Source organism: Agreia sp. Leaf283 (assembly GCF_001422485.1).
Lineage (GTDB): Bacteria > Actinomycetota > Actinomycetes > Actinomycetales > Microbacteriaceae > Agreia.
This window is the reverse complement of sequence record NZ_LMNF01000001.1, coordinates 1,430,927-1,658,277: the sequence shown is the minus strand read 5'-3', so window position 1 is coordinate 1,658,277 and position 227,351 is coordinate 1,430,927. Positions and strand designations below refer to the sequence as shown.

The window sequence follows — 227,351 nt, the reverse complement described above, 5'->3', positions numbered from 1 at the left end:
TCGGCCGCGACGACCGCGTCGACGATCAGACGCACCTCGGCCTCGTTGGCCGGATACACGACGACATCGACGGCTCGAGGGAAGGCGCTCGTGCGAACGCGGATGAGGTCGCGGATGCTCTTGCCGAAGGTGTGCACGACCCGCGACATGTCGTCGGTCTCGATGTGCTCATCCCCGACGATGCCGGTCAGGAGCAGGACGAAGGCCTCCGGGGCACGGCTGGAGGGGACATCGATGTCGTCGAATGCCGGCGGCTCGCCCTTGGTCTTGGTGAGGTCGAGGCCCAGGTTCTTCTTGACGAAGGGGGCGAAACCCGGCTTGTTCTCGTGGTGGAATGCGACGCCGTCGACGCCCCAGCCCCACCATTTCATGTGCTTGACATCGCTCACTTGAGGGCTCCTCTTGATCGGGGGGACTGGCCAAGGATAGTGGCCGAATGAAGGTCGTGCAGGCGCAGGATCTCTTGCTTCGTGCGCTCGGCGAAGTGGCCGGGGGTCTCGCCCGCGACGGGCCTCAGCGGTTCGCCGAAGACGACGCCGACCGGGTACCGTCCGCGACGTGGCCAGTTGGCCCCGCGCGGGTGGGCGACATGGGCACCGATGAGCGCCATCGGAATGGTGGGCACGTCGCAGGATGCCGCGAGCGCGGCGGCACCGGGCTTGAAGGTGCCGACCGCGCCGTCTTTCGATCGGGTTCCCTCGGGGAAGATGAGGATGGGGATGCCCCGCGACAGCAGAGACCGGGCGCTCATCGACTTGGCTTTCGACTCCATGCGCTTCACCGGGAACGCATTGAAGAACAATGCCGTGAGGCCGCGTCGCCACCAGACGGCAAAGAAGTAGTCGGCGGCCGCACCCGTGGCCAGGTACCGCGCAAGCCGGCGGGGCAGGGAGCCGACGATCAGCGGGGCATCCAGATGGCTGGAATGGTTGGCGACGACGACGAAGCCCCCCGACAGGTCCTTGAGCTTCTCGCGACCGATCACGGTGACGCGGGTGAGCGACCAGATGAGGGGCTTGAGCAGCCCGCGCTGAACCAGAAAGCGGGCGGCCGCGACGCTGGGCGAGTTGAAACGGTCGCGCACGCCGGCAACGACCTTGGCGGGCCCCGAGGGGGCGGGTTCTTCTGCAGCCATCTAGGTGACCGGCTTCTTTCGACTCGATGAGATCGACCCGGAGACTGCGCGTATCGCACTCCTCGGTGCGTGGCGAGCCAACCAGATGAGGGTTCGGTACCGAACAGTCGGTATGGAGATTACCCTGCCCCGGTCGACGTCGCGCAAGCATGCCGTGACAAGTTGTTCGGCGTCGAGCCACAAGAAGTTTGGAATGCTCGACGCCTTGATCCCGGCGCGCTCGTGAAACTCGGTGTGCACCCAGCCCGGGCAGAGCGCCGTCACGCCGATCCCCGTGCCGCGCAGTTCGACGGCGAGTCCCTCGGTGAACGAGGTGACCCAGGCCTTGAGCGCCGAGTACGCGCCCATGGTCACGAAACCGGCCGTGCTCGAGACGTTGACGATCTTTCCCGAGCCGCGGGGCAGCATCCCGCGTGCCGCGGCACCCGACAGCACCAGCACGGCGCGGCACATGACCTCGAAGGCCTTGTCGTGGGCCGAGACGTCGGAGTCGATGAGCGACGTGTGCACGCCGAACCCGGCGTTGTTCACCAGCATGTCGATCGGACGGGAGGCGTCTTCGAGCCGTTCGGCGACCCGCGCCACGTCGGCCCGATCCGCGAGATCGGCGGGGAGGATCTCGACCGAGCGGCCGAGGGCGCGGATCTCTTCGGCCATCTCCTCCAGTCGCGGAACGCTCCGAGCGACGAGAACAAGGTCATATCCCTGCGCGGCGAGGGATCGGGAGAACGCAGCACCGATGCCAGACGTTCCTCCCGTAACGAGAGCTACAGCCATGGGGTTAGGTTAGTCTGCTCTTCACGGCGTCGTTTACGCACGCGGGTTTTCGACCAGTCGGCAGGGCTTTCATGACATCCACAGATGCAACTTCGAGTGCGCGGTTCGACGTGCGGGCATTCGCCGGCACCGCCCGCGGAAATCTTCGTCCCGAGCTCCAGCTCGAGGCCTACGACGGCGCGCAGCTCTCGACCGATGCCGTGCATCTGCTGCGCTACCTCGGCCGCCTCGAGAGCGCCACGATGGAGCAGCTGCGCAACCTGCTCGTGACCGCCACCCACAAAGACGCGCGCGTCACCGCGTTCCTCGTCACCTGGGCCTTCGAGAAGTTCTGGATCGCCGACGCCATCGACCAGATCCTCGTGGCCAACGGCAGCACCGGCGCCCAGGTCGGCGATGAGGGCGCCCCGCGCTCCGACCGGTCGGAATCGGCCGAACGCCGCGGACCCATCCGTCGCGCCATCCTCGCCATGGGGCAGGGTGTTCCGCTCACCGGCGTGCACATGACCACGGGCCTCGTCGACGAATGGGTCATGGGCACGGCATACGCCCGATTGGATGCCCTCGCCGGGCACCCGACGCTCAGCACGACGATCGACACCATCCGCGGCATCAAGAGCCGGCACGAATCGTTCTTCGCCGAAGAGGCGCGACGCAGGCTGGCCGACTCGTCCAAGACGGTCAGGCAGGCGGCGAATCACCTCGCCCACGCGGCCTGGCCCATCGGAGCCGTCGACCGCTCCGATGCAGACCGCACCTTCTTCGAACAGACGGTCTTCGGCGGTGCCGACGGACTCCAGCGCGCAACCACGATCGGAAACAGAGTGGCAGAACTTCCCGGCCTGACCCCGCAGATCGGCGACGCCGTCGCCCGAAAGCTGCGCTCGTGAGCGGCCCGAACGTGACCGACACGGTCGTGACCGGCGACCTCGGCAACGCGCACGTCTTCATCACCGGAGGCACGGGCTTCGTGGGCCAGGCCATCGTCGAGAGGCTGCTCTCGTCGCATCCCGACACCACGATCTCGCTGCTCATCCGCACCAAGGGCAGCACGACGGCCGAAGACCGCCTGCGCACGCTGCTGCGCAAGCCGGTGTTCGGGCCGTGGCGCGAGCGCGTCGGCGAGGCCGAGGTCGAGCGCGCCGTGCGCGAGCGACTGCGGGTGATCGAGGGCGACCTCGCGACCGTGCCCGCTCTGCCCGACGATCTCGACGTCGTGATCCACAGCGCATCCACCGTGTCGTTCGACCCGCCCATCGACCAGGCGTTCGAGACCAACCTCGGCGGGGCGATCGCCCTGTACACGGCCTTGGCCGAATCGGGCAGCGACGCCCACGTGGTGCACGTCTCGACGGCCTACGTCGGCGGCCTGCGCAAGGGCATCGTTCCCGAGGGGCGCCTCAAGCACGAGGTCGACTGGCGCGCAGAGCTCACCGCGGCCAGGGATGCCCGGGTGCGGGTCGAGATGGCATCGCGGCAACCCGAGACACTGCGCACCTTCATGTCGGATGCGCGCGCCGTGCACGGCAAGGAAGGCCCGCAGGCGGTCGCCACGGCCGCAGAGACCGGCCGCGTCGAGTGGGTGCGCGAGCGCCTCGTCGACTACGGCCGCAGCCGGGCGCAGAGCCTCGGCTGGACAGACGTGTACACGCTCACGAAGTCGTTCGCAGAGCGCGCCGCCGAAGAGCTGTGGCGCGAGACCGGCCACCGGCTGTCGGTCGTGCGCCCGGCGATCATCGAGAGCGCACTGCGGCACCCCTACCCCGGTTGGATCGACGGCTTCAAGGTGGCCGACCCGCTGGTGCTCGCCTATGCACGCGGCAACCTCACGCAGTTCCCCGCCCTGCCCGACACCGTTCTCGACGTGATTCCCGTCGACTACGTGGTGAACGTCATCCTCGCCGTCGCGGCCACCCCGCCGACGCCCGAGTCCGAGGTCGACTCCGCGTACTACCACGTGAGTTCCGGCGCCCGGAATCCGCTGCCGATCCACCGCATGTTCACGAACATGAACGAGTTCTTCACGGCCAATCCGCTGCCGCACGAGAGCGACGGGCACATCGAGGTTCCGTACTGGACCTTCCCCGGAACCCGCAAGGTCGACCGGGTGCTGCACAACCAGGAGATCTGGAACGCCCGCCTCGAGAGGGCGCTCGAGCGCCTCCCCTCGACCGAGCGCACCCGCGTGCATGTGAAGAAGGCCCTCAAGCGCAAAGACGACCTCGAGAATCTGCGCACCTTCGTCGAGCTCTACCGCGCCTACGTGCAGACCGAGATCATCTTCGACGACCGCAACACCCGGGCGCTGCACAACTCCCTGCCCGCCGAGCTGCGCGACGACATCGGATTCGACGTGACCGCCATCGACTGGGAGGACTACCTGCAGAGGGTGCACTTCCCGTCGATCACCGCTCTCACCCGCGCGTTCTCACTGCGGCCCGCCGCGTCGGAGCGCGTGGCCAAGGCGCTCCCCGAGCGCAGCGACGTGCTCGCCGTCTTCGACTTCGAGGGCACCGTCGTCGACTCCAACATCGTCGAGCAGTACCTGTGGGTGCGCTCGGCCGGGTTCCGCAAGGCGGCCTGGCCCAGCGAGGTGGCGAGCCTGCTCACCTCCCTGCCGGGCTATCTCAAGGCCGAGCACCGCGACCGCGGAGAGTTCATCCGCGCGTTCCTGCGCCGTTACAGCGGCATGCCCGCGAAGCGGCTCGAGAAGGTCGTGTCCGGCGGGTACCGCGAGACGCTGCTGCGGCACACGATGCCGTCGGCCATCGCGCGCATCGAGGAGCACCGCGCCGCCGGCCACCGCACCGTGCTCGTCACGGGATCCATCGGCATCCTGGCCTCGCCGCTCGCCCCGCTCTTCGACGACGTCATCGCCGGATCGATGCACGAGCGCGACGGAATCCTGACCGGCTACCTGGCCCAGCCGCCGCTGGTCGACGAGGCGCGCGCGGCCTGGCTGCGCCGCTACGCCGAGACGCACGGCATGGACCTGTCGAAGTCGTACGGCTACGGCGACAGCCACGCCGACCTGGTCTGGCTGCAACTGCTCGGAAATCCCGCCGCGATCAACCCCGACACCAATCTCTCGCGTGAGGCGCTCCGAAGAAGATGGAGCATCCACAACTGGAAACGCGGCGCCCGCGGCGCGTCCGCTCTACCGCAATTCGCGAAGGGAACCGGAGAGTAAACTCTCCTCACACCATGGCATTCGACGTAGACAAATACACCGCCACCTCGGTGAGCGTGAACTGGGACGACCTCGACCTCGAGCGATTCCGCGAACACCCTCTGCCCGAGGGCTCCCTGCGCACCCTGCGTTATATGGCCGATGTGGAATATCACACGGTCTGCTACACCCGCGACCTGCTCACCACGCCCTCCCACAAAGAGGCCGAGATGGGCGCGTTCATGACCATGTGGAACCGCGAGGAGTTCTGGCACGGCGAAGCCCTCGCCACCGTTCTCGGCATCCACGGAATCCACGTGGACTTCGACGAGCTCAAGGCCAAGCGCCTCAAGCTCGGCTGGCGCGACAAGCTCGACCCCATCAAGCAGTCCGTGATCGGCAAGGTCGTGGGCGCCGACTTCGTGGCCGTGCACATGGCCTGGGGTGCAGCCAACGAGTGGTCGGCGATCACCGCCTACAACCGTATGGCCGCACTCGAAGAAGACCCTGTGCTCGCCGAGCTGCTCAAGCGCATCGCCAAGCAGGAGGCGCGCCACGTGGCGTTCTACACCTCGCAGGCCCGCGAGCGTCTGGCGAAGAGCACGAAGGCGCAGAAGTTCGCGCGCTTCGCCCTCAGCAACTTCTGGGCACCGGTCGGCTCCAGCATCATGGAGAAGAACGAGGTCAAGCACGTGATGGGCCACCTCATGGGTGGCGAAGAGGGGCGCAAGGCTGCCCGCAAGATCGACACCGCCATCAGCGGACTCCCGGGCCTGGAGGGCCTCACGATCGTCGACGACTCCCTCAACGCGCTCGGCGTCTAGCCGCGCCCGCTCCCTGAGCCTGTCGTTCCCTGAGCCTGTCGAAGGGCGCCCCCGTTCCCTGAGCCTGTCGAAGGGCGAGTCCGTTCCCTGAGCCTGTCGAAGGGCGAGCAGATCGAACGCGCCGCCTGCGGGCGACCGCGCGCACACCGAAGGAGCGTTCGCCCGCTGAACGCGCGCTCGGCCGCTTGCGCCGGTCACGTAGTGAGCCTTGCGGTGGTCGACTAGGCCGCTTGAGGCCGTATCGAGGCCACCCCGCCGTGGTTTCGATACGCTCGTTCCTCGCTACTCAACCAGCGCGGCCGACGGCCGGCGTTCCCTGAGCCCGTCGAAGGGCGCCCTTGTTTCCTGAGCCGGTCGAAGGGCAACTCCGTTCCCTGAGCTTGTCGAAGGGCCGGCCCCCTTCAACAAGCTCAGGGAACGGGCCTCACAGGGGGCGATCCCGATCGCTGTGTGTCACGCTGGACCCATGCTCAGAATCGGAATCCTCGGCGCGGCCGGCATCGCCCCGAACGCCATCATCATCCCCGCACGACGACGTGACGACGTCGAGATCGTGGCCGTCGCATCCCGCAGCGAGTCGTCGGCGAGCGCCTACGCGGCGACTCACTCGATCCCGCGCTCCTACGGAGGCTACGAGCGACTGCTTGCCGACCCCGAGATCGACCTGATCTACAACGCCCTGCCCCCGTCCGAGCACTCCCGCTGGTCGATCGCGGCCCTCGAGTCGGGCAAGAACGTACTCTGCGAGAAACCCTTCGCCATGTCGGCCGACGAGGCCCGACTCATGACCACGGCCGCCACCGACACGGGCCTGCGCCTCATCGAGGCGTTCCACGACCGCTACCACCCGCTGAGCGCCGAGATCGATCGCATCGTCGCATCGGGGCGCCTCGGCGAGATCGTGTCGGCACACGCCGACTTCACCGCATCCATTCCGTTCGATCCCGCGTCGATCCGCCACGACCCGGCCGTGGGCGGCGGATCGCTCATGGATCTCGGCTGCTACCCCCTGCACCAGCTGCGTGCGCTGATGGCGAGCGAGCCCGAGGTTCTGGATGCGACGGCGACGGTCAACTCGATGGGCGCCGACCTCAGCATGGATGCGTCGCTGCGGTTCGCGTCGGGCGCCACGGCCCGCATGACCTGCAGCATGGTCGAGGGCTCGCAGCTGAACTCCTCGCTCGACGTCGTGGGCACTCTCGGCAGCCTGCATGTCGACAACCTCGTGTTCCCGTCGAAGGGGCACACGATCAGCGAGACCCGCGACGGCATCACACGCAACTCCACCGTGGCCGGGCTCGAGACCTACGACCACCAGCTCGCGGCAGTCGTCGAGGGTCTGGCGAGCGGCGAGCGGCTGCTCACCGAGGGCGCGGATTCGGTGGCGCAGATGCAGGCCATCGACGCGATCTACGCCGCGGCGGGGTTCGACCGCGCGGCACTTCGCTGAGTTGACGCTTCGGCGCACAGCACTCCGCTGAGATGACGCGTCCGGTCGACCGAAGTGTCACCTCGCGAGCAGCGCCGCGCCGAAAGCGTCAATCCAACGTGAGCACACTGACCCGGTCGGCGAGGTAGCGGTCGAGGGTCGAGACTCCGTGGCCGGGGCTCGAACGATCCCACTGCACGACGACCATGCCGTCGCGAACCTGCAACGGGCCCGAGCCGGCATCCAGGCTCTCGTCGTCTAGCGCGAGCGGAACGAAGCGGTGGTTCACGACCTCGCCCTCGGGAAACTTGCCTCGTGCCGCTGCGCGGCGATCGTCGCGTCGGGCTTCGGCCTCGGCCGACCGGTTCGTGACCGCCCGCAGGGGCTCGATGGCTCTGGTCACGTCGCCCGTCTCGTAGACTCCGCCGTCGCGATCGACCAGTAGAACACCGAGCCGCCAGGCCCGGCCCGCGGGAGCGATCATCGGTGCGGTCTTGAACACCGAGAAGCCGCGCGGCTCGCGCATCACCCCGAGCGCCTCGTCGTGCACGCCCTGGCTTTCGAGCGAGTCGATGGTGCGGGCCACCAGCCGGCGCACCTGCTCGGAGGGAGACTCTTCCATGGCAGCAGACTACTTGCGTCCGCGCTCGGAACACGCTCACCCTGGCGGCACGCAGACCGCGCCGTCGCGCACAGACCGGCGCTATTCGGGTCGTCGATGAGGCATCGGGGCCTCGATCGACCCTCCGGTGCGATGATCCTTCGACTTTGTTACCAGCACGAAACATCGGCGAAACGGTGCGGATCGTGCCCGCGGATACTGTGAGGATTCCTGCACCACTCTCCCGCTGACCGCACCCGATCCCGTCGGCGACCCGCTCCCCCTGCTCGACAGAACCCCCGGCCACGTGCCGGAACTGGCCCGCACACGGAGCTCTTCGTCGCGCCCGTCGATAAGTCGATCAGCATCCCCACAGTGAAGAAAGAAGGACCACGTCCTGATGAAACACACCTCATCTCGCCTGCGAGCAGTCCTCGCCGCCGGCGGCATCGCCCTCGGCCTTTCGATGGTCGCGGCGTCACCCGCACTCGCCGCCCCGACGACCACCGTGACCATGACCGCGACCCCCGAGGTCGAGGCCGGCAAGGCCGTCGACGTCTCTGTCGCACTCGCCGGCACGGTCGACGCCTACAGCTACGCGATCACGGTCACGTTCGACCCGGCTCTGCTCGACTACGTCGACGACAGCGCCTCCGAGGGTCCGGCGGGAGGATTCGACAGCGTCGAGGAGGCTGCCGGCAGCGTCACCATCCTGCACAGCCGTCTCGGAACGTCACCCGCCCTCGCGGGCGACCTGGCCGCATCCCTGCAGTTCACGAGCCTCGCCGCCGGCGACGCGACCCTCACGACATCCGTGACACTCGTCGACACGGTCGGCGCGACCACCGTTCTGGCCGACGCCGCGACCGCGCCCGTGACCATCGCAGCCGTTCCCGTCGAGACCACTCCGCCGACAACGCCACCGACCACGACGACGCCACCGACTTCGGGCGGCGACACGACGTCCACGCCGACCGCCGCGCCCGCCTCGTCGACCAACGGCGACGGCTCCCTGGCCATCACCGGCTTCGGCGCCGGAGCCCTGGCCGTCTTCGCCATCGCCCTCCTCGGCGTCGGCTTCGTGGCGCTTCGGCGCCGGTCTGCGAGCGCACGATGAGCCGCCGACCCCGCACCCCTGAATCCACATCCGGGATCGCCCGATCCCCCTTCTCGCAGAGGAACACCCCCGTGATCTCACGACGCGTTCGCCAGACGGCAATCGCAGCGACAGGCATCATCTCGGTGCTCGCCGTCGGCACTCTCGCGGCCGCTCCGGCCAGCGCCGATCCCGTTGTCGCAGAACCGGCGACCGCCGTTTTTCTCTCCCCGTACTACACCGAACTCGACCTGACCGGCGACGACCAGGTCACTGATGACGACCTGCAGCTGCTCGCCGACAGCCTCGGAGCGACCAGCTCATCGCCCGAGTGGGCCTCGGTGCAGACGGGCGATGTGGATGCCGACGGCACGATCACGGTGACCGACATCGCCGCGGTCTCCAGCCGCATCATCTACGACGATGGCCCCTTCGACATCGTCGAGGCGTCGACCATCGACATGCAGGCCGCGATGAACGCCGGGGTCACCACCTCGGTCGCGCTGACGCAGGAGTACTTCGACCGCATCGCGGCCTACGACAAGGCGAAGATCGATCCGGCCGAGAGCGGCCGCGCACTCAACTCGATCATCACGACGAGCACCGTTGCGCTGGAGTCCGCCGCGGCCGCCGACGCCACGCGCGCCGAGCAGGGGATGACGAGCATGCTGCTCGGAATTCCCATCGCCGTGAAGGACAACTACGACACGGTCGACATGGTCACGACCGGCGGCTGCGGCTGCTGGGACGCGAACCAGACCTCCGACGACGCGTTCATGGTGAAGAGCCTGCGCGACGCGGGAGCGATCATCCTCGCCAAGGCCAGCCTCGACGAGTTCGCCTTCGGCTTCGCCTCCGAGTACTCGTCGTTCCAGCCCGCCGGAACGTCGACCCTTGTGGCGAGCCCGTATGCGACGAGCAAGACGGCCGGTGGCTCCAGCGGAGGAACCGGCGCTGCGATCGCGGCGAACCTCGCCGGCATCGGCTTCGGCACCGACACGGGTGGCTCGATCCGGATCCCCTCGACGTACAACCAGCTCGTCGGCATCCGGCCCACCGTCGGTCTGACCAGCCGCGACGGCATCATCCCGCTGGCCTTGAGCCAGGACACCGGCGGACCGATCGCACGCAGCGTCACCGATGCGGCCGTCGCGCTCGACGCCGTGGTGGGAGTCGACCCCAACGATGCGATCACGGCCGAGCAGACAGGACTGGTTCCCGACTCGTACACGCAGTACCTCGACCCGACGGCGCTGGCCGGCACCCGGATCGGCTTCTCCGCATCCATGATCGGTTCGAATGCCACCGACGTTCGCCTGTGGGCGGCGGCGAAGGCCACGCTGGAGGCGCAGGGTGCCACGGTGGTGGAGCTCACAGGAGCCGACGCGGCACTGCTCACGACCGTCATGGGCGAGGGCAGCGGAAGCACGAACGAGTTCAAGCACGACCTCGCCGTGTACGTGCAGAACCACCTCTCGCCGGCAGTCACGGCGCGAAGCCTGACGGAGATCGTGGCATCCAAAAAGTTCGTGCCGTCGAGGCAAGGCACCTACGTGCAGCGTGAAGCCGTCACCGAGGAGACCTACCAGAACTGGGCGGGTCCGACCGGAACGCACACCGCGTTCATCGCCAACGCGAGCACGAATGTGACCGCCCTGATGGACTCGCTCGACCTCGACTCGATCGTGTATCCGTCGGGCACGCCCTACGGCACCAACGGCAGCAACATGCGGCTGAGCCCGAACACGGGCATGCCCGCGGTCACGGTTCCGATGGGCCAGACGTCGCCCGACGATGGCGTGAATGCCGTTCCGAACGCCGGAGTCAACCTGGAGTTCCTCGGCCACAACTACGACGAGGGCACCCTCATCGGCCTCGCCTACGCGTTTGAGCAGGCCACGCACTACCGCACCACCCCGGCGCTGTACCCGGATCTGCCCTAGTCGGCAGGCCTTCCGGCGTTGGTTCCGGATGCCCGTCTCCCCCGCTTCGTGCGGCGGGAGGCGGGCATTCCGTCTTTAGGCACGCCTGATTGACTTCCGAACTCCACGGTGCCGAGCAACTCCTGATTCGCGGGGTCGATGCGACGCGATCGCGATATGATTAGTGCACTAATCATTTCAGCACCAAGCATTCGAGGACCAGTTGACCAGGCCGGCACGCAAGCCCAACCCCATGAACCCCTTCGACGGAAAGCCGGGGTTCATCAACAACCTCAACCGCATCGTCTACTCGTTCACGGGGCCGGCGCAGGTCGGAATCGGCCGACCGGAAGATCCCTACGTGGCGCCGGCCGACCCGCACTGCCCTCTTTGCGGCAGGTCGATGGCGCTGCACACCATCGACAGAAGTGGCGAACGAACACAGTTGCACTGCCCGATTTCGTAGGGCGAAGCCGCGCAATTGCGTCATCGACTGTGCGCGATTGCGTCACTTTGGGGGCGTGAGGTTGGTGCTGATCAACGTGGTCAGGGAGCATTCCTGACAGCACCCGCTGTAGCACGAATCGTGCATTCTAAGAGCGCCTCGCCCTCGACCCCGTCTCGCTGAACGGAGCCACCAGCGGGACTACCGAACGAGAATCTACGAGGATCGAAACTCTGACTAAGTTCGCGTTCCGTCATTTTGCGTGCACTTTGCTTTATCGAGACATTGAAGTAAGAATGAGCCTTACTCGATCGCATGAGTGAAAGTCTCAATGCTGGGGGGCAGCTGGCACTACCGTGCCTGCTGTTGATCGAGGACAACGCAGGGGGACTCGCCCCCTCTTTTCCTTGAATCGAGTTGGACTTCATATGAACAAGAACGTGGGCCTCACACTGTCTCTTGGCCTCGAAGAGGCGCTGGCGAACACTCTCAATGCCTGGGGAAGCCGCCATGGTCTAGCCGCTTTGACGTGGCGAGTAATGCCCTTCGCAGAGAGCCCATCCCTGGAAGGACGCCCCCTCGATGAGGAGATCGACCCTGAGGAACTCACGCGACGATGGGCAGCGGCCCTGCAGATGAGGATGAACTCGTATCCTCTGCGCGCCGACGTATCGACGTGGTTCCTCGACCTGGACGCTTGGTACATAGAGATCTCGTCCGAACCGCTTTTCTTCGGCGAGTGAGACCATCAGGGTCCACGTGAGAGTCCTCGAAACAACTTTTTCGCCAGGGGAAAAGCGTCGGAGATTGCTGCTGGCTCGCCTGAGCGTGACATAGGTACTCGGCGCTGCCGTACCAGCGCAGGCCTGCTGGGATTATCGACGGCGCCGCACGCGATCGACCAATCCGTCGGGCGCACTCAGTTGCCCACATCCACCCACCGGAACGGGTCGCAGAACCCGACGGCAGGCATCCGTTCACGCGCCGTTTCGGAGTCTCCTCAGCCCGGCGCGGAGCTCGTCCACGAGAATCTTCGGCTGCTCGAGAGCAGCGAAGTGCCCGCCCCTCTCGGCCTCGCCGAAGTGGATCAAGTCGCTGTAGGCGTCCTCGATCCAGCTTTTCGGAAGCCGCGGAATGTCGCGAGGAAACACGGTCACGGCCACCGGCAACGAGAGATTGGGGCCGGCCATCGTGGCCGTTCGGTTCTCCCAGTAGATGCGCGCCGATGAGGCCGCGCTGTTGGTGAACCAGTAGAGCGAGATCGTGTCGAGCATCGCGTCGACACTGAGGGCATCCTCGGCTCGGCCGCGGTTGTCGGTCTTCGACTGGAACTTCTCGTAGATCCACGCCGCCTGGCCGACCGGGGAGTCCGCGAGCGCCAATCCGATCGTCTGGGGCTTCGTGCCCTGCACATGATTCGAGCCCCCGAGCGGCCCGCCGTAGAGGGCAAGGCCCTCGACCGCGCGACGCTCGTCGTCGGTCAACACGTCGGGGATGCTCCGCGGGAACGCATACGGCGTGCTCAGATGGATACCGCGCAGCCCGTGCGGTCGGGCGGCTCCCAGGGCGGTGGTGACGGCCGCTCCCCAATCGCCACCGTGTGCCGACCAGCTCTCGTAGCCGAGACGGCGCATCAGCTCGGCCCACGCCTGGGCGATGCGCTCGACGTTCCAGCCGGTGTCGGTCGGCTTGCCGGAGAAGCCGAATCCGGGCAGCGACGGGATGACGACGTCGAACGAGTCGTCGGCAGCCCCACCGTGCTTGGTCGGGTTCGTGAGCGGTTCGATCAGGTCGACGAAATCGAGGACTGAGCTCGGCCACCCGTGCGTGAGGAGCAGCGGCATGGCGCCGGGGTTCTCCGATCTGACGTGGATGAAGTGGATGTCGAGGCCGTCGATCGTCGTCACGAACTGAGGGAACGCATTCAGCCTCGATTCGACGCGGCGCATATTGTATCCACTCCCCCAGTACTCGACCAGCGAACGCGCATCCTCCGTGCGCACGCCTTGCGACCAGTCGGGAACGGTTTCCGGATCGGGCCAGCGGGTCGCGGCCAGTCGTCGGGTGAGGTCGTCGATCTCGGATTGCGGGATCGCAACACGGAAGGGGCGGATGTCCTCCGGGGTGGGGGTCGTCTTGGTCATTGTCTGTCTCCTGAGTTCTTCAGTCACCGCGCACATGGGATTGCACACTGGTGTGCAGACTACGCAGTTGCACACCAGTGTGCAATCATGGATTTATGAAGCTGATCGGTAGGGCGACGTCGCGTGAGTGACCCGGGGAACGACACGAAACAGCGAATCCTCGACGTGGCGATCGACGTTCTGGGCAAGAACCCTGACGCGGGCATGGGCGAGATCGCGACAGCCGCGGGCGTTGTTCGACGCACGGTGTACGGACACTTCCCGTCACGATCCGACCTCGTGCACGAGCTCACCCGTCGCGCGGTCGAGGAGATGTCTGCGATCCTTGCCGACGTCGCCACCCCTAACCGCGCGGCCGACGCCGAGTGGGCCGACTTCATCACGCGACTGTGGCCGCTGGTGCACCGGTACCGCGTGCTCGTCGCGCTGCGGCGCGGGGAGCTCGGAGCCGACATCCACTCTCTTCTGGGGCCCGTCGACGAGACCCTCGCCGGGCTCGTCGATCGGGGGCAGTGCAGCGGGGCGTTCGGGCGGCATCTGCCCGCTGATGTTCTCAGTCAGGTCGCCTGGTCGGGAGTGTTCATGATCGCCGACAGTGCGCTGTCACGGGAGAGTCTCGATGCCTCGGCAGCAGCGCTGACGAGCCTGCTGATGCTGGGGGTTCCGGAGGCGCGAGCTCGGACATTGGTCTAGCGGCCCCACCGGGCTGATTGAGTGGACGCGCGGGACGGGCCAGCGTGTCGGAATCACTCCCTTCGACAGGCTCAGGGAACGGGGTGCTTGCCCTTCAGCAGGCTCAGGGAACGGGCGGTCCATAACCAAGGATAATTGGCTAACCTTGGTTATGATTAACGAGTGACGAGCGCTATTCCACGACCGGGCATGCCAATCAGCTGGCCGGCGACAACAGCGGAGTCCCGTCCGTGGGCCCGTTCGGGCACCGAGGTAGGCTCGCGGCGACGGCTCCGAGCGGCATCTGGGCCGTACAATGCGGCCGTTCCTCCCTTCATCGCAGACCTGAAGATGTCGCTGCCCGATGATCTGGCGGCGATCTCCGACGACGCGAGCAGAGAACTCACTCGCTTCGATGCCGAGGTCGGAACGCTGACGGCTCCCTTCGCGTCGATCCTGCTTCGCACGGAGAGCGCCTCGAGCTCTGAGGTGGAGAACCTCGCCGCGAGCGCGAAGCAGGTCGCACTGGCCGACCTGGGTGACTCCTCCTCAACCAACGCTCGGCTCGTGGTGGGAAATGTCGCGGCGATGGAGGCGGCGATCGCGCTTGCCGACGATCTCGACACCCACGCGATCCTGACCATGCATCGTGCACTGATGGAGCAATCGAATCCCGACATCGTCGGACGATGGAGGGACGGGCAGGTGTGGATCGGCGGGGGTTACATTTCTCCGCACAACGCATCCTTCGTCGCACCGCATCATGAGCGGGTTCCGGCATTGATGTCCGATGTAATGCTGTTCGCGCGTCGGGTCGACCTCCCCGTTCTGGCCCAGGTCGCAATCGCTCACGCACAATTCGAGACGATCCACCCGTTCCCCGACGGAAACGGGCGAACGGGGCGAGCACTTGTGCAGGGAATGCTGCGCGCGGGCGGCGTGACGAAGAATGTGACGGTGCCAGTATCGGCCGGCCTCCTGGGAGAAACAGAGGGCTACTTTCGAGCGCTCACCGCGTACCGGGCCGGAGACGTACGCCCTATCGTCGAGGCCCTGTCGGAGGCCGCGTTCGCCGCAGTCGCCAACGGACGCTCGCTGGAGAAGGACATCACCCGCGTGGCCGAAGACTGGAACGCGGCCATTCGGGCACGCAGCGACTCGTCCATCCATCGCTTGAAGCTGCTGCTTCTGCGTCAGCCGATCGTGACCATCGGAACGATCGCGCGCGAACTGGACGTGAGCGAGCAAGCGGCCGACAGCTCCGTCAAGAAGCTCGTTGATGCGGGGATCCTGACCCAGGCGACCGCCGGCCGTCGCAATCGATACTGGCAGGCGACTGAAATTCTCACGGCATTGGATGCCTTCGGGACGCGAGCCCGTCGCCAGCGTCCCGGACGGTGAGCTGAAGAGAAAACAGGGCGAGGTGGTCTCGATACGGCCGCAGGCGGCCTACTCGACCGGCGCAAGAGGTCGGGGCGGGAGGCGCTTCTCCATGCAGTAACTCGTGGGATCGTCGACGTAGGCGTCGAATCTCGGGATGGCGCTGTATCCCGCTCTTTCGTATAGGGCGATCGCGGCGGCCTGGGGCAGCCCGGTTTCGAGCAGCATCACGGTGGCGCCGCGGTCTATCGCGTGCGCTTCTGCGGCATCGAGCAGAGCTCGTCCGACCCCGAGGCCTCGGGCTTCGGCTGTGACGAACATGCGCTTCAGTTCCGCTGATCCGTCGCCCCTGTCGACGATCGCCGCCGTACCGAGGGCCATGCCGTCGACCCGAGCCACGAAGAAGGCGACCTCCGATCGGTCGAGCGAATCGACATCCAGCCCGTGGTAGTTCTCGGCCGGATACAGGCTCAACGCATAGTCGTCGGCCTGTTGCAGCAGCGGCAGTACGTCGGAACCACGCGGCGATTCGAGCGAGACGGTAGGCACGCATTCAGTCTACGAAAGGGATGTCTGGTCGGCCGCGGCGTTCCCTGAGCTTGTCTAAGGGCCTCGCGCTCGACTGCGATTCTGATGGCGAACTCCGATCATCGTTTGCGTCGTGGCGGCTGGCGCTAAATGAGGACAGAGCGCTCGGGCAGGGCTATCTGGGCGATTCAGCCCCCGAATTTTCGCGCCGTGGAGTGAGGTGGAACGAAACTGTCCTCAGTTAGCCGTCGGACTCGTCGACCACGTCGTGCTCCTGCAACCTAAGGGCGCACATTTAGAGCAACATGCCGCTGTCAATGCGCGAGTGATGGCGCGTCGACCGATTCGTGCTCCGTTAGTTCTTCCGAGAGACCCTAACGAAACCACGGAGTCTGACTCCTCGATCAGAGCGGATCGTGTGGCGCCGCTGCGCCCATCCGGGTCCCGGCGATGGGCACGATGACGCCACACGATCATGACTCGTCGTTTGCGCGGCGCTGTTCTGCCCATCCGGCGCGTCGGGATGGGCGTCACGGCGCGACGCGAAGCGACAGCTCGCTCGGGCGGTCTTGTAAGCAATGGGGCCAAGCCGTGCGCTGATTGAGGAGCCGCGCGAGGAACGAGCCAGAGTATCGAAATCACTCCCTTCGACAGGCTCAGGGAACGGGCGCAGGCCCTTCGACAGGCTCAGGGAGCGAGCGGGGCTACGCGATCGGGCGGCTCGTATGGAACGCTTGAACGATGGACGCCCATGACATCCGCAACTCGTTCCTGACCTACCTCGAGGAGAGGGGGCATACCGTCATCGAGCGGGCGCCTCTGGTTCCGAGGGGCGACACATCGACCCTGTTCAACGGCAGCGGCATGCAATCGCTCCTTCCCTACCTGCTGGGGCAGCAGCATCCGGCCGGCGTGCGCCTCACCGACAGCCAGCCCTGCGTGCGCGCCCAGGACATCGACGAGGTCGGCGACAACCGGCACACGACCTTCTTCGAGATGCTCGGCAACTGGTCTCTCGGCGACTACTTCAAAGAGACGCAGATCCGCCAGTTCTACGGCTTCCTCGTCGACGTGGTCGGCCTGGATCCGGCGAAGATCTACGTCACCTGCTTCATCGGCGACCCGGCCAACGGAATCCCCCGCGACGACGAGGCGGCATCCATCTGGGCCGCGGTGTTCGCCGAGCGCGGCGTCTCGAACGGCATTGCCGAGATCGGCTCGCAGGCGGATGGCGACGCCCGGGGCGTGCGGCCCGGCGAGCGCATCTTCTTCTACGACGGAGGCGAGAACTGGTGGTCGCGCGGCGGATCGCTCGAGGGCACGCCGATCGGCGACCCGTGCGGGCCCGACAGCGAGGTGTTCTACGACTTCGGCGCAGAGCATCAGGATGCGTCGTACGGCCTGGCGCATCCGGCCAGCGACGGCGGGCAGTTCATGGAGATCGGCAACCAGGTCTTTATGCAATACCGGCGGCGCGACGACGGATCGTTCGAAGAGCTCACCAAGCGCAACGTCGACTTCGGCGGCGGCCTGGAGCGGATTGCGGCAGCGTCGATCGGCTCCGACGACGTGTTCCGCATCTCCCTGCTGTGGCCCATCATCGAGTCGCTGCAGGAGTTGACGGGACGCCGCTATGAGGACGAGACGGCGGCGATGCGGATCATCGCGGATCACCTCCGCGGTGCGACTTTCCTCGCGGTCGACGGCGTGCGCCCGTCGAACAAGGAGCAGGGCTACGTGATGCGGCGACTGCTGCGCCGCGCCATCAGGTTCGCGCTCTCCCTGGGCCTGTCCGAGAACTTCTTCTCCACGGTCGTTCCCGTGATCGCCGACCTGTACGCATCGGACTACCCCGAAGTCGCCGCCTCACGCGACGAGGTCATCGCCGTGCTCGTGAAGGAGGAGACGGCGTTTCGGCGCACGCTGACCGGCGGGCTCCGCGCCCTAGCCGAGTATCAGGGGTCGACGCTGACCGGCCTCGACGTGTTCCGCCTGTCCGACACGCACGGCTTTCCGAAGGAGCTTTCCGTCGAGGAGGCGCGGCGCCTCGGCATCGACGTGGCCGACGACTGGGAGTCGGGTTTCGCCGCCGCGCTCGAGGAGCAGCGCGCCCGTTCGCGCGGCGCTACGCGACTCGGCGCGGCCGGGCTGCCGGGCGGCGGCGTTCCGGCCTGACCTGCGGGCACGCGTCGGCCGAAAGCGCGACGGCGCGACCGTCTGACACTGGCCGCGTGCCGGACCGGCGCCCGGCCGCCTGCCGGCCCAACCGTGCGGCCCTGCCGCATCCGGTCACTCGCGACGGAGCATGTCGATGCCGGCGCCCGCGAACTGGCGCAGGGTGGCATCGGGCAGGAACGCGCGGGTCAGCGCGGCGCTGATGCGGGTGAGGTCGCCCTCGTCGCGGTAGAGGAGATAGATCGGCTCGGTGCGCGGATTGAACTTCTGCTTAAACCGGTGCAGCGACGAGAATCCGTAGACGGGTTCGAGGATGCCGCTGAGTTGGCCGAGCAAGTGCGCGATCGTGCCCTCGTCATCCGTTGCCTGATGAGCCAGAGGTGCGCCCGAGAGCGAGGCGATCAACGCGCCCTCCTCGGCGAAGGTGCGCGCCGACGATCCGATCAGAAACTCCATGACCGCGCCGAAACCACCGTCGCGCCGTCGCATGAGATCGAGGGTCCAGCCGGTGTGCGTTCCGTCGGGCCCGTAGATCGGCAGCCAGCTCAGGAAGCCGTCGACGTCTCCGTTCGGCGATACGGCGAGGGCGAGTCGCACCTCGGGGTCCTCCGCCTCCTGCAGGGTGCCCAACGTGAATCGCATCTCGGGCAGATCCTTGTCGCCCACCCACGACTCGGAAATGGCGCGCAACTGCTGACGAATCCCCCACGTCTCCTCCGCCAGCGTGGTCATGCGAAACGTGATGCCCTCACGGTCGGCCTTGTTGATCGCCGTTCTGACGTGCTGCCAGGGCTTGCCCGTGAAGGCCAGGCCGGGGAGATCGACGATCGTGTCATCGGCGATGATCAGGTCACGCCAACCCTCGGGAAGGCTGTCGCGGGTGTGCTGGCTCGAGCTGAAGAAACACGGGATCAGGGAGTCGCGCTCAGCCGCGCTCACGAACTCGGCGACGCTCGCTGCAGCCGCCGATTCCGGTCCCAGCGGGTCAGCCAGCACGAGCGCCACACCGACATGCTTCTGGTACGGGATGAGCCCCTTCTCGGTGCGGAAGTACTCCATGCCCTCCCAGGTCGTCATCCACGACAAGCTGCCGCCGCCGTACTGCGTGATGATCTGCCGGGCGTCGTCGGCCGTCGGAGCGCCTTGCCCGTGCCGCTCCTCGCCGGAGCCGAGCGGACGTTTGCGGCGGGACCCGAAGGAGTGGCGTGTCGCGATGAGGTAGAGGAGGAAAGCGGCCCAGATCACGGCTGTAGCGAGGAAGACGTCGATGTCTCCCAGGCCCAGCGGCAGATCGATGGGATCCACCACGATTGACAAGGTGAGGTAGAGCCCGGCGACGGCGAGGTTCACGAGCGCCCAGATGATCGTCAGAACCCAGGCCCAGCGTCGCCCGAGACGCAGACCGTTGGCCACGAGCAAAATAACTACGGCGTCGAGGATGGCCTCCAGCAAGGGGCCGTCTCCGGGGGCGGTCGGGCCGAAGGGCCCGTTGGTCGGCACCAGCAGGGTCAGAATCTGGATGACCCCGAGCGCGAGGCCCCCGGCGAAGGCCAGGAGTCGCCGCTCGCGGAGGCTCGCCCGCTTGATGTGAAACGACCTGTCGACGGCGAGCACCAGGATCACCGCGAACGCGTGCTCCAGATCGGCGAGCGTGCCGAGGAACAGCACGCCGATGGCCGCGTAGCCGACGACGATGAGCCAGCCGCGCTGGCGCCACGGCGACGGGAACAGACTGACGCAGGCGGCGAAGCACGCCATGGTGCCACCGGATGGGCCGGCATCCAGCATTCCGGCGAGTTCGATGGCCCAGGGCCACGGAAGCAGGCTGGCTGCCCAGAGGAACGCCGCAGTGGCGAGGACCGCGACGATCTGGCCGACCCAGAAGTAGGTCATCGCGACCTTGGATCCCCGGCGCCATTCGAGCAGGCCGACGAAGACGAAGCCCGCGATCGCGATCGCGTAGGTCCACGGGGTGATCACGAAGAAGGTGCCCGTGAACGGCGTCCACCACCGGCCCTCTTGCAGCGCGGGGAGGCCGTAGGCGACGGCCTCCCACCACGGCTGCTGCGGCGTGGGCACCCAGAGGCCCTGGCCGATGACCCCGATGGCGAGCACGATGGCGGCAAGGATGAGGGTCGCGGGGATCCGCGTGATGACGGATCGGACCGATGTGGTCACGGTGTGCCTCCGGGGGCTGGTGCGGGAATGCGTTTCAGGTCATTCTGGCCGAGATGGCGCTCGGCCACTCATCGACATTCGCAGCCGGAAACGACGAAACCCCCTGACTTCCTCGCTGAGCAAGGAGAAGCAGGGGGTTTGATCGTGGCGGTACCGGTGGGATTTGAACCCACGGTGCTCTTTCAAGCACACAACTTTTCGAGAGTTGCACCTTCGGCCGCTCGGACACGGTACCGGGGACGAGTGTAATGCAGACCAGAGGTTCGCGCGAATCTACAGCGTGTAGAAATCGAAGCCCGGAATCTCGCGGATGCCGCCCAATCGAGCCTTTTTGGGCCGAAATCCGGCGCATCCGAGGTGTTAGCCTTGCCTTAGTTGGGCGCGACAAAACCCGCGCGCCCTCCCACTGAAAGGGTCCTGGTTCTATGAGCTACATCCGCTCCGCAGCATTCGAAGAGACCGGCTACGTGGTTCTCGACCGCTACGACCAGGCCGCCGATCCGCAGGAGTGGCTCGACCTCGAGTACGTCGACTGGAAGTCCTCCGGAGTGACCCGTTTCGCCCCTCTGGCCTCCGCTTTCGGCGAGATGGAGTGCAACGGATTCTGGAACCACACGCCCCCGCGCACCGACAAAGACGGCGTCTGGGTTCAGGCCAATGTCGAGCACGCGCCCATCCTGAAGGCCCGCGCCGAGGAGCCCGGAGCCAACATCGGCCGCTGCCGCGTGATCGAGTTGCAGCCCAACACCTACGCGAACGCGCTCTACAACCTGCATCAAGACGACAACAACCGCCTCAACCCCGACGGCACCGGCTGGATCGTTCGCGGCTTCTTCAACCTCTCCGACGACGCCGAGTCGTTCATGATCCTGCGCGAGAACCGCTTCGACCCCGACACCGAGGTGCGCATCGCGCTGCCCGCGGGAGCCCAGCTCATCGTCGACACGCAGCGCTTCTGGCACGCCGTCTGGCACAAGGGCCCCGAGCCGCGCTACTGCCTCATCACCTCGTGGACTTCCGGCCCCGAGCTCGACGCCTACATCGAGAAGTACCACGGCAACCCGCACAACGTGAACGCTCCGCTCGACCCCAAGCTCGTCGAAGAGGCCCAGGCCGAGGTGCGCCAGCGCCTGGCAGAGCGCGCCGCCGCCCTCGCCGCGAAGGGCCGCAACGACGACGGCTGGGGCGAAGACCCCGAGGCCTAGAGCCGCCGTTCCTACCACTCTCCACAGGCGGTGACCGGATGTCGTCGGTCGCGTCTATCGTGGAGGCATGGCTTCCAAGACCCCGAACGCTTACCGCTGCACCGAGTGCGGCTGGCAGAGCGTCAAGTGGGTCGGGCGCTGCGGCGAGTGCCAGGCCTGGGGCACCGTCGTGTCGAGCGCCGAGAACGAGGGCATCGCCCGCACGGTGAAGGCGGCGAAGCTCAGCGAGACCCGCATCGCCCAGCCCATCACCGAGATCTCCACCGAGGCCGCCAGTCACTGGGCCACGGGCATCCACGAGTTCGACCGGGTGCTCGGCGGCGGCCTGGTTCCCGGTGCCACGATCCTTCTCTCGGGTGAGCCGGGCGTCGGCAAGTCGACCCTTCTGCTCGAGGTCGCAGCCAAGGCGGCCGAAGACCACCTGCGCGTGCTCTACGTGAGCGCCGAAGAATCGGTCAGCCAGGTCAAGCTGCGCGCCGAGCGCACCCACTCCCTCTCCCCCACGCTTATGCTCGCCGCCGAGACAGACCTGTCGACGGTGCTCGGCCAGATCGACGCCGTGCAGCCGCACCTCGTCATCGTCGACTCCGTGCAGACCGTGGCCAGTAACTCCATCGACAGCGCGGCCGGCAGCCCAACACAGGTGCGCGAGGTGGCGTCGGCCCTCATCCGCGTCGCGAAAGAGCGGTCGCTCCCGGTCATCCTGGTGGGCCACGTCACCAAAGACGGCTCCATCGCGGGCCCGCGCGTTCTCGAGCACCTGGTCGACGTCGTCTGCCAGTTCGAAGGCGACCGCCACACCAGCCTGCGCTTCGTGCGCGCCCTCAAGAATCGCTACGGCCCCACCGACGAGGTCGGCTGCTTCGAGATGACCTCCGAGGGCATCGCCGAGGTGCCCGACCCCAGCGGCCTGTTCCTCAGCCGCAGTGGCGAGGCCGTCAGCGGCACCTGTGTCACCGTCGCCCTCGACGGCCGTCGCGCGATGCCCGTCGAGATCCAGGCCCTCGTCGTCAAGACCACCGCACCCAACCCTCGGCGAGTCACGAACGGGGTCGACGGCTCGCGGGTCGCCATGCTGCTGGCCGTGCTCGAACGGCGGCTCAATATTCCGCTGGGCGACCGCGACGTCTACGTCTCGACCGTCGGCGGTGTGCGTCTCATCGACCCCTCGGCCGACCTGGCCATCGCCCTCGCGATCGCCAGTGCCAACAGCGACCTTCCGCTGCCCCACACCTTCGCGGCCTTCGGCGAGATCAGCCTCGCGGGCGAGGTGCGACCCGTCGCCTCCTCGAGCATCCGCGTCACCGAGGCCCGCAGGCTCGGCTTCACCGACATCCTCGGCCCCGACGAGACGCAGATCCGTCGCGCATTCCGCGTGGCCTTCGACAAGCAGCCCGCCGCCGGTTCGCGGGTCAGCCCGGCGCATCCCTCTACCGGCTCGTTCCCGGTGCAGAAGGGCCCTGCGCGGCGCGGGCTGATCGTGCCGCCTCCGGCCAACCCACTGCGCCTCGTCGAGACAGACCGCGACGACGACTGACCTGGTCGCAGCGACGGGGTCTCGACACGCTCGTTCCTCGCTGCTCGACCGACGCAGTGGAGGGTGGCTGGCGTACGGAGTCGGCGCGCCTGCCCCGCTCGCACCGATAAGACGTCGCTTGGTGTCGAGATGTCACACATGGCGGGATTCGGACGCAAGAAGCCACCACCTGCGCCACCTCACCATGGGCACCCAGGGGACGGTGGTGTTGAGATGTCGCACATGGTGGGATTCGTCTGATGGAAGCCGCCCTCTGCGCCGTCTCAGTGCCGCGCAGCGTCGTCCGCGCGCCAGCGGGTGGTCTCGATACGCTCGTTCCTCGCTACTCGACCGGCGCATGTCCCGACAACTCGACCGGGGTGGTCTCGATATGCTCGTTCCTCGCTACTCGGCCGGCGCACAGCCCGGCCACTCGACCGGCGCAGGCTCACACGTGGGGCACGAAAGCCTGCCATGCCACCCGGCGGGCGCCGCGAGGGTCGTCTTCGACCCGGTCGACCTCGTCGAAGATCATGGTGCTGCGCGTCTGCTCGTCGTAGGCGGGCCAGCCGGGTACCCGCCCGCTGTGGGCGAACTCGATCCAGTGGCGTCGCATCCGGTCGCCCGTGCGCATGAACGCGCGCCGGCCGCCCAACGCGCCCATCGCGCGCCCGAACCAGCCGTTCATGCGGTCGAACAACGCGAACAGCTCCAGCCCGTGCGTCGCATCGAAGCCGAGCTGACGCACCAGGCGCGGCGCGATATCGAAGCGGTAGAAGTGCACCGGGGCGAACCTCGAGTGGCGCTCGGCCACCTTCACCGTGGGGTACCAGAACGCGTAGTCCCCCGCGAAGTCAGCGGCCGGGCGCTTCGCCGGCAGCCCGGGATACTCCGCCTTGATCGCCTTGCGGGCCTTCTTCTTCGTGCGCGAGAAGATCGCCCGGATGCGCGTGGGCGTGGTGGCCAGAATGTCGAGCCGACCGGTGAACAGCGACCCCTCGCGGTCGTTCGTGCCGATGATCAGCGGGATGCGCGCGGCGCGCCCGAACTTGAACGCGTCGAGGGGGCGCTCGGGCAGAAAGTCGCCGTCAATCACGGGGCACAGCGCGATGGTGCCGGGGTCGCGGTCGGGTGCAAGAAGGGTGAGGGCCACGGCGGCCTCGACCAGATCGGATGCGTCGGCCCGTACAAGCAGTTCACCGGCGTCGTCGACGGAAGTGCTCTCGACGCCGCCCGGTTCGATGCGGTCGGCGAGGAAAGCCACGAACTCATCCGCCCACCGATGGGTCTGTTCCGGGGGATAGATGGCGTTCGTCGGCGCGCTCTGGGCGATGGCCTTCGCAAAGAGTCCATGCGCTGCCGGCGTGGCCATCAGGGTGGTGACCGCGTTGCCGCCGGCAGACTCGCCGAACACCGTGACGTTGTTCGGATCTCCGCCGAAGGCGGCGATGTTGTCGCGCACCCACTCGAGCGCTGCCACCTGGTCGCGCAGTCCGAGGTTCGAGTCGAAGGAGCGCTCGGGCGTCGAGAAGCGCGTGAAGTCGAGGTAGCCGAGCGCACTGAGCCTGTAGTTGATGCTCACGTAGACGATGCCGCCGTCTCGCACCAGAGCCTCGCCGTTGCGGGGGTACTCGGCACTGGAGCCGACCGCGTACGCCCCGCCGTGGATGAAGAGCATCACGGGCAAGCCGTCCCCGGCGGCGTGGGCAGGCCGAAGCACATTGAGCGTCAGACAGTCCTCACTCATCGCCTGCTTCTTCGACGCGCCGACGAAGTGACCCTGCAATGACTGCCAGGGCACCGGGCCGAATTCCGATGCATCGCGCACGCCGACCCAGGCCGCGGGAGGCCTCGGAGCCCGGAAACGGAGGCTCCCTGTCGGCGCCTCGGCATAGGGAAGGTTCCGCCAGGCCTCGACGCCTCGTTCGCGAACGCCCCGCACGATTCCCTGAGCAACCCGTACGTCGAGGTTCTGTGGTGCGTTTCGCTCGAGCATCCTTCGATGCTAGACGGCGTAGATGAACGCGCGAGTTGTTCACCTGCGGTCCCTATCGCCTTAACCCTGCTGGGTTTCACTGATGCAGACTCGTGTGCTGGCACGGGCAACGAGTTTCCCTGGAGCCCTACCCGATGAATGCACCGTCTCCCGCCCGCCGTACCCGTCGCATCCGCGTCGCCATTGCGGCGGCTCTCGCCGCGACCGTGACCTGCGGTATCGCCGCACCCGCGCAGGCCGCGCCGACCGACTCCATCGTCGCGCAGCCGGATGCCTGGGGACGCTTCTACGTCGACGCGGCGGCGAGCAACACCACGGCCAACAACACACCGGAGAGCAACGTGGCGATCGGTCTCCTCTCTCCGATGCTCGACTACTGGGTGCCCGATGCGAATCCCACGGCGCAGTTCGATGCGAACGGAAAGTTCATCCCCTCCAGCGTGGGCACCATCAAGAATCAGACGGTACTTGACGCGAACATCGCCACGGCTGCAGGAATCACCCAGTCGCGCACAGCCGAGCAGTCCACCGAGGCCTATCTGATCGATCGTCGAAATCAGAACTATTCGGCCATCGATGGACTCGGCCCGTATGCCGACGCTTTCCGCGCGGGCACCAACGCGGGAACCACGATCCCCGACCAGGTCCCTGCCGACGCGACCACGGTCAAGTACGACGACGCGGGCAACTCGAATGGTGCCTGGGCAGACTCGGGCACCACCTACGGCCCCATGGTCGACCTGGTCAATCAGTTCCGCAACAGTTCGGCGTCGACGAACCCCTCGAAGGCCTTCTACAACTACGCCCGCCCGTTCCGCTGGAGCGACAGTGTCGAGGTTCTGCCGTCGCTGGTTCCCGCCGAGAAGACGGATGCCGAATGGCAGTCGGATGGCGGCTACCCGAGCGGACACACCAACGCGGGATACCTGGCCAGCTACGCGCTCGCATATGCGGCGCCGGAGCGGTTCCAGCAGATCCTGACCAGCGCGTCGGAGATCGGCAACAGTCGCATCGTCGCCGGCATGCACTCTCCCGGCGACGTGATCGGCGGCCGCATCATGTCGACCGCCGTGGCCGCGGCCGCCCTCAACGACCCCGCCAACGCAACTCTCAAGCAGAGCGCGCGCGCGAACGCCGCCGCCCTGTTCGCCACCACCCCGACGGGCAGCGACGCGTTCGCCGACCGGGGCAGCAACGAGAAGCTCTACGAGCAGCGCCTCACCTATGGTCTGCCCCGGGTGGGTGACACCACCGCGTCGGCCGTCGTGCCGAAGGGTGCCGAGGCGTTGCTCGAGACGAGGCAGCCCTACCTCGACGCGGACCAGCGCCGGTGGGTGCTTCAGTCCACCGCGCTGCCCTCGGGCTACGCACTGCTGGATGATTCCGAGGGGTGGGGCCGGCTGAATCTCTTCGCCGCAGCGGATGGCTACAGCGCCTTCTCCACCGACGTGACGGTCACCATGAACGCTGCCGACGGAGGCTTCAGCAGTGCCGACAGCTGGCGCAACGACATCGACGGCGCGGGGTCCCTGACCAAGCAGGGAACGGGCATCCTGACCCTCACTGGCGACAACTCGTACCTCGGAGGCACGATCGTCGACGGAGGCCGGCTCGCGGCCACGTCACCGACCGCGTTCGGCACCGGCTCGATCAGCGTTGCCGACGGCATCCTGTCTGAGAGCGCAGCGGCACCGCTCGTCATCGGCGGCAACCTCGCCGTCCTCGCCGGCGGCGAGCTGGATCTGAGTATCGACTCGTCGGCCCCCGCAACGCAGATCGCAGGCGACCTGGCCGTCGAGGGAGTGGTGCGAACCAGCTTCGCGAACGGTTTCGTACCCGCCGACGACCAGCTGATCGCCACCTACACGGGCTCCGCGTCGAACATCGACCTCTCGTCGTTCAGCTTCGAAGGTCTGCCCGCAGGCTACACGCCAAGCGTTGTGCTTCGCGACGGCGCCGTGCACTTGGTCAACACCACGTCTGCCGCAGGCACCCCCGTAGCCGGGGGCGTTACTTCCGACACGACGAAAGCCCTCGCGGCCACCGGAGTGGCGCTGCCCCCAGTTGCTCCGCTCGGCGCGCTCGGTGCACTGCTGGCCGGCGCGGTTCTCATCAGCCTGCGTTTCCGCGGTCGAAGCCGTTCGGAGGGACGGTCGCGCCCGAGCGCGCACGTGTAGCGGCGATGGCCACCCCGTGATGACGGCTAGCCGAGGATGAACTGCTTGCTCGCCGACGAGGCGAAGCCGCCGATCGACACGTCGAGGTGGTACGACGCGCCACCCGCGGGAACCTGGGGACGATCCGTCGACGCGCAGGTGTCGGCTGCGGAACGGGTGCGGTCCCAGGCGAACGGGGTCGACGCGAGGGTGGCGCCGGCATCGATGACGGTGGGCATGTCGGTGGGCTCCGTCTGGCAATCGGTCGAGATCCAGTACTGCTCCTCGCCGCTCGTGATCTTGTAGACCTGCTGGCCGGTGCCGACGTTGATCGAACAGGCCGTTGCGCCCGTGTTCGTCACGCTCAGCGACAGCTGCGGGTTGACCCCGGCGGCGTACGTGTCGGCATCGGTCACAGGCGTGACCTGGATGCTCGCAGCGTCGCACGCGGGCGTCTCACCGTCGGCGGGTGCGGCGGCATCGACGTTCTGCGGCTCGCTCGCCTCGGCCGGAGGCGTCGTCGTGGCGGGGGCACCCGTCGACGCGGGCGGAGTGGTGGCGCTTCCGACGGTGGAAGACGAGCCGGGCCGCACGATGATCAGCACAATGATGGCGACCACCGCGACCAGGCCCACGAGCACCAGCACACGCCGACGCCAGTAGACCTTGCTCGGCTGAGGTCCGACCGGATTCTTGATCGTCGACATGACCCTAGGCTACGAGCACCGGCGCCCTGACGGCCGCATTGGCGCGGCTGTAGGGTGAATTACGTCTCCGATCGAAGGACCGCCGTGCCCAGACCGCAACGAACGAGTGCACTTCGACAGGCCGCCCTGCGCATCGCCACGGCCGTCGTCACCGCCACCTACGCGATCTACCGGCTGCATCCGGCGCTCTGGCGCTTCACCGCGCGGCACTACCACCCGTCGATGGAGCGCTTCGCAAGGCTCAACGCGTGGATGGTCTGCCAGCAGGCCTACCTCGATGTGCCCGCCTACAAGAACTACCTCGACGAAGAGAAGTTCTCGTTCCGCTGGTGGCAGCTCACGAACTACCGACCGACCTCCAAGAGCGAGTACGTGAACCGGTACCCCGAGGCGGAGCGCTGCTGGAACGGCGAGATCATCACGGTCGGCACCGTGGTCGACGAGTCGAGCGGCTCGAGCGGCACGCCCTACAACTGGATGCGCTCCAAGCGCGAGCTCGACACCGTGCACAAGAACGTGGCCGGCTACATCACGCTGCTGTTCGGCACGAAGAAGCTCTTCTGCATCAACGCCTTCTCGATGGGGGCGTGGGCGACAGGAACCAACACCGGCCTCGCCATGTCGAAGATCGCCATGGTCAAGAACACGGGCCCCGACATCGACAAGATCGTCGACACCCTGAAGCACTTCGGCCCCGGCTACGTCTACCTCATCAGCGCCTACCCGCCCTTCCTCAAGCACCTGCGCGATCGCCTCGACAGTGAGGGCTTCGACTGGGACGCCTACAACCTCAACGGCTTCGTCGGCGGCGAGGCCCTCACCGAGGGTCTGCGCGACTACCTCGAAGACCGCTTCACCCGCGTCTACTCCGGCTACGGAGCATCCGACCTGACCATCGGCATGTCGGGCGAGAGCGACCTCTCGGTCTGGCTGCGGCGCGCCCTCGTGGCCAACGAGCCGCTGCGCCGCGACGTGCTCGGCGAGGGCGAGCAGCGCACCCCGATGATCTTCCAGTACAACCCCCTCGAGACCTACCTCGAGACCACGGAGGACAACGAGCTGCTCGTCACGCTCAACTCCACGGCCATCATGAGCCCGAAGCTGCGCTACAACATCGGCGACGAGGCGAAGATCGTGACGTTCCCCGAGATGCAGGCCTACGCAGAGAAGTACCCCCGCCTCGGCTTCGCCTTCGAGCGCGCCTTCTCGACGCAGCGCATGAAGCTTCCGTTCGTGCTGCTCTTCGGCCGCAAGGACTCGACCATCTCGTACATGGGCGCCAACATCTACCCGCTCGACGTGGAGAACGGCCTCTACCTCGACAACCCGCACGCGAGCGAGATCGAGTCGTTCAAGCTGAGCCTGCTCGATATCGGCAACCTCGAGCAGCGACCGGTCATCCACCTGCAGCTGCGCGAGGGAGCCTCGCTCGACGCCGAGGCCACCGATGAACTGAAGGCACGCTCGGCCGCCGGCGTTCTCAAGCATCTCGCCTCCGTCTCCCGCGACATCGCGCAGTCGCTCGAGGAGGATCCGACCGCATCCGACGTGCGCATCGAGGTGCACCCCTTCGGAACGGGCGTGTTCGAGGGCGGCCCCCGCAAGATCAAGAACGTCTATCTCGTCGACGAGGCCGACCGCGGCGGAGTGCCCACGACCTCGTCGCCGACGCGATGAACCGGGCCGGCTGATGCGCTCCACGGACTTCTCGCTCGCCCCTCCCCAGGGCCGGGCGGGCGCGATGATCGTCGTCGAGCGCCGGTTCGAGCGGGCACCGGATGCGCGACGCGCCCGTGCCGCCCGGCGCGAACTGGCGGCTCACCTCGCCGACTCCCCAGGCTTTCTCTGGCAGAAGAGCTACCGACGATCTCCCGGAACCCTCGGGGTGGCCTCGTACTTCGTCGACCGCGACCAGCTCGACCACGCGCTCGTGACGGCGCCGACGCACCTCGCGCCCTGGCTGCGACTCGACGGAGAGCATCCCACCGGCCGCATCCTCGAGGCCGAGCCACACGGCTACACCAATGGCGTGTGGCGGGCGGAGGACGGCCGCATGGGCCACATCGAGCGCTTCACCCCCACCTCGGTCGAGGCCGGCCGCGGAACCGAGCCGCCCCGGGTCGACGCCGCATCCACCGACCGGCCGAAGGGCCGCCCGACGAAGCCCACCAAGCAGACGAAGCGCACCAGCGCGACCCGGCCCATCGCCGACGCGCACGCCATGTTCGTGGGCGCCACCAAGTACACGGGGCCGACCGCGCTCATCGCCCTGTCGCGCATCTACTATCCGATGATCGCGCGCATGGTGACCATGCGCGGCTACGTGTGGTTCACGACCTACTACGAGTTCCCGTTCACGCTCGGCACGCTCGCGTTCTTCGAGCGCCGCGACGACCTGCTGGCGTTCGCGCGCATGCCCGGCCACCGGCACCTCATGCAGTGGATCACCAAGGACACCCGCAACGGCACCGCGGGCTACATCCGGCTGCACACGGCGACCGAGACGACGGGCAACGCGTCGGCGGGCAGCGCTTCGACGGGCCACGCTTCGACGGGCCACGTCCCGGCGCCGACACCGGATGCCACGGGGCCGGCCTCATGAAAATCGAGACGGTCTCCGACACACGGGCTCTGCGCGAGTTCGTCGACCTTCCGAACCGGCTCTGGCCTCGCGAGCTCGCCGTGCCTCTGCTGGAGTCGACCGTCCGCTCCTGGTATCGCGGCACGAGTCCGCACCCCGAACCCGTGCGCCTCGTTCTGGTGCGCGACGACGATGGCCGAGTCGTGGGACGCTCGACCGTGCACACCGACGCGCGCCTCGATGCGAAGTTCGGGGTGGCATCGCAGCTGTTCGGAGCCACGGACTTCGCGAGCGCGGAGGCGGCGTCGGCCCTGTTCGCGCACCTCGACGAGGCCGGTCGATCCGCCGGCAAGCAGCAACTTCTGGGGCCCGTCTCGCTTCTACCCAACCAGTCGGCCGGCGTCATCACCTCGGGCTTCGCCGAGCGGGGCTTCGTCGATTCGGCCTGGAATCCCGCGTGGGTGCCGCAGGTCTACGAGGCGGCGGGTTTCACCAGGACGCAGGAGGCGCAGACCTGGAGCGTCGACGTCGGCGCCGTACCCGTCGTGGAGCCGGAGGCGCGCGAGTTCTCGGCCGCGGGCATCCGGCTCGAATACGGCGACAAGTCGAAGACCGAGACGCTGATCCCCGAGCTGCTCGGCGTGCTGAACGCCGCCTTCGAACAGCTGCCGTACTACACGCGCATCACCCCGGCCGAGATGGCGGCGGCCACCGACGGGCTCTCGTTCTTGCTCGACGAGAGGCTGCTGCTGCTCGCCCGCGACGACGCCACGGGCGAGGCTGCGGCGTTCATCCTGGTGCTCCCCGACATCTCGCCGTTCGTACAGAAGGTGGGCGGACGCCTCACCGCGCTGCGGCAGCTCGAGCTGCTTCTCACCCGCGGCCGATACCGGCGGGAGGCGATCCTGATCATCCAGGGGACCGCGCCCGCGCGACAGGGGCGCGGCATCCTGACCCTGCTCAGCCGGCAGCTGCAGGCGAACCTCGCGGCGGGTGGCTACCAGCGCCTGCGCACGACCACAGTCGGCCTCGAGAACCAGGGCTCGGCCCGGCAGTTCTCGCGATTCGGCGGCACACCCCTGCACGGCTCGACCCTGTACCGGCGCCCGATCACAGAAGGATCCGCATGACAGACCCCACCCCGGTGACGCCCGAACTGCTGCACGAGCTGGTGCTGCTGGCGAGCCGATCGCCCTCGCCGCACAACACCCAGCCGTGGTCGCCGCGCGTCGTCGATGGCGGCATCGAGGTGGCCATCGTGCCGTCTCGAACGCTCCCCGCGGGCGACCCCACCTTTCGCGACGTCATCATGTCGCTGGGGGCGTGGATCGAGAGCGTCTCCATCGGGGCGGCCGAGGTCGGCTACGCGATCGATGTCGAGGTGCTTCCGGCCCTGTCGCAGCTCGACTCGCTTCCGGTGCGCGGCCCCGCGGATGCCGACAGGCCGGTCTTTCGAGTGACGCTCACGCCGACGTCGCCCGACGCGGCGTCGGCGGCCGGCGCGGCACAGTTGCCCGACGCCGCCTTCGCCCCCGGCACCTTCAGCTCCGACGACGTGCGCGAGCGACGGGTCTACCGCGGCGCGCTCGTGGGCCGGCCCGATGTGTTCTCGAACCTCGACTCCCTGCAGCTGCCGCCCTGGCTCAGTGTGCGTTCGCTCGACGACCGCGCCATGAGGCAGCTCAGCACCCTGGGAATCGCTTTCACCGCCTCGCGCGCCACGATCGCGAACGAGCTGCTGCACTGGCTGCGCCTCGACCCGCGCCACCCACGGTACGGCCTTGACGGCATGACCGACGAGATGCTCGTGATGCCCCGCCCGCTCGCCCGGATCGCCGCACCGTTCACGCGCACGGCCCGCCTCCGCGATCCCGTTGTCGCCCTCGCGGGCCCCGTCGCCCGCTTCCTCGAGGGACTCGGACGCGACGCCCCCCTGCCCACCGGCGTGCCCGACGAGCCGGGGGCGCCCACGCACCACGTACTCGTGGCGAACTCGCGCGCGGCCGGCATCGACGACATCCTGAGCATCACCGAGGCCATGGACAGCCGCATCGGCGTGACCGAGCCGCACGCCCTCGAGGCCGGTCGCGTGCTGCAGCGGCTCTGGCTGCATGCGCATCGCCAGGGCGTGGCCATCTCCCCGCACTCCGAGCTCATCGACTCGCCGGCCGCCCACGGCGCGCTGCGCAAGCGACTCGGTCTCTCGCGCAGCGACGTGGCCCTGTCCGTGTTCAGCGCGGGCGTCGCACAGGCCAGGCAGGTCCCCCGCTCGCCGCGGCTCACCGACTCGTCGACGCAGTGACCGACGACTCGGCCGCGCGGCCTGTGAGGATCCCGGCGCGGGTGCGCGCGTGGGGCTGGTTCATGGACCGCTTCCGCTCCATGCACATCGCCACCATGAGCCCGACCGACATCGAGCACAACCAGACGATGCGCAGCATTCCGGCGCCGGTCAGACGGATGCTCTTCGGAGCGAGGGACGCACGGGTCGACGCGCGCGACCTCGCGATCCCCACCGCCGGTGGGCCGCTCGGGGTGCGCGTGTACACGCCTCACCGCGCCGACTCCCGACCCGCCGCCGGAGCCGCCCTGCCGATCGCGGTGTACTTCCACGGCGGCGGATGGACCCTCTTCGGCGCCCTCGACGTCTGCGACTGGCTGCCGTCGCGGGTGGCGGCCGAGCTGGGCGCCGTGGTCATGGCCGTCGACTATCGACTGGCCCCGAAGCATCCCTACCCCGCTGCCGTCGACGACTGCCTGGCCGCGGTGCGGTGGGCGTCGGAGCACGCCGAGGAGCTGGGCGCATCGCCGTCGCGGCTCGCCGTCTTCGGCGACAGCGCCGGCGGCAATCTCTCGGCAGTGATCGCCCTGCTCGCTCGGGATGCGGGCGGCCCCGCCATCCGGGCCCAGGGCCTGATCTACCCGGTCACCGACACCACGCTCGACGACGCGTCGATGCGCGAGAACGCCCGCAAGCCGGTTCTGCATCGCGCAGACATGGATGCCTTCTTCCGCTACTACCTTGGCGGGTCGCGGGAACACGGGGCCGACGACGACCCGTCGGTGGCGCCCATCCGAGCGGCATCGCTGAGTGGACTTCCCGCCGCGCTCGTGCAGGTGTCGGCGCACGACGTGCTGCGCGACCAGGCGCTGGCCTACGCCGCGCGGCTCTCCGCCGAGGGAACGCCCGTCGAGGTGAAGACCTATGCCGAGGCGCCCCACGGCTGGGTGACCTACCCGGGCATCATGCGGGTGTCGCGCCGCGCATCCGCCGACCTGGTCGACTTTCTGCGCCGCGCACTCGCCGCAGACTGACCCCGCGAGCGCCCGCCGCCACAACGGGCGGAGCTCAGCACATCCGACCCGAATACGACGACGGATGCACCGAACTCCGCCCATTCGGGTGCGAATACCTCGAATCCCGACCCAAGACGGCAGAACGGGAGGAGATTCGTGCATCCGACCCGAATAGGCCATCGGATGCACGTATTTCCTCCCGTTTCACGAGCTACGCCCGCGCCTCCACCCCGTACTCCTCGAGCTCGCCGTCGGTCAGCAGCCTGGAGCGGATCATGAAGCGCTTTCCCTCCGGAGCCTCGACCGAGAAGCCGCTTCCCCGCCCGTCGACGAGGTCGACGGTGAGGTGCGTGTACTTCCAGTACTCGTACTGACTGGCCGACATGTAGAACTCGATCGGAGCGAGGCCGTCGATCTCGAGCGTCTGCAGCAGCACGTCGGAGCCCCCGGTGCGGAACATGCCCACGGGGTAGCACATCGGCGAAGACCCGTCGCAGCATCCGCCCGACTGATGGAACATCAGCGGCCCGTACTGTTCGGCGAGGTGCCGCAGCATGTCCGCCGCGGCACCCGTCACCTCGACCCGGGGACTCATCAGAACCGAACCGGCAGCGGCATTAGAAGAACCCCTGCGGTGAATTCGCGTAGCTCACCAGCAGGTTCTTCGTCTGCTGGTAGTGGTCGAGCATCATGCGGTGGTTCTCGCGCCCGATGCCCGACTGCTTGTAGCCGCCGAACGCCGCGTGGGCCGGGTACTGGTGGTAGGTGTTCGACCACACACGCCCGGCCTGGATGGCACGGCCCGCGCGGTACAGCTGGGTTCCGCTGCGGCTCCAGACCCCGGCGCCCAGGCCGTAGAGCGTGTCGTTCGCGATCTCGATGGCCTCGTCGTAGCCGTTGAACTTGGTGAGCGCCAGCACCGGTCCGAAGATCTCCTCCTGGAAGATGCGCATCGAGTTGGTGCCCTCGAACACGGTCGGCTGCACGTAGTAGCCACCCGAGAGTTCGCCGCCGAGATCGCTGCGCTCGCCGCCGATCAGCAGCTTCGCGCCCTCCTGCTTGCCGATGTCCATGTAGCTCAGGATCTTCTCGAGCTGGTCGTTCGACGCCTGCGCGCCGATCATCGTGTCGGTGTCGAGCGGGTTGCCCTGCTTGACCAGCTTGACCCTCTCGAGGGCGTCGCCGACGAAGCCGTCGTAGATCGAGGCATCCACCAGCGCCCGCGACGGGCACGTGCAGACCTCGCCCTGGTTCAGCGCGAAGAAGGTGAAGCCCTCGAGCGCCGAGTCGTAGAACGAGTCCTTCTCGTCGGCCACGTCGGCGAAGAACACGTTGGGGCTCTTGCCGCCGAGTTCGAGGGTCACCGGGATCAGGTTCTCGCTGGCGTACTGCATGATCAGTCGGCCGGTGGTCGTCTCGCCCGTGAACGCGATCTTGCGGATGCGCGGGTGCGACGCGAGCGGGGCGCCGGCCTCGATGCCGAACCCGTTCACGATGTTGAGCACACCGGCGGGCAGAAGGTCCTTGATGAGGTCGAGCCAGACGTGGATCGATGCGGGTGTCTGCTCGGCCGGCTTGAGCACGATGCAGTTTCCTGCCGCGAGCGCGGGGGCGAGTTTCCATACCGCCATGAGGATGGGGAAGTTCCAGGGGATGATCTGCCCCACCACGCCCAGAGGTTCGTGGAAGTGATAGGCCACGGTGTCGTGGTCCAGCTCGGAGATTCCGCCCTCCTGCGCGCGGATGGCGCCGGCGAAGTAGCGGAAGTGGTCGATGGCCAGAGGGATGTCGGCGTTCAGCGTCTCGCGCACCGGCTTGCCGTTCTCCCAGGTCTCGGCCACGGCGAGCAGCTCGAGGTTCTCCTCCATGCGGTCGGCGATCTTGTTCAGGATCACCGCGCGCTCGGCCACCGAGGTCTTGCCCCAGGCGTCGAACGCTTTCCAGCCGGCGTCGACCGCCCGGTCGATGTCCTCGGCAGTGCCGCGGGCGATCTCGGTGAAGTTCTGACCGGTCACGGGCGTGGGGTTCTCGAAGTACTGGCCCTTGGCGGGAACCACGTACTCACCTCCGATGAAGTGGTCGTAGCGCGGCTTGTAGGTGAAGACGGCCCCGTCTGTTCCGGGGTTCGCGTAGACAGTCATGCGTGTGTGCCTTTCGACGTCGTTGTCGGATGCCTGTGGTTCAGACTCCTTCGACGCTACGCTTCGCGACGTTGCAGGCCGTTGCACGGCGGCCGGATGCGACGGCGCGCGTGCCGACGACGACGTGCGCCTGTGAGGTCAAGGCCTAATCCGCGGAGGGCCATCGTGACAGGGTCGGTGATGTTCCCTCATCCCCCTCAGATCATTGGAGATCTCCGTGCCCATTCCCGCCATCGACTACGCCCACGTGCGCCTCACCGTCGTCGACATCGCCGCCTCACGCGCGTTCTACGACACCGTCTTCGGATTCGACGTGGCCTTCGAGGCACCGCCCGCCGACGCGGACCAGGAGACGAAGGACGAGCTCGCCTTCCTGTTCGGCGGCGTCATCTATTCCTACCCGGGCGGTCTGCTCGGCCTGCGCCCGGTCGCCGACGACGCCGACAGCTTCGACGAGAACAGGGTGGGCCTCGACCACCTGAGCTTCGCGGTCGCCGGCCGTGAACAGCTCGATGCCGCCGTGGTCGTGCTCGACGGGCTCGGCATCGCTCACGAGGACGTCAAGGACATCGGCTCGGGCTGCATCCTCGAATTCCGCGACCCCGACAACATCGCGCTGGAACTGTTCGCCCCCGCAGCCTAGCGACGACCTCAACCCTCGAGCGACTCGAGGTGGGCCACGATGCCGGCCCGCCTCGGGGAGCGCGGGGGGAGCAGACGCAGCAGGGCGCTCCACACCTCGCCGTCGTCGACCGCGTCTGCCGTCTGCGCGTACTCGAGCAGCACGTCGACGGACGCGTCGGTGAGCACGGCCTCCCTCAGGCGCGCTCGCACCTCCGCACGGATGTGCTCGATGCCCGGGGCCGACGAGCCGGGCAGTACGGCGCCCGTGGCCGTGGCGAGAGCGACGCGATGCGCCCCTCGATCGAGCAGCGCCAGAACGTGCTGCGCATCCAGTTCAAGCGGATTCGTGAGTCGGTAGGGCCGCGATTCCACCCCGAGGTCGACGTGCGCGCGCTCGAGCGCCTTGCGCAGCCGCACCATCTCGGCCCTCAGTGTCACGGGCGACTCGCCCTCGTTGTAGAGCAGCGACGCGAGCTGCTCCGCCGAGAGGCCCTGCCTGTGCCAGGCCAGCAGCGTGAGCAGTTCCGTGTGCCGCGCCGACAGCTCCGCACGACCGGCGGGCGACGTGAGCTCCCCCGTGTCGCGGCCCAGCACGCGCAGCAGCGGCCTCGTCGGAGGACCGACGGGGCGCGGCGGCCGGCGGCGCACTCCGATGCGGTCGCGTTGGGCGCGAAGCCTCTGCACCATCAGCTCGGACTCCACGGCCGCCGCCGTCGCCTCCATCAACGGAAGCGTGTGCGGGTCGACCGCCTGCCGCCCGCCGGTGATGTCGATGACCCCCAGGATGCGCCGGGTCTCGGGGTCGTGCACGGGCACGGCGGTGCAACTCCACTCGTGCGCGAGCCGGTTGAAGTGCTCGCCTCCCGAGATCTGCACGGCGTGATCGAGTTCGAGCGCGGTGCCCGGCGCCGATGTGCCCACGCGGCTCTCCGCCCAGCCCGCTCCCTCGACGAACAGCATGCCTTCGGCCCGACGCCTCAAGGCGCGGTCGCCGTCGACCCACAGAAGGCGACCCATCGCATCCCCCACGGCCACGAGCATGCCCGAGTCGTCGTCGGCGTCGCGCACGAGCAGGCGGCGGATGACGGGCAGCACCGAGGCGAGCGGATGCGCGAGCCGGTAGTCGACGAGTTCGTCTTCGGCGACCTCGAGGGCGGCGAGCAGCAGCTCGGGATCGAGATGCCGCTCGAGGGCGCGATTCCAGGAGGCCCTGACCAGGGGTCGGGGAGCTGCCGGCGCGGCCTGGGGCTGCGCGAGCCAGGGGCTCGTCATAGTGTGCCAATCAACGCTGATCGAACGGGAGGTGCGGGCCGGACCGCGAGCATCCGGACGTACTGTCGAGGATACCCGTTTCGGGTGCCTACGCGGCGTCGAACGACGACTCGGTGACCGTCTTCAGGTCTTCGCCGAAGGTGAAGCTCGCGTGCACGGTCTCACCGTCGAGCACCTGGGGCAGCCAGTACTTCGCGTCGTCCCACATGCCGTCGAGCGGCAGCTCGGTCACGTCGTACCAGTCGGGCACGAGTTCGTCCGACTCCGCCGGTTTTCCGCTGAACGCGTCGACGACGAAGACGGTCGAATCCTGGCTCCAGTTCTCGCGAAAAGGGAAGGCGTAGCGGATGAAGCCCACCTCGCTCACCGCGGTCGGCTCGACGATCAGGCTCGACTCCTCTTCGATCTCGCGCACGATGGCCTGCAGGGCCGTCTCACCGGGTTCGATCTTGCCGCCGAGGCCCACGATGTTGCCGAGCCCGAGGCCCGTCTTCTTGCGGCCGAGCAGCACCTGGCGCACGCCCTGCTCTGAGCGCCGGGTGATGAAGCAGACGCAGACCTGGTACGGAGACATTGCAGCAGGCTACCCGCCGCAGATGTTCGGCATGTTACGAGGTGAGGTGCTTCAGCATGCGCGTGTTGCCGAGCGTGTTCGGCTTGACGCGGGCGAGGTCGAGGAACTCGGCGACGCCCTCATCGGGAGAGCGCACCAGTTCGGAGTACACATCGGGATCGACGAGGCCGAGCGGCGAGGCGATGAAGCCGTTGCGCTCGAAGAAGCCCACTTCGAAGGTGAGGCAGAACAGCCGGGTGAGGCCCAGCCGACGAGCCTCGCCCTCGACGGCCTCGAGAAGGGCGTGGCCTACGCCCTTGCCGAGCCAGGCATCGGCCACGGCCAGAGTGCGCACCTCGCCGAGGTCGTCCCAGAACACGTGCAGTGCGCCGCAGCCAATGCGATTGCCCTCATCGTCGATGGCGATGTAGAACTCCTGCACCGCTTCGTAGAACACGACGAGGTCTTTGCCCAGGAGGATTCGTCGCTGAACGAGGGGCTCCACGAGCTCCTTGATCCACGGCACATCACTCGTCTGCGCGCGCCGCACCGTGTAGGTGGGGGCGGGCTTCGTCACTTCGGGCATCGAACCAGCCTATTGCCACTTCGGCCCTGCGGCGTGCACAGCGCGCCCTCGCCGACTCTTCTCGTCGGCGCGCAGGGGCGTCGACGTGATCAGGCCTTGGACTCGCGCGCGAGGAGACGACCGAGGAGTTCGAGTTCTCGAGGCGTGACGCGTCGCTCGACATTCGACGCCCGACGGTCGCCCAGCTTTCTGATGATCTTCTTCATGCCCAGCCTTCTGCTGCTCCGTCGCGCTATGCCCGCGTGCCGACCGGGCTGTATGCCCTCACCTGAAGAGACACGCACCGGTGCAGATCATGACGCGGGTTCGCGTACCGATCCGTTGCCGGTCACGACTCGGTGTGCACGGTGGGATCAGGAAAACGAGTCTCGATCGTGAGCTTCTCGCCCCGACGGATGCGTGCCCAGACGATGAAGCCCACGATCGTGAAGGCCCCGTAGAACACGTACATGAACGCCGAGGCGTAGTAGCCGGCAGACACGAGCAGTGGAACGCCGACGAGGTCGACGGCCACCCAGATCAACCAGAACTCGACCCAGCCCTTGGCCATGCCGTAGGTCGCGAGCAGCGAGCCCACGAAGATCCATGCGTCGGCCCAGACGGGCTCGTACGACCCGAGAAGCTGGAACACCGGCGTCACGATCGCCGTGCCGCCGACCAAGGCCACCACGAGCCAGATCCTGTTCTTCCACCCGGCCCACTGCGGGCTCACCGCCGCCCCGCCGTCGTGCTTCGCCTGCTGCCAGCGCACCCAGCCGTAGATCGACACGACGATGAACATCACCTGCCTGCCGGCCTGGCCGAGGAGGTTCACCGGGTTGGGGGTGCCGAACACGGCGCCGAGGAAGACGGTGAAGAGAAGGGCATTGCCCACGATGCCGACCGGCCACGCCCAGACCTTGCGTCGCATCCCGCCCAGCGCGCTGAGCAGCCCGAACACGTTGCCGAGAACCTCACGCCACAGGATCGTCTGGTCGCCGATGTGCAGCTGCGCTTTGAACAGCCAGTTCAGAACATCCACGGTGCGCCTTCTCTCTCAGACCGGTGGGCCACAGCGACACAACGCCCGAGGCATGCGCGCCATTCCCTCTCGGCGACGCTCAGCCACGCCGCCGCTGTCGCCGCCACGCGCGGAAGCCCTTCGGATTGCAGACCGAATCGGCGGGAAACTCGAGGGCGCTGAGGGGTTCGCCCGCATCCAGCAGCAGGCCGACGCTCGCGAAGCCGGCCATGCATTGCTCGACGGCGTCGACGACGTCGCTGTGGGTCTCGAGGCCGCTGACGGCCGAGACGGTGAGCCAGGTCTCGGGATGGTCTGTGTCGGCCTGCTCCGACGGAATCACCTGGGCGACGGCGAAACCGTGCACGACCAGCGCCCTGGCCCGGGGCGGGAGAAGAAACCGTGCAGCGTCGGCCAGGATCGAGCCGCTGAGCCAGAACTCACGGGCCGCCGAGCCGATCTCCAGCTCGATGGTCGACTCGTCGATGGCGGTCGCAGGGTGGAACCCCCGGCCCGCGAACACTCCGGCCACCGTGCTGAGAATCTCCGCGGGACGCCCGCGAACCAGGAGCCGGCGAGCGGGGTAGTAGCGCAACTGCACAGAGCTCGGCATGCGCCCAGTGTAGGGACTCATCGTGCCGCGTCTTAAACGTGGAATGCCGCGTTCCGATGCCCGAATGGGGAATCGAAACGCGGCATCCGCGTTCGCTGCGGTTATCTCTTAGAGAGCGTCGGTCGGGCCCGTGGATGCGGCCGCGGCCGCCGAGGAGGCCGCGATCTCGCCGGCGGGCGCCAGCTCGTCGTCGACACCGGGGCGGCGGCTCGTGGTGAACACGAACTCGGTGCCGATGAAGTCGACGTGCACGTGGTCGCCCGCGTTGAGCTCGCCGTGCAGGATGCGCTCGGAGAGGCGGTCTTCGACCTCGTTCTGGATCGCGCGACGCAGCGGTCGTGCTCCCAGCGTGGGATCGAAGCCGACCTCGATGAGGCGCTCCTTGGCCGACTGCGTGAGCTCGATCGACAGATCGCGGTCGAGCAGGCGGTCGCGCAGGCGCTTGATGAACAGATCGACGATCTGCAGCAGCTCGCCCTTCGACAGCTGCGGGAACACGATGGTGTCGTCGACGCGGTTGAGGAACTCGGGCTTGAAGTGACGCTTGAGCTCCTCGTTCACCTTCGCCTTCATGCGCTCGTAGGTGGTCTCGACGTTGCTGTCGCTCTGGAAGCCGATCGGAGCGCCGGAGATGCCCTTCGTTCCGAGGTTCGTGGTCATGATGATGACCGTGTTCTTGAAGTCGACGACACGACCCTGACCATCGGTCAGGCGCCCCTCTTCAAGGATCTGGAGGAGCGAGTTGAAGATGTCGGGGTGAGCCTTCTCGATCTCGTCGAACAGCACCACGCTGAACGGCTTGCGGCGCACCTTCTCGGTGAGCTGCCCGCCCTCTTCGAAGCCGACGAATCCGGGAGGAGCACCGAACAGTCGCGAGACCGTGTGCTTCTCGCCGTACTCCGACATGTCGAGGGAGATCAGGGCGTCTTCGTCGTCGAACAGGAACTCGGCGAGCGCCTTGGCGAGCTCGGTCTTACCGACACCGGTGGGGCCGGCGAAGATGAACGAGCCCGAGGGGCGCTTCGGGTCTTTCAGGCCGGCACGGGTGCGTCGGATCGTGCGGGAGAGGGCCTCGATGGCCTGCTCCTGACCGATGACGCGCTGGTGCAGGGCGCGCTCCATGAAGACGAGCCGCGAGGACTCCTCTTCGGTGAGCTTGAAGACGGGGATGCCGGTGGCCTGGGCGAGCACCTCGGCGATCAGGCCCTCGTCAACGATTCCGGATGTCTTGACATCGCCCGACTTCCACTGCTTCTCGAGGCGCAGGCGCTCGCCGAGGAGGTTCTTCTCCTCGTCGCGCAGGCTGGCCGCCTTCTCGAAGTCCTGGTCTTCGATCGCCGCCTCTTTCTGGCCGCGGACCCCGGCGATGCGCTCGTCGAACTCGCGCAGCTCCGGCGGGGCCGACAGGATCGACAGGCGCAGGCGGGCGCCGGCCTCGTCGATCAGGTCGATCGCCTTGTCGGGCAGGAAGCGGTCGGCGACGTAGCGGTCGGCGAGGTTGGCCGCCGAGACGATGGCGCCGTCGGTGATCGAGACCTTGTGGAACGCCTCGTACTTGTCGCGCAGGCCCTTCAGGATGTTGATCGTGTGAGCCAGCGAAGGCTCGGCCACCTGGATGGGCTGGAAGCGGCGCTCGAGAGCCGCGTCTTTCTCGAAGTGCTTGCGGTACTCGTCGAGCGTGGTCGCGCCGATGGTCTGCAGCTCGCCTCGGGCGAGCAGCGGCTTCAGGATCGACGCGGCGTCGATGGCGCCCTCTGCGGCACCCGCACCCACCAGGGTGTGGATCTCGTCGATGAAGACGATGATGTCGCCGCGCGTGCGGATCTCTTTCGTGACCTTCTTCAGGCGCTCCTCGAAGTCACCGCGGTAGCGGCTTCCGGCGATGAGCGAGCCGAGGTCGAGCGAGTAGAGCTGCTTGTCTTTCAGGGTCTCGGGAACATCGCCCTTGACGATCGCCTGGGCGAGGCCCTCGACGACGGCCGTCTTGCCGACGCCGGGCTCTCCGATGAGAACCGGGTTGTTCTTGGAGCGGCGGGAGAGGATCTGCATGACCCGCTCGATCTCCTTCTCGCGCCCGATCACGGGGTCGAGCTTGCTGTCGCGCGCGGCCTGCGTGAGGTTGCGACCGAACTGGTCGAGAACCTGCGAACCCTTGTCGGGAGTGGCGTCGTTTCCGCCAACGGCGACCTGCTCCTTGCCCTGGTAGCCAGAGAGGAGCTGGATGACCTGCTGGCGCACCCGGTTGAGGTCTGCGCCGAGCTTCACGAGAACCTGGGCTGCGACGCCCTCGCCCTCGCGGATGAGCCCGAGCAGGATGTGCTCGGTGCCGATGTAGTTGTGGCCGAGCTGCAGGGCCTCGCGCAGCGAGAGCTCGAGCACCTTCTTGGCACGCGGGGTGAACGGGATGTGACCGGTGGGCTGCTGCTGGCCCTGGCCGATGATGTCTTGAACCTGCTCGCGAACCGCATCGAGCGAGATATTGAGCGACTCGAGTGCCTTAGCGGCGACGCCCTCTCCCTCGTGGATGAGTCCGAGCAGGATGTGCTCGGTGCCGATGTAGTTGTGGTTGAGCATCTTGGCCTCTTCTTGGGCCAAAACGACGACGCGGCGAGCTCGGTCGGTAAATCTCTCAAACATGTCTGTCTCCTTGAACGCCAGGGCAGGGATGGCGCTCGATGTACTGATGCTAATCAGCGTCGGACGCGAATACTGCTCTGTTCGCCCTAGGCGTGACTGGGCACCGCCTCGAGCCCGGTCGGGCCGGAGACCGCATCGTGCGGGAGTGAAACACGCTCGCCACGACTGCGCAACCGCCCCCGGCCGACTCGCACGGCCGACCTAGCCTTGAGACATGACTGATCAGTACACACTCCAGGACCCCACGAAGATGTTCGCCGACATCGACACGAAAGCGCAGTACCAGGAGGGCGCCGGTCTCGACGCGAACCTCGACGACACGGCCGACCGCGGCGAGAAGAGCTACCGGGGCACCGGTCGCCTCACCGGCCGCAAGGCCCTCATCACGGGAGGCGACTCCGGCATCGGCGCCGCCGTCGCGATCGCCTATGCCCGCGAGGGCGCCGACGTGGCCATCTCCTACCTGCCCGAGGAAGAGACCGACGCGAAGCGCGTCGTCGAGCTGATCGAGGCCGAGGGCCGCACAGCCGTTGCCATCCCCGGCGACATCGTCGACGCCGCGTTCTGCCGCGACCTCGTGGCTCAGGCCGTCGACGGCCTGGGCGGTCTCGACATCCTCGTGAACAACGCGGGCAAGCAGCAGTTCCGCGAGACTCTCGACGAGATCTCCGACGAGCAGTTCGACGAGACGTTCAAGACCAACGTCTACGCGATGTTCTGGATCACCAAGGCAGCCCTCCCCCACCTCGGTGCCGGATCGACCATCATCAACACCTCGTCGATCCAGGGCTATTCGCCCAGCGAGATGCTGGTCGACTACGCCACCACCAAGGCGTCGATCAACGCGTTCTCGAAGGCGCTGGCCCAGCAGCTCGCACCCAAGGGCATCCGCGTCAACGTCGTGGCGCCCGGGCCGATCTGGACTCCCCTGCAGACCGCGGGTGGCCAGCCGCCCGAGAAGCTGCCCGACGTCGGCGAGCAGACCCCGCTCGGCCGCTGGGGACAGCCCGCCGAGCTCGCTCCGGCCTATGTCTTCCTGGCATCGCCCGAGTCGAGCTACGTCATCGGTGAGACGCTCAACGTGAACGGCGGCATGCCCACGCCGTAACGGCAGGCCCTTCGACGGGCTCAGGGAACGCCGCGACAGGCCCAGGGAACGATCCGTTCCCTGGGCCTGTCGCGTTCGTCAGGCGTAGCTCACCGCGACCATCACCGCGCCGGCCGCAATCTTCAGCACCCCGTCTATCGCCCAGAACGCACGAAACGGAACCTTCTTACTGCGCAGCCCGATCAACGCGTTCGCCATGCACACGAGGCCGAGGGCGCCGCAGATCGGGCCGTGGCTCGCGGTCAGCACCAGGAAGTGCGCCCCCACCACGAACAGCATCCACATCCAGAACTCTCGGGAGTCCCGATCGGGATTCTTCTCGACCACCACATTGACGAGGTATCCCTCGGCGAGGAACGCGACGCCGAGGACGGCCCACTGCCACCACTCGGGGTAGCCGATGCCGTCGAAGATGACCTTGGTCGCGCCGCCCACGCCCATCACCACAACACCCAACGCGGCGCCCGCGATGAGCGACACGATGCGGAAGCGCCGTGAGCCCAGGCTGCCGACCAGGATGCCGAGCCCGACGGCGACGAGAAAGGCCCCGCCTCCGCGCATCAGCGGAAAAATCTCTGGGCTGTTCGCCAGGAAGTCCATGCTCCATGCTGACAGGGCAGCGCATCCGGCACCAGCGGTCGATACGGGCGCATGGAGGCATAGGATTCCTGCTGTGAGCAACCTCGAGAAGCATCCGGATGAACTCCTCATCGGAGACGACGAGGAACTCCTCGGTGCCGAACCGCGACGCGTCACCATCCTGGCTCCCCGCGAGGTCCCCCTCGGTGGCCCTCGCGCTATGACCGTGCACCGAACGCTGCCGAGCAGGGAGCGCAGCATGATCGGCGCCTGGTGCTTCGTCGACCACTACGGTCCCACCGATGTGCGCACGGGCGCGGGCATGGTCGTGCCGCCGCATCCGCACACCGGTCTGCAGACCGTGAGCTGGCTCTTCGACGGCGAGATCGAGCACCGCGACAGCGTGGGCAGCCACGCCTTCATCCGGCCTTCGGAGCTTCATCTCATGACGGCCGGGCGCGGCATCAGCCATTCCGAGGTGTCGACCGAGAACACCACTCTTCTGCACGGCGTGCAGCTCTGGCTCGCCCTCCCCGACGCGTCCCGCCACGTCGCGCCCTTCTTCGAGAGCCACGACGCCGTCGTCACCGACCTCGACGGAGCCCGCATCGCCGTGTTCTTCGGCACCGTGGCCGGCGTCACCGCTCAGGCCACGACCTTCTCCCGCATCGTCGCGGCACAGCTCGACATTCCGCGGCACACCCGCATCACGCTTCCGGTCGATCCGCTCGACGAGCACGGAGTCCTGGTCGACACCGGCTCCGTCACCATCGACGGCACGCACGTCGCCCGAACCGAGCTCGCCTTCGTCGAGACCGGCGCATCCGGCCTGACCATCGAGACGGGCGACGACGACGCGCGACTCGTGCTGATCGGCGGCGAGCCGTTCGGCGAGCAGATCGTCATGTGGTGGAACTTCGTGGGGCGCACCCACGAGGAGATCGTGGAGTACCGCTCGGCCTGGCAGGCCGAGGCGATCGGCGAGGGCGAACCGGATGCGCAGAGCCCGCGCTTCACCAGCACGCACGGCGACCCCGGCGCTCGTGATGGTCACACATACACCGGCGCTCCCTTGCCGGCGCCGGAGCTGCCGACGGTGCGGCTGCTGCCCCGGCGCCGCTGAGCTATTGCCGGGCGCTCTACTGCAGGGCGCTCGTGAGCCGCGCCAGGTTGTCGAGGATCGTCGATCGCAGCGGCTGCGTCAGCCAGTCATCGAGGGTGAGCTCGCGGCTGAGCTTGCGGTAACCGTCTTCGATGGCGCGCATCTCGGTCACGAACGATCGGCCGCGCACCATCAGCGAGACCTCCATGTTGAGGCTGAACGAGCGCATGTCCATGTTGCTCGAGCCGATTACGGCCACGTCGTCGTCGATCGTGAAGTGCTTGGCGTGCAGAATGTACGGCGCCCGGTACATGTAGATGCGCACGCCCGCCCGCAGCAGCGCCTCGTAGTACGAGCGCTGGGCGTGGTAGACCAGACCCTGGTCGCCGATCTCCGACACGAACAGCTCGACCTCGACGCCGCGCTGCGTGGCGGTGGTGATGGCGTAGAGCATCGCCTCGTCGGGCACGAAGTACGGGCTGGTCACGATGATGCGGGTCTGCGCGTAGTAGAGAAGCGCGAGGAAGAGCCTGAGGTTGTTCTCGCCCTCGAACCCCGGGCCAGACGGCACGACCTGGCAGTCGAGCGAATCGGGAGCCTCCTCGATGACGTCAGGGGTGATCGGGTCGGTCTCGCGCATCAGCAGTTCGTTGGTCTCGCTGTACCAGTCGGTGATGAAGATGGCGTTGAGGCCGGCGACGATCGGGCCGTCGAGTCGGGTCATGAGGTCTTGCCACTTGAGGCCGCGACGGATGTTGCCGCGCTTGTTGTAGCTGCGGTCGATCATGTTCTGCGACCCCATGTACCCGATCTTGCCGTCGATGATGAGCAGCTTGCGGTGATTGCGCAGGTCGGGGCGCTGGTACTTGCCGCGCAGGGGCTGCACGGGCAGCATGAACGACCACTGCACCCCGAGGTCGGTGAGTTTTCTCGTCGTCCTGCGGTGGTGCGGCGACCTGATGGATGCGATGTGGTCGAGCAGCACGCGCACGGTCACGCCGCGCTTGACCGCGGCTCCCAGAGCGTCGAAGAACGCCTCCGAGGCCGTGTCGTACGACATGATGTAGAACTCGACGTGCACGTAGCGACGGGCCTTGCCCACGTCGGCCGCCATGGCCGCGATCGACGCAGCGTAGTCGCCGATGAGACTGGCGTTGTTGCCGCCGACGAGGGGCATCGCGCCGAGGTTGCGATTGAGTTCGACCACGGACTCGAGCCACGGCGGCCACGCGTGGTTCTTGGTGACCAGGTCGATGCCCTCGGTCGTCTCGAGGATGAACTGGTTGATCGCCTGCTGCTTGTCGCGCCTCTTCTTGGGCAGTTTGTAGCTGCCGATGAGCAGAAAGGTGAGAACGCCGATGTAGGGCAGAAAGAAGATGGCCATGAGCCAGGCCACCGCGGTGGCCGGACGCCGGTTGCGGGGCACGACGATGATGGCCGTGACGCGCACGAGAAAATCGATGAGCACGCCGAAGATCAGAACCCAGCCCACCGCACTGATTCCGAACACCCGGGCTCCCCTCGACTACTGCCCCGACGACAACCGTAGCGTGTCGGAGAGAGGGTGAGGGTTCGTCAGAAGCGCCGGTCGGACGGGCGGCTCAGGAGCGTGGCGAACCGGCGCCCGCGGGCGCGTCCTGCGCCGCGGCAAGCTTGGCCCGCTCTTCGGCCTCGATCTTCGAGAAGGCACGGCGCTCGTGCTTGTCGGCGCGAAGGATCACGAACATCACGAGCCAGAAGACGAGCCCGACGAGCACTGTGGGGGCGAGGGCGCCCAGCCCGGCGAGAATGTCATCCATGATCGCCGAGTTTAGCAGCCGTGGCCGTGCAGGGGCCCGGGCGCTGATCCGTCAGCCGACTCAGCCGCCCTTGGTGATGATGCCGTAGACCCCGGTGCCGATCAGATAGAGCGCGACGCCGCCGACCACGATCCACACCAGCAGGCGGGAGTTGCTGACCTCGCCCGGCTTTTTCTTCTTGTCGTCGTCGAGGGGATTCTTGTTGCCGCCGAAGAAGCTCATGGTGCCGACCCTACTTGACCAGCGGGAAGAGGATGGTCTCGCGGATGCCGAGACCGGTGAGAGCCATGAGCAGCCGGTCGATGCCCATGCCCAGGCCGCCGGACGGCGGCATGCCGAACTCGAGGGCACGCAGGAACTCCTCGTCGAGGCGCATCGCCTCGACGTCGCCGGCCGCCCCCTGCTTCGCCTGCGCAACGAAGCGCTCCCTCTGGATGACGGGGTCGACGAGCTCGGAGTAGGCGGTGGCCAACTCGAAGCCGTTGATGTAGAGGTCCCATTTCTCGACAACGCCGGGGATCGAGCGGTGCGCGCGGGTGAGCGGGCTGGTCTCGAGCGGGAAGTCCATGACGAACGTGGGGCTCGTGAGCCCGCCCTTCACGAAGTGCTCCCACAGCTCCTCGACGAGCTTGCCGTGGTTCGGCAGGTGCACCTCGACGCCCTCGCGGTCGGCGAGCGCCTGGAGTTCGTCGACGGGCGTCTCGGGTGAGATGTCGATTCCGGCCGCATCCGACAACGACCCGTACATGCTGATGCGGTCCCACTGCCCACCGAGGTCGAACTCGGTGCCGTCGGCCCAGGTCACGACGTGCGAGCCTGCCACCGCGAGCGCGGCGTTCTGGATCAGGGTCTGGGTGAGGTCGGCCATCGTGTTGTAGTCGCCGTAGGCCTCGTACGACTCGAGCATGGCGAACTCGGGCGAGTGCGTGGAGTCCGCGCCCTCGTTGCGGAAGTTGCGGTTGATCTCGAAGACCCGGTCGATGCCGCCGACGACGGCGCGCTTGAGGAACAGCTCGGGCGCGATGCGCAGGAACAGCTCGGTGTCGAACGCGTTGCTGTGAGTGGCGAAGGGCCGGGCGGATGCGCCGCCGTGCATGGTCTGCAGCATCGGGGTCTCGACCTCGATGTAGTCGCGCTCGGCGAACGTCTGCCGCAGCGAGGCGACGGCTTTGGCCCGCGTGCGCACGACCTGTCGGGCCTGGTCGCGCACGATCAGGTCGAGGTAGCGGCTGCGCACCCGGGTCTCTTCGCTGAGCTCGGAGTGCAGGTTGGGCAGCGGCAGCAGGGCCTTCGACGCGATCTGCCAGTCGGCGACCATGATCGACAGCTCTCCACGTCGCGACGAGATGACCTCGCCCGATACGAAGACGTGGTCGCCGAGGTCGACGAGTTCCTTCCACTCGGCGAGCGACTCCTCGCCCACCTGGGCGAGCGACACCATGGCCTGAATTCGACTGCCGTCGCCCGACTGGAGCGAGGCGAAGCAGAGCTTGCCGGTGTTGCGGGCGAACACGATGCGGCCCGCGACGCCGACGATGTCGCCGGTCGTGTCGTCGGCCACGAGGTCGCCGTACTTCTCGCGCAGGGCGGGAATCGTCGTGGTGACGGGAACGGAGACGGGGTAGGCCTCGGCACCGGATGCGATCAGTCGGTCACGCTTGGCCAAGCGCACGAGCTTCTGTTCCGCGACCTCGGCCCGCTGTTCGTCATCGGTCAGCTGGCTGTGGGTGGGTGCATCACTCATGCGGGCGAATCTCTCCTCGGGTCGCCTCAGAGTTTACCCAACGACCGCGTCGCATCCGCCCCTCATCGGCGCAACCGCTGCCGGTTGTCCGTGCGCGGATGGACCGGATGGGAGCGGATAGCTCGGCGCTCAGCCCAGGTAGATGGTCTCGTTGTCGATCAGCCGCGTGGTGCCGACGCGGGCCGCGACGAGCACGATCGACCGGCCGCGGAAGTCGTCGTCGACGGGAAGGAAGGTGGCGGGGTCGACGACGGCCAGGTAGTCGACCTGCACGAGCGGCTCGCCCATCGCCACCGACTGCGCCGCAGCGATGACCGTGTCGATGCCCCGGTCTGCGGCGGATTCGGCGGCCTCGAGCATGTGCGAGAGAACGAGGGATGCGCGGCGCTCCTTCTCGTCGAGGAAGCGGTTGCGGCTCGACAGCGCGAGGCCGTCGTCTTCGCGAACAGTCTCGATGACCTCGATCGCCGTGGCGAAGTCGAGGTCGGCGATCATTCGGCCCACGAGGAAGGCCTGCTGCGCGTCCTTGCGACCGAAGAACACAGTGTCGGGCGACACGATGTTGAGCAGCTTCGCCACCACGGTGAGCACGCCGTCGAAGTGACCGGCGCGGCTTCTGCCCTCGAACGTCGCTCCGGAACGGCCTGCCGTGACGGTGGTCTGCGTCGGGCCCTTCGGGTACATCTCGTCGACCGACGGGGCGAAGACGATGGTGGCGCTGTCGCTGGGGCGGGCGACCGAGTCGAGAATGGCGATGTCGGAGTCGAGGTCGCGCGGGTAGCGCTGCAGGTCCTCGGAGGCCGAGAACTGGGTGGGGTTCACGAAGACGGAGACCACGACGATATGTCCTCGTTCGCGTGCACTCGCCACGAGGGCCAGATGCCCATCGTGGAGCGCGCCCATCGTGGGAACGAGCGAGACCTTCGGATCGGAGATTCCCGCGGCGACAAGGGCGGTCCTCGACTCGCTGATCAGGGCTCGAACGCCCGCGATCGAATCGGCTACTTCGGTCACCGGGACTCCTCACTCGCGACGACGGGCGCAGGTTCCGCTCGCCGCCACCCTTGATGCTAGTGCCTCGCCGCGGCCTCGATGCCCGACCTGGAGACCTCAGCCGCCGATGGAGTCGAACGGCGCCGCCGCGTCGTCGCCACGGGCACGGTGAAGAGCATTCTCGACCGCCGACCTCACGAGGGGCCCCAGCACGAGCCCGGGAGCGGGGACGCGGATCGACGACAGCAGCCCCGTGGCCTGGTCGACGATGGCGCTCGAGAACGACGTGGCCGTCTCGATGGCCTCGGCATAGGCCGCGCGATCCTTCTCGGCGACGACGACCGGCTCGCCGCCCATCTCGACGACCAGGGCCTGCCCGATCGGAAGCACGGGTGCGGGCGCGGTGACCGCGAACCAGGTGCCGACGAGCCGGGCGATGTCGACGCTCGAACCGGTGAACTGCATCGCCGGGTGCACGGCCAGGGGAATCGCACCCTGGGCCAGGGCGGGGGCGAGCACGCTCACGCCGACGCCGGGAGCCGTGTGCATCACGAGCTGCCCCGCCTGCCAGGTGCGAGTCGCCGCGAGGCCCTGCACGAGACCGGCGAGCTCTGTCTCGGGAACGGCGAGGATGACGAGCTCGCTGCGTTCGATGAGCTGCGGGATCTCGAGGATCGGCACCCCGGGAAGCATCGCATCGGCGCGTTCGCGGCTCTCGTCGGAGATCGCAGCGACTCCCACGAGCGCGTGACCGGCTCCGGCCAGCGCCGCTCCGAGCACCGGCCCGACGCGTCCGGCACCGATGATGCCGATACCGAGGCGTCCACTTCGTTCTGCGGGGTTCATCGATCGCTCTCCGGTCGTGGTGGCTGGGGCTCGGCGGGCAGCGCGATGCGCTGCGATCCGTCTTCGAGTGCGCCCGCGGCGGTCGCCGCGCGGCTGATGGCGTCGAACGCGGAGAGCGACCCTGCCCGGTCGAGCACCGACAGCGACGCAGAGACGGGCCCGGCGACCGTGTCGAGCGTCAGCGTGCAGAGATCGAGGGCGCGCGCGAGCGGGCCCTGGTCGAGATGCAGGCTCTGGATGCGTGCCGCCGGCACGGCGACGAGTTGTCGCCACACGAGGCCCTTGCGCAGCAGAACGGTGTCGCCCGCGAGGGCGTAGCCGGTGCGACGCCACGAGAACGGGCGCAGCCATCGTGCGCGCCGGGGGGCCGGAACGAAGTCGACCGCGAATCCGGGCGTCGGCCCGGAGGAGACCATTCCGGCCAGGATGAGGTGCCGGGTGTCGGCACTCGCCAGCCCCGGCAGCAGCAGGCCGAGCACCTTGTCGACGTCGCCTCGCGTGCCCACCGGGAGCATGGTCGTGGCGGGCTGGCTGCCCGAGCCGCTCGAGGCGTGTCCGGCCCTGTTGATGCGGATGGCCCACCAGTCGAAGGGGCGCCAGAGCAACGGCTGATAGACCTCGATCGCGTGTATGCGCCCGGGCGGAAGCGTGTCGTTCGACGTCGTGAGCAGCCCGTAGCCGACGCGCACTCCGTCGGGAGTCGCCGCGATCGAGAACCGCAGCGAGCGCGTGACCTTGCGCACGTAGTACCCGGCGCCACCGATGAAGGCGGGAACGAAGAGGAAGAGGAATCCGAGCTCGCGGCCGGTCGCCGTCACGACGATCAAGACGGCGGCGACGACAAGCACGAACAGCGTGGCGCCGCTGGCGAGCAGCGAACCGGCGAGCCTCAGCGGCGAGATGCGCACCACCGACTCCGGCGGAGCCTCCTGGGGGTCGAGCTCGGGAGCCAGCAGTTCCGTGACCCGCCGGCCGATGAGCGAATCCGGCCCCGCGGCATCCGGCGACCCGGCGGCAACGCCCGCCCTCGTACCCGGCGCGACGCCCTCTTCTGCCCTGCGAGCCGACGCGAGCATCAGGATGTCGTGGCGCAGCCGGTCGACGTCGCTGCCCTTGAGGTAGGCGAGCTGCACCTTGGCGTCCTGCCCGGCGACGCTCAGCTCGAGCCGGGCGGCACCGAAGAGTCGAGCGATGAACGGACGCGTGATGGCGATGCCCTGGATGCGATCGAGGCGGGCCTGTCGGTGGGTGCGGAACAGGATGCCGCTGCGCACCTCGACCGCCTCGTCGTTGATGCGATACGTGTGCATGCGCCACGACAGGAAGAAGGCCACGACGCCGAGCAGCAGGGCGCCGAGCACGATCGCGATGGCCCAGCCGAGGTGCCCGCGCAGGTACAGCTCCTCGATCAAGTCGCCTCCGTCCGGACCGCCCACGAACGCCTCGATGAGACGTTCCCGCACGTTCGCGAGGATGAAGCCGATCACCGCGATGAGGGCGATTCCGCCTTTGAGCAGGGGCGTCGCCGGGTGCAGCCGCAGCCACTCGCCGCCGCCGGGCAGCGGCGGAGCGACGGGCTCGGTCACAGCCCCGCCCGCCGCGTTTCGGCGAGGGAGACGAGAGTGTCGCGGAGGGCGTCGGCATCACTGTCGACGAGACCGGGGATCGTGACGCCGGTCGCCGCCGCCGCGGTGACGAACCGCAGTTCGGCGAGTCCGAGGAACCGGGCCACCGGGCCGCGGTTGATGTCGATCAGCTGCATGCGTCCGTAAGGAACCGAGACGACGCGGTGGAACATGATGCCGCGCCGGAAGAGGAGATCGTCGTCGCGAAGCTGGTAGCCGATCGAGCGCACGCGACGCGGCGCGACAGCGAACATCACGAGGGTGGTCACGACGGCGGCGCCGACGAGGATCCAGCCGAGGGGCTGGGCGAACCACCGCGTCAGCGAGAAGACGAGCGTCGCGCCGATCGCGACGAGCCCGAACAGCGCCACACCGACGAGTTCGACGCCGATGTACTTGCGGCTCACGCGACGCCAGTCGCCGCCGACCTCGACCCGCTTCGAGCCGACCCGTGCGGGGTCGAGAGGAACGGTGTCGTTCGAGTGGTCGGACATGTCAGGCCTCCGGTGTGAAGTCGTCAGGCGGAAGCGCGCAGAGCTGCTCCGCGACCAGGCCGGCCACCAGCAGAACGACGCCGCCGGCCGCGCTGGCGATCGACAGCCAGAGCGACGAGACCTCCGGAACGATCGTGCGCGACAGCACGTAGATCGTGCATCCCAGGCCGAAGCCAGCGACCAGGCTGCCGACCAGGCTCGAGGCCTTGGCGAGCACCACCACGCGCATCGCACGGAACGGGTTGACCTCGCGCCGCACCGGACCCCGGATGGCCCGGTAGACCGGAATGGCGAACGCCAGCACGAGCGCCGCGGCCGCCACCAGCGTGATCGGCAGGGTGACGGGCGGAACGAGGATGGGGCGCCCGCCGGAGGCGAGCCCGATCTGCAGCAGGAATCCCACGATGGCGCCGGCCAACGCCAGCGAGATCAGGGAGAACGGTCGGGTGCGCTTCACATCGTCTCCGAGGGTGTTCGGCGGGCCGTGTCGTCGGTCGAGGCGAGCAGTTCGTCGACCCGGCCACGTGCGGGAATCGTCGCATCCGGGTCGAGTTCGAGCCAGGGCGCCAGCACGAAGTCGCGCTGCCAGGCGCGGGGATGAGGCAGGGTGAGCGTCTCGTCGGACTGCTCGAGCGTGCCGTAGGTGATCAGGTCGATGTCGAGGGTGCGGTCGCCCCAGCGTTCCTCGCGCACCCGACCATGGCGCAGCTCGATCGCGTTGAGGGCGGCGAGCAGGTCGTGCGGCTCGAGTGTGGTGAGCACGATCGACACGGCGTTCAGGTAGGCCGGCGCGTCGGGATCGATGCCGTGCAGCTTCACCGCGACCGTCTCGTAGAGGCTGGACTCGCCGATGGTCTCGACTCCGGGCAGCTGCGCGATCTCGGCCATCGCCTCGACGATGGTCTCGCCTCGATTGCCCAGGTTGCTGCCGAAGGCGAGCACGGCGCGGGCACCCTCGAACAGCGGCGCGTTCACAGCGCCGCCTGAACCCGCGGGCCGCGGGGCCGCACGATCGTGATGGAGACGTCGCCGAAGGGCACGGGAATGGGGGCGTCTGGCTTGTGCACCGTGACGCGAACGCGCTGCGCGACCGGATGCGCGAGCACGAGCGACGCGACGCGCTCGGCGAGCGTCTCGATAAGGTCGACGGGCTCGGCGGCGGCGGCCTCGGCCACCTCGACGGCCAGCTCGCCGTAGTGCAGGGTCTGTTCCAGGTCGTCGCCTGCCGCGGCCCCGGCCGTGTCGAGCCAGACCGTGAGGTCGAGGAGGAAGGTCTGGCCGTCTCGGCGCTCGAAGTCGAAGACGCCATGGTGGGCGAACACCTCGAGGCCCGTGAGGGTGAGGGTGTCGAGCTCGTCGATCGGGGTGTCTCGCGTCACGACTGCGCTCCCTTTCTCCAGGCGTCGGCCACGTCGAGCGCCGCCCGCGTCTCTGCGACATTGTGCACCCGAACCGCCCAGGCGCCCTGCGACGCCGCGATCGCCGCGACGATCGCGGATGGCGCGTCCCGGGCATCCGGTGCCGCGCCGTCGGCGACGAGCGGCGCGAGGAACCCCTTGCGCGACGCGGCGACCAGCACCGGCAGCCCGAGCGAGGCGAGGTCGCCGTAGTGGCCCAGCAGCGCCCAGTTGTGCTCGGCGTTCTTCGAGAAGCCGATGCCGGGGTCGACGATGATCTTGGCCGGGTCGACCCCGCGCACGATCAGCTCGGCGACCCGGTACTCGAGTTCACGGCGAACGTCGAAGACCACGTCTGCGTAGTTCGCCTTGGCCGCCATCTCGGCGCTGTGACCGCGCCAGTGCATGACCACGAAGGGCAGCCCGGTCTCGATGGCGACACCCGTCATGTCGGGATCGGAGAGCCCGCCCGACACATCGTTGATGACGGCCGCGCCGGCGTGGGCCGCGGCCAGCGCTGTCGACGCGTTCATCGTGTCGACGCTCACGGGGATTCCGCCTCGGGCGAGTTCGCGCACGAGGGGAAGCACGCGACGCTGCTCCTCCGCCACGGGAACCCGCTGCGCACCCGGCCGGGTGGACTCGCCGCCGATGTCGATGAGGTCGGCGCCCTGGGCCATGAGTTCTGCGGCGTGCTCCAGTGCCTGATCGAGTGTGTTCCACCGTCCGCCGTCGCTGAACGAATCGGGAGTGACGTTGAGGATTCCCATGATCAGCGTGCGCTCGCCCGCGAGCGGAACGCCGGGCGCGGCCGTCGACGACCGGATGCGACGACGAACGGATGCGGGCGGCTCGCCCGAGTGCACGCCCGGCTCGTCGCCCGTCACATGCCCCTTGCTCACGTCGCCCCTGCTCACGTCGCGGCTCCGATCAGACTCATCAGCTCCGCGCGGTCGGCGGGCTGCGACAGCGTACCGCGACTCGACACGGTGACGGTCGAACTGCGGGTCTGACGGGGGCCTCGCGTTCGCACGCAGTCGTGCCGCGCGTCGAGCACGACGAGCACGCCGCGGGCGTCGACGCCGCTGTCGATCACGGCGGCGATCTCGTCTCCGAGTCGCTCCTGCAGCTGTGGCCTCGACGCGAGCGTCTCGACGACGGACGCGATTCGACCGAGGCCGATGAGGCGCGTCGACGGCACGTAGGCGACGTGGGCCACCCCGGTGAAGGGCAGCAGGTGGTGCTCGCACACCGAGCGGAACTCGATGTCGCGCACCAGCACGGGCTCGGAGTGCGACTCGTCGGCCACGGGAAAGGTGTCTCCAAGCATCGCCTGAGCGTCGACGCCGAGGCCTGAGAAGAACTCGGCGTAGGCGTCGGCGACTCGGGCGGGGGTGCGCTCGAGCCCCTCACGCACGGGATCCTCACCGATGCCGATGAGGATCTCGCGCACGGCCGCCTCGATACGAGCCCGGTCGAACGTCGTCACGTGGTCGGTGGGTCAGGCCGTGGCCGGACGGGGCGGGGCCTGCGGGGACCGCTTGGGCTTCTGCTCCGGCTCGGGGTCGGACTGCACTCCCCCGTCGACGGCGCCCGCGTCGACCGGAGCCTTCGGTGTGGGGAACGCCACCGGAGGAAGCTGCGAGACCGGGCGCTTGTCGCTCGAGAGCCACTGCGGCCGCGGGGTGAGCTTCTTCACGTCTTTGAAGATCACGGCGAGCTGGTCGTGGTCGAGCGTCTCGTGCTCGAGCAGTTCGAGGGCGAGGCGATCGAGGATGTCGCGGTTCTCGTTGAGAACGCTCCAGGCCTCGTCGTGTGCGGCCTCGATAAGGTGGCGCACCTCGTCGTCGACCTTCTCGGCGATGCGGTCGGAGTAGTCGCGCTCGTGGCCCATGTTGCGGCCGAGGAACATCTCTCCCGAGGCTGCGCCCAGCTTGACCGCTCCGATGTCGGCCGACATGCCGAACTCTGTGACCATCTTGCGGGCCGTGGCGGTGGCCTTCTCGATGTCGTTCGATGCGCCGGTGGTCGGGTCGTGGAAGACGACCTCTTCGGCGACGCGACCGCCCATGGCGTAGGCGAGCTGGTCGAGGAGTTCGTTGCGCGAGACCGAGTAGCGGTCTTCGAGCGGAAGCACCATCGTGTAGCCGAGTGCTCGACCACGGGGGAGGATCGTGATCTTGGTGACCGGGTCGGTGTTGTTCATGGCCGTGGCGACGAGGGCGTGGCCGCCCTCGTGGTAGGCCGTGACCAGCTTCTCGTGGTCGCGCATGATGCGGGTGCGCCGCTGCGGGCCCGCGATGACGCGGTCGATGGCCTCGTCGAGGGCGCGGTTGTCGATCAGCTGCGCGTTGGAGCGCGCGGTGAGCAGCGCGGCCTCGTTGAGCACGTTGGCCAGGTCGGCACCCGTGAACCCGGGAGTCTTGCGGGCGACGACCTCGAGGTCGACGCCGGCGGCGAGCGGCTTGCCCTTGCCGTGCACCTCGAGGATCTTCTTGCGGCCCTGCAGGTCGGGCGCGTCGACGCCGATCTGACGGTCGAAGCGACCCGGGCGCAGAAGAGCGGGGTCGAGGATGTCGGGACGGTTGGTGGCCGCGATGAGGATGACGTTCGTCTTGACGTCGAATCCGTCCATCTCGACGAGCAGCTGGTTGAGCGTCTGCTCGCGCTCGTCGTGGCCGCCGCCCATTCCGGCGCCGCGGTGACGGCCCACCGCATCGATCTCGTCGATGAAGATGATGGCCGGCGAGTTCTCTTTGGCCTGCTGGAACAGGTCGCGCACGCGGCTCGCGCCGACACCCACGAACATCTCGACGAAGTCGGATCCGGAGATGGAGTAGAACGGAACCCCCGCCTCACCGGCGACGGCTCGGGCGAGAAGGGTCTTTCCGGTTCCGGGAGGGCCGTACAGCAGCACGCCCTTCGGGATGCGGGCGCCGACGGCGAGGAACTTGGCCGGCTCCTTCAGGAAGTCCTTGATCTCTTCGAGCTCTTCGAGCGCCTCGTCACTGCCGGCGACGTCGTCGAAGGTGACCTTCGGCGACTCCTTCGAGACCAGCTTCGCCTTGGACTTGCCGAACTGCATGACCTTGGATCCGCCGCCCTGCATGCCCGAGAGCATGAGCCAGAAGAACGCACCGATGAGCAGCACGGGGAGCAGGATGCCGATGAGCGAGAGGAACCAGTTCGTCTGCGGAACCTCGTCGTTGTAGCCCTTGGCCGGCGCGGCGTCGTTGACCGCGTCGATGACCTCGGTGCCCCGGGGTGCGACGTAGTAGAACTGCACCTGGGTGCCGTACTCCTTGTCGGCGTTCGCCAGGGTCAGGTCGACTCGCTGCTCGCCATCGATGATGGTGGCCGAGGAGACCTTGCCGTCTTTCAACAGCTGCAGGCCCTCCTGCGTGTCGATCTGCTTGTAGCCGCCTCCGGTGATGAGGCTGAAGCCGATCCACAGGGCGATCGCACCGAGCAGGATGTACGGAATGGGAGATCGGACGATCTTTTTAGCGTTCATGTCTCTTCATCATGTCGAGAGGGATGTATTCGATCAAAAGCAATCGAGGTAGTGGCAAGGGTAGCTGGCGGGCGCTGCGCGTCGTCTGCATGTTCCCCGTGGGCGTAACGAATACGCGCTGATCGAGCAGGCCGCCCTTCGACGAGCTCAGGGAACGGAGAGCGCTCAGGAGTACACGTGCGGCGCCAGCACCGCGACGTCGCGCAGATTGCGGTAGCGCTCCGCGTAGTCGAGGCCGTATCCGACGACGAACTCGTTGGGGATGTCGAAGCCGACGTATTTGACGTCGACCTGGATCTTCGCCGCCTCCGGCTTGCGGAAGAGTGCGCAGATCTCCACGCTCTCGGCCCCGCGCGTGCGCAGGTTGCCGAGCAGCCACGACAGCGTGAGCCCTGAATCGATGATGTCCTCGACGATCAGCACCTTGCGGCCCGAGAGATCGGTGTCGAGGTCTTTCAGGATGCGCACGACACCCGACGACTGCGTGCCCGCGCCGTACGAGCTCACGGCCATCCAGTCCATGTTGAGCGGCAGGGAGAGCTCGCGTGCGAGGTCTGCCATGACCATCACCGCGCCCTTCAGAACGCCCACGAGCAGAACGTCCTCGCCGGCGTAGTCCGCCTCGATGCTGCGGGCGAGCTGCGCGATCCGGTCGTGGATCTGCGCCTCTGTGTACAGCACGCTGGTGAGGTCGTCGGCGATGTCACTCGAAAGCACGGGGCTCCTTCACATAGATGTCGGCTGCTGCCTGGAAGACGAGCTTCCCGGCGACCCTGACAACTCTAATGCCGGGCAGGTCTGCGCCCTTCTGCCCGTGCCAGTCGGTGACGAGAGCTGCGGCGGCCAGGGTCTGCGCACGGCTGAGGCTGACGCCGAACTCGCTCAGCACGACGAAGCGGATGATGCGGTTGCGCAGGGCCGCCGGGTTCGCGGCCAACGCCCCGACCGAGATGGCGATACCGGCCTCGGCGTGCTCCACGATCTCCTCGATCGTCTCCTCCACCATGCGGTCGAGCGCGTCCGAGTCCTCCCGCAGCTGCTCGGCCGTGCGGGCCAGGGCCTCGGCGACGCCGGGGCCCAGTTCGCTCTCGAGCGTCGGCAGCACGGTCTCGCGCACGCGAACGCGCGTGTAGGTGGGGTCGGCGTTGTGCGGATCGGTCCACGGCTCGAGCCCCGCGTCGACGCACGCGGCCACCGTGGTCTCGCGCCGGATGCCGAGGAGCGGGCGCACCAGGGCCCCCGAGACGGGCGCCATTCCGTGCAGGCTGGATGCGCCGGCACCGCGCGCGAGGCCGAGCAGAACGGTCTCGGCCTGGTCGTCGAGGGTGTGGCCGAGCAGAACCGCGACCGACCCTGTATCGCGACGGGCGGCATCCAGAGCGGTGTAGCGGGCGTCACGGGCCGCGGCCTCGGGCCCGCCCGAGCCCGGCCCGGAACCGACCTCGACGAGTCGAACGAGCACCGGGTCGAGCCCCAGCGCCCGCGCCTGCTCTGCCGCTCTCGCGGCGACCAGGGCCGAATCGCGCTGAAGCCCGTGGTCGACGATGACCGCGCCAGCACGCATGCCCCGCCGGGGCGCCTCGAACGCCGTTGCGGCGGCGAGTGCGAGCGAGTCGGGCCCGCCGCTCAGGGCAACGAGCACCAGCGGGGCGTCGCCGGATGGCGGGAGCGCCTCGAGCGAGTCGCGTACGGCCCGGCGCACATCGGCGATCGCCGGCGTCAACCGGGGTCGGCGTTCGGAGGGAGTCTCGGGGGGCATCCAGTAACGTTATTGCAGTTCACGACCTACGAAGGAGAACCGCCGGCATGGCTGCTTACGACGCGATCATCGAGATTCCCAAGGGAAGCCACAACAAGTACGAAGTAGACCACGAGACCGGGCGCGTCTTCCTCGACCGCGTGCTGTTCACGTCGTTCGTCTACCCCACCGACTACGGCTTCTTCGAGAACACCCTCGGACTCGACGGCGACCCCGTCGACGTGCTGGTGCTGCTCGAGTACCCGCTGTTCCCGGGCGTGGGCGTCTCGGTTCGTCCCGTCGCCGTGTTCAACATGACCGACGACGGCGGCTCCGACGCCAAGGTCATCGCCGTTCCCGCGAAGGACCCGCGCTGGGCCCATATCCAGGACATCGACGACATCCCCGAATCGACCCGCAAGGAGATCGAGCACTTCTTCGAGCACTACAAGGACCTCGAGCCCGGCAAGTGGGTCAAGACCGAGGGCTGGCAGAACGCCGCCGCGGCCGAGCAGATCGTGCTCGACGGCATCGAAAAGCTCAAGACCGAAGGCCACTAGGCCCGCACGACCGGAGGCCCCTCGACGCTCGTTCCCCGAGCTGGTCGAGGGGCCTTCGTCGTACAGCGACTAGCCGAAGTAGACGCCGCGGTCGGCCATCCACGGGCGCGGGTCGACGGCGCCGCCGCCGACGCGCACCTCGAAGTGAACGTGGCATCCAGTGGAGTTGCCTGTGGTTCCGGCGTAGGCAATGATCTCGCCGGCCGCCACGTACTGGCCCGATCCCACGTTGAGGCTCGTGTTGTGGCCGTAACCGGTGCGCACTCCGCCGCCGTGATTGATCTCGACGAAGTTGCCGTAGCCGCCGTTGTAGCCGGCATAGCTGACCTCACCGGCCGCCGCTGCATAGACGGGAGCACCACACGTGCCGCTGTTGTAGTTGAGGTCGAGCCCCGCGTGCAGGGTGTAGTTCCCCGTGACGGGGTTCGTGCGCATGCCGTACTCGTCTGTGGAGTACGAGCCCGGGAACGGGCTGGCCCATCCGCTGGACACCGGGCCGGGGCCGCTGCTGGAACCGCCGCCACCGCCGCCGCCGCCACCACCGGATGCCGCTGCCGCGGCCGCCGCTGCCGCAGCCGCCGCGCGCTCTTCTTCCATGCGCTTTTCTTCAGCGATGCGACGCGCTTCGACACCCGCGTTGTAGTCGGCCTCCGTGGCCTGCCGGTTCTGGGTGAGAACGGCGAGCTGCGTTTCGAGCTGCACCTCGTGCGTCTGCTGTGCGGCGAGCGACGCCTCGAGGGCGAGCTGGGCTGCGACGGCCTCGTCGCGCGCGGCCTCGGCCGCCTCGGCGAGGGACTGCAGCGCATCGCGGGCGACGACCGCCTGGTCGGTCAGCGACTGCGCCGTGTTCTTGTCCTGCTCGGCCGTGGCGTAGAGCTTCGATGCCGAGCCCGTGAGCTGGCTCATCGCTCCCAGCTGGTAGAGCAGGCCGTCGGCCTCGCTCGACTCGCTCGTGAAGAGGTTCACCGACAGGCCGTTGCCGCCGGACTTGGCCATCAGCGCGGCGAGCTGGCCCGCCTGCTTGATCGAGGCATCCGCCGTCGCCTGCGCGGCAGCGGCCTGGCTGTCGAGCTCGTCTGCCTTGAAGGCGGCCGTGTCGTACTTGGTCTGCGCTTCCTGGTACTCGGTTCCCCGCTGGATCGAGAGGGACTCGGCGGCGGCCGTCGCATCGCGCAGCGCGGCGATCAGATCCTGGATGTTCTGGATCTCGGCCTGCTTGCTCGACTCGTTGGACTGGGCGGCCTGAACGTCCTCCCACGTGGGGTACTCGTCGGCGTACGCGGGGGCCGAGAGCACGGAACCCGTGGCGACGAGGGCGACCGTGACCGTGATCGAGCCGAGGAGGTGACGGAGACCCCAAGGGCCGCGGCGTCGACGTCGACTGGTCGTGGCGTTCAATGGTCCCCCGGGTGGTGGTGAGCGAACTTAAGTCACTCGAGTAACAGTGGCAACAGGTGTCACTCTAACAACAGAGCGTTTCGTCCTGCTGAGATCATGGCTGCTTCGGGGCCTGAAACCCGGTACATTCCGCGTCGAGTCGCATCTCGGGGGCCGGCTGACCGACCGAATTGGCGAGAGCGAGAAGTGTGTGGCATACTCGTTGAGTTGTCACCAACGGCCCTATCGTTTAGAGGCCTAGGACACCGCCCTTTCACGGCGGCAGCACGGGTTCGAATCCCGTTGGGGTCACATTGGTAACAGCAGCAGAATCACGAGTACGAAAAACGCAGCACAAGCACGACAACTCAACAGTTTCACCAGTATGGCCCTGTAGCGCAGTTGGTTAGCGCGCCGCCCTGTCACGGCGGAGGTCGCGGGTTCAAGTCCCGTCAGGGTCGCCAAGGCGACAAGCCCAACCGAAAGGAAGGGCTTTTTGTCTGTGAGCGACTTCGGTCACTCGCCTCTGTAGCTCAGTTGGTAGAGCGTTCGACTGAAAATCGAAAGGTCACCGGATCGACGCCGGTCGGAGGCACTGTCCCATCCCGCGGCTTCTACGCGAGGTGGGACTTTTTTGTGCCTCCGACCGCTGGTCGAGTACCGATTGCTCCCCGTTGAGCTACTCCGGGTTGAGCACCAAGGTCACGACGTCGCATCCCTCTGCGCTGGCCGACACGACGATCGGGCCGGGGCCCGTTGCCCGGATGACCGCGAGGGCTCGCCCATCGAACGTGCGGTGACTGGACTCCCCGTAGAGAGTGGTCGGTGCCGGATCAGCGCTTCCCAGCGCAAGCAGCACACCGGCTCCCGACACGGTGACCAGCACGTCGCGGTCGGCAGCGGTGAACAGAGTGCCGTCGGCACCTACAAGCTCGAGTTCGACGAAGGCCAGGCCGGTTCCGTCAGTCGCGAGCGAGAGACGATCGGATGCGACGGCGAGCGCAAGTGGGCCGGTCGCCGTCTTCAGCGTGAACGTCTCTGCGGCGGCCCCGCCTCTCCATGCGACAGCGGTCAGCTCCCCCGGGGCATACGTCACGCGAAACTCGGTCTTGAACCGGTTGGCAGCCCCCGTGGACGACCGTCCCAGGGAGCGGCCGTCGAGCCTGAGCTCGACCTCGTCGGCATCGCTGTAGACCTCGACAGTCAGATCGTCCCCCTCATGACCCGGCCAGGTCCAGCTGCCGATACTGTCGCTCCACGTCCACGGTCCCGCATAGAACTGTGCGCCCTCGTGACCAGGCCGTGACACGGCGATGTAGGGAGCGGGTCGGAGACCGAACACAATTTCGCGATAGTACGACGCCGGGCGGCGGAAGCCGACCAGATCGATGTCACCGCACCAGGCCGCGATCCAGGGGTACGGCGCCCCGAAGGCGGGGGCCTCGCCTGGAGCGAGGTACTGCGGACGGCCGATGCCGACCTCGCCGAGATAGTCCCAGCCCGTCCACGTGAAGTCGCCGATCACGTGACCGAAGGCGGTCACCTTGGCCCAGTTCAGGTCGATGTGCGTCGGGAACGTCTCGGTTCCGACGATGATTCGGTTGGGAAAGAGGGAGCTGTCCATCTCGTACCGTGAGTCGAGATAGTTCATGCCTGCCACGTCGAGGACTCCGAAGGACTCTGCCGTCTTCTCGGTGACCAAGGCGGATGCGCCGATCTGGTTCATGAAGTCGCCGGGTCCGGCCATGAGGGTGTTGATCCCCGCCGCGTCACCATCACCGTGCTCGGCCTGCCCCGCCGACGCCGCCTGTGCGGCCATCTTCTTCACGTCGTCGATCACGGCGAGCATTCCGTTGACCGCGTTGGTCACGAAGCGGGTCGGATCGAGGGTTCGGATCTTCTCCGCCAGGGCCCTGCCCTGCATTCCGCCCACCGCCGAACCGGTCTCGGGTATCTCGTTGCCGATCGAGTACATGATGACGCTGGGGTGGTTGAAGTCCTTGGCGACCAACGACTCGACATCACGCTCCCACCAGTCGGAGAAATTGAGCGAGTAGTCGAAGTCGCTCTTCGCCGAGGTCCACACGTCGAAGGTCTCGTCCATCACGTACACCCCGAGTCGGTCGCACGCGTCGAGCATCGCCGCGCTGAGCGGGTTGTGCGACGAGCGGATCGCGTTGAAGCCCGCCTCCTTGAGGAGACGAACCCGACGTTCCTCCGCTGCAGCGAAGGTCGCGGAACCGAGGATCCCGCTGTCATGGTGCACGCACGCACCGCGCAACTTCACGCTCCGACCGTTCACCCGCAGTCCATGGACAGGGTCGAGCTGCAGACGCCGGATGCCGAAGACGGCCGCCGCGGTATCGACCGTCTCGTCACCGTGCACAAGAGTCGCCGAAGCTGCGTAGAGCTCCGGAGTGTTCTCGCTCCACAGTTTCGGCGAGTGCACGAACAGCCGCTGTCGGCTGAGCGCCGACCCACCCGGCCTCACGGTGATGGGAGCGATGCCGCTCGCCGCCTGCTCGCCGTCCGGGCCGTCGAGGCGAACGGCCACGTCGACGGTCCGCGCACGCGATCCCGCGTTCTCGACCTTCACGACGACCTCCACGACAGCGCCGCCCTCCTCGACATCCGGCGTCGAGAGTCGCAGGCCATCGCCGGGAATACGAATGTCTCCGCCGGTCCACAGCCAGACATCACGATAGATGCCCGCACCCGTGTACCAGCGGGAGTCCCGATGGGCGCGCGCCTCCACGATGATCTCGTTCTCTTCTCCCTCGCGGAGGAACGGGCCTGCGTCGATCGTGAACGCCGAGTATCCGAACGGGCGCTGCCCCGCGAAGTCTCCGTTGATGTAGACCATCGCGTCGCGATACACCCCTTCGAACTCGATCTGCACACTGTCGCGGGCCTCGGGCGCGAAGAAGACCTTGCGATACTGGTACGCACCCCCGCGAAAATACGCCGCAGCCGCCTCGCCTTCGGGATCACGCTCTGTGCGGATCAGCGCATCATGAGGTATCGACACGTCGACGTACGGAGCGGCCGGCCCTCCGATCTCGGCGAACGGATTGACCTTCTCGCGGAACTGCCAGCCGTCGGTAAAAGGGGTGCGCTTCATGGTGTCTCCTTGTGTTTCGTCATCTATGCAGAGTCGATGTCTCTTGTGGTCGGGGGTATGAGATCGTTCGCCGAATGCGCTCGAGAAGACGCATCACGAGCAGGCTCTGCGATATCGGATGCTGGGGATGCTCCGTCAGGCCCGCTGCGACAGCCTCAGTCACGGCCTCCAGCATCGGAACGAAGCCGTACCCCTGCCTCGCCCGCTCGACGCGCGCGGGAGGGCCGCCGAGCGCATCCGGTATCGAGCCCGACCACGTCGTGTAGCCACTGGACGCCCAGAACGGCGCATCCATGGTGAGCCAACCCGTCGTGCCGCTGATCGATGCGGTCGGCTCGAGGTACTCGACCATCGACGCGCCGAGCTGGGCGAAGCGACCGTCGGCGTACCCGAAGGTCATGTGCTCGGCCAGGTCGACTCCGTCGGCACGCACACGCCCGTCAGCAGTGATCGTCTCGGGTTCGCCGAGCACGTCGAGCGCGAGCGTGACGGGGTAGATGCCCTGATCGAGCAGTGTGCTGCTCGCCCGATCGGCCGACCACCTGACGTCGTCGGCCTGTCCGAACGGCAGGCCGAATGACGCACGCACGCTGCGCACGTCGCCGATCGCGCCGGTGCTCACACTGTCGAGCATCGCCCGATACGAGGGGGTGAACTTCATCCACATCGCTTCCATCGCGAATCGTCCACTCTCCGACGCCGCCGCCGAGATCTGCGCCGCCTCGGCGGCGGTCGCGGCGATCGGCTTCTCGATGAGCACGTGCTTGCCTGCTTCGAGGGCCCGAATCGCCAGCCGGCCGTGTGTGGCGTGCGGGGTCGCGATGTAGACGATGTCGACGGTCGGGTCCGCCAGCATCCGGTCGATGTCGTCATAGGCCGACGCGAAGCCGAGTTCATCACACAACGACCGGGCTGCACCGATGGATCGCGAGAGCACTGCCGACCGGACAGCTCCGGACACCCGGGCCAGGTCGGCCCCGAGCAGCCTGGAGACCTGGCCGGTGCCGACGACCGCCCAGCCGAGCCCGGGGGCGGCAGACGTGGTCGACGACCGCGCGGTCATCACTCGGGCACGGCCGCCGCCGCGGCCTCTGCCGCGGCTCGGCGCGAGGCGAGGTCGCGCTGGATCTGCGAGAGGTTCTTGTCGATGTTGAGGAAATAGATGATCACGCCCATCAGAACAGCGGCGATCAGCGGAATCCAGAGGTAGAGGAAGATCTCGATGTTCACCGCCGATTCGGGCTGGGTCGCGGCCTGACCGTCGTAGTTCGCGGCCGCGAGGAGCCAGCCGACAAGGGCCACACCGAGACCGGCACCGAAATTCTGGCCTGCCGTTGCCGCCGCATAGGTCATGCCGTCGAGACGCACCCCCGTCTTCCATTCGCCGTAGTCGACGACATCGGCCACGAGAGCGAAGAGGGCCGCAGCGATAGGAACGCCACCGACGGCGCGCACCAGTCCACCGCCCAGAATGAGAGAGAAGCTCGACGGATCGATCAGGGAGATGAGCGCTCCCGCGACGGTGACGACCACGCCGATCATGATGAGCCGACGCTTTCCGAAACGCGCGATGAGGGGCGGCATGAACCACATGCCGATGAGCAGCGGAAGGATCTGGATGAGGCCCAGGAAGCTGTACGACGCAGCGTCGCCCAGGACGTCCTTGGCGAAGTAGATGCCGACCCCGCTGGTGCCTGTGAGGAGGAAGTTGAGCAGGAAGAACCCGAAGACGAGGAAGAAGTACGGGTTCTTCACAAGCAGGCGCACGGTGCTGACGAACGGCATCTTCTCACCGGACTCGACCTTGATACTGGAGGTCACACGCTCCCTGGTACCGACGAAGACGATGAGGAAGGTCACCGCGGCGATAGCACCGTAGATGATCGACACAAGCGACCAGCCCGCCTGGCCTCCACCCGAGGACAGCACGATGGGGATGGTGGCGAAGTTCACCACGAGAGTCGTGAGCAGAGCGAAGAACGTGCGGATGACGGTGAGCGAGACCCGCATCTTGGAGTTCGTCGTGATGACCGAGAGCAGCGTGTGATACGCAAGGTTCGAGCCGACGAAACCTACTCCCAGGCAGAGGAAGTACATGACGAACGCGTAGATCTCCTTGACGCCGTCGTCGAGACCGGCCGGCACGTTGAACAGGAGGATGAAGGAGATCACGACCACCGGTGTGCTGAACAGGATCCAGGGCCGAGCCTTGCCCCAGCGCGTCGAGGTGCGGTCGATGAACGATCCGAGCACGAGGTCCATCGTGCCGTCGAGGACCCGTCCGAAGAGAAGGAGCGTTCCAGCGATCGCAGCACCGATTCCGACGGTGTCGGTGAAGTAGAAGAGAAGAAACGCGGAGATCGGCGCGAAGATCAGGTTCCCGCCGATGTCTCCTACTCCGTAGGCCAGCCTCTCCCGAATGCTGAGCCGCTGTCCGGTCGATGTCATCGCCTGCCCGACGGTCTCGGCTGCCAGTGCCGCTGTCGTGGATTCCTCGGCACTGAAGGCGACCGCGGCCCTCGCCTGCTCCGCTGAACTTCTTGTCGGATCTATGGGCATTGCTGACTCCTTCGTCGCTGCGTTTGCTGTGTGCTGTCACGTGTCACTGACACGTGACAGCAAAGATAAGGGCTGCAGTGTCACGTGTCAACGGTCGTGTGTGAAAATGGACCCATGCCCGCCGAGCTTCAGCAGCCCACCCGCCGCGCAACCAGCGCCGACGTCGCCCGGCATGCCGGATTCTCGCGATCGACGGTGAGCCAGATCCTGAACGGCGCGTCAGACAGATTCCCCGATGAGACGCGCGAGAAGGTCCGCCAGGCTGCAGCCGCCCTCGACTACAGACCATCCCGCGCTGGCAGAGCGCTCGTGACGGGCATGAGCGACATCATCGTGATCGTCGTGCCGAATGCCACCTTCGGTCCCCACCTTCAAGACTCCGTCGACCGTATCGCGGGCGCTACGGAAACGACGGGCATGAGCGTCGTCGTGCGCTTCGCCGGCCTCGATACCGCGAGCGCTCTGACCTCCGTGCTCGATCTTCGTCCGAGCGCGGTGATCGATTTCGGTGTCTTCACGACCGAACAGCGCGCGCGCCTGGCCGATTCGGGCACCCTCGTCCTCCCTGATCGCAAGCTCATCACCGAGGGCGACGACGCCGACCCCGTCGACATCTACATCGGCCGCCTGCAGGTGGCAGAACTCCTCCGACGCTCCCCCCGGAGACTGGCCTACGCCGGTCTGCTCGACGGTCGCCTCGATCCGTTCGGGCCCCCGCGTCTCGAGGGCATCCGGAGAGAGGCGATCGATCGAGGCGTGCCGGAGCCCCTTCGAGTCCGAGTGCCGCTCGACCTCGACGGCGCTATGGCTGCACTTCAGAGCCTTGTCGACGAGGCCGGCGATGAGCCCATCGGCGTGTGCTGCTACAACGACGACGTCGCCATCGCACTTCTCGCCGGGGCTCGCGCACTCGGCCTCGACGTGCCCAGGTCGCTCTCGGTGATCGGGGTCGACAAGACGGTGGTCGGTCAGCTCATCTCTCCGAGACTCAGCTCCGTGTCCATCGATCAACCCACCCTCCTGCTGTCGCAGGTGCAGCAACTCTCACGCCTGGGAGGAGATCAGGTGAAGGTGGGCGAGACGCCAGCGCTGTCATCGGTCGTACACGTGGTTCCGGGAGAGACGACCTGATCACGCCCGTAGGCTGAAGCCATGGGCACAGTCATTCTCGTGCGGCACGGCCGCACCCAGGCGAACGTCGACGGCATCCTCGCCGGGCGCACCGCGGGCGTCGATCTCGATGATCGCGGGCGCGAGCAGGCCGCCGCGACGGCCGAACGACTGACGACGGTTCCCCTCGTCGCCGTCGTCTCGAGCCCGCTCGATCGCTGTCGCCAGACATCCGCCCTCATCCTCGACCGCCAGCAGGGCTCCCCCGAGTTCGTCGTCGAAGACGACATCACCGAGTGCGACTACGGCGACTGGCAGGGCGGCACACTCAAGCAGCTCAGCACGGAGAAGCTGTGGAAGGTGGTGCAGTCCAACCCGAGCGCGGCGGTGTTCCCCGGGGGCGAGTCGCTCGCCACCATGCAGTCGCGTGCCGTCGCCGCGATCCGACGCCTCGACGCGGAGTTCGAGGAGAAGTACGGCCCCGGCGCCGTCTGGGCAGCCGTGAGCCACGGCGACATCATCAAGTCGGTGCTCGCCGACGCCTACGGAATGCACCTCGACCTGTTCCAGCGCATCAGCGTCGGCCCCGCCTCCGTCTCGATCGTGCGCTACGGCGCCGGTTCCCCGAGCGTGCACGCCACGAACACCGAATCGGGCGACCTGTCGTGGTTGCGCACCGCGCCGGCGCCCGCAGATGCGCCCGTCGGCGGTGGCGCCGGACCGGCCTGACCCCGCTCAGCGCTCGTAGACTAGATACATGCCTCCCCTCGTCCATGGCTTCGATTGGCCCGACCGGGTGGTGGTCGGCACGATCGGCCAGCCCGGCTCCCGCTCCTTCTACCTCCAGGCCCGCACCGGCCGACGCATCGTCAGCGTCGGACTCGAGAAGCAGCAGTCGGCTGCGCTCGCCGAGAAGATCGAGGAGATCCTCGACGAGCTCATGAGCCAGGAGGGCAACCCGGCCAGCGTGCCCGCCACGACCCCGGCCGAGCTGGTCGACAACGACCCCCTCGACCCGGTCGAGGAGGAGTTCCGCACGGGCACCCTCAGCCTCGGCTGGGATCCGTCGACGGCGCAGGTCGTCATCCAGGCCTTCCCCGTCGTCGAGATCGAGATCGATGAAGACCAGGACGAGCTCGAGCTCGACCTCACCGACATCGAGCCCGACGAGATGCTGCTCGTGCGCATCCCCGTGGGCTCGGCCCGGGCCTTCGCCAAGCGCACTCTCGAGGTCGTCGGCGCCGGTCGCCCGCTGTGCCCGCGGTGCGGCATGCCCATCGATCCCGAGGGACACGTCTGCGACCCGCTCCCGGGACTGGAATGACCTCGGCGCCCGACCCCGACGGCGCCCAGGGCGCCGAGCTGGTGATCACCGGGCGCATCACGACGGCGTCGAACGCGACCTTCCTCGCCCAGCTCGGCGAGACCGTCGTCGTCTACAAGCCTGTGGCGGGCGAGAATCCGCTCTGGGATTTTCCCGACGGCACCCTCGCCCAGCGAGAGGTGGCCGCCTACCTGGTCTCCGAGGCCTTCGGGTGGAACGTCGTTCCCCGCACCTGGCTGCGTGACGGCCCGATGGGTGTGGGCATGGTGCAGCTCTGGCAGGATGTCGACCCCGATCAGGATGCCGTCGACCTGGTCGAGGCGGGAACGGTTCCCGACACGGGCTGGCGGCGGGTGCTCGACGGCACCGACGAGAACGACCGCGAGGTCACCCTCATCCACGAAGAAGGCGACGCGCTGCGGCGCATGGCGATCTTCGACGTGATCGCCAACAACGCCGACCGCAAGGGCGGCCACATCCTGGCGATGCCCGACGGGCACCGGCACGGCGTCGATCACGGCCTCACGTTCCACGAGGAGCACAAGCTGCGCACCGTGCTGTGGGGCTTCGTCGACGACGAACTGCGGCCCGACGAACTCGCCACGGTCGAACAGGTGCGATCCGCGCTCTACGGCGAACTCGGAGATCAGCTGACGGAGCTCATCACCCCGCTCGAGCTCGACGCCCTCGACGCCCGCTGCGAGCGCCTGCTGGCGCGCGGGCGGTTCCCGGCACCGCGCGGCCACATGCCCGCGGTGCCGTGGCCCCTGTTCTGACCGGGCACGCGGCATCCGCGCCCGTACGGCGCATGCGCTGCACCTCGAGCGGCAGCGGATGCGCCGAAGGGGCGCGGATGCTGCCGGCTATTCCTCGGTCTTCAGTGCGAGGCCGATCGCGAAGAACGTCGGCGCCCAGTGGCCGATGAAGATTCCCCAGCGGTCGGACTGCGCCTTGTCGTCGGACTTCTTGGCCCGCGACGCGAGCCAGGCGACGAGGGCGAGACCGATCGACGCGAAGCCCGCGAGGTAGGCGTACTCGCTGCGCAGCCCGAGGTCGTGAGCTGTGCGGATCGGGTTAAACCCGGCTTTCTCGATGACTTTCTTTGCCATGATGGCGACCTTTCGTCAGGAGCCCGAAGAGGGCTGTCGCCACTGTGACACGCCAGAACGCCCAGCCCGCAGGGATTGCGCGGACTGGGCGTTCTCGTAGTATCTCGGCCTCTCGGACTATGCCGCGAGCGGCACCTCCGCGGTGGCCGAGACCACGCTGAGCCGGCCGTCGATGACGTCGACCGAGACTCCGCCGCCATCCAGAACCGCAGAGCTGACGAGCAGCTCGGCGATGCGGTCGTCGACCTCGCGCTGGATCACCCGGCGCAGCGGGCGAGCGCCGTACTCGGGCTCGTAGCCGTTCTCGGCGATCCAGTCGATGGCCGACTCGCTGATGTCGAACGAGACGTTCCGTGCCGCGAGACGCGACCGCGTCGCATCCAGAAGCAGGGCCACGATCTGCCGCAGTTGCGGCCGGTCGAGCTTCGTGAACAGCACGATCTCGTCGATGCGGTTGATGAACTCGGGGCGCATGGCCTCGCGCAGCTTGCCCATCACCCGGTCGCGCAGCGCCTTGTCGTCGCCGAAGCCGTCGGCGGCGTTGGGTGCGGCGAAGCCGATGGGGCCTCCGCGGCTCGCGAGGAACTCCGAGCCGATGTTCGACGTCATGATGATGACCGTGTTGCGGAAGTCGACCGTGCGACCCTGGCCGTCGGTCAGGCGTCCGTCGTCGAGAACCTGCAGGAGCAGGTTGAAGACGTCGGGGTGCGCCTTCTCGATCTCGTCGAAGAGCACCACGGAGTACGGGTTGCGCCGAACTCGCTCGGTGAGCTGCCCTGCCTCGTCGTAGCCGACGTATCCGGGAGGGGATCCGACGAGGCGCGACATCGTGTGACGCTCGCCGAACTCGCTCATGTCGAAGCGCACCATCGCCTTGTCGTCGCCGAACAGCGACGAGGCCAGCGCCTTGCCGAGCTCGGTCTTGCCGACGCCGGTCGGACCGAGGAACAGGAAGCTGCCCACGGGCCGGTTGGCGTCGCCCATGCCGGTGCGGTTGCGGCGCACGGCCTTGGCGACGACCGAGACGGCGTCGTGCTGGCCGACGACACGGTCGTGCAGTTCGTCTTCGAGCACCGCGAGGCGCTCCCGATCGACCCGGGTCAGGCGGGCGGCGGGAATGCCGGTCGCCCGAGAGATCACGGCGGCGATCTCGGCCTCGCCGACGACGGCCTCGGCAGGGACAGTGTTGCCGGTAGATGGCGCCGGCCGGGCAGCCGACAGCTTCTCGTGCACGGCCTCGATACGGTCGCGCAGGCTCGACGCCTCCTCGTAGTGCTCGAGAGAGACGGCCGAGTTCTTGGCCGCTTCGAGCTCGCTCAGCTCTTCGAGCAGGGCGGAGGTGTCGATGCGGGATCCGAGCTTCAGGCGCAGCCGGGCTCCGGCCTGGTCGATCAGGTCGATCGCCTTGTCGGGCAGGAAGCGATCGGTGACGTAGCGCGCCGACAGCTCGACGGCGCCGCGGACGGCCTCGTCGGTGTAGCGCACGCCGTGGTGCTCCTCATAGGCTCCGCGGAGGCCCGACAGGATCGCGACCGCGTCCTCGATGGACGGCTCCCCCACGTGAACGGGCTGGAAGCGCCGCTCGAGGGCGGAGTCCTTCTCGATCGAGCGGTACTCCTTGAGCGTGGTCGCACCGACCACGTGCAGTTCGCCGCGGGCCAGCCGGGGCTTGAGGATGTTTCCGGCATCCATGCCGCCCTCGCCCGAACCGCCGGCGCCCACGACCGTGTGCAGCTCGTCGATGAACACGATGAGCTCGGTCTTGTGGGCGCTGATCTCGTCCATCAGCGTGGTGAGGCGCTCCTCGAAGTCGCCGCGGTAGCGGGTGCCTCCGAGCATCGCCGGGAAGTCGAGCGAGACGACGCGCTTGTCGCGCAGCTGCTCGGGCACGTCGCCGGATGCGATGCGCTGGGCCAGGCCCTCGACGATCGCGGTCTTGCCCACGCCGGCCTCGCCGATCAGAACAGGGTTGTTCTTGGTGCGGCGCGACAGGATCTCGACGGTCTGCTCGATCTCGTCGGCACGGCCGATCACGGGGTCGAGGGCGCCGTCGCGGGCCATGGCGGTGAGGTCGGTTCCGAACTTGTCGAGCATCGGGGTCGTGGATGCGTCGGGCGCGTCGGACTGAACGCTCGGCGCCTGCTCGCCCAGGGTCTCGCGCAGGCCCGACTGCAGGGCCTCGGGCGTGATGCCGGCGGCCGACAGCACCTGGCCGGCAGGAGCATCCTGGCTGATCACGAGCGCGAAGAAGAGGTGCTCGGGGTCGATGTAGGTCGAGCCGGACGCGCGCGCCACCTGGTAGGCGTGGAACAGCGCGCGCTGGGCCGACTGCGTGAACACGGGGGCCGAATCGGCCTGGCCGGACTGCGCCTGCGGCAGGCGCTGCTCTGCGGCGTCGGCGATGTCGGCCGGGCGCACGCCGAGGCGGGCGATGACCTCGGCTGCGGGCTCGGTCTCGGCGAGCACGCGCAGAATGTGCAGCGCGTCGAGCTCGCGGTGGCCGTGCTCGATGGCAAAGCGCCCCGCGGATGCGAGGACCTCGTGGGTGCGCCGGCTCATGAGTCGGCTGATGTCTATGGAACGCCCGGCCTGGGCCGCGCGCTCGCCCTGCAGGTAGCGGGCGAGGAATTCGTCGAACGAGTTGCTCCCGGCTCCGTCGGAGTCGGGGGAAGAGTTGGGGTCGAAGCGATCGGGCAAAGTAACCTCCTGTGAAACTTGAGTGCCTTCGACTCAACTCAACAAAGCAGAGCGCGATCTATTCCCGACCGCTCCGAGCACGCCGAGGTGCGGGTTGTGGCCGCTTCGATTCGCGAGGAAGCGGCCAGATCCCGCACCTCAACGCTCCCTGTGGAGAGCTGGAGCGGCGGGAACTCGAAAGTTGGCACCATGTGCGCATGAGTCCGCGTGCACCGAGGCCGTTTCACCATCCCGACCGGGCCTTCACGGTGGGGGAAGCGCGGGCACACGGCGTCTCGCGGCGCAGGCTACGGGCTCTCGATTTCGACAAGCCGTTCCACGGCATCCGCGTTGCCACACAAGAGCTGGTCTCTCTCGAGGATCGCTGCCGTTCATTTTTGCCCCGGATGCCGCAAGACGGCGTCTTCAGCCACGTCACGGCGGCGGGGCTCTACAGAATCCCTCTTCCGCTTCGGCTCAGTACCTCGCGTGAGCTGCACGTCTCTGTTCCCGCGACGCGGCGTGCGGTCGACGCGAAGGGAATCATCGGACACAAGGCGACCTTCGGCTCCGGCGCCTGGGACAAGCGATTCGGATTCCCCGTCACGACACCGGAACGCACCTGGTGCGACCTCGCTTCGGTACTCACCCTCCCCGAGCTCGTGGCAGCTGGTGACAAGCTGATCGCTCGACGGCTCCCGCAGACGACACGAGCTGCGCTCGAACGGGCCGTGTCCACCTACACGTCGCGGCGCGGCATCCGGAATCTTCGACGCGCACTCGGCATGCTCTCCGACAGGGCGGAGTCTCCGAGAGAATCGCTTCTGCGTGTCGCGATCATTCTTGCGGGGCTGCCCGAGCCCACAGTCAACATGCGTGTCTTCTCGGCCAAGGGAAAGTTCTTGGCCCGGGTGGACCTCTGCTACCCGCACCTCAAACTCTCCCTGGAGTACCAGGGAGACCACCACCGCGCCGACCAATCGCAGTGGCGTCGAGACATCTCGCGTACGCGAGCATTGCAGGCCGAGGGATGGACTGAATTGCAGTTCACCGAGGACGATCTCGATGACCCACAACGCTTCATCGAAGAACTACGCCTGATCCTCGCTCGACTCAGCCACTGAAGTTCGGAGTATGGCCGCATAGATGCCTGGCAAAGCGGCCATTTCCCGCACCTCAGTGGCGAAAGAGAACAACCGCGCTCGACGGCGTCGGAGGCTGCCGTTAGCGTGGGTGGATGCGACGGACTGCGGGCGAGGTGAACGGCGTCGCGAGACGATCGTTCTCTCCGGGGCCACCCCGGGGCACACATCCCAGCCAGAACGCACAACCGCAGGCACCGCACCGCGCTTCGCGCGGCCGGGTGCCCGCACCGATCGATCGGTCGCCCGCAGTTCGTCGCATCCCCATCCTGCCGGGGGCCGCGTGACGCGTACCGCCCTCGCCTCCGGGCTCTCGCACGCCCTGCTCGCCTCGCCCGAGTGGGCGTTCGACCCGCTGGTGGATGCCTGCGGCCGGGCACTCGGGTCACGTCCGGGCTGGCTGTGGCCGCTCGTCGACGGGGTTCTCGACGCGTATCGACGCCCTCCAAGAGACGCGCATCGCGAGCTCGCCCGCTGGATCGAGCAGAGCTCCGCAATCCAGGATGCCCTCCAATCCGCTCACGAGTCGCAACGCGAGATCTCCCTCGTGCATCTCGAGACCGCGCCGGCGCGTATGGCCCCCACCTCGGCGGCCGTCCCATCCCTCGACGGCCTCGGCGAGCTCGCCGACTTTCTCGAGGTGACGTCACCGCAGCTCGACTGGCTCACCGACACCGCGCATTTCAACCGCCGAACCCCGCGGGGCCGGCTGCACCACTACAGCTACGACTGGCTCGTGCGCCCCGGGCGAGCACCTCGGCTGCTCGAGGTTCCGACTCCGCGCATGCGACGGGTGCAGCGACGCGTGCTCCGAGACATCCTCGGCCCGCTCCCCCTGAACGACGCCGCACACGGCTTCGTTCCCGGCCGCTCGGCCATCTCCGGCGCATCGGCCCATGCCGGCGCGCACACGCTCATCACGCTCGACCTCAGCACCTTCTTCGCCCGAGTGCCGGCCCGGCGCGTCTACTCCGTGTTCCGGCAGGCCGGGTACCCCGAGGCGGTGGCCCACGCACTCACGGGCCTGTGCACGCACGCGGTGCCGCCGTGGGTGGGCGCCCGGATGCCGTCGGGCGGCTCGCCCGAAGATCGCGCGGCTCTGCGAGACGCGATCTCGCGGTCGCACCTGCCGCAGGGCTCCCCCACGTCGCCGGCCTTGTCGAACCTGACCATGCGCCGTCTCGACTCCCGGCTCACCGGCTGGGCCGCGGCATCCGGCGCCGTCTACACCCGCTACGCCGACGACCTGGCATTCAGCGGCTCCGACCTGCGCGGGCGGGCGGCCACGTCGTTCATCTCGGGAGTCGACCGCATCGTGCGGGCCGAGGGGCACGTGTTGAACCGGTCGAAGACCCGCATCGCCGCACGAGGAGCCCGCCAGAGTGTGACGGGCCTCGTCGTGAACGACGGCCCGTCCGTCGATCGACCCACCTTCGACGAGCTGAAGGCTCTTCTGCACAACTGCGTCGTGCACGGCCCGGCAAGTCAGAACAGGGCCGGCCACCCCGATTTCAGGGCCCACCTGCTGGGCCGGCTGAACTGGATAGCCAGCGTCAGTCAGACGCGCGGCACGAGGCTGCGCCGAGACTTCGACCGCATCGACTGGTCGTGACCTTCCGCGCTACTTGCCCGCGAGGGCGGCGCAGCGGGGGCACCGGGGGTAGCCGTTGGTTCCGAACTTCTTGTTCTCGAGCGGAATCGCAGAGCCCTCGGGGCACGTGCGCTCGTCGTGGAAGACGTGCGTGTCCTGCGGCTTCTTCGAGTAGTACGGGTTGACCTTCATGCCCCCAGTCTACGAATCGGCGTCGGCGCCCGCTCCGGGTCGGAACGCCGCGTCGTCTCGGATGTCGATGCGGGTGGCCCCGTCATGCTTCGACACCTCGATGCGCGGCTCGGCGTCGGCCTCGGTCGACTTCGGCGCGGTGGTCAGCTGGTCGTGGCGCTTCTCGTCGGCATCCATGCGTCTCGCCCTCAGTCGTTCGCCTGGGCGGAGGAGGCCGAGGAGGCCGTGGAGGTCGAGGGCGACGACGTGTCGGTCGACGACGACCCGGTGACCTTGTCCTTCGCGGCCTTGGCCACGTCGACGAGCTTCTCCTGAACGACCGGTGCCGCCTCGCGCACGAGGTCGCCGGCGTCGGAGACCGCCTTCTGCACGTGCGGGTCGTGCCAGACATCGCTGGCGCGTGCCTTGATCTCGGTGTACTTCGCGCGTCCGGCCTTGGTGCCGAGAACGTAGCCTGCGGCGAGGCCCACGCCGAGTCCGAAGATGAGTCGTGCTGCCATGATGAGCTTCTTTCTACTCGGGAGGATGCGGTGCCTCCAGAGTGGCACGATCGACTGAGCGCCCACAGGGCTTGCGCTTCAGGCCTCGGGTTCCCATCGCTTCGCCGCCGACGCCGAGATGATCGACAGCAGCGCGGCGCGGAACGCCTCGGGATCATCGACGGTCGGCATCATGTCGCGCTCCAGGGTGTGTGCCGAGTTCCACACGTCGACACCGGCCGGCGTGACGGTCACGACGTGGCGACGCCGGTCGCTCGCGTCGGCGCGGCGCTCGACGAAGCCCTCGCGCTGCAGCCGCTCCAGGGTGCGCGAGATCGTCTGGTTCTCGACGCGCGCGAGCCGGGCCAGATCCGTCTGGCTTCGAGGACCTTCCTGCAGCAGATGAAGGACGACGAGGCCGGCGTGCGTGAGACCCAGGCGATCGAGGGTCTCGATCCAGGCGTGTTCGACGAGCCGTGACGCGGTGGCGAGCAGCCGCCCCGTGGGCCAGTCATGCATAGTCGGGCCGGCAGCGGAAGCCTCCCGCGCTTCTGTCGTCGGCTCCTCGCTCATTGTCCAAATGTAGGCTACCGTCAATTAGTAAGCTGGCTGACTAATTGAAAGGCGCCCCCTCATGTCATCGATGTCCCCCGCAACACGCTTGGATCGCGCCCGACAGGTCACGGTTGCCGTCAGCGCCGTGATCGCCGTGGTCGGATCGTTCATCGGCTCGGGAGCCGCGGGCGGAACGCCCATCCAGAACGCCGCCGGCGGAGCGCTCGGCGCCGACTCCACCCCGATCGCGCCCGCCGGCCCCGCGTTCTCCATCTGGTCTGTGATCTACCTCGGCCTGCTGGCCTACGCAGTGTGGCAGCTGCTGCCCGCCCAGGCGTCGGCACCGCGTCAGCGCCTCGTCGGCTACTGGGTGGCGGCTTCGCTCGTGCTCAACGCCGCGTGGATCTTGAGCGTGCAGTTCGACCAGCTCGCCCTCTCCTGCGTCGTGATCGTGCTGCTGCTGGCCGTGCTCGCCCGCACGTTCCTGCTTCTGGTCGATGGACGGTCGACCGGGCTGGTCGAGACGATCGTGCTCGACGGAACGATGGGGCTCTACCTCGGCTGGGTCTCGATCGCCACGGCCGCCAACCTGACAGCGGGCCTCACGGTCGCGGGCTTCGACGGCTTCGGCTGGAGCGAAGACGCCTGGGCGGTCATCGTGCTGGCGGTCGCCGCGCTCGTGGGAGTGCTCCTCGCGATCCGAGGCCGAGGCCGGCTCACCCCTGCGGCGTCGCTCGCGTGGGGGCTCGCGTGGGTGGCGGTCTCGCGCACGACCGGCGAACTGGTGTCACAGCCCGCCATGATCGCCGCCATCGTGGCCGCGGCCATCGTCGTGATCGCGACCGTCGGCATCCGGATCGCGACGCGCACTTCGCAACGCGCACGCGCATGACCACGACTCCCCCGACCCCGACCCCAACGACGACGACGTCGTCGCGCACGCGCTGGTACGGCCTCGTCTTCATCAGCGTCGCCGTCGCGCTGATCATCGTCGACTCCACGATCGTCAACGTCGCGATCCCCTCGATCGTGAAAGACCTCGACATCTCGAGCACGCAGGTGCAGTGGGTGCAGGAGTCCTACACGCTCGTGTTCGCAGCCCTGCTGCTGGTGTTCGGCACGCTCGCCGACAGGTTCGGGCGCCGCCGGATGCTGCTGCTCGGCGTGGTGATCTTCGCCGCGTCGAGCGTTCTGGCCGCGCTGGCGCCGACGGGCGATCTTCTCATCGGCGCCCGCGTGCTGCAGGGGGTGGGCGGTGCGATGGTGCTCCCCACGACCCTGTCGATCATCAACGCCACGTTCCGCGGCAAGGATCGCGCCATCGCATTCGCCATCTGGGGATCGACGATCGGCGGTATGACGGCGGTCGGGCCTCTGCTGGGCGGATGGCTCACAACGGACTTCTCCTGGCGTTGGGCGTTCGGCATCAACGTGCCCCTCGGAATCGTGATCGTCGTCGGGCTGCTGCTGTTCGTGCGCGAGTCGCGCGAGGCGACGGCCGCGGGCCGGGTGGATGCCATCGGCGCGTTCCTCTCGATCGTCACGAGCGCGACACTCGTCTTCGGCCTCATCGAGGGGCGCAGCCTCGGCTGGTGGCTGGTCGACGAGCGCATCACGATCGGCGACTGGAGCTGGCCGGGAGACCTCTCTCCGGTGCCGATCTCGTTCGCGGTCTGCGTCGTCGCGGGCGTTCTGTTCGTGCTGTGGGGCCGGCGACGGCAGCGCGCCGGGCTGAGCACGATGCTCGCCTTCGGGCTGTTCCGCATCCCATCGTTCCGCAACGGCAACATCGCCGCCATGATCGTGAGCCTCGGCGAGTTCGGCATCATCCTGTCTCTGCCCATCTGGCTGCAGAACGTGCTGGGCTACGACGCGTTGCAGACCGGGTTCATCCTCCTGGCCCTGGCGATCGGCTCGTTCGTCGCGAGCGGTTTCGCGGGGGCGTTCGGCAACCGCGTCGCACCCGTCGCCATCGTTCGGGTGGGTCTGGCCGCCGAGATCATCGGTGTCGCGGGCATCGCCGTCGTGATCGGACCCGACACGGGCTGGGGCCTGCTCGTACCGTTCCTCTTCGTCTACGGCTTCGGCGTCGGCCTCGCCACGGCACAGCTCACGGGCGTCGTGCTGAAAGACGTGCCCGTCGAGCAGAGCGGGTCTGGCTCGGGTACGCAGTCGACCTCGAGGCAGATCGGCTCGGCGCTCGGCATCGCGATTCTCGGCACAGTGCTCTTCACCACGGCCGGTGCACAGCTCGACACCCGACTGTCCGACGCGGGCGTTCCGGATGCGCAGCGCGAGCAGGTCGTGTCGGCCGTCGTCGACAGCTCCGGCGCGGCGATCGCCCGACTCGAGGCCGATCCGTCGACCGCTGCGCAGGCGGAGTCCGCGAAGATCGCGTTCTCCGACGGAACGAAGTACGCGGCGTTCTCTGCGGCCGCGTTCCTGTCGCTGGGATTCCTGGCCACGCTGTCGCTCGGCGGCAGCTCAGACAGCGCCGATACCCGGCGGAGACGAGCCGACGACGTGGAGGATGCCGCTCAGGGAACCCAGCGGTAGAGCTTGTCGGGCTCGCCCGCAGCGTCGCCCGCGGAGTGCCGGCCGGTCGACCAGCTCTCTCGAACGAGCGAGAATCCCACGCTCTCGAGAAAGCGGATGGCGACCGCGTTGCGCTGGAATGCCCAGAGCTGCAGGCCCTGCGGACTCTCCCGCTTGGCGACCTCGATCAGCCGGTGCCCGACGCCGAAGCCCTGAGCCGTGGTGCGCACGAAGAGCTGGCTGAGCCATCCGTCGTGCAGGGCGACGACGCCCACGATGTTGCCGTCGACCGTCGCGACCCACGCGTCGGTCTTGTGCAGCAGCACATTCGACGTCCACCAGCGGTCTTCCTCGATCGTGTTGCGGCCGCCGAGCCACGGCATCGAGTCCTCGGTCGAATAGTGGATGACCTCGGCGATCGCATTCGCGTCGCTCGCGTCGGCACGGCGCACGTCATCGATGTGCGTCGTGACCCTCTCGCGCTTCATGGCTACAACTCTGACCCGCTGATCGAGAACGTGTCGCAGCTGCCGGCGCCGTTCTTCAGCCCGGTCTGGAACCACTTCTCGCGCTGCTCGCTCGATCCGTGAGTCCACGTCTCGGGGTTCACCTGGCCGGAGCCCATCTCCTGGATGCGGTCGTCACCGATGACCGACGCAGCGTTCAAGGCGTCGGCGACCTGCGCATCCGTCACCGGCTTGAGGAACGTGACGCCGTCGACGTCTTCGGTCGTGGATGCCGCGGTCACCCAGGCGCCGGCGAAGCAGTCGGCCTGCAGCTCGGTGCGCACAGAGTCAGATGTCGGCCCCGTGTCGGTGCGATCGGTGCGGTCCATCACTCCGGCGAGGTTCTGGATGTGATGGCCGAATTCGTGCGCGACGACATACATCTCGGAGAGGGTTCCGCCGCTGGCGCCGAACTGGGTGCGCAGCTCGTCGAAGAACGAGGTGTCGATGTAGATGGACTGGTCTGGCGGGCAGTAGAAGGGTCCGGTCGAGCTGGAGGCCTGGCCGCAGCCGGTGTTCGTGGCCGCGGTGAACAGCACGAAGTCGGCCGGCGGGGCGTACGTGATGCCGAGGGCCGGGGCCTCATCGATCCAGTAGTCGTTGAGCGAGTTCTCGGCGCCCACCATGAGGCACTCGACGTCTGCATTCGCTTCGGATCCGAAGTCGCACTTGTCGAGACTCTCCTCGCTCTGCGTGCCTTGCTGGCCGCCGCCGGCGAGGCCGGTGAGGTCGACGCCCAGAACCTGCGAAAGCAGAAAGAGCCCGATGACCACCACGGCGCTGCCGCCGCCCACCGCGATGCCGGTGTTGCGGCCGCGCTTGGATACCCGGCTCGTGTCGAGCTTGGCGTTGTCATTGAACGTCATAAGAAAGAAACTAGCGCCTCGAAAGGCACCCGGGCAGTCCCCTGCCGACGGAGCACGGCATAGTGGTAATGAACCGTTTTCACCCACCGCACCCGACCGGAGCCGAAGCCGTGTCCGACGAACACCCCACCACCGTGATCACCACCGAGCAGGCCGCGCTGGACGCGGCCGAGACTCTTGCCGAGAGCTTCGCGGCCGACGCGGCCAGGGCCGACGCCGACGGCCGCGCGCCGTTCGAGCAGATCGCGGCACTGCGCGCATCCGGCCTGCTGCCCGCCCTCGTTCCGACGCGACTCGGCGGCGGCGGGCTCGACTGGCACACCGTTCTGCGGGCGCTCCGCCCGATCATCCGCGCCGATGCCGGACTGGGCCACGTGATCGCGTACCACTTCGTGAACTCGTGGCGCATCCGGCTCAACGAGAATCAGCACGTCATCGACGATCTCTACCGGGGCCTGTCGAGCGGGGCATGGTTCTGGGGCGGCGCGGGCAACCCGCGGGATGCCGGCCTCGAGCTCACCCCGACGGCCGACGGCTTCACGGTGACCGGGCGCAAATTCTTCGCGACCGGCGCGCAGCTCGCCGACCGCGTCACCGCGAGCGGCACGCGCGTCGACACCGGCGAGCGCCTGGCGATCGTCATCGATGCGACGGCCCCCGGAGTCGTCCACCACGACGACTGGAGCAACATCGGCCAGCGACTGAGCGCATCGGGATCGGTGTCGTTCACCGACGTCGCCGTTCCGCACTCGCAGGTCCTCGGCCCGAACGAGCAGGACGGCGAGCTGTACCGACCCTATGGATCGCTGTCGATCCTGGCCTTCCAGCTGGCCATGAACCACATTCATGTCGGGCTCGCCGAGGGCGCGCTCGCGCAGGCCGCGGACTACGCGCGCACCACGACGCGGGCCTGGGCGACGTCGGGGGTCGAGCGCGCGATCGACGACCCGTACATCCGGCAGACGATCGGCGAGCTGACGGCCCAGACACGGGCTGCGGATGCACTGACGTGGAGCGCGACCAACCTGTTCGTCGACGCGGCCAACAAGGAGTGGGAGCTCGGCGACGAGGAGCGGGGCCGGGCCGCGGTGGAGATCGCGGCTGCCAAGGTCGTGACGACCCGCACGGCGCTGCATGTGACGTCGACCGCGTTCGAGCTGATGGGCGCACGCGCCACCAGCGAGTCGGCCGCGATGGATCGGTTCTGGCGCAACGCGCGCACGATCACGCTGCACGACCCCGTGGTCTACAAGGCGCAGGAGGTCGGCGACTTCGCCCTCACGGGCGCGTTTCCGACGCCCAGCGCCTACAGCTGACCGGGCCCCTTCGACAGGCTCAGTGAACAGGTCGTTCCCTGAGCCTGTCGAAGGGCAGGTCGTTCCCTGAGCCCGTCGAAGGGCAGGGACCGAACTACGCGGGGACGCTCGCCAGCTCGTCGTACGTCGCGAAGTCCTTCGCGATCTCGCTGCCCGTAAAGTTTCCGACCCAGCCGTCGTCATCGTGGAAGAAGCGCACCGAGACGTACTGGGGGCGAGTGCCCATGTCGAACCAGTGGGTGGTGTTCGCGGGAACGGAGATCACGTCGCCGGCCTCGCAGAACACGGCGTTGACCTTGCCGTTGGCGCGCAGGTAGAAGACACCGCTGCCCCGGGCGAAGAACCTGTCCTCGTCGTCGTCGTGCTGGTGCTCGCTCAAGAACTTGCCGCGGGCCGTCGCCGCCTGCTCGAGGTACTCGGGCGAGTCGTCGTCGACGATCGAGACCACGTCGACGAGCGTGTAGCCCTGGGCGGCGTTGACCGCGTCGATCTCGGTGCGGTAGGCGGCGAGCACCTCGTCCTGGGTGGGCTCCGCCGAGAGCTCCTTGAGTTCCCAGCGGCTGAAACGGGCACCGAGCGTGGCGAGCACGTCGGTGATGACCTGCGCATCGCGGGTCTGGAGTTCGGGGGTGGAGGCGTTGTTCTCGTCCCACACGGTCAGAAGAGTCATGGCTCAATCGTAACGATCCGGCCACGGGCGTCGCCACGGAAGTAATACGAAGTCATACGGAGCAGAGCGCACAGGCGTTGCTGGTTGAATCTCACCATCGCACTCCGGCCCGGCTGCACCCCGGTCCGACCCGCTCGACCCACCCGACCCGATCGCATCATCTCAGCGCCTCCAGGAGAAACCATGGCCATCACGCGCCGCATCCCCCTACTCGTGCTCGCCGCGACGACCGTGCTCGCACTGTCGGCCTGCGCCCAGTCGAACGGAACCACCTCGGAGGCCTCGACGGACGCACCGGCCACGGCATCCGCCGCACTGCCCGCGCCGTTCGACGGCGACCCGGTGAAGGTCGCCCTCGTGCGCCAGTCCGGAGCAGGCGACTACTTCGAGGCGTGGGGCGCGGGAGCCGCGACCCAGGCCAAGGCCGCCAACATCGACCTCACGGTCTCGGATGCCCGGAACGACAACGCGAAGCAGGCCAGCGACCTCGAGCAGGCCATCGCATCCAAGCCCGACGCGATCATCGTCGACCACGGCAACACCGACACCCTGCAGCCGCTCATCACGAAAGCGGTCGACGCCGGAATCCCCGTGGTCGTCTACGACCTCGCCCTGACCGATGCGACCGGCGTGGTCACGACCTCGCAGTCCGACGAATCGATGGCCTCGGGCGTTCTCGACCAGCTCATCGACGATGTCGGAGACGGCGCCAAGGTCGGCTACGTCTCGGCCACCGGCTATGCGGCCCTCGACCGCCGCGACGTCGTGTGGAAGCAGTACGTCGCCGACCACAAGCTCGACGTGGTGTTCTCGACCGGCAAGGTCTCGGAGTCGACCGCGACCGACAACATCCCGCTCGTCGACGCCGCGCTCAAGCAGAACCCCGACGTGCAGGCCATCTTCGCCCCCTACGACGAGATCACGAAGGGTGTCGTTCAGGCGGTCAACCAGAACAACCTCGGCTCGAAGGTCAAGGTCTACGGCATCGACATCTCGAACGCCGACATCGAGGTCATCACGGCCGACGGCAGCCCCTGGGTCGCCACCTCGGCCACCGACCCCTCCGCCGTCGGCGCCGCCGTGGTCCGCTCGCTCGCCCTGAAGCTCGCCGGCCAGCTCGACGAAGACGACGTGCAGTTCCCGGCCAAGACGATCACGCAGTCGTTCCTCACCGAGAACTCCATCGACAACGTCACCTCGCTGCGCGAGAAGGAGCCGAGCCTCGACCTCTCCGACCAGGTCACGGCAGACTGGCTTCCCGCCAACTCGTGATCGATTCGTCCATCCCCGAGGGAGGCGAGCTGGCGACGCTGTCGCCGGTCGTCTCCCTTTCGGGCGTCTCCGTGGCCTACGGCTCGAACGTCGTGCTCACCGATGTGACGCTCGACTTCTTCCCCGGCCGCATCACCGCGCTCCTCGGAGCGAACGGCGCGGGCAAGTCCACGCTCATCAAGGCGCTCTCGGGCGCCAACCCCCGATACTCCGGCGACATCGCGGTCGACGGAACCGTTCTGCACCTCTCCTCACCCGTTCTCGCGAAGGCCCACGGCATCTCGACGGTGCACCAGAAGGTCGCCGACGGCATCGTTCCCGGCCTCTCGATCGCCGAGAACGTTGTGCTCGACGACCTCGCGAACGCCTCGCGTCACCCGCTCCGCAACACGAAGCAGTCGTTTCTCGACGCCCGCGCGGCCCTCGCCACCCTGGGCCTCGACTGGCCCGACTCCCTGCTCGCGCAGGACGCGGCCCGGCTCAGCATCTCCGACGCCCAGCTGCTCGTTCTCGCCCGCGCGCTTCGGGGTACGCCCCGCCTCCTAATCCTCGACGAGCCGACCTCGGCCCTCACCGCCGCCGAGGCCGACCGCCTTTTCGACGTTCTGCGCGCGCTGCGCGACACGGGCCTCTCCATCGTCTACGTGTCGCACCGCTTCGGTGAGATCGAGGCCCTGGCCGACCGCGTGGTCGTTCTGCGCGACGGGCTCGTGCAGCACAGCTCCGAGCGGCCCTTCGCCTGGCACGAGATCCTGCACGACATGCTGGGTCGCGCGACCGAACTCGAACAGACGCGGGTGGATGTCCGCCGCGGCCAGGGCGTGGTCGCCCGGGTGAACGGCGTCCCCCTCCTTCCGGCCGCGGCTCCTCTCGACCTCGAGGTGCGCACCGGCGAGGTGCTCGGAATCCTCGGACTCATCGGGGCCGGCAAATCCGAGCTGGCCGAGCTTCTCGCGGGGCTCGCGCGCCCGGCATCCGGAAGCCTCGAGCTCGACGGCGAGCCCTACGCGCCGAAGCGGCCGTCCGACGCGCTGCGCAGCGGCGTCGTGCTGGTTCCCGAAGACCGCCAGCGGCAGGCCCTGCTGCCCGGCTGGTCGGTCGCCCACAACATCTCCATCCCGTTCCTCAAGATCTCGTCGGCGCTCGGCACCCTCCGCACGTCACGCGAGACGTCGCGTGCTCGAGAGGTGATCGACTCGCTCGGCGTCGTCACCTCGGGGCCGAACGCGTCGATCGACGACCTCTCCGGCGGCAACCAGCAGAAGGTGGTCGTGGGCCGGTGGCTCTCGGCGAGCCCGCGCCTCGCTCTTCTCGACGAACCGTTCCGCGGGGTGGACATCTCGGCCAGGCGCGAGATCGGCGACAGGCTCAAGGAGCTCGTCGCGACAGGCGACGCCGGGGCCATCGTGCTCTCGAGCGACGTCGACGAGATCCTCGAGGTGGCCGACCGCATCATCGTTCTCGTGGCGGGGGTCGTCGAGCTCGACGCCTACGCCGACGAGACCGACAGGGCGAGCATCGTCGGGGCCTTCCTCGGCGCCCGCACCCGAGACCAGCGCAGCACGCACGACGAAGGACACCCGAAATGACCAGCGCTCCCCTCGCCTCCAAGACCACGTCGCTCGCCGAGCGCGGGGCCGCCTTCGTCGTGCGCTGGGGCTTCATCGGGGTGACGGTCGCCCTCATCGCATTCTTCGTGATCACCGAACCCAACTTCCGCACCGTCGACAACGTGTTCGGCATGCTCAAGTTCATCGCCCCCACGGCCATCGCCGGCCTCGGCGTGATGCTCGCGATCACCGTCGGAGGCATCGACCTCTCTGTGGGCGCCTCGGCCGGCTTCGCCGTGTCGATCGCCGCCTGGACGATGGTGATCGGCAACCAGGTCGGCGTCGTCGCGATCGGCGTCGTGCTGCTCGGCGGCCTCCTCATCGGCGGGCTCAACGCGTTCCTCATCGTCGTCGCCCGCATCCCCGACCTCCTCGCCACCCTCGCGACCTCGTTCGTGATCGTCGGTCTCAAGCTGCTGATCGTCGACGGCAAGTCGATCTCGTCGCAGATGTCGCTCTCCGACGGATCGACAGCGCCTGGCAAGTTCACCGCCGACTACCTGTGGCTCGACAGGGGCAGCCTCGGCCCTGTGCCCATTCCGGTGATCATCTTCGTCGTGATCACGGCGCTGCTCTGGTTCATCCTCGAGCGCACACGCTGGGGGCGCGCCCTCTACGCGGTCGGCGCGAACGCCGAGGCCGCCCGGCTCGCCGGCATCCGGGTTCAGCTCTACCGTACCGTCGCCTATATGGGCTGCGGCCTTCTCGCGTCGATCGCTGGCCTGCTGCTCGGGGCACGCATCGGCCAGGGCGACGTGTCGGCCGGCAACTCCCTGCTTCTGGATGCCGTCGCGGTGGCCCTCGTGGGCGTCTCGGTTCTCGGCATCGGCCGGCCCAACGCGTGGGGAACGGCGCTCGGCGCCATCCTGATCGCCGTGATGGTCACCGGGTTCACCATGGTGGGCCTGCCCTACTACGCGCAGGACTTCGGCAAGGGAATCGTGCTGCTCATCGCGCTGCTGTTCAGCTTCACGTTCTCGCGCCGCCGCACCGTCGTCACCGCCGGCAGCACCACCTCGTCATAAGAAACTTGTTGTCATGACCGATTTCAGCCAGCTCTCCGTCGACACCGTGGCCGCTTATCTGGCCCAGCGACCCGCGCTCGCCGCGCGCATCCGCACCGACGGGCCGCTCGACGTGGTCGAGGTCGGCGACGGAAACCTGAACCTGGTGTTCATCGTGCACGACGACTCCGGCTCGTCGCTGGTGCTGAAGCAGTCGCTGCCGCACGTGCGCACCGACCCCAGCTGGCCGATGACCCGCGAGCGCAGCGCCCGCGAGGCCCTCGTGCTGCGAACCCACGAGTCGGCCGATGCCGAACACGTGCCCGCGCTGTACGACTTCGATTCCGCGAATTACGTGCTCGCCATCGAGGACCTGAGCGACCATGCCGTCTGGCGCGGAGAGCTGAACGAGGCTCGGGTGCACGGGTTCGCGGCGGCGGAGATCGGGCGATACATCGCGCGCACCGCTTTTCATACCTCGGTCTTCGGGCTCGATCCGCTCGAGCAGAAGAGGCTGGCCGCGGCGTCGATCAACCCCGAGCTGTGCCAGATCACCGAAGACCTGGTGTTCACGGAGCCCTACATCGACCACCCGCACAACGTCGTGCTGCCGGCGAATGAGCCCGACGTATCCGCCCTCCGAGCGGACCGAGCGCTGCTGACCGAGATCGGCATCGCCAAGTACCGGTTCATGACGAGCGCGCAGTCGCTGATCCACGGCGACCTCCACACGGGATCGGTCTTCGTGCGAGACGCGTCCGACGGGGTCTCCGCTTCTGTTCGTGCCTTCGACAGCGAGTTCGGCTTCTTCGGGCCCACCGGCTTCGACCTCGGTGCGCTCTGGGGCAACTTCGTGATCGCGGCAGCCAGGGCGCTGGCGCTGGGCTCGCCCGATCGAGCGTCCGAGATACTCGCGCTGCCTGCGTCGCTGTGGAATGCCTTCGAGGCCGAGTTCCGGTCGCTGTGGCCGTCGCGGCTCGACCCGCGCGTCTGGGGCGACGAGGTGCTCGAGTCACTACTCGCGGAGTTCCGGCAGGACGCCGCCGTCTACGCGGGGGCGAAGGCGATCCGGCGCATCATCGGCTTCGCCAAGGCCAGCGACATCGAGACGCTCGACCCCGTGCTGCGCGAGGGCGCGGCCCGCGGTGTGCTGCGCGCCGGCCGGGCACTCGTCCTCGAGCGCCGGGCACTCGACACGGTCGAGGCGCTGTCGGCCGAGACCGCCGCGATCCTCGCCTCCACGGTCACCCGCTTCGAGTTCTGAGCGGCGGCGCCGCTGACCTCTGTCGAAGGGCAGAGCACATCGACTCGGCGCACAAGCACCTTCCCCGACCGATGACTGTGCTTTTCCGCCGAGTGGATCCCGCACGCGTGATCGACTCGGCGCGTATGCATCGAAGATCGGTATTGAGGGTGCATGTGCGTCGAGTCGATGCGCGGCGGAGCCCGTCGCACACCGAGGGCCTGCACAGCCCCGTCGCCTAGGCTCGTCGGGGTGGATGCACTGCTCGCGTTCTGGGAGCGCGTGACGTCCCAGCAGCCCGCCCTCCCCGCAGCGGAGAGCTGGATAGCCATCGCCGTCGCGGCAGCTGTCGTACTCTTTCCTCCGACCTGGCGGCTCGCGCGTCACGCGGTGACCATCGCGCACGAGGCCGGCCACGCGCTCGTCGCGACCCTGACCGGGCGGAAGCTGTCGGGCATCCGGCTTCACTCGGACACCTCGGGGGTCACCGTCAGCCGCGGCCGACCTCGCGGACCCGCGATGATCGCCACTCTGCTCGCCGGCTACACGGCTCCCGCGATTCTCGGGCTCGGCGCATCGTGGATGCTCGGGGCCGGCTACGCGACCGGCATGCTGTGGGCGCTGCTGGCGGCCCTCGTGCTGGTGCTCGTGCAGGTGCGCAACTGGTTCGGCCTGTGGAGCGTTCTCGTCTCGGGCGCACTCGTCTTCGCCGCGACGTGGCTGCTCGACGAGCGCTGGCGTGCTTTCGTCGCCACCGCGGTCGTAGCGTTCATGCTGCTGGGCGCGTTGCGGGCCACGATAGAGCTGCAGCGGGTACGACGCGGCGGCCGCGCCCGCAACTCGGATGCCGACCAGCTCGCACGCCTCACCCACATACCGGGCATCGTGTGGGTCGGGGTGTTCCTGGTCGTCGCGTTGGGCTGCGCCGTCGTCGCCGGTGCCTTCCTCGGCCTGACGCCCCTTCCGAGCATCGCGGGCTGAGCCGACTCCAGGTCGCGGCGACTACCGCCTGGCGAGTGCGATCTGCAGCAGCGCCTCGGTGAGCTCGAGGTGCCAGCGCGCCTGGCGCAGGTCTCGGCCCCAGGCGTAGATGCCGTGGTCGGCCACGATCAGGGCGGGCACATCGTTCTCTCCCGGGGCGGGTCGCACGTAGAGCGCTTCGAGCGCGTCGCCGAGCACAGTCATGTCCTGTCCGTTGGAGATGACGGGAATCGTCACCGTCTCGCCGTGTGCCGAGTGCCCGATGCCCTTCAGCATCTCCAGGTCGCGCAGCACGACGCCCTCGGGCCAGTGGTGCCCCGCGGTCACCGCCGCGAGCGCGTGCACGTGGATGACGGCTCCCGCCCCCGTGAGCGCGGCGATCCGCGCGTGCAGGCCGGCCTCAGCAGAGGGCCGCTGCTCCGATCCGCCCTCGCCGAGCACGCCCATGCCATCGGCGTCGACGACCACGATATCGGCCGGCGTCAGTTCGCCCTTGTCGAGACCGGATGCCGTGACCGCCAGGCGAAGCGGGTCGCGCCCCAGCGTGACGGACAGGTTGCCGGCCGTTCCGGGCATCCACCCTCGCGCGGCGAAGCGCGCACTCTCGGCTGCAAGCGAAGCACCCGCTCGCGAGAGCACCTCGGCCGTCACGGGCCCGTCGTCGAAGACGCTCATGGCGCCGTGACCTCGACGTGCTCGAACGACGAGACCACGGGGGCGGTGCCGAAGTCGGCGCCGAAGAACGGCTCGCCCTCGCGCGAGAAGGCGACCACCTGCCATCCGGCGTTCTGGGCGGCGCGCACCTCGTCGGGGTTGTCTGTGAAGAAGACGAGGTCGCCCGGCTCCGCTCCGAGACGTGCCGCGATGGTGTCGTACGAAGACGCCACCTTCTTGGGGCCGGCGTTCACGGTGTCGAAGTAGTCGGTGATCAGGGGCGTGAGGTCGCCGTCCGGCGAGTGCCGGAACCACGGCACCTGCGAGGTGACCGAGCCCGACGAGAAGACCGCGATCTCGACGCCGTTCGCGTGCCAGGCGCGCAGACGCGGAATCACGTCGTCGAAGAAATGCGAGTTGATCTCGCCGCGGCGGAAGCCCTCGGCCCAGATCTGACCCTGCAGCGTCTTGAGCGGGGTGGCCTTCACGTCCTGCGCCATCCAGTCGTGCAGCACGCCGACGACCTGCTCCGTGTCGGCGCCCGACGGCAGTCCGGCGTCGGCGATGGCCTGGGCGCGCGCCTCGGCGACGGCGGCGTCGTTCGCGTGCGCGTCGAGCCAGCTCTGCAGGCGGGGGCGCGCGTAGTCGTAGAGGTCGCCCAGAATGAACCCGGCGGCACTCGTGGTGCCCTCGAGGTCGACCACGAGGGTGCGCGCGGTCAGCGAGAGGGATGCGGTGTCGGTCACGGTGTTGCTCCTGGGTTCTCGGGCGGGGTCGGGTCGTCGGTCAGGGTGAGGGGCGTGGCTGTTCCGGTCACGATCCAGTGCCGGGCCGCGTCGAAGACGGCGCGCTGGGCGGCGGGCGCGGCGCCGGATGGCAGGCTCTCGAGGTCGGCGGCGTGCGACCAGCCGGCCACGCGGCGCATGGCCTCGACGCCGGCGAAGCGCCAGGCATCCGAGCGCACGCTCTCGAGAAAATCGTCGTCGAACGAGGCCGAGTCGTCGTCGTCCCAGACGTCGACGAAGGCCTGCCAGCTCGCCGCGATCGCGTCTTCGCGGGCGGCGGCGAGGCCCTCGTGGCCGGCGGCGCGAGCGGCGAGGGATGCGATGGCGAGATTCGACCAGAACAGCCCGAGATCGAGACCGATCGGCCCCACGAAGCTGAACTCCGGGTCGAAGACGGTGACCTTCTGGGTCTTCTCGGGCGTCGTTCCGATCATGACCGATCCCGAGTGCAGGTCTCCGTGCAGCAGGGCCTGGGAGGCGTTCTCGAAGCGGTCGCGCACGAGCGCCAGGCCGGCCTGCACCTCAGCGTCTTCATAGAGGGCGGCGACGCGCTCGACAAGCGACGGATGCCACCAATTGTGCTCGTGAGCGCGGAACGGCTCGTCGAGCACCACCTCGGTGGTCAGCCGGCAGAGCTCGGCGTTGGCGGAGTCGGCGACGAGCTCGGCGTGAGCCAAGGCGCCGAGAACCTGCACGCTCGTGGCGAGGCTGAGCTCGCCCACGAAGCGGCCCACCACGTCGCCGACCGCGCCGTAGTCGATGTAGGCGACCGGCTTGCCGGCCGTCGCATCCTGCACCTGGCGCACGAGTTCGTCGCGAAGCACCTCGAGGGCCGACAGGTCCTCCATGACCATCACGAAGCGGTCGAGGTCGACGTGCACGATCGAGGGCACCGCATCCGGAACCAGCCGACCCAGCAGCTCGTACGCCCGCGCCTCGGCGCCGATGCGCGCCGGGTCGATGGGCCACTCGGGCCCGGCTGCCTGCACGAACGGCGGCGCCTGCTTCACGGCGACGCTGCCGAGGGGACCCGCCGCGATGAACACGCGGTTCATGTTGCCGGCGGTCACCTCGCGCACGGTCACGTCGGCAGGGTCGCCGGCGAGCGAGCCGAGCAGACCGACGTGAGAGAGGTAGCCCACGACCTCGTCGCGATTCGTGAGCAGGGCGTAGTCGAAGGTCACGAGTTCTCTCCGGCGAAGTAGTCGGCGACGCTGCCGGGGGCAAAGTCGCCGCGGTCGGTGACGATGCGGGTGACGAAGCGCGGCGGCGTCACGTCGAAGGCCGGGTACCACGCGTCTGTCACGAGACCGGATGCGGTGCGCGTTCCCAGCGTCGACAGCACCTCGGCCGGGTCGCGGTCCTCGATCACGATGTCCGCGCCCGACGCGAGCGTCGCATCCGGCGTCTGCACCAGCGCGTAGAACGGAACGTCGAAGGCGTTCGCGGCGATCGCCAGGCCGAGGGTTCCGACCTTGTTGGCGATGCTGCCGTCGAGACTGACCCGATCGGCGGCGGTTACGAGGGCGTCGATCGGGCCGAGCGAGGAGCCCGGCGCGAGGGCCGCTGCACCCATTCCGTCGGTGATGAGGGTGACGTTCTGGCCGAGCTCGCGCAGCGTGTGGGCGGTGAGTCGGGCGCCCTGCAGGTAGGGGCGCGTCTCGGTGGCGACCCAGTCGTAGTGCTTGCCGGCCTCGTTCGCGGCGCCGACGAGCTCGATCAGATAGGAGTCCATCCAGCAGTGCGTCAGGATGGTCGCGCCATCGGGCAGCAGCGCGACCGTGTGCCGGGCGAGGCGGCGGCTGCGCGCGTGGTATTCGTCGAGGCCGTCCCGCACGGTGTCTCTGGCTCGTTCGACGAGCTCGGTCGTGTTTGTCGCGGCTTCGATCGCGTGCAGCACAAGATCGACGGCCTCGCGGGGGTGTCCGTTGGTGGGCCGGGCCGTGGCGAGAGCGTGGCCTGCGGCGGCCATGGATGCGCGTGCCGCGTCGACCGTGAGGCCGCGGGCCTGCAGGGCGGCCAGTTCGAGACCGGCGTACGCGGCGTAGAGGGGGCCGGAGCTCTGCGTGACCATCGCGCGGATCGCCTCGGCGACCTCGAGGGGCGTCTCCGCCCGCACCCACTCGGTGTGCTCGGGAAAGACGCGGCGATCGAGGATGAGCACGGCATGCGCGCCCGAGCGCTCGTCGCTGACGAGGCGCACGGAGTCGTCGAGCGTCGCCACGGGCTGCCTGGCCCCGGCGCGCCTCGGCTCATCGATGTGGGTCACACGCGCTCCTAGCCTCAGGGGAAAGCCCCCATCGAGGATACCCGTGCCGGTCGCGACCCCGCTCCCTGAGCTTGTCGAAGGGCACCCCCGTTCCGCGACGGTCGAGACCACCCCTGTCCTGCGCCGATCGAGTAGGCCGCCTGCGGCCGTATCGAGACCACCCCGCTCCCTGAGCTTGTCGAAGGGCAGCCATCTCGACCTCGCTCCTTTCCTCCACAGGCGCCAGTTTTGTCGCTCCATCCACAGGGCAAATCCCTGATCAAACCTGAAATGGACGAATCGACCCAATGTCGGTGGCTACTGTTTGACTTCTCGTATGGACCTCCTCGACGCATCTCTCGGCGACATCGCCGCGCGCCTCAGGCAGCTCCTTGACGACGACCGTGCGGCGGTCGGCGCAGACGGCTCCGGTGACGCGCTGCTCGAGACGGCCCACGACTGGGAGGCCATCGGCCAGGCCGGCGACGCCGCCCGCACCTGGATCGCCGCAGAGATCGCGCACCAGTCCCGCCGCGAACTCGACACCTCGGGCCTCGCCTACCGACACGGGTTCTGCTCGGCGAAGAAACTGCTCGCGGCCACAACGAACATCTCCGAGCGCACGGCAGGGTCGCGTATCGCCTTTGGCCAACGAATCCGTTCGTCCGTCTCCATCTCAGGTACCCCGAATCCGAGTTTCTTCCCCGTGGTCGAGTCCGCGTTCTTCGCGGGCGACCTCGGCGTCGATACGGCTGCGGCGATCTGCCGCACCCTCTCCGAGGTCGTGAACCGCACCGGCTGGTCAGACGCCACCGACCAGGCAGAGAGACACTTGGTCGAGGCCGCGATCGCCACCGTCGGCGGCGCTGACACTGACGCGGCGTCCGATTCCGACGTGGATGCGCTGGCGAGGGCGCCGAGGCTGTACACGGTCGAGGAGATCACTCGGCTGGCGTTCCGCATCCGCGAGCACCTCGACCCCGACGGAGCAGAACCCCGAGACGCCGTGAAGCAGTCACTACGCGGCTTCAGTCACCCGAAAGTCGGAGCCGACGGCATGGCCCGCGGCAGGTATGCCCTGCCGCCACTGCAACTGGGCGTGTTCCTGGCCGCGGTCGACTCGATTCTCAGCCCGCGCACGCCCGACCCCACAGAACCTCGCACTGGTTCAGAGTCGACAGCTCCGGATGCTGGTCGGGATGGCGAGCTCGGAACATCGATCTCAGACGCCGACGCCGCAGTCGACCCGCGAACTGCAGAGCAGAAGCTTCTCGACGCGGTCATGACTCTCATCGACATGGCTGCAGCATCCCCGGCCGCATCTCGTCTCAATGGGTCGGCCCCCACGGTGAACGTTCATGTCACGCTGGCCGACCTCGAATCGGGCCGTGGAGTGGGATGGATCGATGGCAGCATTGAACCGATCCCGATCAGCGCCGTGCACCAACTCCGCTGCGACGGCGACATCATCGCCACCCTGTTCGGAGACCACGGCGAGATCCTGAAGCACGGAAAGACCCACCGATTGGCCTCCCGACGACAACGCAGAGCCCTCGCCGCCCGAGACGGCGGCTGCGTGATGCCGGGATGCACCGCTCCGCCGTCACTATGTCAGGCCCACCACGTCACCCCGTGGGTGAGCGACTCCTTTCTTGCCGGGCGCACCGACATCGGCAATCTGGCGTTGCTCTGTCCGTTCCATCACTCCACGATTCACACATCTGCGTGGCAACTCGAGATGATCCACGGCACACCGCATGTCAGGCCGCCCGCCTGGCTCGACCGCCAGCGAACACCACGACCGACCGACCAGCGGCGAACGGGCCGACCGTGGTGAAGCGGGGCATTCCACAGGCTCAGGGCCCATCGACAGGCTCAGGGAACGATGTTGCAGTTGTCGATCCTGGCCCTTTTCCTCCCCCGCCCTACGATGGAACGACCCCACACGATCACCGATGGAGAGCAGCACATGCCCACGAGCAAGAAGCGATCGAGCGCGAAGAAGCGCACCGGGGTGTCCCGCTCCGTCGGCACCTCCCCCACAGCGATCTCGGCCCTGACCCTCGCGTTCGGCAGCTGGTACAAGACGCACGCGGAGGGGCTCGACGACCACCCCACGCCCGAGGCCATGCTCGCCTCCTTCTCCCGCACCGCCTCGATCACCGCCGCCCTTCCCGGCAAGCGCACCCTCGCGCATCCGGTGCCCGACACCCTCGACGCCCTGCTCGACCACTTCGACGAGGCCGACGACACAGAACTCGACGATCCCATCTGGGAAGGCGCATCAGTTGTCGAGGTGCTCGACCACCTGCTCGACTTCCTCATCGAGACCGAACGGTGGACGGGCACGACGGCCGAGCTCGAGGAGAGCTCCGAGATCGTGCACGAGCTGATGGGCGACGAGGGCGGAGCAGCGTCGGGCTTCTTCACACTTCTGGTCGAGAGCCTCGAAACCGTGCAGGCCGCCCCGGTCGATGCGCAGCTCGCATCCCTCGATCGCTGGGCACCGATCTCCGCGATCGCTCCATTCCTCGACTGGATCGGTGCCGAAAAGACCCTCACGGCGACCGGAGCGCTTCGCACGGCCGACATCCCGGTCGCGACCTCCATGCTCGGCCTGCCCGAGCATCGTCAGGTTCCCGGGGGCAGCATGTGGGACTCGCAGCCGCTCTCGGCCTGGTGGTACGCCCTCCACGAGACCCGCATCGTCACGACCGAGGGATCCGCACTGCGACCGGGGCCGGGCGTCGATGGCCTCGACGCCCTCGACGCCGACAGCACCGACAGCGCCGACGGCGACACGGCACTCGAGCTGCGCGTGGCGTTCATCCGCCACTACCTCACGTGGTGGCTCACCAAAGAGCTGGATGCCGACACCGAGCTGGGGTCGGAGGTCACGATCCGGGTCATCGGCCAGCTCTGCGTCGCCCTGTCGCCCGAGCTGCTGCCCGGAGCATCCGTCGACGCACTCAACCTCGTGTTCGACGACGCGCGGCCCGACCACGACGACCCCGACGACGAGGGACTGTTCGGCGACGATGATGAGGAGCTCTCGGAAGAGGTGCACCGGCTGTCGAACGAGTACGCCTCCGAGCGCACGATCGCGGTGCTGGGCGAACTCGCCGCCTCGGGAGCGCTGGCCGAGTCGCCCGTCGCGACCGGTGGCATCCGCTATGCCGTCGAGCCTGACCGGGCGCACGCGTTCGCGAAAGCCCTGCAGCAGGCCATCGGCGGCTTCGTCGACGACGACGCTCCCGCTCCCGCTCCCTGAGCCTGTCGAAGGGGAGCCCGTCGAAGCCCGTTCCCTGAGCTTGTCGAAGGGGAGCCCGTCGAAGGGCGTTTCGACAAGCTCAACGAACGCGGCGGCTCACAGAGCGAAGCGGACGCGGCGTTTCGACAGGCTCAACGAACGGGGCGTTTCTACAGGCTCAACGAACGGGGCGAATCACGCAGCGAAGCGGTCCGTCGCCTCGATCAGCGCGTCGAGGATTCCCGGCTCGTCGAAGGCGTGGCCCGCGTCGGGAATGAGGCGGAACTCGGCCTCGGGCAAGGCCCTGTGCAGATCCCAGGCGGTGACGGCCGGAGTGCACAGGTCGTAGCGGCCCTGCACGATCACGGTCGGAATCTCGCGCAGCACACCGGCGCGGGCGAGGAGCTGGCCGTCCTCCATCCAGCCCTCGTTCACGAAGTAGTGGTTCTCGATGCGCGCGAACGCGAGCGCGTAGGTGGGGTCGGCGAACGCAGCGACCAGTTCGGGTCGCGGCAGCAGGGTGATGGCGGATGCCTCCCACGTCGCCCACGCGACGGCCGCCGGCCCGTGCACGGCCGGGTCGGGGTCGTTGAGCAGCCGGTGGTACGCCTGGATGAGCGCGCCCCGCTCCTCGACCGGCACCGGCGCGAGGAAGCCTGGCCAGAGATCGGGCAGTACCTCGTTGGCCCCTGCTCCCTCGTAGAACCAGGCCAGTTCGGAACGACGGAGCGTGAAGATCCCGCGCAGCACGAGCTCGGTCACGCGATCGGGGTGCGTCTCGGCGTACGCGAGCGCGAGGGTGCTGCCCCACGAGCCGCCGAACACCTGCCAGCGATCGACTCCGAGGTGCTCGCGCAGTCGTTCGAGGTCGTCCACGAGGTGCCAGGTGGTGTTCGCTGCGAGATCGAAGGAGGCGTCGCTGGCGTGCGGCAGGCTGCGTCCGCACCCGCGCTGGTCGAGCACGACGATGAGGTAGCGGCGGGGATCGAAGAGGCGCCGGTGGGCGGGGCTCGAGCCGGCGCCAGGACCTCCGTGCAGGAACACCACGGGCTTGCCGTCGGGGTTTCCGGAGGTCTCCCAGTAGATCGACTGCCCGTCGCCCACCTCGAGGAGGCCGGAGTCGAAGGGCTCGATGTCGGGGTAGAGGGTGCGCATGCTCTCGATCTTAGGGAACCCGTTCCCTGAGCTCGTCGTTCCCTGAGCTTGTCGAAGGGCTGCCCTTCGACAAGCTCAGGGAACGGCGGACAGGGGCAAGGAGGGAACGGCGGACAACCTCAGGGAACGGTGGACAAGCTCAGGGAACGACGGGCGTTCGCGCTAGCGCCCCACGAGGCCCGTCTCGTAGGCGAGGATCACGGCCTGCACCCGGTCGCGCAGCTCGAGCTTCTGCAGGATGCGGCCCACGTGCGTCTTCACCGTCGACTCCGACAGCACGAAGCGCGCGGCGATCTCCATGTTCGACAGCCCCTCGCCGATCGCGGTGAGCACCTCGAGCTCGCGTTCGGTGAGCACGGCCAGCCGAGAAGCCGACGCCGCCTGCGCGGCCCCGCCCGGCGCATCCGGAAGGCTGTCGCCGAACATCGTAAGCAGCTCTCGGGTGATGCGTGCCGACACGGCCGCATCTCCGGAGGCGACGGCCCGGATCGCCGAGGTGAGCTCTGCAGGCCGCGCGTCTTTCAGCAGAAAGCCGCTCGCACCCGCGCGCAGGCCCGCGAACGCGTACTCGTCGAGGTCGAACGTGGTGAGGATGATGATGCGGCTCGCCGGCTGCTCCCGCACGATCTCGCGCGTCGCCTCGATGCCGTCGAGCACGGGCATGCGCACATCCATGAGGATCACATCGGGCCGCAGGCTGCGCGCCTGCCGAATGGCGTCACGACCGTCACCCGCCTCGCCCACCACCTCGAACCCGGGCTCCGACTCCAGCACCATGCGCATACCCACACGCAGCAGGGCCTGGTCATCGACGAGCAGGATGCGCACGGTCGGGTGATCGACGGGGGCGGCGGAATCGGGGGCGAAGGTCATGTGGCCGGGCTCTCTGGGTGGGAAGGCGAGGTGGTCGATTGCGATACAGCCGAGGGGATGCGTGCGTGCACTCGCCAGCCGCGCGGTTCGACCGGCCCGGCCTCGACGGTGCCGCCGTAGAGGGCGACGCGCTCGCGCATGCCGATGAGCCCGCGGCCGGAGCCGATCGAGGCGGACATCGCCGCGGCGCCGGCCGAGCCTCCGGCCGAACCGGCGGCCGAACCGCCGGCCGAACCCCCGGCCGTACCGGCGGCCGAGCCACCGGCCGCCTGCGCGAGCCCGTCGTCGCGGACGGTCACCTCGGTCAGACCCGGAGTCGTGAAGTCGACGACCGCCTCGACCCGCGACGGCATGCGGGCGTAGCGCAGCGCGTTCGTCAGAGCCTCCTGCACGACCCTGAACACGGTGAGCTGGGCCACCGAGTCGTCGGGCACGGCGCCTGACACGGTCAGGGTGATCGGCAGCCCCGCGGCGCGGTACGAGTCGACGAGGGGACGCAGTTCGTCGAAGGTGGGCTGCGGCGCCAGCGGGACGGCGGCCGACGACTCCCCGGCGGGCTGGTCGCCCGAGGCCTCGGTGAGCACGCCGAGCACCCGGCGCATGTCGGTCAACGACGTGCGGCCGATCTCGGAGACGTGCGCCATCGCATCCATGGCCCTGCCGGGGTCGCTCGTGGCGGCACGCGTCGCGCCGTCGGCCAGCGCGATCATCACGGTGAGGCTGTGGGCGACGATGTCGTGCATCTCGCGGGCGATACGCGCTCGTTCGGATGCCGTGGCGAGCTGCGCCTGCGCGTCTCGCTCGCGGGCGAGTTGGGCCGCGCGGGCGAGGAGCGCATCCATGTACCGGGCCCGGTTGCCCACCGTGATGCCGATGAGGGTGGCGATCACGAAGATCATGCCGTAGCCGAAGAAAGCGACCAGCAGCACGGCCACATCGAGCACGCCGCCGACGAGCGCACCGAGGGTGGCGGCGGCGGTTCCGATGATGGTCCAGAGCCACGCGGATCGCGCCGATCGGTAGACCGCGAGCGCGTAGAGAGCGATGACCAGGGCTATGCCGCCGACGGAGGAGCCCGTGTTCCCGGGGAACACGGCCAGCATCAGGGCGCACGAGACGGCGGCCAGGATCCGGGGGATGAAGCGGCGGAACAGGATCGCGGCGGTGGTGCCGAGCGACAGAAGGGCCGACACCAGAGTCGCCGGCAGCGGCACCTGACTCGACGAGGCCACCACCGAGCCGATCGAGGCGTAGTAGAACACCCCCATGAGAACGGCGTCGATGATCCACGGATTGCGTCGGAAGAACGTGCGGATGAAGCCGGGCGGCTTCGGGAGGCCCAGCCCCTGGGGATCGTAGTCCTCGGCCCTGCGCGGCCTCATGACGCGCGACGATCCAGCCTGGGCCGGGGGCACCATGGCTGGATCGGTCGACACGAGAGCTACGCGTCCCTTCGCTTCATCAGAACGGCCGCGGGAATCAGGGTCACCGCCACCCATCCGAGCATAACCAGCAGCGCCTGCCACGGCTCGAAGGTCGAGCCCGTGTAATAGAGGCTCTGGCCCGCCGTTCCGGGCAGCCAGCTCGCCACGACCCCGGCCCACTCGGCGGGGATCAACTGGAAGATGGTGGGAACCACGAGCAGTAGTCCGAGGCTCGCGGCGATTCCGCCCGCGGTCGAGCGCAGTGCCGCGCCGATGCCGAGCGAGATCAGCCCGATGAACACGAGGTAGCCCGCGGCTCCGAAGAACGACAGCCAGAGGCTCGGCTCCAGTGGTGCTGCGTCGACGCCGTTGCCGGCGAGGATCGGCATGGTGACGACGTAGCTGATCACGATGGCGACGAGCGCCACCACGAAGGTCGCGACCGCGAACACTAGCGCCTTGGCGGCGAGCACGGGGAGCCTGTTGGGCACGGCCATGAACGACGAACGGATCTGACCCGTGGAGTACTCGCCGCTGATGACGAGCACGCCGAGCACCGCGATCACGAGCTGGCTGAACAGCACCCCGAGCGTCGAGATGCTCACGGCGGCCTGGGTCACCTGCTGGGTCGTCGGCTCGGTCGCCATCGGGCTGGTGGTGAGCGCGAAGAGCACCGCGATGCTCACCTGGATCAGAACGATGATCGAGAACGACCACCAGGTCGATCGCAGGCTGCGCAGCTTGATCCACTCGCTGCGCACGATGCCGGTGGCGCTGAGCCCCCGGTTCGACGCGTCGATGTGGCTCGAGCGGGCGAGGGCGGGTTGGGCAAGGGTACTCATCGGACGACCTCCGGGGTGACGGACTGGGTGTGATATTCGACTTCGTCGGCGGTGAGGCGCAGGTAGGCCTCTTCGAGCGAGCCGGTGACGGTGGTCAGCTCGTGCAGCACGAGACCATTGGATGCGGCGATGCCGCCGATGGTCGCCGCCGAGACGCCGGCCACGTCGAGCGTCGACCCGCTCGCGGAGGTGACCTGCACATCCGGAGCGGCGAGCAGCCGGGCGAGCTCGGCCGCCTGGGGGCTCGAGACGCGCACGGACGTGACCGCGCCCTGGCCGACGACGTCGGCGACCGGGGCGTCTGCGATGACGCGGCCCCGGCCGAAGACGATGATGTGGTCGGCGGTCATGGCCATCTCGCTCATGAGGTGGCTCGACAGCAGCACGGTACGCCCCTCGGAGGCGAGGTGCTTCAGCAGTCCACGCACCCACAGCACGCCCTCGGGGTCGAGACCGTTGATGGGCTCGTCGAGGATGAGGGTCTGCGGGTCGCCGAGCAGGGCCGCGGCGATACCGAGGCGCTGCCCCATGCCGAGCGAGAACCCGCCCACGCGCTTGCCGGCCACGGCCTGCAGGCCGGTGAGGTCGATGACCTCGCGCACCCGGGCCGCTCCGATGCCGTGGGTGGCTCCGAGCGCGAGCAGGTGGTTGTAAGCCGAGCGGCCCGAGTGAATGGCCTTCGCGTCGAGCAGGGCTCCGACCTCGTGAAGGGGGGCGGAGTGCTCGGCGTAGAAGTGGCCATTCACGCGAACGCTGCCCGACGTGGGCCGGTCGAGCCCCACGATCATGCGCATCGTGGTGGACTTGCCCGCGCCGTTGGGGCCGAGGAGGCCCGTGACCTTGCCCGGCCGCACCGTGAACGTGGCGGCATCCACCGCTGTTCGTTGGCCGTAGCGCTTGGTGAGGGACTGTGCTTCGATCATGTCGATCTCCTGTCGATTCACGTCTGTACGCCTGTGTTCGTGTACAAGCAGACGTGGAGGAGGCCGACCCTCCTCCACTTCTTCGAGGTTAGAAGTGGACGGAGTGTGGCGAATCGCCCGAGAGGACGGTCTTGACCGGAGCGTGTCGTACCGGGGTACTACCTCGGCCCGCGCCGGCTACGCCGCCCGCGCCATGAGTTCGAGCGTGTCGATCACCCGGTTCGAGAAGCCCCATTCGTTGTCGTACCAGGCGACCACCTTGATGTGCCTGCCGTCGACGCGGGTGAGGGCGGAGTCGAAGATCGCCGACGCCGGCTGGTCGACGATGTCGCTCGAGACGAGCGGCTCCTCGGAGTAGTCGAGGATACCCGCAAGCGCGCCCGCTGCGGCTGTGCGGTAGGCGGCGAGGACCTCGTCGCGGGTGACGTCGCGCGAGACCGTCGTGTTGAGTTCCACGATCGAGCCCACCGGAACGGGCACGCGGATCGAGTCACCCGAGAGCTTTCCCTCGAGGTTCGGCAGCACGAGCCCGATGGCCTTGGCGGCACCGGTCGTGGTGGGCGCGATGTTCACGCCCGCGGCCCGTGCACGCCGCAGGTCGCGGTGCGGACCGTCCTGCAGGTTCTGCTCCTGTGTGTAGGCGTGCACCGTCGTCATGAAGCCGTGCTCGATTCCGGCCAGGTCGTCGAGCACCGCGGCGAGCGGCGCGAGGGCATTGGTCGTGCACGAGGCGTTGGAGACGATCACGTGGCGCGCCGGATCGTAGGCACCGGTGTTCACGCCGAACGCGAGCGTCACGTCTGCGCCGTCCGAGGGCGCACTCACCAGCACGCGCTTGGCGCCGGCCGCGAGGTGCGCTCGGGCGGCGTCGGCGGAGGTGAACCGGCCCGTGGCCTCCAGAACGATGTCGACGCCCAGCTCGGCCCAGGGCAGGGCGGCGGGCTCGCCTTCGGCGATCACCCGGATGCGATGGCCGTCGACGAGCAGGTCGGTCCCGTCCACCTCGACGGCGCGGTCGAAGCGACCGTGCGCGCTGTCGTACTTGAGCAGGTGGGCGAGCGAGTCAGGGGCGGTGAGATCGTTGATGGCGACGACCTCGAGCGCGCTGTCGCGGTCGAGCAGAGCGCGCAGGGTGTTGCGCCCGATACGGCCGAATCCGTTGATGGCAATGCGAGTCATGGAAGGTTCCTTTCGTTCCGCCTCCCATGTTCGGCGGGCCGGCGCGCTGTCACCAGTGGCTGGAACGACGCGACTCGAAAGGATCTCGCCACATGCGAGATATGACCTCAGGCGGAGAAGGTGTGACGATATTCGGTCGGCGACGTGCCCAGGATGCGCCGGAAGTGCAGCCGCAGATTGGCTCCGGTTCCCAGCCCCACCCGGGCGGCGATCTGCTCGACGCCGAGATCGGTGCTCTCGAGAAGCTCACGAGCGACGTCGACCCGTGCCCGCAGCATCCACTGCATCGGCGTGTAGCCGGTGTCTTCGACGAAGCGGCGCGAGAAGGTGCGGGCGGAGACCCGGGCGTTGCGGGCGAGCATGTCGAGGGTGAGCGGATCCGCGAGGTGGGCCAACGCCCATTCGCGAGTGGTCGCGAAGAGGTCGCCGAGCGGCTCGGGCACGCTGCGCGGAACGTACTGCGACTGCCCGCCGCTTCGATACGGCGCCGCCACGAGACGGCGGGCGACGTGATTCGACAGCGCGACGCCGTGATCTCGGCGTACGAGGTGCAGGCACAGGTCGATCCCGGATGCCGCGCCGGCAGACGTGAGCACATCGCCCTCGTCGACGAAGAGCACGTCCTCGTCGAGATGCACGAGCGGATGCTTCTTCGCCAGCGCCCGCGTGTAGTGCCAGTGGGTGGTCGCCCGCTTGCCGTCGAGCAGGCCGGTCGCCGCGAGCGCGAACGCCCCGGTCGAGATCGCAGCGAGCCGCGCGCCCCGCTCGTGGGCGGCCACCAGGGCGTCGAGCACGTGAGGCGGCGGATCGATCTCGGCGGGCGTCCGATAGCCCGGCACGAAGATCGTGTCCGCCTGCGTGAGGGCCTCCAGCCCATCGGCCACGTGATACGAGAGGCCGTCTCCTCCTGTCACCAGGCCCGGAGACGCTCCGCACACACGCACGTCGTAGGGCATGCTCGGGCGGTTCAAGAAGACCTGCGCCGGTATGCCGACGTCGAGCGGCTTCGCCCCCTCGAGCACGAGCACGGCGACACGGTGGTTGTGGCTGGCCATGTTCCCAGCTTGCCCCCTTCGACAGGCTCAGGGAACGAGGGCGTTGGTGCGCTCAGGGAACGAGGGTGTTGGTGCGCTCAGGGGGCGGCGAGGCGCTAGATGCGCTCCTTCTGCTTCTTCGAGAGGGTCTTCTCGTCGATCGGTGCCTCGCCGCTCGCGCGCTGCTCCGCGTAGTAGTCGCGCGCTTCCCTCTGGCGCTCGGCCTCGGCGCCCGTGGCGATCGACGCGCGGATGTGCTCGGGGCCGTAGCCGAAGGCATCCACCAGGTCTTGGGCGTGCGGCCGCAGGCGCGCGATCAGGCGGTCGATGTACGCCGTCACCGCCTGGGCGCGCTTCGGCGAGAGCCTGCCGTTGATGAGGTACCAGGCCAGGTGCTTCTCGATGAGCCCGAGGCCGAAGAGGTCGCGCACCCAGGTGAGCACGATGCGGGTTCCCTCGTCGTCGATCTCGTCGAGGGCGTCGGTGAACGCCTCCCACTGCAGCAGTTCGGCGTGAGCCCTGGCCGCGTCGATGACGGCGCTCTGGTTGGCGTTGAACAGGTCTGCGGCGACCTGCTTCGACGACTTGGTTCCCGGGCGCAGCCTGCCGGCCACCTCGGCCACCATCGTCTCGACCCGGTCGGTCAGCAGGGCACGCTGCGCACCGGTCTCGCGCAGCTGTTCGACGCTGCGGGCCACGGATCCGCGGTCTGACAGGTTCTGCGCGAGGGTGCGCAGTCCCGTGCCGCTGACCGTGCGATCGGCGGCCTGCTCCACGACGTAGCGCGCGAGCACGCCGACATCGGCCTTGGCGAAGCGGCGGCTGTAGTCGGTGAGCAGGCGCTTCGCCACGAGCTGCAGCAGCACATGGTTGTCGCCCTCGAAGGTGGCGTACACGTCGAGGTCGGCCCTGAGCCCGACCAGGCGGTTCTCTGCCAGGAACCCCGCGCCGCCGCAGGCCTCGCGGGCCTCCTGCAACGTGTCGAGCGCGTGCCAGGTGGAGAGCGGCTTGAGCGCCGCGGCGAGGGTCTCGAGATCCTGGCGGTCGGCGTCGGTGTCGGTCGCCCCCGAGAAGACGCCGTCGAACTTGGTGAGCAGCTGCTCGTGGGCGAAACTCGCCGCGTAGGTCGTGGCGATCAGCGGAATCAACCGACGCTGGTGCACCTGGTAGTCGAGGATCACCTCTTCGTCGGTGTCGCTGCCGGCGGTGAACTGCCGGCGCTCGTTGCCGTAGCGCACGGCGATCGCCAGCGCCACCTTGGCCGCGGCGACCGAGGCGCCGTCGAGCGAGACGCGGCCCTGCACGAGCGTTCCCAGCATCGTGAAGAAGCGGCGGCCAGGGCTCTGGATGGGCGACGAATACGTGCCGTCGACATCCACATCGCCGTAACGGTTGAGCAGGTTCTCGCGCGGGATGCGCACGTCGGTGAAGTGCAGGCGACCGTTGTCGATGCCGTTGAGGCCGCCCTTGAGCCCGTCGTCTTCGCCGCCGACGCCGGGCAGAAACTGCCCGTCGGCGTCGCGCAGGGGAACGTAGAAGGCGTGCACGCCGTGGTTGATGCCCTCGGTGATGAGCTGGGCGAAGAGCACGGCCGCGGTGCCGTGCACGGCGGCGTTGCCGAGGTAGTCCTTCCACGCGCCGCGGAACGGAGTGTCGATCACGAACTCCTGGCTGCCCACGTCGAAGGTCGCCGTGGTGGCGATCGCGGCTACGTCGGAGCCGTGCCCCGTCTCGGTCATGGCGAACGCCCCCGGAACCTCGAGGCTCATGATCGCGGGCAGGAAGGTCTCGTGGTGGTACTGCGTGCCGAGGTGCAGAACAGCGGCGCCGAAGAGGCCCCACTGCACGCCCGACTTGATCTGCAGGGAGGGGTCGGCGGTGACCAGCTCTTCGAAGCCGGCGATGTTGCCGCCGTGGTCGTCTTCTCCGCCGAGGCTCTTCGGAAAGGCCTTGTGCACTCCCCCGTGCTCGACGAGCAGCTCGAGCTGGTGGAAGACGGTGTCGCGGTGCTCCTTCAGCGACTGGCCGTCGACCCGCTGCATCTCGGGCCTGCCGGTCAGCTTGCGGGCGGCGATGCGTGCATCCGCCCAGGTGCCCAGCAGGTACTGGCCGAGCGCGGCCGTGTCGATGCGGGCATCCGCCTTGTCGATCGCCATGCCGGCCGTCGTCTCGTCGAGCTTCTCGCTCTCCTCGATCCGGTCTGCAAGCTGGATCGAGCTGTTGCCGCTCGTCTCGTTCTTCACCGCGTCCACCATCATTGGCCTCTTCCGTGCTGTCGTGACTTCTGCGTCCACGCTACGAGCGCCCGAGCGAGCACGACAATCGACCGTCCCTGCCCTACAAACAGTGCTCGCAGACCGAGGCGGCGCGTTGATGATGTCTACAGCCGAACGCCCGGAACGCAGGCACTCCCCCACAACGTCACAACGCCGTCGATCAGGTGGCCGACACCTCGACGAGACGCGCCTCGCGTCGCCGCGCCGCGACATCCACCGTGGTGGCCGCGATGAGCGCGAGGCACAGCACAGCCACGCCGGGGGCGACGAGGTCGATCGCCGCGTTGAGCCCCAGGGCCGTCGCCAGTGCGCCGGCGACGACCGCCGTGATGGCCTGCAGCAGATACGAGAACAGGTAGAGCAGCGAGAGCGTTCCGCCCCGGTGCTCGGGAAGAGCGGTGCGGTTGAGCAGCGTCAGCCCGCCGGTGAAGACGAAGGAGTAGCCGACCCCGCCCACGATGCACCAGACCACGAAGAGGGCGATCGAGCCCTGCGCGGCCGTGAGCTCCATCACGCCGAGGCCCGCGATGCTGATGACCGCACCCGCGATCAGAGACACATGTGCCGGAACCCTCTGCAGCAGGAGCGCGGTGACGCCGATCGCCACCGACGAGATGGCGAGCAGGGCGCCGACGGTCAGCAGGTTCGTGGTGCCGGTCAGGTCTCGCGCCATCGACGAGCCCAGCGACAGGAAGATCGCGCCCACGCTGTAGGCCACCACCACGCCCAGCGTCGAGGCGATGAAGGTGCGCAGCAGAGAGCGGGGCACGTGGATGCCCGACGGCTTCCAGCGCACGGGCCGCCCGTCGGGGCCGACGGCGCGCGGCGGGTTGTCGCGGCGCATGAACCACACGACGGCGAAGGCGAGACCAGCGAGAACGAACAGCACCCAGAAGCTGAGCTGCAGCGGCCAGGGCGCGTACTGGGCCAGGCCCCCGCTCACGAAGAGCACGAGGGTCAGGCCTGTCGACGTCGACACGGTGGTGAGCACCGACGCGAAGCGAGGGTTCTTCGAGAGGTTGTTCTCGACGAGCGCGGCACTGGCGGCACCGAGGGCGAAGCCTGTTCCGATCCCCTGCAGTACCCGGCCGGCGAAGAGGAAGCCCACGTTCGGGGCGACGGCGAAGACCAAGGCCGACGCCACGATCAGGCCCACGCCGATCAGCATGGCCCGCCTGCGGCCGATCGAGTCGGAGATGCCCCCGGCGAGAAGGAGCACGAGCAGCAGGGCAACCGGGTAGGTGCCGAAGATCGACGTGGTCACGACCGGAGAGAGATCCCACTCCGCGGCGTAGCTCGGGTACAGCGTCGACGGGGCGCCGCTGGCCCAGAGGCAGAGGGCGAGCACGGAGGCGGCGGCCCAGAAACTGCCCCTCTTGCCCCACTGTCGGCGGGCGCGAGCGGGTGCGGTCTCGGAAGCGGTCATTTCGCCACCATACCCGCCTGACTTGGAATTTCCAATTCAGATGCGCAAGACGTATCGTGGGGCCATGCCGCACGCATCCGTCACCCAGCCCCGCTGCTCGATCGCCCGCACCATGCAGGTGCTCGGCGAGAAGTGGACGGTGCTGATCGTGCGCAGCGCGTTCCAGGGCGACAGCCGGTTCTCCGAGTTCCGCGACAGGCTCGGCGTTCCCACCGACGTGCTGTCGGCGCGGCTGACGACCCTGGTGGATGCGGGCATCTTCGAGCGCCGCAGCTACAAGGAGGCCGGCTCGCGTGAGCGGTCGAGCTACCACCTTACGGAGGCCGGATCCGAACTCAAGAAGGTGCTTGCCGCCCTCAGCGAGTGGGGAACCGCCCATCGGGCCAGCGAGTTCGGGCCCAGCGTGCTCTACGTCGATGGCAACTCAGATGAGGTGTCCGTCGAATTCGTGTCGGCCTCGGGCTCGACCTTGGAATGCGCCGACGTCACGATGGTTCCCGGGCCGGGCGCTACGACCACCTGGTAGTCGACCGCCGGCCGACGCGCAGTCGAGGCCCGAGGCCCGGGGCCCGGGGCTAGGGGCTATTTCAGTTCCTGCCTCGGGAACACGACCTTCTGAATGATGATGATCGTCGACGCCGCCACCGGGATGGCGACGAGCGCCCCGAGGATGCCGCCAAGTGTGCCGCCGGCGACCGCCGCGATCACGACCACCGCGCCCGGAACGGAGACCGCCCGGTTCATGATGCGCGGGCTGAGGAAGTAGGCCTCCACCTGCATGTAGACGAGGTACCAGATGAGCGCGACCAGGGCGGTCAAGGGCGACGCGAAGAGGCAGGTCAGCACGATGATGAGTGAGCCCGTGAGGGTTCCGACGAGGGGAATCAGGGAGAACAGGAAGGCGATGAAGGCGAGCAGCACGAACTGCGGCGCCCCGATGAACCAGAGGAAGATAACGCTGAGAACACCGTTCACGGCGGCGAGCGTGAACTGCCCCACGACGTAACGACCGACTGCAGACGTGATGTCCTCCGACACGTCGATGAAGCCGGCGCGCTTGCTGGCCGGCACGAAGCGGTAGGTGACGCGCTTGATCGAACGCAGCGACGCGAGGAAGTAGAGCGTGAGGATCAGCACGATCGTCGCGCCCGTCACTCCGCTGGCGACGCCGACGCCCACGGCCAGGATGCCGCCGCCGAGGCTCACGAAGTTGTTCGGATCGCTCACGAAGTCGGTCACGCTCTTGGCGATAGAGTCGAAGTCGACGACCCCGGAGAGCTGCTGCTCGACCGATTTCACGAAGTCGCTGTTCACCAGTCGCGTGGCGATGTCGGGAAAGTTGGTGATGAGATTGGAGATCTGGTCGACGATCACGGGGATGATCGTGAAGAGCAGGCCTGCGAACCCGAGGATGACCGCCGCGAAGACCACCAGGATCGCCGCCCAGCGCGGAAGCTTCTTCTCGAGCCACGACACGAGGGGGTCGAGGCCCAGCGCGAGGAAGAGGGCCACGCCCACGTAGATCAGCACTGTCGTCAGCTGGCCGATGACCCCGCCGATGAGGATCGACACCAGCACGCCGAGACCACCGACGAGCCCGATGCGGAACGCGTTGATACGGACGGGCGGGAGGGCGGTGCTGCCGGGGACGACGATGTCCGACTGCGGCTCTTGAATCGCAGCCCTGTGTCGTCTCTTGTTCTTCAGCATGCGAGCCCCCGTCTTATCGTGTCGATCACGCTCACCCCACCTTAGGAGGGTCTGTTGCGCCCCAATGCACGCTTGACTTTCTCGATGGTCGACGCGGCTGGCGCCTCGTTATAGACCCCGGCCTTCTCCTGGCCCGACATGCGCTGGATGTCCTCCATCAGCACGTCTGTCAGCCTGCGTCGCGCGCGGGCCGACGTGGCCTGTCCATACTCCGACGCGTCGATCGGCCGCCCGAATTCGACGGACACACGATGCAGCCGAGGAATGGTCGAGCCGACGGGCTGCAGCTTCTCGGTGCCGATCAGAGCGACCGGAACGATCAGGCTGCTCGAGCTCATCGCCAGCCAGGCCGCACCCGTTCGCCCCTTGTAGATGCGTCCGTCTCGCGAGCGGGTGCCCTCGGGGTAGATGGCGAACGCCTCGTCGCGTTCCAGAATGGCGAGTCCCGCATCCAAAGCGTCCTGGGCCGCCTGGCCCGCGCCCCTGTCGACCGGAACGGCGCCGATGGCGGAGAAGAAGGATCGAGAGAGCCACCCCTTCGCACCCTCGCCCGTGAAGTACTCGGACTTGGCGAGGAAGGAGACGTTGCGCGGTGCGACGAGGGTGAGCACGACGCTGTCGATGAAGCTCAGGTGGTTGCTCGCGAGCAGCACCCTCCCCGTCTTCGGCACGTTGTCGCGTCCGATCACCTTGGGCCTGTAGACAGCGCGGGCGACCGGCGCAAGCAGAGCGCGGCTGAGAAAGGTGAGCATGCGCCCAGTCTCACAGAGTGCTTATAGCCCTGAGGGCATGCACTGCGGAACAGGGTGTATCTATGCTCGATTCAGGATACGGCCGCGCCCGCCACGACCTCGAGGAGCGCCTCGCCATACTTCTGCAGCTTGGCCTCGCCGATGCCGGTGATGCCTCCGGCCTGCGAGAGCGAGGTGGGCCTCTCGGTGGCGATCGCCCTCAGGGTCGCGTCGCCGAAGACGATGTAGGCGGGCACGCTCTGCTCCCGCGCCTCGCCCGCCCGCCACGCTCGCAGCTTCTCGAACAGCTCCTGGTCTGCCGGCGCGAGTTCGGCCGTCGCCGCCTTCGACTTCGACGAGCCGGACGAGCGAACACTGCGGGCAGCGCGTTCGGCCTCGCGCCTCATCGACACCGGATGCCTGCCGGCCAGCACCTCGCCGCTCGCTTCGGTGATCACCAGGGTGCCGTAGCCGTCGTCGTTCACCGCGAGCAGGCCCTGGGCCAGCAACTGGCGCACGACGCCCCTCCACTGCTGGTCGCTGAGGTCTTGTCCGATGCCCCAGGTGGAGAGGCTCTGGTGATTCAGCTGGGTGACCCGGTCGGTGACCTTGCCGCGCAGGATGTCGATGAGCTGGCCCGCGCCGAACCGCTGGTTGCGCTCGCGCTGCAGGCGCACGACGGTGGAGAGCAGCTTCTGGGCCGCCACGGTGCCGTCCCACGACTCGGGCGGCTCGAGGCAGGTGTCGCAGTTGCCACACGGCGTCGACTGCTGACCGAAGTAGCCGAGCAGGTTGACCCGACGGCAGTGCACGGTCTCGCACAGGGCGAGCATGGCGTCGAGGTGGGCCGACAGCCGACGGCGATGGGCGAGGTCGCCCGGCGACTCGTCGATCATGCGGCGTTGTTGAACAACGTCTTGGAGCCCATACGCGAGCCAGGCCGTCGACGGCAGTCCGTCGCGCCCGGCGCGGCCGGTCTCCTGGTAGTAGCCCTCCACCGACTTGGGCAGGTCGACGTGGGCGACAAAGCGCACGTCGGGCTTGTCGATGCCCATGCCGAACGCGATCGTGGCGACGATGATGATGCCGTCTTCGCGCAGGAAGCGCGACTGGGTCGACGCCCGCAGCCGCGAATCGAGGCCCGCGTGATAGGGCAGCGCCTTCAGTCCGTTGTCGGCCAGGAACTGCGCGGTCTTCTCGACCGTGTTGCGCGACAGCGCGTAGACGATGCCCGAGTCGGTGGGGTGCTCGCCCTTGATGAGCGAGAGGAGCTGCTTGCGTACCTCGCCCTTGTTCTCGATGCGATAGCGGATGTTCGGCCGGTCGAAGCTGGCGACGAAGTGCTTCGCCTGCTGCATGCCCAGGCGTTCGGTGATCTCGGCATGGGTCGCCTCGGTCGCCGTCGCGGTGAGGGCGATGCGCGGAACCTGCGGCCAGCGCTCGGCGAGCTCGGAGAGAGCGAGATAGTCGGGGCGGAAGTCGTGGCCCCATTGGGAGACGCAGTGAGCCTCGTCGATGGCGAACAGTGCGATCTCGCCCTGCGCGAGGAACCTCTTGGTCGCCTCGCTGGAGAGCCGCTCCGGCGCCACAAAGAGAAGGTCGAGCTGCCCGCCGAGGTAGGCGTTCTCGACGCGCGCCCGCTCCGCGGCATCCTGCGTGGAGTTGAGGAATGCGGCGCGCACCCCCACCGCGGTGAGCGCGTCGACCTGGTCTTGCATCAGGGCGATGAGGGGCGAGATCACGATGCCCGTGCCCCGGCGAACGAGCGACGGGATCTGGTAGCAGAGCGACTTGCCGCCGCCGGTGGGCATGAGCACGACGGTGTCGCCGCCGTCGATGACGTTCTGGATGATCGCGGCCTGGTCGCCGCGGAAGGTCTCGTACCCGAACACTCGCTGCAGGGCCTCGACGGCGGTCTCCGGCGAGGCCGTCTCGACAGGCGTCGTCTCGACAGGCTCGACGAACGGGGTATCCGTTCCCTGAGCCTGTCGAAGGGGAGCCTGCCGAGCGGGAGCCTGCTGAACGGGCCCCTCGTCGTAGTACGGATCGTAAGGCGGCTCGTCGTCGAGGGGTGGCGGTTCGGCCTCCGGGTCCCAAGGGATGTCTGCGTTCCACGTCACGCCCTGAAGTGTACCGGCGCCCGCCGACCCCGAGCCCGCGAGCGCCGGTGTCTGTGCAGATCCGACACCGCTAGGCTCGACGTCCATGCTCGTCACCCTGTTCGGCCTCGCGGGCGCGTTCGTCTACGGCGCGGCGGACTTCCTTGGCGGCCTCGCCTCGCGGCGTCTCTCACCCTTCGCCGTCACGGGGATCGCAGCCGGCTCGGGGCTGGTCGTGCTCATCGCCGTGTACCCGTTCGTGGGCGGAGCCTGGTCGGCGGAGGCGGTGCTGTGGGGCAGCATCTCCGGCGTCTCGGGCGCGATCGGCATCTCGTTGCTGTACGCCTGTCTCGCGATCGGGCCCATGAGCATCCTGTCGCCGCTGACCGCAGTGATCTCGGCCATCGTTCCCCTCTCGATCGGGCTCGCGCGGGGCGCAGCATTCCAGCCCATCGGTTACGCCGCACTGGCGCTCGCCCTGGTCGCCGTCGTCCTCGTCGGATTCGTGCCCGAGAAGGATGCCGCGCGTCCGAGCCTTCGGGGAATCCTGATGGCCATCGGCTCGGGTGCCACGATCGGCGTCTTCCTGGTCGCCATCGATGCCGCGCCCAGCGACTCGGGGCTCGTCCCCCTGTTCTTCAACCGCGCCGTCAACGGCGCGATCATGGCGGCGGTCGTGCTGGCGGCGTTTCTCGTCGCACGCCGGCGATCGGATGCGACGGCCCGGCCCGACGCCGCATCCGCCCGACCCGGCATGGCCGACAACAGGGCCGGCCGCGGAGCCGGCCTCGGCGCCGCCCTTGCCCTCGCCCTCGCGTGCGGCGTCGCCGACGCGGCGGCGAACGGCCTGATCCTCGCGGGACTCCGCCTCGGCGAACTCTCGGTGACCTCGGTGCTCACGGCCCTCTATCCGGCCGGAACCATCATTCTGGCGTCGATCGTTCTGAAGGAACGCATAGCCCCGCTCCAGGCGGTCGGCCTGGTTCTCGCGCTCGCCGCCGCCGCCATGCTGTCACTCGCCTGAGCGGTCGCCGCCCGGCAGCGTGGTTTGGTTACCCTGCCCTAAGCTGGGCAGCGGAGGATCGATGAGAAACGTGAGCACCCGGCTGCTTCTGACCTGCGCCGCGATCGGCGTCGCCGGCGGACTCGTCTTCGCGCTCAACGCCTGGATCGGCGGCACGGTCGCGGCCCTCGCACCGCTCCTCTACGGATTCACGATCGGCGTCTATTTCGTTCCCGGCGTGGTCGCCCAGTACGTGATCAGGCGCGGAGGAGTGGCCGTGCTGACCGCCGGCATCGCGGGTCTCGTCACCGCTCCCCTGCAGCCCCTCGGGTTCTGGGCGACACTCATCGCCATCGCCATCGGGGCCTTCCAGGAGCTGCCGTTCCTCATCACGAGGTATCGCCGCTGGAGCACCTGGCTGTTCCTCGTGGGCGGAGTCGTCGCCGGCGTCGTCTGCGCCCTCGGCATGTACAGAACTCTTGCGAAAGACGCCCTCGACGCCGGTTCGGGCGCCGTGCTGATGTCGGGCTACTTCGTCGCGCCCGTCGTCTTCACGGCTCTCGCGGTGCTGCTCGGCGCCGCGCTCGTGCGCACCGGCGTCGCCCGCGGCCTGCGCTCCGAGCGCGCTCGCAGCACCCCAGCGGCGTGACGGTCGCGGACCCGCAGGACGCGGCGTCGGAGGAGTCGCGCGCGACGCCCGCGGTGCGTGTGCAGTCCGTGTCGATCCGGCACGACGGTCGAGACATCACGACCCCGACCGACGTGACGTTCGACGTCGATCCGGGCGAGGTCGTGCTGCTGCTCGGCCCCTCGGGCTGCGGCAAGTCGACGCTGGCGCTCGCCCTGAACGGGCTCGTGCCCCACGCGGTTCCCGCCGAGCTCACGGGCACGGTGACCGTGAGCGGGATGCGCACGGCTCACGAGACGGTGGCTCGGCTCAGCGAGCGCGTGGCGATGGTGTTCCAGGATCCGGACTCGCAGATGGTCACGGGCACCCTTCTCGACGAGGTGGCGTTCGGCCCGGAGAATCTGCTCCTCGATCGGGCGGAGGTTCTGTCGCGGGCCGAGGAGAGCCTGCGCCAGGTGGGCCTGTGGGAGCGTCGGGGCGACAACCCCGACACGCTCTCGGGCGGCGGTCGACAGCGGCTCGCCATAGCCTGCGCCCTCGCGATGAAGGCGGCCGTGCTCGTGCTCGACGAGCCGACGGCCAACCTCGACCCGGCCGGAATCGACGAGGTCTACGCGGTGCTGCGGAGCCTCGTCGACAGCGGCGACCACGCCATCGTGCTCGTCGAGCACAACCTCGACGCGGCCATCGAGCTCGTCGACCGCGTGATCGTGCTCGACAGGAACGGGCGACTCGCGATCCAGGGCCCCGCGAGAGAGGTGCTCGTCGATCGGGTCGACGAGCTCATGCGGCTCGGCGTCTGGCTGCCTGTCGCCCTGCTCGCGGCGCTGCGACTGCGCGAAGCCGGCATCCGACTCGACCCCCTCCCCCTCACTCCGCGCGAGCTGACGGCCGCGCTCGACGCGCAGGATGCCCTCCCCGCGCCGGTCATTGCAGGCGCGGTCCCCGAGGCGGGCGCGACGGGCGCCGTGCACGAGGCGGGCGCCGCCCGAGCACCCGCAGCCGCGGAGCCGGCCGTGCGCGTGACCGCACTCGACCTCGATCGCGGGCGCACCCGCATCCTGAACGGCATCGACGTGACGATCGAACGCGGCTCGTTCGTGGCGATCGTCGGAACGAACGGCGCGGGCAAGACGACCCTCCTGCAGGCCATCGCGGGAGTCATCCGGGCACCGGCGGGTCGCATCGACGTTCTCGGACTGGACCCGGCCAAGGCCGACGCGCGCACGCTGGCCCGCACGGTCGGTTTCGTCTTCCAGAACCCCGAGCACCAGTTCATCAAGTCCACGGTCGCAGAGGAGCTCGCCCACGGACCGCGGCTCCAGGGCATCGCGGCCGACGACGTCGAGGAGCGCGTGTCGGGCATGCTCGACCGCTTCGATCTGCAGGAGCTGCGCGCCGAGCATCCGTTCCTGCTCTCCGGCGGGCAGAAGCGTCGCCTCTCCGTGGGCACTGCCCTCATCGACGGCGCCCCGCTGCTCGCCCTCGACGAGCCCACCTTCGGGCAGGACAGGGCGCGGGCCTCGGAACTGCTGACCCTGCTCGACGGACTCAACGCTCAGGGCACCACCGTGCTCGTCGTGACGCACGACCTGCAGCTCGTGGCCGAGCACAGCAGCCACATCCTCGTTCTCGACTCGGGCAGGGTCGCGGCATTCGGGCCCACCGCCTCTGTCCTGGCATCCGATGCGCTCGACGGAGCGGGGCTGCGCAGGCCGCCGCTGGCCAGGGCTTTCCGCGAGCTCGAGCGGCATCCGTCGTGGCGATCCGTGACGCGGCTCCGCGACCTGCCCTCGGGGCCGACCTCGTGACCCCGTCTCGCGCTGCCGTGTCGAAGCCACCGATCGACCCCTACGCCGCGCCCGCCGACTTCGGCCCATGGCGCTTTCTGCACCGGCTCAATCCGCTCTCCAAGATCGCGGCACCCGTGCCCGCCATGGCGCTGCTGCTCTTCACGCGCGACGTCATGACGCCCCTCGTCTTCTGCCTGGTCGCCCTCGCGCTTCTCGTGATCGGCGCGCACCTGCATGCCCGCACGCTGCTGCTCCTGCTCCTCGCGGTTCCCGCAGCGGTGGGCGTCATGTCTGTGAGCTTCGGCATCTGGGCCGATCCGGCGGCATCGGCCGATCCAACCGTGATCGTCGAGGCCGGGCCGCTTCACCTCACGGTGGGCGGCTGGCTCATCGGGCTGGCCACCGCACTGAGGCTCGCCGCCATCGTTCTGCTCGCACTCATCGGCGGCCTCACCTCGACCGGCCCCGACCTCGTGCGATCTCTCGTGCAGCAGCTGCGTGTGCCCTACAGGCTCGGCTACACGGCCCTGGCCGCGTTCCGCTTCGTGCCCCGCTTCGGTCACGAGCTCGAGGTGATCAGGCAGGCGCATCGAGTGCGCGGCATCTCGGATGGGCGGGGTCCGATCGCGTGGCTTGTGCGCACGGCCGGTTACGTCGTGCCCCTGCTGGCGGGGGCGATCAGGCACGCCGAGCGGGTCGCTCTGGCCATGGACTCGCGCGCGTTCGGTGCCCATCCGACGCGCACCGAGCGCTATTCGATCGCCTTCCGCGCGAGGGACTGGTTCTTCATCGTGGCGTTCTGGGCCGCGACCGCCGTTGTGGTCATCGTCTTCGCGTCATGATCGGGCGGTGAGGGAGTCTCTTCAAGTGAGGGGCCCATCCGACTCCCCTTCACAGAATGTGTGGAAAGGACAGGCGATGATGCCATCCGTCTTCACCCGCAGCAACCATCCAGCCGCGACCGGCCGCATCTTGGGGCTCTTCCCCCGACGATCGCGGGCACCGATCGTGCACCGCAGCACGTGGACCGACGACGACGCGTACCGCCATGCGGTCGCGGCCTTCCACTCGGCTCACGGCAGGTCCCCGAAGATCGACTCGCGGTTTCCGAGCGAGCGCCGGCTCGCCCTCTGGATGCTGTCGGCGAGCGCGTCGACGCCCACGACCAGGCCTCGACGCTTCGGCACACGTTTGTAAATCATTCCAACTAGGAATAGCGTTCTACACGAGTGTCACCGGTGCCTCCTACGATGGGCGCACAGCACGTTCACTCCTGTCGCCCTCGTGAGGAACCACCGTGGAACTCATCCGCCTCATCATCCATCACCTGAAGCCCTACACGGGATGGGTTATCGCCGTCGTCGTCTTCCAGTTCGTCTCGACACTCGCGGCCCTCTACCTTCCGAGCCTCAACGCGCAGATCATCGACAAGGGCGTGTCGACGGGCGACACCGACTTCATCTGGTCGACCGGCATGACCATGCTGCTCGCCTGCATCGTGCAGGTGGCCACCGCGATCGCGGGCATTTACTTCGGCGCCCGCACGGCCATGGCCGTCGGTCGCGACCTGCGGCGCGAGATCTATCGCAAGGTCGACACCCTGGGCGCCATCGACGTCGCCAAGTTCGGAACGGCCACTCTGATCACCCGCGGCACGAACGACGTGCAGCAGGTGCAGATGCTCGTTCTGATGATGCTCAACTTCATGGTCTCGACGCCGATCATGTGCATCGGCGGAATCATCTTCGCCCTCCGCGAAGACGCGGGGCTGTCCTGGCTCGTGTGGGTCTCGGTGCCGCTGCTGTTCGTGATCGTCGGCTTCCTCGTCTTCCTGCTGCTGCCCCTGTTCCGTCTGATGCAAGACCGCATCGACGGAATCAACAGCGTTCTGCGCGAGCAGATCATGGGCATCCGGGTCGTGCGCGCCTTCGTGCGCGAGCCGTTCGAGTCCGAGCGCTACCAGCGCGCCAACGAGGCCATCACGGTCGTGTCGGTCAAGGTCGGCAACCTCTTCGTGCTCATGTTCCCCGCCATCATGATGATCCTGCACCTGGCCACAGCCGCCGTGCTGTGGTTCGGCGGCCAGAGAGTCGACGCCGGCGACATACAGGTGGGCTCCCTCACGGCGTTCCTGCAGTATCTGCTGCAGATCCTCACCGCCGTCATGATGGGCGTCTTCATGGTCATGATGATCCCCCGTGCCGTCGTCTGCGCCGAGCGCATCAGCCAGGTACTCTCCACGCAGCCGAGCATGGCCGCGCCCGTGCAGCCGGCGCCGCGCATCCCGAGCGCCGGCCGTGTCGAGTTCACCGACGTCACGTTCGGCTATCCGGGAGCGGAGCGCCCGGTTCTCGATCACGTCTCCTTCGTCGCCGAACCGGGCAAGACCACGGCGATCGTCGGATCGACCGGGGCGGGCAAGACCACGCTGCTCAATCTCATCCCCCGGCTCTACGACCCGCAGGGCGGCAGCGTCACGATCGACGGAGTGCCTGTCTCCGATCTCGACCGGCGCCAGATAGCCCACCTCGTCGGTCTCGTGCCGCAGAAGCCCTATCTGTTCTCGGGAACCATCGCATCCAATCTGCGGTTCGGTCGCCCCGATGCCAGCGACGAGCAGCTGTGGCAGGCCCTCGAGGTCGCACAGGGAGACGACTTCGTGCGGGCGAAGGAGAAGGGGCTCGACGAGCGCATCTCGCAGGGCGGCACCAACGTGTCGGGCGGGCAACGACAACGGCTCTGCATCGCCCGAGCACTGGTGGCAGACCCGCAGGTCTACCTGTTCGACGACTCCTTCTCCGCACTCGATGTCGCCACAGACGCCCGTCTGCGCGAGGCCCTATTCGCGGCCACCCGGGGCGCGACCGTCATCATCGTCGCCCAGCGCATCTCCACGATCCGGGCCGCCGACCAGATCCTCGTCGTCAACGACGGGGTCATCGTGGCGCGCGGCACCCACGACGAACTGCTCGACGAGAGCGAGACGTACCGAGAGATCGTCGGATCCCAGATGAGCATCGAAGGGGTGGCCTGATCATGGCGCGCAACACGAAGAAGAGCTCGTCGTCTACCGACGAGACGCCCACGGTCATCGACGAGCTCGAGGTCGAGTACCTTCCCACTGAAGCCGACGGTGACATGTTCGGGGGCGCGCCGGCCAAGAAGGCGCAGCAGTTCTGGCCCTCGGCCAAACGCCTGGTCGGGCTGCTCGGCCCCGAACGGGCCAAGATGAGCATCGTCGTCGGGCTGGTCGTCATCTCCGTCGTACTCACCGTCATCGCGCCCAAGATCCTCGGGCAGGCCGTCGACACCATCTTCAACGGGGTGATCGGCTCCCAGCTGCCAGCCGGCGTTCCCCTCGCTCAGATCGTCGCCGAGACACGAGCCTCGGGCAACAATGACTTCGCCGATCTCCTCGAGAAATCCAACATCGTTCCCGGTCAGGGCATCGACTTCATGGTGCTGGGCCGCCTCATCATCATCGTTCTGCTCATGTACATCGTCGCCTCGGTGCTCAACTGGGCGCAGGGCTACATCTTGAACGGCCTCGTCATGCGCGTGGTCTTCCGCCTCCGTCAAGACATCGAGGTCAAGATCAACAAGCTGCCGCTCAGCTACTTCGACTCGCGCCAGCGCGGCGACACGATGTCGCGCGTCACGAACGACGTCGACAACATCCAGGCCGCCTTGCAGCAGGCCTTCTCGCAACTGGTCCAATCCGCCCTCACAGTGATCGGAATCGTCATCGTCATGTTCATCGTGTCGTGGCAACTGGCCCTCATCGCACTGATCGCACTTCCCCTGTCCGCGGTCATCGCGGGTGTCATCGGCTCCCGTTCGCAGAAGCTCTTCGCGGCCCAGTGGAAGAACACGGGCTCGTTGAACGGTCACATCGAGGAGTCCTTCTCGGGGCTCGAGCTCGTTCGGGTGTTCGGTCGCGACAAAGAGATGGTCGCCGAGTTCGACGAACGCAACGAGAAGCTCTACTCCGCATCCTTCGGCGCGCAGTTCGTATCGGGCATGATCATGCCCGCCATGACGTTCGTGTCGTACCTGTCGTATGTCCTCATCGCCGTCGTCGGCGGCCTGCGCGTCGCATCCGGGCAGATGACCCTGGGCGACGCGACCGCGTTCATCCAGTACTCGCGCGAATTCTCGCAGCCCCTCGGCCAGATCGCAGGCATGGCGAACATGCTGCAGTCCGGCGTCGCATCGGCCGAGCGCACGTTCGAGCTTCTCGACGCCGACGAGCAGAGCCCCGACGAGGTCACGGCCGAGCTGCCGGCACGCACCGACGGACACGTTCGCTTCGACGATGTGTCGTTCAGCTACGACCCCGAGAAGCCGCTCATCGAGTCGCTCTCCCTCGAGGCCAAGCCCGGCAACACGGTGGCCATCGTCGGCCCCACCGGCGCGGGCAAGACGACGCTCGTGAACCTGGTCATGCGCTTCTACGAACTCACCGGCGGGCGCATCCTGCTCGACGGCGTCGACATCACGCAGCTCTCGCGGGGCACCCTGCGCTCGCGCGTGGGCATGGTTCTTCAAGACGCCTGGCTCTTCGAAGGCACTATCAGGGAGAACATCCGCTACGGACGGCTCGACGCCACAGACGACGAGGTGGTCGAGGCGGCACAGGCCACCATGGTCGATCGCTTCGTGCGCCAGCTGCCCCTGGGCTACGACACCGTGCTCGACGCCGACGGAGGCAGCGTCTCGGCCGGCGAGCGCCAGCTCATCACCATTGCGCGCGCCTTCATCGCGAACCCGTCCCTGCTCATCCTCGACGAGGCGACGTCGTCGGTCGACACCCGCACCGAACTGCTGGTGCAGCACGCCATGGCCGCCCTCCGCACAGACCGCACCTCCTTCGTCATCGCGCACCGCCTCTCCACGATCCGCGACGCCGACACCATCCTCGTGATGGAGAACGGCCGCATCGTCGAACAGGGAAGCCACGACGAGCTGCTCGAAGCCCGGGGCGCGTACTACTCGCTCTACATGACGCAGTTCCGCGGCGAGCAGGTCGATACCGACGAGGCCGCCATCGAAGAGAAGGGGTAACCCCATGGATTGGACACTCGAGGTCATCGTGCTCCCGGTGGCAGACATCGAGCGATCGATCGGCTTCTACCGCGACCAGCTCGGCTTCGCACTCGACCACGACACGACAACGCCGCAGATGCGGGTCGTGCAGCTCACGCCTCGCGGCTCGGGCTGCTCGATCGTGTTCGGCATGTCGCAGATGGAGCCCGGGTCGATGAAGGGCCTGCAGCTGGTCGTCTCCGATGCAGCCGCCGCTCGCTCCGAGCTTCTCGAACGCGGCGTCGAGGTCAGCGACCTCTCGGTCTTCGACGGCGAGCGCGACGGAGGCACGTTCTTCTTCTTCGACGATCCCGACGGCAACAGCTGGTCGGTGCAGCAGATGAAGATTCGGGCAGAGAAGCCGCTCATCCCCCTCGACGCCCGCTGACGGCCTGCGCGGCGACGCATCCGCGCCCGTTCGGCGCATCCGCAGCCGGACGACCGGCAGCCGATACGCCGGAGAGAAGCGGATTCTCCGGCAACGCAGAAGCGCCCCCGTCCCGGAAGGGAGGGGGGCGCTTCGCGTTGCCGCTGTGGCAGATGGTGCGGGGTGTGACTACACGCTGCGCAGGTCGTCGATCAGGCGGTCGCCCGGGCGGGCGTGCTCCGTGTCGGCCGTGATCTCAGCGCGGCCGAGAAGCTCGTCCATGCGACGCTGGCGCGAACGGTTGATCAGCGTCACGACCGTGCCCTTCTTGCCCGCGCGGCCGGTGCGGCCGGAGCGGTGCAGGTAGGTCTTGTACTCGTCGGGGGCATCGGCCTGGATGACCAGGTTGATGTCGTCGACGTGGATACCACGAGCAGCGACGTCGGTCGCGACCAGCACGTTGACGCGGCCGCTCGTGAGCAGCTGCAGGTTGCGGGTACGGCGCGACTGGTTGAGGTCTCCGTGCAGGCTGGTGGCCGGGATGCCGGCGTCGTCGAGCTGGTCGGCCAGCTCTTCGGCGAAGGCACGGGTGCGGGCGAAGACGAGGGTCTTGCCGGGGCCCGAGGCGAGCTGCTGGATGATCTCGCGCTTGTCGCGCTGCTCGATGAGCAGCACGCGGTGGTCGATCGTGGAGGAGGCCTGGTCTTCACCGGCGACCTCGTGCACCGACGGGTTCACGAGGAACTCGTTGACCAGCTGGGCCACGCCCTTGTCGAGCGTCGCCGAGAACAGCAGGCGCTGTCCGCCGTCTGCGACGAGACGCAGGATGCGCTGCACAGGCTCGAGGAACCCGAGGTCGCACATGTGGTCGGCCTCGTCGAGAACCGTGATGGTGACCTTGGAGAGGTCGAGGCGACCCTGCTCCACGAGGTCTTCGAGGCGACCGGGGGTCGCGATCACGATGTCGGTGCCGCGCTGCAGAGCGGAGACCTGCTTGAACTGCGGAACTCCGCCGAACACGGTGGTCGTGTTGAGGCCGACGGCGCGGGCGATGGGCTGCACCGTGCGGTCGATCTGCATGGCGAGCTCACGCGTCGGGGCGAGGATCAGGGCGCGGGGAAGGCGACCGGGCTTGCGGCCCTTCGCTCCACCGTTCTCCATCAGTCGCTCGACGACGGGTGCACCGAAGGCGATGGTCTTGCCGGAGCCGGTCTTGCCGCGGCCGAGCACGTCTCTTCCGGCGAGAACGTCGGGGATGGTCGCAGCCTGGATCGGGAACGGGCTGAGCGCTCCCATCGACTGCAGCTGGCGCTCGATGTTGTCGCCCAGACCGAGGTCCTTGAACGAGACACCCTCGACCTCGACCGCGGTCGTGGCCTGGGCCTCGAGGCGCTCGAGCACGACGTCGTCTACAGGAGCGTGTCCGACCGTCGGGCGGTCGTCGCGCTTCGGGTAGAAGTCCGAGCCGCGGTCGTTGCTGCGCTGCGGGCGGTCACCGTAGGAGGGACGCTCGGTGCGAGCCGGGCGGTCACCGTACGAGGGGCGCTCGGTGCGGTCGCCATAGGACGGACGCTCGGTGCGAGCCGGGCGGTCACCATACGAGGGACGCTCCGTGCGAGCCGGGCGGTCACCGTACGAGGGACGCTCCGTGCGGTCGCCGTAGGACGGACGCTCCGTGCGAGCGGGGCGGTCGCCGTACGAGGGGCGATCGTTGCTGCGCTGAGGCCGGTCGCCGTACGAGGGACGCTCGGTGCGTGCCGGCCGGTCGCCGTAGGACGGACGGTCGTTGGAGCGCTGCGGACGGTCACCATAGGAGGGACGCTCGGAACGCTGCGGGCGATCCCCGTAGGAGGGACGCTCGGTGCGGTCACCGTACGAGGGACGGTCGTTGCTGCGCTGCGGACGGTCACCATAGGAGGGACGCTCGGAACGCTGCGGACGGTCGCCGTAGGACGGACGGTCGTTGCTGCGCTGCGGACGGTCACCGTAGGAAGGGCGGTCGTTGGAGCGCTGCGGACGGTCACCGTAGGAGGGACGCTCGCTGCGCTGAGGACGGTCGCCGTACGACGGACGGTCGTTGCTGCGCTGCGGACGGTCACCGTACGACGGGCGGTCGTTGCTGCGCTGCGGACGGTCACCATACGACGGACGCTCGGAACGCTGCGGACGGTCACCGTATGCGGGACGTTCCGTGCGCTGCGGGCGGTCACCGTACGACGGGCGCTCGTTGCTGTAGGAAGGACGCTCGGATGCGCGGGCTGCGCGCTCGTCGGCGTTCCAGCGGGCCTTCTTGGGCGCACCGGATGCGGGGGCGGCTTGGTAGCCGCGGTGGCCGGGCGACTTGCTGCTCGACTTGGAGCCGTTAGGCACGTAGTTCTTGGCAGGCTTGAAGCCGCCGGACTTGTTGGATTTAGGCATGGTACTTTCCGGGTTTTATTAGATTGCATGGCGAAAGAACAACCCGAATTGGCTGTTATCTCGCTAGAACCCGGAATCTCTGCAGCCCGGGGCCGTGTCATACGTTGACAATTTCTTTATGAGCAACGGGGGTATTCGCATACGTCACGAATGACCGCTGGCCAGTGCGTCCATACACTGACAAAGAAAAACCGGCCCACCAGACTTACAAACCCTTCCGCGACGAAATCGCGGTGTCTAGAGCCGACCTGTAAACGTTACACGTCGCGCGTCGCTTTGTCACTCGCATCGCGCGATCCGGCCCTTAACGACGACATGCGAGGCCCGTCCGGGCCCCGCATGTCGCAGTGAGAGCTGTCGTTACGCGTCGAAACGCGCACCCTCGGGCTTCGAGGGCAGGATGGTGAGAACCAGGAGGATGATTCCGCCGACGAAGGGAATCAGGCCGATGAAGACGAAGAAGCCGGAGTAGTTGCCGTCGTGCAGACGACGCACGAGAACGGCGAGGCTCGGCACGATCGTCGCGAGTCCCCAGATCAGCAGGAGGATCGTGAAGATCCAGTAACCGGCGCCAGGAGCCTGAGCGGTTCCGTCTTCCGCGAGCGCTCCCACGCCGCCCGTGGCGAGGGCCAGGCCCTGCAGCACACCCGTGACGATGAACGATACGAGGTACCACCACCAGTACTCGCTGCGGCTGGCGCGACCAGTGAACGTCGCGTACTTCTTGAAGAAGCGACGCACGGCATCGCCGAGCGAGGCTCCGTACAGCGGCTGCGAGAGGGGAACTGCGTTGGAGTATCCGGGCTGGGGCGTTGTCATCATGTGCTCCTTTGGTTCTGACGAGAATTCATCACGATCATAGGAGAACTGATACAACTTCCCCAGCACATTTTCAGGTATTACGCCATGCGGCGCGCCTTGCGCCTCTCGAACCCTCCGTAGACGACCGAGTACAGAACCGGAAGCACGACGAGCGTCAGAACGGTCGATGAGACGAGTCCCCCGATGACCACGAGCGCGAGCGGCTGCGAGATGAACCCGCCGTGCCCCGTGAGCCCGACGGCCATGGGAAGCAGCGCGAAGATGGTGGCCAGCGCCGTCATGAGGATCGGGCGGAGCCTGCGGCTCGCTCCCTCGACCATCGCCTCTCGCACCGACCGCCCCTTCTCGCGGTACTGGTTCACGAGGTCGATGAGCACGATCGCGTTGGTCACGACGATGCCGATGAGCATCAGCACGCCGATGATCGAGGGCACGCCGAGCGGGATGCCCGAGACGAGCTGCAGGATGATCGCGCCGGTCGCCGCGAACGGCACGGAGACGAGCAGCAGCAGCGGCTGCAGGAGGCTGCGGAACGTGGCGACCATCACGACGTAGACGATCAGGATGGCGACGAGCAGGGCGATTCCCAGCTGGCTGAACGCGTCTCCCTGGTCGCTCGTCACGCCTCCGAGCGTGGCCGTGGCGCCGGCCGGCAGCGTCGTGTCGTCGACGGCGGCCTGCACCTCGGCGCTGGCCGTGCCGAGGTTGTCGCTGGCCGGGGTCGCCGTGATCGTCGCCGTGCGCACGCCCTTGACGGTGGTGATGGATGCCGGTCCGTCGACGGTCGCGACGGTCGCCAACGAGTCGAGTCGGGCGGGCCCGGCTGCGGTCGGCACCTGCAGCGCGGCGAGGTCGTCGACCGTGGCGGGCGATGTCTGCGACTGGATGTAGATCGAGTAGCTCGCATCGTCGATGAAGATCGTGCCGATGGTCTGCGGCTGCATGGCCTGCGACACGATGCCGCCCACGATGGTCTCGCTGAGCCCGGCCTCCGCGGCCTTGACCCTGTCGACCGTCACGGCAATGTAAGGCCTCGAGTTGCTGAGGTTGCTCTCGCTCTGCGTGATCGCGTCGAGCTTCGAGACCTTCGCGAGAACGGCGTCGGAGGCCGCCTGCAGGTCGGCCGCGCTGGTCGCGGTCACGTCGATGGCGATGTCGCTCGAGGTTCCGAATCCGGCCGAGGCTGCCACCTGGATGTCACCGGCGTCGCTCGTCTTCTCGAGCGTCTTTCGAACAGTCTCGGCGAGGGCGTCCTGATCCGCGCTCTCGTCGGTGGTGATCGAGTAAGTGATCGCGCCGGCGCCGCCGCCCACGAACGCGTCCCGCAGCGCCGAGCCGCTCGATCCGATGCTGAGCTGCACGGTCTTGATGCCTGTGATGCCGAGCAGCGCCTTCTCGACCGACTCCGCGGCCGTGTTCTGCGCATCCAGGCTCGTGCCCACCGGAACCGTCTGCGTGACGGTCAGGGTGTTCTGGCCCGAAGAGCCCAGGAAGTTGGTCTTCATGAACGGCGTGAGCCCGAGGGTGAGGATGAGGAGCAACCCTGCTGACACGAGCGTGATCACGGGCCGCTTCAGCGTGCCCTCGAGAATCGGCAGGTAGCGCCTCTGCAGGGCGGTGGGCTTCTCCTCCTCGGCGACCTGCTGCTCCTGCCGGCGGGCACGCCGCGACTCCAGCCCGGTGGTCGGGTCGACCGGCACGACAGGGGCGGATGCGATGTCGTGCGCATGGCTCCTCGGCGCACGTGAGCGCAGGAACCAGTAGGCCAGGACGGGCACGATCGTGAGGGCCACCACGAGCGAGGCGAGGAGCGCGATGGTGACCGTCAGAGCGAAGGGTCGGAAGAGTTCTCCCGTGGTGCCCTCGACGAACGAGATCGGCAGGAAGACCGCCACGGTGGTGATGGTCGATGCGGTGATGGCACCGGCCACCTCGCGCACGGCCTCGACGATGATGGCGGCGCGTGCGGTGGCCGCGCGATCGGTGCCGCCCCGCATACGTGCCACACCATCGGGCGAGGCGAGATGGCGCCGGATGTTCTCGATCACCACGATCGAGTCGTCGACCACCCGGCCGATCGCGATCGTGAGCGCGCCGAGGGTGAGGATGTTCAGCGAGTATCCGGCCGTCTGCAGGCCGATGAAGGTGATGAGCAGCGAGGTGGGAATCGAGATCGCTGTCACGAGCGTCGACCGGATCGACAGCAGGAATACCAGGATCACGACGACGGCGAAGAAGAGCCCGAGCAGGCCCTCCTCGGTGAGCGACTGGATCGACTGCTGGATGTAGGGGGCCTGGTCGAACACCACCGTGAAGGTGGCGCCGTCGAGCGCGGACTCGAGCTTCGGCAGCAGGTCTTGAACCGCGTTCGACACCTCGACCGTGTTGGCCGCGGGCAGCTTGGTGATCGCGATGGTGAGCGCCGGTTTGCCGTCGACCCGCGAGATCGACGTGACCGGGTTGTCGGTCAGCGCGACGGTGGCCACGTCGGCGATCGTGTAGACGCCGCCGTCGGGTTTGACTGCTCCCCCGAGCGGCAGGCCCTGGATGTCTGCGACGCTCGTGAGTTTCGTGCCGGCCTGCACGGAGAGGGTCTTGTCGTCTTCGGTGAGCGAGCCCGCCGGGATCAGCAGGCCGTTGTCGCTGACGGCACTCCGGATCGCCTGCGACGACAGACCTGCGAGAGCGAGCGCCGTCGTGTCGGGCGTGATGGTGACCCGCTGGCCGATGTCGCCCACGAGCTGCGCGTCGCGCACCCCGGCCACGTCGGTGATGTCGGGGAGGGTGTTGGCGCGCAGGAGACCCGCGAGCGCTTTGGTGTCGGTGACTCCGTCAGCGGGCGTGACCGCGATCTGCACGACAGGGAAGTCGTCGATGCCGCCCGAGAGAACCTGGGGGTCGAGGTCTGCCGGAAGAGTCGACTTGATGCGGTTGATCGCCTGGTTGATCTTCTGCTCGGCGGTGGCGAGATTGGTGCCGTAGGTGAAGGTGGCGCTGATGATCGAGAGGTTGGTGCTCGACGTCGCCGTCGTCGTCTCGATGCCGGCGACGCCCTGGATGGCCGTCTCGATGGGCACGGAGACGTCGTCGTTGACGACCTCGGGAGACGCGCCGGGATAGTTCGTCAGCACCGCGAGCTGCGGGAACTCGATCGAGGGGATGAGCTCCTGCTTCAGGCTCGTCAGCGCGAGGCCGCCGAAGACCGCCGCCACGATCGTGACGAGCGCGATGAGCGCGCGGTTCTTCATGCTGAGGATGGCGAGAAAATGCACAGGGCTGCCTTCTGTCGAACGGTGCCGCGCACCGTTTCGCGAGCACTGTCCACTATGACATCCAGAAGTCTCCGTCTCGCCATGGTCGACAGCACGCGATTTCGCGCCTAGGGCGAACACGCCGAACGCGCAAGGAGTTGTGACGGCGGATCATCACCGCAAGGATCGAGAGATGAAAAGGATTCTGTACAGCGGCGGTTCCGTGGTGACCGGCGACCGGGTGGCCGACGCGGTGCTCGAGTACGCCAGCGAACTCGCGCGACAGGAATCCAGTGACACGCTGCAGATTCCCAGCGTGAACGACGCCGGCACCACGGGGCACACGCAACTGCTGCTCGGCCCGGCGAGCCAGTTCATCGTCGAAGAGGTCGAGACCTCGGTCGAGGACCCGATCGACGCCGACCTCGTGGAGAGCATCCGCGAGAAGACGGTTCACCTGCAGGCGCCGAAGCCCGTCGCGTCGACAGACCTGACCGACTACCCCGATCTCGACGACACCACCGAGGTTCCCGACCCGCCCCTCGCCGACGCCTGACCCGTCAGGCGACGTCGCCGAACGCCTGTGCGCCGGGCATCGGGTTGCGCATGATCGCCTGCCAGGCCCGGGCCAGCGCATCCATGCCCTGCTCGAGCTGCGCCGTCGGGTAGCCGAGCGGGATGCGCAGAAACCGTTCGAGTGCACCGTCAAGCCCGAAGCGCGGCCCGGCCGTGATGAGCAGCCCTTCGGCTCGGGCGGCGAGGGCGAGCTGCGACGACGCCGCGGAACCCAGCCCCACCCAGCTCGCGATGCCACCGGCGACCCGGGGCGCACTCCACGCCGGGAAGCGCTCGTCGACGAGCTGCTCGAGACGGTCTCGTCCTTCGCGCAACTGCTCGCGGCGCCCGTTGAGGATCGAGGGCATGTCGGGCAGCATGCGCGTGACGATGAGCTGCTCGAGCACGGGGGTGCCGAGGTCGCTGGACGGTCGGGCCGCAGCGAGCGTGCGGATGAGCCCGGGCTCGGCGCGGATCCAGCCCACACGGAGGCCGTCCCAGATGGTCTTTCCGACCGAGCCGATGGTGACCACGCTGCGCTCGTCTCCCGGAGTCGCGTAGGCCGCGAACGGCAGGAGGCTGCCGACCCTGTCGATGTCGAGTTCGCCCGACGTCTCGTCGACGAGCAGCGTCGTGCCCGCCCGCGTCGCCTGATCGATGGTGCGCTCGCGCAGTTCGGCCGACATGGATTCGCCCGTGGGATTGTGGAAATCGGGCATCAGGTAGCCGACCGCGGGGTTCGTGCGACGCATGAGCTGCTCCAACGCCGACTCGTCCCAGCCCTCCCCCGGGGTCACGCTCACGGGCACGAGTCGTGCGCCCGCCTGGGCGAGGGCCTCGTAGGCGTGCGGATAGCTGGGCAGCTCGACGAGCGCGCGGTCGCCGCGTGCGAGGAGCACACGCGACAGGAGGGCGATGGCGCTCTGGGCGCCCGTCGTCACCAGGATCTGATCGGGGGTCGTGGGGAGGCCGCGGACCGTGTAGCGTGCGGCGACGGCCTCGCGGAGCTCCGGGATTCCCTCGAAGTTGTAGCCCGGCCCCTGCAGGTAGCGGCCGAAGTCGTCCATCGACCGCTGGGTGGCCAGCGCGATTCCCGGGCTCGCCGGCATGATCGCCTTCGTGAAGTCGAGGAATCCGCCAACGGCGTCGACCGCGAGATTCGCCCGCCCCGGCACCCGGGTCACGCTGCCCGAACCGCGGATGCTCGTGGTGTAGCCGCCCTCGCGCAACTCGCGGTACGCGCTGGTCACGAGTGTGCGGCTCACCTCGAGGGCCTGCGCGAGCTCGCGTTCGGCCGGCAACCGCGTGCCGGCGGGGATGCGGCCGTCGAGAACGAGAAGACGGATGCGGTCGTACAGCGCCTGATAGAGGGGCCCTCCGCCGTCCTTCCACTCGCCGAGCAGCGAACGCAGGGCGCGGGTACCAAGGAGCGCATCAGTCATGCAACCACTTTAGCCAGATTGGCTCCTTGTTCTAAAGCCAATTCTGCAATTGGATGCAGACATGACATTTTTGCTGGCCCGACGCATCGCCCGCCTCATCTCCGGCCTGGCCCTGTACGCGTTCGCCGACGCACTGATGATCCGGGCCGCGCTCGGCGTCGATCCGTGGACGGTCTTCGCCCAGGGGCTGATGGCTCAGACAGGGCTCGGCATCGGCGTGCTGACCAACATCATCGGCGTGCTCGTGCTGCTGCTCTGGATTCCCCTGCGCCAGAGGCCCGGGCTCGGAACGGTGCTGAACGTGCTGCTGCTCGGCCCCATGATCGAGCTGAGCCTGTGGGTGATACCGGCGATGCCGAACATCTGGGCACAGGCCGGCATGTTCTCTGCCGGGCTCGTTCTGCTGGCGGTGGCCAGCGGCATCTACATCGGTGCCCGACTGGGCCCGGGCCCGCGCGACGGGCTGATGACAGGCATCCACAACCGTCTTGGATGGCCGATCTGGGTGGGCCGCTTCGGGGTCGAGGCCACCGTGCTGCTCGTCGGCTGGGTTCTCGGCGGCAACGTGGGAGTGGGAACGCTCGCCTTCGCCCTGCTGATCGGGCCGCTCTGCAACATCACGCTCCCGCTGATGGGCGTGCGCTCTGCCAGAATGGCCGCGGCGGTCGATTCCGAACCCGCCCCGTCGCCGAGGAGCCCCGATGACCGCACCCTACTCTCCGACCAGCAGGAGCACGAACCCCCTCGCGATCGTGTCGTTCGTCTCGGCGTTCGTCGTCTCGCTGGCGGCCGTCATCACCGGTCACATCGCGCTGCACCAGATCGCTCGCACCGGTGACAAGGGGCGCGGACTCGCGATCGCCGGCGTGGTCATCGGCTACGCGGGTCTCGTCGCCGGAACGCTGACCCTCATCCTGCTGGTCACGAACCTCGCAGGGCTTCGCGACCAGCTCCAGACCCCCGAGCTCGGTTCCACGCAGGCGCCGTCGTCGTCCGGCGAGTCCGACGGGGTGCCGTCACCCTCTCTTGCTCAGGGGCGAGACTGGACGGGCACGATCGAGATCAACGGCCAGGATGTCGGCGTGACGCTCGACGGAGCCGCGGCTCCCCAGGCCGTCGCCTCGTTCCTCGCGCTGGGCGACGAGGGCTTCTTCGACGGAACGTCGTGCCATCGCCTCGTCACCGAGGGCATCTACGTGCTGCAGTGCGGAGACCCCACGGGCACCGGTTCCGGCGGCCCCGGCTACTCCTACGGCCCGATCGAGAACGCGCCCGCCGACGACGTCTACCCCGCGGGCACCCTCGCAATGGCACGCATCGGCGGAGACGGCGAGAGCATGGGCAGCCAGTTCTTCATCGTCTACGACGAGTCGATGATCCCGTCGGATGCCGCGGGCGGCTACACCGTGCTCGGCACCATCACGAGCGGGCTCGACGTGATCACCGGCATAGCCGATGCCGGCACCACGAACGGCTCCAGCGATGGAGAGCCGGCCGACCCCGCCGTGATCGACGGGGTCAGCTTCGAATAGCCCCGCTCAGGCCCGCGAGCGCAGCAGGGTGAACGACCCCGCCGAGGCGATCAGGGTCGTGACCGGCCCCTCGACGACCTGACCGGGGTCGCTCGACGCCGCCAGTTCCCACTCGGCCCCCGGTGCCGGCGGCACCTGGAACTCGACGCCGTTCTCGGCGGCGTTGAGCAGCAGCGCGAACGAGTCCGCTCCATCGTGGGTGAACACGAGCGTCTCGGTGCGCGCGTTCGGGTTGTCCCAGTCGTGGTCGTCGAAGTTCTCTCCGTCGCTTCGCACGATCTCCACGGCGTCGGCGGCGATCGCATCGGGCACCTCCGACTGCACCTCGGGGGCCTGGCGGAACCAGACCGGCCGAAGCGCCGGGTTCTCGCGGCGCAGTGCGACGAGCTCCCGTGTAAACGAGAGCAGCTCGGCGTCTGCGTTGGCCCAGTCGAACCACGAGATCTCGTCGTCCTGACAGTAGGCGTTGTTGTTGCCTCCCTGGGTGCGACCCATCTCGTCGCCGCCCAGCAGCATCGGCACACCGGCGGAGAGCAGCAGCGTCGCAAGCAGGTTGCGCCTCTTGCGGTCGCGGCGGGCGTTCACCGACTCGTCGTCGGTCGGCCCCTCGGCTCCCCCGTTCGACGACTTGTTGTCGCTCTCGCCGTCGTTGTTGTCTTCGCCGTTCGCCGCGTTGTGCTTGTCGTTGTACGAGGTGAGATCGTGCAGGGTGAAGCCGTCGTGGGCGGTGACGAAGTTGACGCTCGACATGGGCGAGCGGCGCGACGCCTCGTAGACGTCGGGAGACCCGAGGATGCGCTGCGAGACCGTGCCGAGCACAGAGTCGGTGCCGTTCCAGAAGTCGCGCACGTCGTCGCGGAACTTGCCGTTCCACTCCGACCAGTCGGCCGGGAAGCCACCGACCTGGTAGCCGGCCGTATCCCACGGCTCGGCGATCATCTTCACGGGGGCCAGCACCGGGTCCTGCGCGATCAGGGTGAGGAAGGCGCTGTGGATCTCGGCGTCGCCGCCCTGTCGGGTGAGCGTCGTGGCGAGGTCGAAGCGGAATCCATCGACGTGCATCTCGGTGACCCAGTAGCGCAGGCTGTCCATGATCAGACCCAGCGCGGCCGGATGCGAGACGTTCAGGCTGTTGCCGGTGCCCGTGGTGTCGAAGTAGTGCGCCTCGTCACCCTCGACCAGGCGGTAGTACGACGCGTTGTCGATGCCCTTGAAGCCCAGGGTCGGGCCGAGGTCGTTGCCCTCTGCGGTGTGGTTGTAGACCACGTCGAGGATCACCTCGAGGCCGGCGGCGTGGATCGCCTTGACCATCTGCTTGAACTCCGTGACCTGACCGCCCGCCTGGCCCGCGGCATCCGACACGTACTCGTTGTGCGGCGCGAAGAACCCGATCGAGTTGTAGCCCCAGTAGTTGCGCAGGCCCTTCTCCGAGAGGTGGCTGTCCTGCACGAACTGGTGCACGGGCATCAGCTCGACGGCGGTGACCCCGAGGTCGGTGAGGTGCTTCAGGGCAGCCGGATGTGCCAGGCCCGCGTAGGTGCCCCGGATCTCCTCGGGCACGTCGGGGTGCAGCTTGGTGAAGCCCTTCACGTGGGTCTCGTAGATGACGGACTCCGCGAGCGGCGTGAGCGGGGCCCGGTCGTCCTCCCAGTCGAACGATGGATCGGTGATGACGCAGCGCGGACTGTGCGGCGCCGAGTCCGTGTCGTTCCGCATCTGCGGCTCGTTCATGTCGTGGCCGAAGAACGACTGGTTGTCGGCCGCCCAGTCGTAGCCTCCCTCGATCGCGGTGGCGTGCGGGTCGAGCAGCAGCTTGTTCACGTTGTGCCGCAGGCCGGCCTCGGGGTTCCAGGCACCGTCGACCCGGATGCCGTAGCGGGTGCCGACGTCGACTCCGTCGACGAAGCCGTGGAAGACGTGGCCGGTGCGCTCGGGCAGTTCGACGCGGGTCTCGTCGCCGTTGTCGTCGAAGACGCACACGAACACGGCATCGGCCGTCTCGGAGTAGAGCGCGAAGTTGCGGCGGCCGTCGATGAGCGAGAAGCCGAGCGGGTAGGGAAGGGAGCGGGCGGAAACCATCGGTGATCCTGTCTGGAAAGGGGCGAAACTATCGCCTTCGCAGGATAGAAGCGCGCGGCCCGCGGCACCGGATCGCCCCAGGGGGCTAGCGCTCGCTGAGTCTTTGTGGTGGGGATTCCGGAACCGGCCGACAAGGGCTTCGTGCAAGCCCCCTTTCGAGCGACTCAGGCTGTGCCCTATGCTCGGCGACGATCACGCTCATCCTCGTTTAGGAGAAATCATGTCTTACTCGTCGCAGCCCGCCGCCGCCCAGCCCTACTCCCAGGGCGGAGAGCCGCCTCTCGACCAGCCGTACTACGGCGCCCCCATCGGAGCCGCCGCCAAGCGCTTCTTCAAGAAGTACGCCACCTTCTCCGGCCGGGCCAGCCGCAGCGAGTACTGGTGGTGGACCCTCATCGTGATCATCATCAGCTTCGTTCTGAACATGCTGTCCCTCGCCCTCGGCGGCAACGGCGTCGACCAGAACGGTGCCATGACGATGTCGGCCGGCGCCTCGGTCATCAACATCATCGCCGGCCTGTGGGCACTGGCCACGATCATCCCGAGCCTCGCGCTGGCCTGGCGCCGACTGCACGACACCAACCGCAGCGGCGCCTGGTACCTGCTGATCCTCATCCCGCTCATCGGAGCGATCATCCTCATCGTCTGGTTCGCGAGCCCGGCGAAGCCCGAGGGCCAGCGCTTCGACCGCTGACCCTCAAGAGATCCCGGCGCCCTTGCGACGCCGGGATCTCTCGTTAACGCCTCGCCGCGTTCTCGGCGTAGAACGCGAGCGCGTCGCGAACGAACCTCGCCGCATCATGCCCACCGGCCTCGTAGGCGGTCGCGAAGCGCGGGTCCGCGACGTAGAGCTCTCCGAGTCCGACGAGGTAGTCGGTCTCCGGGCCGTTCGGATAGCCCGGCGTGCCGGGCACCTGGCTCAGCCACGCCACGTGGCGTTCGGCGATCGCCTGCACCTCGGCGCTCTCCACCGGGCGCCCGGCCGCCGCAGCCGACACGAAGTCGGCAGCGATCCCGGCCTGCGCCGACTGGAACGCCCGCTTCTCGTCGGCCGACTTGGCATTCCACCAGTCCGCACCCGACGAGTACGCCGCCGCTCCCCAGCGCTCCGAGACCTCCGTCTCGTGCTGCTCGGGCGCGAACCCGTCGAGCATCTCCTCTGCCATCAGTCCTTCTCCTCGTCTCATCTTTCGGATGGTCGTGTCGATCGAGGCGATCTGCCGGTCGATCCTGTTCTTCTCGTGCACCAGATCGTCGCGGTGCCGGGTGAGGGCTCCGACGGCGTCGGGCTCCTCGTCGAGCACCCGGGCGATCGCCGTCAGGCCGAGCCCGAGATTGCGCAGCAGCAGGATGCGCTGCAAGCGCACGAGGGCCGGTTGGTCGTAGCGGCGATAGCCGTTCGATGCCACGCGGGTCGGTGGGAGCAGCCCGATGTCGCCGTAGTGGCGCAACGTCCTGCTCGTCGTTCCGGTCAGCCGTGCGATCTCCTGGATCGACCAATCCGTGCGGGGTGCCCTCGACATCTCGTCGCCCTCTCGCCCTCTCCTGCTCTCGGTGTGCCGTGTCTCGTGCGCCGAGATCATCGGCACACGACCGAGGCTAGAGGTTGACGCTGCGGCAACGTCAAGGGCGAATTTCGCACGAGGCACCATTTCCCCGAATGTGCGCACTGGGTACGATGACAGCACACCGTCCGCCTCGTGAGAATCGAACCGTGAGATGCCACCGTTCCCGGGCAAGCGTTCCCGCTCGTCGCAGCCTGCGGCATCCGGCACCTTCGCCGGGCCGAACTCACCGTCGAGGCGGGCCTTTCTGCAGAGCGCCGGCATTCTCGCCGCCGGCGCCGTCGCCGGAGGAGCAGGCGGAGCCGCGATCGGCACGGCGGTCGGCGCCGGGCGCCCGGAGCTCGACTTCGAGGCCGACAAGGCCACGCCGAAGAAGGCGTTCGAGCACGTCGTCGTCGTGATGTTCGAGAACAGGTCGTTCGACAACCTGCTCGGATGGCTCTATCGCGACGACGAGGTTCCGGCCGGCTCGTCGTTCGACGGCCTGCACCAGGGCGACTATTCCAACCCGGCGCCCCACGGGCATCCGGATGTGAAGGCCCACGTCTACACGGGGTCGACCGACGTCATCATGTCGAGCCCCCAGCCCGACCCCGGCGAGGCGTACCCCCACGTCAACACGCAGTTCTTCGGCACCGTCGACCCCGAGCTGCACAACACCCCGCCCCTTGGTGCGAAGCCCACGATGAAGGGGTTCGTCACCGACTACATCGCCAACTACGAGCGGCTGTCCGGCGGCAAGAAGAGTCCGAGCCGGGCCGAGTACTCCGCGGCGATGGGCGGCTTCTCGCCCGCGATGCTGCCCGTGTTCTCGACCCTCGCCAAGAGCTTCGCCGTCTACGACCACTGGCACTGCGCCGTGCCATCGCAGACGTTCTGCAACCGCTCGTTCTTTCACGCCGGAACCTCGCACGGCTATGTCACCAACCGGGGCGACGGGGGCTACGACAAATGGCTCGACGACGACCGGGCCGGCTCCCCCACGATCTTCAACCGGCTAGAAGACGCCGGCATCCCCTGGCGGGTCTACTACGACGCAGCCCAGCTCGTGTCGATGACCGGCGTGCTGCATGCCCCGGCCACCGAGAAGTACTGGAAGACCAACTTCCGCACCCTCGACCAGTTCTACCTCGACGTCGAGAGCGGCAACCTGCCCGCGTACTCCTTCATCGAGCCGCGCATGATCTTCAACCACAACGACATGCATCCGCCCTACGGCGAACTGCGCGAGGGACCCGACGGCTTCGGCGGCATGGTCGAGGATGGCGCGGTCAGCGACGTGCGGGCGGGCGATGCGCTGCTGCATTACCTCTACACCGCTATCAAGGAGTCGAAGAGCCCGACGGGGTCGAACGCCATGAACACCATGTTGTTCGTCACGTTCGACGAACACGGGGGGACGTTCGACCATGCCACGCCCCCGTCCGCGGTTCCCCCGGGAGACGGACGGCCCGGCGAGATGGACTTCGGATTCGACCGACTCGGCGGTCGCGTTCCCGCGATCGCGATCTCGGCGTACACGGCGAAGAACACGATCATCAACGACCCGATGCAGCACAGCGCGCTGATCGCCACCCTGTCGCGCCAGCACGGCCTCGAGCCGCTCACCGAACGCGACGCGAAGTCGATGGACATGTTCAACGCCATCAACCGCACGACGCCGCGGCCGGTCTCGGACTGGCCGACGACGCTGCCGCACTATGTGCCGCCGAACCCCGACGAGAACCTCGATCCCGAGTCGCCGGAGCACCGCGCGAAGAAGATCTCGAGTCCTGCCAAAGGGCTGCTCGGCCTTCTTATGGCCAAGTACGCCGGCGACGGTGAGCAGGCTCCCGAGACCTACCAGGAGGCCTTCGCCGCACTCGTGCTCCACGGGAAGGGCCTCTTCGGCACCCTCGACGGCAACGCGAACGAGGGCGACGAAGACGACGCCGGCTAGGCGCCGATGAGCCTCTCGGCCAGGTAGCCCTGCAGGCGGTCGAGCGACACGCGCTCCTGCGCCATGGAGTCGCGCTCGCGCACGGTCACGGCGTTGTCCTCGAGCGACTCGAAGTCGACCGTGATCGCGAACGGCGTGCCGATCTCGTCTTGACGGCGGTAGCGACGACCGATTGCGCCGGCGTCGTCGAAGTCGACGTTCCAGCTCTGGCGCAGATCCTGCGCCACCTTGCGGGCGAGAGGCGAGAGGGCCTCGTTGCGCGACAGCGGCAGCACGGCGGCCTTGACGGGCGCGATGCGCGGGTCGAGCTTGAGCACCGTGCGCTTGTCGACGCCGCCCTTCGAGTTCGGAGCCTCGTCTTCGTGGTACGAGTCGACCAGAAACGCCATAAGCGCCCGGGTCAGACCGAACGACGGCTCGATCACGTAGGGGATCCACCGCTCGTTCGACGTCTGGTCGAAGTACGACAGGTCGGTTCCGGATGCCTCGGAGTGCGTCTTGAGGTCGAAGTCGGTGCGGTTGGCGACACCCATGAGCTCGCCCCACTGGCTGCCCGGGAACTGGAAGCGGTACTCGATGTCGACGGTGCGCTTCGAGTAGTGCGAGAGCTTCTCTTGAGGGTGCTCGAACTGGCGGATGTTCTCGGGGTTGATGCCGAGGCCGATGAACCACTCCCAGCTCTGGTCGATCCAGTACTGGTGCGCCTCCTCGTCGGTGCCGGGCTGCACGAAGTATTCCATCTCCATCTGCTCGAACTCGCGGGTGCGGAAGATGAAGTTTCCGGGGGTGATCTCGTTGCGGAAGGCCTTGCCGACCTGGGCGATGCCGAACGGCGGCTTCTGCCTCGAGGTGTTCAGAACGGTGGCGAAGTCGACGAAGATGCCCTGGGCGGTCTCGGGGCGCAGGTAGGCCATGCCGCTCTCGTCTTCGAGCACGCCGAGGGTGGTCTTCAGCATTCCCGAGAACTTCTTGACCTCCGACCACTGGCCGACGTTTCCGGTGTCGGGGTCGCGCACGTCGGCGAGGCCGTTGACCGGCGGATGCCCGTGCTTGGCCTCGTAGGCCTCGAGCAGGTGGTCGGCGCGGTAGCGCTTGTTGGTCGCGAGCGACTCGACCATCGGGTCGTTGAAGACCTCGACGTGGCCGGAGGCCTCCCAGACCTGGCGCGGAAGGATCACGGCCGAGTCGAGTCCGACGACGTTGTCGCGGCTCTGCACCATGAACTTCCACCACTGGCGCTTGATGTTCTCTTTGAGCTCGACGCCCAGCGGCCCGTAGTCCCAGGCACTGCGCGTGCCGCCATAGATCTCTCCGGTCGGAAAGACGAATCCTCGGCGCTTGGCGAGGGCAATGACAGAATCAAGAGGAGATGTGGGCATAACGGCTTCCGTAAGTCGCCCACCGGCCGGCTGCCAGCGGGTGGATAAGCCACAATCTTATGGGAGGGGCCATGGGGGACCGCGACACCGAGCACTGGCTGCGGCTGAACGGTCTGCCCTATTTCGTGAGGCCGGATGCGCGGGCGCGGCATCTCCTGCCCCGCACCGCTCCGTTCCTCGTCTTCGCCGTGGCGATCGACGTGCTCAGTTCATTCGTGCTCGAGGTCGACATCGACCCGGATTCCGCCTCGGTCGGCGACTGGGGATGGGCCCTCGTGGCGCTGGCGCTCGTCGTCGCAGTTCCCGTCGTTCCTTCGGTGCTCGCCGTGGCGACAGCTCGAGTCCTGCGCTCGCGCACGCGCGCGAAGACCCCCGTGGCGCTGGTCGCCCTGGTCCTCTATCTCGTGGTCGATCCGCTCTACTTCGGTCTCGTCGCACACGAGAACCCCGTCGCGTCGGTCGCGCAGAACGCCGGCGTCGTGGTCGCCGCCCTCGCGGCGACCTGGATGGGCGTCGGCGCCCTCCTCTCGTGGGCCCTGCGCGCCGCCCTACGGCAGTTCGGGGCCCTCGGGCAGCTCGCGACACGCGCCCTGCCCATCCTGATGCTCGTCGTGGTGTTCGCGTTCTTCGCCCGCGCACTCTGGGAGGTGACCGGCAGCATGAGCGCATCGCGGCTGCTCGGCGTCGCCGTGTTCTTCCTCGTTCTCGGGCTCCTCTTCACGGTTCCCATCATGCGACGTGAGCTGTCGGCGCTCGACGGCGGAGACGAGGCCACGGGACCGCCGCTGAGTCGACTCGAGCGTTTCAACCTCGCCGTCGTCATGGTGCTGGCCCAGGCGTTCCAGGTCGCCATCTTCGCCGCACTCGTCTGCGTCTTCCTGGTCGTTCTCGGCCGACTCGCCTTCAGCGACGAGGTACTGAACCTCTGGCTCGGTGCGAACGCCGGCAACGCGGAGGTGCTCGGTATCGAGCTGCCCGTGCGCACCGGCATGCTCAAGACCGCGGTGTTCCTGAGTTGCGTCTCCTCGCTCAACTTCCTCGTCTCGGTCTCGACGGCTGCGGCGTACCGGGCGTCCTTCTACGATCCGCTGCTCGACCAGGCTCGCTCGGCACTGGCGGTGCGCGCCGCTTACAGGGACGAATCTCAAGCGCATTGACATGATCAACGCGCGGAGTAGTGTTCTCACTCGTGACTAACGAAGTCAAGTCGGCCAAACGCTGGTTTATCGGCGAACCCCTCCCGACCGACAAACTCGAAGGACAGCTCCTCCCGAAGCGGCTCGCCCTGCCGATCTTCGCCAGCGACCCGCTCTCCTCTGTCGCGTACGCGCCGCAGGAACTTCTGATGATCCTGCTCATCGGCGGTCTCGCGTTCCTGAGCTTCGCGCCCTGGGTCGCGGCCGCCGTCGTGCTGCTGCTCGTGGTGGTCGTGGCGTCGTACCGCCAGCTGGTCAAGGCCTACCCCTCCGGCGGCGGAGACTACGAGGTCGCCCACAAGAACCTCGGGGAGAAGGCCGGGCTCGTCGTGGCATCGGCCCTGCTCGTCGACTACGTGCTGACCGTCGCCGTGTCCGTGGCCTCGGGAGTCGACAACATCATCTCGGCCCTGCCGTTCCTCAATCCCTACCGCGTCGAGATCGCCGTCTTCTTCGTCATCGTGCTCGCCGCCGTCAACCTGCGCGGCGTCGCCGAGTCGAGCAAGGCGTTCGCCATCCCCACCTACCTGTTCGTCGGCAGCGTCGCGCTGATGATCGTCGTGGGCCTCGGTCAGGCCGTCCTCGGCAATGCCCCCGTCGCCGAATCGGCCGACTACGGAGTCAAGGCCGAAGGGCTCACGCAGGCCGCCGTCATCCTGCTTCTCCTTCGCGCGTTCTCGAGCGGCTGCAGCGCCCTCACCGGCGTCGAGGCCATCTCGAACGGCGTGCCCGCCTTCCGCACACCCAAGGTCAGAAACGCCCAGCGCACCCTCGTGCTCATGGGCAGCATCGCCATCGTGCTGTTCGCCGGCCTGGTCGCGCTCGCCCTGATCGCCCGAGTGCATTACGCCGAGAATGCCTGCCATCTCATCGGCTTCGAGAACTGCGAGGGGCAGCCGCAGCGCAGCCTGATCGCGCAGATCGCCTCGGCCGTCTTCGGCAACAACTCGGTGCTGTTCTACGTGATCCAGGCCGCCACCGCAGCGGTGCTGCTGCTCGCGGCAAACACCGCCTTCAACGGATTCCCCCTTCTCGGCTCGGTGCTCGCCAGGGACTCCTACGCGCCGAAGGCCCTGCTGACCCGCGGCGACCGGCTCGTCTTCTCGAACGGCGTGCTGATCCTGGGCCTGTTCGCAACGCTCATCCTCGTGGTCTACCAGGCCAGCCTCACCCAGTTGATCCAGCTGTACATCATCGGCGTCTTCGTCTCGTTCACGCTCGGGCAGACGGGCATGGTCAAGCACTGGTGGGGCATGCTCAAGGCCGGATGCTCGAACCGCGGCGCCGTCTGGCGCGGCCTGGCCATCAATGCGTTCGGCGCACTCCTCACCGCTGTCGTGCTCATCGTCGTGACCATCACGAAGTTCACCCACGGGGCCTGGCTCGTGTTCGCGATCATGCCCGTGCTCTACATACTGATGCTGGGCGTCAACCGCTATTACCGCGACGTGAACAAGGAGATCGAGGTCGACGCGACCACGACCTTCGGCTCGGAGGGCGACCACGCCATCGTGCTCGTCGGCCGCATGCAGAAGCCCGTGCTCAAAGCGCTGGACTACGCGATCGCGGCGCAGCACGACAGCATCGAGGCCGTGCATCTGTCGATCGACGACGAGTCGACCAATGCCCTCGAGAAGGCCTGGAGGGAGATGAACATCTCCGTTCCCCTCAAGATCATCGTCTCGCCCTACAGAGACGTGGCCGAGCCGCTCTGCCAGTACATCGAGAAGCGACGCGCCCTGCACGGCTCTGAGGTCGTGACCGTCTACACGCCCATCTACATCGTCGGCCACTGGTGGGAGACGCTCCTGCACAACCACAAGGCACGTCGCATCCGCAAGCGCCTGATGCTGGTGCACGGCGTCACGATCGCCCTCGTTCCGTGGCTCCTCGACTCCTCCGAGGTCATCTACGGGCGCCGGTCGCGCCCGCTGCCCGGATCGGAACGTCGCGGCGAGCCGGTGCGACCGGTCGCTCGCACGCCGCGGCAGGAACGGCGACACGCGAAGGCCCAGCAGCAGTAGGTGCTAAACTGACGCAAGTTTTGTAAGTTATTCGACTCCCGGGTGGCGTTCTCATCCCCCGGCCCGAAAGGTGAGGGGGTCTCGCATGGGGCGCGGCCGTCAAAAAGCTAAGCACACCAAGGTTGCTCGCGAGCTGAAGTATTTCAGTCCCGACACCAACTACTCCGCGCTCGAGCGCGAATTGAGCCACCCCTCCGACGGTGAGCCCGACTACTCCAAGTGGATCGATGAAGACGACGACGAGTCCGACACAGACGACGTCATCATCGTGAATCCCGAACTCCTCGACTCCGACGAGCGGCAGCAGAAGCGCGCTTAGTCTTCGCGAGTCTCCCTGACAGGAGCGTTCTGTTCGACAGGAGCGTTCTCCTCGACAGCAGCGTTCTGGTCGGCGGGCGCCTCGACGCGTTCGCTGGTCGTCATGACGATCGTTCGGGCGCGCCTGCTCGAGACGCGGTCGACGATCACGGCGATGGCGGCGGCGATCCCCACGAACACCGTCACCAGGATGATCCCGACGAAGCCGAAGACCTGCGCCCGCGAGTAGTTGGGCTGCTCGGGGAACACGAACGTGAGAACGAGCGTGGCGAGGATGGCCACGACGGCCCCCACCACGATGAATCGCACGTACCGCGGCGATCGCCGCACCACCACGTCGTGGGTCGAGGAGGAGGAAGCGGGAGAAGTCGAGTCGTCGGGAAGAGCCACACCCCATTGTCTCCCACATTGCCGGGTGATCCCCGTGCGCCGACGACCATAATCGGGTGATGGACTTCGATGGCACCGTGGACTTCGATCGCACCGTGCTCGCCCTGCGCGCGGCCGGATGCGTGTTCGCCGAAGACGAGGCGCGCCTGCTCCTCGACGCGGCACCGGATGCGGACACCCTCGACGCGCTTCTGGCCAGACGGGTGTCGGGGGTCCCGCTGGAGCACGTGCTGGGCTGGGCCGAGTTCGCCGGCATCCGGGTTCTCGTCGACGACGGGGTCTTCGTGCCCCGACGCCGAACCGAGTTCCTCGCGGCTCGCGCCGTCACCCTGGCTCGCGAGCACGCGCATCCGGTCGTTCTCGACCTGTGCTGCGGGTCGGGCGCCCTGGCCCTGGCGATCGGTTCGGCCGTGCCGACGGCGCGACTCTACGCGGCCGACATCGACCCGGCCGCCGTGGCCACCGCACGACGCAATCTCCCCGCGCCGGCACTGGTAGTGTGCGGCGACCTCTTCGAGCCCCTTCCCGACGACCTCCGCGGCCGCGTCGACGTGCTCGTGTGCAACACGCCCTATGTTCCGACGCTCGCGATCGGGTCGATGCCTCCGGAGGCCCGCCTCTTCGAGGCCCGGCTCGCTCTCGACGGAGGCGGCGACGGCCTCGATGTGCAGCGACTCGTCGCGGCTCAGGTGAGGGAGTGGCTCGCGCCCGGCGGTCACGTGCTCGTCGAGGCGAGCGAGGACCAGGCGCCGGAGTCAGTGCGACTCTTCGAGAGCGCGGGGCTCATGAGCCGGGTCGAGTACTCCGACGAGTACGACACGTCGATCGTGCTGTCGACGAGACCTCGCTAGGCCGCGCCGAATTCGCGCAGAGAGTCCCTCGCGCCCGCTCTCACAGCATCGGTGACCGCGTCGAGGAGCGGGGATGCGAGGTTCCACCGCTGCCAGAACAGCCGCACCTCGGTGTACTGTCCGGGGGCGATCTCGACCAGCCTTCCCGTCTCGAGCTCGACGCTGCACTGCTGCTCGGGCAGCATCCCCCAGCCGAAGCCGAGCAGCACCGCGCGGGCGAAGTCGCTCGAGGTGGGAACGAAGTGGCGGGCCCGCGGCGTCGCGCCGGAGTCAGCGACCCCGCGCACGACGGTCGCCTGCAGGTCGTCGCGCCTGTCGAAATCGATGCGCGGCACCCTGGCCAACGCCGCAAGGTCTCCCGACCGGATCGCATGATCCGACTGGAATCCCGGAGTGCACACCGCACGGTAGCGCATCGCACCCAGGGGTTCGACCGAGCAGCCCTGAACGGCGTCGGCGGTCGAGGTGACCGCCGCCATCACCGTTCCCGATCGCAGCAGCGACGTCGTGTGCTCCTGGTCCTCGCGATGAATGTCGAAGACGACCTCGCCTGATCGGGCCAGCGGAGCGACGGCCTCCAGGAACCAGGTCGCGAGGCTGTCCGCGTTGACGGCCATCGCCATGGGGAACGCGGAGTCCTCGGCACCAGGTCCGTGCAGTGCGCTGCGAGCGTCGGCGTCGAGCAGCGACGCCTGCCTCGCCAGTCGCAGCAGCACGGCGCCCGCGTCGGTGGGGAGAACGGGATTGGACCGCTGTACCAGAATCCGACCCGCCGACTGCTCGAGGGCTTTGATGCGCTGGGAGACCGCCGACTGGGTCAGGCGCAGCCGACGGGCAGCCGCATCGAAGGTGCCCTCCTCCGCGAGCGCCAACAGAGTCTGCAGGTGGTCGTACTGAAACCCTGACATAAGCTCCCCTAATCGGTTGTAAGAAACATTAGCTGTACGAATCGCAGCATCACTCGTACGGTCGAAGAATGCCCCTCGACTCGACCCTCCTGCCCGCGCTCCTCGGACTCGGAACAGGGCTTGCCCTGATCATTGCGATCGGCGCGCAGAACGCCTACGTGCTGCGGCTCGGTATAGCGGGGCGACTGCGGATCGTCGCCGTCGTCGTCGCGATCTGCGCCCTGTCTGACGCACTGCTCATCGCGGCGGGAGTCCTCGGAATCGGCGTGGTGATCGAGAAGGCGCCCATCGCCCTCGTCGTGATCCGCATCCTGGGCTCGGGATTCCTCATCGTCTACGGACTCATGGCCGCGCGCCGGGTCTTCCGCCCGCAGGCTCTCGAGCCGGCGGGGCAGAAGGGGTCGATCTCGCTGAAGACCGCGGCACTCACCACCCTCGCCCTCACCTGGCTCAATCCGCATGTCTACCTCGACACGATCGTCTTCCTCGGGTCGGTGGCCAATCAGCAGGGCGCCGACGAGCGCTGGTGGTGGGCCGCCGGGGCGATGACCGGCAGCCTGCTGTGGTTCAGCGTCCTCGGCTTCGGCGCCCGCCTTCTTCGCCCGTTCTTCGCGCGGCCGAATTCGTGGCGCATTCTGGATGCCGTGATCGCCGTTGTCATGCTGGCCCTCGGCATCCGCATGGCCGTCGGCTTCTGAGCTCGTCGCGCGGGCGGCGTCGTTAGGCTGGCGGAATGACCGTCGTCTCGCTCATCCGCTCGGATTCGCTGGCCCCGTCCGCTCCCTACGCCTACGCGTCGACGGCCCCGGCCGATGCACGCCTCGTCTTCCTGGCCGGCGCGTGTCCCCTCGATGAGCACGGCGAGGTCGCTGCTCGGGGCGACATCGCCGCGCAGGCTCGGCTCTGCGTCGAGAACCTCACGGCCGCGCTCGAAGCCGCCGGGGCCGCACTCGACGACGTGCTGTCGACGCGGGTCCTGGTCGCGACGACGCGGCAGCCCGATCTGGTGACGGCGTGGGATGTCGTGCGCGAGGCCTTCGGCGAGCACGACGCTCCCAGCACTCTCTTCGGCGTGACGGTGCTCGGTTACCCGAACCAGCTGGTCGAGGTCGAGGCGATCGCGGCCGTGCGCGACTGAGCGCAGCCGGCGACGGGCTGCAGGCTGCGGGCTTGGGTGCGCTCGACGCTACGGGCGCTCCACCGGAACGTAGCCGGTGAGGTCGGCCCGCTGGCCGGAGGCATGGATGCGCGCGGCGGCGATTCCCGCCGCCCACGTCAGGCGGCCGGTCGCCAGTTCGAGCCAGGTCGCGGCATCCATCTCCACCACGTTCGGCGGGGTGCCGCGGGTGTGGCCGGGACCCTCGATGCATTGCACCGCTCCGAACGGGGGCACCCGCACCTCGACCGTGTTTCCCTGGGCGGCGTCGGCCAGGCACTGGAGGAGGTAGCGCGTGGCCGTGGCCGTGGCATCGCGGGAGGCGGTGGCCCCGTCTGCAATGGCGGCGGCGATGGCCGCCTCGCCGTCGAGCGGCCGGATGCGAGTCTTTGCCATGCCTCCAGCGTAAGACGCCGAGGCGGTGGAGGCAGTCATGCGGCACAGGCTCGTCGTGCGGCACAGGGTTGTCGTGCGGCAGATCACTCTGGGGGGGATGAGTGATCTGCCGCACGAGCATGGTTCGCGCGGCGGCGCTGCTTGGGGGGACAGTCGGGCCGCCGCACGAAGTGCTCCCGCACGGAGCACCGAGTCGGGGGGGGGTGAACGGTGCTCCGTGCGAAATGGGCTTCGTGCGGCAGCGCGAGATGGGGGAAATCGGGCTGCCGCACGAAGTGTTCTCGTACGACGGTGGCCCGAGGGGGGGATGGGCTGCCGCCGTACGAAGCTCTGTGAAGTTGTCTCGCCGACGGTGTCATCAACCGCCTTCATAGATAAGAGAGTCGACCCGTCTGTATCTATTACGTCGAAAAGGAGAAAAGTTTTGAATGGATCGCAGACGACATGAAACGACCGTCGGGGTGCGCGGGCGGCTCGCGTCGATCTCTGTCGATCGGGTGCCGGCTAAGCCGAAGCTAAGCTGTGGGCTGTGAAGATTCTTGTCCTCGGATCCGGCGCGCGAGAGCATGCCATCATCACCGCGCTCCTTTCGGAGCCCGGGCAACACGACGTGGTCGCGGCGCCGGGAAACGCGGGCATCGCCCTCGTGGTTCCGGTCGTCGGCATCGACGCGGAGGATCCCGAGGCGGTGGTGGAGTTCGCCCAGGACGGCGACATCGATCTGGTCGTGGTCGGGCCGGAGGCTCCCCTGGTGGCCGGCGTGGCCGATGCCCTGAGAAGCCGCGGGATCCCGGTCTTCGGCCCCGGCCGCGAAGCCGCCGCGCTCGAAGGCAGCAAGACGTTCGCGAAGCACATCATGGCCGAGGCCGGCGTTCCGACGGGTCGCGCCGAGCGCGCCGTAACCCTCGCCGACGCCGAGCGCATCCTCGACGAGTTCGGTGCGCCCTACGTGGTGAAGGCCGACGGACTCGCGGCCGGCAAGGGAGTCCTCGTCACCGAGAACCGCGACGAGGCGATCGAGCACTCGCGGCATTGGCTGGGCCACGGAGAGGTGCTCATCGAGGAGTTCCTCGACGGGCAGGAGGTCTCGCTGTTTCTCCTCAGCGACGGGCACACCGTTCGCCCCCTGTCGCCGGCGCAGGACTACAAGAGACTGTCCGACGGCGACGCGGGCCCGAACACCGGAGGCATGGGCGCCTACTCCCCGCTCCCCTGGCTCGACGAGCGGTTCGGCAGCGAGGAGGCCTTCGTCGACGAGGTCATCGAGACGATCGCGCTCCCCACGATCCGCCAGCTCGCGGCCGAGGAGAAGCCGTTCATCGGCCTGCTCTACTGCGGTCTGATCCTCACCGACGACGGCATCAGGGTCATCGAGTTCAACGCCCGGTTCGGAGACCCCGAGACGCAGGTCGTTCTTCCCCGCCTGGAGACGCCCCTCAGCGAACTGCTGTTCGCCGCGGCCAGCGGCACGCTCGTCGACCAGCCGCGCCCCGCCTTCTCGAGCGATGTCGCCGTCACGGTGGTCGTGGCCAGCGAGAACTACCCGGGCACGCCCGTGACCGGCCGGGTGCTCTCCGGTCTCGTCGAAGCGGAGGCTGTGCCCGGCACCCATATCGCCCACGCGGCGACCGCGGTGCGCGACGGCGAACTCGTCGCCACCGGGGGCCGCGTGCTGAGCGTGGTGTCCACCGCGTCCGACTTCGCCGAGGCCAGGCGCCGCGCCTATGAGGCCGTCGACCTGATCGGCCTGGAAGGCTCTCAGCACCGCACCGACATCGCTTCGAAGGTGGCCACCTCGTGACCATCGAGATCGAGGGCTTCACCGACGTCTACAGCGGCAAGGTGCGCGACCTCTACATTCCGACCGACGCCGTGAGCATCGACGACGCCGAGACGCTGCTCGTGGTCGCGAGCGATCGGGTCAGCGCCTACGATCACGTGCTCGAACCGGGCATTCCGGGCAAGGGCGAACTGCTCACGAGCCTCAGCCTCTGGTGGTTCGACCAGCTGTCGGGAATAGCGAATCACCTCGTCGGCGACCAGGCCGACGTGCCGGTCGAGGTCGCGGGGCGCGCCATGCTGGTGAAGCCGCTCAACATGTTCCCCATCGAGTGCGTCGTTCGCGGCTATCTCTCCGGCTCCGGCTGGAAGGAGTACCTCGAGTCGCAGTCGGTCTGCGGCGTCGCGCTGCCGGCCGGACTCGAGAACGGCGACAGGCTGCCCGAGCCCATCTATACGCCCGCGTTCAAGGCCGAGCTGGGCGAGCACGACGAGAACATCACGTTCGAGCGAACGATCGAGCTCGTCGGCGCCCAGGTGGCCGAGCGCCTGCGCGACCTCTCTCTCGAGATCTATTCACGGGCATCCGCCATCGCCGAGGCTCGCGGGGTCATCCTCGCCGACACCAAGTTCGAATTCGGCGCAGATCGCGTGTCCGGCGAGATCACTCTCGCCGACGAGGTGCTCACGAGCGATTCCAGTCGGTACTGGGATGCCGAGGCGTACGCTGCGGGCGATCGCCTCGCCAGTTTCGACAAGCAGATCGTTCGCAACTGGCTGGCGGCGAACTGGGACACGACGGATGCGTCGGCCGGTCCTCCCCCCGCGCTGCCCGAACACATCGTGGAACAGACCGCGGCCCGGTACCGCGAACTCCTGACGCGGCTCACCGCCTGACTCAGCTCGGCCGCGCCTGTCAGCCGTGCGTGTGCCCGGTCGCGACGGATGTTGCCGGGCGACCGGCAACATCCGTCGCTTCTGGTCACACCCGCCTCGTCGAGGCCAGGGCGTAACGCGGAACGTGAGCCGCCTCGGGCAGCAGGGGCGATCCCGCCTCGGCGAAGGCCCGGGTGGCCGAGCGCACGAGCGCTCCGCTCCAGACCTCCGGATGCGGCAGGCTGCGGTCGACCAGAAGACAGTCGAGCCGCGTCGGGTAGGCAGACGACGCCGGACCCCACCAGATGCCGCGGGCGAGCGGACGTCCGTCGAGGAACGCGAGCCAGGTCCACTCGTCCCGGTAGGTGCCGGCATCTTGGCCCGCGAGGAACTGTAGGGCGTCGACCCACGGCTCAGGGCCGGGCGACGAGAAGGAGAGAACGGCGCCGAGGTCGGCACCGGTTGTTGAACGAAACACGAGAGTGTCCTCCGAGAGATGTGGAGGCGCTGGTCGTCTTCGGGATCAGTCGATGAGAACCGAAGGGAGGAGCGCCGGGATAAGGGATACCGTGCGGGAATCGCGTGTCGCGATCGCATCGTTCTTGTCCATTGCCATCAACTCCCTTCCTGATCAGGCACACCCGGTTTGGCGTGCTCACCGACAGTAGCGCCCGTACTCAGCAGATCTCAAGGTCTCGTTATCGACCCGTTATATTCTTTGCAACGCATATGACTCCGTCAGGTCGCCGACGTGAGGAGAACGCTCACGAGCAGGGCGATCACGACCGTATTGAACGCGAACGCTATGAGACTGTTCGCCGACACGATGTTGCGCATGCGCGATGTCGTGATGGTCACATCGGAGGTCGAGAAGGTCGTGCCGACCTGAATGGCCAGGTAGACGTAGTCGACGAATCGAGGATGCTCGGTGCCGGGGAATTCGGCCCCTCCCGCCAATGCATTCTCTCGCGCGTAACGAACGGCGAAGGCCGACATCGTAACGAGCAACGAGCCCACGACCACGAGGATCGCCAGCACGACCACGATGGGCTCCGACCGCAGCCCGGCGTCGCGAGACACGCCCACGACGGCGGCGACGGCGATGGCTGAACCCGTGAAGGCCCAACTCACTCCACCGCCCCCGTTGATCGACCACATCAGACGCTTTCCCGGGGGCGGTGTCGTCTCGGCGAGCCATTCGGAGAGCTGATGACCCGAGGCCTTGGCGAAGATCAGCGCCGGAAGGAACGCCAGAAGGAGCGCGACGGTGACCCATGCAGCGAACAGGCCGCAGACCAGCAGCAACGTGGCATCGGTGAAGCCGATGAAGACAAGCGCGAAGGGCACGGCGAGCATCGGCACGAAGGCGACGAAGACCGCGAGGTAGCCGCGGGTCACGTCGGAGGTGAACCGCGGAGGTCGTGGCTTGGACTCAGTCGCCATACGCTCCCACCAGTCGTACAGCACCACCGTCGACGCCCTTGGCGCCCTGCTCGAAGCCGGCGAGGTCGCGCTCGCCGATCGAGACGACTCCGGCCTTCCAGGTCGGGATGCCGTCGGCCGTGAGGGCCGCAGCGACCGTCGCCGCCGCATCCGCTCGAACGATCGCGAACATGCCCACGCCGAGATTCCAGGTGCCCTCGGAACTCTCGAGAGTGGAGCCCGCGAGATCGGAGAGGACGCGGAAAACGGGGGCCGGCGACCAGGTCGAGCGCTCCAGCTCGACCCACGATCCCAGCGGCAGTACGCGGGCCAGGTTCGCCGCGATGCCACCGCCGGTGACGTGCGACAGCGAGTGCACGGCGCCGACGAGCGAAGGATCACCGAGCACGCGCAGCAGCGGCGACGTGTAGAGGCGGGTGGGTTCGAGCAGGACTTCTCCGACGACTCCACCCAGTTCGGCCGAGGTGTCGGTGTAACCGATGCCGCGCGACGAGAGGATGTGGCGCACGAGCGAGAATCCGTTGGAATGCAGGCCCGACGACTCGAGCGCGAGCACGACGTCACCGTCTTCGACGAGGTGCGCTCCGAGGAGCGCGTCGGCCTCGACGGCGCCCACCGCGGCACCTGCGACGTCGTAGTCGTCCGGACCCAACAGGCCTGGATGCTCGGCCGTCTCGCCGCCGACCAGCGCCGTCCCCGTGTCGGAGCAGGCCCGGGCGATGCCCGCCACGATGTCGGCGATGCGCTCGGGCACGACCTTCCCGCACGCGATGTAGTCCGTCATAAAGAGCGGCCGGGCTCCCACGACGATGATGTCGTCGACCACCATGCCCACGAGGTCCTGTCCGATGGTGTCGTGCTTGTCGATCGCCTGCGCGATGGCGACCTTGGTGCCCACGCCGTCGGTCGATGTGGCCAGCAGGGGGCGATCGAACTGCTTGAGTGCGGACACGTCGAACAGACCGGCGAAACCGCCGAAACCGCCGACGACCTGAGGGCCGTGCGTGTTCGACACGGCCGCCTTCATCAGCTCGACGGCGAGGTCTCCGGCGTGGGTGTCGACGCCGGCCTGGGCATAGCTGTTGCTCATGCCGTTCATTCTTCCCTACTTGCGCCGCATACAACTGTCGTAGCAACATCTGTCCACCCCTCCCGCGCTGTCGGTCGACCGGAGTAGCGTGATGCTCGATGGTGGCCAGACATCCACCGTGGGAGGAGAACCGATGGGTATCAACGACGAGGACATCACATCAGGAACCGATAACGCAGGCGAAGGCCCCGCCGATGGCGGAGCCAACGTAGGCGGTCACGATGGTGGCGCGGATGGCGCGGCCTCTGCGGGCGAAGGCACTGCAGACGGCGGCGCGAACCCCGACGGCCACGACGGCGGAGCCGACGGATCGGCCGACGAGGGAGAGGGCACCGCTGATGGCGGAGCCAACCCCGGCGGACACGACGGCGGAGCCGACGGATCGGCGTGATGAACCCTAGCCCTCACGAAGCGAGGGCCGAGCGCGGGTCGGGAAACCGGCCCGCGCTTTCTCGCTGCATCAGCGTCGGCGCCGATGAGTTCGCCACCGACTACTGGGGTCGACGCCCCCTGCTCTCCCGTGCCGACAGCCTGGAGAACGATTTCTCCGACCTCTTCTCCACCGAGGCGGTCGACGAGCTCGTCTCGGAGCGCGGCCTCCGCACCCCTTTTATGCGCATGGCCGTCGAGGGACAGGTGCTCGCCAAAGACCGGTTCACCGCGTCGGGCGGCTTCGGGGCAGAGATCTCCGATCAGGTCTCCTCCGACAAGGTGCTCGCCGAATTCGCAGGCGGAGCCACCATCGTTCTGCAGGGGCTGCACCGAACCTGGCCTCCGATCATCGACTTCACCACGCGTCTGGTGGCCGACCTGGGGCATCCGGTGCAGGTCAACGCCTACATCACCCCGGCGTCGTCGCGCGGCTTCGACCCGCACTACGACGTGCACGACGTGTTCGTCCTGCAGATCTCGGGCGAGAAGCGCTGGAGGATCCACTCCCCCGTGCATCCCGATCCGCTCGCCGACCAGCCGTGGTCGCAGCATTCCCAGGCCGTCGCCGCCGAGGCGAAGAACGCACCCGTCATCGACGAGGTGCTCCGGCCCGGCGATGCGCTCTATCTTCCAAGGGGATGGATCCACTCGGCCGAGGCCCTCGGCGACACGTCTGTGCACCTCACGATCGGCATGAGCGCCTTCACCCGTGCCGATCTCGTGGCCCAGGTCATAGCGAAGACGCGCGCCGACGCATCCCTTCGTTCGTCGCTGCCGCTCGGCCTCGACCTCGGCGACCCGGATGCGTTGGCCGAGGTTCTCGCCGAGACGCTGGCCGACCTCGTGGCCGCCATCCAGAGCGACCCCGTCACGCCCGCCGCGGCCGCGGCATCCCTCGCCCGCCGGCTCACGAACATCACCCGCCCCGAGCCGGTGAGGCCGCTCGCGACCGTAGCCGGTCTGGCCCGACTCGACACGGCATCCGTCGTTCGCTGGCGGCTCGGTCTTGCGGGCTCGGTCACGCCTCGTGGCGACAGCGTGAGCCTCGTCGCGGGCACCCGGACGCTCACGCTGCCCGACACGACACTGACTGCGCTCGAGCATCTGCTGCTCGGCGAGTCCACCTCCGTGGGGTCGCTGCCCGGTCTCGACGACGAGGATTCGATCGTCGTGTGCCGCCGCCTGGTGCGCGAGGGCATTCTGGTGCTCGAGGCGTGACCGATCTGAGCGCGCGGGCCGTGCTGCCCGACTGGCGGCCCTGCAGCGACCGTTCCCGCGAGCGCGGCGATCCGCTGCCGGGCACGGGATCGCGCGGAACCGAATGGTTCCTCGTCGAGATCTCGGGCGCCTGGGGACAGCACGCCTTTCTCGAGTCGACGCTGCCCGTCGAGGTGGGCCGGGCGCTGGTGAAGAAGGTCGACGGCGCGGGGATGCGACCGCTCGCGATCCGCAGGACGGGCAAGCGGGCGCCGCAAGACGGCTACCGCTGGGCCTACGTCGACTCCCGGCCCGGCTCCGAGGGCGTGCGCTGGGGATGGGTGGAGACGGCCGAGGAGCTGCTCGACGTTCCGCTCGACGGGTCGACCGGGGTCGTGTCGCACAAGCCGATCGTCGCTGTCTGCGCCCACGCGCGACACGACCAGTGCTGCGCCGTGCGCGGCCGGCAGGTCGTGAAGACCCTCGCCGAGGCGTTTCCGCAAGAGACGTGGGAGTGCTCGCACCTCGGCGGCGACCGCTTCGCGGGCACGCTGGTCCTCCTGCCGCACGGCCTCTACTACGGCCGGGCAGACGGGGCGGATGCGGTCGGCCTGGTCACCCGCTACCTCGAGGGCCGGGTCGACGAGCGCTTCTTCCGTGGCCGCAGCTCGCTGCCGAACGCCGTTCAGGCCGCCCAGCACCACGCGCGAGCGACCCTCGACGACGAGCGCATCGACATCCTGGGCCCGACCTCGGCGCAGTTCGCCGACGGCGTCTGGCGTATCGAGTTGGAATACCCGGCCGCGACGATCAAGGTCATGCTCGCCGAGACACTGTCGGAACCGCTGCTGTCGACCTGTTCGGCCACCAGAACGGGCCGCAGCCGCGAGTACCGCCTGCTCTCCGTCGAGATCGCAGACGCCCCACCGGCGTGAGCCTCCGCATCGCTCGATGCGATCCGGCGACGCGCAAGGCGACCCCGGCGACCAGCAGCGCGAGCATCGAAACGGACAGCGGGAGAACGTCCAGGCCTGTGGCGGCGAGCCGGTCCGAGCCCGTCGGCACCGCGCTCGGGTCTCCGGTCACCGGGGCGGGCTGCGAGGGAGTCGGCTCGGTCACGACCGGGTCGACGGCGAGCTCGAACACCCTGACGTAGTCGAAGGTCGTCGTGAAGCCGGCGCCGGCCATCGAGACGAGACCGATCCTCGGGGTCGCGCTCTCCTCGAGCGGAGTCGTCCACGTCCCCGCCTCGTCCCATGACGAGCCGTCGAGGCTGGTGAACGCCGTGTAGAGGTTCTCTGTGTCGCTGTGCTCGCGCACGAGACGCAGATAGGTCTGCTCCCCCACCGGGCCGCCGACCGTGTTGCCGTAGCCAGGGTTTCCCGGTTCGCTCCGCTTGCCGAACTCCGTCTGCCGCGTCTCCCAGATCGAGGCGACGCCGAGCTTGATGTAGTGGCCGTCGTCCGTGTAGACGACGATGCCGCCCTGCACATAGTTCTGGCAGCAGCCGTCGGCGGGCAGGTCGATCGACACCTTCGTGTCGACCACATAGTCGCCTGCGGGAGCGGGCTCGGTGACGAGCCCGGCTGCTCCCTCGCCGAGGTTCAGATCGGCCTGCTGCGTCTGCCACGAGAACACGCCGTCGGCGACGCCGTGGCCCGCCGGGTCGGGTTCCCTCGTCCACCTCCACTGCTCGCCGAGCTCCGTACCGTCGAACTCGTCGGAGAGGGCGGGTATCGGCTCGCCGGGCTGCGGCACCTCGGCCGGCACGGGCGTGTAGCCGGCCGTCTGCCCGGGTGCCGTCACGGGTGCGGGCTGCGGCGAATCGGAGGGACCCTCGCCGCCTCGCGTCACCGGCCAGCCGTCGACCCAGTCGAGCGGGTCCATCAGAACGGGCCGCTTCGTGTAGCTGCCGTCGAGGAACCACGGGTCGGTGCGATCGACCGCGTGGTAGACGATCCACTGCTGGCCGGAGAGGTCGGTCACGACCGTGTTGTGCCCGGTTCCGATCCAGCGGTTGCCGTTCTGGTGCAGCACGGGCGTGCCGCCGACGCGGCCCGCGAGCAGCGAGGTTCCGGTGCGATCGACGAACGGACCGGTCGGGCTCTGCGAGCGGCCGGCGAACACGGAGTACGCGGTGAGGGGACCGTTGCAGCAGTTCGTCGCCGAGGCGAGCAGGTAGTACCAGCCGTCGTGCTCGACGACGTTCACTCCCTCGTAGCGGTTGGAGATCGCGATCTCGATCTGGCTCGCCGGGTCGGAGGTGAGGCCGTCAGCCGAAAGCGTGCGCACCGAGATGCCGCCGAAGTAGCTGCCGTAGTAGATGTACGCGGTGTCGCCGTCGATGAGCACCTCCGGGTCGAACGTCCAGCGCCTGTCGTTCGGGTTGCCGCCGGGCGGGGCCTGCGGCTCGACGACGGCAGCGCCGGAGTCGGTCCAGGGTCCGGCGAGGCTCGGGCTCGTGGCCACCCCGATGGCGGATCTCTTGTTGTCCGGGTTCGGGTCGGGGTTGTCGGCGGTGTTCGTCGCCGTGTAATACAAGCGATAGCTGCCGCCCACGAATGCCACGTCGGGTGCCCACATGTCGCCGTCGCCGATCCAGGCCGGCTTGGTCGGCAGGGCCTCGCCCTGGAACACCCAGTCGACGAGGTTCGTCGACCGATAGCTCGGAATGCTGTAGAACACGGGCTCGCCGTCTCCGTCGACCTCGCCGGTGACGAGGGCGTCGCGCGTGCAGAAGAGGTACCAGGCGTCATCGCCCGGTGTCTGCGAGCGGATGACGTCGGGATCTGCGCACTGCTCCGCGCTCACGCCGTCCGGCAGCTCGAGGTTCAGCGGGTTGCTGTATGTCGGAGCCGGGTCGGCTGGTGCCGCTGCGGTCGGTTCCACCGCGGCGAATGCGGGTGTCGCGCCGGCGACGACCGCGAGTGCCGCGATCAGGGCGCCCTCTCGAATCATCTTCTTCATGGATCCTCCTCGTTGAGGTCGTGCGATGGATGGTGGGGTGTCAGGGAGTGACGACGGGCCTGCCGTCGGACCAGTCGAGCGGGGAGACGATCATGCCCCGATAGGAGTAGGCGGGATCCCACGAGTGGTAGACGATGCGGGCCCTGCCGTCCGGTGCCGCCACCACGTCCTGCCCTCCGGGACCGAGAGCGCGGCCGCCACTCGTCGCCGTCGTGAGCAACGGCTCGTCGCCCTTGGCGTAGGGCCCGGTGATGGATGAGGCGAGCGCGTAGCCCATGGCGTAGTCGTCGCCGCCGTAGTCGTTGGCCGAGTAGAACAGGGCGTACTCGTCGCCATGGCGCACGATCACGGGAGCCTCCACGAGGTCTCCCTCCCACTCCTCGGTCTGCTTGACCAGGTCGACCGGCTCTCCGACCACGGCCAGGCCGTCGGCCGTGAGCGTCGACAGCCTCAGCCAGGTGTCGAGTCCGCAGCAGTTGCCGTCGTTCTTCCAGACGAGGTATCGGCTGCCGTCGTCGTCGACGAAGCTGCTCGCATCGATGGCGCCGCCCTCGCCGACCGGGCAGATCAGGGGCTCGGGCGCATCCGACACGAACGGACCCGTGGGCGCAGCCGCCACGGCCACGCCGATGCACTGGCGGCCCGACTCGCGCTCCTGCGCCGTGAAGTACAGCGCGTAGCCACCGTCGGGCAGGGCGGCGACATCGGGAGCCCAGGTGCGACCGGTCTCCGCCCAGGCCGGGAGCTTGGGGAACGCATCGTCGAGAGAGACGCTCCAGGTCTCGAGGTCGGGCGACGTGGCGTACTGCAGATTGACTGCCCGGCTGTTCGTGGCGAAGGCGTAGTACTCGCCATCGACGGCAATCAGATCGGGATCAGGGAAGTCCTGGTCGATGGCGAACGCCGGTGACGCGTCGCCGTCGACGGATGTGCCGCCCGAGCCGCCGTCGCCCGTCGCGTCCGCCGAGCATCCGGCCAGAACGATGAGCCCGGCCGACGCCAGCGCGACCAACGGCACGAACGGGCGGTGCGTCATCCCTTGACCGCGGAGCTCGCGACGGACTCGACGATCTGCTTCTGCGCAATGCCGAACAGGATGAGCACGGGCACCGAAGCGATGACGGCACCCGCCATCACGATGCTGAAGTGCGTGGAGTAGGTTCCCTGCAGCTGCGACAGCCCGGGCTGCAGAGTGAGGCGCTCGGGGCTGAGCAGCACGTAGATGGGCCAGAGGAAGTCGTTCCAGTTGGCCAAGAAGCTCAGGATCGCGAGCGTGGCCAGGGCAGGCCTCGACAGCGGCAGCACGATCTGAGTGAAGATGCGCAGGTCGCCGGCCCCGTCGATGCGGGCGGCCTCCTCGATCTCGGCCGGCAGTCCGATGAAGAACTGGCGGAGAAAGAAGATTCCGAACGCACCCGCGGCGCCCGGCACGGTGATCGCCCAGATGGTGTCGAGCCATCCGAGGTTCTGAACGATGAGGTAGTTGGGAATCAGGAAGATGACCGGGGGTACGAGCAGCGTGCCGATGATCACGCCGAAGACGATCTTCTTTCCGCGGAACTCGAGGCGGGCCAGTGCATATGCGCCCAGCGACGCCGTGACGAGGATGATCGCGGTCTGCAGGGTCGCCGCCAGGAAGCTGTTGAGCAGCCAGAGGAAGATCGGCTGCTGGCCCTCGGCCAGCGTGCTGTAGGCCTCGGTCGATGCCGGATCGGGCACGATGCCGTAGGGGTTCGAGATGACGTCGCCGTCGGTCTTGAACGAGGTGATCAGAATCCAGACGAGCGGCAGGATGATGGCCAGCGCGACGAAGATCAGCACGGCGTAGAGGCCGGCTGTGCGGGCCGCGACTCCCTTCGGCCTGCGCCGGGGCGCCTGAACGGAGGAGCCCGCTGCCGACGACGCCGCCGAGCGCGATCGCGATGGCGCGGGCGTCTTCGGCACTGTGGTGGATGACATGCGCTGTCCTTACTCTGTCTTCTCGCGCTGCAGGCGGAAGTTGATGACGCTGATCACCGCGAGGAATGCGAAGAGGATGTAGCTCATCGCGGCGGCGGGGGCCATGTTGTTCTGCGAGAGGCCCTGGTCGGAGATGTACATGATCGCGGTGCGGGTGCTGTTCGCGGGCCCGCCCTTGGTGAGGATGTAGGACTGCCCGAACATGTTGGCCGATTCCAGGATCGTGGTCGTGCTCACGAACAGCATCACCGGTCGCAGGCCCGGGAGGGTGACGCTCCAGAACTTGCGGATCATGCCTGCGCCGTCGAGAGATGCCGCCTCGTAGAGATCGGGGTTGATCGCCTTGAGGCCGGCGAGCAGGATCACCGCGTTGAAGCCCAGGGTCCACCAGACGGTCACGATCACCAGCGAGACCCACGCCCACGGAACGTCGACCGTCCACGGGATGTCGCTCGGCAGACCCAGCATCCCCAGGATGTGGTTCAGCATGCCCGACTGGGTGTCGAGCAGGTACTTCCAGATGACGCCGATGACCGCGACGCCCAGCACATACGGCGCGAAGAAGATGGCGCGGAACGCCGTGCCCCCGCGGATGTTGTTGTTGAGCAGGATCGCGATGAACAGCGGGATGATCAGCAGGCAGGGAACACTGAGCACCGTGAAGATGCCGGTCGCTCCCATGCTCTGCCAGAAGTCGCCGAACGTGATCGAGCCGGGAGTGAACAGGTCGATGTAGTTCTGCAGCCCGATGAAGTTCTGGGTGTCTTTGAAGGGGCTCCAGTCGGTGACGCTGATCCAGAGTCCGAAGATCGACGGGGCGACGACGAACACGGTGAAGAGCGCCAGGAAGGGAGCGAGGAACAGGTAGGCGGTGCCCGTGTGCCGGGCGGCCCCCGTCCTCGCGGCGCGGGGGCGCCGGGCGGCCCCCGTCCTCGCGGCGCGGGGGCGCCGGGAGGACGGGAGGCGGGTGGCGAGATTAGTCACCGTACTTGGCTGCATTCTGCTTGAGGATCTCGTTCGCCTGCTTGGCGGCGTCGTCGAGTGCCTCCTTGGGCTCCTTCTTGCCGGTGACCGCCTCGTTCAGCGCCGTCGTGATGAGGGCGTTGGCCGCGGTGATGCCGGGCGCGGAAGTCTCGTAGTGCGCGTAGGGAAGCGAGTCGATGAACGGCTTCAGGTTGGGATACGTCTCGACCAGGGTCGGGTCGTTGCGAACGTCGTTCGCGGCGGGGAGCTCGCCGGTCTCGGCCCAGCCGGCCGAGTTCTCGTTCATCCACTTCACGAAGGTGGCGGCGGCAGCCGTCTTGTTCTTGTCCTGGCCCTTGTTGTTCATGAACATCCAGTGGGTCGAGCTCGACCACACGGCCTGCTCGGTTCCGATCTGGGGCACGGGGGCGACGGTCCAGTCGATCTCATTGAACGACTCGTTGGTCGTCTGCCAGACACCGTTCCAGTTGTAGGCCGTCTGTCCTGCGAGCAGGCCCTTGATGTTGCCGTCCTGAGCGACGTTCGGCGGGCTGTAGCCCTTGTCGATCAGGTCGACCATGTGCGTCAGCGCCTGCACGCCCGCGTCGGAGTTGAAGGTCGCCTCGGTGACGTCGTCGTTGTACAGGTCGCCGCCGAACTGCCAGAGCAGCGACTCGAACTCGAATGTGCCGGTGAACACGTAGCCGTCGACCCACTCGCCGGAGATGCCGGCTGCCTTGAGCGCCTCGAGCGCCTTCATGTACCCGTCCTTGTCGGTCGGCACGGTGGCGGGGTCGATGCCGGCGGACTTCAGGACGTCGTTGTTGACGTACAGGCCCATCGGGGTGACGCTCCACGGTATTCCGTACTGGGCACCCTTGTATGCGCCCGCATCCATCAGACCTTCGGGAAAGTCGTCGGCCGAATAGCCGAGCGCGTCGACGATGTCGTCGGCCGGCAGCAGCAGTCCCTGCGCCGCGTACGTGGCGACGTCGTCGCCGTGCGCGACCGCGACGTCCGGGCCCTTGCCCGCCTTGACGGCGAGAGGCATCTTCTTCGAGATGTCTCCCCATTCCTGCGGCACGTTCTTGACTTCGATGTTGTCGTGCTCGGAGTTGAACTTCTCCACGAGTTTCGGAACGAGCACCGGGGCGGCTCCGCCCGTCCAGCCGTTCCAGAACGTGATCGACACCTTCGGTCCGGTGTAGTCCTCGCCGGGAACGGCGTTTCCGCCCGCTCCCGCTCCGCCGCCGGAACAACCGGCCAGCGCGATACCGACGCCCAGGGCCAGCGTTGCTGCGACCGCCCTGCGTGCGATGCCCTTCTTCATAAGACTCTCCTTCGAGTTGTGATCGCCGAACAAGGCGAGGCAAGGGTTTGCCGCTTCGATCGGACGCGGGTGATTCCGGAGACCGAACGAAGACTTCGCGTCGAACTTACAGCGCTAGAAGTTTCGGGTCAAGGGGGGTTCGGGTTACAGCGATGCAATCGTGACGGCGACCGAGCCGCTACTATCGGAAGCCACGCATGCCGGCGTCTCCGTCGGGCGATGCGACGGCGTTATCCGGGAGGATCGATGGCTGGAGTCCGGCTGCAGGACGTCGCCGAGCACGCCGGCGTCTCGATGAAGACCGTCTCGAACGTCGTGCACGAGCATCCGCATGTGTCGCACGCCATGCGCGAACGGGTGCAGAAGGCCATCGACGAACTCGGCTACCGCCCCAACGCCCTGGGTCGCCGTCTCGCGACGGGGCGCACCGGCCTGCTCGCCCTCGCCTTCGCCGACGTGCGACTCCCCTACTTCTCCGAGTTGGCCAATCTCGTGTCCCGAGCGGCCGCGCAGACCAGTCCGGGCTACCGACTGCTCCTCGAGGAGACGGAAGGAACCCTCGAGGGCGAACGCGCCGTCCTCTCGGCCAGCGAGGCGGGCCTCGTCGACGGGATGCTCTTCCAACCGTCGCAGATCTCGTCGCGCGAGATCGCCGAGCGCCACGGCGACCTGCCCATGGTGCTTCTCGGTGAGGGCCCGGCGCCGCTGAGCATGGACCGCGTGATGATCGACAACGTCTCGGCGGCGGCCGCCGCCACGCGCCATCTCGTGGCCCTCGGCCGGCGGCGCATCGCATTCCTGGGCCATGAGGCCCAGGCTCTCTCGTCGACCTCGCGTCTCCGGATCGTGGGCTACCAGGAGGGTCTGGAACAGTCCGGGCTCTCGGCCGACCCGGCGCTGCTGATCGCCAGCGACGAGATCACACCCGCCGCGTCGGCCGCGTCGCTCGGCGCCGCGATCGACGCCGGCCTGAAGATCGACGGCATCGTGTGCCGCGACGACCTCGCCGCGATGGGCGCCCTGCGAGCCCTCCACGAGCGCGGCATCCGCATTCCCGACGACATAGCGATCGTGGGCTGGGACAACATCTCGTTCACCGCGACGACCTTCCCGAGCATCACGTCGATCGCGCCCGACCTCGACGCCCTCGCCCGCGTCGCCCTCGAGATGCTGGGAGAACGGATCGCCGGCTTCGACGGGCTCGGTCGCCATCGCCTGGTCGACTACGAACTCATCGCGCGCGAGAGCGCGCCACCCGCCTGAGCCCGGAGCATCGGGCCGCAGCCGCGGGCGGCCGAACCGCACACCGTCATGTTCCGTATTTACAGCGCAGTAAATTTGCTGACATGATGGGCGCATGAGCAGTGACGCCCCTTCCCACACCGCGCACGATCGCCCTGCCGGCGACAACGACGGCAGCTACCCGCGGCCCCAACTGGTGAGGGCGCGGTGGAGCGAACTCGACGGCCCCTGGCGTTTCTCGTTCGACGACACGGACTCGGGACTCGACGCGGGCTGGCAGAACTCGGCGGACTTCGACCTCACCATCACCGTGCCGTACCCGTTCGAGTCGGCATTGTCCGGCATCGGCGACACCGGGTTCCACCGCGTGGTCTGGTACGCCCGCTCCGTGAGCGCGGACGAGCTGAGCGAGGCCGGCTTCGGCGGCGTCGATTCGGGCAGCGACGACGCCCGGCGACTCATGCTGCACTTCGGCGCCGTGGACTATCGCGCGATGGTCTGGCTCAACGGCGTCTTCCTCGGCTCGCACGAGGGCGGCCAGACGCCTTTCTCGTTCGACATCACCTCGGCGCTCGACGACGAACGCGCCGAGCAGCTCCTGGTGGTGCGCGCGGAGGACGACCCCGCCGATGTCGCACAGCCCCGGGGTAAACAGGACTGGAGGCTCGATCCCCACTCGATCTGGTACCACCGCACGACCGGCATCTGGCAGCCCGTCTGGCTCGAGGCGACGCCGACCGTGGCGGTTCGCCTCGTGCACTGGGTTCCGGATGTGCCGGGCGGCACTGTCGCGGTGCGCATCGACCTCGCCCGCGATCCGAAGCCGGGAACCGTCGTCGACATCGCGCTCTCTTTCGAGGGCCGTGTTGTGGGCGAGCTCACCCTGCCCGCCGCGACCACCAGCATCCACGGGGTCGTCGAAGTGCTCGAGCAGCGGAACGGGCAGGCCTACGAGGAGCTCCTCTGGTCGCCCGAGCACCCGCGCCTGATCGACGCGACCGTGACCGTGCGGCACGGCGAGGCGACGATCGACAGCGTCGCCTCCTACCTCGGCCTGCGCTCGGCCGCATGGGGAGGCGGCCGTTTCCTGCTCAACAACCGGCCGTACTTCGTGCGCTCCGTGCTGAACCAGGGGTACTGGCCCGAGTCGCACCTGGCGAGCCCGGGCCCGGACGCGTTTCGCGCCGACATCGAGCTCACCAAGGAGCTCGGCTTCAACGCCACCCGTCTTCACCAGAAGATCGAGGACCCCCGGTTCCTGTACTGGGCCGATCGGCTCGGACTCCTCGTCTGGGCCGAGACGCCCGGGGCGTTCGAGTTCTCGAGCACCGCGGCCACGCGCCTGCTCGCCGAGTGGACGGCCGTGATCGAACGCGACCTGTCGCATCCGTCGATCGTCACCTGGGTGCCGCTCAACGAGAGCTGGGGCGTGCAGCACATCGAGCACGACCCGGCCATGCGCGCCTTTGCACGCGCCCTCGTCTCGATCACCCGCACGCTCGACGGCTCCCGGCCCGTGATCTCGAACGACGGCTGGGAGCATGTCGACTCCGACATCATCAGCGTGCACGACTACGAGTCGTCGGGCGCCGTGCTGACGAAACGCTACTCCGACGACGACGCGAAAGAGCGGCTGCTCGACGGGTTCGGCCCGGCCGGCAGGCGGATCCTGCTCGACGGCCAGCAGGTCGGCGAACGCCCCGTGATGCTCACCGAGTTCGGCGGCATCTCTTTCGCCACCCGATACGTCGACACGGATGCCTGGGGTTACTCGAGCGCGTCGGGCGCCGACGATTTCGTGGCGCGGCTGCGCGCCGTGGTGGGTGCCCTCGACGAGAGCACCTTCCTGGCGGGCTACTGCTACACGCAGCTCGCCGACACCCTGCAGGAGACGAACGGACTCGTGTCGGATGACCGCGTTCCGAAGGCGCCGATCGAGGTTCTCCGCGCGATCTTCTCGGGCCAGGGGCGCTCCGCCTAGCACCGCGGGGCACCGGTCGCCGGGGCTCCCGTAGAATGGAGCACGGCCTATTTCTCTACAGTGTCTGGAGTCCGCCCGGTATGTGCGGCATCGTCGGTATCGTCTCGTCCGGTCCGGTCAATCAACAGGTGTACGACAGCCTTCTCTTGCTTCAGCACCGCGGGCAGGACTCGACCGGTATCGCCACGGCCGACGGCTCGACGTTCCACATCACGAAGGCCAAGGGGCAGGTCCGTGAGGCGTTCCGCACGCGCGACATGCGCTCCCTGCTGGGAAACGTGGGCCTCGGCCACGTGCGCTACGCGACCAAGGGCGTCGCCGGCAATGAGCAAGAGGCCCAGCCGTTCTACGTCAATGCGCCCTACGGCATCGTGCTCATCCACAACGGCAACCTCACCAACACCCGCGAGCTTAACCAGGAGCTCTTCCACATCGACCGCCGGCACCTGAACACCTCGAGCGACACCGAGCTGCTGCTCAACGTTCTCGCCACCGAGCTGCAGAGCCAGGTCTCCGGCCTCGACCTCGAGCCCGACCAGGTTTTCGACGCCGTCGCCAACGTGCACGAGCGCATCGAGGGCTCCTACGCGGTGATCTCGCTCATCGCCGGCCACGGGCTGCTCGCCTTCCGCGACCCCTTCGGCATCCGCCCTCTCGTTCTCGGCAAGCGCAGCGACGCGAACGCCCTCGCCGGTGTGCAGCGCGACGAGTGGATCGTGGCCAGCGAGTCGCTGGTGCTCGAGGCCTCCGGCTACGAGGTCGTGCGCGAGGTCGCGCCCGGCGAAGCGATCTTCATCACGCAGAACGGCGAGATGTACTCGCGGCAGTGCGCGAAGAACCCGGTTCTCGTGCCCTGCTCGTTCGAGTACGTCTACCTCGCACGCCCCGACAGCGTTATGAACGGCATCTCGGTCTACGAGGCCCGGCTCCGGCTCGGCAACCGCCTGGCCACGACCATCGCCGATCTCACCCCGATGGGCGACATCGACGTGGTCATGCCCATTCCCGACTCGTCGAGGCCCGCCGCCATGCAGGTCGCGCAGAAGCTCGGCGTCGAATACCGCGAGGGCTTCTACAAGAACCGCTACGTGGGCCGCACCTTCATCATGCCCGGCCAGGCCGAGCGCAAGAAGAGCGTGAGGCAGAAGCTCAACGCCATGTCGACCGAGTTCAAGGGCAAGAACATTCTGATCGTCGACGACTCGATCGTGCGGGGCACGACCTCGAAGGAGATCGTCGAGATGGCCCGCGCCGCCGGCGCCAACAAGGTCACGTTCACCTCGGCCGCTCCCCCTGTGCGCTTCCCGCACGTCTACGGCATCAACATGCCGTCGCGCGAAGAGCTCGTGGCCCACGGTCGCAGCTTTCCCGAGATCGCCCGCGAACTCGGAGCAGACCACCTCATCTACCAAGAGATCTCCGACATGGAGAGCGCCATCCTCGAGGGAAGCCAGGTGAAGAACCTCGAGATGAGCTGCTTCACCGGCGAATACGTCACCGGTTCGGTGAGCCCCGAGTACCTCGCCTGGGTCGAGGCGACGCAGCGCTCCTAGCGCCCGCTCCCTGAGCCAGTCCTAGCGCCCGCCCCCTGAGCCCGTCGAAGGGCCCGCACCCTGAGCCTGTCGAAGGGCCGCCCCGTCCACTCGGCGCACATGCACGCTTAGGCCCCGGGGAAGGTGCTTGTGCGCCGGATGGATCGGCCGCACAAGATCGACTCGGCTCAGATGCATCTATCTTCGACATCGTGGGTGCATGTGCGACGAGTCGATCTCGCGGCCGACAGAGTCGGCTCGCGGGGAACCGCTATAAGCGCCCCAGGGCACAAAGGACTGGCCCGGGGCTTCCACCCCGGGCCAGTCCTTCGTTCAGTGTGCCTACGGGCGGGTCAGCGCTCCGCGGCGACGACGCACGACGAGCAGCGCGCCCAGGGCGAGAAGCAGGCCGGCCCCGAGAAGCGGAACCGTCGCATCCAGACCCGTGGCGGCGAGCGCCGGCGGAGCGGCGGGCGCGCCGGGTGCGGCCGCGGCCGGGTCGCCGACCGAGACACCGGGGGTGCCCGGATCGACGACGAGCTCGCCGATCTGCGCGGGGTAGCTCAGTTCGAGGCCCGACTCGTTCAACGCGAATGCGATGGTGTGAGCTCCGTCGGCCGCGCCCTCAGGAATGCTGAACGCCACGGTGGACCGGCCCTGCTCGTCGTAGAGATCGACGATCGACAGGTCGATGTCGGCGGTCGCAATCTCGACGCCGTCGAAGAGCACCCGAACCGAGGTGTCCGGCACCGGAGTGCCGCTCAGCACCAGCGAGCTGAGCGAGAACTCGTAGCTGTCACCGGGCTCGACCGTGCCGAAGGCGACGGGCGTTCCGGCCGGGTCGGCAAGGTTCGCGATACCGATCGAGCCCGTGGTGTAGTCGGGCGACAGAGGCGAGTTCTGACCGATGTAGTCCCTGAACGCGTCGAGGTCGACTCGGCCGGTGTCGGCCTTGCCCTGGCCATTGGCCAACTCGAGGAACCCGTCTCCACCGGCGGCGAGGAAGCTGTTCGTCACGACCTTGAAGGTGTCGTCCGCTGCGATGGGGTCGCCCAGGTAGAAGATCTCGGTCACGTGAGATCCGTCGGCGGCCGCGGGGTCGTAGGTGTACGTGAGCTCGGAGTTGATGCCGAGCTTGAGGAACGGGCGGGTCTGCCCCGTCTGCCACTGCTGCTCGAGCACCGTCTTGATCTGCGCACCGGTCAGCGTCTGCGTGAACAGGGTGTTGGCGAACGGCTGCACGGTCGCGGCCTCTTCGTAGGTCACCGAGCCGTCGACGTCGCCGGGGCTGCCCGGGTTCGCCGCGTAGTTGATGTTCGTGCGAAGGCCGCCGGGGTTCATAAAGGCGAGCTGAGTGCCGAGGTCGCGGGTGGCCCAGAGCTGGCCGTCGGCGACCTCATTGCCGAGCGTCGACTCGCCACCGCGGTTCTCTTTGGTGACGTCTGTCAACGTGGCCCTGTTGAAGGAGTCCGTGACCGTGCCGATCACCTCTCGACCGATGACGCTCGACGTCTGCTTGGCTTCGGCGACGAGAGCGGCCACCTCGGCGTCTTGCGCGTACAGCGAGGCCGCGGGCACGGCGGGGTTTCCTCCCGACGCGGGGACGGCGGGCTTCACCAGCGGGATGATCTCACCGGTCGACGACGAGATCGCCTTCGTGGTGGGGTTCACCTGGAAGTTGAAGTGACCGAGGTTGGAGCCGTAGCTGCCCGTCTGCAGCACGGGGATCGTCTTCGCGCCGACCGTCACCGACTGCGAGTACAGCGTGTGGGTGTGGCCGGATGCGATGGCATCGACATACGGACCGGTGCCCGTGACGATCTTGCCGAAGACGGTATTGACGTCGGTGAAGTTGGCCGACGCTGACGCGGCACCCTCGTGGATCACGAGAACCAGCACATCGGCTTCCTCGTTGCCGGGCGCCTCCGTTCCGTCGGTGAGCTCCTGCGCGACGGCGTTGACGCTGTCGACGATGCCGCCGACGGCCAGGGTGTCGATGCCGGCCGGGCTGACGAGCGTGGTCAGGTCTTCTGTGACCGCCCCGATGAAGCCGACCTTCACACCGTCGAAGGTCTGGATGTCGTAGGGCGCGAACGCGTGGTCTGCCGTGCCCTTGTTGAACAGGTTCGCCGAGATGAACTCGAACTGAGCCCGTTTGGCGACTCGGACCTCGAGGTCCTCACGGCCATGGTCGAGCTCGTGGTTTCCGATCGCCGAGACACTCAGTCCGATCAGGTTCAGTGCGTCGATGGTGGGCTCGTCGTTCTGCGCCTGCGAGATGAACGGCGAACCGCTGATGTTGTCACCGGCGGAGACGAGGGTGCTGTTGGGGTTCGCGGTCTTAAAGGTGTCGAAGGCGGTCGCGATGCTTGCCGCGCCGGCCTCGCCGCTGCCGAGGTTCTGCTCGAGGTGGCCGTGGAAGTCGTTCATCGTGTAGACGTCGATCGACACGTCACCGGGTGCGGCCGACGCGGGAAGAGCGGCGAACCCGACGAGGGCGATGGTGGACGACACGAGAAGCGCGGCGGCGCGCACAGGGCGCCGCCGTGGTGAGGATGGCTGCATGGGGTGTGATTCTCCAGGAATTGTTCAGGGGTGACTCCCAGCAAACGCGACCCGACCATCCCAGTCAACGAACACCCCGAAACGAAACCTGTTGTTCACAAACGACAAAAGCTCAGCCCGTGCACCTCCCGTTGTGGGGGTGCACGGGCTGAGCTCGTCAGCGTCGGATCAGACGCAGGCGGTGAGGTTCTCGACGGCCGAGGTCAACGAGTTCGGCCCGCCCAGCAGGGTGACCTGGTCGACCCCGAGGGTTGAGAGGTCGGCAATCACCTGGGCCGGAACGCACGTCGTCGGCACGACGTAGAGCGGAGCTCCGACGGCGCCGGCGTACGCTGCGCCCGCCAGCGCGTCCGGGAAGTTGTATCCCGTGGCGATGAACGCGCGCTTGCTCGAGGTGAAGGCGTCCTTGTTGATGTTCGCCGAGGCCTCGAAACGATCGGCGCCCGACAGACGCGTGACCGTGCGGTCAGCAGCTGCGAGCGATGCCTCGATGGACGGCGTCACCGAGTTCGGTCCGCCCGCGATCTTCACGCTGGTGACGCCCAGCTCGGTCAACGTCTTCTTCGTCGCAGCGTCGGCCACCGCAGCCGTGCCGTTCACGAGAACGACGGGCGCTCCGACCGTGCCGCCCGCGGCGCTGGCCGACAGTGCATCCGGGAAGTTCTGGCCGGTGGAGACGTAGGCGAGGGTCGCCCCGGCCTCACCGAATGCATAGTCGACGACGTTGCGCGACGCTTCGTACCGGTCGGCGCCGGAGATGCGCACGGCGTCACCGGTCGCAAGCGTGTCGAGCTGGGAGAGGACCGCATCCGACACCGAGTTGGGGCCACCCACAACGACGATCTTCGACGGCTTGAGCCGCTGGATCTCGGTCGTGACGGACGCGGGGATGGACGACTTCGTCGTCAGAAGAAGCGGCGCCTTCTCCTTGACCGCGGCCGGGGCTGCGCTGAGGGCGTCGGGGTAGTTCTCTCCGGTGACGACGTAGACGGTGTTCGCCGTGGTGGGATACGCCTTCTGGGAGATGCCGACGGCGACGTCGTAGCGGGTCGCGCCCTCGATGCGGCTCGCCGGCGCGAAGTCGATCGGCGTGTAGGTCTCGAACGGGGCGTACTTCGCTCCACCACCCGGGTAGGTGTAGACGCCGTAGTTTCCCGTGACCGGTGCGCCGGCGTAGTTGTTCTTGATGAGGAGTGTCGCCTCGAAGGTTCCGTCGGGCTTGACCTCGATGGCTCCGGCGCCCGCTCCGCCGATCGTGGCGATGTCCTCGGCGGAGACGGCCCACTTGACCTCGGAGTTGCTGCGCGCGGATGGCGCCGCATTGGCCGTCGGCTGCCAGACGTCGGCGTATTTGCCGAACCCGACATAGACACCCGTGAACTTGCCGGCGAGCGGCGGGCGAGTGCCCGTGGTCGCGGCGCCGCTGGGCAGGAATCCGGTGCCTCTGACCGTGACGACCTCGCCGAGCGGGTCGATGTTGCTCGTCTTCGAGACGACCACGGTCGGGCTCGGAGCCGTGGCCGTGTATCCCACGGTCACAGGCAGGGCCGGCTTCTTGACGTCAGACGAGAGTCCGCTGCTGAACCAGTACGACGACTGGCCGGTCAGGAACTGGAAGTCGACGAAGTCGCTCGGGAACGATCCCCAGTACGCGCTGTTCGACGACGACGGGGCGACCTGGCCCGCGTCGGCCGGCGCGGAGACGCCCAGGTAGTCGGGCGTGACCGTGAATCCGTCTTCGTCCACGACCACACCGGTGAGGTTGGCCAGGGTGATCTCGCGGGGGGCGATGGTCTCCCAGACGTTCGTGTCCTGCATGCTGGCGCCGTAGCCCGACGCGGTCGCGGTGAGCGTTCCGTTTCCCTCCGCATCGACGGTGAGAAGCGGGTCGCTGGCCGTCCAATAGGTGAGTCCGCCGTAGAAGACGACCGAGAAGTCGCCGTCCCACTGGATGCTCGCCTCGCCCGTTGCAGGATCGACGTGCCCGCTGCCCGCCGAGATCGTGACCTTCGTGTCGGACCAGCTCGTCGCCGTCGTGTTCACGTTGGTGCCGGCCGGGGTCTGGCACTTCGTCGCCCACGTGGGGTTCGTCGTCCCGTCGCCCGCAGCGTTCGGCTTGACGATCTCCACGTTGCCCGCTGAGGCGGAGTAGAAGCCGTCCGACTCGGTCCAGACACGCGAGGATCCGGTGTTTCCGGCCACTCCGGCCGACAGGAAGTTGCAGCCGCCGAAGAAGGCGCCGCTGTTGGCCTCGTTGGTCACGCCCCAGGTCAGGACTGCGTCACTGACGTCGAGCTCGGCGGCGGACGCGGGCAGCGCCGCGAAGGTCGAGAGGCCGACGGCGACGATGGCCGCCGCGGCCAGTGCCGCACGAGGGCGGCGAGAGGTTCTGAATTTCACGACAACTCCGGAATTGTGGGATCAGGCGCAGGGCACGCGCAGAGAGATATCGAGGCATCGTCATAATCGAGGCGCTCGATCGGAGTTAGCTTAGCCTTAATTAGGTTAGGTATTCCTAATTAACTTTCGTAGACTGCTTATCGATACCCCTCTCCTCCCTCGTTCGAAAAGACGCTCAACCATGTCCTCCACCGCACGCTCCCGGCGCATCCCCCGACTTCTCCTCGGCTCGGTGATCGTGCTCGCGGTGGCATTGACGGGCTGCTCGGCCGGCGCGTCCGGGGCGGAATCGGGCGAGGCATCCTGCGCGGCGTCGACCACCCCGCTGGCCGAACTCGCCGTCGACGACGCACCCCGCGAGGCGGTCGGCGCATCCACCGCCTGCCTGACCGACACGACCATCGACCCGGTCGCCGACGATGTCGTCTCGCAGCTGCCCGTGACCGTCACCGACAACCAGGGCACTCCGGTCACGATCACCGACACCTCGCGCATCCTCGCTCTCGACCTCTACGGATCGCTCGCCGCCACGGTCTACGGACTCGGCCTCGGCGACAACGTCGTGGGGCGCGACACGTCGACCGGCTTCGACGAGGCGAAGGACCTGCCGCTCGTCACGCAGAACGGTCACGAGCTCAACGGCGAGGCGATTCTCGCGCTCGAGCCCACTGTCATCCTCACCGACTCGTCGATCGGGCCGTGGGACGTGGTGCTGCAGATGCGCGAGTCCGGCATCCCCGTGGTGGTGATGACCCCCACCCGCAGCCTCGAGAACACCGGCGACATCGTCACGGCCGTCGCCGCCGCGCTCGGCGTGCCCGAACAGGGCCGGATGCTCGCGGACCGCCTGCAGGACGAGACGGCTCAGACCGTGGCCGACATCGCGGCGATCGCTCCGAAAGACGAGGCCGACAAGCTGCGCATCATGTTCCTCTACGTGCGCGGAAACGCGGGCATCTACTACATCTTCGGAACGGGTTCGGGCACCGATTCGCTGATCACGAGCCTCGGCGGCGTCGACGTGGCCACCGAGATCGGCTGGCAGGGCATGAGGCCGATGACGGCCGAGGCCATGGTCGATGCGTCGCCCGACCTCATCCTCATGATGACCAAGGGACTCGAATCGGTCGACGGCGTCGACGGCCTGCTCGAACGCATCCCGGCCGTGGCCGAGACCCCCGCCGGCCAGCACCGGCGCATCGTCGACATGAGCGACACCGAGGTGCTGAGCTTCGGACCGCGCAGCCCCGCGGTTCTCGACGCCCTCGCCCGCGCCATCTATGCCCCGACGAAGGCCGAGTAGCGTGACCGCCGTCGACGACGCGACCCGCACCGACCGGCCCTCGCCCGAGTCCTCCGCCGATCCCCTGCCGCGCACCGTCACCGCCCGACGCCGGGTGCTGCTGATCACGGGGCTCGCTCTCGCCCTGGCGGTCATGGCGCTCGTGTCGGCGGGAACGGGCCAGCTCTACGTGTCTCCGGCAGAGGTGTTCGGCTCGATCATGCACGCGGTCGGGCTCGACCTCGGGCCGCTTCCCGCGCATCCGAACGGCGAGAGCGCGCTCTGGACCATCCGGTTCCCCCGCGTGGCCATGTCGATCGTGATCGGCGCAGCGCTGGCCGCCGCCGGACTGCTGATGCAGGCCGTGTTCGGCAACCCGCTGGCCGACCCCGGCGTGATCGGTGTCTCCTCGGGGGCCGCGCTCGGCGCATCCGCCACCATCGTCTTCGGATGGGCGTTCTTCGGCGAGTGGACCATCGCCGTCGCCGCCTTCATCACCGGTCTCGCCGCCACCTTCGTCGTCTACTTCATGAGCCGGTCGGGCGGAAAGACAGAGGTCGTGACCCTCGTGCTCACGGGCATCGCGGTCAACGCGTTCACCGGCGCGGGCCTCGCCCTCATGACGTTTCTCGGCGACCAGGCGGCGCGCGAGCAGATCGTGTTCTGGCAGCTCGGCAGCCTCAACGGCTCGCGCTGGCAGCAGTTCTGGATCGTGCTGCCGCTCATCGTCGTCGGAGTGGTCGTCGCGTTCGTCATCTCGCGCAGACTCGACCTGCTCTCGCTCGGCGAGCGCAGCGCCCGACATCTCGGGGTCAACGTCGAGGGCCTGCGCATCGTGGCCATCGTCGTGACCGCGCTGCTGGTGGCCGCCGCCGTCTCGTTCGCGGGCATCATTGCGTTCGTCGGCCTCGTGATCCCCCACCTCATGCGCATGATCATCGGCCCGGCGCACCGCCCGCTCCTTGTGGCCAGTGTGCTCGGCGGCGCGCTGCTGCTGCTCACGGCCGACCTCGTGGCGCGCACCGCCGTTCCCATGGCCGACCTGCCGATCGGCATGCTCACCTCGCTGGTCGGCGGTCCCTTCTTCTTCTGGCTGCTGCGCCGCGCGCGCCGCAGCGCGGGCGGGTGGGGCTGATGCGCGAGGCGAGCGTTGCTCTGGATGCTCGGGGCGTGTCGGTCGAGATCGACGGCAGGCAGATCCTCGCCGACGCATCGATCCGGGTCTTCTCGGGGGAGATCGTGGCGCTCATCGGCCCCAACGGAGCCGGCAAGTCGACGCTTCTCGCCGCCCTGACGGGAGATCAGACTCGAAGCCGCGGAACGATCGAGATCGCCGGACGCCCCCTCGACGACTGGAAGCTGAAGGAGTTGTCGCAGCAGCGCGCCGTGCTGCTGCAGGAGAACGGTGTGTTCTTTCCGTTCACGGTCGAGCAGGTGGTCGAAATGGGTCGTGCGCCTTGGCAGCGCACGCCCCTCGACCACGACGACGAGGAGGCCGTCGACGAGGCGATCCGACTCACCGACATCGAGCGTTTCCGGCATCGACAGGTTCCCTCGCTGTCGGGCGGCGAGAGGGCCCGCAGTGCGTTCGCCCGCGTGCTGGCGCAACGCACCGGCATCCTGCTGCTCGACGAGCCGACGGCCGCGCTCGACCTGCGGCACCAGGAGGACGTGCTGCGGCTCGCCCGCGAGCGCGCTCAAACGGGCGACGCCGTGATCGTGGTGCTGCACGACCTCAACCTCGCCGCCGCCTACGCCGACCGCATCGCCCTGCTCAGCTCGGGCCGCATCGTGGCCCAGGGCTCGCCCCGCGAGGTGCTCACCGTCGAGCGCATCTCCGACGTCTACGCGCAGCCGGTCGAGGTCATCACGCACCCCGAGACCGGCGCAACCATCATCCTTCCCGTGCGCGCCACTGCGCGCTTCCGCACCGCGCTCCCCCGAAAGGCCTCCTCATGACCCTCCGCTCCCGAATTCGAGCGACCGGACTGATCGCAACCGCGGCCCTCGCCGCAGGTCTCGTCGCGGCACCCCTGGCGTCGCTCGCGCCGGTCGAACCCGCGCGGGCGGCGGGCGCATCCGTGTCTGTCAGCGTCGCGGGTCGACCCGACCTGACCGGCGTCGCCGATCCGACGTATCTCACCGAGCTGCAGCTGACCGGGTCTGGCTTCCAGTCGATCGTCAACGGCTTCGGCGGGGTCTACGTTCTCTTCGGCTGGGTGGATGGCGACGGCTGGCAGCCGAGTCAGGGCGGCTCGACGGGCACCGACTACCGCTACGTTCCCGACGACGAATCGAACCCCGTGGGCTACGCCTCGTTCGTGTCGTTCCCGGGCAGCTCGACCGAATACGCGGCGAACGGAGGCATCCTGGCGAGCGACGGCACGTTCTCGGCGACGCTCCAGATTCCCGGGGCCACGTTCACCTCGCTCGACCGCTCGGGGGCGGCCTCCGAGGTGGACTGCACCGAGGTGCAGTGCGGCATCATCACGATCGGTGCCCACGGCGTTCCGAACGCGAACAACGAGACCTTCACGCCGATCACGTTCACCGATCTCTACGGCTCGGATCCGGCTGCGGCTGTCGCAGCACCCGTCGCCGAGGCGCCTGCAGCCGCGGAGGCGGCCACCCCTGTTCCCACCACCACGAGCTACGTGACGCAGCCCGCCGTCGTGGCGGCCGCCGACTCCACCGCGCAGCTCATCCCTCTCATCACCGGTGCCATCATCGGCGTGGGAGCGCTGGTCGTGCTGTCGATCGCGTTCCTGGTGTGGGCGGTGCTGTCAGGACGCAAGCGCCAGCGCGCGCTGCTGGCGGCGGCCGGCACCCCTGCCGCCCCCACTCCGGAGGCGAAGTGAGGGGCATCCGCGCCCGTTCGGGTGATGCGCGCCCCGACGACCGGCAGCGGATGCGCCCGGCGGGCGCGGATGCCCGGCGACGCGCGGCGCGTGCGGTCGCGGGGGCGGCCGTCGCGAGCCTCGCGGCCGGCGCGCTGCTCGCGTTCGGGGCGCTGCCCGCGAGCGCCGACTCGTTCACCGTCGACGACGCCGTTTTCGCCTGGGGCATCAGCAACGAGGCGAACAACCGCGCCTTCGCTCCGGGAACCTACAACGTCATGTCTGCGGGAGTGGCCCCGAAGACGAGCGGCGCCGACACGATCTCCGAGTCCGAGTGGGCGGCGACCTCCGGCGACGTCACGATCCAGAAGAAGAGCGCCGACGGCACCTACGCCACGGCGACCTGGGCCGGGCTCACGACCACTCCGACGGGCGAGCCGATCCCGAGCCCCACGAGCGGGCGCTTCAGCGATCACCGCGTGGCGATCTCGAACGGCGGCGGAACCCTCGACGCCGCATCCGACGACGCGGACATCGCCTGGAGCGGCTCGTTCACGGTCGCGTTCTACAACGGTATGACCCAGTTCTCCGTCTCCGATCCTCACCTCTCGGTGACGGCGGGTGTCGGCACCGTGACCGCGACGCTCAGCGGCTACGGCACGAGCATGGACGACCCCGACGTCTTCGAGCAGCTGCCCACCAGCGAGGTGACGATCGCGACCCTCACCGGCGTCGATGTCACCGAGAGCGGACTGATCGCGACTCCTGACTACGACGGCGTGGAGGTCGAGCTGCCCGAGTCGGCGTCTCCGCAGGTGCGCTCGGGTTCGGCCTGGGGGTCGTTTCCACAGAGCTACGTCGACTACCAGCTGCTCACGGGCCAGTCGTCGTACTGGTACTCGAGCGGGCTGAGCACCGACGGTTTCAAGAGGCCGCTGCCCATCGAGGTGTCGTTCGATTCCGTGGCGCCGGTGGTCACTGCCCCGAGCGTCGAGACACAGCCGGTGGATGCGCGAACGAGCGCGCGCCTCGGCACCTCCTTCGCGATCGAGGCTCGCGGCAGCGCTCCCCTCACTTACCAGTGGGAGCGCAGCGACGACGAGGGCGCGACGTGGACCGCCGTGGGAGACGGCGCCGCGACGCTGTCGCTCGCCTCCGTCGCCCTGTCCGACAGCGGAGCGCTCTTCCGCGCCACGGCGAGCAATCCGGCCGGTTCCGCCGTCTCCGACGTGGCACGGCTCACGGTCGATCCGTACGTACTCGGGTCGGTGGCGCCGGCCTTCGACGGAGTCGCCGCCATCCGCGCGGCGGTGAAGGCCGGCCATGCGACCGACGAGACGTCGTCGGCGACCGGCGTGCCGGCATCCATAGCCTCGAACCAGACGCTCGAGCTCGGTCTGCCCTGGGCCGGCGCCTCGCGCACCGGGGAGGTCTGGCTGTCCCCGGGCGCCGTCTATCTGGGCTCATTCACCGTGGCCGGCGGGATCGCCTCGGCCGAGGTGACGCTGCCCGCACTCGGGCCCGGCGACTACTCGCTGCTGTTCGTCGGCGACGACGGCTCGTCGAAGCCCGCAACCGTGTTCTTCTCGGTCACACCCGACCAGCAGGGCCTGCACGACGTCAGCTACGCCACCTTCCGCTGGGGCGTCAACAACGAGAGCAACAACTCGGCCTTCGCGCCCGGAACGGTCAACTTCTTCTCGGCCGGCAAGGTCGCCGACACCGGCGGGCACGGCACGACGCTTCCCGAGTCGTCGTGGAAGCAGTCGGAGGGCAACGTCGCCATCGAGAAGCAGCAGGCCGACGGGTCGTTCGCTCCGGCGACCTGGGCGGGGCTCAAGACCTCGCCGTCGGGAGCTCCCCTCGGCTCCCCCACCACCAAGACGTTCAGCAATCATCAAGTCGTGCTGAGCCAGGGCGTCGGGCGGGTCGACCCCGGCTCCGACAACGCCGACATCCAATGGGATGGCGACTTCACGGTGGCCTACTACAGCGGCATGACCTTCTTCTACGTGAGCGACCCGCGGCTGCTCGTGGCGAACGGCGTGGGCACGCTCACCGCCACCCTCGGCGGCTACGGCACCGACATGGACGACATGTCGAAGTGGGTTCCGCTCAGCGACACGGCCGTGACGCTGGCGACGCTGCCCTCGGTGGATGTGACGGCGGCGGGTTTCGTCGTGACGCCGGCGTACGACGGGGTGCGGGTGAGCATCCCCGCCAGTGGTGTGGCGCAGAAGACCGATGAGGCCGGATGGGGATCGTTCCCCCAGGACTTCGTGGACTTCCAGGCCCTCACCGGCCAGGCCGCCTACTGGTACAGCTCGGGGGGAAGCGTCGATGCGAACAAGACCGCACTGCCCATGACCGTGTGCTTCGACAGCCCCGAGTGCTCGCCGCCCGCATCGGCGATCCAGCCCGAGTCGACGGCCGCTTCGGTCGCCCAGACGGCGCTGACTGCTCCGCGCGCCCTGCGTGCGCCGTCGCTGCCGCCCGTGGCCGAGGCCGTTCCCGCCTCGATGGCGCAGGCGGCCGGATCCTCCCAGGTCGTCGTCGTGCAGCAGGAGGCCGGGAGCACCTCGGATCCCGGGCCCCTCATTCTGCTGCTGGTCATCCTGCTCGCCGCGGCCGGGGTTCTGCTCGTCGTGACCGTTCCTACGGGCGGCCTGATCGCATCCGGACACCTGCTGCGATCGTGAGGATTCTTGCCTAGCCATTACTTGTAGCTACAAGGAATATCGCGCTCGATGGTGTAGTTGTAGAGGGCATGAGCACACGCAACGACCTCTTGTCGGCCCAGACCGGAATGGGAGCCGTCACGCTTCGCGTCGGCGACCTCGACGGGATGATCGCGTACTACCGTGACGCGGTCACTCTCGAGCTGCAGAGCCAGGAGGGCGACGTGGCCGTGCTCGGGCGGGGCGGCGTGCCCGCTGTCATCCTGCAGCACGCGCCCGAGCTGAAGCATGCCGCGCCCCGGTCGGCGGGGCTGTACCACACGGCCATCCTGTTCGAGACGGAGGCGGCGCTGGCTGCCGCCCTGTATTCGGTGGCCCGCCACGCGCCCGGAACGTTCACGGGCAGCGCCGACCACCTCGTGTCGAAGGCCTTCTACTTCACCGACCCCGAGGGCAATGGCGTGGAGCTCTACTGGGACCGCGCGCGCACCGAGTGGAGCTGGGCGCACGGGCAGATCGAGATGGGCACCGTGTATCTCGACCCGAACGCCTTTCTGCAGGAGCACGTGACCCCCGAGCTGGTCGACGACCCGCGCGTCGGGGGCGCTCTCGTGGGGCATGTGCACCTCTCTGTCGGAGACGTGGCCTCGGCCAAGGAGTTCTACGTCGACAAGCTCGGTTTCGAGACGACGACGGCTTTCGGCGACTCGGCGCTGTTCGTCTCGGCGGGTGGCTACCACCACCACATGGCGATGAACGTGTGGCAGTCGAAGGGCGCCGGGCGACGACCGCTCGCGCTCGGACTGGGGCTCGTGGAGATCGTGGTTCCCACGTCTGACGAGGTCGGACAGGTCGGCGAGCGGCTCGGGCACTACGGACTGCAGACCCGCGACGACGGACGCTCGCTCATGGTCGCCGACCCGTGGGACAACCAGATCCGGATCGTGCCGGCGCCTGTGGCGGCGCCGGCGCCGGCGTCGGCCGAGTAGCTGCGTCACCTCGCTAGTAGAGCTTGTAGAGACGGGGGCCCGCCCCCTGAGCCCGTCGAAGGGGCCCCGCTCCCTGAGCCTGTCGAAGGGGCCCCGCCCCACCACGCCTCATGCGCCGGTCGAGTAGTGCTCGCGAGGAACGAGCAGCGCGTATCGAGACCAGACCGCGCTCCGAGCTACCCGCTCCCTGAGCCTGTCAAATGGGCCCCCGTTCCCTGAGCCCGTCGAAGGGCCGCCGCCCCCTGAGCTTGTCGAAGGGTCCCCGCCCCCTGAGCCTGTCGAAGGGCTCGTTCCCTGCGCTTGTCGAAGGACCCCCCTTCCCTGAGCCTGTCGAAGGGGGCTCCGCTCCCTGAGCCTGTCGAAGGGCTCGTTCCCTGAGCCTGTCGAAGGGCCGCCGTTCCCTGAGCCTGTCGAAGGTCCTGTTCCCTGAGCCTGTCGAAGGGCCGCCGTTCCCTGAGCTTGTCGAAGGGCCCCTCAAGGCGCCCTCATCCTCTCCTCCACAGCCCCCGTTCTGACCAAGTTATCCACACCCGTATCCCCTGATCAAGCATCGAATGCTCCTGCCGGCCCAATGTCGGTGGCTACTGTTTGACTTCTCGTATGGACCTCCACGACGCATCCCTCGGCGATATCGCCATGCGTCTTCGTGAGCTCCTCGACGAGAACCGCGCAGCCGTGAACACCGGTGCCGGGTCGGGCGCCGATCCCGAAATCGCGAATGAGTCCCGCCGTGAACTCGACACCGCAGGTCTCGCCTACCGTCATGGGTTCGCGTCAGCGAGAAAGCTCCTTTCCGCGACCACGAACATTTCCGAGCGCACCGCCGCGACCCGCATCTCCCTGGGCCAGCGGCTGCGGTCATCGATCTCGATCTCGGGAACCTCGAACCCGAGTTTCTTCCCGCAGGTCGAGGAGGCATTCTTCGCAGGTCAGGTCGGTGTCGATACGGCGGCGGTGATCAGCCGCACCTTGTCCGAGGTGGTGAACCGCACCGGCTGGTCGGATGACACCGACCGGGCCGAACGACACCTGATCGCCGCCGCGATCGCCACCGCCGCAGACACGGACGCCGATATCAACTCGGACATAGATGCCGACGGAACTGCGGACGCCGATGCGGATGCGGGTTCCGAGGAGGGCGCCGGTGCGGGCGACGCGGATGATGGCGATGGCGATGGCGACAGCGATGGTGATGGCAATGGCGGCGCGGACGCGTTCTGGCGGGTGCCGAGGCGGTACACAGTCGAGGAGATCGGCCGACTCGCGATCCGCATCCGGGAACACCTCGACCCCGACGGAGCCGAACCCCGCGACGCCGTGAAGCAATCCCTGCGCGGGTTCAGCTACCCGAAAGTCGGCGCCGACGGCATGGCCCGCGGCAGATACGCACTCCCACCCCTGCAACTCGGTGTATCACGCGTCCCGAAGCACGCTTTNATCCGGGAACACCTCGACCCCGACGGAGCCGAACCCCGCGACGCCGTGAAGCAATCCCTGCGCGGGTTCAGCTACCCGAAAGTCGGCGCCGACGGCATGGCCCGCGGCAGATACGCACTCCCACCCCTGCAACTCGGTGTGTTCCTGGCCGCGGTCGACTCCATTCTCAGTCCGCGCACCCTCGATACATCGAATCCGGCATCACACGCGGCGGGCCCGGAAGCGACCGATCTCAGTCATGCCGGTGCAGGCCTCGCCGGCATCGAGGCGGTCGGCGATCAGGCGCAGCCAGCCGGCGCGNCCCTGCAACTCGGTGTGTTCCTGGCCGCGGTCGACTCCATTCTCAGTCCGCGCACCCTCGATACATCGAATCCGGCATCACACGCGGCGGGCCCGGAAGCGACCGATCTCAGTCATGCCGGTGCAGGCCTCGCCGGCAATCAGGGCATCACCGGAGACCAGGCAGACGGTGGGCTCACGATCAACGACCCACCACCACTCGAACCGGCCGCGCAGGACGACACCTCAAGTGACGAGGCGGTCGTCGATGCGCGCACGGCGGAGCAGAAGCTGCTCGACGCGGTCATGACCCTCCTCGAAATGGCCGCCACCTCACCGTCCGCTTCGCTGCTGAACGGTGCGGCGCCGACCGTGAATGTGCACGTCACCCTCGACGACCTCCGGTCCGGGCGCGGTGCCGCGTGGATCGACGGCAGCACCGAACCGATCCCCATCAGCACCGTCGACCAACTTCGCTGCCATGGCGACACGATCACCACCCTCTTCGGCCAGCACGGCGAGGTCCTGCATCACGGCAAGACGAAACGGTTGGCCACCCGAAGGCAACGCAAGGCCCTCGCCGCCCGCGACGGAGGATGCGTCATCCCCGGCTGCACGGCGCCACCCTCACGGTGTCAGGCCCACCACGTCACCCCCTGGGTAAGCCACGACTACCCGCCCGGAAGAACGGACATCGACAACCTCGCTTTGCTGTGCCCGTTCCACCACGCCACCATCCACACCTCGGCGTGGCAATTGGTGATGGTCCACGGCAAACCGCATGTCAGACCACCCACCTGGCAAGACCCGAACCGAACACCGAGGCCCGCCGGACACCAACGAACAGGCAGGCCATGGTGACCCCGGTAACCCTGTTCGTCGAGCCTGTCGAGACGCCAGACCCATCGACACCCCGTTCGTCGAGCCTGTCGAGACACCAGACCCATCGACACCCCGTTCGTCGAGCCTGTCGAGACGCCAGACCCATCGACACCCCGTTCATCGAGCTCGTCGAGACGCCTTGCCCTTCGATACCCAGTTCGTCGAGCTTGTCGAGACGCCCTTCGATACCCCGTTCGTCGAGCTTGTCGAGACGCCCTTCGACAGGCTCAGGGAACGAAATGGTCTGGGAACGACAGGTCAGGAAACAGGGCTACTCGATCAGCGCACGTCGTGGCGCGCCACGAGCTCCCTCTTCAGCACCTTTCCGCTCGGACCCATCGGCAGCGCCTCCACGATCGCAACCTCCCGCGGGTACTTGTACGCAGCGACGTGCTCTTCGGCGAACGCCACCAGCTCCGCGCCGGTTGCGGTCGCTCCGGCGACCAGCACCACCGCCGCAACCACCTCCTGGCCATGCACCTCGTGGGGGATGCCGTACACGGCCGCCATCGAGACATCCGGATGCCCGGCGAGCACCTCCTCGACCTCGCGGGGGTACACGTTGTAGCCGTTGCGCAGGATCATGTCCTTCTTGCGGTCGAGAATGCGCAGGTAGCCGTCGTCGTCCTTCGTTCCGAGGTCGCCGGTGCGGAACCATCCGTCGACCACCGACCGGGCCGTGTCCTCCTCGCGGTGCAGGTAGCCCTTCATGAGGTTGTGGCCCCTGATCACCAGTTCGCCGAGCTCCCCCCGAGGAAGCAGCTCGATCGCATCGTCGTTCTCGGCCCGGGCGATCTCGACATCCACGCCCCAGATCGGCGTGCCGATCGTTCCGGGCCGCGGGGTGATCCCGCGCTGGTTGAAGCTGGCGACCGGAGAGGTCTCGGTGAGGCCATAGCCCTCGTGGATGTCGACGCCGAAGAGCTGCGTGAACCTGTCGATGATGGCCACCGGAATCGCTGCACCGCCCGAGATTCCGTAACGCAGCTTCGTATCGACGGGCTCGGTTCCGGCGGCGGCCAGGATCACCATGTACATGGTGGGCACCCCGAAGAAGATCGTGCAGCCGTGCCGCTTGATGAGCTCGATCGCGCCGGCGCCGTCGAACTTCGGCATCAGCACGATCGTGGCACCCGCACGGAATCCGGTGTTGAGCACGCAGGTCTGTCCGAAGGTGTGAAAGAGGGGCAGGCAGCCGAGCAGCACGTCGTCGCTCGTCATGTCGAAGGTGTCGAGCAGCAGCGTGCTCGTCTGCTCGACCAGCGAGAAATGGCTGCCCTCGGCGCCCTTCGGCGACCCCGTCGTTCCGCTCGTATAGAGAATGGTCGCCGTGTCGCCCGGGGCGCAGGCCACGTAAGTCTCGGGCGGCACCGTCTGCGCGGCGAGATCCTCCAGGCGATCGAAACCCACGGCATCCAACGGCTCATCGCCCGAGTGCGGCGGCATCATGAGCGACACCACATCGACGCCCGCGAGCGCCGCCCCCTTCGCGCCCTCGCCGAGAAGCGGAGCCGAGCACACGAGCAGGGTGGCCCCGCTGTCGCGCAGCACGAACGCGATCTCCTCGGCCTTCAGCAGCGCATGAATCGGCACGACGATCGCGCCGAGCGCCAGGAGGGCGTAGTAGACACGGGGAAAGTCGGGCACGTTCGGTATCAGGATGGCGACGGGGTCGCCTCGGCCGACCCCTCGATCGCGGAGGGCTCCTGCATAGGCAAGCGTCTCCTCCCACAGCGCGGAGTAGCTGATGCTCTGCTCCCCCACGATCAGGGCCGTCTTGTCGGGCCGGCGCGCGGCCGTCTCGGCGAGGATGGCGGCCACCGAGACGGTGGCGTACCCCGTCGGGGTGGCTGCTGCGGCGGGGCTCACGGGTTCACTCATCACGATCTCCAGTCGTCATTGACCTCAGACTCCGAGGCTACGGTCGGGCGGCCCGCCTGCCAAGTGGAGCGCTCGGGCGTGAAGCCGATGCCCAGCGTTTAGACTGGGGGCGAATCCACCCGTCACTTCTCGAAAAGAGTTCTCCGGTGCCCACAATCGTCGTCGAGGTCATGCCCAAGGCCGAACTTCTCGATCCCCAGGGCAAGGCCGTGCTCGGCGCCCTCACACGCCTCGGCCAGTCGCAGTTCACGTCGGTTCGAGTCGGCAAGCGCTTCGAGCTCGCCGTCGAGGGCGAGGTCACCGATGCCGTGCTCGCCGAGGTCGCGACCCTGGCCGACGAGATGCTCTCGAACTCGGTCATCGAAGATGTCGTCGGCATCCACGTCGTCGAGTCTCCCGCCGACGGCGCATCCGAGGTCGCAGCTGGAGCCTCCGTCTGATGCGCATCGGCGTCGTCACCTTCCCCGGCTCGCTCGACGACCGCGACGCCCAGCGCGCGGTGCGCCTCGCCGGCGCCGAACCCGTCGCGCTGTGGCATGGCACCCACGACCTCGACGGTGTCGACGCCATCGTGCTGCCCGGCGGCTTCAGCTACGGCGACTACCTGCGCTGCGGCGCCATCGCCAGCCACTCCCCGATCATGGCCGAGGTCATCCAGGCGGCCGAGCGCGGCGTGCCCGTGCTCGGAATCTGCAACGGCTTCCAGATGCTCACCGAGGCGCACCTGCTGCCCGGCGGTCTCATCCGCAACGACCACGGCTCCTTCATCTGCCGCGACCAGCGGCTGCGCGTCGAGAACACGTCGACCGACTGGACCAACGGCTTCACCGATCGCCAAGAGATCACCATCCCGCTCAAGAACGGCGAGGGCGGATTCATCGCCTCGACCGCCGAGCTCGAGCGCCTCGAGGGCGAGGGCCACGTGGTCTTCCGCTATCTCGACGTGAACCCCAACGGTTCGCTCAACGACATCGCAGGCGTCACGAATGCCCGCGGCAACGTCGTGGGCCTCATGCCGCACCCCGAGCACGCGGTCGAGCCGGGCTTCGGCCCCGACACCCCGGATGCGATGCGCTCGGGAGTAGACGGCCTCACGTTCTTCACGTCGGCGCTCGAGGGCCTGCTCGCTCGGGCGTAGCCTCCGAGTTCACTCCGTACCCCCGAACGGGGGTCATCCAGCACGCTAGCGTCGAAGTATGACTACTCGACGAAGTACTCAGACCGTGACCCTTCTCGGCGCCATCTCGCTGATCGGTTCGATGGCCCTCTTCGGATGCTCGGCCTCGCCGAGCACGCCGTCGAGCACGGCCGATCCGGCGGGCAGCACGACGTCGGCTTCCACTCCGGCCCCTGCCGAGACAACCGCGGAGACGCCCGAGATCGCGCTCGCCCGGGACTATCTCGACGCCATCACCGCGGGTGACTCTCAGACGAGCTGGTCCCTGCTGTCGCCAGAATCGCAGGCCTTCTACGGCTCAATCGACACGTACGAACAGCTGGCGGCGACCGATGGCACCGTCACCGCCGACGAAGCGACCGAGCTCGCCTCCGCGCAGCTGGTCGCGGCAGAGGGCCCCGAGGGAGCGATCACCGTGGTGAGCGGCGCGACCGCCGACGCGGCCGACGCGTGGATCGTGCGACAGACCGACTCCGGTCTGCGCATCGACGACGCGGGCGTGCCGCCGACCGGTGAGTCCGTCTACTCGTGGACCAATCCAGCCGCCGGGCCCGAAGACCAGACCGGCGAGGCCGCCTACGACCCGGCATCCCCCGTCGCTATCTCGTTCGCCGTCGCGGATCCGGCCGACGGGCGATCGCTGGTGGGTTCGCCCGAGACGATCTACGCGTGGCAGGGAGACCAGCCGGTCGACGCGACACTGGACGCGGCCTCGGATGCCCAGCGCACCTTCGTCGTGAACACGACTCCTGAGACAGGGCCGCACGCGGTGACGGTCGTGTGGCAGGTGGGCGGCGACAGCCACGAGTGGCGATCGAGCACGGTTCTGCTCACGAGCTGACGATCCCGGGATCAGGGCGGGATGCGTCGTCAGCCCTCGATGGGAAGTCCGACGTAGGCGGCGATGCGCTCGACGAACGGCCAGTCGACGTCGGGATTGATCGATTCGGCGATTTCGCGGGTGAGCGGCCGAAGCTCGAGGATCGGAGCGATCGCCGTCGCGCTGAGGGAACGCGACCAGTACCGCCCGCGATCAGCGGCGACGGCGTCGGCCGACCACGCGATCACCTGCGAGAGGGGCCAGTCCGTGGGCTTCGGCTCGACGCCATCGATCGGTGCCGGTGTTCCGTGCTTCCAGCCCATGCCGTCATGCCACATCGCGAGCGTGATGAGCGGGTAGTCCTCGTCTCCGAGCTTCTCCATCTGCGCATACTGCTGGAGTCGAGCGGGCAGACCATCGACGAGGCCGGGCCACAGCCCGTCGTTGGCATACGGACTCAGGTCGGACTCGTGGTCGAAGACGCGCACGAAGGTCTGGCCCCCGTCGAAGAAGACGAAATAGTGGTCACCGGCCCCGTTGTCGTAACGGCCGAGAGCCACGCCCTCGGAGAACGACGCCGTGAAGCTGTAGGTCAGGTGCCGAGTGCCGCAGATCGCGTCGAGCACGGCCAAAGCGCGGAGCCTGTCGCGCAGTTCGTGAGGGCCGGGCAGGGTTCGGGCGAGTTCGTCGAGCGTGGATGCCATGGATCCAAGGGTACGGCGATGCGGCCGTGACGGCCCTTCGACAAGCTCAGGGAACGGAGCGGCGGCCCTTCGACAAGCTCAGGGAACGGGGCGACGGCCCTTCGACAAGCTCAGGGAACGCAGGTCAGGCGGCGGGGGTCTTCGCCATCGCGTCTTCGAGGGCGACCCAGGCGAGCATCGCGCACTTGACCCTGGCGATGTAGCGCGAGACTCCACCGAGCACGACGGCGTCGCCGAGCAGCTCCTCGTCGCCCTCGAGCGTGCCTTTCGAGCGCATGAGCTCGCGGAACGCGTCGATGCGCTCGTGCACCGCCGAACGATCGAGGTCGACGACCACGTCTGAGAGCAGCGACGCCGACGCCTGCGAGATCGCGCACCCGTGGCCCTCCCAGCTGAGCGACGTGATCGTGTCGCCCCGCGAATGGATGCGCAGGGTCACCTCGTCGCCGCACGTCGGGTTGAGCTGGTGCGACTCGGCCGAGCCGCCCTCGCGCAGGCCGTGGTTGTGCGGCGAACGCGAGTGATCCATGATGACCTCCTGGTAGAGGCTTTCCAACGAACTGCTCACAGCTGACTTCCTTGCGGGTATTGCGGGTACTGAGTGGGCACGACGCCGAAGAACGCGGTGACGCCGCGAACGCCCTCGAGGAACGCGTCGACCTCGGCCGGCGTGTTGTAGAGATAGGCGCTGGCCCGGGTCGAGGCGGTCACGCCGAAGCGGCGGTGCAGCGGCTGGGCGCAGTGGTGGCCGACGCGCACGGCGATGCCGAGGTCGTCGAGGTATTGGCCGACGTCGTGGGCATGCACGCCCTCGACGACGAAGCTGGCAAGTCCCGCGCGCTCCACACCCGGGGGCGGACCGAGCACGGTGATGCCGGGAATGGACTCGAGCCCGGAGACGAGACGCTGGCCGAGCTCCGCCTCCCAGTCGTGGATGCGCGACATCCCGACCTCGGACAGGTAGTCGACGGCGGCGGCCAAGGCGATGGCCTGCGACACCCGCTGGGTGCCCGCTTCGAAGCGCTGCGGGGCCGGAAGATACTCGGCCTTCTCGAGGGTGACGGTCGTGATCATCGACCCGCCCGTGAGGAACGGGGGCATCGCGTCGAGAAGCTCGGAGCGGCCGTAGAGCACGCCGACTCCCGTGGGTCCGAGCATCTTGTGGGCCGAGAACACGGCGAAGTCGACGCCCAGCGCACCCAGGTCGAGCGGGCGATGCGGAGCCGACTGGCAGGCATCCAGAACCACGAGCGCGCCGACGGCGTGCGCCAACTCGACGAGCCGCTCGACGGGATTGATGACGCCCGTGACGTTCGACACATGGGTGAACGCGAGCACGCGCGTGCGCGATCCGATCATCTCTTCGGCAGCAGACATCACGAGCTGCCCGTCGTCGTCGATCGGGATGACCCGCAGAGTCGCGCCGGTGCGCGCCGCCAGCTCCTGCCAAGGGATGAGGTTGGCGTGGTGCTCCATCTCAGTGGTGACGATCTCGTCGCCCTCGCCCAGCGCGAACCGCGACGACGCGGGCGCTCCGCGACCCAGGCTCGCGTTCGAGAACGCGTAGGCGACGAGGTTGATGCCCTCGGTGGCGTTCGAGGTCCAGACAATCTCGTTCTCGCGCACACCCACGAAGTCGGCGACGCGGGCGCGGGCGTCTTCGAAGCTCTCGGTCGCCTCCGCCGCCAGGGTGTGTGCACCGCGGTGCACGGCCGAGTTGCGGTGCAGAACGTAGTCGCGCTCGGCATCCAGAACCTGCACGGGGCGCTGGGCGGTCGCGCCCGAGTCGAGGTAGGCGAGCGGATGCCCGTTGACGGTTTCACCCAGAATGGGGAAGTCGGCCCGAATGCGATCGACCTCGGCCAGGCTCAGAGGCTGGGCGTCGGCGGTGGATGCGTCGGTGACGGTCATAGGGGTGGGATCGACTTTCGAGGTGGGGCAGAAGAACTTCGGGACACGCATGTAGCAACACTCAACGCTACTTCGTCAGGGCCAACGCCGCTCCGGGCCCGCGCATTCCCGGGGCCGGTAGGATTGAGGCGCTCACCGCCTGCCCCACTAAGGAGCCCTTCTCGCGTGTCTGACTCTGCTGCAACGTTCTCCATTCACACGGCTACCGCTCGCGCCGCCGCCGATACCGTGCAGAACGCGATCGACACCCCAGACCGGGAGCAGCCGTACGCGGCCCTCGGCATGAAGGCCGACGAGTACGCCAAGGTGCGCGAGATCCTCGGCCGCCGCCCCACGTCGGGCGAGCTCGCCATGTACTCCGTCATGTGGAGCGAGCACTGCTCCTACAAGAGCTCCAAGATCTACCTGCGGCAGTTCGGCGAGAAGGTCACGCCGAAGATGAAGCAGAACCTCATGGTCGGCATGGGCGAGAACGCCGGCGTCGTCGACGTGGGCGAGGGCTGGGCCGTCACCTTCAAGATCGAGAGCCACAACCACCCCAGCTACATCGAGCCGTTCCAGGGCGCCGCGACCGGCGTCGGCGGAATCGTGCGCGACATCATCTCGATGGGTGCGCGGCCGGTGGCCGTGATGGATGCGTTGCGCTTCGGCGACATCTCAGACCCCGACACGGCTCGCGTCGTGCACGGCGTGGTCTCGGGCATCTCGTTCTACGGCAACTGCCTCGGCCTGCCGAACATCGGCGGAGAGACCTGGTTCGACCCGGTGTACCAGGGAAACCCCCTCGTCAACGCCCTGAGCGTGGGTGTGCTGCGTCACGAAGACCTGCACCTCGCCAACGCGCGCGGAGTCGGCAACAAGGTCGTTCTCTTCGGTGCTCGCACCGGCGGCGACGGCATCGGCGGAGCATCCATTCTCGCCTCAGACACGTTCTCGGCCGGCGGTCCCACGAAGCGCCCCGCCGTGCAGGTGGGCGACCCCTTCGCCGAGAAGGTGCTCATCGAGTGCTGCCTCGAGCTGTTCCGCGAGAAGCTCGTCGAGGGCATCCAGGACCTGGGCGCCGCGGGCATCTCGTGCGCGACCAGCGAGCTCGCCTCCAATGGCGACGGTGGCATGTTCATCGAGCTCGAGAAGGTGCTGCTGCGCGACCCCTCGCTCACCGCCGAAGAGATCCTGATGTCGGAGAGCCAGGAGCGCATGATGGCCGTCGTGACCCCGGAGAAGCTCGAGGGCTTCTTGAAGGTCGTCGAGAAGTGGGATGTCGAGACCAGCGTTCTCGGCGAGGTCACCGACACCGGCCGCCTGATCATCAACTGGCACGGCGAGGAGATCGTCAACGTCGAGCCGCGCACGGTCGCCGTCGACGGCCCCGTCTACACCCGCCCCGTCGAGTACCCGAGCTGGATCGACGCGCTGCAGGCCGATACCGCGGCCACGCTCCCTCGTCCCACCACGGCGGCAGAGCTGCGCGATCAGCTGCTGCGCCTGCTCGGCTCGCCCAACCTCGCAGACCCGAGCTGGGTCACCAACCAGTACGACCGCTACGTGCTGGGCAACACGGCTCTGAGCTTCCCCGACGACGGCGGCATGATCCGCGTCGACGAGACCTCGGGGCTCGGCTTCGCCATCGCGACGGATGCCAACGGCCGGTACTGCCAGCTCGACCCGTACCAGGGCGCGCAGCTGGCCCTGGCCGAGGCGTACCGCAACGTCGCCTCCACGGGCGCCACGCCTGTCGCCGTCTCGGACTGCCTCAACTTCGGCTCTCCCGAGGACCCGGAGGTCATGTGGCAGTTCTCGAAGGCCGTCGAGGGCCTCGCCGATGGATGCCTCGAGCTCGAGATCCCGGTCACCGGCGGCAACGTGTCGTTCTACAACCAGACGGGCACCAAGCCGATCCACCCGACCCCGGTGGTCGCCATCCTCGGCGTGATCGACGACGTGGCCAAGCGCATCCCGAGCGGGTGGCAGGACGAGGGCAACAACATCTACCTGCTGGGCACCACGACCGTCGAGTTCGACGGCTCGGCCTGGGCGGGCGTCATCCACGACCACCTCGGCGGTCGCCCGCCGGCCGTGTCGCTGGCGAACGAGGCCACGCTCGCCGGGCTGCTCGCCGCGGGCGCGCAGCAGTCGATCATCGCCTCGGCCCACGACCTGTCAGACGGCGGACTCGCCACCGCACTGGTCGAGAGCGTGATGCGCTTCGGCGTGGGCGCCCGGGTGTTCCTCGACGAATTGATGCTGCGCGACGGCGTCGACATCGCCACGGCGCTCTTCTCCGAGACCACGGGCCGGGTGCTCGTCAGCGTCCCGCGTGAAGACGACGTGAAGTTCATCGGCCTCTGCGAGGGCCGCGGCTACCCGGTGATCCGGGTCGGCGTGACCGACTCGACCGAGCCGGGCATCAGCATCCAGGGCCAGTTCGACGTGTCGCTCGACGAGCTGCGCGGCACGCACCGCGCCACCCTGCAGCAGCACTTCGGCGACGTCGTCGGGTACTGACGCAGGGGTACTGACGCAGCCGGGCCCGCCGACCGCATGGGGAGTTCTCCCCATCGAGCCGAGCGGGCCCGAACGCTAGCCTGAAGCGACAACGACAGGCTCGACATCAGCACGGAGGATCACGATGGCACAAGGGTTCTACGGCGCCGACCCGGATCAGCTGAGGGCACTGGCGAAGCAGTTCTCCTCGGGCTCGAACCAGATCCGCTCCTCGCTCGAGACCGTGTCGTCTCTGGTCAACTCCACGCAGAGCTGGCAGGGCCCCGACGCGAGCGCATTCCAGCAGCGCTGGAACTCGCAGGTCAAGCAGCTCGGCAACACCGTCGTGCACGCACTCGAGCTCGGGTCGACCACGCTCATCAAGAACGCCGACGAGCAGACGGCCACGAGCCAGGTCGACGGAGGCCCCGGCGGCGGCGGTCCCGGCGCACCGGGCACCCCCGGCAATCCCGGCCCGAGCGGGCCCGGTGGTCCCGGCTCTCCCACCCCGTGGGATGCGTTCCGCGGCGAGTGGAAAGACTATGGGGTGATCAAGGCACTGGCCGGCCTGCCGAAGAACCTCTACGGACTCACAGCGATGTGGAACCTCGGCCCGGAGATCTTCGCGGACCCGGACATGTGGAAGCTGCTTCCCGAGTTCGACGATGTCTACAGGAATATGGAGACGGTGACCGATGGTCTCGGGCTCAAGAACCTCAACAAGTACTTCCCTGCCCTCGAGGGCGCGAAGGACTTCTTCGAAGAGGCCCCGCTGTTCTTCCAGGACAAGGGCAAGGTCCTGGAGTCCCTCGGGAAGGGCGGCCTCGGCCGCGGCCTCGGATGGCTCGGGGTCGGGCTCGGCGCAGTCGACACCGTCAATTACGCGATCGAGGGAAAGACGGGCGACGCCGTGTGGTCGGGCGTCAAGACGGCCATGGGAGTTGCCTGCTTCCTTCCGCCACCCGCCGGGACCGTCTTCCAGGTCGCCAGCGCGGCCGTGGCGATCTATGAGATTCCCGTCGTCAAGGAGTTCGTCAACGGTACGGTCGCAGCCGCAGGCGATGCGATCGGCAAGGGTGCGAACGCGGTCGCCGACACCGTGTCGAGCGCGATCAAGGATCCCGGCAAGTTCGCCAATGATGTCGGCAAGGGCATCGAAAACCTGGGCAAGGGCATCTCCGGTTTCTTCGGATGATGGTCGAGTCTTGACCTGAAAGGACCGTCACGAAAATGACCGACCAGACCTCCACGGCGACCTCCTCGCCGATCGGATTCGGCTATGCCGAGATCGCCTACCTGTTGAAGCGCATGTCGACGCCCGAAGCCGTGATGAGTGCTGCAGTTCTGCGCCTCTCCGAGGAGATGGGATCCGACTCCGTGCCGGTGGCAGGCGCTTCATCGCTGCTTGCACGGGGCTTCGCCGAGGTGACCGACGACGATCTCGACGTCGCCGACGCGGCGCTGCCCGTTGCGTATGCACTGGGCCGAGCCACCCTCTGGACGGAGATCAGCCTGATGCAGGGCGACATCACCGACACGGTCGTGCACGTGGAGTCGGACCCTGTCTCGCTTCTCATGCAGCCCCGAACGCTCATGACCTGGTTCGTCTTCGCTCAAGACCCCGACGTGTCGGGACCCGACGCGGAGCTCGAGATCCTCGAAGAACACGTGCGCCAGCACCCGCAGGGAACCGCAATGCTGCGCGCTCGAGTCGCAGACGGAGACGCTGTCCTTCTCGTCCGTCCGGACGGGTCGGGCTGGGCCGTCGGCACGTTGGTCCCCGGCGAAGAAGACGTGGTCGAGCGCACGGGACTCACGGCGCCTGAGCTGCGAGACGCCATCACACAGCTCCGCGACGGTCTCACGGCGGCGTCGTGAACGATCGGGCGGATCGAGCCCGCAGGTTCGCCGAGCTGGCGAAGCGGGACGCGGAGCGCCGCGGCCTCAGCCCTGAGGAATACGGCGTCTACAAAGGCAGCGAGGGAAGCCTGGTCAAGCCCGTCAATTCGGCCTCCGGACTGCTTGTCCTCTCGATTCTCCTGACCGTCATCATGACCGCGGTCACCGTCTTCATCGGCTTCATCATCGCGCAGGGTCTGGGGCTCCTTCCGGCCGCTCCCGGCGACAGTGAGCTCACCCCGGTGATGTGGTTCTTCATCATCCTGTCGTACGGTGCGCCGGTCTGGTCATGGATGTACTACGCCAAGGAACGGCGCGCACAGAAGCTGCGCATCGCCCGCGGTCTTCCCCGCAATCTCAGCTGAGACCCGTCTGCGCCCGCGACAGGGTGTCGACGTGAGAGAGTAGCCACTGGAAAGGTGACCGACATGCCCCTTGAACTTGCCCAGACCGGCCTGACCGTCTCGACCTACATCGTGCTCGGACTCGTGGTGCTCCTCGTCGGAGCGGCGCTCTTCATCGTCGCCCGGGCCCTCCGCGCCCGCAATAAGGACAACCGCCTCTAGCCCTCATTCGGGCGGACACTCCGCGCGATGGCCGCCCTCTCGCGGTGCGTCTCCGCGGCGACCGCCAGAACGAGTTCGTCGCCCTCGCTTCGCAGTTCGACGAATCCGAGACGACGAGCCAGCGACGACGACCGAACGTTCCGCGGGTCGGTCACGGCCGTCACGAACCGAGCACCCACCTCGTCGAACGCGAAGTCGAGCAGGGCGTCCGCCGCCTCGGTCGCGTATCCCCTGCCGCCGGACTCCGGATGGATGACCCAGCCGATCTCGAGCGTCCGGCCACCGGCATCCACCGTTCGCAAGTGAGCCGAGACGTCGCCGATCAGCCGGCCGTCCCTGACGATGGCCAGCGCGAGAAAGTCGTCCGCCTGCCACAGTCGAGTGTGCCGAGTGCGGTCGGCCAGGTGCCGCGCCGATTGGCGTCTGCTGCGCCGCGGCCACGGCAGGAACCTCGTGACGGACTCCTGCGACTGCAGGTCGAACCAGGCGTCGGCGTCGTCTCGGCGGTGGGGACGCAGCTCGAGGCGGGTCGTTCGGATCTGCGGGGCGTCGATCGGCGATGACAGCCGACGACCCCTCAGCATCCGCGGTCGCCGCACGCCCCGCGACGCGAGCGCGTCACGCAGGCGGCGGAGGCACAGGGCGGCCAGAGAGCGTGGCCGCATCCGAATCGAGCGGATGCCCAGGGTCGCCTGGGTGGGAAGCCTCGTGGTGGTCATGCGCCGACGGTACGTGCCGCTCACCGGAGTCGTGTGTGCGAATATTTGAGCCGTCTATGAATCGGCGGCTTTCGTCGAATCGACGCCCCGAAGGGGCGAATAATGGCGAGGTGACGTACTCTCCGATCTCAGACGACGAGGTGACGTCCGGGCGGCGGCGGGCCGTGCTCGCCAAGCTGCCCCGCATGTATCGTGCCGACGGCTCGCCCATCAGGGTGCTGCTCGTCGACGACGAGGTCGTGCTGACGAGCCTCGTGAGCCTCGCCCTGGCCTACGAGGGCTGGGTGGTCGACATCGCCCACGACGGCGCGACGGCCCTGCAGCTCTACCGCGACACGAGGCCGGATGTCGTCGTGCTCGACATCATGCTGCCCGACACCGATGGAATCCGGCTGCTGCGACAGCTGCGTGACATCGAGCAGAACTTCCCCACGCTGTTCCTGACCGCCCGCGACTCCGTCGACGACCGCATCATCGGCCTCACCGCCGGCGGCGACGACTACATGACCAAACCGTTCAGCCTCGAGGAGCTCGTGGCGCGGCTGCGCGGCCTGCTGCGGCGGTCGATCCTCACCTCCTCCGAAGAGGACTCCCGCATCGTCGTGGGCGACCTGCTGCTCGACGAGACGAGCTACGAGGTCAACCGGGGCGGCGAGCCCCTGCAGCTCACCATGACCGAGTTCGAGCTGCTGCGCTTTCTCATGCGCAACCCTCGGCGCGTGCTGAGCCGCTCCCAGATCCTCGACCAGGTCTGGAACTACGACTTCGCCGGCAAGGCCAGCATCGTCGACCTCTACGTGTCGTACCTGCGTAAGAAGATCGACGCCGGACGCTCCCCCATGATCCAGACCGTGCGCGGTGTGGGCTACATGCTGAGGCCGGCCGAATGAGCCGCCCCTGGACCCTGCGACGCCGCCTCGTCGTCGGCATCGGCACCGTCGTGGCGGCCGTCTTCGCGATCGTGGGCGTCGTCGGTGTGATCACCCTCGCCGCCTCGGTCACCACCGTCGTCGACACGCAGCTGTCGGGCTCGATGTCGGGCCTCAGCCACACGGTCGAGCGACTCCGCAACGACGACTCCCCACCCACCGACTCGTCGGGCAGGCCCTACGTGAAGCCGTTCGTCGACTACACGGGCCACGGCGCGGGCACCATCATCGCCCTGGCCACCGACGGAGAGATCGTGGACTCCGCGCAGTTCTCGGACGAGACGGCGACGGGGCTCGACGACGCCGTGATCTCGCGGCTCGAGCAGGTCTCGCAGGCCGCGGAGAGCCGCAGCACCGTTGCACTGCCGGGGCTCGGCACCTACAGGCTCGCCACGCAGCTCGACAGCAAGGGCAACACCCTCATCGCGGGCGTCTCGATGGCGACCGCCGACGCGGCCGTACTGCAGGAGACCGTCACGATCTCGACCATGGCCGTGCTCGCGCTTCTCATCGTGGTCTTCGGCGTGATCCTCATCGTGCGGCACACCCTGCGCCCGCTCGACCGGGTCGTGGCGACCGCGGCGGCGGTGGCCACGATGCCCCTCGACCGCGGCGAGGTGGCGATCACCACCCGGGTCGACACGGCCGACACGGATCCACGCACGGAGGTCGGCAAGGTGGGGGAGGCCCTGAACCTGCTGCTGGCCCACGTCGACGACGCCCTCGCCGTGCGCGCCGCGACCGACACTCGCATGCGCCGCTTCGTCACCGACGCCAGCCACGAGCTGCGCACGCCGCTGGCCGCCATCCAGGGCTACGCCGAGCTGACGAGGCAGGACAGCGCCGAGCTTCCCGCCATGACGGAGTATTCGCTCGCGCGCATCGAATCCGAGGCGAAACGCATGAGCTCACTCGTCAGCGACCTGCTGCTGCTCGCGCGACTCGACGAGGGCCAGGACCTGCATCTCGACGAGGTCGACCTGGGCGAGGTCGTGGTGAATGCGGTCAGCGACGTGCGCGCCGCGTATCCCGAGCACACCTGGACCCTCGATGTCCCCGACGGCCCTACTCCCGTCGTGGGCGATCAGGAGCGGCTGCACCAGCTCGTGATGAACCTGCTCTCGAACGCCGCCGTGCACACCCCGCCCGGCACATCCGTCGTCGCACGTCTCGCTCTGGTGCCGGATGCCGAGGGCCGCCAGGCGGTCGAGCTCTCGATCTGCGACGACGGGCCGGGCATCGCCGAAGACCTCGTGCCCGAGCTGTTCGAGCGGTTCGCCCGTGGCGACTCGTCGCGGTCGCGCACCGCGGGCAGCTCGGGTCTCGGCCTCGCAATCGTGGCGTCGATCGTGGATGCGCACGACGGTCAGATCACGGTCGCCTCGTCGAGCGAGGGCACCCGGTTCACAGTGCGGATCGTCGGGGCTGCCGCCGACCCTGCTCAGGGAGTGGTCGGCGCCGCAGTGCGGCCCGAGGGCTACTCCCCCGGGGGCTACTCCCCCGGGGGCTACTCCCCCGGGGGCTACTCCCCCGAGTCCTCCGCAATGCGTCGGTGATGGTGGATGACTTCGGCCACGATGAAGTTGAGGAACTTCTCGGCGAGGTCGGGGTCGAGGTGCGACTCCTCGGCCAACGCGCGCAGCCGCTTGATCTGACGGGCCTCGCGCTCGAGGTCTGCAGGGGGAAGTCCGTTGGCGGCCTTGAGTTCGCCGACGCTCTGGGTGAACTTGAACCGCTCCGCCAGGAGGTGGATCAGGGCCGCATCGATGTTGTCGATGCTCTGGCGGATTCCCTCGAGCTGTCGGAGGGCATCTTCTGGGGTGGCGGCGGAGTCAGACATACCGAAAACTCTACCGAGTCGTGAAGCCCGTTCCATGAGCCTGCCGAAGGGAGCCCGTCGGAGGGAGCCCCTTCGACAGGCTCAGGGAACGACGGGCGCGCTATTCGACGATGTTGAGGATCACCGGAACGTTGCCGCTGATCGCCTTCGAGTAGGGGCAGATGTCTTTGTGGGCCGTCTCGGCGATCTTCCGCGCCTCGTCGGGCGTCACGTTCGGAATGTAGATGTCGAGCTCGGCGGCGATCTCGAAGCCCGTGTCGGCGCTCGGGCCGATCGAGACGCTGGCCGACACGGCCGCGTCCTTCGTGTCGAGCTTCAGCTCGCGCCCCACGGCGTGCACGGCGCCGAGGAAGCAGGCGGAGTAGCCGGCGGCGAAGAGCTGCTCGGGGTTCGTTCCCTCGCCGCTCCCGCCCATCTCGACGGGAGGTCGGGTGTCGAAGTCGAGGCGGTCGTCTTCGCTTCGAACGTGGCCGTCGCGGCCCCCGCCGGATGCATGGGCAATTGCAGTGTAGAGAGCTTCCATGAGCACTAGTCCACCACGAAACGACCCTGAGTGCAGCGTCATAGAATGTGCCGCGCGAACGGACTACTCTGCCGCCGGGCGCAGCGTCACCGGCACGTCTCCCTGCCGCTCGATCCGGGCCAGGAGGCCTGCCCTGACCCTCGGCCACTCCTCGCTGAGGATCGAGAAGATCGCCGAGTCGCGCCAGGCGCCGTCGGCCCGCCGCATGTCGTGACGGGAGACCCCTTCGAAGGTGGCGCCGAGCTTCGCGATGGCGGCGCGCGACCGCGTGTTCAGCACATCGGCCTGGATCTTCACGCGCTCGAACCCGTTGTCGAAGGCCGACGAGAGGATGAGCAGCTTCGTCTCGGCGTTCACGACCGTGCCCCAGACCCGGGGATCGTAGGCGGTCCAGCCGAGGTGCGCGTAGCCGAGAGACGGATCCAGGTCGCCGAGCGTCGATGTGCCGACCAGCAGGCCGTCGTGCGGCCCGCCGACGAGCCGCACCGCATGCACGTTCGCGGCATCCCACGCGTAGTACGACGAGGCGAACCGGGTGAAGCCCTCGAGCGTGTCGCGGTAGGCGGCGGGGCCGCCGCCGTAACCGCCGTCGAAGACCCGAGGATGCCCGATGGCCGCGAACAGCTCGGGCACGAGTCGTCGGGTCAGCGGCTCCAACGAGACGAATCGCCCCTCGACGACGTCGCCGAAGGGCGGACGCTCACACGCCACGGTTGCTACTCGAGCAGGTCGTGCCGCACGACGATCTCGTCGCGACCGGGGCCGACGCCGATGGCCGAGATGCGGGCGTTGCTCATCTTCTCGAGGGCCAGCACGTAGTTCTGCGCGTTGACGGGCAGGTCGGAGAACTCGCGGGCACCCGTGATGTCCTCAGTCCAGCCGGGGAACTCCTCGTAGATCGGAACGGCGTGGTGGAAGTCGGACTGCGAGACGGGGACCTCGTCGACCCGCGCTCCGTCGACGTCGTAGGCGACGCAGACGGGGATGGCCTCGAGCCCGGTCAGCACGTCGAGCTTGGTGAGCACGAAGTCGGTGACACCGTTGATGCGCGCGCTGTAGCGGGCGATGGGCGCGTCGTACCAGCCGCAGCGACGGGGGCGCCCGGTGGTGGTGCCGAACTCGAAGCCCTTCGAGCGCAGGAACTCGCCGGATTCATCGAACAGCTCGGTGGGGAACGGGCCTGCACCGACGCGGGTCGTGTAGGCCTTGACGACCGCGATCACGCGGTCGATGCGGTTGGGCGCGACGCCCGAGCCGGTGGCCGCGCCGCCCGACGTGGCGTTCGACGACGTGACGAACGGGTACGTGCCGTGGTCGACATCCAGCATCGTGGCCTGGCCGCCCTCGAACAGCACCGTCTTGCCCTCGTCGAGCGCACGGTTGAGCACGAGCGAGGTGTCGGCGACCATCGGGCGCAGCCGCTCGACGTACGACAGGAGATCGGCCATGACCTCGTCGACCTGGATCGCGCGTCGGTTGTAGACCTTCACGAGGATGTGGTTCTTGAGGTCGAGGGCGCCCTCGACCTTCTGGCGGAGGATTCCCTCGTCGAACAGGTCCTGGATACGGATGCCGACCCTGTTGATCTTGTCGGCGTAGCTCGGGCCGATGCCCCGACCGGTGGTGCCGATCTGCTTCTTGCCGAGGAAGCGCTCGGTGACCTTGTCGAGGGTGCGGTGGTAGGCCGTGATGACGTGGGCGTTGGCCGAGACCAGCAGCTTCGAGACGTCGACCCCGCGGGCCGCGAGCGCCTCGAGCTCGTGGAACAGCACCTCGATGTCGACGACGACACCGTTGGAGATGACGGGGGTGACGCCGGGGCTCAGGATGCCCGACGGAAGCAGGTGCAGCGCGTACTTCTTGTCGCCGACGACCACGGTGTGGCCGGCGTTGTTGCCGCCGTTGAACTTGACGACGTAGTCGACGCGTTCGCCGAGCAGGTCGGTGGCTTTGCCCTTGCCCTCGTCGCCCCACTGGGCGCCGATGAGAACGATCGCTGGCATTGAAGAGTCCTATCGGTCAGTGGCCTCGGGAACGAGGAGTGGCCGGAACACTGCGAAGAGGTTCCACCCCATGGTACCCGAGGCGGGTCGGCGGGCGACTGATCCGCGGTCGAGGGCAAACCCGGCGGGCGTTCTGCTACGAATGGGTGCCATGAGCAGAAGAGTGGTGGGAGCGATACGTCTTCTGGCGGGCGTCGGCCTGCTGGTGACCATGGCCATCCAGATCGCCGACCGGGTGGTGAACAACGTGTTCGATCCCTGGGAGTACTTCAGCTACTTCACCATCGAGACATCCCTGATGAACATCGTCGTCTTCGTGGTCGGCGGGGTTCTCGCGCTGCGACGCCCGAGCGACACCGTGCTCTTCACGACGGTTCGCATGGCGACACTCGCCTACGCGATCGTCACCGCGGGCGTCTACAACCTGCTGCTGCGCGACGACGGCCCGAGCGAGGGCTTTCAGGCGCTCGGCTGGCCGAGCGAGGTCATGCACGTCTGGATGCCGCTGCTCATCGTTCTCGACTGGCTCGTGTCGCCCGGGCGCCCGGCTCTGGCCTGGCGGCGGCTCGGTGTCGTGATGATCTACCCCGTCGCCTGGCTGGCCTATTCGCTGCTGCGGGGCGCCGTGTCGAACGGCATCTACCCGTACCCGTTCCTCGACCCGGCGACAGACGGCTGGGGCAGCGTGATCGCGTACATCGTCGGTTTGAGCGTCGGCCTGCTCGGCCTCGGGGCTCTGGCGATCGCCTACAGCAGGCGGTTCGCGCGGGATGCTTCGCTGCGTCAGTCCTGACCGCGGATGATGATGGCCTCGGTCACCGGCTGGTCGGTGACGGGGCGGATCGTCGCCTCGATGGCGTCGATCGCGCGCGGATCGGACATCTGAAGGAAGTCTCCGAGGCGCTTGACCTCGTCGACCTCGCCGAACGCCTCGGCAGCGCGGCGCAGCGTGTAGAGCGACAGCAGCACGCCGCGGTTGGGCTCGTGCGACCAGGGAACCGGTCCCTGCCCCCGCCAGCCGCCCTTGCGCAGGGCGTCGAGGCCGCGGTGGTAGCCGACCCGGGCGTAGGCGTACGACGGAAGGACCGCACCGACAGCCCACAGTTCCTCGGAGAGCAGCGCCCAGAGCAGTGACGACGTGGGGAACTGCTTGACCAGCTCGCCCAGATCTGCCGCCGTGGCCGGGGAGCGCTCCGCAAGCGCCTCCATCACTGCAGTGTCTTCGGGAAGGAGTGTCTCGGGCAGGCCGAGGAGGTTGTCGCCGCTCATATCTCGATGGTACGCCAGCCGCATCGGGAATCCCGGGGCCGCGATGGCGTTGCACTCTGTATGCCCCTCTCCGTGCACCTCTACAGTTCGAGCTTCTGCGGCGCGTGCACGCAGACCCGCAGCGTTCTCGAGCAGGTGCGGCCATTCGTGCGCGATCGGGTCGACTTCAGCGAGTCGAACGTGGCCTCGAGCCCCGACGACGCCGAGCGGGCGAGCATCGTCGCGACACCGACCGTCGTGGTTCGCGACGAATCGGGCGCAGAGCTCGCCCGCGCATCCGGTGTGCCCACGGCCGACCAGGTGCTGACTCTTCTCGCCCGCCACCTCTAGGCGGGGACGGGGCGATCGGGCCTCACTCGAAATAACTTGCACATTGATGTGCAAGTTATTAGAATCGTCCCGTGACCGACACCAGCACCTCCCCCCGCCGCGCCTCCCGGCCGCCCCGCGCACCTCGGCGCGACGCGGCGGAGAACAGGGTCGCCATCCTCGACGCCGCCATCTCCGAGCTCAACCACGACCCGGATGCGTCGCTCGAGACGATCGCATCGGCCGCCGGCCTGTCGCGCCGATCGATCTACGGCCACTTCAGCACTCGCGACGAGCTGGTCGCGGAGCTGAACGACCGAGGCATCGCCCGGGTCACGGCGGCGCTCGCGCCCATCCGGCATTCGGATGCGCGAATCGCCCTCGCCCTGGTCGGCGCGCGACTCTGGAGCGAGGTCGAAGACGTGCGCGTCACCGCGCAGCTCGCCATTCGCGGCCCCCGCCGCGAGATCGTGGGCAAGGGCCTCGAGCCCGTGCGGCGCGGAGTACTCGACCTCGTGCGGCAGGGAGTCGAGGCCGGGCAGCTGCGAACCGACATCGAACCCGGCACACTCGCCCGCCTCATCGAGGGTGCCGCACTGTCGGTACTCGACGAGGCCGTCCGCGCCGACATCTCGCGCGACGAGGGCCACCGGCTGGTGATGCTCGTCGCCCTCAGCACCGCCGGGCTGTCATGGCGCGAGGCCGCCGAACTCATCGACGCGTCGCCCGAGCTCGCCCCCGACGCCCAGCCGCACGCATCCCACCACGCAGGAGACACCGAATGAGAATCGACCTCGTCGACGTGACCGCGGGCGAGGGTGCGGATGCGCTGCGCCCGACGACGGTCGGCTTCTCTAGCGGCGCCGTCACTTTGATCGCCACCGAGACCGCCCAGCGGCCGACGCTGCTCGCGCTGATCGCGAGCGGGCGCATGATCCCCGAGCACGGCTCGGTGACCCGCGACCCCGAGGCGAGCGGCGACCAGCTGCGCGCATCCGTGGCCGTCGTCGATGCACCCGACATCTCGGAGCCGGCCGCCGGACTGCGGCTCGACGGCATCGTGCAGGAGGAGCTCATGTTCGCCGAGCTGCCCTCGTCGTCGAAGGTCGTTCTCGAGACGCTCGACACGCTGGGCGCACGCGAGTTCGCCCGCACCCCCATCGAACACGTTCCGGCGACCGTGCGGCTGCACGTGCTCGCCGAGCTCGCGGCCATGAGGGAGGACGTCGAGGCGCTCGTGCTCACCTCCCCCGACCGGCACGGCGGCGACCCGCTCGAGTGGTATCCCATCGCCGAGGGTCTGGCCGAGCGCGGCTACGCCGTTCTCGTGATCGCGGGAGCCGCGTCTGTGGCGCTGCTCGATGCCGCCCTCGCCGAGCCGGAGCCCACGGTGGCTCCGAAGCACGTGCTGCCACCCGAGCCCGAAGCAGACCCCGAACCCGAGCCCGAGCTCGAGCCTGAGCCCGAAGCCAAACCTGAACCCGAGCCCGACCCCGTCGAGCCCGACATCCCTGCACCAGCAGAAGAAGAAGACAAGAAATGACCATCGTCACGCTCGTCCGCGCCGAACTGCGCCGACTCACCTCATCGAGGATGGGAATCCTGGCGCTCGTCGCTCTCATGTGCGTTCCCATCATCTACGCGGGGCTCTACCTCTGGGGAAACAACGACCCCTACGGCAACCTCAAAGATGTGCCCGTGGGCCTCGTCGTCGAAGACACGGGAGCCACGCAGACCGACTCCGACGGAACGACCTCGACCGTGAACTACGGCGACGAGGTGCGCGACGAGCTGCTGAAGGACAACAGCGTCAAGTGGATCGAGGCCACCGCGGCCGAGGCGAAGACGGGCGTCAGCGATGGCACCTTCGACTTCGTCCTCACCCTGGGCAAGGACTTCTCGACCGACCTCACCTCGCCCATCACGGCGTCGCCGAAGCAGGCCTCGGTCGAGCTGACGACCAACGACACGAACAGCTTCCTGGCCACCACCATCGCCGGCAACGTTGCAGAGAAGGTGCGCTCGTCGATCGCCGAGAAGGTCGGAAAAGAGGCGGCACTGCAGTTCCTCGACGGCTTCGCCGACGTGGGCACGAGCCTCGAGACCGCCATCGACGGCGCGAACCAGCTCGCCGACGGCACGACCACCGCGGCGAACGGCGCGGCGACCCTGAGCGCGGGAGCGGCGGCCGTCAACGACGGCGCCCAGCAGCTCGCGACCGGACTCGACACCGCCCAGGCAGGGGCCGCGACGCTGAGCACGGGCGCGTCCGCCGCCAATGACGGCGCGCAGACTCTAGCGACGGGCGCATCGGCCGCGAACACCGGGATGATCCAGTTGCTCGCCGGACTAACGACCCTGCAGACGGGCGTGTCGACTCTGCCGACCGACTCCGCAAACCTCAACACCGGGGCCCAGGACGTCGCGACCGGGGCACAGACGCTGACAGCAGGGGCACAACAGGTCGCAGCAGGGAACGCCGCGCTGGCCGACGCCGCTGCGCCGGTCGCCTCTGCCGCTCAAGCCGCGGCAGACAGCGTTCCCGTGATCCGTGCCCAGATCCAGCAGACGATGACGGATGACGGTTTCTCCCAGGAACAGATCGATGCCGTTCTCGCCGACCTCGACCCTCTCGGCGACAAGGTGATCGAAGCCAACACGCAGGCGCAGGGACTCGATCTGAAGCTCGACCAACTCGCCGAGGGAAGCCAACAGGTTGCCGATGGAAGTGTTGCCCTGGCCTCGGGCAGCGCACAGGTCGCCGCCGGCACCGCCGAGCTTGCAGGCAAAGCGCCCTCACTCACGGATGGCGTGAACCAGGCCGTCGACGGTGCTACGAAGATCCAGGCCGGAACGCAGCAGCTTGCCGATGGGACAAGCACCCTCGCCGCGAAGACTCCGGAACTCGCATCGGGCGCAGCCACTTTGAGCAGTGGAGTCACCGATCTCGACACCGGCGCTCGCACGCTCGCGGCCGGAACGCCCGCCCTCGCAACCGGCGCCGCCGATCTGCAGACCGGCATCCTGAAGCTCGACGACGGGGCGCACAAGCTCGCATCCGGCCTCACCGAGGGCCTCGGCAAGCTGCCCATCGAGACGTCCGCCGAGCGCGAGAAGAGCGCGTCGATCATCTCCGACCCGGCCGCGATCGACACGAGCGCCGTGACCAAGGCCAGCACCTACGGCGCGGGAATGGCGCCATTCTTCATCAGCCTCGCCGCCTGGATCGGCATCTACGCCCTGTTCCTGATCATCAAGCCGCTGTCGAAGCGGGCGCTCACCGCGCTCCGCAAGCCCGTGCGCGTGACCGCGGCGGGCCTGATGACCCCCGGCATCCTCGGCGCCGTGCAGATGATCGCTGTCTTCGGCATCGTGACACTGGCCCTCGGCTACTCCGTGGCCAACCCGCTGGGCATGCTCGGATTCATGATCGTGACCTCGGTGACCTACGCCGCGATCATCCTCGCGCTGAACGTCTGGCTCGGCAGCGTCGGGCAGTTCCTCGGGCTGGTGCTGATGGTGCTGCAGCTCGTGACCGCCGGAGGCACGTTCCCGTGGCAGACGCTGCCCGGCCCGCTCGCCGCCCTGCACCACGCGCTGCCGATGGGATACGCGGTCGACGGCATCCGGCAGCTCATGTACGGCGGCAACCTCGCGCTGGCGTGGGCCGACGTGGCCGTGCTGCTCGCGTTCCTTCTCGGTGCGCTCGCTCTCTCGTGGCTGGGCGCGCGTCGCATGACGAGAACGCGCACGCTGAGAGACCTGCGCCCCTCACTGATCGGCTGAGCCGCGGGGCAGGGTCAGCCGCCGACCGTCACCGTGATCGTGTCCCATCCGGTCGCGCCGCTCGGGGCGGGCGGAGCCTCCTGCTGCGTCTGCGTGTACCCCGACTTGTCGGTCGCCCGCACGGCGATCGTGTGCGAGCCCGAGGTCGCCGGCCACTGCAGCACCCACTGCACCCACGTGTCGTCGGAGATCGGTGCGGCCAGGGTGGCCTGCTGCCAGGCCTCGTCGTCGATGCGCACCTCCACCCCGGCGATGCCGGTGTGCGGCGCCCAGGCGACGCCCGCGATCGCGACGGTTCCGGATGCGACGGTCTGGCCCGACAGCGGAACGTCGATCCTCGACTCGGTCACCACGGGCCCGAGCGCGTCCCATCCGCGCGGAGTCCAGTACCCCTCGGCATCGGCGAAGCGCGTGACCCGCATCTCGGTGACCCATTTGGTGGCAGAGACGTAGCCGAAGAGGCCGGGCACGATCATCCGGGCCGGGAAACCGTGTTCGGTGGGCAGCGGCTCTCCGTTCATGCCCACGGCCAGAAGCGCCTCGCGGTTCGGATCGGTGAGAGCCTCGATCGGCGTGCCGGCACTGAATCCGTCGGGACCCGAGGAGAGCACCATGTCGGCTCCCGCCTGCGGCCCGGCCTTGGCGAGGAGCTCTCGGATCGGGTAACCGAGCCAGGTCGCGTTGCCGATGAGGCCTCCCCCGACCTCGTTCGAGACGCAGGCGATCGTGGTGACGTGCTCGGTGAGCGGCAGGGCGAGAAGCTCGGCGTAGCCGATCGTGACCTCGGTGTCGACGAGCCCGGTGATCTTCAGCTGCCAGGAGTCGGGGTCGATCTGCGGCACCTGCAACGCCACGTCAATGCGATAGAACTGCTCGTTCGGGGTGACGAGGGTGGTGATGCCCTCCACGTCGAGGCTGGTTCCGGCGGGGATCGCCGGCGCCGGCGTCGACGGGGCGGGCAGGGTGATCGCCTGCCGGATGGCGGTGACCGCCGCCGTGCTGGCGTTCATCGCGCGGGCACCGACGGCCGCGATCAGGGCGACGGCACCCGTGACCCCGGCGAAGGTCAGGAACTGCCGCCTGCGCATCCCTGCCGCGGCACTCGCCGGCGCGTCGACCCAGGCCCCGAGCCGATTGACGCCCGTGCGCAGCACCAGCACTCCGGCGATCATTCCGAGAACGGTCGGGAACGCCCACAGGGCACTGGCCTCGGGCCGGGTCTGCACGGCGACGACCGCGATCGCCGAGAACAGCACCAGGACAGCGACTCCGAGGGGCGGTCGACGGCGCTCGAGGACTCCCGCGAGCGCGGCGAACGCCACGACCACGATGCCGAGGATCACGAAGAGCGCGATCTTGTCGGCCGTGCCGAAGAGGCCGATCATCGTCTCTTTGAGCCAGCCGGGGGCCAGGTCGATGGCGAGCTGGCCGACCGCGAAGAAGGGCGATGACGAGGCCGAGACGAAGACGGCCACGACCTCGGCCACGGCCAGCACGGCGAGGGCCGACAGCACTCCGACGAGGGCGGCCATCCACTGTGTGCGCATGGGTTCGACCTTACGCGCCGACTCTCTGAGAACGGCCCGGTATTCGCGCCTCTCGGCGATTGCTACGCTACGACTGTGGTAGCTGTGTCGGGGGACAGTCGGGCGATGGCCCGTTCCTCCGTCGAGCGCTCCGTCTTCCTCTCCCAGCTTCTGATGGCCGGGGCCACGCTGGTGCTCGCGACCATCTCGTACCTGGTCGATCCGAAGGCCCTCGCGTCGCCCCTGTTCTTCGCCGGCGTCATCATCGTCTTCGCCGTGACCGGGCTGTCCGCCGCAGTGCCCTGGCGCCGAATCGACAAGCTGTGGATCGCAGCGCTGCCCCTGCTCGACATCATCGCGATCGCGTTCATCCGACAGGAGCAGCCTCAACTCGGCGCCAGCTTCCTCTTCGTCTTCCCGGCGATTTGGATGTCGATGCACTTCGGCGTGCGCGGAGCGGCGATCTCCGTTGTGCTGCCCTCGGTTCTGACCTGGGGCGGGGAGTTCCTGCGCAGCGGCGTGGAGACCATCGATCCGGTGGTGCTGCCTCGGCTGGGTATCGTGCCCATCGTGCTCGGCTTCGTCGCCACCACCGTCTACTCCACGACACGTCGGGCTGCCGCGCAGAGATCGCTGCTGCAGCAGCAGGCGGATCTCTTCGAGCAGGCGCTGCAGAGCTCCCGCCGGCAGAAGCGGACGCTCGACGAACTGTTCGACGCCGTCGACTTCGGCGTGATCGGCTTCGACGACTCGGGTCGGGTGAATCTCATCAATCGAGCCCAGCGCGAGATGGTCGCTCCGTTCGGGGTCGGAGACGGCTCGATCGTTCCCGCCGTCATCTACAGGGAAGACCGCACGACACCCTACGACGAGCGCGACCGGCCGTTCCAGCGTGCCCTGCGCGGCGAGACGATCGACAGGGAGACGGTGTGGTTCGGCGATCCCGGGGAGGCGCAGGCGGCCATCCTGACCTCGTCGCGACCCATCGTCGACGAGCACGGGCACTACGACGGCGGAGTCATCGTCTTCCGCGACATCACCGCCGAGCTCAAGGCGGTCAAGGCCCGTGACGATCTCGTAGCGTCGGTATCGCACGAACTGCGCACGCCGCTCACCTCGATCGTCGGCTACACCGAGCTCGCCCTCGACGAGGACATCTCCGACAGCACACGGGCGATGCTCGAGATCACCTCACGCAACGCCGACCGGATGCTGGGCATCGTGGCGGACCTGCTGGCCGCGGCCAGCGAATCGACACAGACCCTGCTGATGGTGTTCGCGCCCTGCGACCTCGCGCAGATCGTGCGCGAGGGAATGGAGTCGATCACGCCCGTTGCATCCATCAGCCACATCACGTTCACGACCCCCGAGCTCGAACCGCTCGTCTTCGACGCCGACGCCTTCCGCCTGCGGCAGGTCGTCGACAACCTCCTGTCGAACGCCGTGAAGTACAACGTGCCGTACGGACGCATCGACGTCAGCCTCACCGCGACGTCAGAGGACGTCGCCGAGCTGCGCGTTCACGACACGGGCCGGGGAATGACGGATGCGGAGCAGGCCCATCTGTTCGACCGCTTCTACCGGGCCGACTCGGTGCGCAATTCGGCCGTGCACGGTTCGGGCCTGGGGCTCAGCATCAGTCGCGACATCGTGCACCAGCACGGCGGCGAGCTGCGCCTCGACTCGTCGCGCGGCAAAGGCACGACGGCCATCATGACCATCCCCATGAAGGATCGCGAGCCCGCGGGCGAATCGTCTCTCGAATCGAAGGCAGACTCATGACCCTCGACGTCGTCACCCTGATGACCATGTCCAGCCTCGCGGTAGTGCTGTGCGGTGTCTCGTTCATTCTGAACACCTCGTTCTCTCGCAATGACGCGACAGGTCGCATGTGGAGCCTCGGCTTCATCAGCGGCATCATCGTGGCGGCCGGCTACGGCGTCGAGGCCGCGGTGGCCGATGCGTGGTGGGGTCTGGTCGTCGGCAACGTCGCCTATGTCGCCTCGATCGGCGCGCTGTGGTGCGGTGCCCGCCTGCACAACGGACGTTCGCCCAAGCTCTGGATCGTCGTGGTGATCGCGTTGGTCGTCGGGGCGGTGACGATACTGCAGACCCCGGGAGGAGGCACCTGGGCCGGAGCACCCGTTCTGTGGCTGGGCCTCGTCGCCCTGAGCGTACTCGGCGGAGTCGAATTGCAGCGCGGCAGGCTGCGCCGCAACGTCAACGGCCGCTCGCTCGGGATCGTGCTCTGGATCTTCGCCTTCTTCATGCTCGCCCGCACCATCGCATTCCTGGCCTCGGGGCCGGAGGGACGGGCGTTCACCCTGTACTTCGACCAGGGCATCGCGGCTGTGGTCACGATGGCGCTGATCATCAGCGCGGCGATCACGGTCTCGGTTCTGCGAGCGGAGCGGGGCGGCGACAGCGCCGTCGGCGACTTGAGCGTCGGCATCCTGTCTCGAGCCGGCGTGCTGTCGGCGGAATCGTTCGTGCAATCCGCCGAGGATCACCTCGAACGCGCGGAGAACACCCACCAGGGCATGGCGCTGATCGGGGCCGACATCGACCGCCTGCCCGAGGTGAACACCGCCTTCGGTCGTTCCGCCGGCGACGAGGCGATCTCCGCCTTCGCCCAGACGCTGCGCGGCACCGTTCCGGTGATGGCGGCGATCGGGCATCCGGCCGCGGGACGTTTCCTCGTTCTCGTCGCCGTCGCCAGCGCAACCGAGGCCCTCGCCGTCGCCGAGCGCATCCAGATCGCCCTCGTCGACAACCCGCTGCCCGACAGGCAGACGATCAGACTCACCGCCAGTCTCGGCGTCGCCGACACCTTCGACCACGGCTATTCGCTGTCGACTCTGACAGGGGCCGTGATCGACGCGATCGGTCGCAGCAAGGCCGCCGGGGGCAACCACATCGAGGTCAGCACGACCGCGTGAGCGGCCCCCGAGCAGCCGCGCGCTACTCCGCGATCGCGATCGTGACCTGGTCGCTTGCCGTCTGCTTGGCGTAGGTGCCCGACGTCGGCGTGGTCTGGATGAGCAGCTCGTAGGTGAACGACAGGGTCACGCTGGTGGCCGCGGGGTCGACGGCGGGCAGGATGAACGTCTGGCTGTAGCTGTAGGGCGACTTGATGTCGTACCCCGGCGTGACGGAGGCCTGGTCGCTCAGCGGAGCCGGCGCCTCGAGGGAGCCCTTCGGCCCGGCCACGGCGACGACGACGCTGACCCGCGACAGGTAGACCCCCTGGCCCTCATCGGTTCCGAGGGCCGCGATCAGCGAGAAGCTGATGGGCTTGTTCGCCTCGGCGGTCCACTGATCCATGCTGAGAGTCGACCAGTAGTTGGCGGTGAGGGCCGCGTCGCCGGCCTGCAGCTGGTGCTGGGCTGAGCCGGTGGCGAGCTCGTTCACGATCGAGGTGATCGTGGCCTTGGGCGTCGGGGTCGACGTCTTGGTCGACGTGGCGGCGGATGTCTCGCCGGCGGCCCACGGGGCGGTGCCGCACCCGCTCAGGGTCACGACCAGGGCCGTGCCGAGGGCAGCGGCTGCGGCCGCGTTCTTCCAGCTTCTGCGAATCATGCGTCATTCCCCCAGACCGTCGCGTCTCACCCCTCGCATGGGGTGCGCGAATCTTGAGCATATCTTGTGGAGACCTTGTCATTGGCTTGCCGAAAGCCTGATGTCGCTCGGGCACAGTTGCATTCATGACCGAGACGAACCGCTACGTGAAGCCCCAGCCGGCTGTCGACCCCGCACTCGCCGCCTACGCCACCGAGTTCATCGACATCGTCGATGCCCTGCCGAGCTACCGCCCCATGGTCGGCTGCATCGTTCCCGCATACAACGAGGCCGACTCCATCGCAGAGGTCCTCGAGTCGCTGCTGGCCCAGACCCGCCTCCCCGACGTCATCCACGTGGTCGTCAACAACTCGACCGACAAGACCGTCGAGATCGCCAGCGAGTACGCCGGCCCGCACAGCCGCACCGACAACGGCGTCACGCAGGAGACCGAGGTCTTCATCCACGACATCGGTGAGAACCCCGACAAGAAGGTCGGCGCGCTCAACTACGGCTACTCGCTGGTCGAAGGCTGCGACTACCTGCTCGGCGTCGACGGCGACACCACGGCAGACGTCACCGCCGTCGAGTCGCTCGAAGCCGAGATCGCCTCCGACACCCGCATCGGCGGCATCTCCGCGATCTACTCGATCGACGAAGCGCCCATCAAGGGCACCATGGCCAAGTTCCTCATCTCGGGACAGCGCGCCCAGTTCGCCGCATTCAACATGCAGAACATGCTGCGCGGCCGCAACATGGCGGTTCTGGGCGGCCAGTTCTCGATCTTCTCGATCAAAGCGCTGCGCGAGGTCATGGCCGACAGCCACCAGGCCACCCCGTGGGTCAAGGACAGCGAGGTCGAGGACTCCCTGCTCTCGCTGCAGATCAAGAGCGCCGGCTACCTCACGAAGATCTCGGCCCGCGCCCGCGCCAACGTCGGCGGCATGACCACGCTGCGCGGCCTCGACGCCCAGCAGGTCAAGTGGAACTTCGGCGCCATCGAGCTCATGTGGCCGGGGCAGCGCGGCGACACGAAGGGCCAGCCCTTCCACCCCAACCTGCGCCTGCGCTGGCTCGAGAACCTCTCGATGGTCGCCAACATCGTCACCCGCGGCCTGTTCTTCCTGCTGCTCATCGCCTCGCTCTCGATCGGCGCCTTCGTCTTCAGCCCGGTCTGGCTCATCCCGCCGGTCGTCGCCATCGCGCTGAACTGGCGCACCGCGGCCTCGATGAAGAACCGCAGCTGGCGCGACACGTTCTTCGCCATGGCGATGTTCCCCGCCGAGCTCTACATGTGGGTGCGCATCGGACACTTCGTTCGGGCCTGGTCGAAGTTCGCCAGCAACAAGCAGGTCGACAACTGGGCCGAGCAGGCCAAGGCCGAGCGCGGCTCGGGCAACGCCTACCTCACCCCGCTGCTCGTCGCCGCCGGCATCATCGTCGCGATGGTCGTCATCTGGATGCAGCTTCCGATCATGCTGCAGTCCACGATCCTCTGGATCGGGTGGCCCGTGCTCGGTGTCATCACCGTTCTGCAGACGCTCACCATGTTCGCCAAGCTCGTCAAGCGCCAGCACGGTTACAAGGTATGAGCCGACTTCTCGACGAGGACGCCCTCCACGACCTGCTCACTTCGGTGGGTCGGGACGAGGGGGCGCGTTCCCGTTTCGCCCGCGATTTCGTCAGCCTCTGGGAGACCCGTGTCCGGAGGCTGACGAACGCCCTCGACCGCCGCGATGCCGAGGAGACGCACGTCGTGCTCCTCAGCATCCGGTCGTCGTCGAGGATGATCGGCGCGCAGGTCATCGAGGCCACCGCATCGCTGATGCACAGCTCGCTCGAGCGGCAGGACTTCGAGGGCTGCGCACGACACCTCTCGCGGCTCGACCAGGTCGGGCAGGAGACGTGCATCGAACTCGACGTGCGGTTCGGGCTCACCTCGACCGCGTGAGCGCCGAGACGATGAGCTGTGAGGGGCCGACGAGTCTTTACTCGTCGGGCGCCGCGAGCCGGTAGCCGACCCCGCGCACCGTCTCGAGCCAGCGGGGCGTCGTGAGGCTGTCGCCGAGCTTCTTGCGCAGGTTGCCCATGTGCACCTCGACGGCGCGCTTGTCGGCCTCGGTCACGTAGTAGGCGGTCACATAGCTCTCGCCGCGCAGAAGCAGGGCCAGGTCGGCCTTCGTGCGCACGCGACGCTTCGACTCGACGACAGCGACCAGCAGGTCGAACTCCGTGCGGGTGAGGTCGAGGTCTTTGCCTTCGAGCGACGCCAGGCGCATCTCGCGGTTGAGTCGGAGTCCGTTGTGCTCGATCCACCCCTCGCCGCCATCGTCCGACGTCTCGCGGGGAGCCGGCTCTGCGGCATCCGGAACGCCCGGCGCGGCATGAGCGCCCGTTCTCGTGACGGGCTCCACGGCAGGTGCCGCGGGTGCCGGCGCGACAGGAGCCGCCGCGACGGGTGCCGGAGCGGTGGCGACAGGAGCTGCGGCAACAGGCGCGGTGGCGACAGGCGCCACGACCGCGACCGGCTCATCGGCCGACGCGATGCGCGGGCGACGCAGCATCGCGTCGATGCGGGCGCGCAGCTCGCGCGGGCGGAAGGGCTTGGTCAGGTAGTCGTCGGCTCCGGCCTCGAGCCCCTGCAGGGTGTCGATCTCCTCGTCGCGAGCCGTGAGCATCACGATGTAGGTCTGGCTGAAGGTGCGCAGGCGCTTGGCCACCTCGAAACCGTCCATGCCGGGCATGCTCACGTCGAGCGTCGTGACGATGGGCTCGTAGGCGCGCACCGCCTGGATGCCGTCGTGACCGTTGCTCGTGGCGATGACGTCGAAGCCGGCCTGGGTGAGGACGCTCTCGAGCAGGTGCCGGATGTCTGCATCGTCTTCGATGATGACGGCCATCCGTCTGTCTTGCGCCTCAAACCCCACAGTGATCCCCAATCATCAAAGGTACGCTGCACCCTACCAAAGGGCGCGGCTACCAGCCGGCATTGTCGGCGAGCTCCAGCGCGCTTTCGGGCCACCATGTTCCGGCCGCGGGCCCGCCGTTGCACGTGCCGTCGCTCTCGCCCGGCGGTTTGACCCAGAGCTCGGCGTCGAGGTGGCCCGCGTCGGTGACGACGGTCGGGGCCACGCCGAGGGCCCGGCCCGACGGGTTGCACCACTCGCCGTTGGAACCCTTGCCATTGCGACCCGTGTCGATCACGTAGTGCGAGCCGCCCGTCAGCGACGACAGCTTCTCGCCGTACGCGCGTTCCTTGACGGTGGAGTTGTAGTTCGACACGTTCGTGGCGAAGCCCCGCGTCTCGGCGATGCCCGCGCGATTCAACAGGTCGGCCATCTGCGTCGCCGGAAGCCAGGTCGAGTGCCCGCCGTCGAGGTACACGACGGCCTGCGTCGACGAGAAGGTGTCGACGGCGCCCTTGATCTGTGCGATGCGCTCGTCGACGTTGCCGCACTGCGTTGCTAGGGCGAGCGCGTCGGGCTCGAGGATGACGATGGCCGAGCGGTCGGCGAAGGCACCGGCGATCTGGGCGGCCCAGAGCGGATACTCCGCAGCGGTGAGCCCGCCGGACGAGAGGTTTCCGCAGTCGCGGTTCGGCACGCCGTAGACCACGAAGACGGGCGTCTGACCGGATGCGGCGGCCGCGTCGAGCGTGGCGGTCACCGTGGCGGCGACCGTCTCGGTCGGATACCTCTCGGGGACGAGCCAGATCGCGGCGGGAGTGGCCGCGAGCTTGTCGAGCACCTCGGTCTGCGCCGACGGTGCCACCGTCGAATCGGAACCGCTCTGGTCCGTCGCGGCGGATGCGGCGGCGGCCTTCGCGGCGAGCGATTCGGGATCGACGTAGAAGGTCTGGCCCTGCAGCGGATTGTCGATCGGCGCTCCCGGATCGGTCTCGGAGCCGGAGGCCGACTCGGAGGCGGGTATCGGGGTGGAGACGAGCCCGGTGAAGACCACGCCCAGGGCCACGATGGGCAGCGTGAGGGCCACGATGGCGATCGCTACCCCGATTCGCGAGCCTTTTGACGTCACGTCGCCAGTGTATCCGGCGTCGGCCGCGTATCCGGCGTCGGCCGCGCGAAAGAGACGTGCTGCAGAATCCAGGCGTGCATCGCGACCGCCGCCGCGGCCGAGGCGTTGATCGAGCGGGTCGAGCCGAACTGGCTGATCTCGACGATCGCCTGCGCGGCCTCGAGCGCCTCCGGCGAGAGACCCGGCCCCTCCTGGCCGAACAGCAGCACGCACGACTCGGGAAGCGCGAACGTCTCGATGATCACGCTGCCCGGCACGTTGTCGATGGCGATCACCGGCAGTCCCGCATCCGCAGCCCACGCGACGAACGTCTCGACGTCGGGATGGTGCAGCACGTGCTGGTAGCGGTCGGTCACCATGGCGCCGCGCTTGTTCCACCTGCGCCGCCCGATGATGTGCACCGTGTCGGCGCCGAAGGCGTTGGCGCTGCGCACGATCGATCCGATGTTGAGGTCGTGCTGCCAGTTCTCGATGGCCACGTGAAAGGGATGCCGCGTGAGGTCGAGGTCGGCGACGATCGCGTCCATGCGCCAGTAGCGGTAGCGATCGATCACGTTGCGCGAGTCGCCCGCCGCGAGCAGCTCGGGGTCGTAGATGTCGTCGTCGGGCAGCTCGCCCTGCCAGGGGCCGACGCCGTTGGTGGTGAGTTCGACAGACGGATTCGGCGACGCGGGAACCGGCTCATCGGGCATCCCCACAGGCTACCCTCCCGTTCTCGATCCGCCGTTCCCTGAGCCTGTCGAAGGGAGCCCGTCGAAGGGCGTCTCGACAGGCTCGACGAACGAAACGTTCGTTCCCTGAGCCTGTCGAAGGGAGCCCGTCGAAGGGCATCTCGACAGGCTCGACGAACGAAATTTTTAGGCGCGCCTAAAAATTCGCTACAGTAGCGGAATGCTCCACACCCCCGCCCCGGTGACGACGCCGGCAGCACCCCGCGGCTCGCACCTCGTGTGGCTGCTCGGACCCGCCCTCGTGGCGGGCGTGGCCTACCTCGACCCGGGCAACGTCGCGAGCAACATGACGGCCGGCGCCGCGTTCGGCTTCCTCCTGGTGTGGATCGTCGTGCTCGGCAATGTCATGGCGTGGCTCATCCAATACCTCTCCGCCAAGCTCGGCATCGTGACCGGCAAGAGCCTGCCCGAACTGCTCGGCGAACGCATCGGCAGCACCTGGGGCCGGCGGCTCTTCTGGGCGCAGGCCGAGCTCGTGGCCATGGCCACCGACCTCGCCGAGATCATCGGAGGGGCCATCGCCCTCTCGCTGCTGTTCGACCTGCCGCTGCTTCTCGGCGGCGCGATCACGGGCACCGTCTCGATGCTCGTGCTCATCCTGCAGGGGTCGGGGCGGCAGAAGACCTTCGAACGCGTCATCATCTCGATGCTCGTGATCATCGCCGTGGGCTTCGCGGCCGGGGTCGTCATCAATCCGCCCGATGCCGCATCCGTCGTCGGCGGGCTCGTGCCCCGCTTCGACGGCCCCGCGTCGGTGCTGCTCGCGGCATCCATTCTGGGCGCCACGATCATGCCGCACGCCATCTACGCGCACTCCGCCCTCACCCGCGATCGTTTCGCCGACCGCAGCCATCACCACAACACGAAGCGACTCCTCTCGGCCACCCGCTGGGACGTGTCGATAGCCCTCGCCATCGCGGGGACCGTGAACCTCGCCATCCTGCTTCTGGCCGCGACCTCGCTGCAGGGGGTGGAGGGAACCGACACGCTCGAGGGCGCGCACGCGGCGATCGGCCAGGCCATGGGCGGAGTGATCGCGACGCTGTTCGCGGTCGGGCTGCTCGCATCCGGTCTCGCCTCGACCTCGGTCGGCGCCTACGCGGGGGCCGAGATCATGCACGGACTGCTCCGGGTGCGCATCCCCATCGTGTGGCGCCGACTGGTCACGCTCATCCCCGCGCTCGTCATTCTGGGAGTCGGGCTCGACCCCACCTGGTCGCTCGTGGTCAGCCAGGTCGTGCTCTCGTTCGGCATTCCGTTCGCTCTGATCCCCCTCGTCTGGCTCACGTCGCGCCGGCAGCTGCTGGGAGAATTCACCAACCGCTGGTACACCACGGTGGCCGGCATCATCGCCTCGGCACTGCTCGTCACGCTCAACGTCACGCTGCTCGTGCTCATCTTCACCGGAGCCTGACAATAGGCTGGAGCGATCATGAGCATCCCCGAGCCGGCCCGACGAACCCAGCCGAACGCCGACTCGGCCGCCGAGGACTACCTCAAGACGATCTACCACCACACCGAGTGGCAGTCCGACCCCGTCACGCCCTCCGTTCTCGCCTCGACCATGGGCGTCGCCCCGTCGTCGGTCACCGAGATGGCGAAGAAGCTCAGCGCGGCGGGCCTCGTGAACTACGAGCCCTACAAACCGCTGACCCTCACGGCCGAGGGAATCGCCCGGGCCCGGGGCGTCATCCGGCGCCACCGGCTCATCGAGACCTGGCTGGTCGACGAGATGGGCTACGACTGGCACGAGGTGCACGACGAGGCCGAGGTGCTCGAGCACTCCATCTCCGAACGCCTGCTCGACGCCATCGACGCGCGCCTCGGGCATCCGAGGAGCGATCCGCACGGAGACCCCATCCCCTCGGCGGACGGCACGGTTCATTCGTCGCCGGCGCTGCTGCTCTCGCAGGCCGCGGTCGGGGCCTCGGGCACGATCGTGCGCATCAGCGATCGCGATCCGTCGCTGCTCCTGGCGCTCGCCGCGGCGGGAATCCGCCCGTCGACCACGGTCACGGTCGTGTCTCAGGAGGACGACGGCGCCGTCGTCGTGCGGGTCGACTCCGGGCCCGGATCTGAGCCCGGCTCCGGGGCCGACGCGACCGGCGCGCTCGTGCCCGTGTCGGCATCCGGCAGCTCGTCGATCTGGATCTCATCGGCGATCTGAGCGCGCCCGGTCGACGCGGCTAGGCTGTCGAGGGCAGGCGACGAAAGGACTCTCCCATGGCTCGACGCGATGAGATCGAATGCTGGCTCACCGATATGGACGGCGTCCTCGTTCATGAGAACCGGGCGCTCCCCGGGGCGGCCGAGCTTCTGCAGCAGTGGCGCGACGAGGGCAAGCCCTACCTCGTGCTCACCAACAACTCCATCTACACCCCGCGTGACCTCAGCGCCCGGCTCCGCGCATCCGGTCTCGAGGTGCCGGAAGAGGCGATCTGGACCTCGGCGCTCGCCACCGCCAGCTTCCTCAAGTCGCAGATGCCCGGCGGCAGCGCCTTCGTGATCGGCGAGGCCGGCATCACCACCGCACTGCACGAGGCCGGGTTCATCATGACCGACACGAGCCCCGACTACGTGGTCGTCGGCGAGACGCGCAACTACTCGTTCGAGGCCATCACCCGCGCGATCAGGCTGATCTCGGCGGGCGCACGGTTCATCGTCACGAACCCGGATGCGACGGGGCCGAGTGCCGAGGGCCCGATGCCGGCCACCGGGGCGGTCGCCGCCCTCATCACGAAGGCCACGGGAATGGAGCCCTATGTCGTGGGCAAGCCCAACCCCATGATGTTCCGTTCAGCGCTCAACCGCATCGGCGCCCACTCCGAGAACACGGGCATGATCGGCGACCGCATGGACACCGACGTGGTCGCCGGCATCGAGGCGGGCCTGCACACGATCCTCGTGCTCACCGGCATCAGCGACCAGGCCGAGATCGAGAAGTACCCGTTCCGCCCCGACGAGATCCTGTCGGGAGTGAAAGACCTCCTGCGCGACGAACCTTTCGAGTCCGACGAGATCTGACCCGGCGATCCGCGCCTCGGCGGCGCTTCCGCCCCCGGCCGTCCAGGCGCGGATGCACCGGACGGGCGCGCCTGCTGCGACAGAGGGCTAGAGCTTCGCCCAGCGGGCGCGGGCCGCGCAGAAGAGGCCGTAGGCGATCAGGCCGATACCCACGGCGACCAGGATCACCTTTCCGAACGGCAGGTCGATGAGCGCCTTGAGGGCGCCATCGAGGCCGGATGCCTTCTCCGGGTCTGCGGTCACGGCCGCCACCACGAACAGCACGCCCACGACGAACAAGGCGATGCCTTTGGCCACGTAGCCGCCGATCCCCAGTCCACGCACGACCTTTCCGGTGGTGCCCGCGGGGATGACCAGGTGCTTCTCGAACTTCTTCAGCACTCCCTGAACCACGAAGGCCACGCCGATGCCCGCGACCACGAGTCCAACGATCACCAGCAGCACGACGCCTCCGGGGCTCGCGAGCAGCTTCGCGCTGAGGCTCTGGCTCGAGTTCGACGAACTCGACGAACCCCCGAGAGCGAACGTCAGCGCGGTGGCGCCCACGGCGCCGTAGGCGATTCCCTTGCCGAGCTCGGAGACGCGTCGGCCCCACTTCTTCTTCGGGTCGGGCTCGTGGAGAAGGAACACCTGCGCGATCTGCCAGAGAGTCAGGGCGAAGAGGCCGATGGCGACGAGCCAGATCACGACGATGCCCCCGGGCTTCGACGCGAGCTCGCTCAGGGCGCCCGACTGGTCGGCCGACTCCCCCGATCCGCCGACGAGGCCGATGGCGATCGCGCCGATCAAAATGTGCAGCAGCCCGAGCACGGCGAAGCCGGTGCGGGCCAGGATCTCGAGCGCCCGACTGTTCGTGGCGGTGCGGGCGGCGCTCTTCGCAGAATTGGTCATTGTTCGAGGCTATCGAGACAGCGCCCCGCGCGCGGAGGGCTGGACAGGCTAGACGCCGCCCACTCCGCCACCACCACCGCCGCCGCCCGAGAAGCCACCGCCACCCGATCCCCCGCTCGATGACGAGGACGTGCTCGCGGCGCTGCCCGAGTAGCTCGCGGCAGAGGCGGCCGCGAACGATCCGACGCTGGCCGCGAAGTACCCGGCGTTGAAACCGGCGGTTCCGCCGTACCACCCGGGTTGCGTCTGCTGGTTCTCGTAGTAGGTTCCGAGCACCTTCGCCCACTCGTCTTCGACGCCCCACAGCACGGCGAAGGGCAGCAGCCTTTCGTAGATCTTGACGATCTGTCCCCCATCGGGAGAGGTGACCTGGGTCTTCAGAGCACCCTCGGGGCTCTGGAGCATGCGGAACCGGTCTTCCTCCGCCACCGCCAGATAGAGCTCGATGCCCTTGAGATAGTCGCGCAGCTCGGCACCGGAGGCGGTGAGGGGCGTGCGAGCCAGGATCACCCACGACAGCCCGACACACAGAACGCCGATCGCAATGGGAATGAACGGCAGCGCCCCTCCCCGATCCTGCGAGTTCAGCATGGCGCCGAAGATGATCGTGGCGATGCCCGCCACGAAGGCGACCGCCGAGAGCAGCAGGCTCCGACCCGCCGTTCCCTTCTTGTAGTAACCGTCTGCGATGGCCTTCGCTCGCACGGTCTTGAGGAACGCCTGCACGCCCTTCGCGAGTGCCGTGTCGGTCTTGCTGAGTTCGCGGCTGCCGTCGGTCGCATCGTCGAAGATCAGCCGGTAGAACTCGAGCTCCTGCGCCGTCAGGCCGTCGCTGTGCACGGCCTGCAGCCAGTACTCCGGCTTCTTCGACCACATCTTCTCGCTCGGCTTCTCGACGATCTGCAGGTTGCCGCGCACGGCGAGGTCGACGAATCCGGATGCCGCGGCGCGGCTCGTGCGCTTCAGGATCACGGCCGAGGTGAAGACGTCGGCCTGCGGCGGCGTGTACTCGGCGATGATGGTCGGTCGGCCCCGGGCATCCCGAAGCCCGGTGGTGCGCCAGACGATCGCGAGCACCGCCGCGGCCAGTGCGAGCAGGGCCGAGCCGAGCTGCGCCCATCCCTGCCAGGCGCCGAAGTACGAGTCGTCACGCGGCACGAAGGTGTCCGAGGCGAAGCCGACCGCGATGGTCACGTTCTCGCGCGCTCCGAGGGGCACTCCGCCCGCGGTGATGACGGTCTCGCCGTCGCCAGACTCGCTCGTGACAGGGCATGACGTGTTCGACGCGTAGGGCCCGGCGTAGCAGCTCGCCTCTCCGGTGAGCGAGGCGGCGAGCGGGTCCGGCACGTGCAGCCGAGCTGTCGCCGACCCGAAGCTCTGAGCCGAGTCGAAGCCCACCGTGTCCCAGTAGAACTCGTCGACGTCGGTGTCGTCGGCATGCCTGGTGACGTTGTGCTGCGTGTACGTGAATGTGTACGTCTGCGCGCCGTGCACGAACTCGTCAGCGCGTACGGTGACTACGAGGAAGTCCCCGTCGTCGTTCCTCTCCGCCTCGAAACCGCGCGGCTCGCCGTTCTGGTCGACGACGCTCTCGACGTGCACATCGGTCGGATGCCCGTCGTACTCCACCGGAATCGCCCGTCGGATTCCGCGGTTCTGATCGGCCTCGGGGAATTCGGCGACGAACGTCTCGACCGTCTTGAGCGTCGAGCGGCCGTCGGCGTCGGTGCCGAGATAGAAGTCGGCGTCGTACGACGAGAACGAGAAGTCGTCGACGCCCGCTGAGACACCGGATGCGACGGGTGCGGCCTCGAGGGCCGTCGCGGTCGCGGGGGCGGCCGCGACCAGCCCCATGACCCCCAGACCGGCGACGACGAGGGCGGTCATAAGACGTGCGGTCACGGGGATGGGGCGCATGCTGCTCACTCTACGGAAAGGGCGACGGGAACGACGAAGGGCCGAGACGGAATGTCTCGGCCCTTCGGGTGCCGATCAGATCGGCGGGTGATTCAGGTTACGCGTCGGCGTTCTGGCGACGACGGGCGACCACGAGGGCGGCACCGACGAGCAGCAGGAGAGCCGAGCCACCGACGAGGATGCCGGCGTCGGACGAACCGGTGTTGGCCAGCTGCGGGGCAGCCGGGACAACCTCAGCAGGAACGACGGGGACAACGGGAGCGTCGCAGTTTCCGATGGTCACGAGACCGGCGGTGGTGACCGAACCGGAGAACGTGATCGTGTAGACGCCGTCGGGGATGTTTCCGGTGGAGGAGAACAGCGTCAGGAACGCGGGGCCGACCGAACCGGTCTGGTCAGCGGTGACGGTGTTTCCGTCGCCGGGAACAACGGTGCCGGCAGAGTCGGTCACGGTGTACGTGACGACCTCGCCCTGGCCGAAGCCGGTGGCGTAGACGGACACGCCCGGGTCGCGGACAGCGTCGCCGGTGAGGCAGATCGGGTCGATGATGACGTTCTGAGCTGCAGGAGCGAAGGCCGTGACGGCGATCGGAACGAAGATCGGCTCGACATCGGCCGTGTTGTTGAAGATCGCAGCGAAGACGGTGTCTCCGAGCGCGGGGTACGCGGAGAAGTCAGATGCTTCGAGCGAGAACGTGATCGAGTAGGTGCCATCTTCCAGAACCGTGGTCTCGAAGACCGCGGTGTCGGAGAGGTAGGAGTTCGGCGTACCACTGAGGTCGTCCGAGTCCAGCAGGTCGACCTCGAGCTCGTCGCCGGCGGTGCCGGTGCCGGAGACCGTGACGGTGTTGTCAGGGCCCCAGGTGTTCTCGACGACGGAGTTGGGCGTGACGATGTCGTTAGCGGCGGAAGCCGGCGCAGCGACGAGGAGCGATCCGCCAGCAACGAGAGCCGTTGCGACGAGGCCCGCGCCGAGGCGGGAAAGGATTGTGCGGGACATTGTTCTCCTGAAATAAGCGAGCAGGGGGAGCATCATCGGCGTTTCCATCGATGAAAGGGGTGATGCTGCGAATATGCTGCGTCCCCGTCAGGCTATAGGCAGTTTCCCAGAAAAGCCAAGGCCCCCAAGAGGGGCAATACCGGGACCCCACTAAAAGGTTACAGACCCTTCGTTTTTTCGCTTGTCGCAAAACGAGTGGTCAAGCGGGTTTTGCTCGCCGCCTCGACGAGCTCCCGAGGCATCTGAAGTGCCGAAAAAGAATTTTGAGATTGTTTCGCTGCCCACTAAAACCAAGCGGGAACGAACTCGTTGCGTGTCGGTCAACCCGCCGCGACGGCTTGGACCGACCCGGTGAGCGCCTCGCCCGACGATCGGCTGATAAAGCACGAGTAGTCGCGCTGTCCCGCAGCCCACTGCGCGTCCGAGACCGGATAGCTCGCCTGCCATTGCACATCCGGGTATGCCGCCGCCGCGGCGAAGTCGAGCGCGGTCGGAGCCGTACACGCGAGGTTGAGCTGCGACGTGATGGCCGCCTCGCCGGGATACGCCGCGGCCGGGTCGGGGTTGAGCGATACCCGCGCGATCAGCTGGGCGACGTGCGGTGCCGCACAGTCCACGACCGTGAACGACTCGTCCCAGGGCGAGGTGAAGGGATCGAGGCACTCCCCTCCCCGCAGCTCGGTCCACGGGTGGACTCCCGCAGCAACAGGGCCCGTCTCCGCGACGGGCTCGGGCGTGGGAGTCGAAGTGGATTCCGCGGTCGCGGTTGCGGTCGGCGTCGTCGACAGTGTCGGGGTGGATGTCGGCACCACGGCCCCCGAGTCGTCGAACCAAGGCAGGTGCCGACCCAGCACGAAGAACAGCACCACGATGAACACCGCTGCGAGTGAGGCGACGACCACGACCAGCCATCTCGGCGTCGCGGGCCGAGCGCCCGCGCCGCCCGTGGCATCCACCGGGTCTGTCACGGTCTACTCGAGACCGAGGTCAGCCAGGCCGATCGCGTAATAGTAGGGGTAGCCGGCCTTCTCGATGCGCTCGCGCGCGTCGGTGTTGCGGTCGACGACGACCGCGACGCCCGCGACGATCGCTCCGACCTTCTCGAGCGCCTCGATGGCCTTGAGCGGCGATCCGCCCGTGGTCGACGTGTCTTCGAGCACGATCACGCGCTTGCCCTCGAGCTCGGGGCCCTCGACCTGCTTGCCGCGGCCGTGATCCTTCGGCTCCTTGCGCACGACGAACGCGTCGTACGACAGGCCCTGCGCCGCACCCTGGTGCAGAATCGCGGATGCCACGGGGTCGGCCCCCATGGTGAGGCCGCCGACCGCGAACACGTCGGGAATGTCTTTGATGACGTCGATCATGACCTGGCCGATGAGGGGCGCGACGCGGTGGTCGAGGCTCACCTTGCGCAGGTCGACGTAGTAGCTCGCCTTCTTGCCGCTCGTGAGCGTGAAGTCGCCGTGGAAGACGGCTTCGGAGGAGATGTAGTCGATGAGTTGCTGGCGCGCGTTCGTCACCGCCCCAGTTTAGGGGAGCCGTTCGCTGAGCCTGTCGAAGCGAGCCCCTCGACAGGCTCAGGGAACGACACGAATAAACTGGGCCGCATGCGCATTGCGACCTGGAACGTGAACTCCATCAGAGCCCGGGTCGACCGGGTCGCCGACTGGCTCGTGCGGGAGGACGTCGACGTTCTCGCCATGCAGGAGATCAAGTGCAAGGAGAACCAGTTCCCCTTCGAGCAGTTCACCGCCGCGGGCTACGAGGTCGAGCTGCACGGCCTGAGCCAGTGGAACGGCGTGGCCTTCGCGTCGCGGCTGCCCATGACCGAGGTCACGAAGGACTTCGAGAACATGCCCGGCTTCGGCAAGGAGAACGACGACGGAACCCTCCCCCTCGAGGCCCGCGCCCTCGGCGTGACCGTGAACGACGTCCGCCTCTGGAGCCTCTACGTTCCCAACGGCCGCGAGCTCGAGAACGCCCACTACGACTACAAGCTGCGCTGGCTCGCCGCCCTCTCCGCAGACACCCGCGCGTGGATCGCGGCGAACCCGCAGCAGCCGCTCGCGCTGATGGGCGACTGGAACGTGGCTCCGCTCGACACCGACGTGTGGGACATCCAGGCGTTCGAGGGGTCGACCCACGTGTCGGCGCCCGAGCGCGCGGCGTTCAACGACTTCATGGATGCCGGGCTCACCGACGTGGTGCGCCCGCGCATCCCCACCGGCTACACCTACTGGGACTACAAGCAGCTGCGCTTCCCGCGCAACGAGGGCATGCGCATCGACTTCATCCTCGGCTCCAAGCCGTTCGCCGATGTGGTCTCGAACGCCGGTATCGACCGCAACGAGCGCAAGGGCGACGCGCCCAGCGACCACGTTCCGGTGCGGGTGGACATCGACGTCGACACAGAAGAAGACGAAGACCGCCCGATGTTCTGGTGAGTGCGCCCGGCCGCTCCCTGAGCTTGTCGAAGGGCCATGTGTTCCCTTCGACAGGCTCAGGGAACGGGGTGGTCACGGGGCGAGCAGCGCCGCCGCGATCACCAGCACGGGCACCGACGCGATCGTCGTGATGAGCACCGTGTCCCTGGCGATCACGACTCCCCGCTCGTAGCGCGACGCGAAGTTGAACACGTTCTGCGCCGTCGGCAGGGCCGCGAGCACGACGACCCCGAACAGGTGCGTGGCGTCGAGGTCGAACACGAACCGACCCACGAGATAGGCCACCACGGGCATGACCACACTCTTGAGCACGGCCGAGGTCAGCACGTCGCGACGGCCGGTGCCGGGGGCGAGCGGGCGCTGCCCGGCGAGCGACATGCCGAAGGTCATGAGCACCAGCGGAATCGTGGCCGCGCCGATGAGATCGAACGGCGCCATCACGGGCTCTGGCAACGTCACGCCGAAGACGCTCAGCAGCAGTCCCACCAGCGACGCGATGATCATCGGGTTGCGTACGGGCTGGGTGAGAAACGATCCGATGGATGCCTTGCCGCGCGTCACCGTGTCGAGCACCGTAAGCGTGAGGGGCGCCATCACGATCAGCTGGAGCATCAGCAGCGGCGCCACGAACTGCGGATCTCCGAGCACGTAGATGGCCACGGGCAGGCCGATGTTGTTCGCGTTGGAGTACGACGCCGCGGCCGCGCCGACGGTCGTCTCCGCCGCCGGTCGGCGGAAGAAGATGCGCGACAGGGCCACGTAGAGCCCGATCGACACGGCGATCGTGATGACGGTGACGACGAGGAACGACGAGAAGATGACGCTCACGTCGGCGCGCGCGAGCACCGTGAAGAGCAGGGCAGGGCTGGTGACGAAGAACGCGATGCGGTTGAGCGGCTTCTGCGCATCGACCTGCAGGATGTTCGTGCGGCCCACGACATAGCCGACAGCTATGACGAAGCCGATGATGGCGAACCCGGTGAGCACCCCGGCCATGCCCGGCTCCTAGCGCACGGTCGATCGACCGAGGGCGGCGACGATGGCGCTCTCGATGAAGGGGGCGAGCGTGAAGGCGAAGGTGCGCGTCAGGTGGTCCTGGTCACGGTAGACGTTAGCGCCGCCGATCACGGGGAAGCAGTCGTCGGCGTCGCAGTAGGTGTCGGAGAAGTCGAGGAGGGTCACGTCGTTGCCACCCGTCGCGAGCTGCGTGGCCGCCGAGGCGAGGGGGTCGACCTCTCCCAGACCGTCTTCGCGCGGCTCGGTGCAGTCGGCGGCATCCGAGATGCGGAGGCACTTGTTCGGGTCGGTCTCCCACGACGGGTTGTCGACGAGGGTGACCACCGGAGTGCCCTGCCCGAGCTGCGGAGTCCAGGCCTCCACGAATCCCGCGGTCTCGTCTGCCGCGGCCGAGCCATCGGCATCCAGAGTGTGATCGGCGAGCGCGGCCGTGAAGATCACGTCGTAGGGAGCGACCTCGGCGAGTTCGGCGTCGAGGTTGGCCCGCCAGTCGGCACAGGATGCCGCGAAGGCGTCGCCGCCCGCGATCGGGGTCGTGCTCCAGGGGCAGGCGCCCTTGAGGTACGTGGTCAGGTGCCAGCCGTTCATCTCGGCGAGCTGGACGAGCGGGTCGAGCAGCGAGTACGCGTGGCTGTCGCCGATGATCGCCACCCGGGGCGCCGCATCCGACGTGGTGTCGCCGAACTCGCAACTGGTGAGTGTGGAGTCGTTGAGAGTGACCAGGCAGTCGGGACGCTGCGGCCGGTCGGCGTTGCCGAACCCGGGGCTCGGGATGATCTGACCCGCGAGTTCGGGATTCGAGCAGGAATCGATCTTCTCGAGACCGTCGGTGAGCCCGGATGCCGCGCCGAAGCAGTCGGGCATCGTCTGGAGGGTGCTGCGCAGCTCGGCGGCCGCCGCGTCGTACTTCGGCTGCTGCACGAGGCTCGTGACTCCGACGACGAGGGTGACCACGGCCATCGCCGCGAGCATCGACACGAAGGTGAAGCGGGGCTTGCGACGCACGAGCGGCTTCCAGGCCCTGGTCGGGTCCTCGATGAACTTCTTGGTGAGCCAGGCGATCACGAAGCAGAGCACGAAGAGCACGAGACGGTTGATGGTCGAGAGGCCCCAGCCCGGAACGAAGGGGGCGATGACGATGAGCGGCCAGTGCCACAGGTAGAGCGAGTACGAGATGTCGCCGATGAAGCTCACCGGGCGGAAGCTCAGGACGCGGCCGGCGTCGTACCAGTGCTCGCGGTGCGAGGCGAGGATGATCGCCATCGTTCCGACGACCGGCAGGATCGCCGCGGAGCCGGGGAACGGCGTGGACTTGTCGTAGAAGTAGCCGCAGCCGAGCACGATCGCGATGCCGCCGTAGCCGAGCACGTTCGACAGCCACGCCTTTGTTGGGCGCAGCCTCGGCAGCAGGGCGAGCACGGCGCCCGCGCCGAACTCCCACATGCGGGTGAAGGTCACGAAGTAGGCCTGGGCCGCATTGGTCTGCGTGTAGACGATCGAGAACACGAGAGACAGGATGCTGACGGCCACGACGACCGCGAACAGCGCGTTCCAGCGCTTGCCCGACCAGAATTTCACCGCGAGCCAGGATGCGCCAAGGAGCATCAGCGGCCAGATCAGGTAGAACTGCTCCTCGAGCGACAGCGACCAGTAGTGCTGCACGAGGGTGGCCTCGTTGGCCGCCGCGAGGTAGTCGACGGAGTTGGCCGCGAGCGCCCAGTTCTCGACGTAGAAGGTCGACGCGAGGATCTCGCGCAGGTTCTCGCCGAGGCTCGACAGGGGCAGGATGAACAGCGTCGCCAGCGCGGAGAAGATGAGCACGGTGACGGCAGCCGGCAGCAGCCGTCGCACCCGCTTGGCATAGAAGCCGGGCAGGCCGATGCGCCCCGTCTTTTCGAGCTCGCGGGCGAGCTGCCCTGTGATGAGGAAGCCCGAGATGACGAAGAAGACGTCGACGCCGATGTAGCCGCCCTGCAGGCGGCCGGGCCAGAAGTGGTAGACGACCACGAGCAGAACGGCGATGGCGCGCAATCCCTGCAGGTGGGGAAGGAAGTGGGCCGGGGTGCCCGCGGACGCGCGCGTGCGGGAGGGCGGCGGGCTCGTATGCATATCGCTGACCATGCTAGCTGGCGGCGTCTGGGCGTTAAGGTTGCCTCATGCCTAAGACCGTGACCTGGGACTACATCGACGAGTCCAGCTTCAAAGCCGACGACCCCGAGAAGGCGCTCGCCGTCGCCGAGGAGTTCCTCGCGCTCGCCCGCGACCCCGAGACCTTCTACGACGACGACGTGACGCCCGCGGCCGTCTTCATCGCCGCATCCGAGAGCTTCTACGACGCCCTTCTGCCGTTACGCGCCTACGAGGCCGCGCGCGAGGCCCAGGATGCGCCGGGCGACGCCGCTCCCGACAAGCGCGTCTACCTGATCGAGGGCCTGCTGCGCACCGGCCAGGAGGCGGAGGCGAACGAACTCGCCAAGGCCCTGCGCGCCGAGAAGCCCGAAGACCCGATGGTGTACTCGTTCCTGGGTGACAGCTACGACGCCGCGGGCGATGCGCACAACGCCGAGCGCTGGTTCGACATGGGTATCGAGATGGTGACGAAGGTCATCAACGAGGCGGACGACCTCGACCGCGACGAGCTGGCGGATGCCATGGAGACGCGCGAACTGCTCATCCTCGGCCGTCACGCCGTTCGGCACGAGGCAGGGCACAAGCCCGACGACCTCGACGAGGAGGCCCTCGAGATCCTCGAGGAGTACGACGAGGTCGACTACGACGAGGACGACCAGAAGTAGCGGGCCCTTCGACAGGCTCAGGGAACGGATCGTTCGTCGAGCCTGTCGAGACGCCGTTCGTCGAGCCTGTCGAGACGCGCTTAATGCGGGCGTAACATCGGCGGCGGATACTGGAGGGCATGTCTCCAGAAGAGTCGGAGAACGCGTTCGGGCAGCCACAAGCATCGCCCTCCGTTCCCATCACCGTGTCCATCACCCGCGCAGTCGATCCCGACAGGATCCCCGACGTCACCCGCTGGGTGCAGGCGGGGGTGAACCTCGCCAATCGCTATCCGGGCTTCCTCGGGTCGGGCTGGGTGAGGCAGGGCGCCGACTCCGTGCACTGGCACATGCTCTACCGCTTCGCCGACGCGACGCTGCTCGAGAAGTGGGAGTCGTCGGCCGACCGGCGCGCCTGGCTCGAGGGCGGGCGCGAACTCGTGCGCGAGTCGCGGGTCGAGAAGCGCACGGGCATCGAGGGGTGGTTCGACCAGCCGCAGGTGTTGCAGGCACCGGATGCCGACGGCCAGGCCGCGGCCACGGTCGCGCCGCCGAGATGGAAACAGGCGACGAGCATCTGGCTGGGATTCTTCCCGGTCAACCTGGCGTTCACGCTGCTCGTCACGACGCTGCTGCCGGGCTGGAACGACCTGGCCACCGCGCTCAAGGTTCTGCTGACGACCGTCGTTCTCACGCCGATCATGGCCTACTGGGTGCTGCCCGGCGTCACTCGGCTGCTGAGACGCATCGGCTTTCTCTAGCCCCGTCGCGGCTCAGGCGCGGTACCACAGGACGGGCTCGCCACGATAGTTGTGAGAAATCAATTTGTTTTGCGCCCCGCACGGGTGAATGATGTCAAGGTGACCCACGATCTCATGACCCCCGAGAAGAACGTCCAGCGCATCATGTGGACGGGAACCATCTGGTTCGTCGCTGCCGTCGGGGCGTCGGCGATCACCCTGGGGTTGCTGCTGTCGAGCGGATGGCGGCCGGCGCTGCTGGCGAAGGGCCTCGCGCTGCTGTGGTGGATCGGTGCGGGCCTCGTGGCCGTGAGCATCGGACTGATCGGCTGGTCGGGCTGCCCCATTCTCGAGGTCGACGTGCCGACCGCGGACCGCAACAAGACCCGCACCATGCAGTTGGGAACGATGCTCTTCATCGTGGGCGGCGCGGCCGCGATGCTCGCAGTACTGCTGGGACCGGCCGGCTAGTCCTCAGGCTCGAGACAGGCGGCAGAAGCGACGGCCGCCCGCCGTGAAGGCTCGGTCGACGGCGAATCCGGATGCGTGGGCGATCTCGCGCAGGCGGGTCAGGCCGATCTCGGCCCACGGAAAGACGGCGCTGCGTGCACCGTCTACGCCGACGAGGGCCGCCGTATAGGAGTGGTCGCGATCGTCATCGGCGTGGAGTTCGACGACGAGCCGCCCCGACTCGGCGAGCACCTCGTGGCAGCGTGCCAGCAGGGCCGCGACGTCTCCCCCGATGCCGACGTTGCCGTCGAGGAGCAGCGCGGTGCGCCAGAGCCCCTCCGCAGGAACCCGGTCGAACACCGAGCCGAGCGCGACGGCCAGACCGTCTCGGCGGGCCAGCGCGACGACCTCGGGCGAGACATCCAGGCCAAGGGCCACGAGATCGTACTCGCCCGCCGCCCGCACCATCCGGCCGGGCCCGC

At 68.0% G+C, this 227,351-nt stretch carries 206 protein-coding genes, 4 tRNA genes and 1 pseudogene (2 of these 211 running past the window's edge); 104 read left to right on the top strand and 107 right to left on the bottom strand.

The features are described from left to right. The 3 genes in view from ASF51_RS07470 to ASF51_RS07460 are tightly spaced (each overlapping or abutting the next) and all read right to left on the bottom strand, a layout consistent with a single transcriptional unit that may run on beyond the window. Positions 1-389 carry the 5' end (the start) of an FAD-binding oxidoreductase gene (locus ASF51_RS07470; protein ID WP_200926098.1) on the bottom strand. Its footprint begins 1,279 nt before the window's first position, so only the first 389 of its 1,668 coding nucleotides appear in the window; its start codon is at positions 387-389; the stop codon falls past the left edge of the window. Beyond that, positions 386-1,135 (bottom strand): 1-acyl-sn-glycerol-3-phosphate acyltransferase, encoded by a 750-nt coding sequence (locus tag ASF51_RS07465; protein ID WP_055926968.1) that lies wholly within the window; start codon positions 1,133-1,135, stop codon positions 386-388. The genes ASF51_RS07470 and ASF51_RS07465 overlap by 4 nt, the downstream gene beginning before the upstream one ends. Further along, positions 1,136-1,912: an SDR family oxidoreductase gene (locus ASF51_RS07460; protein ID WP_055926966.1), complete on the bottom strand. Its 777-nt coding sequence runs from the start codon at positions 1,910-1,912 to the stop codon at positions 1,136-1,138. Between the two features lie 71 nt (positions 1,913-1,983). Between ASF51_RS07460 and ASF51_RS19560 the strand changes: the two genes are divergently transcribed. The 4 genes from ASF51_RS19560 to ASF51_RS07440 all read left to right on the top strand — a co-directional run bounded on the left by ASF51_RS19560 (position 1,984) and on the right by ASF51_RS07440 (position 7,355). Continuing rightward, entirely contained in the window at positions 1,984-2,802 is an 819-nt protein-coding gene (locus ASF51_RS19560; RefSeq protein ID WP_055926964.1) for a hypothetical protein, read from the top strand. After that, on the top strand, positions 2,799-5,102 hold the full coding sequence (locus ASF51_RS07450) for an SDR family oxidoreductase (RefSeq protein ID WP_235497162.1): 2,304 nt from the start codon (positions 2,799-2,801) through the stop codon (positions 5,100-5,102). Before ASF51_RS19560 ends, ASF51_RS07450 begins: the two co-directional genes overlap by 4 nt. A gap of 14 nt (positions 5,103-5,116) precedes the next feature. Beyond that, entirely contained in the window at positions 5,117-5,905 is a 789-nt protein-coding gene (locus ASF51_RS07445) for a hypothetical protein (protein WP_055926962.1), read from the top strand. Between the two features lie 466 nt (positions 5,906-6,371). Then, entirely contained in the window at positions 6,372-7,355 is a 984-nt protein-coding gene (locus ASF51_RS07440) for a Gfo/Idh/MocA family protein (RefSeq protein ID WP_055926960.1), read from the top strand. An 88-nt stretch (positions 7,356-7,443) separates the two neighbouring features. Here ASF51_RS07440 and ASF51_RS07435 read toward each other — a convergent pair whose 3' ends face one another. After that, positions 7,444-7,956: a hypothetical protein gene (locus tag ASF51_RS07435; RefSeq protein WP_055926958.1), complete on the bottom strand. Its 513-nt coding sequence runs from the start codon at positions 7,954-7,956 to the stop codon at positions 7,444-7,446. A 379-nt stretch (positions 7,957-8,335) separates the two neighbouring features. Between ASF51_RS07435 and ASF51_RS07430 the strand changes: the two genes are divergently transcribed. From ASF51_RS07430 to ASF51_RS07415, 4 genes are all read left to right on the top strand, one after another. Next, complete coding sequence (locus tag ASF51_RS07430) at positions 8,336-9,052, top strand: cohesin domain-containing protein (RefSeq protein ID WP_055926956.1); 717 nt, start codon at positions 8,336-8,338, stop codon at positions 9,050-9,052. A 71-nt stretch (positions 9,053-9,123) separates the two neighbouring features. After that, complete coding sequence (locus ASF51_RS07425; RefSeq protein ID WP_055926954.1) at positions 9,124-10,974, top strand: amidase family protein; 1,851 nt, start codon at positions 9,124-9,126, stop codon at positions 10,972-10,974. Positions 10,975-11,176: 202 nt separating this feature from the next. After that, positions 11,177-11,419 (top strand): hypothetical protein, encoded by a 243-nt coding sequence (locus tag ASF51_RS07420; protein WP_235497161.1) that lies wholly within the window; start codon positions 11,177-11,179, stop codon positions 11,417-11,419. Positions 11,420-11,826: 407 nt separating this feature from the next. Beyond that, positions 11,827-12,141 carry a hypothetical protein gene (locus tag ASF51_RS07415; protein ID WP_055926950.1) on the top strand — a complete coding sequence of 105 codons (315 nt, stop codon included), beginning with the start codon at positions 11,827-11,829 and terminating at the stop codon, positions 12,139-12,141. Positions 12,142-12,375: 234 nt separating this feature from the next. Here ASF51_RS07415 and ASF51_RS07410 read toward each other — a convergent pair whose 3' ends face one another. Beyond that, a complete protein-coding gene (locus ASF51_RS07410) occupies positions 12,376-13,542 on the bottom strand; it encodes an epoxide hydrolase family protein (protein WP_055926947.1) in 1,167 nt (388 codons plus the stop codon). Positions 13,543-13,665: 123 nt separating this feature from the next. Here ASF51_RS07410 and ASF51_RS07405 point away from each other — a divergent pair, with 123 nt between their 5' ends. Further along, a complete protein-coding gene (locus tag ASF51_RS07405) occupies positions 13,666-14,235 on the top strand; it encodes a TetR/AcrR family transcriptional regulator (protein WP_055926946.1) in 570 nt (189 codons plus the stop codon). A gap of 468 nt (positions 14,236-14,703) precedes the next feature. Beyond that, positions 14,704-15,615, top strand: a complete 912-nt coding sequence (locus tag ASF51_RS07400; RefSeq protein ID WP_235497160.1) for a Fic family protein — start codon at positions 14,704-14,706, stop codon at positions 15,613-15,615. Between the two features lie 48 nt (positions 15,616-15,663). Here ASF51_RS07400 and ASF51_RS07395 read toward each other — a convergent pair whose 3' ends face one another. Continuing rightward, entirely contained in the window at positions 15,664-16,143 is a 480-nt protein-coding gene (locus ASF51_RS07395; protein WP_055926942.1) for a GNAT family N-acetyltransferase, read from the bottom strand. Positions 16,144-16,863: 720 nt separating this feature from the next. Between ASF51_RS07395 and ASF51_RS07390 the strand changes: the two genes are divergently transcribed. Continuing rightward, positions 16,864-18,297, top strand: coding sequence for an alanine--tRNA ligase-related protein (locus ASF51_RS07390; protein WP_055926938.1), 1,434 nt, complete (start codon positions 16,864-16,866; stop codon positions 18,295-18,297). A gap of 114 nt (positions 18,298-18,411) precedes the next feature. Here ASF51_RS07390 and ASF51_RS07385 read toward each other — a convergent pair whose 3' ends face one another. Continuing rightward, the gene (locus ASF51_RS07385; RefSeq protein WP_235497159.1) at positions 18,412-20,475 is read right to left on the bottom strand and encodes a bifunctional lysylphosphatidylglycerol flippase/synthetase MprF; all 2,064 of its coding nucleotides are present in this window, start codon (positions 20,473-20,475) and stop codon (positions 18,412-18,414) included. A gap of 145 nt (positions 20,476-20,620) precedes the next feature. Next, positions 20,621-20,710, bottom strand: a tRNA-Ser gene (locus ASF51_RS07380). Between the two features lie 190 nt (positions 20,711-20,900). Between ASF51_RS07380 and ASF51_RS07375 the strand changes: the two genes are divergently transcribed. Both ASF51_RS07375 and radA read left to right on the top strand, forming a co-directional pair. Further along, the gene (locus tag ASF51_RS07375; protein ID WP_055926936.1) at positions 20,901-21,680 is read left to right on the top strand and encodes a hypothetical protein; all 780 of its coding nucleotides are present in this window, start codon (positions 20,901-20,903) and stop codon (positions 21,678-21,680) included. Between the two features lie 67 nt (positions 21,681-21,747). Next, positions 21,748-23,217, top strand: coding sequence for a DNA repair protein RadA (radA, locus tag ASF51_RS07370; RefSeq protein WP_082479615.1), 1,470 nt, complete (start codon positions 21,748-21,750; stop codon positions 23,215-23,217). A gap of 427 nt (positions 23,218-23,644) precedes the next feature. Here the strand turns inward: radA and ASF51_RS07365 are convergent, their stop codons facing one another. Beyond that, positions 23,645-25,192, bottom strand: a complete 1,548-nt coding sequence (locus ASF51_RS07365; RefSeq protein WP_055926934.1) for a carboxylesterase/lipase family protein — start codon at positions 25,190-25,192, stop codon at positions 23,645-23,647. Positions 25,193-25,326: 134 nt separating this feature from the next. Here ASF51_RS07365 and ASF51_RS07360 point away from each other — a divergent pair, with 134 nt between their 5' ends. Then, the gene (locus tag ASF51_RS07360) at positions 25,327-27,369 is read left to right on the top strand and encodes a phosphatase PAP2 family protein (protein WP_157412043.1); all 2,043 of its coding nucleotides are present in this window, start codon (positions 25,327-25,329) and stop codon (positions 27,367-27,369) included. 26 nt (positions 27,370-27,395) lie between these two features. On the opposite strand, the gene ASF51_RS07355 is transcribed toward ASF51_RS07360, so the two are convergent. Continuing rightward, the gene (locus ASF51_RS07355; RefSeq protein WP_055926932.1) at positions 27,396-28,055 is read right to left on the bottom strand and encodes a hypothetical protein; all 660 of its coding nucleotides are present in this window, start codon (positions 28,053-28,055) and stop codon (positions 27,396-27,398) included. Between the two features lie 84 nt (positions 28,056-28,139). Between ASF51_RS07355 and ASF51_RS07350 the strand changes: the two genes are divergently transcribed. Genes ASF51_RS07350 through ASF51_RS07330 form a run of 5 tightly spaced genes read left to right on the top strand, consistent with a single transcriptional unit; the run spans position 28,140 to position 33,951 of the window. Continuing rightward, entirely contained in the window at positions 28,140-29,732 is a 1,593-nt protein-coding gene (locus tag ASF51_RS07350; RefSeq protein ID WP_157412042.1) for a phenylacetate--CoA ligase family protein, read from the top strand. Between the two features lie 13 nt (positions 29,733-29,745). Continuing rightward, positions 29,746-30,657, top strand: a complete 912-nt coding sequence (locus ASF51_RS07345) for a hypothetical protein (RefSeq protein WP_055926927.1) — start codon at positions 29,746-29,748, stop codon at positions 30,655-30,657. Beyond that, positions 30,654-31,766: a hypothetical protein gene (locus ASF51_RS07340; protein ID WP_055926925.1), complete on the top strand. Its 1,113-nt coding sequence runs from the start codon at positions 30,654-30,656 to the stop codon at positions 31,764-31,766. The genes ASF51_RS07345 and ASF51_RS07340 overlap by 4 nt, the downstream gene beginning before the upstream one ends. Further along, the gene (locus ASF51_RS07335) at positions 31,763-32,938 is read left to right on the top strand and encodes a hypothetical protein (protein WP_055926923.1); all 1,176 of its coding nucleotides are present in this window, start codon (positions 31,763-31,765) and stop codon (positions 32,936-32,938) included. Before ASF51_RS07340 ends, ASF51_RS07335 begins: the two co-directional genes overlap by 4 nt. Continuing rightward, the gene (locus ASF51_RS07330; RefSeq protein WP_055926921.1) at positions 32,935-33,951 is read left to right on the top strand and encodes an alpha/beta hydrolase; all 1,017 of its coding nucleotides are present in this window, start codon (positions 32,935-32,937) and stop codon (positions 33,949-33,951) included. The genes ASF51_RS07335 and ASF51_RS07330 overlap by 4 nt, the downstream gene beginning before the upstream one ends. Before the next feature lie 193 nt (positions 33,952-34,144). On the opposite strand, the gene ASF51_RS07325 is transcribed toward ASF51_RS07330, so the two are convergent. Beyond that, a complete protein-coding gene (locus tag ASF51_RS07325) occupies positions 34,145-34,528 on the bottom strand; it encodes a DUF779 domain-containing protein (RefSeq protein ID WP_055926919.1) in 384 nt (127 codons plus the stop codon). A gap of 22 nt (positions 34,529-34,550) precedes the next feature. Continuing rightward, positions 34,551-36,074, bottom strand: a complete 1,524-nt coding sequence (locus ASF51_RS07320; protein ID WP_055926917.1) for an aldehyde dehydrogenase family protein — start codon at positions 36,072-36,074, stop codon at positions 34,551-34,553. Positions 36,075-36,291: 217 nt separating this feature from the next. On the opposite strand from ASF51_RS07320, the gene ASF51_RS07315 reads away from it, so the two are divergent. Next, positions 36,292-36,717: a VOC family protein gene (locus tag ASF51_RS07315; RefSeq protein WP_055928117.1), complete on the top strand. Its 426-nt coding sequence runs from the start codon at positions 36,292-36,294 to the stop codon at positions 36,715-36,717. An 8-nt stretch (positions 36,718-36,725) separates the two neighbouring features. Here ASF51_RS07315 and ASF51_RS07310 read toward each other — a convergent pair whose 3' ends face one another. The 6 genes from ASF51_RS07310 to ASF51_RS07285 all read right to left on the bottom strand — a co-directional run bounded on the left by ASF51_RS07310 (position 36,726) and on the right by ASF51_RS07285 (position 43,359). Continuing rightward, on the bottom strand, positions 36,726-37,970 hold the full coding sequence (locus ASF51_RS07310; RefSeq protein WP_055926916.1) for a helix-turn-helix domain-containing protein: 1,245 nt from the start codon (positions 37,968-37,970) through the stop codon (positions 36,726-36,728). An 88-nt stretch (positions 37,971-38,058) separates the two neighbouring features. Further along, positions 38,059-38,544 carry an 8-oxo-dGTP diphosphatase gene (locus ASF51_RS07305; protein ID WP_055926914.1) on the bottom strand — a complete coding sequence of 162 codons (486 nt, stop codon included), beginning with the start codon at positions 38,542-38,544 and terminating at the stop codon, positions 38,059-38,061. A 34-nt stretch (positions 38,545-38,578) separates the two neighbouring features. Further along, positions 38,579-39,109 (bottom strand): amino-acid N-acetyltransferase, encoded by a 531-nt coding sequence (locus ASF51_RS07300; RefSeq protein WP_055778490.1) that lies wholly within the window; start codon positions 39,107-39,109, stop codon positions 38,579-38,581. Positions 39,110-39,437: 328 nt separating this feature from the next. Further along, positions 39,438-40,130 carry a nicotinamide riboside transporter PnuC gene (gene pnuC, locus ASF51_RS07295; protein ID WP_055926912.1) on the bottom strand — a complete coding sequence of 231 codons (693 nt, stop codon included), beginning with the start codon at positions 40,128-40,130 and terminating at the stop codon, positions 39,438-39,440. A gap of 79 nt (positions 40,131-40,209) precedes the next feature. Then, complete coding sequence (locus ASF51_RS07290) at positions 40,210-40,722, bottom strand: hypothetical protein (protein ID WP_055926910.1); 513 nt, start codon at positions 40,720-40,722, stop codon at positions 40,210-40,212. 108 nt (positions 40,723-40,830) lie between these two features. Continuing rightward, a complete protein-coding gene (locus ASF51_RS07285) occupies positions 40,831-43,359 on the bottom strand; it encodes an ATP-dependent Clp protease ATP-binding subunit (RefSeq protein ID WP_055926908.1) in 2,529 nt (842 codons plus the stop codon). Positions 43,360-43,573: 214 nt separating this feature from the next. Here ASF51_RS07285 and ASF51_RS07280 point away from each other — a divergent pair, with 214 nt between their 5' ends. After that, positions 43,574-44,467, top strand: coding sequence for a glucose 1-dehydrogenase (locus tag ASF51_RS07280; protein ID WP_055926906.1), 894 nt, complete (start codon positions 43,574-43,576; stop codon positions 44,465-44,467). Positions 44,468-44,545: 78 nt separating this feature from the next. On the opposite strand, the gene ASF51_RS07275 is transcribed toward ASF51_RS07280, so the two are convergent. Continuing rightward, positions 44,546-45,067 carry a DUF6609 family protein gene (locus tag ASF51_RS07275; RefSeq protein WP_055926904.1) on the bottom strand — a complete coding sequence of 174 codons (522 nt, stop codon included), beginning with the start codon at positions 45,065-45,067 and terminating at the stop codon, positions 44,546-44,548. 73 nt (positions 45,068-45,140) lie between these two features. Between ASF51_RS07275 and ASF51_RS07270 the strand changes: the two genes are divergently transcribed. After that, positions 45,141-46,169: a pirin family protein gene (locus tag ASF51_RS07270; protein WP_055926901.1), complete on the top strand. Its 1,029-nt coding sequence runs from the start codon at positions 45,141-45,143 to the stop codon at positions 46,167-46,169. 16 nt (positions 46,170-46,185) lie between these two features. Here ASF51_RS07270 and cls read toward each other — a convergent pair whose 3' ends face one another. From cls to tilS, 16 genes are all read right to left on the bottom strand, one after another. Next, complete coding sequence (gene cls, locus ASF51_RS07265; RefSeq protein WP_055928114.1) at positions 46,186-47,649, bottom strand: cardiolipin synthase; 1,464 nt, start codon at positions 47,647-47,649, stop codon at positions 46,186-46,188. Between the two features lie 100 nt (positions 47,650-47,749). Then, positions 47,750-47,947 (bottom strand): hypothetical protein, encoded by a 198-nt coding sequence (locus tag ASF51_RS07260; protein WP_055926899.1) that lies wholly within the window; start codon positions 47,945-47,947, stop codon positions 47,750-47,752. A 60-nt stretch (positions 47,948-48,007) separates the two neighbouring features. After that, the gene (locus ASF51_RS19405) at positions 48,008-48,169 is read right to left on the bottom strand and encodes a hypothetical protein (RefSeq protein ID WP_200920329.1); all 162 of its coding nucleotides are present in this window, start codon (positions 48,167-48,169) and stop codon (positions 48,008-48,010) included. Positions 48,170-48,179: 10 nt separating this feature from the next. Beyond that, positions 48,180-49,691: a lysine--tRNA ligase gene (gene lysS / locus ASF51_RS07255; RefSeq protein ID WP_055926897.1), complete on the bottom strand. Its 1,512-nt coding sequence runs from the start codon at positions 49,689-49,691 to the stop codon at positions 48,180-48,182. 129 nt (positions 49,692-49,820) lie between these two features. Next, positions 49,821-50,705: a pantoate--beta-alanine ligase gene (panC, locus tag ASF51_RS07250; protein ID WP_055926895.1), complete on the bottom strand. Its 885-nt coding sequence runs from the start codon at positions 50,703-50,705 to the stop codon at positions 49,821-49,823. Positions 50,706-50,801: 96 nt separating this feature from the next. Further along, complete coding sequence (locus ASF51_RS07245) at positions 50,802-51,530, bottom strand: Rossmann-like and DUF2520 domain-containing protein (RefSeq protein WP_055926893.1); 729 nt, start codon at positions 51,528-51,530, stop codon at positions 50,802-50,804. Then, positions 51,527-53,116: a PH domain-containing protein gene (locus tag ASF51_RS07240; protein WP_055926891.1), complete on the bottom strand. Its 1,590-nt coding sequence runs from the start codon at positions 53,114-53,116 to the stop codon at positions 51,527-51,529. The genes ASF51_RS07245 and ASF51_RS07240 overlap by 4 nt, the downstream gene beginning before the upstream one ends. Next, positions 53,113-53,649 carry a PH domain-containing protein gene (locus ASF51_RS07235; protein ID WP_055926889.1) on the bottom strand — a complete coding sequence of 179 codons (537 nt, stop codon included), beginning with the start codon at positions 53,647-53,649 and terminating at the stop codon, positions 53,113-53,115. The genes ASF51_RS07240 and ASF51_RS07235 overlap by 4 nt, the downstream gene beginning before the upstream one ends. Before the next feature lies 1 nt (position 53,650). Then, on the bottom strand, positions 53,651-54,106 hold the full coding sequence (locus ASF51_RS07230; RefSeq protein ID WP_055926887.1) for a DUF3180 domain-containing protein: 456 nt from the start codon (positions 54,104-54,106) through the stop codon (positions 53,651-53,653). Next, positions 54,103-54,624 carry a 2-amino-4-hydroxy-6-hydroxymethyldihydropteridine diphosphokinase gene (gene folK / locus ASF51_RS07225; RefSeq protein ID WP_055926885.1) on the bottom strand — a complete coding sequence of 174 codons (522 nt, stop codon included), beginning with the start codon at positions 54,622-54,624 and terminating at the stop codon, positions 54,103-54,105. The genes ASF51_RS07230 and folK overlap by 4 nt, the downstream gene beginning before the upstream one ends. Further along, positions 54,621-55,028, bottom strand: coding sequence for a dihydroneopterin aldolase (folB, locus tag ASF51_RS07220; RefSeq protein WP_082479614.1), 408 nt, complete (start codon positions 55,026-55,028; stop codon positions 54,621-54,623). The genes folK and folB overlap by 4 nt, the downstream gene beginning before the upstream one ends. Continuing rightward, positions 55,025-55,963, bottom strand: a complete 939-nt coding sequence (folP, locus tag ASF51_RS07215) for a dihydropteroate synthase (protein WP_369797296.1) — start codon at positions 55,961-55,963, stop codon at positions 55,025-55,027. The genes folB and folP overlap by 4 nt, the downstream gene beginning before the upstream one ends. Beyond that, a complete protein-coding gene (gene folE, locus ASF51_RS07210) occupies positions 55,960-56,535 on the bottom strand; it encodes a GTP cyclohydrolase I (protein WP_055926883.1) in 576 nt (191 codons plus the stop codon). Before folE ends, folP begins: the two co-directional genes overlap by 4 nt. Positions 56,536-56,547: 12 nt before the next feature. Further along, positions 56,548-58,560 carry an ATP-dependent zinc metalloprotease FtsH gene (ftsH, locus tag ASF51_RS07205; RefSeq protein WP_055926880.1) on the bottom strand — a complete coding sequence of 671 codons (2,013 nt, stop codon included), beginning with the start codon at positions 58,558-58,560 and terminating at the stop codon, positions 56,548-56,550. Between the two features lie 165 nt (positions 58,561-58,725). Continuing rightward, positions 58,726-59,277: a hypoxanthine phosphoribosyltransferase gene (gene hpt, locus ASF51_RS07200; protein ID WP_055926878.1), complete on the bottom strand. Its 552-nt coding sequence runs from the start codon at positions 59,275-59,277 to the stop codon at positions 58,726-58,728. Next, positions 59,264-60,319: a tRNA lysidine(34) synthetase TilS gene (gene tilS / locus ASF51_RS07195; RefSeq protein ID WP_055926876.1), complete on the bottom strand. Its 1,056-nt coding sequence runs from the start codon at positions 60,317-60,319 to the stop codon at positions 59,264-59,266. Before tilS ends, hpt begins: the two co-directional genes overlap by 14 nt. Positions 60,320-60,366: 47 nt before the next feature. Here tilS and ppa point away from each other — a divergent pair, with 47 nt between their 5' ends. Next, positions 60,367-60,858 (top strand): inorganic diphosphatase, encoded by a 492-nt coding sequence (gene ppa, locus ASF51_RS07190; RefSeq protein WP_055926874.1) that lies wholly within the window; start codon positions 60,367-60,369, stop codon positions 60,856-60,858. 69 nt (positions 60,859-60,927) lie between these two features. Here the strand turns inward: ppa and ASF51_RS07185 are convergent, their stop codons facing one another. Then, complete coding sequence (locus ASF51_RS07185) at positions 60,928-62,256, bottom strand: M23 family metallopeptidase (RefSeq protein ID WP_055926872.1); 1,329 nt, start codon at positions 62,254-62,256, stop codon at positions 60,928-60,930. 218 nt (positions 62,257-62,474) lie between these two features. Here ASF51_RS07185 and ASF51_RS07180 point away from each other — a divergent pair. The 3 genes from ASF51_RS07180 to ASF51_RS07170 all read left to right on the top strand — a co-directional run bounded on the left by ASF51_RS07180 (position 62,475) and on the right by ASF51_RS07170 (position 62,830). Next, positions 62,475-62,547: transfer RNA gene (locus tag ASF51_RS07180), tRNA-Glu, on the top strand. 75 nt (positions 62,548-62,622) lie between these two features. Further along, positions 62,623-62,699 (top strand) — tRNA-Asp (locus ASF51_RS07175). Positions 62,700-62,757: 58 nt separating this feature from the next. Further along, a tRNA-Phe gene (locus ASF51_RS07170) sits at positions 62,758-62,830 on the top strand. Between the two features lie 84 nt (positions 62,831-62,914). On the opposite strand, the gene ASF51_RS07165 is transcribed toward ASF51_RS07170, so the two are convergent. Genes ASF51_RS07165 through ASF51_RS07155 form a run of 3 tightly spaced genes read right to left on the bottom strand, consistent with a single transcriptional unit; the run spans position 62,915 to position 67,915 of the window. After that, a complete protein-coding gene (locus ASF51_RS07165; protein ID WP_055926870.1) occupies positions 62,915-65,356 on the bottom strand; it encodes a glycoside hydrolase family 2 TIM barrel-domain containing protein in 2,442 nt (813 codons plus the stop codon). A gap of 19 nt (positions 65,357-65,375) precedes the next feature. Next, positions 65,376-66,419, bottom strand: a complete 1,044-nt coding sequence (locus ASF51_RS07160) for a Gfo/Idh/MocA family protein (RefSeq protein WP_055926868.1) — start codon at positions 66,417-66,419, stop codon at positions 65,376-65,378. Further along, positions 66,419-67,915: an MFS transporter gene (locus tag ASF51_RS07155; RefSeq protein WP_055926866.1), complete on the bottom strand. Its 1,497-nt coding sequence runs from the start codon at positions 67,913-67,915 to the stop codon at positions 66,419-66,421. Before ASF51_RS07155 ends, ASF51_RS07160 begins: the two co-directional genes overlap by 1 nt. A gap of 114 nt (positions 67,916-68,029) precedes the next feature. On the opposite strand from ASF51_RS07155, the gene ASF51_RS07150 reads away from it, so the two are divergent. The 4 genes from ASF51_RS07150 to ASF51_RS07135 are packed head-to-tail and all read left to right on the top strand — an operon-like array spanning position 68,030 to position 71,125. Further along, complete coding sequence (locus ASF51_RS07150) at positions 68,030-69,046, top strand: LacI family DNA-binding transcriptional regulator (RefSeq protein WP_055926864.1); 1,017 nt, start codon at positions 68,030-68,032, stop codon at positions 69,044-69,046. A 21-nt stretch (positions 69,047-69,067) separates the two neighbouring features. Further along, entirely contained in the window at positions 69,068-69,754 is a 687-nt protein-coding gene (locus tag ASF51_RS07145; protein WP_055926862.1) for a histidine phosphatase family protein, read from the top strand. 28 nt (positions 69,755-69,782) lie between these two features. Next, complete coding sequence (locus tag ASF51_RS07140; RefSeq protein WP_055926860.1) at positions 69,783-70,349, top strand: DUF3090 domain-containing protein; 567 nt, start codon at positions 69,783-69,785, stop codon at positions 70,347-70,349. Continuing rightward, positions 70,346-71,125: an SCO1664 family protein gene (locus tag ASF51_RS07135; RefSeq protein ID WP_055926858.1), complete on the top strand. Its 780-nt coding sequence runs from the start codon at positions 70,346-70,348 to the stop codon at positions 71,123-71,125. The genes ASF51_RS07140 and ASF51_RS07135 overlap by 4 nt, the downstream gene beginning before the upstream one ends. Positions 71,126-71,212: 87 nt before the next feature. Here ASF51_RS07135 and ASF51_RS07130 read toward each other — a convergent pair whose 3' ends face one another. Both ASF51_RS07130 and ASF51_RS07125 read right to left on the bottom strand, forming a co-directional pair. After that, positions 71,213-71,458: a hypothetical protein gene (locus ASF51_RS07130; protein ID WP_055926857.1), complete on the bottom strand. Its 246-nt coding sequence runs from the start codon at positions 71,456-71,458 to the stop codon at positions 71,213-71,215. Positions 71,459-71,575: 117 nt separating this feature from the next. Continuing rightward, complete coding sequence (locus ASF51_RS07125) at positions 71,576-74,155, bottom strand: ATP-dependent Clp protease ATP-binding subunit (RefSeq protein WP_055926855.1); 2,580 nt, start codon at positions 74,153-74,155, stop codon at positions 71,576-71,578. A 197-nt stretch (positions 74,156-74,352) separates the two neighbouring features. On the opposite strand from ASF51_RS07125, the gene ASF51_RS07120 reads away from it, so the two are divergent. Both ASF51_RS07120 and ASF51_RS18670 read left to right on the top strand, forming a co-directional pair. Beyond that, a complete protein-coding gene (locus ASF51_RS07120) occupies positions 74,353-75,258 on the top strand; it encodes a DUF559 domain-containing protein (RefSeq protein WP_157412040.1) in 906 nt (301 codons plus the stop codon). Between the two features lie 301 nt (positions 75,259-75,559). Next, the gene (locus ASF51_RS18670; protein ID WP_162236930.1) at positions 75,560-76,888 is read left to right on the top strand and encodes a reverse transcriptase family protein; all 1,329 of its coding nucleotides are present in this window, start codon (positions 75,560-75,562) and stop codon (positions 76,886-76,888) included. A gap of 9 nt (positions 76,889-76,897) precedes the next feature. Here ASF51_RS18670 and ASF51_RS19020 read toward each other — a convergent pair whose 3' ends face one another. The 4 genes from ASF51_RS19020 to ASF51_RS07105 all read right to left on the bottom strand — a co-directional run bounded on the left by ASF51_RS19020 (position 76,898) and on the right by ASF51_RS07105 (position 78,057). Continuing rightward, positions 76,898-77,059 (bottom strand): hypothetical protein, encoded by a 162-nt coding sequence (locus tag ASF51_RS19020; RefSeq protein ID WP_157412039.1) that lies wholly within the window; start codon positions 77,057-77,059, stop codon positions 76,898-76,900. Positions 77,060-77,068: 9 nt separating this feature from the next. Beyond that, a complete protein-coding gene (locus tag ASF51_RS19015) occupies positions 77,069-77,236 on the bottom strand; it encodes a multidrug transporter (RefSeq protein ID WP_157412038.1) in 168 nt (55 codons plus the stop codon). 11 nt (positions 77,237-77,247) lie between these two features. Then, positions 77,248-77,559 carry a hypothetical protein gene (locus ASF51_RS07110; protein WP_055926851.1) on the bottom strand — a complete coding sequence of 104 codons (312 nt, stop codon included), beginning with the start codon at positions 77,557-77,559 and terminating at the stop codon, positions 77,248-77,250. 78 nt (positions 77,560-77,637) lie between these two features. Next, positions 77,638-78,057: a MarR family winged helix-turn-helix transcriptional regulator gene (locus tag ASF51_RS07105; RefSeq protein ID WP_055926849.1), complete on the bottom strand. Its 420-nt coding sequence runs from the start codon at positions 78,055-78,057 to the stop codon at positions 77,638-77,640. Positions 78,058-78,172: 115 nt separating this feature from the next. On the opposite strand from ASF51_RS07105, the gene ASF51_RS07100 reads away from it, so the two are divergent. Both ASF51_RS07100 and ASF51_RS07095 read left to right on the top strand, forming a co-directional pair. Then, the gene (locus tag ASF51_RS07100) at positions 78,173-78,985 is read left to right on the top strand and encodes a tryptophan-rich sensory protein (RefSeq protein WP_055926847.1); all 813 of its coding nucleotides are present in this window, start codon (positions 78,173-78,175) and stop codon (positions 78,983-78,985) included. Next, complete coding sequence (locus ASF51_RS07095) at positions 78,982-80,649, top strand: MFS transporter (protein WP_055926846.1); 1,668 nt, start codon at positions 78,982-78,984, stop codon at positions 80,647-80,649. Before ASF51_RS07100 ends, ASF51_RS07095 begins: the two co-directional genes overlap by 4 nt. Here the strand turns inward: ASF51_RS07095 and ASF51_RS07090 are convergent. Next, complete coding sequence (locus ASF51_RS07090) at positions 80,631-81,116, bottom strand: GNAT family N-acetyltransferase (RefSeq protein WP_055926843.1); 486 nt, start codon at positions 81,114-81,116, stop codon at positions 80,631-80,633. The genes ASF51_RS07095 and ASF51_RS07090 overlap by 19 nt on opposite strands. A 2-nt stretch (positions 81,117-81,118) precedes the next feature. Further along, entirely contained in the window at positions 81,119-82,000 is an 882-nt protein-coding gene (locus ASF51_RS07085) for a neutral zinc metallopeptidase (RefSeq protein ID WP_055926841.1), read from the bottom strand. Between the two features lie 110 nt (positions 82,001-82,110). Here ASF51_RS07085 and ASF51_RS07080 point away from each other — a divergent pair, with 110 nt between their 5' ends. Further along, a complete protein-coding gene (locus ASF51_RS07080) occupies positions 82,111-83,316 on the top strand; it encodes an acyl-CoA dehydrogenase family protein (protein WP_055926839.1) in 1,206 nt (401 codons plus the stop codon). Positions 83,317-83,410: 94 nt separating this feature from the next. Here the strand turns inward: ASF51_RS07080 and ASF51_RS07075 are convergent, their stop codons facing one another. After that, positions 83,411-83,986: an acireductone dioxygenase gene (locus tag ASF51_RS07075; protein WP_055926837.1), complete on the bottom strand. Its 576-nt coding sequence runs from the start codon at positions 83,984-83,986 to the stop codon at positions 83,411-83,413. A 183-nt stretch (positions 83,987-84,169) separates the two neighbouring features. On the opposite strand from ASF51_RS07075, the gene ASF51_RS07070 reads away from it, so the two are divergent. From ASF51_RS07070 to ASF51_RS07050, 5 genes are all read left to right on the top strand, one after another. After that, positions 84,170-85,258, top strand: a complete 1,089-nt coding sequence (locus ASF51_RS07070; RefSeq protein ID WP_200926097.1) for a substrate-binding domain-containing protein — start codon at positions 84,170-84,172, stop codon at positions 85,256-85,258. After that, the gene (locus ASF51_RS07065; protein WP_235497158.1) at positions 85,255-86,847 is read left to right on the top strand and encodes a sugar ABC transporter ATP-binding protein; all 1,593 of its coding nucleotides are present in this window, start codon (positions 85,255-85,257) and stop codon (positions 86,845-86,847) included. Before ASF51_RS07070 ends, ASF51_RS07065 begins: the two co-directional genes overlap by 4 nt. Further along, positions 86,844-87,893 (top strand): ABC transporter permease, encoded by a 1,050-nt coding sequence (locus ASF51_RS07060; RefSeq protein ID WP_055926835.1) that lies wholly within the window; start codon positions 86,844-86,846, stop codon positions 87,891-87,893. Before ASF51_RS07065 ends, ASF51_RS07060 begins: the two co-directional genes overlap by 4 nt. 13 nt (positions 87,894-87,906) lie before the next feature. Continuing rightward, the gene (gene mtnK, locus ASF51_RS07055) at positions 87,907-89,136 is read left to right on the top strand and encodes an S-methyl-5-thioribose kinase (protein ID WP_055926833.1); all 1,230 of its coding nucleotides are present in this window, start codon (positions 87,907-87,909) and stop codon (positions 89,134-89,136) included. 231 nt (positions 89,137-89,367) lie between these two features. Next, entirely contained in the window at positions 89,368-90,096 is a 729-nt protein-coding gene (locus ASF51_RS07050) for a M50 family metallopeptidase (protein ID WP_055926831.1), read from the top strand. Between the two features lie 21 nt (positions 90,097-90,117). Here the strand turns inward: ASF51_RS07050 and mtnB are convergent, their stop codons facing one another. The 4 genes from mtnB to ASF51_RS07030 are packed head-to-tail and all read right to left on the bottom strand — an operon-like array spanning position 90,118 to position 93,804. Next, complete coding sequence (gene mtnB, locus ASF51_RS07045) at positions 90,118-90,771, bottom strand: methylthioribulose 1-phosphate dehydratase (protein ID WP_082479611.1); 654 nt, start codon at positions 90,769-90,771, stop codon at positions 90,118-90,120. Then, positions 90,768-91,496: an acireductone synthase gene (gene mtnC / locus ASF51_RS07040; protein ID WP_055926829.1), complete on the bottom strand. Its 729-nt coding sequence runs from the start codon at positions 91,494-91,496 to the stop codon at positions 90,768-90,770. The genes mtnB and mtnC overlap by 4 nt, the downstream gene beginning before the upstream one ends. After that, positions 91,493-92,719: a phosphotransferase gene (locus tag ASF51_RS07035; protein ID WP_055926827.1), complete on the bottom strand. Its 1,227-nt coding sequence runs from the start codon at positions 92,717-92,719 to the stop codon at positions 91,493-91,495. The genes mtnC and ASF51_RS07035 overlap by 4 nt, the downstream gene beginning before the upstream one ends. Then, the gene (locus tag ASF51_RS07030) at positions 92,716-93,804 is read right to left on the bottom strand and encodes a hypothetical protein (RefSeq protein WP_200926096.1); all 1,089 of its coding nucleotides are present in this window, start codon (positions 93,802-93,804) and stop codon (positions 92,716-92,718) included. Before ASF51_RS07030 ends, ASF51_RS07035 begins: the two co-directional genes overlap by 4 nt. Before the next feature lie 316 nt (positions 93,805-94,120). Here ASF51_RS07030 and ASF51_RS07025 point away from each other — a divergent pair, with 316 nt between their 5' ends. Together ASF51_RS07025 and ASF51_RS07020 are read left to right on the top strand one after the other, a co-directional pair. Further along, complete coding sequence (locus ASF51_RS07025; protein ID WP_055926823.1) at positions 94,121-95,620, top strand: HNH endonuclease signature motif containing protein; 1,500 nt, start codon at positions 94,121-94,123, stop codon at positions 95,618-95,620. Positions 95,621-95,752: 132 nt separating this feature from the next. Further along, the gene (locus tag ASF51_RS07020) at positions 95,753-97,054 is read left to right on the top strand and encodes a hypothetical protein (protein ID WP_157412037.1); all 1,302 of its coding nucleotides are present in this window, start codon (positions 95,753-95,755) and stop codon (positions 97,052-97,054) included. Positions 97,055-97,228: 174 nt separating this feature from the next. On the opposite strand, the gene pip is transcribed toward ASF51_RS07020, so the two are convergent. The 9 genes from pip to ASF51_RS06975 form a co-directional block, all read right to left on the bottom strand. Then, positions 97,229-98,188 (bottom strand): prolyl aminopeptidase, encoded by a 960-nt coding sequence (gene pip, locus ASF51_RS07015; protein ID WP_055926820.1) that lies wholly within the window; start codon positions 98,186-98,188, stop codon positions 97,229-97,231. 162 nt (positions 98,189-98,350) lie between these two features. After that, positions 98,351-99,061 (bottom strand): response regulator transcription factor, encoded by a 711-nt coding sequence (locus ASF51_RS07010; RefSeq protein WP_055926818.1) that lies wholly within the window; start codon positions 99,059-99,061, stop codon positions 98,351-98,353. Continuing rightward, entirely contained in the window at positions 99,058-100,497 is a 1,440-nt protein-coding gene (locus tag ASF51_RS07005; protein WP_162236929.1) for a histidine kinase, read from the bottom strand. Before ASF51_RS07005 ends, ASF51_RS07010 begins: the two co-directional genes overlap by 4 nt. A gap of 5 nt (positions 100,498-100,502) precedes the next feature. After that, on the bottom strand, positions 100,503-101,327 hold the full coding sequence (locus ASF51_RS07000; protein WP_055926816.1) for an ABC transporter permease subunit: 825 nt from the start codon (positions 101,325-101,327) through the stop codon (positions 100,503-100,505). Continuing rightward, positions 101,324-102,250 carry an ABC transporter ATP-binding protein gene (locus ASF51_RS06995; RefSeq protein ID WP_055928090.1) on the bottom strand — a complete coding sequence of 309 codons (927 nt, stop codon included), beginning with the start codon at positions 102,248-102,250 and terminating at the stop codon, positions 101,324-101,326. The genes ASF51_RS07000 and ASF51_RS06995 overlap by 4 nt, the downstream gene beginning before the upstream one ends. A 177-nt stretch (positions 102,251-102,427) precedes the next feature. Beyond that, positions 102,428-103,429: a type I glyceraldehyde-3-phosphate dehydrogenase gene (gene gap / locus ASF51_RS06990; protein ID WP_055926814.1), complete on the bottom strand. Its 1,002-nt coding sequence runs from the start codon at positions 103,427-103,429 to the stop codon at positions 102,428-102,430. A 107-nt stretch (positions 103,430-103,536) separates the two neighbouring features. Further along, entirely contained in the window at positions 103,537-104,484 is a 948-nt protein-coding gene (locus ASF51_RS06985; protein WP_055926812.1) for a GlxA family transcriptional regulator, read from the bottom strand. Positions 104,485-104,579: 95 nt separating this feature from the next. Next, positions 104,580-106,619 (bottom strand): acyl-CoA dehydrogenase, encoded by a 2,040-nt coding sequence (locus ASF51_RS06980; RefSeq protein WP_055928087.1) that lies wholly within the window; start codon positions 106,617-106,619, stop codon positions 104,580-104,582. Between the two features lie 280 nt (positions 106,620-106,899). Further along, positions 106,900-108,165 carry an MFS transporter gene (locus tag ASF51_RS06975; RefSeq protein WP_055926810.1) on the bottom strand — a complete coding sequence of 422 codons (1,266 nt, stop codon included), beginning with the start codon at positions 108,163-108,165 and terminating at the stop codon, positions 106,900-106,902. A gap of 64 nt (positions 108,166-108,229) precedes the next feature. On the opposite strand from ASF51_RS06975, the gene ASF51_RS06970 reads away from it, so the two are divergent. After that, the gene (locus tag ASF51_RS06970) at positions 108,230-108,691 is read left to right on the top strand and encodes a helix-turn-helix domain-containing protein (protein ID WP_082479691.1); all 462 of its coding nucleotides are present in this window, start codon (positions 108,230-108,232) and stop codon (positions 108,689-108,691) included. A 56-nt stretch (positions 108,692-108,747) separates the two neighbouring features. On the opposite strand, the gene ASF51_RS06965 is transcribed toward ASF51_RS06970, so the two are convergent. From ASF51_RS06965 to recQ, 3 genes are all read right to left on the bottom strand, one after another. Further along, entirely contained in the window at positions 108,748-109,875 is a 1,128-nt protein-coding gene (locus tag ASF51_RS06965; protein WP_082479609.1) for an AI-2E family transporter, read from the bottom strand. 41 nt (positions 109,876-109,916) lie between these two features. Further along, the gene (locus ASF51_RS06960) at positions 109,917-110,627 is read right to left on the bottom strand and encodes a 1-acyl-sn-glycerol-3-phosphate acyltransferase (RefSeq protein ID WP_055926808.1); all 711 of its coding nucleotides are present in this window, start codon (positions 110,625-110,627) and stop codon (positions 109,917-109,919) included. Positions 110,628-110,698: 71 nt separating this feature from the next. Then, entirely contained in the window at positions 110,699-112,726 is a 2,028-nt protein-coding gene (gene recQ / locus ASF51_RS06955; protein WP_235497157.1) for a DNA helicase RecQ, read from the bottom strand. Positions 112,727-112,811: 85 nt separating this feature from the next. Between recQ and ASF51_RS06950 the strand changes: the two genes are divergently transcribed. From ASF51_RS06950 to ASF51_RS06915, 8 genes are all read left to right on the top strand, one after another. Continuing rightward, the gene (locus ASF51_RS06950; protein ID WP_055926807.1) at positions 112,812-113,729 is read left to right on the top strand and encodes an EamA family transporter; all 918 of its coding nucleotides are present in this window, start codon (positions 112,812-112,814) and stop codon (positions 113,727-113,729) included. Positions 113,730-113,790: 61 nt separating this feature from the next. Then, positions 113,791-114,357 carry an ECF transporter S component gene (locus ASF51_RS06945; RefSeq protein WP_082479607.1) on the top strand — a complete coding sequence of 189 codons (567 nt, stop codon included), beginning with the start codon at positions 113,791-113,793 and terminating at the stop codon, positions 114,355-114,357. After that, a complete protein-coding gene (locus tag ASF51_RS06940) occupies positions 114,354-116,147 on the top strand; it encodes an ABC transporter ATP-binding protein (protein WP_055926802.1) in 1,794 nt (597 codons plus the stop codon). Before ASF51_RS06945 ends, ASF51_RS06940 begins: the two co-directional genes overlap by 4 nt. Positions 116,148-116,164: 17 nt before the next feature. After that, entirely contained in the window at positions 116,165-116,971 is an 807-nt protein-coding gene (locus ASF51_RS06935; RefSeq protein ID WP_369797303.1) for an energy-coupling factor transporter transmembrane component T, read from the top strand. 76 nt (positions 116,972-117,047) lie between these two features. Continuing rightward, on the top strand, positions 117,048-117,326 hold the full coding sequence (locus tag ASF51_RS06930) for a hypothetical protein (protein ID WP_055926801.1): 279 nt from the start codon (positions 117,048-117,050) through the stop codon (positions 117,324-117,326). A 100-nt stretch (positions 117,327-117,426) separates the two neighbouring features. Then, positions 117,427-119,163 carry an ABC transporter ATP-binding protein gene (locus ASF51_RS06925; protein ID WP_055926799.1) on the top strand — a complete coding sequence of 579 codons (1,737 nt, stop codon included), beginning with the start codon at positions 117,427-117,429 and terminating at the stop codon, positions 119,161-119,163. Positions 119,164-119,165: 2 nt separating this feature from the next. Further along, positions 119,166-121,193: an ABC transporter ATP-binding protein gene (locus tag ASF51_RS06920; RefSeq protein WP_055926797.1), complete on the top strand. Its 2,028-nt coding sequence runs from the start codon at positions 119,166-119,168 to the stop codon at positions 121,191-121,193. 4 nt (positions 121,194-121,197) lie between these two features. Further along, on the top strand, positions 121,198-121,602 hold the full coding sequence (locus tag ASF51_RS06915) for a VOC family protein (RefSeq protein WP_055926796.1): 405 nt from the start codon (positions 121,198-121,200) through the stop codon (positions 121,600-121,602). A 168-nt stretch (positions 121,603-121,770) separates the two neighbouring features. Here ASF51_RS06915 and ASF51_RS06910 read toward each other — a convergent pair whose 3' ends face one another. The 3 genes from ASF51_RS06910 to ASF51_RS06900 all read right to left on the bottom strand — a co-directional run bounded on the left by ASF51_RS06910 (position 121,771) and on the right by ASF51_RS06900 (position 128,093). Then, the gene (locus ASF51_RS06910; protein WP_055926794.1) at positions 121,771-123,999 is read right to left on the bottom strand and encodes a DEAD/DEAH box helicase; all 2,229 of its coding nucleotides are present in this window, start codon (positions 123,997-123,999) and stop codon (positions 121,771-121,773) included. Between the two features lie 360 nt (positions 124,000-124,359). Next, a complete protein-coding gene (locus tag ASF51_RS06905; RefSeq protein WP_055928073.1) occupies positions 124,360-124,818 on the bottom strand; it encodes a DUF805 domain-containing protein in 459 nt (152 codons plus the stop codon). An 80-nt stretch (positions 124,819-124,898) separates the two neighbouring features. Beyond that, complete coding sequence (locus ASF51_RS06900; RefSeq protein WP_157412035.1) at positions 124,899-128,093, bottom strand: efflux RND transporter permease subunit; 3,195 nt, start codon at positions 128,091-128,093, stop codon at positions 124,899-124,901. Between the two features lie 172 nt (positions 128,094-128,265). Here ASF51_RS06900 and ASF51_RS06895 point away from each other — a divergent pair, with 172 nt between their 5' ends. Next, positions 128,266-128,628 carry a hypothetical protein gene (locus ASF51_RS06895; protein WP_157412034.1) on the top strand — a complete coding sequence of 121 codons (363 nt, stop codon included), beginning with the start codon at positions 128,266-128,268 and terminating at the stop codon, positions 128,626-128,628. Between the two features lie 4 nt (positions 128,629-128,632). Here ASF51_RS06895 and ASF51_RS06890 read toward each other — a convergent pair whose 3' ends face one another. Further along, entirely contained in the window at positions 128,633-130,069 is a 1,437-nt protein-coding gene (locus tag ASF51_RS06890) for a PLP-dependent aminotransferase family protein (protein WP_055926790.1), read from the bottom strand. A gap of 61 nt (positions 130,070-130,130) precedes the next feature. Here ASF51_RS06890 and ASF51_RS06885 point away from each other — a divergent pair, with 61 nt between their 5' ends. Together ASF51_RS06885 and ASF51_RS18665 are read left to right on the top strand one after the other, a co-directional pair. After that, a complete protein-coding gene (locus ASF51_RS06885; protein ID WP_369797295.1) occupies positions 130,131-130,907 on the top strand; it encodes a YitT family protein in 777 nt (258 codons plus the stop codon). Then, positions 130,822-131,601, top strand: coding sequence for a peptidylprolyl isomerase (locus ASF51_RS18665; RefSeq protein WP_369797302.1), 780 nt, complete (start codon positions 130,822-130,824; stop codon positions 131,599-131,601). Before ASF51_RS06885 ends, ASF51_RS18665 begins: the two co-directional genes overlap by 86 nt. A 6-nt stretch (positions 131,602-131,607) precedes the next feature. On the opposite strand, the gene glgX is transcribed toward ASF51_RS18665, so the two are convergent. Beyond that, positions 131,608-133,680: a glycogen debranching protein GlgX gene (gene glgX / locus ASF51_RS06875; protein WP_055926788.1), complete on the bottom strand. Its 2,073-nt coding sequence runs from the start codon at positions 133,678-133,680 to the stop codon at positions 131,608-131,610. 220 nt (positions 133,681-133,900) lie between these two features. Between glgX and ASF51_RS06870 the strand changes: the two genes are divergently transcribed. Next, entirely contained in the window at positions 133,901-134,374 is a 474-nt protein-coding gene (locus ASF51_RS06870; protein ID WP_055926786.1) for a DUF805 domain-containing protein, read from the top strand. Positions 134,375-134,417: 43 nt separating this feature from the next. Here ASF51_RS06870 and ASF51_RS06865 read toward each other — a convergent pair whose 3' ends face one another. Further along, positions 134,418-135,203: a MerR family transcriptional regulator gene (locus tag ASF51_RS06865; RefSeq protein ID WP_055928070.1), complete on the bottom strand. Its 786-nt coding sequence runs from the start codon at positions 135,201-135,203 to the stop codon at positions 134,418-134,420. Positions 135,204-135,399: 196 nt separating this feature from the next. Between ASF51_RS06865 and ASF51_RS06860 the strand changes: the two genes are divergently transcribed. Further along, on the top strand, positions 135,400-137,184 hold the full coding sequence (locus tag ASF51_RS06860) for an alkaline phosphatase family protein (protein ID WP_082479605.1): 1,785 nt from the start codon (positions 135,400-135,402) through the stop codon (positions 137,182-137,184). Here ASF51_RS06860 and ASF51_RS06855 read toward each other — a convergent pair. Then, positions 137,181-138,563, bottom strand: coding sequence for a glycine--tRNA ligase (locus tag ASF51_RS06855; protein WP_055926784.1), 1,383 nt, complete (start codon positions 138,561-138,563; stop codon positions 137,181-137,183). The genes ASF51_RS06860 and ASF51_RS06855 overlap by 4 nt on opposite strands. Before the next feature lie 71 nt (positions 138,564-138,634). On the opposite strand from ASF51_RS06855, the gene ASF51_RS06850 reads away from it, so the two are divergent. The 3 genes from ASF51_RS06850 to ASF51_RS06840 all read left to right on the top strand — a co-directional run bounded on the left by ASF51_RS06850 (position 138,635) and on the right by ASF51_RS06840 (position 142,102). Beyond that, entirely contained in the window at positions 138,635-139,720 is a 1,086-nt protein-coding gene (locus ASF51_RS06850) for a hypothetical protein (RefSeq protein ID WP_055926782.1), read from the top strand. A 32-nt stretch (positions 139,721-139,752) separates the two neighbouring features. Then, entirely contained in the window at positions 139,753-141,783 is a 2,031-nt protein-coding gene (locus ASF51_RS06845) for an APC family permease (RefSeq protein WP_235497156.1), read from the top strand. Positions 141,784-141,868: 85 nt separating this feature from the next. Further along, positions 141,869-142,102, top strand: coding sequence for a DUF3073 domain-containing protein (locus ASF51_RS06840; RefSeq protein ID WP_055926778.1), 234 nt, complete (start codon positions 141,869-141,871; stop codon positions 142,100-142,102). Here ASF51_RS06840 and ASF51_RS06835 read toward each other — a convergent pair. Beyond that, entirely contained in the window at positions 142,099-142,491 is a 393-nt protein-coding gene (locus tag ASF51_RS06835; RefSeq protein WP_200926095.1) for a hypothetical protein, read from the bottom strand. The genes ASF51_RS06840 and ASF51_RS06835 overlap by 4 nt on opposite strands. Positions 142,492-142,550: 59 nt before the next feature. Here ASF51_RS06835 and ASF51_RS06830 point away from each other — a divergent pair, with 59 nt between their 5' ends. Then, positions 142,551-143,342 carry a putative protein N(5)-glutamine methyltransferase gene (locus ASF51_RS06830; protein ID WP_055926776.1) on the top strand — a complete coding sequence of 264 codons (792 nt, stop codon included), beginning with the start codon at positions 142,551-142,553 and terminating at the stop codon, positions 143,340-143,342. Here the strand turns inward: ASF51_RS06830 and ASF51_RS06825 are convergent. Further along, the gene (locus ASF51_RS06825; protein WP_055926774.1) at positions 143,339-144,250 is read right to left on the bottom strand and encodes a LysR family transcriptional regulator ArgP; all 912 of its coding nucleotides are present in this window, start codon (positions 144,248-144,250) and stop codon (positions 143,339-143,341) included. The genes ASF51_RS06830 and ASF51_RS06825 overlap by 4 nt on opposite strands. A gap of 68 nt (positions 144,251-144,318) precedes the next feature. Here ASF51_RS06825 and ASF51_RS06820 point away from each other — a divergent pair, with 68 nt between their 5' ends. Both ASF51_RS06820 and ASF51_RS06815 read left to right on the top strand, forming a co-directional pair. Then, positions 144,319-144,948, top strand: coding sequence for a LysE/ArgO family amino acid transporter (locus ASF51_RS06820; protein WP_055926772.1), 630 nt, complete (start codon positions 144,319-144,321; stop codon positions 144,946-144,948). Between the two features lie 35 nt (positions 144,949-144,983). After that, a complete protein-coding gene (locus ASF51_RS06815; RefSeq protein WP_055926770.1) occupies positions 144,984-145,388 on the top strand; it encodes a RidA family protein in 405 nt (134 codons plus the stop codon). Between the two features lie 48 nt (positions 145,389-145,436). On the opposite strand, the gene ASF51_RS06810 is transcribed toward ASF51_RS06815, so the two are convergent. Continuing rightward, positions 145,437-145,802, bottom strand: a complete 366-nt coding sequence (locus tag ASF51_RS06810; protein WP_055926768.1) for a sterol carrier family protein — start codon at positions 145,800-145,802, stop codon at positions 145,437-145,439. Positions 145,803-146,331: 529 nt separating this feature from the next. On the opposite strand from ASF51_RS06810, the gene purD reads away from it, so the two are divergent. Together purD and ASF51_RS06800 are read left to right on the top strand one after the other, a co-directional pair. Continuing rightward, the gene (purD, locus tag ASF51_RS06805) at positions 146,332-147,603 is read left to right on the top strand and encodes a phosphoribosylamine--glycine ligase (RefSeq protein ID WP_055926766.1); all 1,272 of its coding nucleotides are present in this window, start codon (positions 146,332-146,334) and stop codon (positions 147,601-147,603) included. Further along, the gene (locus ASF51_RS06800) at positions 147,600-148,478 is read left to right on the top strand and encodes a phosphoribosylaminoimidazolesuccinocarboxamide synthase (RefSeq protein ID WP_055926764.1); all 879 of its coding nucleotides are present in this window, start codon (positions 147,600-147,602) and stop codon (positions 148,476-148,478) included. Before purD ends, ASF51_RS06800 begins: the two co-directional genes overlap by 4 nt. 85 nt (positions 148,479-148,563) lie before the next feature. On the opposite strand, the gene ASF51_RS06795 is transcribed toward ASF51_RS06800, so the two are convergent. From ASF51_RS06795 to purM, 3 genes are all read right to left on the bottom strand, one after another. Beyond that, positions 148,564-148,935: a hypothetical protein gene (locus ASF51_RS06795; protein WP_055926762.1), complete on the bottom strand. Its 372-nt coding sequence runs from the start codon at positions 148,933-148,935 to the stop codon at positions 148,564-148,566. A gap of 260 nt (positions 148,936-149,195) precedes the next feature. Continuing rightward, on the bottom strand, positions 149,196-149,900 hold the full coding sequence (locus ASF51_RS06790; RefSeq protein WP_082479604.1) for a DUF1345 domain-containing protein: 705 nt from the start codon (positions 149,898-149,900) through the stop codon (positions 149,196-149,198). Further along, positions 149,890-150,990, bottom strand: coding sequence for a phosphoribosylformylglycinamidine cyclo-ligase (purM, locus tag ASF51_RS06785; protein WP_235497155.1), 1,101 nt, complete (start codon positions 150,988-150,990; stop codon positions 149,890-149,892). The genes ASF51_RS06790 and purM overlap by 11 nt, the downstream gene beginning before the upstream one ends. 133 nt (positions 150,991-151,123) lie before the next feature. On the opposite strand from purM, the gene ASF51_RS06780 reads away from it, so the two are divergent. Genes ASF51_RS06780 through ASF51_RS18660 form a run of 3 tightly spaced genes read left to right on the top strand, consistent with a single transcriptional unit; the run spans position 151,124 to position 153,554 of the window. Beyond that, positions 151,124-151,381: a hypothetical protein gene (locus ASF51_RS06780; RefSeq protein ID WP_055928067.1), complete on the top strand. Its 258-nt coding sequence runs from the start codon at positions 151,124-151,126 to the stop codon at positions 151,379-151,381. After that, positions 151,381-152,640: a cupin domain-containing protein gene (locus ASF51_RS06775; RefSeq protein WP_055926757.1), complete on the top strand. Its 1,260-nt coding sequence runs from the start codon at positions 151,381-151,383 to the stop codon at positions 152,638-152,640. The genes ASF51_RS06780 and ASF51_RS06775 overlap by 1 nt, the downstream gene beginning before the upstream one ends. Continuing rightward, positions 152,637-153,554, top strand: coding sequence for a sucrase ferredoxin (locus tag ASF51_RS18660; RefSeq protein ID WP_200926094.1), 918 nt, complete (start codon positions 152,637-152,639; stop codon positions 153,552-153,554). Before ASF51_RS06775 ends, ASF51_RS18660 begins: the two co-directional genes overlap by 4 nt. Here ASF51_RS18660 and ASF51_RS06770 read toward each other — a convergent pair. The 5 genes from ASF51_RS06770 to ASF51_RS06750 are packed head-to-tail and all read right to left on the bottom strand — an operon-like array spanning position 153,436 to position 159,838. After that, on the bottom strand, positions 153,436-155,586 hold the full coding sequence (locus tag ASF51_RS06770) for a family 43 glycosylhydrolase (protein WP_055926755.1): 2,151 nt from the start codon (positions 155,584-155,586) through the stop codon (positions 153,436-153,438). The genes ASF51_RS18660 and ASF51_RS06770 overlap by 119 nt on opposite strands. 40 nt (positions 155,587-155,626) lie before the next feature. Continuing rightward, positions 155,627-156,622 (bottom strand): glycoside hydrolase family 43 protein, encoded by a 996-nt coding sequence (locus tag ASF51_RS06765; protein WP_055926753.1) that lies wholly within the window; start codon positions 156,620-156,622, stop codon positions 155,627-155,629. Beyond that, the gene (locus tag ASF51_RS06760; protein ID WP_082479603.1) at positions 156,619-157,545 is read right to left on the bottom strand and encodes a carbohydrate ABC transporter permease; all 927 of its coding nucleotides are present in this window, start codon (positions 157,543-157,545) and stop codon (positions 156,619-156,621) included. Before ASF51_RS06760 ends, ASF51_RS06765 begins: the two co-directional genes overlap by 4 nt. A gap of 9 nt (positions 157,546-157,554) precedes the next feature. Further along, a complete protein-coding gene (locus ASF51_RS06755) occupies positions 157,555-158,529 on the bottom strand; it encodes a carbohydrate ABC transporter permease (RefSeq protein WP_235497154.1) in 975 nt (324 codons plus the stop codon). After that, positions 158,522-159,838, bottom strand: coding sequence for an ABC transporter substrate-binding protein (locus ASF51_RS06750; RefSeq protein ID WP_055926751.1), 1,317 nt, complete (start codon positions 159,836-159,838; stop codon positions 158,522-158,524). The genes ASF51_RS06755 and ASF51_RS06750 overlap by 8 nt, the downstream gene beginning before the upstream one ends. 246 nt (positions 159,839-160,084) lie before the next feature. Between ASF51_RS06750 and ASF51_RS06745 the strand changes: the two genes are divergently transcribed. From ASF51_RS06745 to purF, 3 genes are all read left to right on the top strand, one after another. Continuing rightward, complete coding sequence (locus ASF51_RS06745; RefSeq protein WP_082479602.1) at positions 160,085-161,101, top strand: LacI family DNA-binding transcriptional regulator; 1,017 nt, start codon at positions 160,085-160,087, stop codon at positions 161,099-161,101. A 94-nt stretch (positions 161,102-161,195) separates the two neighbouring features. Beyond that, positions 161,196-163,061 carry a glycoside hydrolase family 2 protein gene (locus ASF51_RS06740; RefSeq protein ID WP_055926749.1) on the top strand — a complete coding sequence of 622 codons (1,866 nt, stop codon included), beginning with the start codon at positions 161,196-161,198 and terminating at the stop codon, positions 163,059-163,061. Positions 163,062-163,141: 80 nt separating this feature from the next. Beyond that, entirely contained in the window at positions 163,142-164,614 is a 1,473-nt protein-coding gene (purF, locus tag ASF51_RS06735; RefSeq protein ID WP_055926748.1) for an amidophosphoribosyltransferase, read from the top strand. A gap of 321 nt (positions 164,615-164,935) precedes the next feature. Here purF and ASF51_RS06730 read toward each other — a convergent pair whose 3' ends face one another. Then, a complete protein-coding gene (locus ASF51_RS06730; RefSeq protein WP_055926745.1) occupies positions 164,936-167,158 on the bottom strand; it encodes a bifunctional UDP-sugar hydrolase/5'-nucleotidase in 2,223 nt (740 codons plus the stop codon). Positions 167,159-167,326: 168 nt separating this feature from the next. Further along, the gene (locus tag ASF51_RS06725; RefSeq protein WP_055926743.1) at positions 167,327-169,558 is read right to left on the bottom strand and encodes a cell wall-binding repeat-containing protein; all 2,232 of its coding nucleotides are present in this window, start codon (positions 169,556-169,558) and stop codon (positions 167,327-167,329) included. 181 nt (positions 169,559-169,739) lie between these two features. Between ASF51_RS06725 and ASF51_RS06720 the strand changes: the two genes are divergently transcribed. The 8 genes and pseudogenes from ASF51_RS06720 (at position 169,740) to ASF51_RS19690 (ending at position 179,921) form a co-directional block, all read left to right on the top strand. Further along, positions 169,740-170,861: a hemin ABC transporter substrate-binding protein gene (locus tag ASF51_RS06720; RefSeq protein ID WP_055926741.1), complete on the top strand. Its 1,122-nt coding sequence runs from the start codon at positions 169,740-169,742 to the stop codon at positions 170,859-170,861. Position 170,862: 1 nt separating this feature from the next. Further along, positions 170,863-171,975, top strand: coding sequence for a FecCD family ABC transporter permease (locus tag ASF51_RS06715; protein WP_369797294.1), 1,113 nt, complete (start codon positions 170,863-170,865; stop codon positions 171,973-171,975). After that, on the top strand, positions 171,975-172,799 hold the full coding sequence (locus ASF51_RS06710) for a heme ABC transporter ATP-binding protein (protein WP_055928052.1): 825 nt from the start codon (positions 171,975-171,977) through the stop codon (positions 172,797-172,799). Before ASF51_RS06715 ends, ASF51_RS06710 begins: the two co-directional genes overlap by 1 nt. Further along, positions 172,796-173,698: a hypothetical protein gene (locus ASF51_RS06705; protein ID WP_055926739.1), complete on the top strand. Its 903-nt coding sequence runs from the start codon at positions 172,796-172,798 to the stop codon at positions 173,696-173,698. The genes ASF51_RS06710 and ASF51_RS06705 overlap by 4 nt, the downstream gene beginning before the upstream one ends. Further along, a complete protein-coding gene (locus ASF51_RS06700; protein ID WP_157412033.1) occupies positions 173,695-176,376 on the top strand; it encodes a hypothetical protein in 2,682 nt (893 codons plus the stop codon). Before ASF51_RS06705 ends, ASF51_RS06700 begins: the two co-directional genes overlap by 4 nt. A gap of 68 nt (positions 176,377-176,444) precedes the next feature. After that, positions 176,445-177,344 (top strand): VOC family protein, encoded by a 900-nt coding sequence (locus ASF51_RS06695; RefSeq protein ID WP_055926735.1) that lies wholly within the window; start codon positions 176,445-176,447, stop codon positions 177,342-177,344. A gap of 600 nt (positions 177,345-177,944) precedes the next feature. Continuing rightward, positions 177,945-178,780 (top strand): annotated as a pseudogene (locus ASF51_RS19695) (DUF222 domain-containing protein); the annotation flags it as partial. 316 nt (positions 178,781-179,096) lie between these two features. Next, on the top strand, positions 179,097-179,921 hold the full coding sequence (locus ASF51_RS19690) for a DUF222 domain-containing protein (protein ID WP_369797301.1): 825 nt from the start codon (positions 179,097-179,099) through the stop codon (positions 179,919-179,921). A 300-nt stretch (positions 179,922-180,221) separates the two neighbouring features. On the opposite strand, the gene ASF51_RS06685 is transcribed toward ASF51_RS19690, so the two are convergent. Next, positions 180,222-181,823: a long-chain fatty acid--CoA ligase gene (locus tag ASF51_RS06685; protein ID WP_055926731.1), complete on the bottom strand. Its 1,602-nt coding sequence runs from the start codon at positions 181,821-181,823 to the stop codon at positions 180,222-180,224. Positions 181,824-181,969: 146 nt separating this feature from the next. On the opposite strand from ASF51_RS06685, the gene purS reads away from it, so the two are divergent. The 3 genes from purS to ASF51_RS06670 are packed head-to-tail and all read left to right on the top strand — an operon-like array spanning position 181,970 to position 183,841. Beyond that, positions 181,970-182,263 (top strand): phosphoribosylformylglycinamidine synthase subunit PurS, encoded by a 294-nt coding sequence (purS, locus tag ASF51_RS06680; RefSeq protein ID WP_055926729.1) that lies wholly within the window; start codon positions 181,970-181,972, stop codon positions 182,261-182,263. After that, positions 182,263-182,961, top strand: a complete 699-nt coding sequence (gene purQ, locus ASF51_RS06675) for a phosphoribosylformylglycinamidine synthase subunit PurQ (protein WP_055926727.1) — start codon at positions 182,263-182,265, stop codon at positions 182,959-182,961. The genes purS and purQ overlap by 1 nt, the downstream gene beginning before the upstream one ends. A gap of 58 nt (positions 182,962-183,019) precedes the next feature. Then, positions 183,020-183,841: a hypothetical protein gene (locus ASF51_RS06670; protein WP_157412032.1), complete on the top strand. Its 822-nt coding sequence runs from the start codon at positions 183,020-183,022 to the stop codon at positions 183,839-183,841. A gap of 29 nt (positions 183,842-183,870) precedes the next feature. Here ASF51_RS06670 and ASF51_RS06665 read toward each other — a convergent pair whose 3' ends face one another. The 3 genes from ASF51_RS06665 to ASF51_RS06655 form a co-directional block, all read right to left on the bottom strand. Next, positions 183,871-184,524, bottom strand: a complete 654-nt coding sequence (locus ASF51_RS06665; RefSeq protein WP_055926723.1) for a hypothetical protein — start codon at positions 184,522-184,524, stop codon at positions 183,871-183,873. 124 nt (positions 184,525-184,648) lie between these two features. Continuing rightward, the gene (sufU, locus tag ASF51_RS06660; protein WP_200920334.1) at positions 184,649-185,092 is read right to left on the bottom strand and encodes a Fe-S cluster assembly sulfur transfer protein SufU; all 444 of its coding nucleotides are present in this window, start codon (positions 185,090-185,092) and stop codon (positions 184,649-184,651) included. After that, positions 185,089-186,435 carry an aminotransferase class V-fold PLP-dependent enzyme gene (locus ASF51_RS06655; RefSeq protein WP_055926720.1) on the bottom strand — a complete coding sequence of 449 codons (1,347 nt, stop codon included), beginning with the start codon at positions 186,433-186,435 and terminating at the stop codon, positions 185,089-185,091. Before ASF51_RS06655 ends, sufU begins: the two co-directional genes overlap by 4 nt. A 165-nt stretch (positions 186,436-186,600) precedes the next feature. Between ASF51_RS06655 and purL the strand changes: the two genes are divergently transcribed. From purL to ASF51_RS19010, 5 genes are all read left to right on the top strand, one after another. After that, positions 186,601-188,940 carry a phosphoribosylformylglycinamidine synthase subunit PurL gene (gene purL, locus ASF51_RS06650; protein ID WP_162236928.1) on the top strand — a complete coding sequence of 780 codons (2,340 nt, stop codon included), beginning with the start codon at positions 186,601-186,603 and terminating at the stop codon, positions 188,938-188,940. A gap of 124 nt (positions 188,941-189,064) precedes the next feature. Continuing rightward, on the top strand, positions 189,065-190,114 hold the full coding sequence (locus ASF51_RS06645) for a WXG100 family type VII secretion target (RefSeq protein WP_055926718.1): 1,050 nt from the start codon (positions 189,065-189,067) through the stop codon (positions 190,112-190,114). A 35-nt stretch (positions 190,115-190,149) separates the two neighbouring features. After that, a complete protein-coding gene (locus tag ASF51_RS06640) occupies positions 190,150-190,797 on the top strand; it encodes a hypothetical protein (protein ID WP_055926717.1) in 648 nt (215 codons plus the stop codon). Further along, the gene (locus ASF51_RS06635) at positions 190,794-191,183 is read left to right on the top strand and encodes a hypothetical protein (RefSeq protein ID WP_055926715.1); all 390 of its coding nucleotides are present in this window, start codon (positions 190,794-190,796) and stop codon (positions 191,181-191,183) included. Before ASF51_RS06640 ends, ASF51_RS06635 begins: the two co-directional genes overlap by 4 nt. Positions 191,184-191,246: 63 nt before the next feature. Beyond that, complete coding sequence (locus ASF51_RS19010; RefSeq protein WP_157412031.1) at positions 191,247-191,384, top strand: LPXTG cell wall anchor domain-containing protein; 138 nt, start codon at positions 191,247-191,249, stop codon at positions 191,382-191,384. Here the strand turns inward: ASF51_RS19010 and ASF51_RS06630 are convergent. Beyond that, the gene (locus tag ASF51_RS06630; RefSeq protein ID WP_055926713.1) at positions 191,381-192,103 is read right to left on the bottom strand and encodes a GNAT family N-acetyltransferase; all 723 of its coding nucleotides are present in this window, start codon (positions 192,101-192,103) and stop codon (positions 191,381-191,383) included. The genes ASF51_RS19010 and ASF51_RS06630 overlap by 4 nt on opposite strands. Positions 192,104-192,288: 185 nt before the next feature. Here ASF51_RS06630 and ASF51_RS06625 point away from each other — a divergent pair, with 185 nt between their 5' ends. After that, positions 192,289-192,993: a response regulator transcription factor gene (locus tag ASF51_RS06625; protein ID WP_055928043.1), complete on the top strand. Its 705-nt coding sequence runs from the start codon at positions 192,289-192,291 to the stop codon at positions 192,991-192,993. After that, on the top strand, positions 192,990-194,588 hold the full coding sequence (locus ASF51_RS06620) for a cell wall metabolism sensor histidine kinase WalK (protein WP_082479599.1): 1,599 nt from the start codon (positions 192,990-192,992) through the stop codon (positions 194,586-194,588). The genes ASF51_RS06625 and ASF51_RS06620 overlap by 4 nt, the downstream gene beginning before the upstream one ends. On the opposite strand, the gene ASF51_RS06615 is transcribed toward ASF51_RS06620, so the two are convergent. The 4 genes from ASF51_RS06615 to ASF51_RS06600 all read right to left on the bottom strand — a co-directional run bounded on the left by ASF51_RS06615 (position 194,555) and on the right by ASF51_RS06600 (position 197,398). Then, positions 194,555-194,872 carry a chorismate mutase gene (locus ASF51_RS06615; RefSeq protein ID WP_055926712.1) on the bottom strand — a complete coding sequence of 106 codons (318 nt, stop codon included), beginning with the start codon at positions 194,870-194,872 and terminating at the stop codon, positions 194,555-194,557. The two genes, ASF51_RS06620 and ASF51_RS06615, sit on opposite strands and share 34 nt — an antisense overlap. 100 nt (positions 194,873-194,972) lie before the next feature. Then, on the bottom strand, positions 194,973-195,395 hold the full coding sequence (locus ASF51_RS06610) for an organic hydroperoxide resistance protein (protein WP_055926710.1): 423 nt from the start codon (positions 195,393-195,395) through the stop codon (positions 194,973-194,975). Between the two features lie 63 nt (positions 195,396-195,458). Next, positions 195,459-196,106 (bottom strand): GNAT family N-acetyltransferase, encoded by a 648-nt coding sequence (locus ASF51_RS06605; RefSeq protein WP_055926708.1) that lies wholly within the window; start codon positions 196,104-196,106, stop codon positions 195,459-195,461. A 5-nt stretch (positions 196,107-196,111) separates the two neighbouring features. Continuing rightward, the gene (locus tag ASF51_RS06600; RefSeq protein ID WP_055926706.1) at positions 196,112-197,398 is read right to left on the bottom strand and encodes an adenylosuccinate synthase; all 1,287 of its coding nucleotides are present in this window, start codon (positions 197,396-197,398) and stop codon (positions 196,112-196,114) included. A 151-nt stretch (positions 197,399-197,549) separates the two neighbouring features. Here ASF51_RS06600 and ASF51_RS06595 point away from each other — a divergent pair, with 151 nt between their 5' ends. Beyond that, a complete protein-coding gene (locus tag ASF51_RS06595) occupies positions 197,550-198,191 on the top strand; it encodes a Pr6Pr family membrane protein (protein ID WP_157412030.1) in 642 nt (213 codons plus the stop codon). Here ASF51_RS06595 and ASF51_RS06590 read toward each other — a convergent pair. Then, positions 198,182-198,667 (bottom strand): DUF3151 domain-containing protein, encoded by a 486-nt coding sequence (locus ASF51_RS06590; protein WP_044439725.1) that lies wholly within the window; start codon positions 198,665-198,667, stop codon positions 198,182-198,184. The genes ASF51_RS06595 and ASF51_RS06590 overlap by 10 nt on opposite strands. A gap of 60 nt (positions 198,668-198,727) precedes the next feature. Here ASF51_RS06590 and ASF51_RS06585 point away from each other — a divergent pair, with 60 nt between their 5' ends. From ASF51_RS06585 to ASF51_RS06570, 4 genes are all read left to right on the top strand, one after another. Further along, a complete protein-coding gene (locus tag ASF51_RS06585; RefSeq protein ID WP_055926702.1) occupies positions 198,728-198,997 on the top strand; it encodes a thioredoxin domain-containing protein in 270 nt (89 codons plus the stop codon). Positions 198,998-199,068: 71 nt separating this feature from the next. Continuing rightward, positions 199,069-199,761, top strand: a complete 693-nt coding sequence (locus ASF51_RS06580) for a TetR/AcrR family transcriptional regulator (RefSeq protein ID WP_055926700.1) — start codon at positions 199,069-199,071, stop codon at positions 199,759-199,761. Further along, positions 199,758-200,519, top strand: coding sequence for a hypothetical protein (locus ASF51_RS19400; RefSeq protein ID WP_055926699.1), 762 nt, complete (start codon positions 199,758-199,760; stop codon positions 200,517-200,519). Before ASF51_RS06580 ends, ASF51_RS19400 begins: the two co-directional genes overlap by 4 nt. Then, positions 200,516-202,762, top strand: a complete 2,247-nt coding sequence (locus tag ASF51_RS06570) for a YhgE/Pip domain-containing protein (protein ID WP_055926698.1) — start codon at positions 200,516-200,518, stop codon at positions 202,760-202,762. The genes ASF51_RS19400 and ASF51_RS06570 overlap by 4 nt, the downstream gene beginning before the upstream one ends. A gap of 14 nt (positions 202,763-202,776) precedes the next feature. On the opposite strand, the gene ASF51_RS06565 is transcribed toward ASF51_RS06570, so the two are convergent. After that, positions 202,777-204,309 (bottom strand): molybdopterin-dependent oxidoreductase, encoded by a 1,533-nt coding sequence (locus tag ASF51_RS06565; protein WP_055926696.1) that lies wholly within the window; start codon positions 204,307-204,309, stop codon positions 202,777-202,779. A 105-nt stretch (positions 204,310-204,414) separates the two neighbouring features. On the opposite strand from ASF51_RS06565, the gene ASF51_RS06560 reads away from it, so the two are divergent. Together ASF51_RS06560 and ASF51_RS06555 are read left to right on the top strand one after the other, a co-directional pair. Then, a complete protein-coding gene (locus ASF51_RS06560; protein ID WP_055926694.1) occupies positions 204,415-206,070 on the top strand; it encodes a cell wall metabolism sensor histidine kinase WalK in 1,656 nt (551 codons plus the stop codon). Further along, on the top strand, positions 206,067-207,227 hold the full coding sequence (locus tag ASF51_RS06555; RefSeq protein WP_055926692.1) for a GGDEF domain-containing protein: 1,161 nt from the start codon (positions 206,067-206,069) through the stop codon (positions 207,225-207,227). The genes ASF51_RS06560 and ASF51_RS06555 overlap by 4 nt, the downstream gene beginning before the upstream one ends. Before the next feature lie 22 nt (positions 207,228-207,249). Here ASF51_RS06555 and ASF51_RS06550 read toward each other — a convergent pair whose 3' ends face one another. Next, on the bottom strand, positions 207,250-207,867 hold the full coding sequence (locus ASF51_RS06550) for a hypothetical protein (RefSeq protein ID WP_055926691.1): 618 nt from the start codon (positions 207,865-207,867) through the stop codon (positions 207,250-207,252). A gap of 125 nt (positions 207,868-207,992) precedes the next feature. On the opposite strand from ASF51_RS06550, the gene ASF51_RS06545 reads away from it, so the two are divergent. Then, the gene (locus ASF51_RS06545; protein WP_055926689.1) at positions 207,993-209,438 is read left to right on the top strand and encodes a glycosyltransferase family 2 protein; all 1,446 of its coding nucleotides are present in this window, start codon (positions 207,993-207,995) and stop codon (positions 209,436-209,438) included. After that, positions 209,435-209,797 carry an Hpt domain-containing protein gene (locus ASF51_RS06540; RefSeq protein ID WP_055926687.1) on the top strand — a complete coding sequence of 121 codons (363 nt, stop codon included), beginning with the start codon at positions 209,435-209,437 and terminating at the stop codon, positions 209,795-209,797. Before ASF51_RS06545 ends, ASF51_RS06540 begins: the two co-directional genes overlap by 4 nt. Before the next feature lie 37 nt (positions 209,798-209,834). Here ASF51_RS06540 and ASF51_RS06535 read toward each other — a convergent pair whose 3' ends face one another. The 3 genes from ASF51_RS06535 to ASF51_RS06525 form a co-directional block, all read right to left on the bottom strand. Further along, positions 209,835-210,746: a response regulator transcription factor gene (locus ASF51_RS06535; RefSeq protein ID WP_055926686.1), complete on the bottom strand. Its 912-nt coding sequence runs from the start codon at positions 210,744-210,746 to the stop codon at positions 209,835-209,837. 76 nt (positions 210,747-210,822) lie between these two features. Continuing rightward, a complete protein-coding gene (locus tag ASF51_RS06530) occupies positions 210,823-211,881 on the bottom strand; it encodes a glycoside hydrolase family 6 protein (protein WP_055926684.1) in 1,059 nt (352 codons plus the stop codon). Continuing rightward, complete coding sequence (locus ASF51_RS06525; RefSeq protein WP_055926682.1) at positions 211,878-212,573, bottom strand: TrmH family RNA methyltransferase; 696 nt, start codon at positions 212,571-212,573, stop codon at positions 211,878-211,880. Before ASF51_RS06525 ends, ASF51_RS06530 begins: the two co-directional genes overlap by 4 nt. 199 nt (positions 212,574-212,772) lie before the next feature. Here ASF51_RS06525 and ASF51_RS06520 point away from each other — a divergent pair, with 199 nt between their 5' ends. Genes ASF51_RS06520 through ASF51_RS06510 form a run of 3 tightly spaced genes read left to right on the top strand, consistent with a single transcriptional unit; the run spans position 212,773 to position 215,636 of the window. After that, positions 212,773-214,026, top strand: a complete 1,254-nt coding sequence (locus ASF51_RS06520; protein WP_055926680.1) for an Nramp family divalent metal transporter — start codon at positions 212,773-212,775, stop codon at positions 214,024-214,026. Positions 214,027-214,044: 18 nt separating this feature from the next. Beyond that, positions 214,045-214,779, top strand: coding sequence for a metal-dependent transcriptional regulator (locus ASF51_RS06515; RefSeq protein ID WP_055926678.1), 735 nt, complete (start codon positions 214,045-214,047; stop codon positions 214,777-214,779). A gap of 56 nt (positions 214,780-214,835) precedes the next feature. After that, positions 214,836-215,636, top strand: a complete 801-nt coding sequence (locus ASF51_RS06510) for an HAD-IIA family hydrolase (RefSeq protein ID WP_055926676.1) — start codon at positions 214,836-214,838, stop codon at positions 215,634-215,636. 87 nt (positions 215,637-215,723) lie between these two features. Here the strand turns inward: ASF51_RS06510 and ASF51_RS06505 are convergent, their stop codons facing one another. The 5 genes from ASF51_RS06505 to pyrE all read right to left on the bottom strand — a co-directional run bounded on the left by ASF51_RS06505 (position 215,724) and on the right by pyrE (position 220,964). Then, on the bottom strand, positions 215,724-216,527 hold the full coding sequence (locus tag ASF51_RS06505) for a DUF1206 domain-containing protein (RefSeq protein ID WP_055926675.1): 804 nt from the start codon (positions 216,525-216,527) through the stop codon (positions 215,724-215,726). Positions 216,528-216,575: 48 nt separating this feature from the next. Then, on the bottom strand, positions 216,576-218,444 hold the full coding sequence (locus tag ASF51_RS19325; protein ID WP_082479597.1) for a DUF2207 domain-containing protein: 1,869 nt from the start codon (positions 218,442-218,444) through the stop codon (positions 216,576-216,578). 97 nt (positions 218,445-218,541) lie between these two features. Continuing rightward, a complete protein-coding gene (locus ASF51_RS06495) occupies positions 218,542-219,444 on the bottom strand; it encodes an LPXTG cell wall anchor domain-containing protein (RefSeq protein ID WP_055926671.1) in 903 nt (300 codons plus the stop codon). Between the two features lie 320 nt (positions 219,445-219,764). After that, positions 219,765-220,412 carry a septum formation family protein gene (locus tag ASF51_RS06490; protein ID WP_082479595.1) on the bottom strand — a complete coding sequence of 216 codons (648 nt, stop codon included), beginning with the start codon at positions 220,410-220,412 and terminating at the stop codon, positions 219,765-219,767. Between the two features lie 3 nt (positions 220,413-220,415). Continuing rightward, positions 220,416-220,964 (bottom strand): orotate phosphoribosyltransferase, encoded by a 549-nt coding sequence (gene pyrE / locus ASF51_RS06485; RefSeq protein WP_055926666.1) that lies wholly within the window; start codon positions 220,962-220,964, stop codon positions 220,416-220,418. An 87-nt stretch (positions 220,965-221,051) separates the two neighbouring features. On the opposite strand from pyrE, the gene ASF51_RS06480 reads away from it, so the two are divergent. Continuing rightward, positions 221,052-221,888 carry an exodeoxyribonuclease III gene (locus tag ASF51_RS06480; RefSeq protein WP_055926665.1) on the top strand — a complete coding sequence of 279 codons (837 nt, stop codon included), beginning with the start codon at positions 221,052-221,054 and terminating at the stop codon, positions 221,886-221,888. Between the two features lie 72 nt (positions 221,889-221,960). On the opposite strand, the gene ASF51_RS06475 is transcribed toward ASF51_RS06480, so the two are convergent. Together ASF51_RS06475 and ASF51_RS06470 are read right to left on the bottom strand one after the other, a co-directional pair. Then, positions 221,961-222,884: an AEC family transporter gene (locus tag ASF51_RS06475; RefSeq protein WP_055926663.1), complete on the bottom strand. Its 924-nt coding sequence runs from the start codon at positions 222,882-222,884 to the stop codon at positions 221,961-221,963. Positions 222,885-222,893: 9 nt separating this feature from the next. Then, positions 222,894-225,014 carry an acyltransferase family protein gene (locus tag ASF51_RS06470; protein WP_162236927.1) on the bottom strand — a complete coding sequence of 707 codons (2,121 nt, stop codon included), beginning with the start codon at positions 225,012-225,014 and terminating at the stop codon, positions 222,894-222,896. 47 nt (positions 225,015-225,061) lie between these two features. On the opposite strand from ASF51_RS06470, the gene ASF51_RS06465 reads away from it, so the two are divergent. From ASF51_RS06465 to ASF51_RS06455, 3 genes are all read left to right on the top strand, one after another. After that, positions 225,062-225,700: a hypothetical protein gene (locus ASF51_RS06465; protein ID WP_157412029.1), complete on the top strand. Its 639-nt coding sequence runs from the start codon at positions 225,062-225,064 to the stop codon at positions 225,698-225,700. A gap of 119 nt (positions 225,701-225,819) precedes the next feature. Continuing rightward, positions 225,820-226,440 (top strand): hypothetical protein, encoded by a 621-nt coding sequence (locus tag ASF51_RS06460; RefSeq protein WP_055926658.1) that lies wholly within the window; start codon positions 225,820-225,822, stop codon positions 226,438-226,440. Positions 226,441-226,539: 99 nt separating this feature from the next. Beyond that, positions 226,540-226,890 (top strand): hypothetical protein, encoded by a 351-nt coding sequence (locus tag ASF51_RS06455; RefSeq protein ID WP_055926657.1) that lies wholly within the window; start codon positions 226,540-226,542, stop codon positions 226,888-226,890. A gap of 3 nt (positions 226,891-226,893) precedes the next feature. Here the strand turns inward: ASF51_RS06455 and ASF51_RS06450 are convergent, their stop codons facing one another. Then, positions 226,894-227,351: the 3' portion of a methyltransferase domain-containing protein gene (locus tag ASF51_RS06450; RefSeq protein ID WP_055926655.1), read on the bottom strand. It continues 232 nt past the right edge of the window; 458 of the gene's 690 nt are visible here — the last part of the coding sequence; its start codon lies off the right edge, out of view; its stop codon occupies positions 226,894-226,896.

Excerpts from the sequence above, each read along its gene's own strand:
- ASF51_RS07465 (WP_055926968.1), bottom strand. The coding sequence starts at position 1,135 with ATGGCTGCAGAAGAACCCGCCCCCTCGGGGCCCGCCAAGGTCGTTGCC.
- ASF51_RS07460 (WP_055926966.1), bottom strand. The coding sequence starts at position 1,912 with ATGGCTGTAGCTCTCGTTACGGGAGGAACGTCTGGCATCGGTGCTGCG.
- ASF51_RS19560 (WP_055926964.1), top strand. The coding sequence starts at position 1,984 with ATGACATCCACAGATGCAACTTCGAGTGCGCGGTTCGACGTGCGGGCA.
- ASF51_RS07445 (WP_055926962.1), top strand. The coding sequence starts at position 5,117 with ATGGCATTCGACGTAGACAAATACACCGCCACCTCGGTGAGCGTGAAC.
- ASF51_RS07440 (WP_055926960.1), top strand. The coding sequence starts at position 6,372 with ATGCTCAGAATCGGAATCCTCGGCGCGGCCGGCATCGCCCCGAACGCC.
- ASF51_RS07435 (WP_055926958.1), bottom strand. The coding sequence starts at position 7,956 with ATGGAAGAGTCTCCCTCCGAGCAGGTGCGCCGGCTGGTGGCCCGCACC.
- ASF51_RS07430 (WP_055926956.1), top strand. The coding sequence starts at position 8,336 with ATGAAACACACCTCATCTCGCCTGCGAGCAGTCCTCGCCGCCGGCGGC.
- ASF51_RS07415 (WP_055926950.1), top strand. The coding sequence starts at position 11,827 with ATGAACAAGAACGTGGGCCTCACACTGTCTCTTGGCCTCGAAGAGGCG.
- ASF51_RS07410 (WP_055926947.1), bottom strand. The coding sequence starts at position 13,542 with ATGACCAAGACGACCCCCACCCCGGAGGACATCCGCCCCTTCCGTGTT.
- ASF51_RS07390 (WP_055926938.1), top strand. The coding sequence starts at position 16,864 with ATGGACGCCCATGACATCCGCAACTCGTTCCTGACCTACCTCGAGGAG.
- ASF51_RS07375 (WP_055926936.1), top strand. The coding sequence starts at position 20,901 with ATGAGCTACATCCGCTCCGCAGCATTCGAAGAGACCGGCTACGTGGTT.
- radA (WP_082479615.1), top strand. The coding sequence starts at position 21,748 with ATGGCTTCCAAGACCCCGAACGCTTACCGCTGCACCGAGTGCGGCTGG.
- ASF51_RS07365 (WP_055926934.1), bottom strand. The coding sequence starts at position 25,192 with ATGCTCGAGCGAAACGCACCACAGAACCTCGACGTACGGGTTGCTCAG.
- ASF51_RS07360 (WP_157412043.1), top strand. The coding sequence starts at position 25,327 with ATGAATGCACCGTCTCCCGCCCGCCGTACCCGTCGCATCCGCGTCGCC.
- ASF51_RS07355 (WP_055926932.1), bottom strand. The coding sequence starts at position 28,055 with ATGTCGACGATCAAGAATCCGGTCGGACCTCAGCCGAGCAAGGTCTAC.
- ASF51_RS07345 (WP_055926927.1), top strand. The coding sequence starts at position 29,746 with ATGCGCTCCACGGACTTCTCGCTCGCCCCTCCCCAGGGCCGGGCGGGC.
- ASF51_RS07340 (WP_055926925.1), top strand. The coding sequence starts at position 30,654 with ATGAAAATCGAGACGGTCTCCGACACACGGGCTCTGCGCGAGTTCGTC.
- ASF51_RS07335 (WP_055926923.1), top strand. The coding sequence starts at position 31,763 with ATGACAGACCCCACCCCGGTGACGCCCGAACTGCTGCACGAGCTGGTG.
- ASF51_RS07325 (WP_055926919.1), bottom strand. The coding sequence starts at position 34,528 with ATGAGTCCCCGGGTCGAGGTGACGGGTGCCGCGGCGGACATGCTGCGG.
- ASF51_RS07320 (WP_055926917.1), bottom strand. The coding sequence starts at position 36,074 with ATGACTGTCTACGCGAACCCCGGAACAGACGGGGCCGTCTTCACCTAC.
- ASF51_RS07310 (WP_055926916.1), bottom strand. The coding sequence starts at position 37,970 with ATGACGAGCCCCTGGCTCGCGCAGCCCCAGGCCGCGCCGGCAGCTCCC.
- ASF51_RS07305 (WP_055926914.1), bottom strand. The coding sequence starts at position 38,544 with ATGTCTCCGTACCAGGTCTGCGTCTGCTTCATCACCCGGCGCTCAGAG.
- ASF51_RS07300 (WP_055778490.1), bottom strand. The coding sequence starts at position 39,109 with ATGCCCGAAGTGACGAAGCCCGCCCCCACCTACACGGTGCGGCGCGCG.
- ASF51_RS07290 (WP_055926910.1), bottom strand. The coding sequence starts at position 40,722 with ATGCCGAGCTCTGTGCAGTTGCGCTACTACCCCGCTCGCCGGCTCCTG.
- ASF51_RS07285 (WP_055926908.1), bottom strand. The coding sequence starts at position 43,359 with ATGTTTGAGAGATTTACCGACCGAGCTCGCCGCGTCGTCGTTTTGGCC.
- ASF51_RS07280 (WP_055926906.1), top strand. The coding sequence starts at position 43,574 with ATGACTGATCAGTACACACTCCAGGACCCCACGAAGATGTTCGCCGAC.
- ASF51_RS07275 (WP_055926904.1), bottom strand. The coding sequence starts at position 45,067 with ATGGACTTCCTGGCGAACAGCCCAGAGATTTTTCCGCTGATGCGCGGA.
- ASF51_RS07260 (WP_055926899.1), bottom strand. The coding sequence starts at position 47,947 with ATGGATGACATTCTCGCCGGGCTGGGCGCCCTCGCCCCCACAGTGCTC.
- ASF51_RS19405 (WP_200920329.1), bottom strand. The coding sequence starts at position 48,169 with ATGAGCTTCTTCGGCGGCAACAAGAATCCCCTCGACGACGACAAGAAG.
- lysS (WP_055926897.1), bottom strand. The coding sequence starts at position 49,691 with ATGAGTGATGCACCCACCCACAGCCAGCTGACCGATGACGAACAGCGG.
- ASF51_RS07245 (WP_055926893.1), bottom strand. The coding sequence starts at position 51,530 with ATGAACCCCGCAGAACGAAGTGGACGCCTCGGTATCGGCATCATCGGT.
- ASF51_RS07235 (WP_055926889.1), bottom strand. The coding sequence starts at position 53,649 with ATGTCCGACCACTCGAACGACACCGTTCCTCTCGACCCCGCACGGGTC.
- ftsH (WP_055926880.1), bottom strand. The coding sequence starts at position 58,560 with ATGAACGCTAAAAAGATCGTCCGATCTCCCATTCCGTACATCCTGCTC.
- tilS (WP_055926876.1), bottom strand. The coding sequence starts at position 60,319 with ATGCCCCCCGAGACTCCCTCCGAACGCCGACCCCGGTTGACGCCGGCG.
- ppa (WP_055926874.1), top strand. The coding sequence starts at position 60,367 with ATGGCTGCTTACGACGCGATCATCGAGATTCCCAAGGGAAGCCACAAC.
- ASF51_RS07165 (WP_055926870.1), bottom strand. The coding sequence starts at position 65,356 with ATGAAGCGCACCCCTTTTACCGACGGCTGGCAGTTCCGCGAGAAGGTC.
- ASF51_RS07160 (WP_055926868.1), bottom strand. The coding sequence starts at position 66,419 with ATGACCGCGCGGTCGTCGACCACGTCTGCCGCCCCCGGGCTCGGCTGG.
- ASF51_RS07155 (WP_055926866.1), bottom strand. The coding sequence starts at position 67,915 with ATGCCCATAGATCCGACAAGAAGTTCAGCGGAGCAGGCGAGGGCCGCG.
- ASF51_RS07150 (WP_055926864.1), top strand. The coding sequence starts at position 68,030 with ATGCCCGCCGAGCTTCAGCAGCCCACCCGCCGCGCAACCAGCGCCGAC.
- ASF51_RS07145 (WP_055926862.1), top strand. The coding sequence starts at position 69,068 with ATGGGCACAGTCATTCTCGTGCGGCACGGCCGCACCCAGGCGAACGTC.
- ASF51_RS07140 (WP_055926860.1), top strand. The coding sequence starts at position 69,783 with ATGCCTCCCCTCGTCCATGGCTTCGATTGGCCCGACCGGGTGGTGGTC.
- ASF51_RS07135 (WP_055926858.1), top strand. The coding sequence starts at position 70,346 with ATGACCTCGGCGCCCGACCCCGACGGCGCCCAGGGCGCCGAGCTGGTG.
- ASF51_RS07130 (WP_055926857.1), bottom strand. The coding sequence starts at position 71,458 with ATGGCAAAGAAAGTCATCGAGAAAGCCGGGTTTAACCCGATCCGCACA.
- ASF51_RS07120 (WP_157412040.1), top strand. The coding sequence starts at position 74,353 with ATGAGTCCGCGTGCACCGAGGCCGTTTCACCATCCCGACCGGGCCTTC.
- ASF51_RS19020 (WP_157412039.1), bottom strand. The coding sequence starts at position 77,059 with ATGAAGGTCAACCCGTACTACTCGAAGAAGCCGCAGGACACGCACGTC.
- ASF51_RS19015 (WP_157412038.1), bottom strand. The coding sequence starts at position 77,236 with ATGGATGCCGACGAGAAGCGCCACGACCAGCTGACCACCGCGCCGAAG.
- ASF51_RS07110 (WP_055926851.1), bottom strand. The coding sequence starts at position 77,559 with ATGGCAGCACGACTCATCTTCGGACTCGGCGTGGGCCTCGCCGCAGGC.
- ASF51_RS07105 (WP_055926849.1), bottom strand. The coding sequence starts at position 78,057 with ATGCATGACTGGCCCACGGGGCGGCTGCTCGCCACCGCGTCACGGCTC.
- ASF51_RS07100 (WP_055926847.1), top strand. The coding sequence starts at position 78,173 with ATGTCATCGATGTCCCCCGCAACACGCTTGGATCGCGCCCGACAGGTC.
- ASF51_RS07095 (WP_055926846.1), top strand. The coding sequence starts at position 78,982 with ATGACCACGACTCCCCCGACCCCGACCCCAACGACGACGACGTCGTCG.
- ASF51_RS07090 (WP_055926843.1), bottom strand. The coding sequence starts at position 81,116 with ATGAAGCGCGAGAGGGTCACGACGCACATCGATGACGTGCGCCGTGCC.
- ASF51_RS07085 (WP_055926841.1), bottom strand. The coding sequence starts at position 82,000 with ATGACGTTCAATGACAACGCCAAGCTCGACACGAGCCGGGTATCCAAG.
- ASF51_RS07075 (WP_055926837.1), bottom strand. The coding sequence starts at position 83,986 with ATGACTCTTCTGACCGTGTGGGACGAGAACAACGCCTCCACCCCCGAA.
- ASF51_RS07070 (WP_200926097.1), top strand. The coding sequence starts at position 84,170 with ATGGCCATCACGCGCCGCATCCCCCTACTCGTGCTCGCCGCGACGACC.
- ASF51_RS07060 (WP_055926835.1), top strand. The coding sequence starts at position 86,844 with ATGACCAGCGCTCCCCTCGCCTCCAAGACCACGTCGCTCGCCGAGCGC.
- mtnK (WP_055926833.1), top strand. The coding sequence starts at position 87,907 with ATGACCGATTTCAGCCAGCTCTCCGTCGACACCGTGGCCGCTTATCTG.
- mtnB (WP_082479611.1), bottom strand. The coding sequence starts at position 90,771 with ATGAGCGTCTTCGACGACGGGCCCGTGACGGCCGAGGTGCTCTCGCGA.
- ASF51_RS07025 (WP_055926823.1), top strand. The coding sequence starts at position 94,121 with ATGGACCTCCTCGACGCATCTCTCGGCGACATCGCCGCGCGCCTCAGG.
- ASF51_RS07020 (WP_157412037.1), top strand. The coding sequence starts at position 95,753 with ATGCCCACGAGCAAGAAGCGATCGAGCGCGAAGAAGCGCACCGGGGTG.
- pip (WP_055926820.1), bottom strand. The coding sequence starts at position 98,188 with ATGCGCACCCTCTACCCCGACATCGAGCCCTTCGACTCCGGCCTCCTC.
- ASF51_RS07010 (WP_055926818.1), bottom strand. The coding sequence starts at position 99,061 with ATGACCTTCGCCCCCGATTCCGCCGCCCCCGTCGATCACCCGACCGTG.
- ASF51_RS07000 (WP_055926816.1), bottom strand. The coding sequence starts at position 101,327 with ATGAGTACCCTTGCCCAACCCGCCCTCGCCCGCTCGAGCCACATCGAC.
- ASF51_RS06995 (WP_055928090.1), bottom strand. The coding sequence starts at position 102,250 with ATGATCGAAGCACAGTCCCTCACCAAGCGCTACGGCCAACGAACAGCG.
- gap (WP_055926814.1), bottom strand. The coding sequence starts at position 103,429 with ATGACTCGCATTGCCATCAACGGATTCGGCCGTATCGGGCGCAACACC.
- ASF51_RS06985 (WP_055926812.1), bottom strand. The coding sequence starts at position 104,484 with ATGGCCAGCCACAACCACCGTGTCGCCGTGCTCGTGCTCGAGGGGGCG.
- ASF51_RS06980 (WP_055928087.1), bottom strand. The coding sequence starts at position 106,619 with ATGGCGATCGACAAGGCGGATGCCCGCATCGACACGGCCGCGCTCGGC.
- ASF51_RS06975 (WP_055926810.1), bottom strand. The coding sequence starts at position 108,165 with ATGACCGCTTCCGAGACCGCACCCGCTCGCGCCCGCCGACAGTGGGGC.
- ASF51_RS06970 (WP_082479691.1), top strand. The coding sequence starts at position 108,230 with ATGCCGCACGCATCCGTCACCCAGCCCCGCTGCTCGATCGCCCGCACC.
- ASF51_RS06965 (WP_082479609.1), bottom strand. The coding sequence starts at position 109,875 with ATGCTGAAGAACAAGAGACGACACAGGGCTGCGATTCAAGAGCCGCAG.
- ASF51_RS06960 (WP_055926808.1), bottom strand. The coding sequence starts at position 110,627 with ATGCTCACCTTTCTCAGCCGCGCTCTGCTTGCGCCGGTCGCCCGCGCT.
- ASF51_RS06950 (WP_055926807.1), top strand. The coding sequence starts at position 112,812 with ATGCTCGTCACCCTGTTCGGCCTCGCGGGCGCGTTCGTCTACGGCGCG.
- ASF51_RS06945 (WP_082479607.1), top strand. The coding sequence starts at position 113,791 with ATGAGAAACGTGAGCACCCGGCTGCTTCTGACCTGCGCCGCGATCGGC.
- ASF51_RS06930 (WP_055926801.1), top strand. The coding sequence starts at position 117,048 with ATGATGCCATCCGTCTTCACCCGCAGCAACCATCCAGCCGCGACCGGC.
- ASF51_RS06920 (WP_055926797.1), top strand. The coding sequence starts at position 119,166 with ATGGCGCGCAACACGAAGAAGAGCTCGTCGTCTACCGACGAGACGCCC.
- ASF51_RS06915 (WP_055926796.1), top strand. The coding sequence starts at position 121,198 with ATGGATTGGACACTCGAGGTCATCGTGCTCCCGGTGGCAGACATCGAG.
- ASF51_RS06910 (WP_055926794.1), bottom strand. The coding sequence starts at position 123,999 with ATGCCTAAATCCAACAAGTCCGGCGGCTTCAAGCCTGCCAAGAACTAC.
- ASF51_RS06905 (WP_055928073.1), bottom strand. The coding sequence starts at position 124,818 with ATGACAACGCCCCAGCCCGGATACTCCAACGCAGTTCCCCTCTCGCAG.
- ASF51_RS06895 (WP_157412034.1), top strand. The coding sequence starts at position 128,266 with ATGAAAAGGATTCTGTACAGCGGCGGTTCCGTGGTGACCGGCGACCGG.
- ASF51_RS06890 (WP_055926790.1), bottom strand. The coding sequence starts at position 130,069 with ATGACTGATGCGCTCCTTGGTACCCGCGCCCTGCGTTCGCTGCTCGGC.
- ASF51_RS06885 (WP_369797295.1), top strand. The coding sequence starts at position 130,131 with ATGACATTTTTGCTGGCCCGACGCATCGCCCGCCTCATCTCCGGCCTG.
- glgX (WP_055926788.1), bottom strand. The coding sequence starts at position 133,680 with ATGGTTTCCGCCCGCTCCCTTCCCTACCCGCTCGGCTTCTCGCTCATC.
- ASF51_RS06870 (WP_055926786.1), top strand. The coding sequence starts at position 133,901 with ATGTCTTACTCGTCGCAGCCCGCCGCCGCCCAGCCCTACTCCCAGGGC.
- ASF51_RS06865 (WP_055928070.1), bottom strand. The coding sequence starts at position 135,203 with ATGTCGAGGGCACCCCGCACGGATTGGTCGATCCAGGAGATCGCACGG.
- ASF51_RS06860 (WP_082479605.1), top strand. The coding sequence starts at position 135,400 with ATGCCACCGTTCCCGGGCAAGCGTTCCCGCTCGTCGCAGCCTGCGGCA.
- ASF51_RS06855 (WP_055926784.1), bottom strand. The coding sequence starts at position 138,563 with ATGCCCACATCTCCTCTTGATTCTGTCATTGCCCTCGCCAAGCGCCGA.
- ASF51_RS06850 (WP_055926782.1), top strand. The coding sequence starts at position 138,635 with ATGGGGGACCGCGACACCGAGCACTGGCTGCGGCTGAACGGTCTGCCC.
- ASF51_RS06840 (WP_055926778.1), top strand. The coding sequence starts at position 141,869 with ATGGGGCGCGGCCGTCAAAAAGCTAAGCACACCAAGGTTGCTCGCGAG.
- ASF51_RS06830 (WP_055926776.1), top strand. The coding sequence starts at position 142,551 with ATGGACTTCGATGGCACCGTGGACTTCGATCGCACCGTGCTCGCCCTG.
- ASF51_RS06825 (WP_055926774.1), bottom strand. The coding sequence starts at position 144,250 with ATGTCAGGGTTTCAGTACGACCACCTGCAGACTCTGTTGGCGCTCGCG.
- ASF51_RS06820 (WP_055926772.1), top strand. The coding sequence starts at position 144,319 with ATGCCCCTCGACTCGACCCTCCTGCCCGCGCTCCTCGGACTCGGAACA.
- ASF51_RS06815 (WP_055926770.1), top strand. The coding sequence starts at position 144,984 with ATGACCGTCGTCTCGCTCATCCGCTCGGATTCGCTGGCCCCGTCCGCT.
- ASF51_RS06810 (WP_055926768.1), bottom strand. The coding sequence starts at position 145,802 with ATGGCAAAGACTCGCATCCGGCCGCTCGACGGCGAGGCGGCCATCGCC.
- ASF51_RS06790 (WP_082479604.1), bottom strand. The coding sequence starts at position 149,900 with ATGGCGACTGAGTCCAAGCCACGACCTCCGCGGTTCACCTCCGACGTG.
- purM (WP_235497155.1), bottom strand. The coding sequence starts at position 150,990 with ATGAGCAACAGCTATGCCCAGGCCGGCGTCGACACCCACGCCGGAGAC.
- ASF51_RS06780 (WP_055928067.1), top strand. The coding sequence starts at position 151,124 with ATGGGTATCAACGACGAGGACATCACATCAGGAACCGATAACGCAGGC.
- ASF51_RS06775 (WP_055926757.1), top strand. The coding sequence starts at position 151,381 with ATGAACCCTAGCCCTCACGAAGCGAGGGCCGAGCGCGGGTCGGGAAAC.
- ASF51_RS06770 (WP_055926755.1), bottom strand. The coding sequence starts at position 155,586 with ATGAAGAAGATGATTCGAGAGGGCGCCCTGATCGCGGCACTCGCGGTC.
- ASF51_RS06765 (WP_055926753.1), bottom strand. The coding sequence starts at position 156,622 with ATGACGCACCGCCCGTTCGTGCCGTTGGTCGCGCTGGCGTCGGCCGGG.
- ASF51_RS06760 (WP_082479603.1), bottom strand. The coding sequence starts at position 157,545 with ATGTCATCCACCACAGTGCCGAAGACGCCCGCGCCATCGCGATCGCGC.
- ASF51_RS06750 (WP_055926751.1), bottom strand. The coding sequence starts at position 159,838 with ATGAAGAAGGGCATCGCACGCAGGGCGGTCGCAGCAACGCTGGCCCTG.
- ASF51_RS06745 (WP_082479602.1), top strand. The coding sequence starts at position 160,085 with ATGGCTGGAGTCCGGCTGCAGGACGTCGCCGAGCACGCCGGCGTCTCG.
- ASF51_RS06740 (WP_055926749.1), top strand. The coding sequence starts at position 161,196 with ATGAGCAGTGACGCCCCTTCCCACACCGCGCACGATCGCCCTGCCGGC.
- purF (WP_055926748.1), top strand. The coding sequence starts at position 163,142 with ATGTGCGGCATCGTCGGTATCGTCTCGTCCGGTCCGGTCAATCAACAG.
- ASF51_RS06730 (WP_055926745.1), bottom strand. The coding sequence starts at position 167,158 with ATGCAGCCATCCTCACCACGGCGGCGCCCTGTGCGCGCCGCCGCGCTT.
- ASF51_RS06720 (WP_055926741.1), top strand. The coding sequence starts at position 169,740 with ATGTCCTCCACCGCACGCTCCCGGCGCATCCCCCGACTTCTCCTCGGC.
- ASF51_RS06710 (WP_055928052.1), top strand. The coding sequence starts at position 171,975 with ATGCGCGAGGCGAGCGTTGCTCTGGATGCTCGGGGCGTGTCGGTCGAG.
- ASF51_RS06705 (WP_055926739.1), top strand. The coding sequence starts at position 172,796 with ATGACCCTCCGCTCCCGAATTCGAGCGACCGGACTGATCGCAACCGCG.
- ASF51_RS06695 (WP_055926735.1), top strand. The coding sequence starts at position 176,445 with ATGAGCACACGCAACGACCTCTTGTCGGCCCAGACCGGAATGGGAGCC.
- ASF51_RS06685 (WP_055926731.1), bottom strand. The coding sequence starts at position 181,823 with ATGAGTGAACCCGTGAGCCCCGCCGCAGCAGCCACCCCGACGGGGTAC.
- purQ (WP_055926727.1), top strand. The coding sequence starts at position 182,263 with ATGCGCATCGGCGTCGTCACCTTCCCCGGCTCGCTCGACGACCGCGAC.
- ASF51_RS06670 (WP_157412032.1), top strand. The coding sequence starts at position 183,020 with ATGACTACTCGACGAAGTACTCAGACCGTGACCCTTCTCGGCGCCATC.
- ASF51_RS06665 (WP_055926723.1), bottom strand. The coding sequence starts at position 184,524 with ATGGCATCCACGCTCGACGAACTCGCCCGAACCCTGCCCGGCCCTCAC.
- ASF51_RS06655 (WP_055926720.1), bottom strand. The coding sequence starts at position 186,435 with ATGACCGTCACCGACGCATCCACCGCCGACGCCCAGCCTCTGAGCCTG.
- ASF51_RS06645 (WP_055926718.1), top strand. The coding sequence starts at position 189,065 with ATGGCACAAGGGTTCTACGGCGCCGACCCGGATCAGCTGAGGGCACTG.
- ASF51_RS06640 (WP_055926717.1), top strand. The coding sequence starts at position 190,150 with ATGACCGACCAGACCTCCACGGCGACCTCCTCGCCGATCGGATTCGGC.
- ASF51_RS19010 (WP_157412031.1), top strand. The coding sequence starts at position 191,247 with ATGCCCCTTGAACTTGCCCAGACCGGCCTGACCGTCTCGACCTACATC.
- ASF51_RS06630 (WP_055926713.1), bottom strand. The coding sequence starts at position 192,103 with ATGACCACCACGAGGCTTCCCACCCAGGCGACCCTGGGCATCCGCTCG.
- ASF51_RS06625 (WP_055928043.1), top strand. The coding sequence starts at position 192,289 with ATGTATCGTGCCGACGGCTCGCCCATCAGGGTGCTGCTCGTCGACGAC.
- ASF51_RS06620 (WP_082479599.1), top strand. The coding sequence starts at position 192,990 with ATGAGCCGCCCCTGGACCCTGCGACGCCGCCTCGTCGTCGGCATCGGC.
- ASF51_RS06615 (WP_055926712.1), bottom strand. The coding sequence starts at position 194,872 with ATGTCTGACTCCGCCGCCACCCCAGAAGATGCCCTCCGACAGCTCGAG.
- ASF51_RS06610 (WP_055926710.1), bottom strand. The coding sequence starts at position 195,395 with ATGGAAGCTCTCTACACTGCAATTGCCCATGCATCCGGCGGGGGCCGC.
- ASF51_RS06600 (WP_055926706.1), bottom strand. The coding sequence starts at position 197,398 with ATGCCAGCGATCGTTCTCATCGGCGCCCAGTGGGGCGACGAGGGCAAG.
- ASF51_RS06595 (WP_157412030.1), top strand. The coding sequence starts at position 197,550 with ATGAGCAGAAGAGTGGTGGGAGCGATACGTCTTCTGGCGGGCGTCGGC.
- ASF51_RS06590 (WP_044439725.1), bottom strand. The coding sequence starts at position 198,667 with ATGAGCGGCGACAACCTCCTCGGCCTGCCCGAGACACTCCTTCCCGAA.
- ASF51_RS06585 (WP_055926702.1), top strand. The coding sequence starts at position 198,728 with ATGCCCCTCTCCGTGCACCTCTACAGTTCGAGCTTCTGCGGCGCGTGC.
- ASF51_RS19400 (WP_055926699.1), top strand. The coding sequence starts at position 199,758 with ATGAGAATCGACCTCGTCGACGTGACCGCGGGCGAGGGTGCGGATGCG.
- ASF51_RS06570 (WP_055926698.1), top strand. The coding sequence starts at position 200,516 with ATGACCATCGTCACGCTCGTCCGCGCCGAACTGCGCCGACTCACCTCA.
- ASF51_RS06565 (WP_055926696.1), bottom strand. The coding sequence starts at position 204,309 with ATGCGCACACAGTGGATGGCCGCCCTCGTCGGAGTGCTGTCGGCCCTC.
- ASF51_RS06560 (WP_055926694.1), top strand. The coding sequence starts at position 204,415 with ATGGCCCGTTCCTCCGTCGAGCGCTCCGTCTTCCTCTCCCAGCTTCTG.
- ASF51_RS06555 (WP_055926692.1), top strand. The coding sequence starts at position 206,067 with ATGACCCTCGACGTCGTCACCCTGATGACCATGTCCAGCCTCGCGGTA.
- ASF51_RS06550 (WP_055926691.1), bottom strand. The coding sequence starts at position 207,867 with ATGATTCGCAGAAGCTGGAAGAACGCGGCCGCAGCCGCTGCCCTCGGC.
- ASF51_RS06545 (WP_055926689.1), top strand. The coding sequence starts at position 207,993 with ATGACCGAGACGAACCGCTACGTGAAGCCCCAGCCGGCTGTCGACCCC.
- ASF51_RS06540 (WP_055926687.1), top strand. The coding sequence starts at position 209,435 with ATGAGCCGACTTCTCGACGAGGACGCCCTCCACGACCTGCTCACTTCG.
- ASF51_RS06535 (WP_055926686.1), bottom strand. The coding sequence starts at position 210,746 with ATGGCCGTCATCATCGAAGACGATGCAGACATCCGGCACCTGCTCGAG.
- ASF51_RS06525 (WP_055926682.1), bottom strand. The coding sequence starts at position 212,573 with ATGCCCGATGAGCCGGTTCCCGCGTCGCCGAATCCGTCTGTCGAACTC.
- ASF51_RS06520 (WP_055926680.1), top strand. The coding sequence starts at position 212,773 with ATGCTCCACACCCCCGCCCCGGTGACGACGCCGGCAGCACCCCGCGGC.
- ASF51_RS06515 (WP_055926678.1), top strand. The coding sequence starts at position 214,045 with ATGAGCATCCCCGAGCCGGCCCGACGAACCCAGCCGAACGCCGACTCG.
- ASF51_RS06510 (WP_055926676.1), top strand. The coding sequence starts at position 214,836 with ATGGCTCGACGCGATGAGATCGAATGCTGGCTCACCGATATGGACGGC.
- ASF51_RS06505 (WP_055926675.1), bottom strand. The coding sequence starts at position 216,527 with ATGACCAATTCTGCGAAGAGCGCCGCCCGCACCGCCACGAACAGTCGG.
- ASF51_RS19325 (WP_082479597.1), bottom strand. The coding sequence starts at position 218,444 with ATGCGCCCCATCCCCGTGACCGCACGTCTTATGACCGCCCTCGTCGTC.
- ASF51_RS06495 (WP_055926671.1), bottom strand. The coding sequence starts at position 219,444 with ATGTCCCGCACAATCCTTTCCCGCCTCGGCGCGGGCCTCGTCGCAACG.
- ASF51_RS06480 (WP_055926665.1), top strand. The coding sequence starts at position 221,052 with ATGCGCATTGCGACCTGGAACGTGAACTCCATCAGAGCCCGGGTCGAC.
- ASF51_RS06475 (WP_055926663.1), bottom strand. The coding sequence starts at position 222,884 with ATGGCCGGGGTGCTCACCGGGTTCGCCATCATCGGCTTCGTCATAGCT.
- ASF51_RS06470 (WP_162236927.1), bottom strand. The coding sequence starts at position 225,014 with ATGCATACGAGCCCGCCGCCCTCCCGCACGCGCGCGTCCGCGGGCACC.
- ASF51_RS06465 (WP_157412029.1), top strand. The coding sequence starts at position 225,062 with ATGCCTAAGACCGTGACCTGGGACTACATCGACGAGTCCAGCTTCAAA.
- ASF51_RS06460 (WP_055926658.1), top strand. The coding sequence starts at position 225,820 with ATGTCTCCAGAAGAGTCGGAGAACGCGTTCGGGCAGCCACAAGCATCG.